Genomic DNA, 227,761 nt, shown 5'->3' on the forward strand with positions numbered 1-227,761 from the left:
GACGATGCGCGTGCGATGCGCCTATCCCATATGAGAATATAATTGTCTCGATATGTGCCATTGGCGGTAAAGTAGCGTAGGTTGTAGGCCGAATCTGCCTATCTGACTGTACCATTTCGGAGCGCAATGGCCCCGATAAGTTCGGTCCCAGCTTTGTCGTCGGAGCGCACCGTGCGGTGCCGAATGCGGGCGAATGCTCCTGAAGCGCTCTACCTCTGGCCTCTTTGCCCGTGAGGCCATCAGGGATTTTGCATTCCTGCCACGGGAAATGAGCGCAAGGCTCTTCCACTCTAGGACCGTGCTGTCGTGTGCCCAATGGGTTCAGTGATCCCTGCGCGCCGCTTTGTACAGTTCTTGCTGTGCGGGCTATGCGATAGCGCACCGCCTCTCGGGGCAGGGAAGTTTATGTGTGGCGCTAAATAGTTGGGGAGATTGGGGGAATGAGAAAATATCCGCGCGTCCACGCTGATGGAGAGAGCCTGGAAATCGAGCTGGAAGCGAGCCTGACCGTTGTGTCCCATGTTGGCGATCCCATTTTGGTACAGAGTATCGCCCATGTTTGGTCCACATGCGATACCGTGGAGGACGCTATCGCTCATGTGAGTGATCTTCTGGCACGGGATGGTCATCGGATAGTGGATGATTGTGTGCTGCCCTTGCTCCGGGGATTGCCGCAGCAACACCTGGAGCGTGCCGCGACGGTCCCGTTCGACGATCGATAAGCCCCGGTCGGACATGGCCATAGCGGGCTCTGCCGTCGGCCGGGGCACATCCGAACGACGGCTTCTGTCGCTTTGCTGCTTCCCGTTGATCGAGAGCTATTTGCCGCGGGTGATTCCAACCCGCGGCCAAATGCTTTAGGGGACCGTGTCATGGCCCGCTGAATCGATGGGATTGAGCGTGGCAGACGTGGGTACCATGGGCAAAACCTTTGTCATCGCTGATCTGCATGGGCGCTTTGACCTCCTCGAGGCCGCTCTCGCCGCGGTAGAGGAGCGCGCACCTGCTGGAGGCATCGTTGTCTTCACCGGCGATTATGTCGATCGCGGCCCGCAGAGCAGGCAAATCATTGCGCGCTTGATCGCTGGCCCGCCCGTGGGCTGGACCTGGATCTGCCTCAAAGGCAATCATGAGGAGATGATGCTCGGCGCATTGACGCGCACCGCTCCCGAGCAGCGATGGCTCGACAATGGGGGCCGCGAGACGCTGCAGTCCTATAGCCGGAAAGGGGGCGGGGAGGCGGACGGCGCCGTCCCGCCACACCATGTCGCGTGGCTTGGGGCGCTCAGAACCCTGTATCGAGATCGGTACAGGATTTATGTCCATGCCGGCGTCGATGCGACTTTACCGCTGGAGGCGCAGGATCCGCAGGCTTTGATATGGATGCGCTACGCTCCGGATGTGGAGGATGGGCACGGTGATTTTCATGTCATCCACGGCCACACGCCCCATAAGGACGGACCCAAGCACTATCGCGGGCGAACCAATCTTGACACGATGGCCTGGCGCACAGGGCGTCTTGTGGTGGCTGTTTTCGATGATGATCAGCCCGGCGGGCCAATCGAATTGATCGAAATCATCGGAGCTATAGGCGAAGCCTAGCTTCTGCATTCATCCGGGCGAAGGGGATGCTCGCGCCTCGCCCTTACAAGAAGAGCGGCAGGCGGGATGATGGTGTCCGGCCTGCCGCGTTTTGGAGAGCCGGGTACGCGGTCACGATCCCCGGCAGGGGTCCTGGCTCTCCGAGGCTTGAGGGGGGGGCCGATGCGCCGCTTGCGCGGCGCGCCGTCCTCCCCCCAATGTCCTGGTTGTCGGGCCTTACGCCACCGGCAGGGCGACGAAGCGCGAGCCGTCGTCGGTCTTCAGGCGGAAGAGGACAGCCTTGCGGCCTTCCTTCTTGACGTCGGCGATCACCTTGGTGATGTCGGCCGGACGCTCGACCTTGCGGCCGGAGGCCTCGACGATGACGTCGCCGGTCTTCAGGCCACGCTCCTCGGCAGGCGAGCCGGGCTGAACGCCCATCACCACCACGCCCTCCTGGCCGGCGCCGCCGACGCTGGCCGCAGGTGCCAGCTGCAGCCCGAGCTTGCCCTGGCCGGCGCCCTGCTCCTCGCTCAGCGCCGCCGTCTTCTCACCCGGCATCGTCGCCAGCGTCAGCGCGATCTTCTGCGTCTTGCCGTCGCGCCACACCGTCAGGTCGAGCTTGGAGCCCGGCGCATGGCCGGCGATCTCCCGCGACAGGGCACGCGCGTCGCTGACCGCCTTGCCATCGAGCGCCACGATCGCATCGCCCGCCTTCAGGCCGGCCTTGGCCGCCGGACCATTGTCCTCGACGCGCGCCACGATCGCCCCTTCCGCCTTGTCGAGCCCAAGGCCCGCCGCGATATCCGCCGTCACCGGCTGGATCTGCACGCCGATATAGCCGCGGCTCACCGCGCCCTTGTCCTTCAGCTGCTGCACCACCGACTGCACCGTCTCCGACGGAATGGCGAAGGCGATGCCCACATTGCCACCCGATGGCGAGGCGATCGCCGTGTTCACGCCCACCACCTGGCCGGACAGGTTGAAGGTCGGGCCGCCGGAATTGCCCTTGTTGATCGGCGCATCGACCTGGATGAAGTCGTCATAGGGGCCGGCTCCGATGTCACGGCCTCGCGCCGAGACGATGCCCGCCGTCACCGTGCCGCCAAGCCCGAAGGGATTGCCGACCGCCACCACCCAGTCGCCGACCCGCGGGGCCACGCCCGCCAGCGGCACATAGGGGAACGGGCCGGCCTCATCGACCTTCAGAAGCGCCAGATCCGTCTTCGGGTCGGTGCCGATGACCTTGGCCGTGAGACTGCGCCCGTCATCCATCTTCACCTGGATCTCCGAGCCCTTCTCGACCACATGGTTGTTGGTGACGACATAGCCGTCCTGGCTGATGAAGAAGCCCGACCCCTGCGCCTCGCCGAAGCGGCGCGGCTGCTGGCGCTGGCCGCCGCGCGGCCCGCCCTCGCCACCGAAGCGGCGGAAGAACTGCTCGAAGGGGTTGCCAGGGCCACCCGGACCCATGCCGGGCATGCCGAACTCGCCGTCATCCGGCTGGCCGCCGAAGCGCTGCATGCCGCCCTCATCGCGGACGTTGTCGATCGCCACCTTCACCTGAACCGACACCACAGCCGGCTTCACCCGGTCGACGAGATCGGCGAAGGAGGCCTGACCGGGCACCGTCACCGCTGGCGCCGGCGCGATCTGCTGCGCATAGGCCGGACCATAAGGCGGGGCAACCATCCCCTGCAGCACGCCCGCCGTGCCCAGGGCCGCCAGTGCCACCGCCCCCAGCAACAAAGACTTGCGCCGGTTCGACCGGGGCGCCGACACGCCAGCCTGGCGATCCGTCCGAGACGCGGCAGGGCTCTGCAAATTCTTGTCCATCATCATCGTCTTTCCAGTCACGCTCACACAAAAGCCCCATCCCCCTAGGCTCCCGTGCGCAGGACGCGGTCATCGCGCCCCCTCTTCGCAACAGACAATGACAAACCGCCCCTTACAGCACCCTCTCAAAACTATGAATTCTTCGTAAGATTCAAAGGGGACGCCGCGCAGGTAATTTACGCTGCTCGCCATGATTGCTGTGGCACCTGCGCGCCCGATAATCTAGAGGCTGTGAGTGGCTGCGATGGAGCGGCGACGTTTGGGCGAGCGGTAGGAAGGCGGCTGGAAGCCGGCGTCATCCGCCCGCTGGACGGACGGTTTCCGCACGCGAAGCGGCAAGACGTGCATCTGGAAGTGGGAGTAGACCTAGCCATGGCCAATTTTGAAAACTCCAGTTTCGAGAGCTCCCGAGATGCCTCCGCCAGGCCGCACTCGCCGCAGTCGGGGTTCTGGACACGCGAATTGCCTTATCTGGCAATTCTCGTCCTGACCGCCTGCGGCGTGGGCTATGTCAGCCTTACCCGTCACCCCATTCCGTTCTATTGGCAATGCATGGCGGTCATAATCGCGATCGTCTGCATCACCGTCGGCTGGCCAGGAGCGCCCGACGCCCGCAGCCGCTGGCGGCTGATCTGGACCCAAGTGCTGCATTGGGGCGCATTCCTGCTGGCGATGTACCTCGTGTTCCTTCCGAGCGTTCAGGCGATCGCCAACATCGATTCGACGGGCCTCATCATCCTCCTGATCCTCGCGCTCAGCACCTTCGTTGCAGGCGTGCATATCGGCTCCTGGCAGATGTGTGCCAATGGCATCGTCATGGGCCTCGCGGTTCCCACCGTCGCCTGGCTCGACCAGTCTGCCCTGATCCTGACGCTGATCCTCATAGTCGCACTCGCTGCCGCCGGGATCATCGTCTGGTATCGATTACGCGGATGAAGCGAGCTCCTCTGTCGGGGAATTGCGCGCGTCGCTGCTGACACCCCCAAAGAACTTTCCAGGTCTCGCTTCTAGATGCCGGGTATTCCTCCGATGTCCATCCTCAACAGTCTGCGGGCGCGGCCGCGGATCATCATCTTTCTGGCCATCATCATCGGCTTGGCGGCCGTCCTGCCGCACTCGCTTCCGACCTCATCCCGGCTTTTGATGGCCTGGGATGCCGGCGCGCTCGTCTATCTCTGCCTAGTCGCCCACATGGCCTATACCGCGGATGTCGCCGTGATGCGTCGCCGTGCAGCCGTCGAGGACGATGGCGCCATCGCCATTCTGATGTTCACGATCTTCGCCAGTGTCATGAGCCTCGTGGCCATCGTCGTGGAGTTCAGCAATGTCGGAAATCTCCCGCTGGCAATCCGCAATCTCCACATCGCGCTGGCGACGGTGACCATCCTGTTCTCCTGGCTGATCGTCCATGTCAGCTTCGCGCTGCACTACGCCCATGAGTACTACGCGCGGGAGAAACACCACCCCGGCATCCGCTTCCCCTCCTCCGAAAAGGGCGAGAATTTCCAGCCGGACTATTGGGACTTCATGTATTTTGCCGCGAACCTCGGTGCGGCCGCTCAGACGTCGGATGTCGTGATCGAATCCCGCCGGATCCGCCGCCTCGTCCTCTGCCACACGATCCTGTCATTCCTGTTCAACACTGCCATTCTTGCCATGGGCGTGAATATTGCAGCCGGCGTGATCTGAGACAGATTCTGTGCGCACGCGCTAATCGATGCCGTTAACATTCGTTCGGCAAGCGCCAGGGGGCGCGCACTGGTCTCAGCAAGGCTTAGCTTCCCGGAGGTCAGGAATATCACGGACAGAAACCATGGCTGATTCGGACCTTGCAATCGAGTTTACACGCCTCCGGCAGTTGGAACATTTAGCCAAGCAACATGGAATAACCGAAGCTGAACTCTCAGCAGATGGCCAACCGGGGTCGCCTTACTTTCAAGAGGTGCTGCACGCCGCGTCGCGTTTTGCTGATGCAATTGCAAGCCTTACTCGAAATTGCGCCATTGTAAGCGATCCGGACCTCTACCGGCTGGCGCACCGGGCTCAGGAGCAAATGTCGAGCCTTTTCAGGTCGTTGGGAGAAGCTGATGTCAAAGGCCACAATAGGCCGGTCGATCGAATAGGATCAGATGAGCTGCTCATCACCGCCGAATTTGCCAACAGGGATAACCGCGCCGTAGAGCGACGGATTTCTTATCTCACGAAGGAATACCTCACCGAGATCGCGGTTAGCGACGGCGGATGGGCTCTCTTGTTCCGAGATCCGTCCGACGGACGTCTCTGGGAGCTCACCTATCCCCATGGTGAACTTCAAGGAGGTGGTCCGCGACGATTGAGCGTCATTCGCCCTGAAGACGCCGCATACCGTTACCGATTGTAGCGGCCGCTTGATGACGCGCCCTATGGTTTCAGGCATCTGTGCTGGCAATCGTTCCGCCGAGCCGCTATGTGTCGACTTGTTCCTGTTCCTTGCCGCAGGATTGGACGTCCTCCTGTGTCGGGCCGCCCTGCAGCTCCCATCCATGAGGTAAACGCGGGCGAGCGGGACGTGCCGGCTGCCTCGACCGGCGCGTTCCACCACGATCCATCCATCATCTATCTCCAGGCGGAGGAAACCTGTGAGAGATCGGCCTGCGTTCGATATCGATCGTTCCGCGCGGCGCTTCAGATGCCGCCGAAGATGACGGATGCATTCACGCCGCCAAAGCCGAAGCCGTTGGAGAGCGCATAGTTGATGGTCTTCGCGCGCGCCTGCGGTCCGATCAGGTCGAGATCGCGGGAAAGGGGGTCCCTGTGCTCGAGATTGAGCGTCGGGGGCAGGATGGAATTGCGCAGCGCCAGGATGCTGAAGATTGCCTCGACGGCGCCTGCCGCTCCCAGCAGATGGCCAGTCGCCGACTTGGTCGAGGAGATGGAAACGGGACTGGAGCCGAAGATGCGGCTTATCGCGGTAAGCTCTGCGGCATCCCCCATCGGCGTCGAGGTCGCGTGGGCATTGATATAGCCGATCTCCGCAGGGTCGATACCAGCCGCGGCAATCGCGAGCCGCATCGCGCGTTGCACACCTTCGCCGTCGGCCGGGGCCGCCGCCATGTGAAAGCCGTCCGAACTCGTGCCATAGCCTGCGAGTTCGGCCAGGGGCCTTGCACCACGGGCCAGCGCATGGTCCATCGCCTCGATGACCAGCATGCCGGCGCCTTCGCCCATGACGAAGCCGTCCCGTTGGATATCGAAGGGCCGCGAGGCCCGTTCAGGCTCATCGTTGAAATGGGTCGAAAGGGCATGGGCGGCGGCGAAACTGCCGAGGCTAACCCGCTCTATGCAGGATTCGGCGCCCCCGCAGACGGCGACGTCTGCTTCACCATTCGCGATGAGCCGTGCGCCGTCACCAATGGCCTGGACGCTCGCGGCGCAGGCCGTCACCGGCGCGCCGATGGGGCCCCGGAAACCATGCCGGATGGAGATCTGGCCCGCCGCCAGATTGACCAGGAAAGAGGGGACGGTAAAGGGCGATAACCGCCGCGGGCCCTTGGTCTGCACCGTGATCATCGCCTCGCTCATCGTCGTGAAGCCGCCGATGCCGGAGGCGATGATGGTCGCGGTGCGTTCGCGCTCGCGCTCGCTGGCGGGACGCCACCCCGCCTGATCGATCGCCTCCTCGGCAGCGCTCAGCGCGAAGAGGATGAAGGGATCCATCCGCTTCTGGTCCTTCGGGGCGACCACATGATCAGGATCATGACCCGCCTTTGGGTCCTCCGCCGTCGTCGGCACCCGCCCTCCAATCTTGGCGGCGACGTCGTAAACCATCGAATCGGGCAGCCGCCGGATGCCGGACTGACCGGCGATCAGCCTGCTCCACACGCGCTCCACGCCGCAGCCGAGCGGCGACACAAGCCCCAGACCGGTGACGACGATACGGCGTTTACTCACTGAAAACCACCTCTCTGCCCGGAAGCATTTCGCCGCGTGGCGCGAAAACTGTAATATTCGCAACTCGAGGTTTGGAATAAGGCAAAGTCGATTTCCAGAGTGTTCGCAGTCGCGAGAGATCCGGCCACCTCCCGAAAACCAGCTTCTCCATTGAACGATGTCGAGAACGCTTGCAAGTGATTGGTTTGGCGTCAAGACTGCCGACGAGCACGAGATGCGCGGGAATGAAGGCAAGATGCTGCTGCTGTCCAATCTTCTGAACAAATTCATCCGCAACGGGACCATGCATCTGACCGATGCGAACGGGAGGCAGCAGGTCTTCGGCGGCAAGGGGCCGGGGCCGGACGTTCATGTCAAGCTCCACGATAAAGCGCTTCATACCAAGCTCTTTCTCAACCCCGAGCTTCACGCCGGTGAAGCCTATATGGATGGCACGCTCACCTTCGGTGAAGGCTCCACAGTCTACGATTTCCTCTATCTGTTTTCCATCAACCGCGCTGGGCTCGGCGCCCACCAATCGCAGAAGCTCATGCGAACCCTGTGGCGTGGCTTGAAGCGGCGCCAGCAAGCCAATCCGGCGAAGGTCGCAGCCGCCAACGCACGCCATCATTACGACCTTTCAACCGATCTCTATCGCCTCTTCCTTGATGAGGGGTTGAACTACTCCTGTGCCTTCTTCGAAGACCCGGAGACGGACACCCTCGAGGAGGCACAGAGAAACAAGCTCAGGCGTATCACCACAAAGCTTAAGCTCGAGCCGGGCATGACGGTGGCCGAGATCGGCTCGGGTTGGGGCTCTTTAGCGATTGAACTGGCGAAGAGCGGTGCGCGCGTCACAGCGATCAACGTATCGCCCGAGCAACTGCGCATCGCGCGCGAGCGTGCAGAGACCGCCGGCGTCGCGGACCTGATCGATTTCCGCGAACTGGACTACCGGGCGCTGGAGGGGCGTTTCGACCGCGTCGTTTCCGTCGGGATGATGGAACATGTCGGCATCGGCCATTTCGACGACTATTTCAGCAAGATCGGGTCGCTCCTCGGCGAGGATGGCTATGCGTTCGTTCATTGCATCGGGCGCATGACACCGCCCGGCACCACCGGCCCATTTATTCGCAAATATATCTTCCCAGGTGGCTATGTGCCGGCCTTGTCGGAGGTGTTCGCGGCCACGGAGCGGGTCGGAATGTGGGTTGCGGACATGGAAGTGCTGCGTCTCCACTACTATTACACCATCAAACATTGGCGCGAGCGCTTCGAAGCGCGCCGGGGCGACGCAGCGTCCCTCTATGACGAGCGCTTCTGCCGGATGTGGGAATTCTATCTCTGCGCCGTGGAGCTCGGCTTCCTCAATGGCTCCAACATGGTGTTCCAACTGCTGTTGTCCCGGAAGCGCGATGCGGTGCCGATCGTGCGTGACTTTATGTTCAAAGAGCCTGGAACCGCTCGCGTCGCTGCAGATGGATAACATCACGGCTTCCCGCGCAGATCGAGGCGAGCGATTGCCGTGAGATCCGCCGGCACCCGGCGCGATCGGGGCCCGCACGCCTTGACGCACTCCGTTCGCCGCGTGAATTGGCGGCGGTTCAGGTCTCCTATCTTTCATCGTGGCGAAGGTGTTGAGATCAGGAGCGTCGTCCCGGCGACATGTTATTGCCGTTTGTCGAACCGAATTGGGGACCCGGCCCGGCCTTTTCCCTACCAAATTCCGATCGTCTGTCCGCTACGATCTGTGGACATACGAATTCGGGCTTGCGCTCCGCCCCGAAAAATCCTACGTCATCAGCGCCGTCGAGGCGTCGGAGCGTAGCGCAGTCCGGTTAGCGCACTAGTCTGGGGGACTAGGGGTCGTGGGTTCAAATCCCGCCGCTCCGACCAAAAGCCTCGATAAAATCAGGGGCATATTTGATTTCCTGTGGACATTGACTAGCTAGTCAAAGGCGAACAAAAGCGGCCAATGGGCGCTTGTGGGCGCACTAAACACCCATAAAAGCACCCACACTGTTTCATGGTTCGTTCTACTCACCGTCAGCCAGCCCGCCGTACGCAACCCGCAGCTTAACCATCCCCGCGGGCACGTCAGGCGGGCCAGGCGGCTTGTGGAGATCGGTGAGACAGGCGAAGCAGGGCTCGCCATTGTACCGGCTGCGCTTCATGGTTGCCATGTGACCACACGCATCCGACAAGCCTATGTCGATGAAGCGGCCCCAGAAGGCGCCCGCCATAGCGGGAAGTTGCCTCATTTGGACTGATCACACGCGGCGCATCGAGCGGCCCTTCGTCAGTCTGTCCACTATTTGGGCAGCGTGACGTCGCGTTGGCTATGGCACGCGAGGAAGTAATGCAGAGTGCGGACGGATGATTATCGCGCCAGAACCCTGAGGACCGGACTATGCCAGCCTTGCCCTTCGGGATATCGCCTGCACGCTGTTCCGGTAAGTGGGCGGGAGTAATTGCAATATCTAAAACCTTATGCTGAAAAACCTTGAAAAGATGGGGCGCCTAACGTACCGAATAGCAGTTCTCTTCGGAGAAATGAATATTAGTAAAATACTACTTCTTTATCGCTGAAGGTTTTGCAATGCCATTCGAGCCACCATTTAAACAAGGCTTTAATCCAGGAGATATCTTCTTCGGTTTGGGAACATTTACGATATGTAAATTGAAAACGTACGGCCATATCATTTCGCCCGATTTGGACCAGCAGCTACTAAACATAAAGCGGTATCTCATCAATGGAGAGAAGAAAACAAGGTTTACACCAAGTGACAATTCTGAATTCGTCGCTGGAATTTTGGAGCATGAAAAATATCGTAAGGCTACTGATCTAAGTTATCCCGATTTTATTCGATGGAGAAAGAAATCGAAATTTGGCTTGTACTGGTATACGCGTGGTGAATCAAGTGCGGCGGTGCATTTTTTTCTTGATCAAATGAATCTCAAGGCTGTTATAAAAAAGAAACATGGAGAAGATTACGTAGATGAATTGGGTGGGAAGCATAGGTCAATCACGGGCTCTGAGTTGCGATGGATTTACAGAAATCGGCATGACCCGCAAGTGCAGAAGAGTGTTCAATTTTGGCGGAACGGATTGCCCGATTATGCTCCTTGGGACGCAAGATTTTGGCAATCCCCTAGCGATTTCTACTCGTGGAAGTATTATTGGCCTCGATCTGCTAAACCACCGATAACGATACGGGCTCCCAACCCTTAGCGCTCGGCTCCCCACTGGACAATTAGTGACGTCCTGCAGGCGCCCAGGCTTCTTCCGACGCTATCCATTCTCCGCCAGGCTCCCATTGACGGCGCGCAACTGCGTCATCCCAGCGGGAACGTCAGGGGGCCCGGGCGGTTTGTGGAGATCGATGAGGTAGGCAGAGCATGGCTCCCATTGTACCGGCTGCGCTTCATGGCTCCCATCCGACGACGCGGACAATCAATGGAAGGCTCTTTCGCGAGTTGGTCGAGTGGGATTTCGGACCGGAGCGCTCCGCGAGACGAGCCAAGCGATATTTCCCGGATTGGCGGCACACATCGCAGCCCATCCGCACGGGTGGTCCGACAGCTTGTGCGCAACGATCACGGCTCATCGCACCAAAGGCTTTGAGCCGTTATGGGAAGCCAGCGACCTGCCAGGACCAATTTGCTATCCTGAGTGCACTGCTGAACGAATCTGCGGAAGATCAACCATGCTGATCGTGCGAGCGAAACTCTGGGCCCGCATCATTAAGCAGGACGTGCTCGCGCTTTGGATCGCGTCCCGGGACAGCCGTACGCCGTGGTACGCGAAGGTCGCTGCCGGCGCGGTTGCGGCCTATGCACTTAGCCCGATAGATCTCATTCCGGATTTCATCCCAGTGCTTGGCTATCTGGATGATCTCATCATCGTGCCGCTAGGCATCCTTCTGGTCATCAAGCTCATCCCGGCGCCGTTAATGGCCGAATACAGGGCTGTCGCTGCCGAGCAAAGCAAGCACACGAGCTACGGCGGCATGATCGCTATTGTGGCGCTATGGCTCGTCGCTGCCGTGCCGTTGTTCTGGTGGCTGTGGCTTTGGGTGCCTCGTTGGCTTTCGAACCAGGCGCTCTGATATGTCGCGCCGGCGATCGGTCTTGTTGCCTTCATCGGCACTGACGGTCTTCCGAGCTCATCAGGACGAGAGCGGTAACGGCCGCTGGCGCTGTGTAAGCGGAGACAACGGATGGCGTCTGCGCTGTTATCACGCCAGGGGCTGCGTTCGCACCACCTGAAGACTAGGCGGTTTTAGGGGTGGGCTCTGCGATCGCGCGTCAGTCTGCTCGCCTCCGTGCAACCCAGGCACCCCAAAACAAGCTGGAGAAGAAGCGCAAGGGAGGCTCGAAACCTGCTACGCGGAGCAAGGCAGCGACGGCTTCCTCGGAATGGGGTGGGTCGGCTCCCTGAAGAATTCTGGCGCGCTTCGCCTCCACTTCCTCGGCCTTTGCGCCCTGTTGTCGCCAACGCTCGCCCCAGGCGGCAAGGAGCAGTGGCTGGCTCGCATAAGCATAGTGATTGCCTGCGAGCACAAAGGGGGCTCCGGGCCTGAGGCGCTGGGATATGGAGCGCAGTATAGCGATTTTCGCCTCGTCACCAGGAAGATGGTGCAGCACCCCGATCAGGGTGGCAGCGTCGAAATGCTCGCTGGCGGGAAGGTCCTCGACAGTTCCAAGAACGATCTTCGTCCTATGGAGGATCCCGTGTTGCTTAAGGCGCTCGATGGCGATGTCCATCATCGGCTGGGACGGGTCAACCGCCGTAAAGCGCCATTGCGGCTCCAATGTCGCGGCGTTCAGGATCTCCTTTGCACCTCCACCGGCTCCTGCGACAAGGATTTGCGCCTCAACGCCGCTCCCGAGGGCGGCGGCGATTACACAGGAAACGAGCTCGTGGCAGGCGTCGTAACCTGCGAGGGCAACGCGGCTTTGCTGCTCATATTCCCCGGCTCGGGCGGGATCGAACTTACTTACTGGATCGGTCGACGCAACCATGACAATGACCTTAGCCGGATTCGCCAACGTCTCTTAGGCTGCCCGTTGCCGAAAATCAAAAGCCAAGGAACGTGGGCCTATCGAACGTCCACGGACCTGCTAGAGCCGGGTGATCAAATACGGGATTTCCGCGCCGTCATTGGTGGGGAAGCTGGCCGGCCGGGCGGTCGGCCAGTCAGATACGCCCCGGTTGCGAGGCGCACGGCGGCGATCGACGCGCCGAAACGCTATCTCAGGTGGTCAAGTATCGTGTGGGTTGTCACGAATGAGCTCCATTCAACAGCCTGAAAAATCAGATCGATAGCCCGAAAGCGCCATCTTCCGGCGCTGACATGCAAAGTGTGTCCACGACTATATCCTCAGAAGCAGGAATCGCGATCTGACGTTCGACTGCCTCGACATAGCTGAAGCCGTCGATTAGATCAGCCAACAACACGATATCATTGATATGTTGCACGTGAGGAAGGCCAAAGGTGGCACTGACCCATGCGTCGTCGAAATCCGCCAGCACCTCATATAGATCGAAATCCGGTGGGTCAATGGCGCGAACGGTGACGGTCGAAACGCTTTCAGGAACACGAATATCAATATACATATATTATCCGATGCAATATATTAATTAAGATATCAAATATCTCGTATGCTGTTCTGGATGAGAATAGCGCGCAGAGACAAACTTGTTGCAAGGCGCGTCATGGCTGATATTTCGGAAAGGGCTCAACGCAGCGGAGTTTTTGTATGTGATAGCGCGCTCCGCTGCAAGCGAGGCTCGGAGCTCTTGGCCGATAAGCCCTGTCGGTGGTGTTAAGCCCCGGCTCGTATCAGCCGTGCTCACCTCGCCACCCATCCTCAAGTTGGGAAAGATTTGGCCGGTGGGTCCTGATTTGCGGCTGTTGGCCTCGCGTAATCCTTGGATCTCGCATTCATCCCATGAATGGCTCGTCCGGGCAGAACGGAAGGACAGGCGGCGGACGCCAGCCCATTCCAAAATAAGGATGTCGAGCAGGGGGCGAGGGAGCGAAAGGCCCTAGTAGTGGCAGACGCTCGGCGGAGGGCTCGCTTGACGTGCAACAGACAGGGAGCGGTCTGGCACTCATTTTCCGATCGATGGTGACGGGCCGTGTTCGAAACTTTGGAAGCATTCCCATTGTGCTTTGGCAGCCGTGGGTTGTTGAGAGAGAAAAATTGCGCGTGCTGCGAGGACGTTGATATACGCGTGAGCTAGCCTTCTTCGACAAATCGTTCGAATGGAGTGCAAGTGCCCCTGCAGCGACGTCCCGCCTTTAATGGCAACCATCCGCCGGACACCGGTCACATGGCCATTGTCAAGTCTCGCTGGTCCGCCAGTTACCTCAATCCGGAAGAGACCAATCCGCCTGAACGGCTTCCTTGGCGAGCGTTCCTGCCCGGCGCAGCCGGCCCCGCGACTGGTGCATTTCTGCTGGTGCACGGCTTGTCGCCGTTCTCATGGGTGGTTCGGGCGGCCTTGGCAGAGAGGGTGCACGTCGAGGCGGGGGGCACGTATTGCATCGTGAGAGGAGTGCCAGCAGAACACACCTACGTCCAGCTGTCAGACATGTATAATCCAGTCACGAGCAAGATCTGTCCTGCAAGACGATCGCCAGCTGTAATTTTATCATACTCTCTCGGCGGATATGAGTTGCTCAATGTTGGTGTTACAGACTTCTGGGACGAGATCCCGCTCAGGTCATGGGTCGACCGCGTCAGTAGTTACAGAAGTGAAAGAACTGACTATCTGGTGTTCGGCTTCCTGTTGCGGGATGCTCTCAACTTAGGCGCGCTCGTTTACAAAGACCAACAGGCGGAAATCGATGGCGCTTTCATGCTGGCCTTGCCAGCAGGTACGCAGTTGCGCGCAAGAATCCTGAAGCGCCATCAGGCGGGCGGCTGATCGACGTCGATCGAAAAAGCGAGACTGCGCTGATGTGGCAATCTTGAGCAGGGGGCTGATATCTCGCTTCTGTAGGCCGCTCGCGAACGGGAATGTCCGCCGGGCGCCGTAACGCGCCAGCCCTCGCTGGATGGCAACTGCTCCTTCGCCGGACTTTTTTGTGGAGCAGCGGTTCAGTCAAATACCTTAGCTTGTCCGTTGGGTGGCCGAGGACAGATCTGGGGCGCGGTCATTGGCTAGTGTAAGGCTCCGATCCGAGAATGGCAAAGCGCGCGTATTACTCCTCTGAAATCGCAATTTTGTGGCCGGCTGGGCGCCAGCACACCAAGATGCAAACGCGCTGCGCCCCGCTGGAAACCAGCGGGGCGCGCATGGAGGGTTATTCGATGACTTGGATCACGCGGCGCGTTTGTGGCTCTACGAGAACCGGTTGGTTGTTGATGACCGTGTAACGGTAGCCCTTCACTCCGTATTCCGGAGGTACTTCGCGATAAACGACGCCCGCTTCGGGCAAGACCGTTCCAACACGGACTTCTTCACTGTATGTATATGATGGGATCTGCTGTTCGACGACATACTGCCTGAAACGAGGCGTATTATCGCCGATTAGGCCGCCGACCAATGCACCGCCAACGCCGCCGACAACCGCGCCCACAGGCCCGCCGACGACCGCGCCGCCAACCGCGCCCGCTGCAGCGCCACCGGCTGCTCCGCCTTGCGCGCCTTGTGGATTCTGAGCCAATGCCAGGGTTGGGACGACCACGAGCATAGCGGCCAATGCAAATTTCCTCATGGCTCTAATCCTCCTGAAATATCTAGAGCAACAGAAGAACAGTCAGCAATTAAAACTGTTCCAAACGGCGATGAATAATTAACTATTACCGCTATTTCGCTTGATTCCCGCCACATATCAGGCTTCTGGAATGTTCGGTCAAAACGCAGCTTGAACCGTGAGGTTCCGCTCCCTCGCTCGGCCGTGCCTGCTGTCGCCCGGAGGTCTTTCCCGAAGGGCTATTGTGCGTCGCACGGATGGTGCAGGTGCGATTTCACGCCCTCCCGGTCTTTATGGTCCGGAACAATGGGACCTTTTGAGAGAAGGGTCTTCTGGAACAATGGGCCGATCGGCGCATTACCGTATTGCCGAAACTGCCAAGCTTCGGATGACAGGAGGACGATTGATGGAAAACGAAGCCGCAACTGTAGGCTGGATCGCGGCCATCATCATAGGCGGCATTGCCGGCTGGCTCGCCGAACAGTTCATGAAAAGTCAGATGGGCCTGATTGGCAACATCATCCTCGGTATCGTTGGTGCCGTTCTTGCCAATTTTCTCCTTGGTCTCGTTGGTGTTGCGTTGGGTGGATGGCTCGGATACCTGATCGCAGGGTTCATCGGTGCTTGCATTCTGATCGCGATCGGTCGCGCCATAAGGCGATAGCCGGCTCTCGGCAATTCCTAGGCGGCGCGCCGGGTTCCGACGGCGCCGCCCCATAAGTTTAATAAGTTCATCTGGCCCCGGGGGCCGTTTGATCTAATTGATCAGACGGGCCCCGCGAACTATCCTTGCGCTGACGGCAGTCGTCGCGAGACAGAGGGACGGGCATGACAAGCGGATACGCCAAAGGAATTCAGTCGCGCGAACTTGGCGAAGGTATTCGCGCAAAATGGGTTTGGTTCCTGTGCCTGGGCCTGCTCTTGGTGGCCGGGGGTGCGCTTGCCATTATGCTACCCGTGATGTCGACCATCGCGGCGAGCCTCGTCCTGGGTCTCGTCCTAGCCTGCGTTGGCATCGTGCAGATCATACAGTCCTTCCAGGTCAAAGGCTGGGTTGGCTTCATCTGGCACCTGTTGATCGGCGTGATCCAGTTCATCGGCGGCGTGCTCATCTATCTCAACCCGCTCGCCGGCGCGATTGCCATCACCGCGCTCATCGCCATCGTGTTCCTGGTACAGGGCGTTTCTCAGCTGATCCTGGCCTTCCGGCTTCGGCCACAAGCCGGCTGGGGATGGTTGCTTACCTCCGGGCTTATTGCTTTGCTGGCGAGCGCCGCGTTGCTTTTGAAATTCCCTTACACAAGCGTTTATACGCCAGGCACGATCGCCGGAATCTCGCTGCTGTTTGCCGGCTGCGCTTACCTCGCCATTGCGTTCACCGCGCGGCGCATCGGCTAGCGCGAGCAGATGCCGCAGTGAAGCAGCCGGAACTCTGTCTTCACCCAGAAGCAGGTTGTGGCTTCTCGCCCGGAATCCAGAACGTGCGCTTTCAATGCTCGTGATGACAGACACCGCTCGTTAAGACCATGGCACATTTCTGATTTCATGATTCCTCCAACACGAAGCCGGGAATGGCGACGTCGCTCGCGAGCTCCGCTCGTGAGTCATTGCTCCGGTGACGGGCTTCCGAAGATGTGCGTGCTGACTGTCATTCCCTTCCTATGAGTCCCCAGCAGTCATTGGAGAGGCCGCTGCCAATCGGCTAGCCGCGATCGTTTATCTTAGCGGGCGCGTGTGAGCCAAACACGCAATGCGGGATTTTCACGCGCCGCGCCTTGCCGAGCTGGAGAGCGCCCGTCAATTCTCTATAAATGTCAGATACTTGAACGATTGTTGAGTTGCTGGTACGCTTCTTGCCATCTCTCGTGCCATAAGTCCGCCAAGAGCACAACACGGCATGGAGGGGTACATGTTGCATAGGATTTCCGCCGCCGCAGCGATTGCGATCCTGCTCTCGCTACCATACGGATCGACGAATGCGAGCGAACTGCGCGTGGGGTTCACGCTCGATGCATTGACCCTCGATCCGGCAAACCACCGCAACCGGCAGACCGAGACCATTCTTCGCAACATCTATGATGGTCTGCTGACACGTGATGCCAAGATGAAGGTTGTGCCGGAACTGGCCGAGTCCTGGACGCAGGTCGATCCGCTCACCTACGACTTCCGCATCCGCCAAGGCGTCAAATTCCACGATGGCTCGGCCATGACGGCGGACGACATTGTCTTCACCTTCGAGCGGCTGACGAAGGATGGCGCGATGGGCGGGCAAACGAGCCCTCGCAAGGATCTGGTCGGGCCGGTCGAGTCGATCACAAAGGTCGACGACAATACGGTGCGTTTCAAGCTGAAGGAGCCCTGGCCGATCCTGCCGGCGATGCTGCCGGTGCAGGAGGTCGTGAGCAAGGCGTTCACCGAGAAGGTCGGCTCGCAGGGACTGGCCACCCAGACCAACGGCAACGGTCCGTTCAAGCTGGTGGAATGGCGCAAGGGTGACGCCATCATTCTCGAGCGTTTCGAGGACTACTACGGCGGCTCGCCCGATATCGCGCCCGTCGGCAAGGCCTGCGTCGACCGCGTCATCTTCCGTATTATTCCTGAGAACGCGTCGCGTGTGGCGGCTCTTCTCGCGGGCGAAGCCGACATCATCGCCGAGCTGCCCCCTTATGACATGAAGAAGGTGGAGGCCAACGCTAATACCAAGGTGATGAAGGTCAACGGCACGCGGTCCTTCTTCGTCGCGCTGAACAACGCCAAGAAGCCTTTCGACGATCCCCGTGTTCGCCGCGCCGCCAATATGGCCGTCAACAAGGCTTTGATCATCGACAAGATCCTGCTCGGGACCGCGGTTCCGCTCAACGGGGTGCTCAGTCCGGATGCTTTCGGCTTCAATCCCGATCTGCCGGAATACGCCTTCGATGTCGAGGCCGGCAAGGCGCTCCTAGCCGAGGCTGGCTATCCCAACGGCCTCGATGTCACTCTCGATACCGAGGGGGCTTACAAGGACATGGCCGAAGCCGTCGCCGCCATGCTGACGAAGGTGGGAATACGCACCAAGGTTGCAGTGGGTGAGGGCTCTACCATCCGCGCGAAATGGGCCCCCGCTGGCGAGAAGAAGGGTGATATGTACTTCAACTCCTGGGGCAATGGCTCCCTGGACCCGGCAGATATCTTCGTTCCGACATTGCGGACAGGCGATCGTGGCAACACGGCCTTCTATTCGAACAAGGAAGTCGACGCTCTGCTCGATGCGGCCAATGTGGAACTCGACCAGACCAAGCGCGCCGATCTCTACAAGAAAGCTCAGGTCCTCGTGAACAAGGATGCGCCCTGGATTTTCCTGTGGCTGCCGCAGGACATCTACGGTGTGTCGAAACGCGTCACGGGGTGGGAGCCGAGCGCCGACAGCCGTATCAACCTGCACGACGCCTGCGTGAAATGAGCTGCGGTCGCGAGGGTGGGCTGATGGAGAGCGCGCGATGAAGCCACTGGCGCTCCTGGGGCGTACGCTCCAGCTTGTCCCGGTTCTTCTCGGCGTCAGCGTCATCGTCTTCGTGATGATGATGCTGACCCCGGGAGATCCCGTGGAGATCATGCTGGCCGATCAGCAGGCGACGCCTCAGCAGGTTGAGACCATGCGCCATGACATGGGGCTCGATCGGCCGGCGCTGGAAAGGTTCGGTGTCTTTCTTGGCAACGCGCTCACCGGCAATTTCGGCCTGAGCTTCTTCCATCGCCGGCCGGTGTTCGACGTGATTGCCGAACGCTTGCCGGCCACCATCGAGCTCACGTTGGCGGCACTCCTCCTGTCGCTGATAATCGCTATTCCTCTCGGTGTAATCGCGGCGATCAAGAAGAACAGCCTGATCGATCGAATGGCGGCCGTCGGCTCGCTATTTGGAATTTCACTACCGGGCTTCTGGTTCGGGATCATTCTCATCATTCTCTTCGCAGTCCATCTCAAGATCCTTCCCGTCGCCGGCCGCATGGATTTTGCCTGTGAGGTGCCGCCCATCACTTACCTCTTAACCATCGACAGCTTGCTGCGCGGCAGACCTGACTGCTTCTCCAACGCCCTGTCGCATCTCATCCTGCCTGCCTTCACGCTCGCGCTGCCAATGGCGGCAGTCCTGACACGCGTGCAACGCACAGCGATGATCGAGGTTCTGCGGTCGGACTACATCACCTTCGCCGAAGCCAAGGGCTTGTCACGAAGGCGCATCCTCTGGCGGCACGCGCTGAAGAACGCGCTTGTGCCGACGGTCACGGTGGCGGCCATCGAGACGGGCTCGCTCCTCGGCGGCAACATGGTGGTGGAGACGGTTTTCGGTTGGCCGGGGCTGGGACGGCTCGTCGTCGAGAGCATCTTCGTCCGTAACTATCCGCTGGTGCAGGCCGCCGTCCTGTTCTACGCCGTGACTTATGTTCTTTTGAATTTCGTCGCGGATATTCTTTATACGGTCCTCAATCCGCGAGTAAAATTATGACCGCGGTGCCAAACGACGGGACGATCGTCCGGGAGCGCTTTGAAAGCCCGACAGGGCAGAGCCTCAGGCGCTTCTTGGCGGACCGGTTCTCCGCCGCCGCAATGGGGATCGTCCTTCTCTTCGTGCTTCTCGCCATTTCTGCGCCTTTCATCGCGCCCCATGATCCCTACGAGACGGATCTGTTCCGGCGCCTACAGCCGCCGGCGTGGATGGAAGGCGGCGAATGGAGCTTCATCCTCGGCTGCGACGGTCTCGGTCGCGATATACTGTCCCGCATCATCTACGGGGCGCGCGTCTCGATCACCATCGGCCTTGCTGTCGTCATGATCGCCACGGTGATCGGCATCATCCTCGGTCTCGCCGCCGGCTATCTCCGTGGCTGGGTCGATATCCTTATCTCGCGGATCATCGATATCCTTCTCGGCTTTCCCTATCTCATCTTCGCGATCGCCTTGATGGCGATGATGGGGCCAGGCCTGCAGAACATCATTCTGGCGCTCGTCCTGAAGGAATGGGTGGTGCCGGCGCGCGTGGTCCGTGGCGAGGTTCTGGCTGCCCGCGAGATGGAATATGTCGAGGCGGCACGGGCTGTTGGAGCGCCGCGCCGCTACATCATGTTCCGCGAGATCCTGCCCAACATCCTATCACCGGTCATCGTGGTGTCCACCATCCGCATGGCGCATGTCATCATTCTCGAGGCGAGCCTATCCTTCCTCGGCATCGGCGTGCAGCCGCCAACGGCATCGTGGGGTTCGATGGTGGCCGATGGCCGTGCCTTCGTCCTTGACGCCTGGTGGGTCAGCACCTTTCCGGGGCTCGCCATTCTCGCGCTTGTTCTGTCCATCAATATTGCCAGCCAAGGCCTTCGTGATGCTTTTGACCCGAAGTTCAGCGACTGACAGGCCGGCGCCGCTGCTCTCGATCCGTGGCCTGAAAACCTGCTTCCCGACGCGCGCCGGGCTCGTCACGGCCGTCGACGGCGTCGATCTCGACGTTCAGCCGGGCGAATGCCTCGGGATCGTCGGAGAAAGCGGTTCCGGCAAAAGCGTGACCTTCGCCAGCGTGATCGGCCTCATTCGCCCACCTGGGCGGATTGCCGAGGGATCGATCCACTTCGACGGCACTGACCTGAGAACACTCGACGCCAACGGGTGGCGCGGCCTGCGCGGGCGTGACATCGCGATGACCATGCAGGACGCCCTGACCGCCCTGAATCCGGCATTGACCGTTGCCGAGCAGATCTGCGAGGTGCTCATAGCCCATGCTGCGGATCTCCCGCGGCGGGGGCGCCGGCGGGCCGCGCGCGAACGCGCCATCGAGATGTTGCGGCTGGTCGGCATTCCCGCCGCGGAAAGCCGGATGGACGACTATCCGCATCAGTTCTCCGGGGGCATGCGCCAGCGTATCATGATCGCCATCGCGCTCGCCTGCCGTCCGAAACTTCTGATCGCGGACGAGCCGACAACAGCGCTCGACGTCACCATCCAGGCGCAGGTGCTGGACCTGATCAGCGATCTTCGCCGCGAGCTCGGCATGAGCGTCGTTCTGATAACGCACGATCTCGGGGTGGTGGCCGAGCATACCGATCGGGTCGCGGTGATGTATGCGGGTCAGATCGTGGAGACGGGCCCAACGCGGGATTTGATCACGCATCCCCGGCATCCCTATACCCGTGGCCTGATTGGCCTTATTCCGCGCCTGTCGGATCTCGACGCGCCCATCAAGCCGATCGAGGGGCGGGTTCCGGAACTGATCGGTCTCGGCGGCACCTGCCGCTTCCATGATCGCTGTGAGTTTCACCGGCCGGAGTGCCGGCATGACATCCCGATGCTGCCCGTGGGTGTCGCGCATGAGGCGCGCTGCATCCGTGCCGGGGAGGATCTGCCATGACATATCAGGGACAGCAGCCGTTGCTTGACGTTCGCAACGTGGAGAAGGTCTACCACCTTAACAATGGCATTCTCCAGCGGATGATGCGCGAGCCGCCGCGCGAGCTGCGCGCTGTCGACCATGTCAGCTTCTCCGTTCAGCCGGGCGAAACGCTCGGCCTCATCGGTGAATCCGGATGCGGCAAGTCCACGCTCGCCCGCACGGTTCTTCGTCTGCACGAGCCGACGTCCGGCAGCATCGTCTTCGATGGAACCGACATCACTCGGCTTCCGCAGGGGGAGATGGCGGCGCTGCGACGGCGTATGCAGATCATTTTCCAGGATCCTTACGCCTCCTTGAACACACGCAAGTCGGTGGAGCAGATCGTCGGCCTGCCGCTCGCCTTGCACGGGGTAGCGAAGCGCGGCGAGCTGCGTGACCGTGTGGTCGCGATGCTGGAGAACGTCGGCCTCAAGAGCGCGCATCTCGGCCGCTATCCGCATCAGTTTTCCGGTGGGCAGCGGCAGCGCATCGGCATCGCCCGAGCGCTCATCCTCAATCCGAGCTTCGTGGTCTGCGACGAGCCGGTCTCGGCGCTCGACGTATCCGTGCAGGCGCAGATCATTGCACTCCTCGGCACTTTGAAGCGCGAGCTAGGCCTGACCTATCTGTTCATCTCCCACGATATTGGGGTGATTGGCCATGTCAGCGATCGCGTAGCCGTCATGTATCTCGGCGATATCGTCGAGATCGGGCCGGCGCGAGCACTGCTCCGCGCCCCACAGCACCCCTATACGAAAGCACTGCTATCCGCCGTGCCGCGGATCGACGCCGGCAGTCGGCGGGAGCGGGTGAAGCTGACCGGCGATCTGCCGTCACCCCTGTCGCCACCGTCCGGCTGCAAGTTCCACACGCGTTGTCCCTTCGCGATGGAAATTTGCCGCCGCGAGGTGCCCGTTCTGCGTGAACACGGCCGTGATGGCCTCGCGGCTTGCCACCTTCTGGAGATGCAGCATGCTGCTTGAGACAGGAACGCCCATGCTCCTTTCTGGGGATGCCTATGCGCGGGGACGGGCGCAGGCCGCGTGCGGCCCCCCCCTCGCGGAGGCGGTGCGTGAGGCCGTCGCCCTGCGCCTGGCGCAAGCCGCTCCCTTGCTGACGCGCGGGGACGTCAGGGAATTCCTCGATCGTCAGGAGGCTAATCTGGAAGGTCTCGATCCAGATGCCGCCGCTGAGACGCGGGGGATAGCCGATGGATTCGAGATCGGTTATTCCGAGCTTCTCACTTATCTCCACCTCGGGCTCCTCCGCGACTTTGCGCAGGATGGCTGTTCGGCATGGGCCTGGGGCATGCCGGGCCAGGCCGACCCTGTCCTTGTCAAGAACCGTGACTACCGGGGCGAGCATGTGGCGCTCCAACGAGTTTTCCTGCATCGCGACCCCGCACGGAATGAAGACGCCGTGTTGTGTGTGGGGAGCCTGGGTAGTCCAGGCGCATTCTCCAGCGGCATGAACGCAAAGGGCCTCGCGATCGTCGATACCCATGTCTCCACACGGGACCATGGCCCAGGCTTGCTGCGCTACTTCCTGATGACCCGTTTGTTGTGGGCCTGCGCCGATGTGGAGGACGCTCTTGGCGTCATCGCGTCGCTGCCGCACGCAGGCGGTGGGTGCATCGTGCTTGCCGATACGGCGGGCAGAACCGCAGCCGTCGAGCTGGGGCACAACGCGCAGGCGGTGGATCGGAGGGTGCCTTTTGTCGTGAAGACCAACCACTTCGTCGATCCCGCTTGCGCGCCGTTCTGGTTTCCAGTCGGCTCCGATCCCATGGCGACAAGCACCCGGGGGCGCTATGCGCGCCTCATGACATGGCTTGGCGCGCGCATGGAGCCGCCGCAACTGGCTGACATCGCCGCACTGATGGGTGGTCACGGCGAGCACGGCGAAGAGGCGCTCTGCCGGCACGGTCAGGACGGAGATTCCAGCACGATTTCCTGTTCGGTATTTGCACCGTCGAAGCGTCGTCTCTACTTTTCAGCGCAAAACCCTTGCGCCGGCGCGTGGAGCGTTTACGACTGCCGGCCCTGATCAGAACGGGGCGATCTTGGCTTACGAAGCGGGGCTTATCGGCGAGCATTCATCCATCGTCGAAGTGAGGCGGCTCATCGACCGGGTGGCTCGCAGCGCGGCTCGTGCCGTGCTGATCTATGGCGAAACGGGCACGGGCAAGGGGCTCATAGCCCGTCTCGTCCACCAGCAGTCGGCGCGTGCGCCGCAGCCCTTCGTCGACGTCAATTGCGCGGCCATTCCAGACCAACTCCTCGAGTCCGAACTGTTCGGCCATGAGAAAGGTGCCTTTACAGGTGCCGCAATGCGTAAATCCGGCCTGATCGAAACGGCCAATGGCGGGTCGATTTTTCTCGACGAGATCCGCGACATGAACCTCGTCATGCAGGCAAAGCTCCTGACCGTTCTCGACACGCAACGCATGCGCCGCGTCGGCGCAACAGCCGCGGTCGATGTCGATGTGCGTTTCATCGCTGCCACCAATCGTATCCTCCTGTCGGAGGTCAAAGCCGGGCGCTTCCGTGAGGATCTCTACTATCGACTGCAGGTGGTGGCGATTAACTCGCCGCCGCTGAGGGAGCGCGGCGACGACATCTTTGTCCTGACAGAGAATTTTCTGCGCCGGCTCAGCAGTCGCTATGGGCGTGTTGTCCGGGGGCTGTCGCCGGAGGTTCGCGACATTTTCCGCCGCTACAGGTGGCCGGGCAATGTCAGGGAACTTGAGAATCTGCTCGAGCGCATTTTCATCCTTGAGGACGATACCATCATCCTCGCCCGGCATCTGCCGGATCGCATTCTGCGGGATGTCAGGGAGGCGGAAAGCGCGCTGCAATCCGTCGTGCTGCGGCAGGACGGAACCGAGTCGGCAGATGTGTCGGGCGAGCCGCTCGACTATCACGAGGCGACGTGCCAGTTTCAAACCCAGCTCATTCGCCAGGCCCTCGTCGCCACCCAGGGCAATCTCACCGAAACAGCGGCGCGGCTCGGGCTGTCACGGCATGCTCTGCGGCACCAGATGTTGAAACTTGGAATGACGTGAGCGCGCGCGTTTCACGCGTGGGCGCGCGAACCGCGCGGCAAGGCTGCCCGTTCCGCCTGCGCTCACGGATAGTGGATTTAAAAAGTCATTTTATATCAATATGATGCCTGAAAGATCGGGCGTGGCACAAATCGTGCTGAACCGGGGATGCGCATCCTGTGATGTGCTTATCGGAGGTCCCTGGTTATGTCGCTTATCCGGATTATCTGCCCCAACGGTCACCTGGGCTTCGCGCCTCTGAAGATCGACAGCTTTCTGCGCGGGGTCGAAGCGAGCCCGGATTTCATAGCGGCGGATTCGGGGAGCGATGACATCGGACCCGTGCCGCTGGGCAGCGATACCTCGACTTCGCCGGAGGTCTGGCAGCGTCAGGATCTCGAAGCCATGCTTCTCGCGGCGCGGCGGATCGGGGTGCCCATGATCATCGGCTCCTCCGGGGACACCGGTACCAACAGCCGGGTTGATCGCTACGTGGCGATGATCCAGGACATCGCCGCGAGGCACGGCCTCGCGCCCTTCAAGCTCGGCTACTTCTATTCGGAAGTCAGCAAGGACCGGGTGCGTCAGGCGATCGGCTCCTCAGAGCCCGTGCTCGGCCTCGACGGACGTGAACCCCTCTCGGAGAAAGAGCTCGATGCCACCGACAGGATCGTGGCGATGGCCGGGGTGCATCCTTTCAGGAAACTGCTGGAGGAGGGCTGCGACGTCATCATCGGCGGCCGTTCCAGCGACTGCGCGATCTTTGCGGCCGCGGCACTCCATCGCGGCGCTACGGAGGCGGACGCCTACTACCTCGGCAAGGTCCTGGAATGCGCCTCGTTCTGCGCGGAACCCTACGGTGCCAAGGAGACTGTACTTGGCGCCATCGACGGGGCCGGCGTAACGGTGACCGCGATGCACCCTGACCAGCGCTGTACCATCGCCTCGGTTGCCGGGCATGCGATGTATGAGCGTTCCAATCCCTTTGACGAATTCGTCGCGGGAGGACGTCTCGATATGCGCGACTGCCACTACACGCAGATCGACCCCCGCACGACACGGGTCACCGGTCAGCGCTTCGAGCCCGCCAAACGCGTACGCGTCAAGCTCGAAGGCTCAGGCAAGGTCGGCGAACGCTTCGTGGGCCTCGCTTCCGTGAGGGATCCTTACACGATCGCCAATATCGATGCCGTAATAGCCTGGGCGAAGGCGCAGGTCGTCGAGCGCTTCGGCGCGAGCGGCTACGAGCTGCACTTCAACGTGTTCGGGAAGAATGGCGTGATGGGTGACATGGAGCCTGTCAAGACGCCGGCCCATGAGCTCTGCATCGTCGTGCAGGGGGTAGCACCTACTGTCGAGATGGCGGAGGAACTCTGCATGACAGGCACGCGCCAGCTATTCTATGCCCGGCTGCCGGAGGTCAAGGGCACGGCAGGGGGGGTCGCCTTCGTTCTCGATGAGGTGCTGAAGGCATCCCCCGCCTATCGCTGGACGGTGAACCACACATTGGCGGTCGATGATCCGCTTGAGCTCTTTCCAACCCATACCATGACCGTGGGCGCATAAGGCGGAACATCATGACAAAGCTCTCGGAACTCGCCAAGACGATCCGCAGCAAGAACGCGGGCGTCGACAAGATTACCTTCGACATCATCTTCACCGATCGTTCGATCTACGAGAAGGTGCTCGCAACCCAGGCCATTACGGCGGCGAAAATTTCCAGCCTCTATGGAATAGCTCAGGAGCGTATCGCCGATTTCGTGGAGTATGCCCCGGCTTGCGCGATCAAGTTCACGATCTATCGCAACGCCCCCAGCGGAAGTGCGGGGGACAGCGACATCTTCGGCGCGCAGCAATATGCACCGCTTCTCGACATTGAGGTGCCTCTTTGACGGCGCCGATCGGTCGCGCAGACCGAGTTATCCCTGGAACGTCAGTCGGCCCGAGTTGACGCCCGAGATACGCGACCACGAGCGGTACGGATCCGCTACTTCAACGCTGAGAAGGCATTCGCCATTGCGATGAAGCCCTCGACGGGCACTTCCTCGGCGCGGGCCGTCGGCGGTATCCCCGCCGGTTCCAGCAGCAAGAGAGGGTCGACGCCCAGGCTCTTCAGGCTCTGACGCAACATCTTGCGGCGTTGTCCAAACGCCGCCTGTGCAACTGTCTCAAGGGCGCGGGTCGCGCAGGGCAGGGGATCGACGCGGGGCACAAGCCGGACAATAGATGACGTCACCTTCGGCGGGGGCACGAAGGCCGAGCCCGGAACGTCGAAGAGGATCGACGCTTCGGTCCGCCAGCCGGCGAGGACCGAGAGGCGGCCGTAGTCCTTCGGCTTGTCAGGGCTGGCGACGATCCGCTCAGCCACCTCGCGCTGGAACATGAGCGTAAGCGAATCCCACCAGGACGGCCAAGGCGACGCTGTGAGCCAGCCCACCAACAGCGGCGTCGCCACGTTGTAAGGGAGATTGGCGACAACGCGCGCGGGGCCGGCACCGAGATGCGGCGTGATGTCGGCCTCGAGCGCATCCCCTTCGATGACTGTCAGCCGGCCGGGATAATGAGCCGCGATCTCCGCCAGCGCGGCGAGACAGCGATGATCCCGCTCGATCGCCACCACATGTGCGGCGCCGTGGGTGAGGAGCGCGCGCGTGAGGCCCCCCGGACCGGGGCCCACCTCGACCACCGTCACGCCTTCGAGCGGCCCCGCCGCCCGCGCGATGCGGCCGGTGAGGTTGAGATCGAAGAGGAAATTCTGGCCGAGAGACTTCACGGCCATAAGGCCATGGGCGCGCACCACCTCGCGCAGCGGCGGCAGGCCGTCGAAGGCGAGAGGCTTTTCCGGGGTCGCGCTCATGGTGCCGCGGCAGTTGGCGTTGCGGCAAGGCGGGCGGCAAGTCGTAGCGCCGCGCAAAGACTGTCCGCTCGGGCGATGCCTCGCGCGGCGATGTCGAAGGCCGTGCCGTGGTCGGGTGATGTGCGCACGATCGGCAGGCCGAGCGTGACATTGACGGCATCGTCGAAGGCGATGGTCTTGATGGGGATCAGTGCCTGGTCATGATACATGCAGAGAACGGCATCGTAGCTTGCCCGCGCCGCCGCGTGAAAGAGAGTATCCGCCGGAAGGGGGCCGCGCGCATCGATGCCGTCACCGCGCAGGGCGGCGATCGCGGGCGCGATGGTCTCTATGTCCTCCCGCCCCATGGCGCCACCTTCGCCCGCGTGGGGATTAAGTCCGGCAAAGGCGAGCCGCGGAGACCTGATCCCGAAGCGCGACGTGAGATCCCGCGCGACGATCCGTGCAGTCTGGACGATCAGCGGGGTGGTCAGAAGGCGAGGGACCTCTGCCAACGCGACATGGATCGTTACGGGCACCACGGCGAGCGCCGGCGACCACAGCATCATCACCGGCAGGGGCTCAGAGCCCTTGCCGGGAGCATGTTGCGCAGATAGCGCCGCAAGATACTCAGTATGCCCGGGATGGCGAAAGCCGGCCTCATACAAGACATGCTTGGCGATCGGGTTCGTTACCACCGCGGCGGCCCGACCGGCGAAGGTGAGCGCCACGGCCATGTCGATCGCGGCAATTGTGGAGGCGGCGGTCGATGCGGAAGGTGCGCCTGGCTCCACCGCAACGGAATGATTGACGGGCACGACTGGAAGAGCTTCGGCAAAGGCCGAAAGGGTCGTCTCAGGCGTTACGGTCGCGATTGGCAGAGGAAGGCCGAGACGCGCCGCGCGAGCGGCAATGAAGTCGGGGTCCGACAAGATGAAAAAGGGCGGAATCGCCTCGCTATCGCGTTGCAGCCAGGCCTTGATCGCAATTTCCGCCCCGATTCCAGCCGGATCCCCCTGGGTCAAGGCCAGGGGGAGAGTACTGGGATCGGCCGTCGCGGGCCGCGTGGACGCGGGCCGGGCCTTCCTCACGCTCAATTGGCGATACCGTCGGTCGCGCTGGAGCTCGAGAGATTCTGGCTGAAGTTGATCTCGCCAAGGGTCCGAAGCTCAAGCGTGACCATCACAGCCTTGTCCGGTCGGCGCGTACCGGTCGAGTCGTTCTTGTAGGACGAGATGTAGGTCACGCCAAGCGTCAGACATTCATCCTGGTAGCGCGCTCCGACCGACATGTTGGCGACGGACCAACGATTGGACGAGCCCGTGGTCACCTGGGTGGTGTAGTTCGCGCGCTCCGTGATGTAGCGATCGAGGTCGAACAGCACAGAGCCGTTGACGGACCAGTTGGTCGACAGCTGAAGCGACGCACCCGTCAGGAGCCCTTCCCGGCGATAGGGATAACCGATCTGCGGCTGCGCGGCATAGCGCGCATACATCGCATTGGCGGTCACCGGACCAACCTTGGCATTGGCCTGAAGTTCGAGGCGCTCAAGGGCGAAGGTTTCCTCGTCGAAGCGGCCGCGCCCGGTGAAGGAGAAATTCTCGTTCGGCGCCATATGGACCCGGGCGATATAGTCCGAGTTGCTGGTCTCCAGACCGGAATCGAGGCCCGTATGGGCAATATCAGCTCCGGCATAGGAGTTTTTGCCGGCGATCTGGTAGGACTGGCCGATCAGGATGTCGCCGTATCCGCCGGTCTCGGTCGTGATGGAGTATTTCGCTCCGACATTGGCGCGAACCCCGCCCTCGACCCGGTCGTAACCCGAGAACTTGTTCCACTCGAAGATATTGGTGTCGTCGAACACCAGGCTCTGGGAATCCTCGTTCGGCAGCTTGCCGATGCGTGTCTCGGACGGGCGCGCAATGATCTGCGCGATGGGTTCGACAATATGCGTGCCCCAGCCCTGCGTGGTCGCGACGAAGGGGTAGCGATATTCGAGCCCGACCGTCGGCATGACGCGGGCAGACAGGTTGTCGTTCGGATTCAGGAAATTGCTGATCTCGGCATTCTGGTAGTTGGTGGTCTTCAGGTTCATCGCGAAGCCATCCACCCGGATCCCCGCGAAAGGCTTCCAGGTCTGGCCGAGCGGATCCACGAATTCACGCTGCCAGGTCGCGCTTGTGGAAATGCGCGAATAGCTGCCGCCGATGCCGCGCACGAGGCACTGGGCCGAGTTGAAGACCGTGCAGGTCTCATAGGTCGACCCGATGGGGTATACGCCGTTTACAATGCCAGGAACCGCCTGATACTGCGCCGCGGACCGGCTCAAATGGGTGATGTTGGCGTCAAGCTCGATCTCGCCGCCGATCGCCCAGGGTGCCTGGATGCGCTTGTTGTAGTCCAGCGTCGGATAGACGACCGGCTGCTGCTTCTGCCAGTCGTCGTAGGACAACGTGCGGAAATAGTAGCCGCGCATGTCGAAGAATCCGGTTTCGCTGCGACCGGTGAGGTAGACCGTCGACGTCGATTCCTTGAAGAAGGTCGACGTCAGGCTTTCACTGCGCACCTTGTAGTTCTCAAGGAACCACTTGTCGGACAAAAGCGCGACGTCCCAGCCCCAAGCCCACTGCTGGTTGATGTTGAACCGGCCGGTCGACTCGATAGAGCCGCGGAAATCCTTGTTAGCGGCACCATAGGGAGGCGGGCTGAACGCGGCCTTGTCCTGCTGGAAGATGCCCGCAGCGCGGATGTTGTACGAGCCTGTCTCGAAGCGCTGGCGCCATTCCGCCTGTCCTAGAAAGCCCTGCCTGGACAGGATGGTCGGTGTCAGCGTCAGGTCATAGTCAGGCGCGATGGCCCAGAAGAACGGCGCCGACGCGCCATAGCCGAGGGCCGACGAGTAGACATAGCGCGGCGAGAGAAAGCCCGTCTTGCGCCGCACGGTTGGGTCCGGCGTCGAGAAATACGGGACATAAGCCAGCGGGATGCCGTAAAATTCGATGGTCGCGTCTTCATAGTAGATCATCCGCTCGCTGTTGTTGTGGATGATCTTCGCGGCCTTCACCTGCCACAGGGGGGGTCGGGACGGATCCTTCTTGCAGGCCTCGCAGGCCGTATATGTGCCACGCTGGAAGACGGTGGTCTCGCCAGCCGTGCGTTCGGCACGCGGTGCCGAGAAACGGGTCTTGTCGGCAGTCTCGACGCGCAGGGTGTCGATGAAGCCGTCCTTGAAATCGTCGGTCAGCTCGAAACGGTCACCGGTAGCAACCGTGCCATCGGTCTCGGTCAGGCGCGCGTTCCCTTCCGCGAACACACGGTTGGTGTTGCGGTCGTAGATCACCCGGTCAGCCTGCAGGGCGCGGCCCTGATAATAAACGTTGACGTCGCCCACCGCCGCGACGGTGTTCTTGTCATTGTTGTAGACAATCTCCCGCGCATCAACGAGGAGCTTATCGGTCTGATTGGGCTGGGACCTTGCGGACAGACGATCATTCACGGTCTGCGCGCTTGCGGCCGACGGCAATGTCAGCGCCGCGGCAGCTACCGTCGACAACAGAATCCACCCAACTTTGCCGAGATACAAGCGCGTCCTCCTTGTCCACACGCTCCGATCCGCACGAACCGGCATCACCCGTCCTCTTGATAAAGAAGCGCGAGCGTGCCGAGCAGACTCCCGACAACGGCCGCAAACCAGGCCGCTACCATTGGGCTAACGAGCCCGGATGCCCCGAGGTCCTCCATGAGTTCCGTAGCGACATAAAGCATGAACCCGGCAATGACGCCACTCAGAACCATGCGTGCTACACCACCAAATCGGAAGAATCTTAATGAAACGGACGCGGCAACCATCACCATGGCAACGAACAGTAAAGGTCTGGCTAGCAGAGAGTCGAATTGCAGACGATATGGCGTTGAATCCAAGCCGGCGCGCTCGGTTCGCTCGATAACGGCCGGGAGTCGCCAAAATGGCACGGAACCCGCGGGCAGAAAGGATTCCCGCACCTGAGACGGTTCCAGGTTCGTGGCGATCAGGTAGGTTGTGTGGTTCTCGGGTTCACTCGTTCCGGATGTAACGCGAGCGTCTTTAAGCTCCCAGTAACCACTATGCAAATCAGCCTCGCGCGCCTCCACACGCTCTGTGAATTCACCGCGCTGATCGAAGAGAAAGAACGTGACGTTGACGAGCGTAGCGGAGTCATTGTTAGCGGCATCTGCCCGGATGATTGCCTGGCCATCGACGCTGCGCTGGCGTACCCAGATATACTGACCAGTGGCTGCCGCGCTGCTGCGAGCGAAGATGCGAGCCTCGATCACGCCCGCCTTTTGCTTCAGCATCGCTGAAAGCGGATTGTAGAGCGTGATCACACCCACCCCGAGAAGCAGGGCGACGAGCACGCCGGGCTGAAGGAACTGCCAGGCCGAGATGCCGGCGGCGCGGGCAATGACCAGCTCCAGTCTGCGGCTCAGGTTCAGCAGCGTCACCATGCTGCCGAACAGGACGGCGAAGGGCATGACCTGCTCGACGACCGCTGGCGTGCGCAGAAGCGCCAGCATCACCATGAGGCCGGTGCTCGCACCCTGAGCATCGCCGGCCCGCCGCATCAATTCCACGAAATCCAGGGTATAAACGAGCAGGAAGACGGTCGCGAACACCGCCAGAATGGTCTTGAGGAAACGAAGGGAAAGGTATCGTCCAAGCGTTACGCCGATGAACATCAGGCCGACCCCGCCGTCGCGACGGATCCGATTGAACGGGTGTCGCGCTTGCGGAAGAGCGCAGACGTCATTCGGCCAAGGCGATGCCCATAGAAGATGAAGACAAGCGAGATCAGGCAGCCGGCCAAGGGCGCGCCATAGACGCCTAGCAGCGCGGCGGGCGACCTGACCGCAGCACTCGAAGCGGCAAAACCCGCTACGCGCACAAGCAGAACGCCAATGATGGCGGCCAGGATGGCGGCGCCGCGCCCTTGCCGGGTGGTGCGTGCTTCACCGAGTGCGGCAAAAGCGATCAGCATGAAAGCAATGCAGTAGAGCGGGGCAGAGAAGCGGTCGTGCAGCTCCGCGCGGAAACGTCCCTCTTGGAGCTTGAAATAGGGCTCGTTTGGATCCGGACTCATCAAGGCCCAGGTCGAACGCTCGCGCGGCTTGTAAATGACATCGGCCCCTTCCTGAGCGAAGACGGAAAGATCGATCGCATACCGCTCGAAAGTGACGATTGCCGAATCCCTGCTGCCAGGTTCCTGCCGCTGGACGGACCCAGTTTCGAGCAGAAGATAGCTCTGGCCTTTCACGTCCACGGCTTGCCCACGTTCCGCGATATAGACGACCACCTTGTTGCGATCACGCTGGTCCTGCAGGAAAATACCGAGGAGAGCGTCACCCGATTTCTCGCGGTAGTGAAATGTGATCCCGGTATCGAGGGTGGTGAACTGGCCTTCCTTGACGATATTGGCAACGAAATCGGCGCGGATCTTGGTTACGAGGTCACGCAGCGAATTGAAGCTCTGCGGCATGAGGTAGACCGTCATGACGCCCACCGCCAGTGTCACGACCAAGGTAAATGTTGCGAAGGGGCGAAGCAGCCGGCTCGGTGGAATTCCGGCGGCGCTCATCACGATGAGTTCGGAATCCCCGTTCAGGCGATTGAGGGCGTAGAGCGTTGCAATGAACAGCGCGGCCGGCGCGATGATGGTGATGAGGGCCGGCAGCGAGAGCAGGGTGACGACCAGAAAGATGCCGATGGTCTGCCCCTTGCCTGTGACCAGATCGAGCTCCTTCAGGATCTGGGTGATCCAGATCACAAGCGTCAACGCCGAAAGGCACGCCAGGAAGGCGCCAACGACGTTGCGAAGGATGTAGCGGTCGATCAGCCCCATGGGTCGCGTACTCTACCGATCCTTACTCTTCAATCACCGACAGCGGAGCTACCGTGTCGCGCACCATACGGCAAGTGAGCCAGCGCACAACAGGTCTGCAAGGCCTGCTTCTCCCCATCGAAATGGCGCCAACGTCATTTTAACAGGCCGGGGGCGTCGTCAGCCATCGCCGGGAAGCTGGGCGGTTTGAAGGCAGGACGCAGCTTCATGACAGGGGAGCTTATAGCAGAGGACGAACCATTGGCTGCCTCTTGTACCATGCTATACCACTCTGTGCCGCGAGGCCGGCTACACGGTCATGCGAGGATGGGAAGAGGATCTTATGGTCGAGCGCATCAAATTCGAGTTCAAGTCCTTCGGTCAAACGGGCGGCGGCAGCGTCGTGGTGTTTATGAACGACGCGCTCGAGACGGGAGAGGATGCGGCTGGTGCGCTCGGGCCGGAGGTTTTGGCGACCATATCGAAGGCCGCGGCGGCTGAGACTTTCAAGGGCAAGCTCAAGAAAGTGCTCGTGATCGCGGCTCCCAAGGGCATCGAGGCGGACCGCCTCGTCGTGATCGGCACTGGTCCAGCGGCGGACATTGCCAAGCTCGACTGGGTCCAGCTCGGTGGGGTTGTGCAGGGGGCGCTCTCCGGCACCCGTGCCAGTCTGCTCGTGGCACTTCCGGGCCATGATGTTACGCCCGAGGCGGCGGCCGATCTGACGCTTGGTATGCAGCTGCGCGCCTATACCTTCGACAAATACAAGACGAAGAAGGAGGCTGACGGGAAACCCTCCAAGCCGCTGAAGGCGACGCTCTTCGTTCGTGATCCGGCCGCCGCCCGGCAGGTCGCCAAGGCCCGCGAGGCTGTTGCAAATGGGGTGCTCACGGCGCGGGATCTGGTCAATGAACCGCCGAATGTTCTCTTTCCCGAGGAATTCGCTGATCGGGCAGCCGCGCTCGAGAAGGTCGGCGTCGACGTCGAGATCCTCGACGAGAAGCAGCTGAGAAAGCTCGGCTTCCGGGCGCTGCTCGGCGTCGCTCAGGGGTCCCATCGCGAGGCGCGCGTTGTCATCATGCGCTGGAATGGTGCCGGCGCGAAGGATCAGCCGGTGGCCTTCATCGGCAAGGGCGTGACTTTCGACACGGGCGGGATTTCGATCAAGCCTGGCGCGGGCATGGAGGACATGAAGGGTGACATGGCCGGCGCCGCCTGCGTGGTCGGCCTGATGCAGGCTCTGGCCCAGCGCAAGGCGCGCGTCAACGCCGTCGGTCTCATCGGTCTCGTGGAGAACATGCCGGACGGCCGCGCGCAGCGCCCGGGCGATATCGTGACCTCCCTTTCCGGCCAGACCATCGAGATCATCAATACGGATGCCGAAGGCCGTCTCGTGCTGGCCGACGTACTTTGGTACGCGCAGGATCGATTCAAGCCGGCATTCATGGTCGATCTCGCCACGTTGACGGGGGCCATCCTCGTGGCTCTCGGCCAGGAGCATGCGGGGCTCTTCAGCAACGACGACACCCTGTCCGACAGGCTTGCCGCGGCTGGCCGGGAGACGGGCGAGAAGGTGTGGCGCCTGCCGCTCGCCCCCGCCTATGACAATCTCATCGACTCGAAATTCGCCGATATGAAGAACACAGGCGGACGCTACGGTGGCTCAATCACCGCGGCGCAGTTCCTGCAACGCCATGTCAAGGATACGCCGTGGGCGCACCTCGATATCGCCGGAACGGGGATGAATGCGCCGCAAACCGAAATCAACAGGAGCTGGGGCTCCGGCTGGGGAGTCCGCCTGCTTGATCGCCTCGTGCGCGACCACTACGAGAGCTGAGCGATAACAACTTGGTGAGCATGGAAGCTGGCGGCGCGTGACGGAAGTCCTGTTCTATCATCTGCAGAGGCAGCCGCTCGAAGGTGTGCTGCCGACGCTCGTCGAGAAAAGCCTGGAGCGGGGCTGGCGGGTGGCGATCGAGGTTCCCGAGCGTGAACGTCTTGCCGCGCTTGACGATCACCTCTGGACCTATCGCGAGGAGAGCTTCCTGCCCCACGGCACGCAAGCCGACCCGGACGCGTCCAGCCAACCGGTCGTGCTCACCACGTCACCGGACAACCCGAACGATGCATCCGTGCGCTTCCTCGTCGACGGCGCGACCTTGAGTGTGGAAGCGGCGAGTTACGACCGCATTGTTGTCCTATTTGACGGCAATGACGATGAGGCGCTAGCCGAGGCCCGCGGCCAATGGCGTGTCGCCCGCGAGCAGGGCTTCGACGTGACCTATTGGCAGCAGGACGAACAAGGGCGCTGGCAGAAGAAGGCCTGACGAAGGCTGGGCGTAGTGCCCATCAAGGCCGTCATTGCCCGGAGGACCGTATGCTGTTGTCAGCCCGTTCCGAACGCGATCACGAGGATGACGGTGGACGCCACCATAGGCGTGCTCGCTGGCCGGCCCGCGCCGTTGTCACAGGTGCGCTTCTCGGGCTCGCGCTCCTCTCTCCGATTGAAGCAGCCAGGACCGTCGTTGCCCAAGAGCCTGTCCGCCAAGGCCAAGAGCCCGCCCGACAGGGCGGGCAGGCCGAGGCGTCGCAGGGGCCGGGGCAACGCCAGCAGCGACAGGCGAGCAGCGAGCCGGCGGACCTTCGGCTGCCCGCACCGGTCACGACCAGCCATAGTTTGCCTGCGGCGCTCGGCTCCCTGAAGTATAAGGCGACGGCAGGGAGCATTGTGCTCAACGATCAGGCAGGCCGCCCAACCGCCGAAATCGCCTATGTGGCCTATGTTCTCGACGGCCAGGATCCGGCGACGAGACCAATCGCCTTCGCCTTCAACGGCGGCCCTGGGGCGGCATCCGCATATCTGCATTTCGGTGCCATGGGGCCGCAGCGCCTTCCTTTCGGCAACCAGGGGCAGGGTCCGTCGAGCCCGCCGATCCTCACCGATAATCCCGAGACCTGGCTGCCATTCACGGACCTTGTCTTCGTCGACCCCGTCGGCACGGGATTCAGCCGCTTCCTGCGAGAAGACCAGGACCTGCGCCAGCAGTTCTGGTCCGTCAGCGGCGACGTTGCTTCGCTGTCGCGGTTCGTCACGCGCTATCTCACTGAAAACGATCGCTTGCGTTCGCCCAAGGTGCTGGTCGGGGAAAGCTACGGCGGCTTCCGCGTGCCAAAGATCGCGCGCGCCCTGCAAGGCGACTACGGTGTCGGCATCAATGGCCTTTACATCATCTCGCCCGTGCTCGACTTCAATCTGAAGGCGGAAGGCCTGCCCTTCTCGACGGCCGCCCGGCTTCCAAGCCTTGTCGCGGCCGCGCGCGCGGCCAAGGGGGAGCCGCTCACCCGGGAAGGTCTGGCCGAGGTCGAGGCCTATGCTTTGGGCGACTATCTCGTCGACGTGCTCAAGGGGCCGCGCGACAAGGCGGCCGTGGCGCGCATCGTCGACAAGGTTCATCAATTGACAGGCCTTGATCGCGATTTCCTCGCGCGCGCCGGCGGCCAGCCTGACATGACGGATGTTGCCCGCGAGCTTGGCAGGCCACGGTCGGAAGTCGCCAGCTACTACGACGCGCTGATCACCGGTCTGGATCAGGACCCCTGGGCAACGCGCGCGAGCTTCGATGATCCCGTGCTTGACGCGAGCATGGCACCGCTGACGAGCGCCACCGTGGACTATACGAGGCGCGTCCTCAACTATGAGGTCAACCGTCCCTACGAGCTTCTCAACGGCGAGATCAACCGGCGCTGGTCCTGGGGCACGCGTCGCGAAGGCCCCGAGGCCGCGCGCGACCTCAGGGCGGCGATGGCGCTCGATCCGTCCATGACGGTGGTGGTGACCCATGGTTTCACCGATCTCGTCACGCCTTATCTGGAGACGCGGCTCGTGCTTGACCGCCTGCCGCCGACGATCGCCAATCCGGAGCGCCTGCGGCTCGAGGTCGTGCCGGGCGGACACATGTTCTATACCCGCGACGATTCTCGAAAGGCACTGCGCGACAGCGCCGAACGGTTGTTTAAGGCGGTGGGGCAGAGGTTGTAATCGTTCATTCGTGCTGCCCCAGCCGATCGCGGAATCTGCCGAGGCGCAGTCAGGACGCCGATCGTCTAGCTAGGAGCGAGGAATTATCTTTTTAAAAAGCCACTTTTGGGCAGCATCCCGCGCGGTATTCAAGGGATGCTTGATAAATTCTGCAGCGTGTTCAGCGCGCTCACTCGTCCTGCCTATGATCGTTTGAGACCGTACATCGTCAGTGTTGCTGTAATATACAAAACTCTTCTGGCTAGGCTTGAAATAGTCCGGCTCTGGGGTTGGTCGGGGATTCTCGAAGTATATCTTTGTATACCGGTGATTCCGCATAACGTCATCATCGGCCATTGCGAGCACCCCAAAATATCCTCGAATTTCAAGATGCTTGTATCCAAGCTTATTCATCGCTGCAGCGAATTGCTTGGCAAAAGCGCAACCCGGATGACTGCCGTAAGGCGCGCCTCCGTGCTTTGATTTCACATATTGTGAGAATCCGATGTACAGGCGGAGGAACCGAAAGTCGGTTGGCAGGCCGGAGGCCTTCATATGCTTGGCGAATGTATCTGGAGACCATGTCCTTTCCCTGGAGAGGAAAGCATTGTTGACAAGCTTTTGCGGAGCGGACAGAAGTGGATTTGGGCGGGGCTCGGGGGTTCCCATCGCCTTGGCCCCCGAATAGGTGACCGGGTCTTCTACGCCGCCGATGACGTTTTCGTCGGAATGGCCTGGGATATCGGCATCAAGCAGGACATATAATTTAGCCTCGCAATCGAGATCGCGCAGGGGACGTGTCGCCAGCCAGGTGCTCTCGAGCATGTCATCCGGCTTTTGCAGGATGCCATAGAGACCCTTCTTACCGATAAACCTCTGCTCGTTCCAAATTTGAGCGAGCTCTCTCAATTTCTGTGCACGGATAGGAATATAGATCAGTCCTTGCCGGCGCTCTTCTGGAATCTGCAACTCGCCGGTGGTGAGGCCCCCCGCATCGATCGCCTTTTGCAATTGGCGCTTAGGCCGAGGCGGTGCGATAGGCTCGGATGAGGTTGGGAGCGTTGTGGAAGGGCCTTGAATGGAAAGCGGTTCTCGACCGCTGGCATGTTTGGGCGGTAGAACGCCTGTAGCACGGGCAATTCTCTTGCCGACCCCCCTTGCGCCGGGAATCCTGCCGATAATTTCAGGCATTGTAAGGAGTTTCATGGACAAATCACCATCGGATTCTTGCGTCGAGATGCGAGCATTATTCGCGCCATGAAGATGTCTGGCGACGCATACGGCGCTTGAGATGTGATACTTGCCGATGAAAAAGGATTTATATTGTAGGGTATGCTCTTATACGTGTAGTATTCACATGTAGAGTGATTTCAGGTCGAGATGCGCCTGACGCCGCTTCAACCTTGTGCGCCCTCCAGCGTAGCTGTCGCGTCGAGCCATTCGTCTTCCGTTCGAGCCAGAGCCTCTGCGGCCTCGTTGCGCATGCGCGCAAGCTCCGCCGCCTTCGTCGGATTATCGCGGAAGGCCGCCGGATCGGCGAGGGCTGTGTCGACCTTCTCAATGGCGGCCGTCAGCTTCGCGATGCGCGCGTCGAGCTCGGTGACGCGCTTGCGCATGGCGTTGAGGGACGGGCGCGCCGCGCCTGCCGGCCGGGACGGCGCGGCGGCGGGCGTCTTTGCCTCCTCGCGGTTGCCGCCGCTGCCGGATTTGTCGAGGCCGAGGACAAGACGGCGATAGTCGTCCATGTCGCCATCATAAGATTTGACGGTGCCATTCGAAACGAGCCAGAGGCGTTCGGCGCAGGCCTCGATGAGAAATCGATCGTGGCTGATGAGCACGACGGCGCCCGTATAATCGTTGATCGCCTCGACGAGGGCCTGGCGGCTGTCGATGTCGAGGTGGTTGGTCGGCTCGTCGAGGATCAGGAGATGGGCGCCGCCAAAAGCTGCAAGCCCCATGAGAAGCCGGGCCTTTTCGCCGCCGGAAAGCTTATCTACCGGCGTTTCGGCCCGCGCGCCGGAAAAACCGAACTGGGCGGCGCGCGCCCGCTGCTTCGCCTGCGGCGCGTCCGGCATGAGCGCTGCGACGTGCTGCAAAGGTGTCTCGGCCAGGCTCAACTCATCCAGCTGGTGCTGGGCGAAATACGCGGTCTTCAGCTTCGGCGAATGGGTCACCTGGCCCTTCATCGGCGCTAGCCGTCCGGAGAGGAGCTTGGCGAAAGTCGACTTACCGTTGCCATTCGAGCCGAGCAGCGCGATGCGGTCGTCCGGTAAAAGGGTCAGGTTCAGGCGATCGAGCACCGTGCGGTCGCCATAGCCGACACCGACGCCTTCGATCGCGATGAGGGGTGGGGAGAGCGGGCGGTCCGGGCCCTGCAGATGGAAGGGCAGCACCTCTTCACCGGCCACGGCGGCGATTGGCTCCATCTTCTCCAGCCGCTTGAGCCGCGACTGCGCTTGGCGCGCTTTCGACGCCTTGGCGCGGAAACGCTCGACGAAGGCGCTGAGGTGTTTGCGTTCGGCTTCCTGCTTCATCCGCGCTTTGGATTGAAGGGCCTGCTTCTCCCGTCGCTGGCGATCGAAGGAGGTGTACCCGCCGCGGTAGACCGTGAGCTTGCCCTGGTCGAGATGCAGGATGTGGTCGACCGCTGTGTCCAGGAGATCGCGGTCGTGGCTGATGACGAGCACCGTATGGGGATAGCGCCCGAGATAGTCGTAAAGCCAGAGCGTGCCTTCGAGGTCGAGATAGTTTGTGGGCTCGTCGAGCAGCAGCAGATCTGGTTCGGTGAAGAGCACGGCGGCAAGAGCGACGCGCATGCGCCAGCCGCCGGAGAAGGATGAGCAAGGACGCGCCTGTGCTTCCGCATCGAACCCAAGGCCGTGGAGAATAGCGGCCGCCCGTGCCGGCGCCGAATGGGCATCGATATCGACGAGCCTGATCTCGATATCGGCACGTCGCATGGGATCAGTCGTTGTCTCGGCCTCAGCCAGCAGCGCGGCGCGTTCGGTATCGGCCGCTAGGACCACCTCGATCAGCGTCTCCGGCCCACTCGGGGCTTCCTGCGCCACCGCGCCGATCCGCCAGTTCTTCGGACGGGTAATGCTGCCGGACTCGCCCGCGATCTCATCCTGTATCAACCGGAACAGTGTTGTCTTGCCTGCGCCATTGCGACCGACCAGGCCGACACGCGCTCCACTCGGGACCGCGACGGTCGCTTGGTCGATCAGGAGGCGTGCTCCGAGCCGATAGGTCAGTTCATTGATCTGCAGCATCGCAGTCTTGTGCCGTTTGCCGGCCTCGCCCGCAAGTCCTGCGTGTCGATGCGAGCCGTTAGCAGGCGTTACCCGCGCGGTTTGCCATGTCTTCGACATAGTCCGGTCGCGATGCTGCCTTGGACAAGCGTGAGGACATGGTGTTGAAAAGCTGTGGACAACATGTGATTCGGCCAAGTCATGCGTCTTGATGTCAGTTTGTTCTCCATTCCCGCTCTGGCGGTCGCCGTTGGCGGCCTTGTGATGGGCATTGCGCTGGTCCTGGGTGGAGCGGGAAATGTTTCGCGCCTTGAACTTCTGCGCACCGATCCATACGCTTGGCCCGGGGTTCATGCGCCAGCACAGGCTCCCCAAAGCATTCCTGCGACGCTTCCGCCCCCGGCCGCCTGAGGCTCCGGAAGGCATCCTCTGCGCGATCGGCTTGAAAGTTTGAACAGAATGGGTGCATTTCCGGCAAAAGTCGGCCGTAACTGCTAAGATCTGTTGCTTTCAAAGCGCAACCGATGGCACTTCCCATGGTGGCTCCGCTGACGGGAGCTAAAGCCGCTTGACCCCGTTCCCTCAGGTCCGGACGATGCGGACGGAAGGTGAGAATCGGGGCGATGTTGCAGCTGACGCGTGTTCCGTTCTTCAAGGACGCGGATTTGGATTTTGACGCCTACGAGCAGCGCTGCAACTGGCGCCGGTTCGAGGCCGACGAGATCCTGGTGGATTTCGAGGATGTCTCCACCGACGTCTATTTCATCGTTGCTGGCGAAGTGCGGGTCCTTGTGCGCAGCCAGTCGGGGAAAGAGGTCATTCTCGGCGAGATGCGCACGGGCGAGTTGTTCGGCGAGCTTGCCGCCATTGATGGCGTGAAGCGCTCGGCGAATGTAACGGCTCTGACGCGCGGTGAAGTGTGCATCATGCCGGCTTCCGTTTTCCGCGAGATCGTCTTTGCCTCGCCAACGGTTGCCGAGCGGTTGCTGAAGCTCCTTGCGGGGCGCGTGCGGGAACTCAATGCCCGCATCATGGAACATACGGTGCTTGATCTCCGGCACCGCCTCTACGCGGAGCTGCTACGTCTGTCGGTGCCGCGGGCCGGGCATCCCGGCGAGCGGGTCGTCACACCGCCACCTTTTCACCACGTCATCGCCGCCCGCATCGGTTGCCGCCGTGAGCAGGTCACGCGTGAATTCAGCGCCTTGTCGGCGGAAGGACTGGTTGAGCGTACCCGCGGCGCGCTCGTTATCAAGCAGCCTGAGGTCCTGGACGCCCGCGTCAAGGAAGCCTTGCGGGATGATAAATAGGGAAGGCCTCCCGCCGTCAGGACCGTTCCGGTCCATAGGCAGCGAAGAAGACGCGTAGCGCGCTCGCGACGGTTCGTTCGATCGCCTCCTCTGACGGCTGTTCGTTTACGCCGAAAAGCGGAGCTTTCGTAAGGCCGCCTTGAACAAGACCAATGAACTGCGCGGCGGCGATATCGGTATCATCCATGGCGAGACGCCCCGCCGCCTGCTGCGCGGCGAGATAGACGGAAAGCCGTGTCACGCCGTAACAAGGCCCGGCTTCGAAGAAGGCTCGTCCGAGCGCTGGGAATTTCTCCGACGCGCCGATGACCATACGCAGAAGCGATACATGCTCTGGTTGAATCATCATACCGATGAAACGGATGCCGAGCCGGCTGAGAACACCGCGCACATCCGGATCGGCCTCGTCGAGATCGAACAGACGCTCCGCTGCATCGCGGCGATCGATATCGATCAAGGCGCGGAAAAGCGCCTCCTTGCTGTCGAAATAGACGTACAGGGTGCCTTTGGAGACGCCAGCCGCCTTCGCGATGTCGCCCATGCTCGCCCCATCAAAGCCATTGGCGCGGAAAACCTGCCGAGCGCCATTCAGGATGTCGCGTCTTTTGGAGGCTTCTTGCGCGGTGTCCTCGCGTTCATGGGCGAGGGTGAGGGGGTCCATTGGCTCCGTCCTTGATGGCTCATCAGGTGTCAACATATGCGCTACACCATCTTTGTCCCGGGCGACAGATAGGGGCGAGGCCGCCGAAAAGCCTGCGCTGGGGCGTGCGGTGGCGCACACGCGTGTCGTTGACCGAACGGTTCGGTCAATCTATCTGGTTGTAGTGCCGACCGAACGGTTCGGTCAATCCTTTCTCACAGATGGACGAGTACCGTGGATAGACGCCAGGATATGGCCGATGGGTTCGACCTGATGGTCCGCGACGCACCGTCATCAGCCGGCCGTGCGACGGGGGAGCCGGCTACGCCTGCCCGCGAAGCGACATCAGCCCACAAGCTCGACGAAGCGAGTGCTCTCCAAGGGTCGGCTCCTATGGAGCCGGCCCATCTGGAGCAGGCTCGGGAAGCGCCGGCTGCGCCGGGTGATGCCGCAAAAGCAGGGCACAAGCATCATGGCCGCAAGCATCGCGACAAGAACGCGCAGAAGAAGACGAGCCGTATTCGCAAGCCTCTACTGGCGGTGGTCGCGCTAGTCGCGCTGGCTGCGGGTGGCTATGAGGGATATCACTGGTGGACGGCCGGCCGCTTCGAGATCGAGACCGATGATGCTTATGTGCATGTCGATATGACGATCCTGGCGGCCAAGGTCTCCGGCTATATCACCAGCGTCGACGTCACGGACAATCAGTTCGTACGCGAGGGTGACATCATCGCGCATATCGACGACGGCGATTATCGTCTCGCGGTCGATGCGGCGAAAGGCAAGGTCGCGACCCAGCAGGCAGCGATCGCCCGGATTGCCGAGCAAATCAGGGCTGGGCAGGCCTCCGTGGAACAGGCTGAGGCGCAGATCGCCGCGGCGCAGGCGGATGTGGACCGCACCGAACTGGAATTCAACCGCCAGCAACAGCTCGCCAAGAGCAATTTCGCGAGCAAACAGGCTCTCGATAATGCTCGTGCGGATCGCGACCGCACCCGCGCCAATCTCGCCAGCGCCAAGGCGGGCCTCGATTCCGCGCAGGCCAATGTAGGGGTCCTGAACGCACAGCGCGTCGAGGCTGAGCGCAGTCTGGACGAGGATAGGACAAGCCTCGCCAAGGCGGAGCGAGATCTCTCCTTCACCCAGATCAAGGCGCCTGTGTCCGGCGTTATCGGTAACCGCGCCGTGCAGGTCGGCAAGCTCGTTTCCGTCGGAGAACGTCTCGCTGCGATCGTTCCGCTGGACGCGGTGTATGTTGACGCGAATTACAAGGAAACCCAGCTCGATCGGCTAAAACCCGGCCAGCAAGTGGCCATCACGGTCGATGCCTATCCCGGCCGCGTCTTCACTGGGGAAGTCGCGAGCATCTCGCCTGCATCCGGCGCGTTGTTCAGCCTGCTTCCCCCGGAGAATGCGACGGGCAATTTCACCAAGATCGTGCAGCGGGTACCGGTGCGCATCCGGTTTTCGCCGGATGCCCTCAGCGATCACGTGTTGCGGCCGGGTATGTCGGTGGTCGCAACGGTGGATACACGTCACGAGGACGGCGCCCAGCAGACGGCGGCGCTCAAGGCGCCCGCCGAGCGCCGGTAAATCAGGTCCAGCTTGGATGGTATCGCTGAATGCCGTCCACGCTGTTGAGTTGTCTTTTCTATTCGCGGTTGGAGCAGTCTGCCCCCAGGCGAGACTGCTCTCCATTAAAGGCAGACGCCAATGAGCGCGACTGTTGCGGCGGGCGACGAGCGGCCGCCTGTTCTCGTGCTGGGCATTCCGGCACGCAAGTTCATTGCCTTCATTTTCATGGTGTTCGGGATGTTCATGGCCATCCTGGACATTCAGATCGTGTCTGCCTCGCTCGCGGAGATCCAAGCTGGCCTTGCGGCGAGCTCGGACGAAATTTCATGGGTGCAGACGAGCTATCTGATTGCGGAAGTGATCATGATTCCGCTCTCGGGCTTCTTGTCCCGAGCGCTATCCACACGCTGGCTCTTTGCCTTCTCGGCCGCCGGCTTCACGCTGATGAGCTTCCTCTGCGCCACCGCGTCGTCGATCAATGAGATGATCGTCTATCGTGCGCTGCAGGGCTTCATTGGCGGCGGCATGATCCCGACAGTTTTTGCGACCGCCTTCAGCGCTTTTCCTCGGAACAAGCAGGCCGTCGTCTCTCCCATTATCGGACTTGTCGCAACGCTTGCGCCGACGATCGGCCCGACCATTGGCGGCTATCTCACCGATCTGTTCTCCTGGCACTGGCTGTTCCTCGTCAATATCGTGCCGGGCGTGATCGTGGCGATTGCGACCTTCCTCCTCGTCGATTTCGACGAGCTCGATCTCAGCCTGCTCGACCGCTTCGATTGGTGGGGCCTCCTGTTCATGGCTGGCTTTCTCGGTAGCCTCGAGTATGTGCTGGAGGAAGGCCCGACCAACGACTGGTTCGACGACGAGGCCATCGTGGTGTTCACGGTTGTCGGGGTTGTCTCCTGTGTCGCATTTTTTGCGCGCGTATTGATGGCCAAGTCGCCTGTGGTCGACATCTATGCGTTCAAGGACCGGAATTTCGCGACGGGTTCGGCCTTCAGCTTCGTGATGGGCATCGGCCTTTATGGGCTTACCTATCTTTATCCGGTCTACCTCGCTCGAATTCGCGGCTATTCCGCTTTGATGATAGGCGAGACCATGTTCGTCTCAGGTCTCGCCATGTTTTTCGCGGCGCCCCTTGCCGGTCGCTTGATGACCAAGCTCGACCCGCGGGTGATGATGGGCCTCGGCTTCGCAGGTTTTGCGCTTGGCACCTGGCAAGTAACGAGCATCACATCCGACTGGGACTTCTGGGAGCTTTTCGTACCGCAGGTGCTGCGTGGCGTGTCGATGATGATCTGCATGGTGCCGATCAGCAACGTCGCGCTTGGCACCTTGCCGCCCCACGAGATCAAGAACGCATCTGGGCTGTTCAATCTCACCCGCAACCTTGGTGGCGCGGTCGGGCTCGCATTGATCAACACGCTCCTGAACAACCGGCTTGATCTGCATCTCGCGCGGCTGCACGAGCAGGTGGCGTGGGGCCGCACGGCGGCGGAGGAGACGCTGGCGAAGATGAGCCAGGGCCTCTCAGCGCTAGGATCAAACGCGGATCTCGCCGCCATCAAGCAGCTCGCCGGGATTGTCCGCCAGCAAGCGACAGTCATGGCCTTCGCCGACGTGTTCTATGCGCTGACTTTTCTGTTTCTCGCACTCGTCGTCGTGCTGCCCATGGTCAAAAAGCCCCGTGCTGCGGCAGGCGGTGATAGCGGCGCGCATTGAGCACGATCTCCGGTGATCGCTCGCGGAGCGGTTACCTCAGTCCCCGATCGCAAGATCGGCGACGATGAGGCCATCCGTGCCTCCGTCCACAAGCGAGAGGAGCTGCCGTGAGACGGCCGCGTGCTTGGGATCTTTGAGATAGGCATCCCGTGCCGCGTCGTTCACGAAATCGACGATGAACATGTGCTTATAACCACGATCCAGTTCCTCCGGGCTGCTGTTCGAGCCCGCCCGGATCCGGATGATGCCGGGGATAGTGTGGCGAAGCTGCCCCAAGGCGGCGAAAACGCCGTCGATTTCCGGTTTAGCAACATCCGCGCGAAAGCGAACCAGAACCACATGTTCGACCCGCGCAGCCGAGAATGATGATCGTGGGATGACATCCATAAAGAAAAGGAAGAAGGTGGCGATTGGAATAAAAACGATAAGGAGTGCGGCAATTATATACTTAAAATATACCATTATCAGGTCGTTTCATAACAAATTACATAGTTATCCTTCTGACAATAGCGCCTGATGAGTTGTCGCTGCGCTGCCCTCTCGGCATTGTTTCTCTTGTTCAGAGCCGATCGACCAATCCAGCGCCGACCATGGCGGCGATCACCATCCCGCGCCGCAGTAGCGGTCCGCCGGGAAACCGCGGAACCGGCAAGCGCGCCATAAGCTCGAAGCGATCGCTTCGCCCCGCGATCGCCTCCGCGATCGCAACACCCGTGTAGGGACCAATCATGACGCCTTGGCCGGAAAAGCCTGAAGCCACATAGAGATCAGGCCCAGTCCCCGCTTCGGGCGCAAGCCTCAGGTCGGGTCCTAACCTGCGGACGAAGGGCAGGCGGGTGGCCGTGATTCCGAGGCGCCCGCCCCAAGCGTGAGTTAGCGGTACGTCCGCGAGATCGGGGAAGACCTTGAGCAGACGTGGTTGCACACGGCTCCGGATGTTGGTGGGCACGGCGTCGCCGTAACTCTCGCCACCGCCGAAGACGAGGCGATCGTCTGCCGTCCGCTTGAAGTAGTTGACCACGAATTTGCTATCGGAAGCCGCATAGCGCTTGGTCAGCACCGTTGTCGCCCGGCTGCCGAGTGGCTCCGTCGCCACCATGAAATTCACGATGGGCACCACATGCGCGGCAACTTCGGGCAGGAGATTGCCGAGACTGCCATCGCCTGTCACAACAACAATGCGGGCACTCACCGTGCCGCGGGTTGTCTCCAGGCGCCAGCCGGTGCCATCGCGCGTGATGCACCGCACAGTTGCGGTCTCGGCGATACGCGCGCCCGCGGCGCTCGCCGTAGCCGCAAGGCCGCGGGTGAGCGCGAGTGGGTCCAGATGCCCGCCGCGAGGATCGAATATCCCGCCGAGATAGCCCTGCGCGCCTGTGTAGCCATGCAGGTCTGCAGGGGTCAAAACCTCGAGCCCATCGACGCCATAACGTTTGGCCATATGGAGCGCATCGACCCGCATTCCCTCAGCGATATCGCGCCGATGGGCAAGACTGAGGAGGCCCGGCTCGAAGTCGCAGGTGATTTCGTGGCGTGCGATGCGGTCATGCAGCCAGCGCCGCGCCTCCTCCGCAAACTGCCAGAGGCGCATCGCCTCTTCCTCGCCGACCTTCGCTTCTAACCATCGCTGGTCGCGGCGCTGGCCCGGATGAATTTGCCCGCCATTGACGCCCGAGGCCCCACCTCCGATGCGGCTCGCCTCGAGAACGAGAACATCGGCGCCTCCTTCGGCCAAGGTCAGCGCGGCGCCAAGCCCGGTGAAGCCGGCTCCGACGACGCAGATATCGGCGCGCGCACCATCCGCCAGGAAGTCCGTGGCAGGTGCGGCATTGAGGGGCGCGTCCTCATAGAGGTTGGGTAGGGCGCCGAAGGACGAAGGCTGAGCCATTTATGTCAGGCGGGTCATGCTAGCCAGGTCGTGGAGCTCAGACATTGAGAAGCAGGTATTCGCGTTCCCAGGGGCTGATTACCTCCATGAAAGTCTCGAACTCGGAGCGCTTCACCGCGGTGAAGGCGCGTACGAAGCTCTCGCCTAAAATCTCACGCATGGCCTCGCTTTCCTCGAGGGCCGCCACCGCCTCGAGCAGGCCGAGCGGCAGATCGTGATCGAGATCGTAGGCCGAGCCGGGAACCGGTTCGCCAGGTCTCAACCGCCGCTCGACGCCGAGAAGGCCACAGGCGAGTGAGGCGGCGATGGCGAGATAGGGATTGGCGTCGGAGGAGGGGACCCGGTTCTCGACGCGCCGTGCTTCCGGGCTGGATGGCGGAACCCTGAGGCCAGTCGTGCGGTTGTCGTATCCCCAACGCGTGTTGATGGGCGCCGTCGAATGGCGCGTCAGACGCCGATAGGAGTTCACATAAGGCGCGAGCATGGCCATTGCAGCGGGCAGATGGGTCTGCAGGCCGGCGATATAGGAGAAGAACTCCTGCGTCGGCTGGCCGTCAGCTTGATTGGTGAAGATATTGGCGCCCGTTTCCGCATCAACCACCGACATGTGGATGTGCATGGCCGAGCCTGGCTGGTGGGCGATGGGCTTTGCCATGAAGGTCGCGTACATGTCATGTGCCAGCGCGGCTTCCCGAATGGTGCGCTTGAAGAGGAATACCTGATCGGCGAGATCGATGGGATCACCGTGACGCAGGTTGATCTCCATCTGGCCGGCGCCTTCCTCATGGATAAGGGTATCGATCTCCAGACCCTGCGCCTCCGAGTAGTCATAGATGAGATCGAACAAGGCATCGAATTCGTTGACCGCCGCGATTGAATAGGCCTGCCGGCCGATTTCAGCCCGGCCGGAACGTCCGATCGGCGGCTCCAGCGGATAGTCCGGGTCGGTGTTGCGCTTGACGAGATAGAACTCGATTTCCGGCGCGACGATCGGCTGCCAGCCGCGCTGGCGGTACATGTCTACAACGCGCTTCAACACCTGTCGCGGCGACGTCTCGACCGGGCGGCCATCGCGGAAATAGGCGTCATGGATGATCTGCGCCGTGGGATCGCTCGCCCATGGCACGACGGTCAGGGTGGATAGATCGGGCTCGAGGATCAGGTCGCCGTCCGTCGGTAGCTCCTTGTCGACGACCTCATCGGGATAGTCACCCGAGATGGTCTGGTAAAAGATGGCGCCCGGCAGGCTGAGATTGGGGCTGCCGAAGAACTTTTCCGACGGCATCATCTTGCCGCGGGCGACACCGGCCTGATTGGGCACAAAACACTCGATATCCTCGATGCCGTGCGCATCGACGAAGGCACGCGCTGCTTCGATATCGGCCGCTCCGCGATTGTTCTGCAGGAGCTTGGTGCCCTTTTTGTCCTGTTTCGCCATGGTTCCTTCGCTGTCATTCTCGCGCTAAGGCCTTCGAGCAGAAAGCCGCTGGCCAGGGACGCCTGTCAATGGCCGTAGTCTACACCCTGCCGCCGATCCGTGCTCGCGATTGCATCCAAAACACATATCGCAGCAGGTACTCCCCTAACGCCTACAATCCCTATAAATCTTGGCGGGAACAATGGTTGGGCCCGATTCTTCCTTCCGGACGGACATGACGATACCCCATTCGAAGAGCCCGACACGACGCTTGATGCAAGCGGCGGTGCCCGCCATCCCCTACGCGTGGCTTCTCGTCTTCTTTCTTGTTCCCTTTGTCATCGTGCTGAAGCTGTCGTTATCGCAGACGGCGAGCGCCATGCCGCCGTACCAGCCTGTGCTGGACCTCACAGGGGGTCTCGCGGGGATCGCGACGTTCCTCTCTGGCCTCAATCTCGATAACTTCCTTTTGCTGCTGGAGGATTTTTTCTACGGCGAGGCGGTTCTGTCATCCGTTCGTATTGCCGCCACCGCGACGGCCATCCTCGTCGTCATCGGCTTTCCCTTCGCCTATGCCATGGCGAAGGCGCCTCCGGCCTGCCGGCCGTTGCTTGTCCTCCTGGTGATCCTGCCATTCTGGATGAGCTTTCTCATTCGCGTCTATGCCTGGATCGGCATTCTGCGTCCGCAGGGTCTCCTCGATGCGGTTCTCATCGGCGTTGGTCTCACCAGCGAGCCGCTTGGGCTCTTGCAGACAGAGACGGCAGTCCTCATCGGCCTCGTCTATTGCTACCTGCCCTTCATGATCCTGCCGCTGTTCGCCACTCTCGAGAAATTCGACTGGACCCTGCTGGAGGCTGCTGAGGACCTTGGCGCCCGGCCATGGCGGAGTTTTCGCAAGGTGACGCTGCCGCTGGCGTTGCCGGGCCTGGCCGCCGGGGCCTTGCTCTGCTTCATCCCGATTATGGGGGAATACGTCATTCCCGAGCTCCTCGGCGGGACAGACACACTGATGATCGGCAAGACCCTGTCCGACGAGTTCTTCAAGAACAGGGACTGGCCGCTCGCTTCGGCGGTGGCGATCGTTCTGCTCGTCATCATCATCGGGCCGATTACGCTGCACCGGTCGATCGAAATGCGCCGGCTGGAGCAGGCCCGATGATCCGCCGCCTTTCCCGTCTCGACACAACCGTGCTGACGTTGGGCTTCGTTTTTCTCTATCTGCCCCTTGTCGTCCTGGTGATCTATTCGTTCAATGGCTCGCAGCTCGTGGCGGTGTGGGGCGGCTTTTCGACACGCTGGTACAGCGAGGTCTGGGCCAACTCGCAGCTTATCGATGCCCTATGGACCTCCGTCGGGGTCGCGCTCGTCTCGGCGAGCCTCGCGACTGTCTTGGGGACGTTCGCCGCCCTGGCGCTCGTGCGTCACGGCCGCTTCCGCGGCAGAACATTGTTCACGGGCATGATCTATGCGCCGTTGGTGATGCCGGAGGTGATCACGGGTCTCGCACTTCTGCTCTTCTTTGTTTCGCTGGATATCGGACGTGGCTTCTGGACCGTGACGCTCGCTCACACGAGTTTCACCATGAGCTTCGTCGCGGTTGTCGTGCAATCGCGGCTGATCGCTTTCGACCGCAGCCTCGAGGAAGCAGCACTCGACCTCGGCTCGCCACCCCTGCGCACTTTCTTCAAGGTCACGCTGCCGCTGATCGCGCCTTCGGTCGGTGCCGGCTTCCTGCTGGCGCTCACCCTGTCGCTTGACGATGTCGTCATCGCCAGCTTCACCACCGGTCCCGGCACTTCGACTTTGCCGATCGAAATTTTCAACAAGGCGCGCCGGGGCCTGTCTCCCGAGATCAATGCCCTGTGCACTCTGATGCTGCTCGCCGTGACCGTCCTCGTCATCGCTTCGTCGCTCGTGACGAAGGCGAGGAACGGCGATGCCGCGGCACTTTAAGAAGCGCGCATAACGTCCTCATGGATCAGTTTATTGCGCTTTGATGGCCTCGATGCGAGCCGGGCCCCGCTGGAGGCTGTTGATCGGAGCCGCGAACAGGGGCGCGGTCACCGATGAGCGCTCTATAAGGGCCTGGATGTCGGGAGCGATTGAGGGGCTGTCCCAATTTCCTGTGATACCGAGCGGGAAGCCTTTAGCCGGCACGGCAGTCGTCGGTGGGGTGACCACGCCTCGCAAGCTGAGCTGGCGGTCCGCGATATCGATCCGCCCGCCGAGAGTGCCGCGCAGTCCCGGAGCGTTCATGGTGGCGTCCGTGATGTCGCCGACGCCGTTCGCAATCGCAAGGCTGAGGCCGATCTGATCGAAATTGGTGCGACCGCCCCGCCATTCCATCGCGGTCGAAAGCGGCCGGGCTTGGACGCGCTTGGCAATGTCGGCCAAATCGAGCCCGGCAATCTCGCCCTGACGCAGGTTGAGGGTAAGTTTCCCACCAAGCTCATTGGCAAGCGCCGCGAAGGAGCGACCGCTCGATTCGAGGGCGATCTGCCCTTGGGCGAGCCCGGTGAACCGCCTGTTGCCAAAAACTTCGTTGATCACATCTCCGGCTTCGATCCGGTCGAAGCTGCCCATGAGCTTGACCTCGACACCAGGCGTCTGGCTCTGGGTCATGATCAGCCGTCCTTTGAGGGTGCCCTGGCCGAGCGAGGCCCGCCCGACGGACACCTCGGTGCGGCCGGCGTTCATCATGATGCCGGCGGCGACGTTCTCAAAAGCCAGCGCGCCGAGGCGTGCCGAATTGGCGGACAGGCGAATGTCGAGGTTCGCGCTGTCAAGCATCGGCGTGAATGTCTCGCGGCTCCAGCTTCCCCAGGAGGAGCGAGCGGGGACAAGGGGCTGCAGCAGCCGGTCCAGGTCGAGCGTGTCGGCTGCTACCGTGGCCGACAGGAAAGGACGGTCTCCCTCGAAGCGCAACACCAGCGCACCCTCGAGCGGGTTCTTGCCAAGCTCGATCGTTGCCGCGGGGATGGCTCCACCGCGCAACGAAAGATCGCCATCGCCGCTCAGCGCGAAGCTATCGATCTGGGTCGCAAGCGGCAGAGGATGGTCGAGCCACATCACGGCGTCGGCGAGCGATGGGCTCTTGAGGCTGTAGCGGCCCCGGGTTCGTAGAGCGTCGACGGCCTCGATCGTGCCCAGGAGCGAAGCGGATATCAGGCGTGACGAAACCGAGATCCAAGCCGGGGAGCTTTGCCCGGCTGCAAGGCTGCGCGGTTGGAGATTGATCGCGCGGAAATCCACCATCTCGCCACGCCAACGCCCACGACCTTGGAGATCGAGATCGTCATCCTGCGGGGACCATTTGGCGAAAAGGTCGATGTCATCCGCGACGTCATCGCCGTCATCATCGAGCAATTGCCCCCGCAACAGCGTGAGCCGTGTTGGCGTGACGGACGCGCTCGTGTCAGTGAGGCGCTGCTGCAGACTGGGCCACAGATCCGGAGCGGTTAAGGGCCGCAGGCGCACAGCCGGTGCGACCAAGGTCGCTTCCGCGATGGCGATCTGTCGGGAGCCGAACAACGTAAGGAGATTGATGTCGGCGCGCAGCTGGCGTGCGAAGGCCATGCGCTCGCCGTTGGCGGCGCGAAGCGTCACGTCGGGCAAAGTGATCCTTGGTACGGGCAGCAGGGTGAGGGTGGCATCCCCCTCCGACACGAGCGTCAGGCCCGTCACACGCTCCACTTGCCGTGCCACCTCCCGATCAAGCCTCAGGCCTGGCACAGCCCAGGGCGTCACCGCCGCAAGCGCCAGCACAAACGAGATCGATGCGAGGAGGAAAAACGTCCGTCGTGTCATGAGCAAAAATCAATAACGGGTCAACAGACAGGACGAACGAATCGCCCGGTCGCTTGAGAGGCAGCCGAGAAGGCTGAGCACGGCGGCCTAACCTCTCGAAAACCTTACCAAAAATTCTCAGCGGCCAACATCGCCGGCCATGTGAGAGAGCCGCCTCGCCCTCGCGGCGCACTCTGGCAGATATTGTGTGAAGCTGAAAGGTGGCGCTTTATTGACCAGCAAGGTGCCAGTCCCAGGTATCGCCGATATAACGGGGAAGAAAACATGACATCGTCGCGACCGATTTGGGCGCCGGATGCGGCGGAAGCGTCCCTATCAACAGTTGCACGTTTCATGCGTTTTCTCGGCGCGCGCGTCGGGCGAACCTTTTCTTCCTATCGCGAGCTTCATGCTTTCTCGGTTGCAGATCGCGCGGCCTTCTGGTCTGCCTTATGGGACTTCTGCGGCGTTGTGGGCGAGCGCACGGATGTGGTGCTCGCGCAGGACACCATGCCGGGGGCGACCTTTTTTCCCGGGGCTCGCCTCAACTTCGCGGAAAATCTCCTGCAGCGGCGTGACCACGCCACGGCCATCGTTTTCCGCGGAGAGGACAAGGAGGAGGCGAGGCTCTCCTTCGCCGACCTGTACAGCCTCGTTTCCCATATGCAGCAATGGCTCGAAAGCCTTGGCGTTGGTCCCGGTCATCGCGTTGCTGCGATGATGCCGAACCGCCCTGAGACCGTCGCCGCCATGTTGGCGACCGCCGCACTAGGCGCGACCTGGGCCTCCTGCTCGCCGGATTTCGGCGTCCATGGCGTGCTGGACCGATTTGGGCAAATCACGCCGACAGTGTTCTTCGCGGTCGACGGCTATTGGTATGCCGGCAAGCGGATACCGATTGGTGACAAGGTGAGGGACATTGCAGCACGCCTGCCGAGTCTCAAGGCTGTCGCCCTCGTGCCTTATCTTGGCGATGCCGAGGAGCTAGCCGACACCATTCCCCACGCTGTCTATCTGCCCGAGGTGCTCGCGGCCTTTCCGGCGCGGGCTGTACATTTCCCGCGTTTTCCCTTCGACCATCCTCTCTATGTTCTCTTCTCCTCCGGAACGACGGGCGCGCCCAAATGCATTGTGCATGGAGCGGGTGGCGCACTGCTTCAGCACCTGAAGGAGCATCGGCTGCATTTCGATATCCGCGCCGGAGACCGGGTCTTTTATTTCACAACATGTGGCTGGATGATGTGGAACTGGCTTGCCGCTGTTCTCGCCAGCGATGCGACGATCCTCCTTTACGACGGTTCGCCGCTCCACCCCTCGCCGAACGTGCTGTTCGACTATGCCGAGGATGAACGGGCGACCCTGTTCGGCACGTCGGCGAAGTTCATCGACAGTTGCCACAAAGCTGGAATACGCCCCCGCGATCGCTACGATCTGTCCACGGTGCGCGTCATCGCTTCGACGGGTTCACCGCTTTCGCCCGAGAGCTACGACTACGTCTATGACGCGGTTTCGCCCGACGCGCAGCTGGTATCGATGTCAGGCGGGACGGACATCCTCGGCTGCTTCGTTCTGGGGGAGCCGACGTCGCCTGTGTGGAGGGGGGAGATTCAAGCGCCGGGGCTGGGATTAGCCATCGAGGTATGGGACGAGGATGGCCGGCCCATGGTGTCCGGCAAAGGCGAGCTGGTCTGCTCCAAGGCCTTTCCCACCATGCCGCTCGCCTTCTGGAACGACCCGGACGGCAGCCGCTACCGCGCGAGTTATTTCGAGCGGTTTCCCGGGGTCTGGTGCCATGGCGACTTCGCCGAATGGACGGAGCATGGGGGCATTGTCATTCATGGGCGCTCGGATGCAACCCTCAACCCTGGCGGCGTGCGGATCGGAACAGCGGAAATCTATGCTCAGCTTGATAGAATTCCGGAGGTGCTTGAAGGGATCGCGATCGGGCAGGAATGGGACAACGACGTGCGGGTGGTGCTTTTCGTACGGCTCGCGGAAGGGGCAAGGCTCGACGCGGCGCTGGAGGAGGCGATACGCGCGGCAATACGGACCGGCGCCAGCCCGAGGCATGTTCCCGCCAAGATTCTTGCGGTTGCAGACATTCCGCGCACGAAGTCAGGCAAGATTACTGAGCTCGCCGTGCGTGACATCGTCCATGGCAGGGCTGTCAAGAACGCGGATTCACTAGCCAACCCCGAAGCGCTTGAGTTCTTCCGCGACCGACCGGAATTGCGCCTATGATCGCGGTTCGCATTACCCGGTTCGTCACACACAGACTGCGGCTCACTCGATATGCGTGGCACTGCCAATGCTGGCTGGCCGGATCTTTAAAGAGGGAATGGAAGGCGGCATCCTATTCGTGCGATGACGTGGAGATCATCGCAATGGCAGCCGAAGCATAAGCGGTCGCGAATGGGCTCAAAAACGCCGCTTTCGGTTCTGCGTGAAAAACTCTGAAAAACGATTGGCTGGGGGACCTGGATTCGAACCAGGACTAACGGAGTCAGAGTCCCCACATATGCAAGATATATCAACAACTAAGCTCCAAAATCTCACAAATGCGACCCGAGGCTTATCAATAGGTTACGAGCGTTTCGCAAAGTGAATTCTCGCCCAAAATGGCGTCAACGGCGCTGCGTAGATCCGCGATCGACCCGTCATTCCGCAGCACCAAATCGGGGGCACCCGGCAGCACCTCCGAAGGATGATCCGAGAGCGGCCCAACGCCAGGGCGCCGCACCTCGACGAGAAGCGCGCCGCGCTGTCGCAGTGCCTCAACCTCATTGGCAAAGCGCACGCTCTCTTGCACCACCCGGCCGCCGCCCTGAATGACGCGGTCGACTTTGGCCAGCCAGAGCGACAGCCAGAAATCAGCCCCGACGCAGTTCCGGCCCCATTCGGTGCCGAGGGTCTGCTGCGCCTCGGTTGAGGTGATCCCCAATTCCGGGATGAGATCGCGCTTCAGATCGCCATCGACGAAGCGCACAATCGTCGCCTCGTCATAGCCAATCTCGCGCAGGAGGGCGCCCAGCATCTGTTTGAGCGGCCGGCCGATGTGCGGCGCTGTGAATCCGTGGCGCTCGCGTAGATGCCGGGCGACCTCGCTCTTGCCGGCCCCGGCATAGCCCATGAGCCCGATGATCATGCCGCGGCCCTCGCCATGGTGGCCGGTATCCGCACGCGCGGCATGGGTGGCGGTGCCGGATCCTCGAGCTGGATCTCGACGCGCTCGCGAAGCTTCCAGCGTTCATGGAGTAGGAAGAGCCATTGCATCGGGGGCTCGAGGCTGGCGCGGAGGCCGTTGCCAAATTCGGTATAGCCGGGCACCGAGCCGTTGCTGAGCACGTTCCCCGGATTGGCCGAGGTGTGATAGTGCCCATGCAAGATGAGATCCGGCCGCCGGCCGGCGCGGGCTTGCTGGGCTTCCACCTTCTTCGTGCCACGGACGATCGGCGCCAGCGGCCCGATGAAGCCTTGACCTCCACCCGTGCCCATGCCGTCACCGTGGTTGATGAAGACGGTGTGGCCAAGAACCGGCACGACCGCATCCCGCGAGGCGCCGATCTGGAAGGTCACCCGTTTGTCGCCGGTATAGCGGTCGGCGACCATCGAGGCCGCGAGCGTGTCATAAGACGCGCGGGCATAGAGCTTGGCTGTCGGCTTCAGCGTGACGCGGCCATGGTTGCCCGGCACGGACACCACATGGACGCGGCCGAAGGTGTCGCGCAGATGGCGGATGCCGGCCGCGATTTCCTCCACGACGAATCGCACCTGCTCGTGCGCGGTGAGGGCATTCGTGATGCGGAGTTCTTCGTGTATGTCGCCGGAGACGAGATCACCACCGAGAAACAGCAAGGCGCCTTCGTTCTGGCAATCGACTGTCCAGCGTGGGCCGATTTCGCACGAGGCTGCGAAATACCGGCGCAGGCGTCGGCGGCAGATGTCCATATCAAAGGCGTTGAGGCCGAGGATTTCGTCGGCATCCACCTTCTCTCCGGCGTGAATGTCGGACAGAAGAAGGCCAATGGCCGAGCGGCTGCGCTTGGGAGACGCGCCAGCAAGCAACCACTCCGGCGGTCGCACCGGCTGGTTTCGGATTCCGGCCAGTTGCTCCGCCACCAGCTCCACCTTGGCGAGGTCCCTCTCGGCCGTCTTCAGCCGGCGGCGCCAGAAGGCGGCGTCATGCACCTCGCGGCGGGCGGCCTCGGGCGACTTCTCAGGCGGCGCCGACGCGAGTTCGGCGAGCATGGCGGAGAGCATCCGGGTTGCAGACTTGCGCCCAATGCCTAGCTCCCGTGCGGCAACAGCCGGCTTGGCTCCCTGCGCGAGACGCTGCCGCAAGGCGGCTTTCTGCTCGGCCGACAGATGGCGGCCCTTGATAGGGGAGTTCATGCATTCTCCTTTGGAAACGACGAAAATCCCCAACTCGCGCGAGGCGAGGGGGCTCAAGACGACTGCTTGTTGGGCGGGGGCTACTCTTCGGACAGCCCGCCGTTGACGACGCGCAACTGCGTCATCCCTGCCGGGACATCGGGCGGCCCGGGCGGCTTATAGAGATCGACGAGGCAGGCGGAGCAGGGTTCGCCATTGTACCGGCTGCGCTTCATGGTCCCCATGCGGCGGCGCGGGCAATCGATGGAAAGCTCTCTCACGAGTTTGTCGAGTGGGATTTCTGAGCCGAAGCGCTCCGCGAGACGAGCCAAGCGATATTTGCCGGATCGCTGGCACACATCGCAGCCAATCCGCACCCACACCCACGGATAATCCGACAGCTTATGCGCGATGATCACGGCTCAAGCTCCCGGCCGCGAACATAGCCGCGCGAGACAAGGCGCCCAGCCTCGGCAATCCGCCGCTCACGCTCAGCCAGATCCGCCAAGGCGTCACGGACGGCCGCCTCCAGTGCAGCCAAGGCGTCTCGCTCCTCTGCCAAATAGGCAGCGGCGATCGCCTCAACGGCCTTGTCTGTATCGAGATGGCTCATGGCCGGCCATTCTATTTCCACCGACAAGAATGAGAACAAAAAAAGAACAAATAGGTTCCTATCCTGTGCTCTTTGTCACGCCGCGTTGCCGCTGCGACGGCTTGCGTGTGGAAAAAAGGCCGTGCGAAGCTGGGACGATCAAGGGAGGCAGCGCGCGTGTGCAATCTCTACTCCGTCACCAAAGGCCAGCAGGCTATCCGCGAGCTGGCGAAGGCGTTCGAGGATTACACAGGCAACCTGCAGCGCATGCCGGGCGTCTTCCCCGACTACTCCGCGCCGATCGTGCGCCATGGGCCGAACGGACGGGCCTTGGCTCTAGCACGATGGGGGATGCCGTCGTCCCAGTTCGCACTGATGCAGGCAGCAAAGAAGCGCGCCGCGAAGCTCGAAGCCAAGGGCCAGGCGTTTGACTTCAAAGAGCTCCTGAAAATGGAACCGGACAGCGGCACGACCAACGTCCGCAAAACCGACAGCAAGCACTGGCAACGCTGGCTGGGGCCAGACAATCGGTGCCTCGTGCCATTCACCTCATTCAGCGAGTTCAACAGAGAGGCCGGCGGCGACATCTGGTTCGCCCTCAATGAGGAGCGCCCGCTCGCCTTCTTCGGTGGTATCTGGACCGAGCGTTGGCCAAGCGTTCGCAAGATCAAGACCGGACTGGAGGTTGCTGACCTCTATGCCTTCCTGACCACGGACGCGAACGCGGAAGTGGCTCCCATCCATCCCACAGCCATGCCCGTCATTCTCACCACCGAGGCGGAACGGGAAATCTGGATGCGGGCGCCCTGGAGCGAGGCCAGAGACCTACAGCGTCCGCTCCCAGACGGCTCGCTGCAAATCGTAGCCAAAGGCGTCAAGACCGACGACGCTCTTCCATCTCTTTGATGGCCTGGTCGAACTGTTCTTTGAAGTCGCGTTGGCTCTCGTAGTCGTAATGGCTTTGCCCGTCGTCGTTAGGGTCGTCCTCACCCTCAGGACCTTGATCGGGCCAGCCACCTTCCGGCTTCACGACATCCAATCCGGATGTCTCCGGACGTTCGCGATCGGCTGGCCAGTTTGCGCATATCGCCTCGATGGCGGCTCTATCCGCTTCGTGCCAGACATCAATGGCCCGGTCGTCTTCCTCGCTATAAGGGATAAGCCCGTGGGTATCCGTCCATCCTTCAAGCGCAAAGAAGCCGTCCAGCGAGTCCAGCGGCGACACATTGTGCTTGCGGAACACTGCGGCCGCAGCGTGCAGGCCTCGCATGACTTCTTCTTAGGTGGCGCCAGGCACGTCCATGGTTAATGTGATCTTCATGGCTCGATCTCCACAGCCCCGCCTCTATGGAACAAAAGAGGAACGGAAGAGTCAAGCGGTCTAAATGAGCAACCGCTTGCGATCGTGAATTCGGCGGGAACGAGGACTTTCTATCCCACCCGCGTCGACTTAATCGTTCCCTAAGAGGAACGACGTCGACGGAGCTCCGACAAACGAGCATCACCTTGGGTTTCTGGCGCATCAGCAAGAATGTCCAGAAACTCTCCGAACTTGTATGGCCAAAGTGTCGCGTCCTCGGCCAGGATCGCCCAAAGGAGATCGAGCATAGCGGCTGGGTAGGCCTTTGCAGGGTGATCTTGGGGTTCCGAACGAAGAGGGTATCCTTCAAGCGTGCCGCCCCGCACTGGGACCAGCCGCGGGAGGATGGTCTGTACGACCCGCGGGAAATGATCCCCGCTGGCAAAGGCAAGATCGACGAGGCGAAGCGACAATTCAGGCGTTCGCACGACCCGTTGGTTCGGCCAGACGTGGAGCAGGAAAGGGATCAGGAGGGCAGGCCAGTCGCCTTCCGCTTCCACTGACCAGCGCTCAATAATGGCCAAGATGTTTCTACGGAGAGCGTCGTCGCCATCGACGAGGATCTCGCGCAATTCGGCATTCGTGACAAGTTGTTGATTTGGATCAGCATCAGGGTCGTCGCCCCATCCAATCAGCAGGAACCCGCCGATGACGTTTGCTTCTGCACGTCGGCGCCTGGGGGACCTTGCCCGGGCGAGAAGAGCGGGCTTCAAAAGCTCATAGAGCTTACGAGAAGGCGCACGTGCGGCCCAGAAGATGCCATCCCACAGCGCATCGCCATCTTCACCCTCATGGCCTGTGATCTCGATCAGATGGGCAATGGTCCATTTAGGAGCAATATAAAACAGCCAGTCGATCCGGAACCCCAGCATAACCAACACGTGGCGTCTCATGTCCCCCGGCAAGGTCAGCAACTGCTCTTGCCGTCGCGTCCAGTTCTGGGGCAGGCCCCGGCCCGACGTCCGGATTTGTATCGAAGGCTCCTGCATGAGGAGGCTTGCAATCTTGCCGGCAGGCGCGTTCAACGCGTCATTCGCCCAGCTGCTGTCAACACGGCGTTTCCGGCGGTCGTTGCGCAGATGTAGCGCGGCAATGAGTGGGTCCCAAACGCGCTCAATGGCTGGGGTCGGCCCATCAAAGGCACGCGGGCCCAATCCTTGTAGCCATTCGGCGACAGGATAAGCGATGCTGCTGAGCGAAGCAGGAGGCAACGTGGCAAGACGGGAGCCGATAGCGAGGACGAGCCGCGCCGGATCGCTCTTGCGCTTCTCCGATTGGAGAAAGGCAGCCCAAAAGGAGAACGGGATCTCATTCTTACGCGCGGCACTGCTAAGCGCAGCCAGTGCTCGTACCGGTCTTTTCTCCGCCAGGTCTTTGAACGGGCGCCGCTCGACCTGGTCAGAATAGCTCGACTGGCTTGCAGTGCGCGCGCGCTCTAGGATCTCCCCGATAGGGACTTGGTCAAGCCGCTCCGGTTCTGTTTCTGTGTCTACTCCGCGCCCGGAAGTCGCGCGTATTCCCGTAGCTCCTCCCTCCGATCGATCTGACCAGTCCACGGCAATAGAACGAAGCGCTGCGATTTCAGCGTTCACGTCAAACGAGAAGGATAGTCCCTCACGTACTAGCCAGTGCAGACGGTCGAGCCGATAATGTGCCTCCGCCCGTGCTTTTCTATCGGCTGTGAGATCCGACCAGGGAAAGTTGGTTGTACGTAGACGCCGCTCAAACCGTTCACGATCCTCAGCCGAAAAATCTGCCCAGCGATCACGGATCGCATAGAGCAGATCTCGCCGGTGCAATGAACCCCAAAAAACTTTGTCCGGAAAACCGAGAAGAACGTCAGCAGCAACACCCGGCGCTATAACTGGCTTGCCCGCTGCCCAGATGCGCAAGCGGCCAAAAATATAACTGTCTTCCTTCGGCCAACAGGCGATTTCCCTACGCGCGCGTCGCGGCGAGATTTTTATCAGTCTTTCCATGAGCTGCATGAAATGCGCTATCGGACCGATGAGACCATAGGCGCCAAAGGATATTGGCTCCCCACCATCATCAGGGCGCGTATCGCCTATCTGAATTATAGGTTGGCCGATTTCAGTCTCAAGCGAACGGGCGAGATCAAGGTTCTCGCGGAAGCGCGTGACCGCGTAAGCCAGTTGCTCGTCAGGAATATGTAGTTGTTCGTAAGGATGCGGATAGTCGACATCGTGATATAGCAGCGCATCGGGGCATTCGCCATCGGTCCACGAGAGCGGATGCGGCACAATAATGCCCCGACGCACCTTTAGCCGCGGCTGGAACAGGGCCGCATAATCGCGGACGCGCATTTCCGACCATCCTTCGCGTTTTACGCGCTGATAGAGCTCATAGTAGGACTGGTTAGGCTCCTCGCGCTGATCTAGCCAGTCGGCGATTAGCATGCGCCAGCCGTGACGAATATCGTCGGGCCACCGCTGCGGCTCCTCACGAAGGGCTGATTGAATCATCCGGACAATGTCCGGGTGAAGCGGACCACAACCGGCGGCCCACCATAATGCTATTGGTTGATGGGCGACACGACTGAACCATATTCCGACACTACGCAGGCGGGTGGAAAGATTTCCCGCGAGGTTCTGCGGGGCGCCGCAGAACCCCCCCAGGTCGTCGACGCTTGTATCTTCTTGGTCGGAGGCCATGGTCGCGAAAGCGCTCCATGACCCTTCCGGGGCCGTGCGGTCCTGTCGCTCGTGAACGTCGTCTACCGGCTGCGGCGGAGTGTCGAAGTCGAGCCCTAAACTTTCGTATGGGTCGATGCGCTGGTCGGACTCGCCATAGGGATCAACGAGGTCTGGCTTTTCAAAGCGCAAGCGCGGGTCGAACGCGAGCAACCATGATGCCGGCAGCGGCCTTTCAGCAATGCTCACCCGTCGAGCGCCTCGGCGAGTTGAGAGCACGTGCGCGATCTGGCCGCGCACATGTGGATCAAGCGCTGCGGGGCCGCCTGCCGCGCTTTCAAGCAACTTAGTGTACCAGCCATCAACGTCGCGAGCGCGCTCAGCCCAGGCCGCAAGACTGTCCCATAGCGGATCGAAACTTTCGGAGTTGTCGAACGAGATCGCTCGGACCCCGCGATGTTCCCATAGGGCGGCATCGTCGGAACTTCCGCCTGCCTGAAATGCAAAAAGACGGCTACGATTACCCGCTCGCAGGTTTAGTGCTTCAAGCAAATACTGAACCGGCGGGTCGTCAGCGCCGTAGCCGACGAAGACTATCTGGTAGCGGGCGAGCAGCGACTGGATAAAACGCGTGGCCCAGCCGTCAGACAGGTAGGCACGGCCAAAGTCAGCACTGGAGACGACAAACTCTTCGTCACTCGGTCCTGAATAGTCTTTTTTGACTCGGCCGTGAAGATGCACAATACCACGAAAACCTCCGCCTCTCGGATCTGGAAGATCGGGCGGAGCGAAGCAGACGGCCTCTGGAGCGCTATCTTCAAACAGGAGGTCGAAGTTGGTGGTAACTAACCGCACCGAGCCGTCTCGTCCCCGCGAAAGATCGATCAAGGATTTGTGTGCGCTCAGATCCGGAGACTTGTCCGGCTTAATGGCCCGTGCGACAGCGTTCTTGATGTCCTGCGGTTCGAACTCGCGCTCGAGGAGACTGAATATGCGATCCGTGGGAATGAGTGCGCCGACTCCGTCGAGTGGGCGCCCGAGCGCCTCTATTCGCTGGAACAGCTTACGCGCCAGGCTGTTCCTGCCAGCACCTAGTAGTTCGATGACATCACTGCCGAGCTTGAGAAAGTCCGGCAAGCGAGCGCGGTGACGTGACACGCCTGCACCGCAAAAGAAGATGACGTCGCCTGCATCGCGCGCCATAAGAAGATCATCTGGAATGGAAGGGCCGTTAGCCAGAAAGCGCATGCGCGGACCGCCTAGGGGAGACCCGATGATAGCGCCGCATCTCGCTTGTACAAAACGCGAAAGGCGCTTTTACTACTGCGGATTCGATAGATTGTCTTGATGATTGATTTCTTTAAAATGGCCGACCCCCAACTTTTCCCCGAATGGTTTATTGCAGATTACCTCGGCAGACGTCCACACCATCACCCTTCGCGCTCTATCCGCCACGTTCCAGGCGCGCACTGGATCACCGGCTGTGTTGGCGCCGCCTATTGAGGCTGCGGCCCCTCATAATCCCGTATGCCGAGCGCGAGCGCGGCGCAAGCAAGCTCGATGGACTTCGGGATCACGACCGCGCGGCCGTCTTCATGGCGGCTGCCCCGCTCATAGAGCTGAACAGAGGGCACGCTGATGCCGAGCAGGTCAGCGGCGGCGGGCTGGGAGAGCTTCATGTGCTTGCGCCACGCCTTGAACTGGTCGGGTGTCATGGTAATATCCTCGTCGAGGAGGTGAGCCGCTTCCTTTCCGGTGGGAGCCGGACTTTCGTCCGGCCCCCGTTGGCTTAGCCTATGATCAAGATGATTGTGCAACCAAGGATCTTGATCTTCAGCACTACCTTCCGGACTTTCAAACGGCTCACCTCCTTTCGTGAAACCCGAAGCGATTGCCTCGGTGATTTGTTATCGCATACTGAGTAGGTGAAAGCAAGCCTTTTCACCTACACAGTATGCTTTTTTATTTGATGATTTTGAGCCACGTTGGGATCTATTTCAGGCTGAATGCCCGGAAGCCCAAGGTCAGCAGGGTGATGAGCCCGCCCACAAGCGCGAGGATGATCGCTGTGCCGATCTTGCTGGCGGTGCTGTCAACGGCCTTGCGCAACCGACGAATAAATCGGAAGTCCTCACGGGCTTCATCGATATGAGCGGGCTCGTCAGCTCTCAATCCCATGTCATGGAGAGCGTCCTTGACGGCCTCCTGCACGATTGCCCGCAGCTCATCCTTGCTGATCGTGACGGCGTCATTCATCGCCAGCCCTCCCGGAGCGCATCGTCACGGGCGATCAGCCGGAGGCCACAGCGCTGTTGTGAACCGGATCGAGCCCGGTCAATCTTCCAAAGGCGTTCAGTGTCTTCGACCGACAGCGCGCGGTCGGGGATCTCGACGACACCGACGAAGCAGCGGCGGATGTCGAGCGGGATGTCAGGCAACTTGGGAGCCTCGGCAGGCGGTGGCGCCACTTCACGGGCGGTGCCGCATCCAGCCAAGACGAGAAGGAGGGGCAGGACGAGGATCTGTCGCATCAGCGCACCCCTCGGATACGACGGACAACATCGTCAGGCAGGGCTGGCGCGCTGTTGGCCGGGGTATCATCGATCGCCGCGCGGTTGGCCTCTTCGATGCTGTCGTGAGCAGACTTCATCTGAGCGTCGGCAGCATCGGCCCGGGCGATTGCGGCGTTGCGCTCGATGACGAGTTCGGCCTGACGTGCGCGCCACGTAGCCCGCTCCGCTTCAACGCCGTCCTGATACTTCAGGATGCCATAGCCCCGCACGCCTCCGGCCGCGAGGATCGCCAGCACGAGATAGACCGCGATCGGTGGCATGCCGATGGCCGAAGCGAGGGCGTTCATTTCAGGCTCTCCAGGCATAGCTCGAGCTCGCCCATCCGGTTCGCGTCGCCGTACTCGCGGCGGGTCTTCAGCCCAGCAATGACCTTGCCGCCGGCCCGGTTGAACCACGTCATCGCATGGCATGAGCCGCGGAAGTCGCCAACCCGCGCCCGCTTCGCCGCCGTCGACGAGCAGGCCGCCCCGACGCCGATGTTGTAGGCCTCATCCAGCATCGCCCCTTGCCATCCGAGCGGGGCATCGTCGAAGCCGGGGATGCAACGGGTGAGCGGCTTGTGGAAGTCATTCTCCAGGCGGGACAGGAGCATCGCCTTGCACTCGGCATCCGTCTTCACCATGCCGGGTTTTACGTTGAGTGTTTCGCCCGTGCAGATGGTCCAGACCTGCCCAAGCCTGTCCCAATAGGCCTTGTTGACGGTGCCTTCCCAGGGTTCGGTCAGATAGGTGGCTGTCATGGCAACGAGGCCAAGCGCGGCCCCAGCCGCCAGAGCCTTTCGGGCGCGAGCGCTCATTCTTGTTCTCCTGAAACGGACTTTTGAGCGACGATGCGGGCGACAAAGCCGGCGCAGACCGTCAGACCCGAGAGAGCGGCGAAAGTGCCGCGATGGACGGGAAGGATCTCTTGAAGAAGCGGGAGGGCGACTTCAGCGCCGGACAGGACGCCCGCGAGAAGAAGCAGGCGGATGCTCCAGGCATAGCGCAGGACCTCGCGCCAGTTGGGGACGAGCTTCACCGCTTCTCACCCTCAACCACGTGGCGAGTGCCATTGGTAACATCAGCCCAATAGTTGCTCTCGCGAGACGCGCACGCGCTCACGGCCGCGGCGATAAGCGCCACGATTAGAATGATTCTCATCGATATCTCCGAACGTTAATAACCTTGTGGCGCGTCGACGCGCGTGATTGTCTGAGGTGCTCAGCTGACGGGTCGGCAGGCCCAAGGAGGAGTTGGACCGAAGTCGGCGCGCACGCAGAGCCGAAGCCCCTGGCCGTGACCGCCTCGCGGCTGGGGGCGGGCTGCCTCGCCTGCTGCGAGCGGAACAACCGGCCTGCTAATCGCTTGCTAAAGAAGAGCACTGCCGACGGGCTCACCGGTCGGCGGGCATCTCAGTCAAGCGGCAGGTGTCGGGTGATTGAAGAAGCCGAGTTGCAACTGGCCTTCCGACAAGTCGACCTCGCGAGGCGGCTTGTGACCCGTCAGTCGGCGTTGGTGAAACGGTTGCGTGCAGCTAAGGCTGAGACTTCATCCGCTGAGCAGGTTCTTGCCCTTCTGGAGGCATCGCGTGACGCTCACGAGGCTCACCTCAATAGATTGCTGAGGCGGACCGGCCGAATGCCGCAAAAGTAATTTCCCCCTCCGGAACATGCCGGTTGCTCCCTTATTTCCTCTGTGCTCCTGGTCTCGGCACCTCGGCATCCAGAGAATCCCCGGCCTCACTCGTCGCTTACCAAAGCGGGCCGGGGAACCAAGGAGGAGCCTCTCAGCCGAGAGGGACAGATCCAAGTTGCTCGAGAGATCCCCCGCCGCGGCTTTCCATGGCAGTCGGGGTTCTCTTGTGTAGATGTCGGCGGGTCACAAGGGTGCACAGCTGCCTGATACGAATTTCACAAAATTGCTTTGGGGAATTCCCATTTCCGCCTCAATGGACAGCTCTTTGAATGTGCCCGTCGAGCTTACGCTTCCGGGTGTCCCCGGTCGTCTTTTCCGCCCCCAAAGCAGGGCGGCCGGGGACTTTGGATATCGATCCGCGACTGCGCGCGACCTGCTGGAACTTGGCCGCGAGTGCTGGTTACTCCATGGGGCAGTACGGTACCGTACAATCTTCAACGTTGTGTCCAAAGCGCGGCTAGGATTGTTCAGCGCTCATCGATCCAGCAAAAAGGCGCCTGGGAGATGTGTGCTCTCGCTGTAGTGAGGACGTAACCGTGACTGCTTTCCCCGAACCCGTTCATCAGGAAGTCAGGCGTCAGATTTCCAGGCAGCTTGTTGAGAGATCATTCGTTGAAGTGACCAAGGTGGTGGAGGCGATCGTTCAACGCTTCCCGGAACATGCAGCTCACCGAGACGAACTTCGTCCCTTTGTCGTAAAGGTGGGGGCTGCAAAAGGCGCACCCATCAAGTTCTAGGCAGTGGCGGCGCGGCGTCGGTCCGTGGCCCGCCCATCAACTCCTGCGGCCTTCAGATATCGATCGGCGACGCTGGTGCGCCGACCGCCAGGAGGCGAAGGGCAGATGCGAATATTGGCAATTGCGGCCGCGGCGTCGAGCGCCGCGATCAGCAGAATTTTCATCAATGTCTCCGAACGTTTATCCGCCTTGCGACGCGAGCTTGGCCGTGATTGGCTAGAAATGCCTGCTTACCTCCAGGCCGAAGCCTCCGGCCGTGATTGCCCCCAGCGAAGCGGCCGGGGGCGGGCTTGCGGAGTGAACCAAGCTATGTTCGGATTGCCGATCTCGAACCCGCTCCCCCGGGCACGAGGTACCGCCCTCGGCTCCCATTTTCCCCGGCTCAAGCCAGCAGCCGGGGGCGGGTCAATCTGCGCTGCTGCCAGTAATCGGGCCGCGACTGCACTCGTGGGCTCAGTAACCCACAATCAAGCATCTTCGGCCGGAACTAGGGCGTCGCGAGGGCGTTAACGTAGGCTCCAGGTATCCCTCACCCGACATCTGAAGCATCCCCCGGCTATAAGTCGCTTGCCAGAGCCGGCCGGGGGATCATTTCTGTTCTGACTTGGGAGCGTTCTCAGCAGAGAGGAGTGACCCCAAGCCATCCCCGACACTGAGATCCGGAACCCCGGCTTCCATGGCAGCCGGGGTTCTCTTTTTAGATATCGATGGGAGGCTCTGGCGCATGCACCGTCTCGTCTTCGAGGATAGCGAAGGGCAGTTCGCGTAGATACGCAACCATCGCCGCCGCGTTGGTGATGTATGCCGGATCGTCGATGATCCGTTTCGGCGCCACGAACTTGCCGACGAGCTCGACGACAGCGCCCGCCTCGAATTCCGTCGCATCTGGGTTCAGGTTGATCCCGACGCCCGGTGACGCCGTGTCGATGGCACGCGGGGCGATGTAGACGGGTGGAATGCTCGTCGGATTGCTCAGCGCTTCAAGGGCAACCTTCTGTGCGGCGGTGATGATGAACTTGTTCTCGACGCTCATGCTGCGACAACCTTGATTTTGGTGATGTAGTTCTGGACCACGGCATTCAGGTTGGCTTCCTTGCCGACGCAGGACGCGCCAGCCATCAAGAAACCCACGCGCCGCGTGCTGAAGATCGAGGGCGAGCGACCGCAGATGCGGAATTGCCCGGTAGGCCTTCCAACGGCTGACACGGTTGCTTCGGCCATCTGAACGCCATCACGCCAGATCCGTTCGGTGCTTGCGTCGATGCGGGAGATCCCCGTCAGACCGGCAGATACCGCCACCGCCGCGAGCGTGGTCGCACCGCTGACGCGATTGATCTGACCGCCCATGGAGCCCGTCGAGCCGCGCGGGATACAAAATGCGGCGTAGGTTTCGCCAGCCCCGACATCCGGCACTGATGCCCCCAAATCCGTGTCCGTATACGACCAGACGCCGGCATCGTTGACGGTCCAGCGCACCCCATTGGTCGCCGGGAAAAGCCATGTCCCGACGTAGCTAGATGTCCCGTTGCCAGTCCACCCATACCGATCGGTCCATGTCGGTGAGTTCGACAGCGAGAAGATCTTTGACGCGTCCGGATTCTTCAGGTCCGTGACGCCGTGGATCATGTTGGTGGCGGCGGTGAAGGCGAGCAGATCGGCTTCGGACCAGAGGCCGAAGTCCAGCAGGGCAACGATCGTCTCGTTGAGAAGCGACTTCACAGCGGCGGATGGAGCGGCCCCGACGCCATCCCAGAAGTCAAAGACCGCTTTGGCGCGAGCGTCATAGCTCGGAACGGATCGCCGCCCGCGTCGCGCCAGCCCGAGCCCGGTGGAGAGCGCGAGGCCCGCCATCAGTCTAAAGCCTTGACGGCGATCTTATGCCCAGCCGGTACCAGGAGATCGATCGAGCTTCCGGCCAAGAGCACGCGCCGCGGAGCGTTCGACGGGTTTGGCGTGCCGCTGCCGCTCGTCAGCCACACGTCCACGTCCGTGGTGACGCGAGCGACATTGTGGTCAACCCCGTTCACGCTGGCGCCACCAGGCGCGGCGGCTGAGACGGCAGCCGTTCCCGAGACGGCAAGCTTTTCCGAGGCAACCGGGGCCGCCTTGTGCAGCCCCTGCGAGATAGCAGGAGACGCGGCGAAGCCGTATTCGACGTAAACTGTGGGCATGCGGCCCTCCTAATCTGGCGAGAACGAATTATTTCACCCGATCCGCGGCGTCAGGGATCGATGGGACTGGTGTGCAAGGGGCAGGTTCGGATTTCGCTCATCGAGGAGATGATCGGCTACTGCGCCTCGGTTGCTTAAGCGCCTCCATGAGGTCGCCTGAGACGTGAGGGGGCCTTATTTGCTAACCTTAGTGCGATACGAAACGAACCTGCGGAAGACGGATCATGCTGATCCTGCGAGCGAAACAGTGGGCGCGCATCATCAAGCAGGATGTACTCGCGCTTTGGATTGCGTCCCTAGATGGTCGGACGCCCTGGTACGCGAAGGTCGCCGCCGGCGCGGTGGCGGCCTATGCGCTCAGCCCGATAGATCTCATTCCGGACTTCATCCCGGTGCTGGGGTATCTCGACGATCTGATCATCGTGCCGCTAGGCATTCTCCTGGTCGTCAAGCTTATTCCGGCACCATTGATGGCGGAGTACCGGGCCGCCGCAGCTGAGCGCAGCAGGCACGCTAGCCGTGGCGGCATGATCGCTATTGTGTCGCTATGGGTCGTCGCTGCCGTGCTTCTGTTCTGGTGGCTGTGGCCCTCGGCGTGACCAGCTCAGACGCCGAGAGCTCGCTTAACCTCTTGTTATGCTGAGAGGATGAGAAGGCCCCAAAGGGCGCCGGTGGCGACTTATGCGACGGGGATGGGATGGGCAGGGATGGAGCCCGAGGCGGCGACGTGATCGGAGCCGAAGGACAAGATGCAGATGGAAAACCAAGTCAGGAATTTTCGAGCGTCCTGCATTTGCTTCCGTTCTCGACGACATTTTTGCCGTTCATTCCCTAGCAAATCGCCAAAAGCTGCCGTTCAACCGCTTTAACCCGAGGCGGCTCTCCAAGGTCCACGAAATTATCGAGTTGCCGGACGGCGACTGACGCCTCTACGCCTTGAGGATGCCTTTCGCATAAATCTCCGGTTCGATCTTTTCGGTCAGAGCGCGATAGGACGAGTCGATGTCACCCGGGCGAGCAGAAACCGCTATGCCTTGGCCGACCAACGCCTCCAGCGTATTGCGGATCTGGTACCAGCCGACGTCCGCTCTGTTGAGCTTAAACTCGTCGCGGATGCTCTTCGCGATCTGCTTCTTCTCGAAGGCATTGAAGTACGCCGACCACACCTTTCGCCCATCGGCCAGAACCTTCTTAGCTTCCTTTGATAGCTTCAGGGTTGCGAGATGGCTTGACATGAAGTCAGATTCGAAGCGGCTTGGCGCCCCCACCTCCTCCTCGGTGTAAGGGATAAAGTGGTTCACCAGCGACCAGCTCTTTCCCTGCCACAGGAGGCCATCAGCGCCGACAGAGAGGTTCCGGTTGTTGAACAGCATCCAGACCAGGCAATCGTTGGCCATTTCTTCCGGGATGGTCTGCGAAGGAATAAGAAATTGGTCACGATCGTTAAGCCAGGTCTGGCGGATGATGCGTTTGGCCGTGAAAACCACCGCAGATTGCCAGAGGTTCTCTTCGGTAACCAGGAAGCCTCCCGCACTGGCATAACCCGAGGAAAAGAGTACGGTGTTACCCGCATGCTGGAGGTCAGATCCATTGCTGATCATCCCGCCAATCGCGCCCTCAGCCCAGCGTGTGCCGCGAACATCTATCGTCCGGCTCGTCGGCTCTAAGGCATTCGTGAGTGGTAACGCCGGTGTCGAGTTCGGCCTAGCACGCTTAATCCATGCATTGAGCAGTCTGTTTTTGGGCACGTCGTAGAACCGCTTGGCCCCGATCGGCTTGGCATACCTGTCGAGCACCTCCGCCTCGATCTCGAAGGGCTCCTTGCGCCTTTTAGCAGTGTCCCACACCAGAAAACCGATGGGGAACTCACCCTTCAACCCGTCAAAAGCACGGCTAGGGACAACGAACCCGCCTAGATAGCGGGCATTCCACTCATTACGGAAGTTGTCGAAGTTTGGCGCGTTGACGTACTTAAGCTTCGAAAATATGGCCACGATCGCATTGGGGAGCTCGGCCTGGATGCGCAGCAGGAACTGAATAAACAGCTCCCGGCGGGCGAACCCAACGTCACCTCCCAGAGCACGACCCACCGCGGTGGTCGCCACCCCTGCGCCGGCATTCATGGCCTCCGCATACGGAGGATTGATCAAGACAACGATCTTTTCCTTGGCGGCAATGGCGTCCCGCAGCTCCTGCGGGAGCTTGTCAGTAAGGCTGTAGTCGATCTTGCCGTCTTCGGTGACGTCGTCGTTGAGGTAGTCGTACTGGAAACGGTAAGCTGCGACGCAGGTTCTGGTGGCCTTCATAACGTCAACGTCGGACTGGTCGAGCGTAGACATGAAAAGGTTGCGATGATTGGAGTGCTTAACCTCGAGGTTCCCAACCCCACAGCACATGTCCCAGACCTTGTATTTCTTCTGCCAGTTCTTCCCCAGGACGAAGGCCAGGTGGTCATAGGCCTTATCTACGACATGCAGCGGAGTATAGAACGCTCCCTTGAAGACACGCTCTACGACCGGGATCAAACTGTCCCTGCGCTCGAGGATCTCGTTCCGGTAATCCTTCTTGGGAGGCCGGTGGTAGATCGACCAAAAGCGCCGGTACCCTTCCACGTTGCGTAGGGCATGCAGCTTTCCGTGAAGGTCGAATACGGGATCACCGTCTCTGAAGAGCAGCTTGGCGGTCAGGTCCTTGTGCGTCGACACGGTGCCGTCGTTCATGATGTCGGCGAAGAAGAGAAGGTTGTAGCTATCCTCCTCGACATCCTCGATCTCCTGGCCGATCATCTCCACCCACTTGTCGAACACCTGCTTGAGGTTGTCCGGGGTGATCTGAGTGCGGATAATAGCGCCGGACGCGATCGCGTCCTTTACTGTCGTGACGAACTCTGCGGCATCGTTTTCGATATTGAAGGCAACGAAGTGGGTGCCGATGTGTATCGAGATCGCGTCCACGGCCTCCTTTGGCACCGCTGAGGCAGATTTACCCCACTTGATAGTCTTCTTAGCCAAGAACGGGATGACGTGGCTGCTCTGCATCAGGGCAGCCTTCTCCGTGTCGATCACGCACAGCAGCGCCGGAACATGCTCGCCCCTGTTCAGCGCCACCTGCACGTAGTGGAGCAACTGAGTGAACATCTCATAGAAGGTCCAAGAATCCTTGGCCTTCGCCTCAAACCAAACCTCTTTGGTCTGGATATCGATGATGTTCTTGGAGTAGCTCTTCAGCCCGAGAGCTTTGATGTAGGCGTCCTTGACGTCTTCTTCGCTCTTGGATTTCTGCAGATCGGCGTAAAGCCCCACGTTCAATGCCTCCCCATGTACGCAAGTTATCGCTCAGTATGCGATGCACCGTATTTCCATTAACGGCAACGATTCTGACAAAAATAGCATTGACCATTCTGCCGCTGCCGGCACGAGCGGCACGTTTTTTTGCTCCCATCGCCCTTCTGAAGCTTCTCCTTGCGGACAGTCCGCTGCCATCCCAAAGGTCGCCGATTCGTCGAATGACTGCATTCCGCATGGCTGGCTCAAAAGCAGACGTTAATCTTTCCGCCTTAACTGCGACAGTCGCCGCTTCAGCGCTTCAACAACTGGCGTCGAAAAGAGATACCCCGCTACCGGCGGGCCGTACTACCAGCTGTGAGGTGCGATCAGGGCGCAGGCCAATCCGGCACGACGGCCCGTGCCGCCGCCTCGTCTTCTGCCGCATCGATCACGGCCTTGGCTGAGAGGCGCGCCCGCTCGATCTGCGCACCGATGAGCTGCCATTGCCCGTGCATGCCGAGCACGACGGCCGCGACATCAGCGATCGTCGCCCCGGTCACACCGACTTCTGCGGTCAGGAGCGGATAGTCCCCGGCGCCATCCGTCTCGGTGTAATGCTGCGCCTCTGCCGCCTTGGCCTGATATGTCATGGCCTGTCCGGCACCGGGTGTGATGTACCGCCCGCGCTCGATCTCGGCGCGACGGTCGACCGAGGCCTTGAGGCTGGCCTTGATCTGGGCGAGCGTCGGCAACGTCACGACGCGGGCAACGCCAATGGTTTCAAGATCCTGATCAGACCAGAGATCGAGCACCGAGGCCGGATGCTGCATGCCATCGGCCCCGATGAAAGAGCCGTAGTCGAGCGGCGCTTCGTTGAGCGTGAATGTCGTTGTCATATCAGAGCCAATCTATTCTGATGGTTTTCGTGCCGCTGGCGGGAAGTATCGAACCGGGCCATGTTTCTGAGACAGCAAAGTTTCCATCTTCATTGTCGAAGGCATTGAATACATTGCCATCAATCGTAACGCTGAAATTGGCACTTGCTAGGCAGCTGATAACCGTGGTCGGGCGATCCCATATGACATTATGAATTCTTGGATCATCCGGAGAAATAGCTCCCATCTGCGAGGGAACAAATGGTTCTCTGGCGAATCCATAGAAGGTGAAGCCTTCAGTCGTCATGCTACCGACCGTCACGACATAGTTGCCACTCGGGAAGAGGCCGCTCTTCCTCGGCACCCAGAGTGTTGGCGCTCCCAATAGCCCCATGGTCAGGTCCCCTTCACGAAAGCGGCGCGGATGGTTCCCGATGCCTCGACGAAATAGGAGATGAAGTCGACGGCATTGGCGGCCGTCGACAGCGACGGCGCACCGCCGGCAAAGATCCAGTTTGAGCCGAAAGAAAGGGTCCGGCTGCCGGTGCCGTCCTGCTTGACGATGATCATGCCGGACTTGCCCGCCGCCTGGTTGGTCGGGTTGGCGAGCGTGCGGTTGCCGCCCAGGGTCACCGAGAAGTTGATGCCGGCATTCATGTTCATGGCGATCGTCGCGCCATCCGTGAGCGCAACGACGGCATGGGCATCCCACGTATCCTTGACGCCGAGGGCCTTGGCGGTATCGGTCCCGGTGCGGACATCGGACGATGAGGCGAGCGCGGTGTTGTTGGCGCCGCTGGCGATGCCCGCAAGCTTCGTCGCCTCGGCCGAGGTATAGCCCTGATACCCGGCCGCATAGGTGATGGTGAACGTGCCCGAGCCGGTGATCGTGCCGGTGGAGAGGGAAAAGCCGGTCGGGACGGACATCCCGACGCTGGTCACGCCGTCCGTGGGGGAAACCAGCTCGGTCCAGTTGCTCAGCGTCGATGCCGGCGTGGCCCGGAGAATGAACGTCGTGCTGATATCCGTACGAACCGCGACATCGCCGACCTGCGCGGTTAGGGCGAGCATCGCACTCTCGGAGGCGACAGGGAATGTGTCGGTGATGGCCAGCGCCGGCAGTGTTGATTCCGGCAGCTTGCCGTTGCTGTCGAGCACCGGGACATTGCCGTTGCCCGTACCGGTGTTGGCGGTGGCGGCGGTGCCGAGGCCAAGGGCCGTGCGGGCGCCGCCCTGTGTGGTCGCGCCAGTGCCGCCGTTGGCGAGCGCCAGCGCCGTGCCGCTCCAGTCGCCGTTGTTAATGGTGTCCTTGTGCGACAGGGCGCCGATGATGCCACCGTCCGTGACGGTCGTGCCATCCGTGTTCGCCGCCGCCAGGAAATGGCCGGACACGAAGGTGCCGGACGCCGAGACGTTGCCGGAGCCTTCCCCCGCCGCGCCGGGATCGCCGCGCTTGGCGACCAGGTCCCAATCCGCATTGCTGATGGTGGGCAGCGTCGGTGGTGGCGCGTTGGTGTTCGCGGTCTTTGACCGCCATGACGAACCGTCCTTCTGCACCCCGTCGCCAATGGCGTAGGCGGTGGCGCTGGACCATTCCCCGCGCCAGTTGAGGCCGGAGGCGCCATCCTCACCGCGCAATCCGACGAAGCCACCCCAGGCGCCGGAGACTTTCGGGCCGTAGAGGTTCTGCGTCGCGGTATCGAGCCAGAAATCTCCATCCTCGCCATCGGTCGATTGTGGCGCCCCGGCACCACTCAGGAGGCTGCGACCGTTGGTTCCGTCCTCTCCATCTTCACCGTCCGCGCCCTTGGCGGACAGAAGCGTCCAATAGCTGTTGCTCGTGGTCGGGAAAGTGGGGGGCACATGGTTGGTGCCAGCGAGGATGGCGCGCCAGGACGAGCCGTCATAGAAAACACCGTCGTTCACCGCATAGGCCGTGGCGCTCGACCAATTGCCGCGCCAGGTCACGCCTGCCGCGCCATCGTTGCCATCCTGAGCCTTCGGCACGAGCAGGGACCAGTAATCATTGCTCGTCGTGGGAAGGCTGGGCGGCGCCTGATTGGTCGATGCCTGCAGGGCGATCCACAGCGAACCTGCGTTCGTGGCGACATCCGAGGCCGCATAGGCCGTGACTGACGACCATGCGCCGCGATAGGTCATCCGCGCCGCCACCGATGCCGCCGCCTCGCGCGCGGCAGCCTGGGCCATCATGACGCCGTCCCTGAGCGACGGGGAATAATTGACCTGATGGCCGCCGAAGCCGAGGCCGTAGGGGTTCGTTCCCGGGTCATAGGGGTTGTTGTTGTACTGGGCGATGCGTGCGGAGGCGGCGAGTTCGTCCGTGGTGAGCGCCATTACAGCATCTCCTTGATCTCGTAGCCGGCCGCCATGTAGCCGCAGGCGACCTGCGCCAGGGCGTCCATGCGGCTCAGCCGGCCGATGAATGAGCGGGTCTTTATGGTGGTGGCGTCGTCGGGGTCGGGGATGACGAGCACTTCCCGGTCGCTGCCGGCCCACCGGTTGAGGTCATAGCCTGTCGTCCAGCCCTCGGCTTCCGACAGGTAGTCGAAGCCGAAGCGGAAGGACTTCGGGGCGATCTTGCGTCGAAAGCTCTCGACCCCGTTGACCGAGGTCTCGACATCGGTCTGATCGAGAAAGGAAAAGCCGTTTCCGGAATAGGTGTAGTTGAGGCTCGGCTGCCAGCATTCACCGACATAGAAGCGGTCGAACTGGATGAAGCCATCGGGATTGCCGGTGTCGTCGAACTCGACCAGCCATGCCGCGGTCATCAGCGACGACGGCAGCAGGTAGACGATGGGGGCGCGCCGCTCCTCGTCGAGCCATTCTTCCTGCGCCCCCATCCAGAAGTCCGGCGATTCCCACGGGATGCTGAGCGACCACACCGAGGGGAACAGGCTGAACCAGGCGCTGTCGTGAAGCTCAATCGTCATGGCGCTGTCGGCGAAGCCGCGCAGGCGCAATTTGGCGGTCAGCGACGCGTTGGCGCCGCGGATGAAGAAGGCCCTGACACTGCGCTGCACGCCGAAATCGGCCTTGAACCTTGTACTGGCGAGCGCGGTGTTGGTGGAGCGCGCGACTTCGGCCGTGTCAGCCGTCAAGGCATTGGTAAGGGGCAGGGCCGTGTGCCAGGAGCCCTGCGTTAGGGTTGCGGCGTAAGGCCGGTAGCAGAGAATGATATTCTGGGGCAAGACGAGCCTCGATTAGCCGCAGAGATAGATGCAGGACACGAGCTTGACCTCGTCGGGGTGGGCGAAGGTCGCAGCCTCGCGAATACGCGCCACGGTGTAGTTGGTGACGAGATCGATCGGCTGGTCGCCCAGCAGCAGGGACGGTTGCCGCATGCCGATGCCGCGTAGGGTCGAGGTGCAGATGAGATCGCCGGCAGCGATGTCGCCGCCACGGCCGCACACCAGAACCTGTCCCTCGCCGACGCTGTTGATGATGAGATGGTCGTAAAGCCGCGCCAGGCGATGGCGGCGCAACATGCCGTTGGCGAGGCGCTCCTGCGGAGTTGATTCCGTGAACCGCCCTGGCGGCTGTCTGCCGAGGCCGCCAATGAGATCGTAGGGATCAAAGGGCGCCCGCCTGGTCACCACACCAACGGCGGTCGGATCGCGCTCTTGATCGGACACGGCGACCAGGGTCAGGGTATCGTTGACGTCGACGCGGGCCAGCACCTCGCGGTCGCAGACAATCGCGCCGAGCGGAATATCAGGTTCGCTCTTGTCGATCATCGCACTATGGGAGCCGGTAAAGGGGCCGTAGCCGCTGCCAGTTTCCGCGAAGAAGGAATATCCGTTAGCGGCGCCGACAAGGCCGGCAGAGAGATCCGGGCCGACAGTACGGGTTTTTGTGGCCCGGAAGGCATGACAGGACAAGCCGCTGCCACTGTTGATGGCCCACAGGGCCGCCTCGGAGGCGTTGCCTCTTTGTGTGACGTGCATCGTGGACACGCCCGACGACGATGCGGCGCCGACGCGCACGACGGGCGCTGCCGTCCGCCCGTTGCCGATGTCCATGTAGCCCCCCGCGATCCCGGCGGCGGTGAGTACAAGCGCCACATCGATGTTGCCGGCCAGCAGCTTTTCCACCGCCAGATTGACGATCTTGGCATTGGTGATCGAGGCATCCAGAATCTTGACGGCCGCATTGATGGCGCCGGCCAGGTCATCATTCGTCACCTGGCCGGGGCCAAGCGAACGCGTTGGCGTCCCCGCCATGCCGCCGGTAGCGGACGCGGGGAAGAAATCGCCGAGGTTGCCGGAAGCATCGACGGCCCGCACCCAGTAATAGCGTGTTGTCGTACCGGTGAGGCCGGTATGCGCGAAGATGGAGACGCCTTCACCGGCCTTGGTGGCGCTGTTGCGGTTGTTGGTTGCCGATGACCACACCTCGACAGACTTGAGTGCGAGGTAGCTCAGGCAGCCGGCGCCGCCACCGACCGTGACCCAGGTCAGGGTAACGAGGCCAGGGCCACCGGCTGCTGTGAGCGAGGAAATGGTGATGTTGCTGTCGGCCATTCCTCACCCCCACAGCTCGAGCGTGATCTGGTCCTTGAGATTGTCCATGCGCATGCCCGTTACCACCATGGCGCGCCCGCTGGCGTATCCCAGCCGGCTCATGACGATGGCGATGGTGTCGCCGCGCCGGATGCCGTCCGCCTTCTGCCGCCAGACGGTGACGCGGACACGGTCACGGCGAACGCCGTAGAGGTTAAGCCGCCGCGTCGCCTCCGCACCGGCGGCGGTGGGATCGACGAGCAGCGTCTCCAGCGAGATCGGTGGCGCGCGCAAATGCTTGGTCTGGACGGCGGTGTTTTCCGCCTTGGCCTCGCGCCATTCGTTACCGACGAAGCCGCGGAAATCGACGTCATCCTGACAGCCGGCGAGATCGCCGCCCTTCTGCACGAGCCACACCGGCCGATAGCGCAGCGTGACGCGATAGGCGGGAATGCCGCCACCGGCATCGTCGGTGGCAAGGAAGGCGACTTCCCCCAGAAAATCCCGCTCGCTGAGGGTCGCCACTGGTGTGCCAGGCGCTGACAGCCGCCCCACCTCGAATTGGCCCAGCGTGTTCGGCGCAATGTAGCCACCGACCGAGGCGAGCACCCGCTGCATGGCATCGAGGCCCGCCACCTCTCCATCGAGGAAGATGCCGCATTCGGCCGCGTTGAGGTTATCGAGCGCCGTGAACGTGGCGTCGACATAGTCGGCCGCTGTCATCCCCATGCGCGTCAGCATCCGCTTGACGATCTGGGCAGCCGAGCGGCTTGCCGTCGTAGCGCCTTCGGTGCAGTCCGCCGTCACCGCATATTGCGGCTTGCCGCCGAGGCGAATGATACCCTGCGCGAGGCAATTCGCATATTTGCCTGGAACCAGGGGCGCGGCGACGAGGGCCGCGATCGTCGCATAATCGGCCGTGTAGGCCAGCGGGACGCCGCCGTCATAGACGAGCATGCCCGAGAGCGCCGAAGCCGAGCCCTGGTAGAGGAGATTGAAGACGTTGACGCAGACGAGCGGCACGTTGAACACGCGGCCGAAAATCAGCGGCTTGACCTGATCCTTCAGGTCGATATTGCCCTCGGCGGTTGCTCCCGCCGATGTGGTGGTGCCGGCATAGACGACCGTCTGCAACGGCTTGTCGATATCGAGCCGGCGGTCATAGATGCGGAAGCGGAACTGTTTCAGAGCGCGCGCCGTGACGATCTGCTCAATCGAGCCCCGGAAGACGAGCGTTGCCGTGCTGAAAGGTGCCCAGGCGTCCGCGATGGCATAGATGCGGATCGGCCGCCCGTCGAAGCCATAGTTGATCCAGGCATCGAACTTGCTATCGGGATTGTTGATGACGATCTCGCCATAGCCGACCTCGGAGGCCCCGCCGGTTTTCCCGGCGGAAAACAGGAAAGCCTCGAAATTGCCGGGGTCGGCGACGCGCGCGTGGAAGCTCGCATTAGGAGGCGTGTCGTTCGGCCGGGTGACATAGGAGGCGGTGGCGACGCGCAAGGTCACGGCCGTGGTGCCCGTGTGGGCACCCAGCTCTATGAGATAGATCATGGTGGTGGACTTTCAGTGCGTCGGATGCCTTCCGGCGAGGTAGGCCACAAGATCTTCGGCGCTATCGACGGCCGGTCCACCCCGAGTTTCAGGGTCGATATCGGCGCGAAGGCACACGAGCCGATAGTAAATCTTCACCTGCTCGTTGTGAGACAGGATCATCAGATCCCGTCGCCGTCTGAGATGCTTCGTCAACTTCGGGATCGTCGTCCTCGGCGCCGCCCTGGGCGACTTGGCGAGGCGCCTGAGACGCCGATTGAAAGCACGAATCATCCGCTCATTTGCAGCGACACGCGCGCTGAGATCATTGATCAAGACCGATAGCATCTGGATGAATGCGGTGCGGTCCAGCGTAGAACGCATGCTCGCCCCCATCATTAAGTATGCATATCGACAATCGTTTGCGGATTTGCGTAGACTACACTCATTTCACTTCACGATGGGGGATATTTAAGATGCTGCGTCTTAAGTCCATTCGACCAATAACAGAAGTTGAGTTCCTGGCCGAGAAGAGGGAGCCTGGCGCTGAAGTCGAGGTTACATATTCTTTTGGAAAGACTGCCGATTTTTCGATCAGTGTAAGTATACGAATGGAAGACGAATTCACCGACGACGAGCTTATTGCCCGAGCCAATCATCGCCTTAAGGAAGTCGTGCAAGAACTATATAAAAGGACGTTCCCACAGACCTAGCGTCTGTTGCTATTCAAAGACTGCTGGCGGTTGTTTTCTTCAGCCGCCTCGGCGTTTCGCGTCATAGCCCGCGCAACCTGCCCGAACCCCTCGGACTGGTTGCTGAGAATCTGTCGAAGGACAGCCTTCGTTTCCTGCAACTCGCTCCGCAAGGCCCGGATCTCTTCCCTGGCGCTGTCGTCATTGGCCGGCCGGCCGGCGCGCATCGCCTCAAGCATGGGGAGATTGGCGCGCGTCTGGTTCGCAGGCATGACGTACTCGCCCCCGGCCAAGGCGATCGAGCCGCCGCCGGCATAGCGGGCAAGCACGCTGTCGACATCAAAGATGCCGTTGCCCACCATGCCACCGCCGGCATAGGCCCCGACGATGCCGCCGAGCCGCATGGCACCGTTCGCCTTGTGCTGAAGGAAAGCCTCGTAGAGCGTGGCGTTGTTGAAGGTGCCGTTGCGCAGGAGGCCGGTCCAATAAGCGAGGCCCGCGGTGTCCGCCTCGCGGTTGAATACCTCCTTGTACAGGCCCTTCACATAGGTTTCCTGCCAATCGCCGGCTTGCCCGGTGCCGCCCGTGCCGGCCGCCTGATTGGCCTTGGCCTTGTCGAGCGCCACCATGGTTTCCTGCAGCTTGGCGATCGCCTCGGTGACCGAGAGCACGCTGTCGTTGACCGTGATCAGGCCCTCAACCTGCGCGTCGAGCGCCGCCAGTTGCGCCTTGGCGGTATCGAGTTGAGTTTCGGCCTTGTTGGCCGTCGCATCGAGGATCGACCGCACCTGGTTGAAGATCGCGTAATACTGCTCGGATGAGGCATAGAAGCCGCGCGCTTCCTCCAGATATTGCCGGCTGACCTCCTCGAGCTCGCCGATGGCTTCCGTGTCGCCCGCAAGGGCTTTCTGTGACACCTCGTTGAAGCGATTCTGCGCCTCGATAAGGCGCTGTTCCGGCGACAGCGGCGACAGGGAATTGTCGAGAAGCAGAGATTGCCGGAAGGCCTTCAGCGATTTGATATAACCTTCCGTCCGCGTGATGGTGTCCTTCAGCGCCGAGGCTTCGGCCTGATAGGCAGCCGTCAGGGCAGCACGAGCCGCGTCGACGGCGGATTGCGCCTCCTGCACGTTGGCGTCAAGCTGCGCGGTTGCAGCCGCCTCCAACTGGGCGACCGACATGGCCGCCGCACGCACCACGCCCGTGAGCTGCGGAAACTTGACGATCAGATCGTCAAAGGCCGCGCCGACAAGTTGCGAGCCGTTGACAATGGCCTGCGCTTCCGCCTTGAACACCTGGTCGACAAGCGCCCGGTCGAGGCCGAGCATGGCCGCGTCCTTCAGATCCCGCTGATATTGCGCGATCTGATCGGCCATCTCATTGAGATAGCCCATATCGCTCGCCTCATTCAGGCGCCGCTCCAAGCCCTCGGTGAAGGCAGAACGCAGGCGATCCATGGCCGCGCCGACACGCTGGTTGATGGCGTTGGCGGCATCCTCGGCGGACATGCCGAGATCCTGAAGCACCTTCGACAGGCCGGCGGCCGTGCCGTTGATCGACTGGATTTGCTGCTGCACTTCCGTGAGCGTCTTTGCCTGGTCGAGCATCGACAGGGCATAATCGATCGAGGCATCACGGGCGTTCTGTATCTGCCAGGCGCCTTCACCGAACGCCGTCGCCGTGTCGGCAACGAAGGACTTGGCGCTGTCCCCGAACTGCTTGACGGCGTCGGAGGCCTGCTTGAACGGACCCTGAGCACCGAGGCCGGCGCGCAGCTCGTCGATCGTGCCGGAGAAGTCGGCGCGGAACTCGTCTTTAAGCCGGTTGACGAAGGTGTTGTAATCGTTCTGAAGGGCGATCAGCTCATCCACATGACCAGCGTTGACCAACACCGGGCCAAGCTCATTTAGCTTGTCGATGCCGGCCTGTATCTGCTGCTGGATGTTGCCGAGCTCGTCGCCGCGAAATGTCTGGCCGAGTTGCGCCACCTGGGGCTTCGCGGCCTCATAATTCTCCTGCGCCTGGCGCCGCAGCTCCTCCTTCTGCTGCTTGCGCTGCTGCATGTTGCCATAGATCGCGATGCCGGCGCCGGCCAGGAGACCGATGGGGCCGAGCACCGACGCCGTGGCCAGCCCACCGAGTGAAATTCCAGCGGAGGCCAAGCTGCTCGCCATAGCCAAGCCGCCGGCGCCGCCAGCTATTCCGCCCATCACACCCGCCATGCCGACAGATCCGGCCGACATGCCGCTGCCATAGGCCGCGCCGAGGGAGGCCAGCGCGGTCACGCCGCCCATGAGGGCCTTGCCGTCGATCCCGAAGACATTGCCGATCGCCGCGCCGGAGGTCTGGCCGCCCGTGCCGATCGCCTTGTTCACGCCCTCGGCCGTTCCCTTGGCGACGGTGTCGCGGAACAGCTTGACGTCATTGCCCATGAGGTAGCCGAAGAGCCCGCCTTGCTCGCCCTTGTTGGTGGCGGCCGTGCCGAGAATGCCCGCGAGCGGCCCTTCTCCAGTGAGGAGGGCCTGCAAGCCGGACTTCAGGAAGGTGTCGGCGAGGCGCTTCAAGGCATCCTCGAGCGAGCCGCTCCCGGAGATCAGATCCTCGATGAAGCTGGATAACTGGTCGCCAAGGAAGCTTTGCGCCTCCTGCAACTGCTCGTAGGCGCGCTGTGTCGCGTCGAGTTCGGTTTTCAGGCGCGCGTGCCGGCCAGCCTCCTCGTCGATCTGCCGCAGCACTTTATCCGTCAGAGGGATCTTGGCCTCGATCGCGGAGCGCTCCAGCTCGCGCGCCGTCTTGAGCTTCAGCGTCTCCTCAGTGCTCGCGCCGATGCCGGCTATCTCGATCTGCATCTCGGCGTTCTGTTTCTGGATACGTTCGATCAGCCGGTCATAGGAATTTGCCGCCTCCCGGTTCGCGCCGCTACGTGAACTGCCCCCACGCGTCGCCGCCGCGCTGGCGTTGGCCACTTCCTTTGCATAGAGGGCCTCGCTTTTGGCCTGATAGGCGGTTACGTCAGCCTGCGCCACGCCCGAGCGTGCCATGTCCTCGGCAATCTTCTTGCGCTCGGCAAGGCCATTTTGGGCTTCCTGCACCGCGCGATCATACGGCTTCAGGCCGTTGCGGGTTGCGTCCTGGAAGGCCTTGTCCAATCCGCCTTGCGCCTTGGCGAGCGCCGACACAGCACCAACGGCGCGGGTAGCACCGGCAGTCACCTCATCATAGTTCGGCAGAGGGCCGATCATGTCCTTCAGGCGCTTGTCAGCCTCGCGCGCGAACTGCGCGGCAGGGTCGGGGACGCCTGGTATCTCGCCGCCCATGGCCCGAATACGGGAGTTGTAAGCCTTATCCAGCGCCCGCTCGTATTCCTGTGCTTGCTCGGTCGCGCGCTTCAGATCTTGCTGGCTTGCGAAATCTCGCTTGCCTTCGAGCGATGGGATGACGTTCTCGCGGTAGTGGCGGACGCCCTCCTGAAGGCTCTGGAGCTGCTGAAGCTCGCGCGTGTTGGGTAGTTCGCGAATCGCCGCGGCAACATTCCGCACTTCGGCCGCCACACCGTTCATCGCACCGGCAACGCGGGCGGAGATCCCCAACACCTCGTCCATCGCGGCGGCAAGGTCGGAAAAGGCCGTGACACCGTTGGTGGCAGCATCCTGCATCGTCACCTTGCTGTCGCGGAAGGCGCCATCAATGTCCTCAGACCCCTTCACGATGGCGTCGAAAACGCGGGACGCGGACAACTGTCCTTCCTCGCCGAGCTGCTTCAACTCGCCGATTCCGACGTTGAATTCCTTGGCGATCAGGCGGGCGAGCGGCGGCGCGCCCTCCAGCACACTGTTCAGTTCATCACCGCGCAGGGCGCCGGCCGCCATGGCCTGGTTGAGCTGGAGGATCGCGCCCGCCGCCGATTCCGCCGACACGCCGCCAAGCTTGAAGGCCTTGTTGATGGTCTCGGTGGCGCGCGCGACCTCGGCTTGCGTCTTGCCCAATTCTTGCGTGGAACGGGTGAGCCCGGCATAGAGCGTCACTGTCGGCTCGAGCGACGTGCGCGTGTTCAATGCGAGATCAACGAGCATCTGCTGCCGGTCGCCAAGCTGCTCGGCGGCAACACCGGCGGCTTGCAACAGGTTGCCATAGCGCGTGTACTGATCACCCGCCACGGCGATCGCCGAGCCCGCCGCGACGACAGCGCTCGCCACCGCCGCCACCCCGCCCGCCAGGCCGCCGAAGCCGGCGAGCCCGCCGCTGAAGCGGGAAAGCCCGGGCACCGCCGCCGACGCGGCCTGCATCACGCGCCCGAAGCTGCTCGCCATATTGTCGTTGGCAACCGCGACCCCGCCGGTGCTCGCCGTGACCTGCGCATGCTTTTGCCGGACCATGTCGATGATGCGGGCTGCTTCCTGCTGCGTGGCGATGCCACGGCGCACGGCCATATCCGCCTTCAGCGTCGCGTCCTGGATGGCGCGCTGCGCGCGAATGGCCGGGTCCATGGAGCGCGACAGCCGTTCCCATTCCGCGCGCGAGCGGCTGATCGAGCCCGCCTGTCCGCCCATCGCGGCGGTCGCCCTGTCCTGGGCCTCCTGCGCGCGGTTGTGGGCGTCGATCGTCCGATCAACCGCCAGCTGGGCCGCACGCATGGCCTTCACGTAGGCCGCGCTGCCGACTTCGGCGCCACGCGCGTCAACGACCAGGTTGGTGACAACTTGCGCCATCCGATGCCCCAAAAGAAAAGGCCGCCCAAAGGACGGCCTTGTGATTGCCTATGCTGCCGATGCTATCCGCAGCGGTAAAGGTCGCCAGTCATCGTGGCGCTTGGCCCAGGCATCGACACCTGTGGGCCGCTAGAGACGATATCGGTCGCCCCAGCGTCGACCGCCGCATTTCTCATCTTATTCAGGATATCCCCCCGTATGGTGGACAACGACATCGTATCCATAGGGTCAACGCCAACTGTTTCCTGACGTAGGAATTGGCAACCCTTTACCATCTCAACATTCCCAGACAAACGCACTGCGTCTGCGCCCGGCTTTGCCGAAATGCAACCCACCAGCACCAGCGGCGCGAAAACAACTGCCCAACGCATCATCACCCCCAAATTTTGGGCATGCTAGCGAAGGGCTGTTGCCTGGATCAAGTCTCTCTCGGGAGCCGCTTAGTTGCGGCTCCCTCCAATCTGCGTCCGGCGGAGCGAGGCGCAGGCCGTCGCGAGGTGCTCTGCCGCGAGCCCGTCCTCATTGGCCGCCCGTTCCATGGCCGCGGCGAAGAGGGCAAGCTCGGCGATGGATTGCGGCGCGGTGTCGAGGATGCGCTCGGCGAGGTCCTTCGCCTCGCGATAAGGGATATCTACCCAATCCTCGATTTCACGCAGCGTCTGGGCGGAGGCACCATCGCGCGTGATATCAAGCACGACAGCATCACGGCGCTCATATTCTGTCCACGCCGTCTCCATCCGCGCGGACAGGGCGGTGACTGTCGAGGCCTCCGCATGGAGGGCGCAAAAGGCCGCGGGCATCCGCACCTTTGCAAGGTCTAAGAGAGTGAGGCCGGTCATTCCTAACACCCCCCCGATGCCGTATCCGGTTGGGCCTTCGGTCGAATACCGAGATAGACCATGCGACCGCCGATCTTGCGCTTGGGAAAGCCCATGCGGCCAAACCGAGTCTCGTAGGAGCGTTGCGAGGATATCTCCAAACCATGGGCCGTGCAGAACTCGATATAGGCGCGCGCGAAGACATGGGACGGCGTGTAGACGCCCGGCACACGCTCGATGCCTTCGATGGCAAAGCGGGCCACAGAGTCCGTCTCGTCGTGAGCGAGCTTCGGAGCGTCGTCAAGCTCCGGCACCCACGGCAAGCCCACCGCGCGCCAGACCGCGAGAGCCGCCGAAGAGCCCCGGCTAAGGCGCGCTTCGCGCACGAGGCGAACGGCCTGGCTGAAATCGGGATGCCCGGGCAGCAACTGACGCGCGCCATCGGCAACAACCGAAGGCATTTCCGGCGCAGCGACACGATGATGCTCACCGAAGAACCGATCATAGAGAGTATCGGCGCATTCCTCCTGAAAGCGGATCACACGCTCGCGAATCTCAGGATCTGGCACCTTTTTCGGATTAACGGTCGCTAACCAGAAGTGGATACGGTTCAACGGGAGAGCGGTCATATTGCGCCACTTCCCATCCTCAGCAACCGTGGGGATCTGCCCCACAGTTGGCGCTAGGACAGGGTGTTCGGCAATCTTCAATCTTTGTGTTGACCAATCTAGCCCCATGGCCTCAACGATTGGCCGCATTGCCACCAGAGTTGTGGCCGGGGACACGCCGGGCTCCACGAGGAGAACGGCGTCGTAGAATGGAACCGGAACCGCCCGTCGCCCAGTATTGCTTCCGAGCGCTGTTCGATCCATATCATGACCATTCATCATCGGTTTCCTTTCAACCGGTGGTGATGAGGTCTCGCGTTACAGCGCGAGGCCGCGATCCGGCGGCGAGGCGAAGGGTGCAATCTACGTCTCGCCGCCGGGCTGCTCGAAGCAGAGGGGGCTAAGGGACGTGACTTCCCTCATCAACCTGAACGAACGTAATATTGGCTGGCAAAGCGCACCTGAGTCTCGGCGCCACAGCAATCCCAGCATTGCAACCGTAAACTGTCATGTATCTTTGCAACTGCTGAAGCGCTCGCTCATCAAAGGCGTGGCGCTTAATTTCGACAGGCATTTCCTGATCGTTAAATCTTATAAATAAATCTGGAATATGGTTTTTATCTAATGCGCATTGTATGCGACGCGCACCGGGAAGGTATTGGGAAATATTTTTGCAAAATTTATCGCGAATTTCCCATTCGCGCGGCAGGGAAGATTTGCTGTTCGTGTATATCAGCGCGATTACGGACATTCTGAGGAAGGTAAATTCGGGGCTCGCCGGGATTTCTCCTATCATGTCCAGCGCTGCCTTGGGATTGGAGAAAGACATTTTTGCAGCCAATTCAAGAAGCAAAACTTCAGCGGCAACATTAAGCTGGGGCCGGGGAATACGCGGCGGCTCATTGGGCGGCATGGTTTGAACATCCATCGTCGGTTTCCTTTCAACCGGTGGTGATGAGGCCACGCGTTCCCGCACGAGGCGGCGATCCGGCGGCGACGCGAAGGTGCAATCTAGACCTCGCCGCCGGGGTTAGCGGTGGTTGTTTCATCGCAGTATGGCGATAAAACTAGATGCAATCAGATGTTGCGTCAACACCCATATGGCGATAATTTCGCCATCATGATTTCATCAGCCCAATGCCGAATGGCCCGCGCCGCCCTGGAACTCACTGTAGCCGATCTGGCCACGGCGGCGGGAGTCGCGCCCAATACGATCAATCGGTTTGAAACCGGCAAAACGGTGCCAAACCGCTCGACTCTTGCCGCCATCCAGCTCGCCCTCGAAGAGGCTGGCGTGGAATTCATTCCCGAGAACGGCGGCGGCCCTGGCGTCCGGCTGCGCAAGCGCGGCGATTAATCCAGCCAAAGCAATTTGGGCTGACGTGCGCCTTCTGCTAAGCCGCAATTTTACGGAATATAATTATTTCAACAGCTTATCGAAGTTGACGTCTACATGCTGAACATTCAGCCCACGACAAAGGACGTTCTTTTCGATTGACAATTTGTAGCCTATAAGCTACAAACAGTCATGATCGAAGTTCGCCAGACAGCCATCTTCAGCACCTGGTTTTCCAGGCTTCGCGACCGCACCGCGAAGGCGCGGATCGCGGTCCGCATCGACCGGCTGGCGCTGGGCAATGCGGGGGATGTGAAGCCGGTCGGCGCCGGCATCAGCGAACTCAGGATCAACTACGGGCCGGGCTACCGGGTCTATTTCACACGCATCGGCGACAGGGTGGTCATCCTGCTCTGCGGCGGCGACAAGAGCACGCAGGACGAGGACATCCGGTCGGCCAAGGCACTCGCCTCCGAACTGGGAGAGTAAGACATGGCGCTTGAAACGACACGCTGGGATTCCAGCGAGCATCTCGACAGCGAAGAGGCGATCGTCGCCTATATGGATGCCGTCCTCGAGGAGGGCGACCCCGCATTGGTGACCGCCGCCCTCGGCCAGATCGCCAAGGCGCGCGGCATGACGCAGATCGCCCGCGAGACCGGCCTGTCCCGCGAGAGCCTCTACCGGGCGCTGAGCGCCGAAGGCCGCCCCGAATTCGCGACGGTCATGAAGGTGATGCAAGCCCTCGGGCTGCGGCTCTCCGCCTCGCCGTCGAAGGCCGCCTGAGACCCTGCTCAAAACTGAGCAGGGCTATCGCCCCAACCGCTTCCGGATACGCCTGTCCTTGCGATAATTGGCGATGATGGCCGGATCGGGCAGGGCGGGTGACGAACCGAGCGAGATGGCGTCCTATTCCCGCGGGAGGCTCTCCGCTGGCTCGCAGTTTTACTTGTCCTTCTGCAATCTCTTGACAAGCGTGGGGGATCCACCCGCGGAGTCGAAAGCGACAATATCCGCAGATAGCACGCCTTCCATTTTCATGATTTGCTCGGCCGCATGGATCACCCCTGACTGGTGGGTGTTTGAACTTAGCAACGGAAGAATTTCTTGTCCTATCCGGGTAAGAGCGACCACAGGAATAATAACAGTAGTCCCCGGTTCGCATTTAAAAACGATCTGCAGCGATTTGAAGGGAAGGCTAAGGATCCCACTTTCAGGTACAATGAAACGCCTATTCTGACTATCGGTCAGTATCCCGTATTGAGAAAGAAGAGATTTTTTCCGAAAATCATCAGTGTAATCAAATCTGTTTGGAAAAGGTATGAAGTCCTCATAAGCAATATGTTGGAACATGTTCTCAATTACAACTGCCACGTCCTTGTCCAGCACAGACATGAACTGAATCGTCGAAAGCGAGAATGATCCAGGCTTCCTGATCTCACCATTCAGAATGCGGCCTAGCACATCCCTAAGTGCTTCACTGGTCGCACGTTCTGCAATGGTATCGAAGAAGTTCAGCCAATCATCTGTCGGGCCCGTCGATGTCGGGTCAATTGGGTCCCCTTCGTTGAGATGCTCTACGGCAACTCGCGCCACCGCCTCCCGGTTGACCTGCTTTTTCAAGATCCCGGCGGCAAAAGTGTCCGCGGCTCGCTGTACCATTGCCGGATCACTCACGCCGAGATCTGCAGCAGCGTTGGCCAGGGCACGGGCCATGATGGACTTGCCCTCGGCCTTATCCCTGATGCCCTGAGCAACACTTTCACCCCAGGCCTGAACGATAGTGCCGCCTGCCTCGCCTGTTTTTCCGACGACATGCGCCAGCGCTTTAACCGCGCCCGGAACGCCAAGCAGCGTCTTATTCAGCACCACGCCGGTAACAACAAGTCCATGCGGTATGATATCTATATCGTCATCCATTTGTCCTGCCCCCAAGAAATGGCAGAACGAGCTGACCTTACATCAGAAGGTTTTTCAATACCCATCCCACGCCGATGGCGATCATCGCGGCGAGGCCCAGAAAGACCGCGGCTGCAAAGACCATGGCGGCGCCTACCGCAATTTTCTCCATGACAGCGTCCATCGTTGTGCCCCTCATGCCGGCGGCCTCGCCCGTTCGGCCAGCAACAGGCCGTCCAGATCCTCGATAACGGCCACCTCCCACGGGGCGAGCCGCAGCACGAGGCGGGAAAAGGCCTCGATTTCCGACCACGGGATGGGGGAAAGAACCATCCCATTTTGCGGCCGGCGAGCGGACAGCCGCTGGAAAGCATTCCAGAGATAGGCTGATGCGGGCGGCAAGGGCAGCGACCGCATCTCCTCCTCCAGCTCGGCGCGGCGGGCGGCAGTGCGCGCCCGCTTCACCAGGCCTTCCAGCGTCTCGCGATAGGTAACGCCCTTCTCGTCGGTGGCTGTCAGGGCGAATTCCCGCTCCGCGAAGGCTCTCAGGTCGTCGCGGAGCGCTTCGTAAAAGACCGGTCGTCGGCCAGAAACTCGATCATCTGGAGGATAGCCCAGCTCATTTTCGGGTTGAGCAGCAGCTGCGTTGCGGCTTCTTCCGTGAACGCGACCGGGCCGGCACCGATATCAACCGGCGTCCAGTCGACGATATGGGCGACTACCCAGCGGATATTGTCGCGGCGAACTTCCTCCGGCTCGCGGTCCTCAGCCTTGTATTTCTTGCCGTTCGCCCGCGCCTGCTCCATCTGCTGCTCTTTGCGCAGGTTGCGCCGGGAGTTCTCATTCGACCAGGCGACGGCCTTGGGGTGGCCGGGGCCAGCGAAGGTGATGACCCAGCCGGTACCCTCGACGCCGCCAGGCTTCAGGATCTCAAGGGTGGCAGTGTCCGTCGACAGCGTGTCGAGATCGAGGGAAACAACATTCATCGGATTGTCCTTTGTCGGAAGGTGTGACGGGCGGCGCCGACACGCCGCCCGCCTATGACGCGCGCCAGTTCAAACCCCGCTGTGCGGACGGGATTACGGGCCTCAGACCGCCGAGGTCTGAAACTTGATCATCGTGGGATCGTAGGCGCCGCCGCGCTCGTCCTTGCCGATGTTCAGGCCGATGGTCTGCGTGCGCGGGCCGTCCGCGCCGAGTTCGGATTTCGACGCCGAGGCGAGCGTGAGGTTGCCGATGTAGAAGGCCGCGAAGTCCCGCGGCTCGGCCTCATTCCCAGCAAACAGGAGGTGCAGGCTCAGCACGTCTTCCGCGAGGAAATTTTTCACGCGCGTGAAGTCTTTGCGCAGCGCCGTCATGTTGCCCTCGACGGTCGCGTTGTTGGTGAAGACGTCTGGCGTGGTGGTGCGGGCGACAACTTCCGTGCCGGCGGCGCGCAGATCGACCGTGATGTCGAGGCTGGTGAGATCAACCAGGTCCTCATCGCCGAGCCGAATGACGGCCTCAACGGCGGTGAGGCCGATCGAGGTCGTGGCAACCGGATTGGTGAAATGCGGCGCGTCCGCGCCCTCGAGCACATCCGAATCCTGGCCGGCGAAGTTGAATGTGAGGATCGCCATGCCGTTCGGCTGCAGCTGGATCTGCATGGAGCCGACGCGCACGCCAAGCGCCACTTCCGAGCCGTCGATATCCGCCTCGTATTCCTCGAAGGCGAAGGACCGTGGCGTCAGCCCCTGAATGACCTTCTTCGGGCGATCCAAGGTCACGGCCGTCTCAGCAACGGCGACCTCGGCGAGGTCATCCTCGGCCACCGTCAGGACGGTCGCCGAAACACCAGTCACGCGCAGGTTTCGGTCGTTGTTCGCGGCGGTCACGAAGCCGCCGAAGCGCACGACGTCGCCGACCTTCACGCCATCGGCGATCCAGGAGCCGGCCGAACGGGTGAATGTGCGGGCCACGTCGTCGACGGTGAGCGACAACCCCGTCAGGGCGAGCGGCGCATCGAAGGTGCCGCGGAACACGGCCGCGATGAGGTCGTCAAAGCTGCCGAGGCTGAGATCGCCGGAATAGGAGCCGGCGAGGTTGCGCTGGCCATGGCGGGCGCGCGTGGTCATGCCGTCGCGGCGGTTCTCGTTGGATTGGATGGTGCCCTTGGTGAGGTTCAGGCCGCCAGTGTTAGGGCGGAAGACTTTCGCGCCGGTTGAGGTCGGCAGCTCGCCGTAACTCGTCTCTTCCTTGTAGGCCACAAGGATATTGCGCCCGGACTGATAGCCCATGGATAAGCTCCTTTAGCATGTGAGCATGAGTTGCCTTGCCCAAGGGCCGTCAGGGCAATCAGGCGGCCCGGGTCAACCCCGGTGCCAATACTCGAAAGGAATGGTCGTGGTGACGCGAAACCAAAGGCCGTCGCTGTCACCATCGCCGCCATCATCCACACGGGGCGACCAGCTGCGCACGCAGTGGCCTGATGTCTCGTTGTAGAATTCCTGCGTGCGGAAGATCTCGCCGAGCGCAACCGCATGCTGGAAGCCGACCGCGGCATCCGTGCCGGAAGGTGTGAAGACGTGGAGCTTGATCAGGCCGTCATAGACATAGACGTGATCACGCGGCACGCCCGCGCCGACGATGGTGCTGCCGGCGCCGATCACCTCGGCATAAACCCACGGCCGCAACAGCCCGGTATCAGGGTCAAGCTCGGCCGGCCTGGCGCCGTTGGGGAAGGCGAGGGGAGTCGCGGTCCATTGCGCCTGCAACCGCGCGAAGATCGCGGCGACGGCGCCGGCATAGTCGGCCATGGCTATAGCTCGCGAACGATGAGGGCGGGATAGCGCAGGCCAGACTTGCCATGGTCCTTGCCCTGGGCAATGGCGCCGCCGACGATGCCGCGATAGGTGAATTTGATGCTCGCGAGATTGCCGAACCGCCGCTTCACGATCCGTTCGGTGACCTCATAGACATGGCCGGGAACCTGCATCTTCATGGCTCCCAACTCGATCTTGCGGGCGTAGGGCGTGAAATTGGCGATCGACACCTCGGCGCCCGGCTCCCAGGCCTTGAGATTGACCACCGCCATGCCATCGAGAAAGAGCGTATGGCTCTTGCGGTAAAGGCCGCTGTCGACCGGCGAGCGGTCGAACAACGTTTCCATGGCGAATTGCACGACCATCTCGAGGCGCGGATAGACGTATTCGATGACACCGGCCGGCTTCACCTTGTCTTCCGGCGCGCCCTTGGCACCGTCCACAAACCGCGTGAACGACGCGGGCCGGGGCTCGGCGCGCATGACCTTGGCATGCTCGCGCTTGGCCAGCGCGACAAGTTCCCGATGCGTCGCCGCCAGGCCCTCTTTGATCGCCGCATCAAACTGGAGGCCGACAGGCTGCAGCCGCGCCATCACGCCGCCCCATGCCCGCGCGCGACGATCTCGTACGCGATGAGAACGCCGCCGATGCGCCGCGTGCTGTCGTTGACCGCGATGATCTTCATGGGCTTGCCGCCGACGATAAGAAGGACATCACCGGCCGGCGCGGGCACCGCGCCATTGGCAAAGGGCTCCGCCGGCATAATAACCTTGCTGTCGCCCTGCCTGATGTCGCCGACAAGCTCGCGCGGCTCGAAGCCCACAACCCACGCCTTCACCGTGGTCGACTGCGCGCCCCTGGTGAGCGTGACGGATTCGCCGACGTCATCGATCTGCTCGCGCTGATCGGCGATGAATTCCGCTGCTGTGCTCATGACAGCGGCCAGCAACGGAAGGGCTCGAGGAAGCTCGCGATCGCCTGGCGCGTCATCCCGTCGACCGCGCCGGTCATGTCCCACTCGCGAGAGCCGACACCGTCAACGACCTTCTTTTTCAGGTTCGCATCGGGGCCGGCGAGTGCATGTTGCGAGCGCACGAGCAGGAGCATCGCGGAAATGATGGCGGGCGGCACGGCCGCGAAACCCACAACGGCGATGATCCTGATGCGAGAACCGGGCAGGGTGGCTGGCCACCGCACCCCATGGGGCGCTGCTATCGACACGGTGAGACCGTCGTTGCGAAGCTCGGAGGCCGCCGGATCGAGCATCCGGGCCTCGCCGTCCGTATCGACATAGGCAATCGAGGTGACGGACTGCACCGGCGCGATCGGCACGCGCGCGAAATCGCCGAATCCGTCGCATTTCACGGAAACGGTCTGTGTCGGCACATAGATCGCGCAGTAGTGCTCGACATAGTCGCGCGCTGCCATCATCAGCCGTTCAAGCTCATCGTCGAGGTCGGCATTGTCGAGGGCAATGCCGCACTGGCGCTTTGCCTGGTCGAGCGTCAGCGGTGACGTGCCCTCTGGAGGCGTGACGACGGACGCGGGACACCACATCTCAGCCCCGCTTTTCCGGCGCGGGCTTTTTCGTGGCACGCTCGGCCTTGTCCTCGGCTACCGGCACCGCCATGCCAGCTTCAATCAGGCGCATGGCTTCGGCATCGGAGAAGCGCTCCGTCTCCTCCCCGGGCGGCAAGGCGAAATCGATGCCGGCAATGCTGGTGAGCATCTTGATCTTCATGGTGTCCACTCCGATGGGCTGGCGCCCCAAGGCGGGGCGCCAACGTTGGCTCAGGACGCGGCGGTGATCAGATGTTTCACCGCGGCGGTGTCGCCGAGCTCGCCATCGAAGTAGATCAGGCCTGCGATGCCGAGATCCGGCCAGAAGCGCTCGCGCAACACGCCGATCAGCGGCGAACCGACCTTGCGGACGTAGTATTTGCCGAAGTCGCCGAACAGCACGACCTTCTTTGCAGCCGCAATGGAATCCATCGCCTGGTTGATGCTGTAGCGGTAGCCGAGCAAGGTTCCGGGCTGGCCCTTGGTGATGTCGCCCATCTGCCAGAGATAGTTGCCCTGGCCGTCCTTGAGCTTGCGCAGGGCGGACAAGGTGAGGTCATTGAACATGAACCGGACCTTGGGCGAAACGCGATGAGCGGGATCGACCGAATGGACGAGATCAATGAGTTCGTCGCTGGCGATGGCCGCGGCTGCGGTTGCGGTCTTGCCAAGGGACGAGGCGGTGACGATGCCGTTCGGCGCACCCGTGCCGGAGCCGGTGGTCAGGCGCGCATTGGCAATGCGGCCAAGGCGCTCGCCGAGAAGCTCGCCGAGGAGGCTCTCCATATTGAAGATCGAATCGCGCGCCAGTTCCAGGGAGAACCGCACGAATTCGGTGTCGTAGCCGTAGGAGTCGAGGGACTTCTGGCCGAAGGCTACATCCTTGCCGCCGTCGTCCGTCAGCGCGGTGCCTTCCGTATGATCCTCGGCAGTCGATGCCGTATCATCGACGGTCGGGATCTTGATCGAATTGCCCGTGGAGGTGTTGATGACGGTGCAGATGTCCTCATCGTACATCGGCCCCCAAGCCTTCATGGACTTGACGATGAAGTCGGCGAGTTCGGTGGGGACGGTGTAGCCGCCGGCCGTCGCCGTTCCGACCGTCTGGGCGCGAAATTCCGCTTTGGCTTCAACACCACGGCGCAGGACCGCACGCTCCTCAGGCGTCAGCTCGCCGAGGTCGGCGCCGCGCGACAGGTAGGTGTAGAAGACCGTGCGATAGTCCGGCGACTGCCCATCGTCCTCGCCGCGGGCCTCGGTGTCGCCAGGGTTCGGACGGTTACGTGCACGCGCTTCCTCGCTCCGGTGTTCGGCGTCAGCAGTCTTCTGCTCGCGCTCGATCAGCTTCTCCACTCGGTCGAAATCCGCCATGATGTCGTCGTGGCGTTTGTCGAGTTCGGCGGCGCGTGACTCGTCGGTGTTCTTCTTGATCTCGTCGAGGGCTTCGCGGGCGTCATGGACGAGCTTTTCCCGCTTCTCCTGCAGTTCCTTGAGGCTCATTGGTCATCCCCTGTGATGAGCGCATGAAAAAACCCGCCGAAGCGGGCGCTTAGGGCCGGAAGCGGGACTGCTTGCCGTGCCACCTCCGGCTATGCCGGGTTCCGGGCGATGCGGCGGAAGCGCTGTTCCATTAGCGCGCGCCGGCTGGCGATTCTCTGGTGGGCCGGATGTGGCGCCTGCCGCTCGTTGCGGAGGCGCTCCAACGAGCGCAAGGCGATCGAGGTGCCCTCATAGGCGGGCTCCGAGACGATGGACACTTCATGCAGCTCCACCTCATGGATGGTGCGCACGGGAACGTCCCCGGTCTCGTCCCATTCCTGCCGGGTCACGACGAATCCGAAGGACATGCCGGAGACGTCGCCGCGCTCGATCAGCACACGCACGTCGCGGCCATCGGAGGTATCCGGCAGGTCGATCTCGACGGCGAGCCCTTTGGCGTCCTCGGACAGCCGCAGCGTTCCCGCCGATTTCCGGCCGAGCACACGGCCGCGGTCGTGGTCGAAATAGGCGCGCACGTCGGCGGTCTTCAACGTCTCGGTGAACGCGCCGGGCGCCAGCACCTCCTGGAAATAGCCACCGATGTCGGCGATCTCGCCGACGACGGCAGCATAGCCCACCACCGTGAGCTTGCCGTCGTCGTCGGCACGGTGCTCGACAGCGCGAACGAGCGAACGCCGTTCTGCCTCAGTCTTCTGCGGCATTCTCGTCTCCATTGTCGTTCAGCGGCGGCCCGCCATTGTCGCCGATGCCGCGTTCCAGCTGCTGGCCGAGCACGACGGTGGCCCCCTGCACGAGCAGCTCATTGGCGGCCGGGTTGTCGTGGTTCGGCCGCTCCTCGAGGGCGCGCGCCTCGTTCGGTGTCATCTGCGCCGTCTGGATGGCGCGGGCGATTGCCTCGATACGGGTCTTGAAGTCGCCGCGCATCACGCCGTCGAGGTTGTGCTTGATGTAGCGACTGGAGCGCCCCCGGCCGAACAGCTTGAGGTTCATCTCGTCTTCAAGCGCACCCGCCCAATGGCCGATGAGATGCTTGACGAGGTGGAGATCCTGCTGCTCGGCGTTGGTAAAGGTCGCGCGCGTGAGGTCCTGCAAAAACACGGGCGGCAACTGCCATACCCGCGCGAATTCCTCGATCTGGAAGCGGCGCGCATCCGTCATCTGCCCCTTCTCAGGGTCGAAGCCCACCTGCTTCAGATCATGGCCCGGCGGGAGCGGGAACAGCGGCTTGTTGGACTGCTTTGCGGATTCGATCGCGCGATGAATATCCGCCATCGCCCGCTTGAGGCCCTCGTTGCCTTGGGGAAGGGGACCTGTCAGTGCGAGCGGCGGCACGCCGCCGCCGGCAAAGAACTGGCTACCGTAGTCGTTCATCGCCAGCGCGAGCTGGATGGCATTCGCGGCCATCTGGATCGGGCCATAATGCCCGGTCTGGTTCTCCCGCAGCATGAAGGGGATGTCGATGATATCCTCTGCGGGATAGTCCCTTCCGTCGACCCGATAGGTCAACCTGAGGCCAGCGCGCTTGATCGTTGCCGTCTTCGGGTTGATGGGCCAGATGTTCTCGACCGAGCTGCCACTGCGCTCAATCCAGGCGAGGCCGCGCCCGCCAGTAAAAACCTGCTGCCAGAAATATTGCCGGAACTTGAAGCTGCCCATTTGCGGGTTAGGGGCATCACGCACGATCGTCTGCAACTTGCCACCAACCTGAACAGCGCCTTTGTCGCTATCCCTGAAGGCGTGGAGCGGCAGATAAGCCAGCGTGCGCGACAGGAAGGCTACCGCGGCCAGCACCGCCGGCACGCGCAAGGCGTTCTCGGTGGTGACGGCGGGCAGGTTCGCCACGCCTTGTCCGAAGAACGCGAGAAAGTTCTCCGCGCTCACCGGAACGGTCGGGTTCTCGATGCTGTCTGCCCGCTGCTCCGCGGCGACCGGCGCGGGCGCCGCGCTGGACCGAGTGAAGGGCCACATCACGCGGACATTAGGCTGAAGTTGGGATCGTCCCAGGGGGAAGTCATCTCAGGCCTGTCCTTCGCTGCTATGCCGAGCGCCATGCAAAGCGCCACGATCCCGTCAATTCGCTCAGTGACCTTGCTCTTGTCCGGCTTGATGTTGTCCGCAGGGTCCGGAACAACCGCCACCACCTGCGCGTGGCGCCGCAACAGCGGATGCCCGCCATGGTGAAAGCCGTTGCTCAACACCAGGCGCTCAAGCTCCTTTGCCGGCGCGCTCATCGAGGCAAAGCCCTGGCCGAACATGACCACGGGGATTCCCTCTTGCTCTAGCTTCACGGCCGTCTCGATCGCGTTCCACCGGTCGATCGCCAAGCCGCCTTCGCCGGGCTCCCTTTGCTCGCCAGCGAAGGCGACCCGGAAGCGCTCGGCATCGCGATAGATCTGCGCCTGGATGAAGGCGTAATCCATCACGTTACCTGGCGTGGTCAGAAGCGCGGGCTGCGCACCAGAGGCCCATTGGGCATAGGGCAACTTGTCCCGGTGGCCGTGGGCCTTGAGCAAATCACGCGGCTTGAAGAAGCGGGGCAGAACGACCGGAAACTCCAAACCGCTCTGCACGGGGAACCACCACACCAAGGCGGATAGGTCGCTCGTCGACGAGAGATCGAGACCGCCGAAACAGCGCTTGCCGACGAGCGTGGATTCCAGGTCGCGCCAGTCGATAGGCCCCTTGCAGTGGTCCCAGCCGAAACGCCGTCCCTCGTCGTCGATGCCGTCGATCGGTAGCCAGCGAACTGCCTGCTCAGTCCAGATATTGAGGTGAAACTGCTTGAACCCGTTCTCCAGACGGGGCAGTTGCCGCGCGCGCCGACAATCCGCCTCCATGGTGTCGAGTTTCTTCGACACGCCAAGGTTGGGGTTGGCCTTTGCCCAGGTCTCCGGCTTCGTCCAATCGTCGTCAGGGCTGGCGGCATAGACCACCACCAGCGTCTCCGGATCCTCGATGGTCCCCTCAAGGATCTTCTGGCACTCGTCCCAAGCGTCCTCGCCATAGCCGCCCTTCTTGCCGGCCGTTGAGATGAGAAACTCGAGCGGCTGGCGGCGCGCAGCCTCGGAATCGTGGATGAACTGGTAGAGTTCACCCGAGACCCATTCGTGGATCTCATCGCCGATGAGCCCCGAGGCTGACAGGCCATGCTTGCCGCCGGGCTTGCCCGACAACGGCTTGAAAGACGCGTTCAGGGCAGGGCAGTAGATCGAAGGCTTCAGGCAAACGAGATCGGCCGAGAGGCTCGGCGACTTGCCGACCATCGCTGTCGCCTTGTCGAAGACGAGCCGGGCCTGTTCCTTCTCCGACGCGATGGCATAGACTTGCCCGCCGGGCTCGGCATCGCCAAGCAGGATGAGCAGGGCGACGCCAGCTGCTAGCTCAGTCTTGCCGTTCTTGCGTGGCACCCAGACATAGCAACGCCGATAGCGGCGCAGGCCGTCCGAACGCTTCCAGCCGAAGAGCGGCCGCACAATGTCGTTCTCTTGCCACGGCTCAAGGATGAACGGGCGCCCCGCCCATTCGCCCTCGGTGAGGCAGATATGATCGGCGAAGAAGGCGACCGCGGCATCGGCGGCACGCTCATCAAACCAGTAGTCGCCGTCCGTCCAGACCCGCGCGCGGCTGTCCCAATTGGCGGTAGAGTGAACGCCAGGCGGCCGCGAACGGGGTTTGGCCCGCCGCGCTGGTCCACATTGAACCGCCATAGGCTATTGCAGATATCCGACCGGCGATTTCGCCTTTGGCGGCTCGCCTGATGGTTGCGGGCCAGGCTTTGCCTGGTTCGCTGTTGCGCCGAAGAGATCGTTCGGCGCCGACGTCCCGGCGGCAGCGCGAGCCGCGAAAATCCGCTGCCGCTCCGCGGGGTTGAGGCCAAACCGGTCTTCGGCCGCCGAAAGGCTTTTCTCCAATCGATCGGCTATCGCGAAGGCGGGCTCGATGCGCTTGAGCTTGCCGTGAACGCTCTCGCTTTCATAGAACTCCCCCTCCTTGTCGAGAACGCCCTGCATCTTCACCCAGCGGGCGAAATTCGTGCAGTAGCGCCCGAACGTCTCTGCATCGGCCGGGCCCAGAAGTTTCAGGGCGACGAGCCGCGGCGCGAGACGCTTCCAGACTTCCAGCGCTTTGGCTTTCATCCAGCCCGGCGGAACGACCACGCCGCTCTCATCAGGAATAACAGGATCGGCGCCAATGGGACGCCGACCGGAATTGCCCTTGGCGAGCTTCACACTCGCGGGCTCCGGTTTCGGTCCACGACGCGCCATAAGTGCCTCTCACAAAAAAAGTTTCCGGAAACTTGCGACGAAACGCGTGTGACCACCCCACCGGTCCCGGCCCCTAAGGCCCCAGACTTTCGACCACCCCCCCGGCCTCGGCCAAGGCGGCGGTCAGCCGGCGGCGGCCCGCTCCTCCCGCTGGATGTCGCGGTCGTGGTGCGGCTTGCAGGTCGACTCATGGTTCGATGCGTCGATGAATGTCGACCAGTCGCCCTTATGGGGCTTGCGATGGTTGACCACGGTGGCGGCCTCGACGCGGCCTTCGGCGAGGCAGCGCTCGCAGAGGGGCTGGCGAGCCAGCTGGGCTTGCCGCGCCTCTTGCCATGCGGCCGTCTTGTAGAAGGAGCGCCAGGGCTGAGCCTCACGGCGCCGAGCGTCGTGCTCCCGATCCCGCTCGCGTTTGCTTCTCGATGTGGGCGGACGGAAGGTCGAAGGAAGGGACGGCATTACATCACCACCTCCATCGCCAACGAAAAAACCCGGCGCTTGTGGCACCGGGTTTCTGATCTGATTTACCGTGACCAGTATTGAGTCAAGTAAAGGTCGCAAGTCAAGCCGCGTAAGCAATTTTATTTTTGCGCCTCGCACGGAATCGCGGCGGAGGCAGCGCAGCGGCCCGCGAGAGGGCGCTCGGCAGGATGCGGGGAGCGCGGGCCTGCCCATCCTCCCACGGCCGTGCAGGGCGGGCACAGGGCGTGAGGGCGATGCTCTCCAGCCCATCCGCCAGATCCTCGACGAGAAGAGCGAGCGCCGCATGCCACAGCTCATATTCGATGCGGCCGATGATGCCGGGCACAGGGTCGGGCTCGAGGTAGGTCCGCTGGTAGGCACCAGGGTAGGGGCGACGACGGGTGTGGTTGTAGCCTTCGACTGTCACCGTCCGCTCGACAACCCGCCCGTCGCACGTCTCCTCATACACAACCCTGTCGATGAACCATGCGGGCTGGCCGGTGGAGGCCTGCCGCTCAACCTTGCGCTCAGGCACATCCATCTCCCACACGGGGCAGCCACCCATTAAGGCGAACCGCTCGACCAGTTGCCGCCGTCCGCGAAAGTGCCGTTGCCCTTGCTGGTCGATGTAGGTCGCCCGCTGCAGGGCCTGAGCCGCAAGGCTGGCCGCATCGTCGCCGATCTCGGGCATATCGCCCAGCGGATCCCACGCATCCGGCACCTCAACCGCGCAGCCATCCAGGGCGCGCACGGCATCGAACACGCGCACCGCATCCACATGCGGCGCATCCAGCGCGGTTAGATCCGGCAGCACGCCATAGCGGTTATAGTCGATCACCGCCAGGAGCTGCGCATAGCTCGAAATGCCAGCCCAGCCTGGGCGAATGCTGTCTGACGGCCCATTAGCCGAGCCGAGGGCTTTTGGCAGCTCCTCACGATATGCCCAACGCAGCACAGCCTCGATATCCATGGTCCGTTTCATGGAGAATTCCTGTCGTAGGGGGTTGGCGACAGTTAGCGACAGTTGAAATCAGACCGTCGCCGAATATTTATCAAGAAACATCAACATATTAGAAGAAGTAGCGACAGTTGGCGATAGTTTTTCCGTGTAACGTATAGAATTTTCGGGGGATGAGATCCCCCGAACCCCGTATTGCATATACGCACGCGAAAAACTGTCGCTACTGTCGCCGCGCGCGCTTAAGTCGTTGTCATGTCGGGGGAAAATGGCGGCGACACTTGCCGGGAAACCGTCGCTAACTGTCGCCAACTGTCGCCGGGCGGCGGGTGTTAATACTCGCCCCGCTTCTCAATCGTTGGGGTTGCGGGGCGCCTCAGGGCGGGCCGGCACGTCATGAAGCTCACAGCTGAGGTAGAAGATGCGGCCGGTCTGTTCGGCCTTCTGGAAGCGCTGCCCGACGACGCGCCCGAATTTCGTCTGCGAGCGGGCGCGCTTGGCATTGGCGAGCGACCACGACACATAGGCCTCGTAGGCCGCATGCGCCGGCACCTCAACCGCGCAGCCATCCAGGGCGCGCACGGCATCGAACACACGCACCGCATCCACATGCGGCCCATCCAGAGCGGTTAGATCCGGCAGCACGCCATAGCGGTTGTAGTCGATCACCGCCAGGAGCTGCGCATAGCTCGAAATGCCAGCCCAGCCCGAGCGGATGCTGTCAGACGGCCCACTGGCCGAACCGAGGGCCTTTGGCAGCTCCTCACGATAGGCCCAACGCAGCAACGTCTCGATATCCATGGTCCGCTTCGTCATTGCAGCTTCTCCAGTGTCAAACCTTGTCAAACCTTTTGAAGAAGAAAGAGTAAGGTTTGCCATGCCAGATGCCTTACTCTCGCTGGCTTTGGCTAACCTGCCAGACCTTCCAAACCTGAATTGGGAATTTCGGATAACTGCTCGCGAGACAGGGAGCGTCGGTTAGCCATGCTTCGCGCGCATGCCCGCGCGCACGTGAGGCGATGGGTCTGACAGGTTTGGCGGGTTTGGCAAATCATTGAGATAACTTGCATTTCTCTGTCAAACCTCGATTTTTGGTGTCAAACCTAGGTCTGCCTGTTTTATCGAAAGCATTTCCACCCCTCGCTGCCTGTCTCTCTCGCGACGCGGTTCAAGGCCAGTCGACACGCTGTTGCAGCGAATCTTCGAAGGCGGCGCGGCAGTCTTCGAGCGCAGGCATCCGCCACTGCCAAACACGCCGCTGGCTCCCATCCGGGCTATCCCAGGCGCTACGCTCCGCCGTCAGGCCCGGCACAAGCTTCACGAGCTTCATGCCGACCTCGGTATCGGCCGCGCGGCGCTTCACGCCGATGCGATCGGACACCGCGATGTAATCATCCGCCAGGACGGATTTAGGAATCAGGCGCAGCCAGCTGTCACCGCCGCGCGTTGTTGTCCCTGTCATGAGCCGCTCGAACCACCACGACTCGATCGAATCGAGCGAGCGAATCTTTTGCTCAAGCAACGCTTCCGTGCGGGGGATCTTACGCAGGTCGACTGATTCGAGATCGAAATTCAGAAGATCGTAGAGAAGGGCCTCCCGTCCGCCGTTATCCAGCTCCTCATCCATTTCGCGGAAGTAATTGTGGTTCTGAGCACAGCGAGGGTTGATGTCGAGCACACAGAAACGGCGTTCGTCCTTTCCCGCCGGTACCACCCAATCATTATTGGAAGTCATGATGAGGCGCAGATAGTTCTTGAGGCGGATCGGATCGACGCCCTTAGCCTCGATCTGCTGGATGGGCGAGGTCACCAATCCTTTGAGGCGGCCTTCGGCCGTCTTGTCGCCCGCCCAGACCGCTTCGTCAGCCTGGAGCAGTATGCAGCTGCCCATATGCGCGTTGAATTGGCCGGTCACATAGCGGGGATCGTCGACGAGGAAATAGTGCCGCTGGATGAGCGACCCCATGGCTTCGCCCACCTTGGTTTTGCCGGTGCCCATCAGGCCGCGCAGCACAATAGCGACGCCGATGCGCTCGCGAGGGCGCTGCATCATGTGGGCAAAGAAGCCGAAGAACCAACGAAATGTTGCTTCATTGCCGTCGCAAACATTGTTGAGCATATGGTCGCGCAGGATCGCGTAACCATTGTCTTTCTTCTTTGGCTTGACAGAAAATCCTGACCACAGGTTTAGATATCCCGGCGTTCCGGTCGCATTGTCCTTGTCAGGGAAGAATTCGATACCGCGGTAGCTTCGGCGCGCGCGGTTTGAAAGCCATGCCTGAGCCCACGTCACAGCCTTGATCTTGCCGTCACTTCCAACGATCTCGGTGTAGCGATTCGCGAACCATGCGCGCAGGGCATCCAGCGTCAGCACGCGCTGCACGTCTTCAAGCGGCGCGTTCGGCTGCTCGAGATAGACAACAGCCTTCGACCCCATCAGCACGAGCGCGAATTCGCTGTTCATATGGTCCATGTCGAAGCCAAGGGCACGGGGCATCGGCGGCTCCCCACTGCCCGAAATGCTGTCTACCCCTTGCTGCCCTGTCTCTCCGCCGCGGTCGATTTCCGCGCCATCCTCCAGCACTTCCGCGGAGTCCAGCACGTCGCCGATGCGTCGTGATTCATCGGTCATCGGTCTACTCCGCAGCGAAAAGGGGAAAAGGGTCGTCCGCGGGCGGGCCTGACGGTCGCGATGTAGCCTTCAGCAGGAAGTCAGGCTGCGCTTCGACACGCGAGATCCGTTGGCAGGCGGCATCGAAATATTCAGGAACGAGCTCGATCCCGATGAACTTAGCGCCGGACTTCAGGCACGCCATTCCCGTGGTGCCGGATCCCATATACGGATCGAGCACGGTCGGGCTGGGCGCATCAGTCGCGACGCGCACAAGCTTTGTCATGAGGCCGATGGGCTTAATGGTGGGATGGATGGAACTGTCGCCCGAGGCAGGTCCAACCCAGAAGCGTGACTTGTCCGCATAGGTGCCGCCGATGCGCACGCCCTTCCAAAAGTGGAAGATGTATTCGGCATCAGGGAGATAGTTTGCTCCACACAGCGGCGTCGGATTCGTCTTGTTGAACGTCGTCAGGTTCCAACGGAAGGCGTTCGCTTCGCCCCACTCGATCAGCTTCCGAAGCTGAGCCTTCGCACAGAAAACAGTGATCGAATTAGACACGCCGAGGAGAAGGTCAGGGTCGAACCCGGTGTGCAGGTCGGCATTATAGATGTCTTTGTAGACCTTGCGCTTCGCGCCCAGGCCGCCACCCATCGGCACGAATTCGTAAGGCGGGTCGGTGACAACAGCATCAACCACGCCCAAGCTTGGCAGAATTGCTCTGCAGTCGCCCAGATACAGCGTCGCATCGCCTATGACTTCTTTGCGCTGCCACGGTTGCGTCACCCCGCCATCTCCCCTTGCAGCATGTCGTTGAAATCCTTGCCCGCATCAGCCCAGGCCACGCGGATGGCGCGGCCGGGCTTGCGGAAGCGGCGGCCGGCGCGCAGCAGGGCGTTTTTGGTCAGCTCGCGGTCGCTGTCGCCGTCGCCGAGCAGGATCACGTCTTCGATCCTGTCCGGCACGGGGATGGAGGGCTCGTCGAGGTCCGGCACAGGGCCGGGCATCCGCTGGCGCCGCACATGCCCAAGCGCGTTGCGCCAGGTCAGCGTCGGGTGCGGCACCGTCTCGGTGGCCTTGCCGCCGAGGTTGCCGAGGTCGATCGAGGACCAGAACAGGCAACCGCTGATGTCGCGCCCGTCCTTCACCAGCGCCTGCCGCACCGAGAGCACGGTCTCGATGCCCTCGCCGATGTCGAGGGTGCGGGCCGAGGTCACGTCGCCGCCAAGGTGGATATAGCCGCCGCGCTTGGAGCCCCGCACTTTCTTCGACGGCAGGATTTCGCCCGTGTCCGGATCGGTGATCACCGCCTTTCGCGCGGTTGCAGCGTCGAGATAGGTGATATGGATGCCGGAAAAGCGCCCATCCGGCCCGATGATGGCGGCAAGCTGCGCCGGTCCCGTATGGATGAGCCGCGGGCTGCGGTTCCCCATCTCGTCCACGGTCTCGCCGTGGAAATAGCGCATCTCGGGATGGTAACGCAGCCGCGCGTCAGCCGGCGCCTCAAAGCCCCGCCCTTCATGGTAGGCGGCAACGAGCGTCCCGGCGATCGGCTGCCCATGCTGCCAGATGCGGTGCAGCCGCGCGCGCTCCTGTTCGCGGTAGGTGGCGGAGGCCGCGTCGTTCTTGGCCTTCCGCTCCGCCCGTTCCTTGGCATGCCGGGCCGCGGCTTCCGCATCCGGCTCCTGCGCGCCGCCCAGCCATTCCACTGCGCCGCGGAAATCCTTGCCCTCGACACGCTCGACCAGGCGGATGACATCGCCGCCATCCTCGCAGACCGCGCAGACCCAGCGGTCTGCCCAGGCCTCGAAACGCCCCGCCGATTTCGACAGGCGATTGTGGGAGCAGATCGGGCAGGGGCCAACCATCTTGCCGCCGGAGGCGCGCAGGTTCACCCATTTCGCCGCCAGCTGGTCGCACGGGTTGCGGGCGCGCAAGTCATCGAGCGCTTCGGGAGAGATCAACGCCATGGGAAATACTCAACAGCGAACGCGAATCCCAAGATGAAGATCAGGCAGATCCCGAACATCAATCGACGCGGGAAGCAGAATAATTGACGCAGGTTAGGCTCTAGACAGAATGCGCACAGCCAATAAGAGACGCTTGCGGCTATCAGCGAATAGACCACCCCATTCATCACGCAATCTCCTTGAACAAGGCCAGTTGCTGACGGTTCCAGAGCGCCGAACCCGCCAGCGCCGCGAGCACCCGCTCGCGTGGCATCTTCAGGGCCCGTGCGATCGCAAAGACAGGCAACCCGGCGGCCCGCATGCGGCAGGCGATCCGCGCGCGGCGCGGGTGCGAGAGCCGGATGACGGTGAAGCGGGGGCGGCGCGCCATGCTCAGTTCTCCGCGCACATCCGCGCGGCCGAGCCGGGCGAGGTGAAGGCGTTGACGCGCGCTTGCCAGTTGAACTGCCCCATGTCCCTCCATGTCTCTTCGACCTCGGGAAAGGGCGCCTCGGCATGTTCATAGAGATCCGCGAGCGCCAGCGTGTCGGCCCGCGCCCTGCCTTTCAGCCACAGCGCCCGGCGCCGGAGGATCTTCACCATGGAGGTACGCGCGCGGGGATCAGCGAGCACCGCTTCGAGCATTACACGCTGCATCAGGACACCTGCCGCACAAGGGCGGAGAGCGCCGCGAGCGCGGTATGCGCCTCGTCGATCTCGCGCAGAAGGTCCATGCGCGCGGTCGGTGAGTTGAGCCGGCCTTCATTCATCAGGGTGCCGAGGCACCGGGTCACGTCGCCGGTCTCCGCGACAATGGCTATGAGGTGGTGGTGCAGCGCAGCCTCCGGCTTTTGGGGATCGGCCCGGCTCACGAGGTCATGCCCGGTGAGGCCGGCCAGCGTCCGCGTCACCAGCGGCGCGCCGCAATGCGCCTCGAGGTCCGCCACCTGGTCGACGGCGAGAAAGCGCTCGGGGAAGGAGGTGGACGCCGCCTCGCTGAACCGGCTTTCCGAGCCGCGGGTGATTTCCGCGGCGGCGAGCCTTCCGCCGCCGGCCTTCTTGAGGAGGAGGTGCGAGACGCTCTTGAGCTGCAGGTAGTCACTGGCAGGCAGGTAACGGGCGTTCATCGAAGGCCTCATGAGGCGGAAGCTTGGCCGGGGATTTCCCATGCCGGGACGCGGCCGGTGTGGTGATGTGGAAACCGTCAGCCGGGGGGTTGGCGGCACAAAGAAACCCTGCCGTCCGATGGTGATCCCGCACCCAAATCGGACGGCAGGGCAGTTCCCGCCGCGGGAGGAGCGGCGGAGGGCGAAGGGCGAGGGATATCGGCAGGCCAGTCGGCATTCGGCGGCCAGATATCGGAGAGGCGCTGGATCAAACCGACGAGCTTGCGCGAACCGACGTCATGCCCCTTGCGAAGGCGATCAATCCGCTTCCCATCACTGAACAGGATCGTCGACAGGCGCGCGTCCGAGATCGGGCGCGCTGCACGGTAACAATCGACAAGGTGCAAGAGATGCTCGGCGGTAATCATGAAGCGACTATGCGGGACATAAACCGCATATGTCAACGGGATAATGACCGCTCAGCGTTCCTGCTTGGCGCGGGTAAATTCCCATGCATGGAAAATGACGTTCGATCGCGCATTCAGCGGCGCCTTGATAAGCTTGGCATTTCGATGCGCGCCGCCTCCCTCAAGGCTGGCATGAGCACCGATGCCATTCGCGACCTTTTCCGTAAGGACTCCATGTCGCCTTCCCTGCGCACGATCGAGCGCTTAGCCGTTGCCCTGGAGACATCTGCCGAGTGGTTGGCGTTCGGCAGTGGCGATGAGGACGATCCGGGGCCAGGGGCACGGCCGGTGCCAACCCCGCGTTTCCAGCAGATCGTCGTTGCGGGGCCGGTGCAGGCGGGTTGGTTCCGTGAGATCGATGAGTTTTCCCAGGAAGAGCCTGAGACGCTCTATGATGAGCCCGACCCGGAATTTCCTCAGGCGCGGCTTGTCGCCTTTGCCGTGCATGGCGACTCGATGAACGCAGCATCCCCGCCGATCCCTGATGGAAGTCGCGTTATCTGCGTTGACTTCGAGGATACCGGCTTGACGATTGCTGACGGTATGATCGTTGTGGTGGAGCGGACAAAAGAAGACGGCAGCCTTAGGGAGTGGTCCGTCAAAGAGGTGGAGTTTTTCCCCGACCGCGTGGAATACCGCCCCCGTTCGACCAACCCGAAACATAAGCCCATCGTTGTTTCAAACGACCCCGACGCCGACGACGGAAGCGTCAGGATCCTTGCACTGGTAAGGCGAGTCACCATGCCGGTGCCGCGAGCGCGAATCACGTCTCGTTAAAAAATTCTTATCATGTCAAGCGCGCCCATTGACTCACCTGATGCACCGACTGAATAATGAGAACATATCGCGAACAAATTGGAGGCGATTTTGTGCTCAGATTTTCAACCGGCTGCAAGGTTCAGCCTGCACGTTCGCTGTCATAATTGTAGGCGCCTTGCGTCCATTTACGTAGATGTCCCCGATGTTGAAGATGCGCCCGTCACAGTTGATGAACTCGTAGAGAGTTCGCTAGTTCAACGGCTTTCGTTCTGTTGCAGCGGCTGCCAGAACAACATTGGAACGCTTGTCGCAGTAAAGCAGCTGCCCGCAATCGAGATGGAGGCTTGCTATGGATAAGCTTGACATTGATTGGGCTGAGAACGTCGCAATCCGCACGCTCGCCTACATTGGGCAGGACGAGGCGCGCATGAAAAGGTTCCTCCTGGCGACAGGGCTGCGCGGGGACACGATAAGAAAAGCTTCTACTTCGGGCAGCTTCCTGTCGGGGGTTCTCAGCGCCGCCATCGAGGACGATTCCCTCACGTCCGGAATGGTTGTTGCCACGGGTATAGCTCGGCGCCATGTCTCCGAGGCTCACGATATTCTCTTCAAGCAGTCCCGCAGGGAAGTCGCCGCCCACGTTCCGGCGTCCGCTGTCCGCAAGAAGGCACTCTATCCTCGTCAATTGGGGTAAATATCCCGCATAACGATTGACGCGGGAAATAAACCGCTATACCGTGCCTCCAATCAAGACATTGGAGGCGCATATGCTTTCCCCAAATTCCAGCTTCCGCGATCCAAATTGGCGGGCCGAGCGCGCTGAGGCTATGGCCGTCGTCATGCGTGAGCGGACAGCTTTGTCCGGCTGCTGCACGAAGGACGATCTCACCCGCGAGGGTTTCTCGCACGAAGAGATCCACCAGCTCGGCTACGACGCAGCCTATCGCGCAGGCCCGCGCTACTGCCTACCGGATCCGCGAGTTCAAGATCTCCCCGACGAGGCGGAGGCCCCCGGCATTCCGGTTAATATTAAACGGCGCGCCGCTCAGGCCGTCGAGTTCGCCGCGCTCGCGCTCTTCCTGTCCGTTGGCATCATCGCCACGGGCCTCGGCTCCTTTGTTGGGAGCTGAGGCAATGGAGCCGCAGGCGCCGCTCTCGGCCGTGATCGCCTACACCTTTGGCTATTACGTCGCCGCCATGGTCGCGACTGGTGCCGCTGTCACGGTCTTCCGGCTCTTCTGGGGAGGGCGCCCATGATCGGCACATCCTCCCCCTGGCTGCAGACGGCATCAGGCCGCGCCTTCGATCTCATCAACCCGACCGCGGAGATGGTCGACTTCCGGTATGACGTGCCGGATGCGCTCGCCCGCATCGCCCGATTCAATGGGCATGTGCCGGTCGGTCCTTATTCGGTGGCGCAGCATTGCTGCATCGGCGCCGATGCCATCCTCGACGAGACCGGCCGGCCTGACCTCGCCGCCGCCTTCCTGCTCCATGACGCGCACGAGGCCTATATCGGCGACATCACCACTCCCGTTGCGCGCGCCTTGGCGCATCTGGCGACGGGGGAACATGCCGTCGATGGCCACGCCCAGGCAGTGCGAAAATCGATCGAGCGCCTCAAGATGCGCCTCGACCGGGCGATCTTCGAGGCCGCCGGCCTGCACTGGCCTTTGCTGGGACAGGCGGACCTTCTGATCAAGAGCATGGACATGCGCATGCTCGAGGCCGAGCGCCGCCAGCTGCTCGCCCCGCCGCCAGCCCCGTGGGGCATCGAGTGCGAGCCGCCCCGCCTGCGCCGCGGCGCCCTCACCATCTGGCCATGGATCCGCGCCGCCGATGAATGGCGCGCCCGCTTCACCCGCCTTTGCCCCGCCGCACTCGCGGCCTGACCCTGGGAGACTGCCCCTTGTCCGCTCGCATCATCCGCCGCTTCGGCGACATGCTCGGTCTGTTGAACCGCGGCAAATTCACCGAGTCCTGTGACGAGCACCTGACCAAGGCCATCGAGACCTTGGAGGCGCTGCCCTCTGAGAAGGGCACAGCCACCATCACCGTGACAATCACGGTGAACTATGAAAGCGGCCGCCTCGATATCAAGCCGACCGTGAAATCGAAGCTCCCCGAAGACAAGGCCTTTGCGGCAACGCCGTTCTGGGCTGTCGAGGGTGGCGTCAGCGTCAACCACCCCAGCCAGCACGACATGTTCCCGCGCGACGCCACCGAGCGTGAGCGCGAGCGCGCCGGCGCCTGATCTCCCCCGCCACAGAGGAACCCTTTCCATGTCTGAGACCAAAATAAACATTCCGCCCGAACTCGCGTCCGCATTGGCCGCCATTGCCGCGTCGCGCATTCCTGATGGAGGCGAAGGCGTCGACAAGATCGCTCGCATGGCTCATGAGGCAGGCGGGCGTAACCTTGAAATCGAGTGGCTGGCGACAGGGGATCTGGGCAAAGGCCTTCCCGAGGAGGTTCCACTTGTCATCGATCGCCGCCAGGGAGGCAAGATTTCAACTTTAGAGGACGAGATAGAGCGGTATCGCATCGGCCCGGATCGTCGCAAAGGCACCGCCCGTGTCACGACGCTGCGCGCCTTCGTTGATCTGGTGAACCGCCACAAGGATGAGGGCTCGGTCATCTTCGCCCGCACCGATTGGCCTGAGCCCGGTTTGACGGCCGTCATCGACTATCACACCAAGGATCATGCGCCCCGGCATGGCGAGCACCGGATCGAGTATAAGTTCCCGGTCACCAAAGAATTCAAGGCGTGGGTCGACCGTAACGGCAAGACGCTTCAGCAAGAGGATTTCGCCCTGTTCCTTGAAGAGCGGGCGCCCGATCTTGTCGAGCCGAATGACGACGAGGTGAAGCTGCTCGAAACCCTCCTCAAGACGCGTATTGCCATGCCCAACGAGGTGTTTGACCTGGCGCGCGGCCTGGAGGTGCGAGTCGGACAGACCGTCGCCAACCACACGCGCATTCAGAGCGGTGAAGGGCAGCTCGTTTTCACCGAGACGCACACCAATGCCAAGGGCGAGCCCCTGATCGTCCCCGGCCTCTTTATCATCCAGGTCGCGGCCTTCGTGGATGGCGGCCCCGTCCGCATCCCAGCACGCCTGCGCTACCGCGTGAAGGGCGGCGACATCGTTTGGTTTTACCAGCTCTACCAATGGGAAGAGAACCTGCGCGGCCGCATCAAGATCGATCTCGAAAGCGCGGAGTTCGACACCAACCTTCCGACCTATGAGGGCAGCCCAGAAGCGCGCGCCTGATATCCCGTGCGAAAGCGCGTGACGAAGCCGGCCGCCAAGGAACCTGAAACGGCGTCCGGTGGAGCGCGTGAGTAGGCCCGGCAGGGGGCGGACCCTGCCTGCAACGTCTGAGTTTATGGACGCGACTTCGCCGGGGGGAGAGCAACCCGGCACCAATTCCGATCCGAGAGCTAACCGTGGCCAACACACTCACCAAAAGCCAAGTGGAAGCCCTGCGGTGGCTCCGCGAGCACAACGGCGAAGGCATGTTCACAAACGTCGGCACGCTCCTCGCGGCTGGCGAGATCGCCCCCGTTGTGCGGTCGACCTGGAATGCCCTGGCGCAGGCCGGGTTTGTCGAATTCCACGGCGGCAAAAGCGGTCGCGGGCGCCTGCGCATCATCGAAAAGGCGGCAACCCCATGAAACTCACCCTCGATCGCGCGGCCCTGCTGAAGCCTCTCGCCGCGCTCAACCGCATCGTCGAGAAACGCACGACGATTCCGATCCTCTCCAACATCCTCCTGAAGGCTGCCGATGGCCGGCTGACCCTGCAGGCAACTGACCTCGACATGGAGGCGACCGCAGGCGTCGCGGCCGAGGTCGAGGCGCCGGGGGCGATCACCCTGCCGTCAGGCACCCTGCACGACATCGCCCGGAAGATGCCGGAGGGCGGGCGCATCAGCATGGAGGCGAATGCCGGCGGCACGCACGTCCTCGTTAAATCCGGCCGGTCGCGCTTCACCGTCAATGCCCTGCCGCCGGAAGACTTCCCCGACCTGTCGGCGGGCGACCGGCCGCACAGCTTCATCATGCCGGCGAAGACGCTTGCCCGGCTGATCGAACAGACACGCTTCGCCATCTCCACCGAGGAAACCCGTTATTACCTCAACGGCATCTTTCTGCATGTCGCAGAGGGCAGGGAAGGCCCATGGCTCACGGCCGTGGCCACCGATGGGCACCGGCTGGCGCGCGCCAGGACCATGCCACCCGATGGCGCGATCGGCATGCCCGGCGTCATCGTGCCGCGCAAGACGGTCGGCGAGCTGGTGCGGATGCTCGACACCACAGGCGATGTCGCCGTGTCGCTGTCATCGAGCAAGATCCGCTTCGCCATCGGCGACGAGGTGCTTACCTCGAAGCTGATAGACGGCACCTTTCCCGACTATCTCCGCGTGATCCCGCAAGGCAACGACAAGCGGGCGACGCTCGATCGCGTGGCAATGGCCGAGGCGACCGACCGCGTGTCGACCGTCTCGAGCGACCGCGGCCGAGCCGTGAAATTTGCCTTCGAGCAGGGCCGCGTTTCGATGAGCGTGACGAACCCGGAATCCGGCGAGGCGCACGAGGAGATGGAGGCCGATTATGAAGCCGAGCCGATCAGCATCGGCTTCAACGCTAAATACATGGCCGAGATCTTGAGCATCCTCGACAGCGACAAGGTCGCCGTCACGATGGCAGATCCCGGCTCCCCCACACTGATCGTAACCCCCGACGACGACAGCCTGCTGCTCGTCCTCATGCCGATGAGGGTGTGACCATGCCCCTGACCCAACAGCAATTCGCGCAGAAATGCGCCTACGTCGCGCGCCACGCCTCGGCATGGGCCGGGGACACGCTGGAGATGGAAGGCGACGTCTCGCCCGACACGGTCGCGCGGTTCACAGATGAGTTGCGGGAACGTGCCAACCACCTCGACCGGCGCGCCGGGCGGCAAGCGTCGGCGGCAACAGTTCCGGCGCCGGTCTACAAGGGTGTCGAGCGCATCCTCGATGAGAACAGCGCGTGGATCGCGCGGCCAAGCGATGAGGTGACAAAACGCGTCGCGCTCGCTGCCACCATCGCCGCGCACACGATAATCGACAAGGAAGGTGCCGAACTTGCACCACCGCCCGGCACGACAGCAATCGAGGCCTTGAAAGTGGCTATCGAAGGCGAGTGCGACGGGCTAGCGATCGACGATGCGCAGGCGACAGTGATCCTCAACTACGTTGCTCAGGCGGAACGCGCCGAGGATGCGGAGCCGGTTGCGTGGATGTACCCGGACCACGTGGCAGCTTATCAGCAAAAAACTGCAGGTGGCATCGCGTGGGCCTCTCAAGAGCAAACCGATTTCTACTCTATCCCGCTCTACACCCACCCGCCCAAGCCCGAGCCGTCGCCCGCCCCCGCACGGTGGACCGATGCCGAGATCGCCACCGTTTGGCGCGCTGCGATGACTGCCGCATGCAACATCATAATCAAGCGGCAAAATGACCTGAACGATGATGATGATCCAACGGACATCCTCAACGAACAGGATCAGTGCATCCATCAGATTAAGAAGTGGATCGAGCCCGATGGTGCACATCTCGAGGAAATACGCCTCCTTTTAGGTGGAACGGCGGCCACCAAGCCCGAGCCGTCGCCAGATGTGGAGGCGGCACCCTTCGCGAGCTTGGTTGCATTGCGCGCCGCGAACATAGCGCGCGATGCTGAGTGGGCGCCAGACGTTAAGCCGGACCTCGCATTTCGCGGCAATGAGCTTGCCGGCGAAACCGGTGAGGCCTGCAACGTCATCAAAAAGCTGGAGCGCGAGCGGCATGGATGGGTTGGCTCTCGCGCCACACTTACGGATCTCGCTGACGAGCTGGCAGATGTTGTGATCTGCGCCGATCTCGCGGCCATGACAGCGGGAATAGACCTATCCGGAGCCGTTGTGCGCAAGTTCAACGCCACCTCCGATAAGAACGGCTTGGCGACGCGGATGGCAGCACTCAGCAAGCCGGAGGGCGCCTGACATGCTCTGGATCCAGAATGTGACCCCGGAAGGCTTCGCTCGCTCTGACGATCAACCTCACGATTATGTGCTGAAGATCAACCGCAACGAACTGGCCCGGTTTCAGCATATCCGGGCCAAGGGCGCGGCCGAATGTCTGCGCGCCGCTGCCGATGCTTTCGACAAGGCCGAAGCCCTCAGCAAGCGAGATGGGTGGGTGACTATGGGGGCCTTTGCCGACCCGCCACCCGCTCCGGAAGGGATGAAACTGGAAGTCCAGCTTTGCCCCCTGCTTGGATCTGTGAGCGCATACCGGCACGTCCCCGAGCCACCGCCGCTCGCAATGCCCATCAGCCGTGCCATTGAGATCGTCGGCATGATCTGCCACCGCAGTTTTCACGCCATGGGCGTGACCGTACGGGTCGGAGATCTGGACGGTGTATCTCTGGCCGCGATGGTCGAGGCAAAACGCCTAGTCGAGGCGGAGAACGACAAGCCTGCGGTCGACGGTGCGCGCACGATCCATGTCGTGCCCGACGATCGTCTCATCGCGGCGGCCTATGCCCTTGCCAACTATGAGCCGAGGCACGGCGCGGTTGTTTCGGAGCCGGATGGCGACGGGCTGACCAAAGCGCTGGCGATCGTCAGGATCACAGCCGAGCCGCAGCGGGAGAGCAACCATGGGTGACCGCACCGGCATTCAATGGACGGACGCTACCTGGAATCCGATCGTCGGTTGCTCGATCGTCTCGCCAGGCTGCACCAACTGCTACGCCATGAAGATGTCAGACCGCATTGAGAAGATGACGCCTGGTTCCCACTATGCCGGCACGACGATGCGGGTGAAGGGCAAGCCCGTCTGGACCAGCAAGATGGCGATGGCGCCCGATGCCATCCTGACACAGCCGCTGCGCTGGAAGCGCCCGCGCAGGGTGTTCGTCAATTCCATGGGCGATCTCTTTCACGAGAGCGTGCCCGATGACTGGATCGACCGCGTCTTCGCCGTCATGGCGCTGGCGCCGCAGCATTCATTTCAGGTGCTGACGAAGCGGTCGGCGCGGATGCGGGACTATCTTTGCACCCGTGCAGGCGATTGGGTTCTAGAGCTCTCGCGCGCGGTTCGTGAAGCCAGCCTCGTCAAATGGGCCGATCGGCCCGACCGCGCCACACCGCGTTGGCCTCTGCCGAATGTTTGGCTCGGCGTGTCCGCTGAAGATCAGAGGCGTTGGGAAGAGCGCATTCCAGACCTGAAAGCGACACCCGCAACCGTTCGCTTTGTCAGCGCCGAGCCGCTGCTTGGACCGATCGTCGGTGACATTTCAGGGCTAGACTGGATCATCGTCGGCGGCGAGAGCGGCCCCGGTTCCCGCCCGATGCATCCGGATTGGGCACGCTCGATCCGCGATCAGTGCGCGGCCGCCGGCGTCCCGTTCTTTTTCAAGCAATGGGGCGATTGGTCCGTTGCCCTCGACCGCAGCAGAGAGGATCCAGATTGGAGCGCTGATTACGGCTACAAGCTCAGCCGCACGCGCCCTGATATCGCATGGCTCAACCTGGAAGGCGGGAGCGGTTTCCACGGCGAGCGATTCCATGTGATGCGCCGCATCGGGAAGCGGTCCGCCGGCCGGCTTCTCGACGGCATCGAGCACAACGCCATGCCGGGAGGCGCGCATGCCTGAACGTGTCCAACTGCGGCGCGCCAAAGGCTGGCGCATGCCGCCAAACACGGCGAAGGTCGATCGGTCGACCAAATGGGGCAATCCCTGGACCATCGCGAAGGCACGCGAGGCCGGCTATCTGGGCACGGATGACGAGCTGCGCGCCATGTGCGTGCAGTGCTTTCGCAACGCCATGGTCAACGGCCTGCCTGCCGTGGATCGCATCCGGGCCGATCTACGCCAATTGCGCGGCAAGAACCTCGCGTGCTGGTGCCCGCCGGACCAGCCCTGCCACGCTGACATTCTTCTCGAATTCGCGAACAAGGAGCCCGCCTGATGGCCGGATCAGTCAACAAAGTCATTCTTCTCGGCCATCTTGGTCGCGACCCCGAGGCGCGTCGCGGCAATGACGGCAACCCGATTGTCAATTTTCGCATGGCGACTTCGGAGACGTGGCGAGACAAAGCAACAGGCGAGCGCCGGGAGCGCGCCGAGTGGCACAGCGTCGTCGTTTTCAACGAGAACTTGGCGAAGATCGCCGAGCAATATCTGCGCAAGGGCTCCAAGGTCTACGTCGAGGGCCAATTGCAGACGCGCAAATGGCAGGACAAGGACGGCCAGGATCGCTACACGACCGAGGTCGTTCTGCAGCGCTTCCGCGGGGAAATTACGTTGCTTGATTCCCAGCGCAACGGCCCGCCGCCGGCTGACGATCCCGACCAGTACGGCACCACTTCCACGCGCGATTCATCGGCTGGCGGCAACGCCTATGCCGATCGCAAGACCGGCAAATATTCAGCGGATCTTGACGATGACATCCCGTTCTAGCGCCGAGCCGGCACAACTGACGATCGCCCCGCGTGGTCTCTCTCGCGAGCAGGCCGCAGCCTATTGCGGCCTTAAGCCGAGCGGCTTTGACTACTGGATCACGCGCGGGCGGCTGCCGGGGGCGATCCCCGGCACGAAGCGCTGGGATCGCCGGGCGCTTGATGCCGCCTGGGACAAGCTGTCGGGGCTGGACGACAAATTGACGTCCGCATATGCCCAGGGCGATGATGACTTTGCGCAGTGGCTGCGGGACAACGGGCATGCGGGTTAACCTCAAAGGCATCCACACCGTTAGGGTCAAACTCGCGGGCGGCAAGGTTGGGGTCTATCGCTATGCTTGGCGTGGCGGACCTAAGCTCGAGGGAGAGCCCGGCACGCCGCAGTTCATGGCGAGCTACAACGCCGCCGTTGCGAGCCTCAAAGCTCCGAAAGCGGGGCGGTTTCACACCGTCATTGTGGGGTTTAAGACATCTGGCGAGTTTCGGGGGCTGGCGGCGCGCACGCAGTCAGACTACCTCAAGCACATCGCGCGCATCGAGGTGAAGTTCGGGTCACTTCCGCTGTCTGGCTTCACCGAGGCGAACGCCAAAGTTACGCGCGGCGTGTTCAAGAAGTGGCGGGACGAGAACGCCGCCAAATCGGCACGGCAGGCAGACTATGCCTGGAGCATCCTCGGTCGAATTTGCTCATGGGGCAAGGATCGCGGCGATCTCGACGTCAACCCGTGCGAGCGGGGAGGGCGGCTTTACAAGGCCGACCGCAATGACCGTGTTTGGTCCGCCGCCGACGAGGCGGCCTTCATCGCCAAGGCTCCGGCGCATTTGCACCTGGCTTTGATGCTGGCGCTCTGGACCGGGCAGCGGCAAGGCGACCTGCTACGCTTGACCTGGTCGAACTATGACGGCGCGACCTTGCGCCTGCGCCAGGGCAAAACTGGCAAGCGAGTCGTCATTCCTGTTGGCGCACCGCTTCGGGCGGCGCTCGACGCGGAGCAGGCCAGGAAGCGCGGCGCCCTGGTGCTGCTGAACCTCGAGGGCGACCGCTGGACGCCGGATGGCTTCCGCTCATCCTGGAGCAAGGCATGCGCCAAGGCAGGAATCACGGCGCTGACGTTCCACGATTTTCGCGGCTCGGCTGTCACCCGGCTGGCCCTCGCGGGGGCCAGCGTGCCAGAGATCGCGACCATCACCGGGCACACCCTGCGCGACGTGCAGGAGATCCTCGACGCGCACTATTTGAGCCGCGATGTGACCATGGCGGAGAGCGCAGTCAGGAAGCTGGAAGAGTGGTCGAAGGCGGCCGAAACGTGAACAGACTCTGTAAAATGCCTGTAAAATGCCGTTTCCGGTCCAACCTTCAGAATGGAAAAAACGTAAGGATTACAGTTGGCTGGGGGACCTGGATTCGAACCAGGACTAACGGAGTCAGAGTCCGCAGTTCTACCGTTAAACTATCCCCCACCAAGGGACTGGAAACAACGACCTTTTCCGGGTCGGTTCCGAAGCTGCGAGCGTTATCGGTAGAAATCTCGCTCGCGATGCCTTCTAGATGAAGCCGCTGAGGGTGGCAAGCCCCTTTGTGTCAGGCCGGTCGGAAAGCGCCGCCGTCCACAGGAGAAATATCGATCAGCTGACCGCGCCGCGCGAGGCGTCCGCCCGGACGTCTGAGGGCGTTGCGCCATAACGCTTGCGGAAGGCCTTGTTGAAGGTGGAGAGGTCCGAGAAGCCGCAATCATAGGCAATCGTCGCGATCGAACTGCGGCCGGCCGGCTCCCTGCGCAAGCGGCTGTGAGCGAGCGCCAGCCGACGCTCCCGCAGAAAGGCGGAAAACGTAGTCCCTTCCCGTTCAAAGAGAAGCTGGACATAGCGCGGCGTGACACCGTGAAGACCGGCGATCGTATTCACGTTGATATCGAGATCGCAAAGGCGGGCTTCGATGTCCCGCCGCATCAGCTGCAGACGGGTGCTCGCGGTGGAGGAGCCCGGGCGCGGATCCGTATCTACGTACTGGCTGCCGAGGCAGAGCGCGACAAGATCATGGAGGTGATCTTCGGCGAGGCCAGCCGCCCTTGCGCTAGCGGGCGGATTCGTTCGCAGAAGAGACGCATAGCCGACCATCAGCGCCGCTTCCGGGGCGGCGTGCTGGATATGAAAGTAAGGCTGGCCTTCCGCGTAGGGCACGAGATTGCCGAGCCGGCCGGGTGCCATGGTTACACCCGTCACCATCGTCGCAGCCAGCTCGAACGTGAACGGAACAGCCTGGTTGATGATCAGTATATCGCCGGCGGCAATCTTGACGGGTGGACGGCCATCAACCGCGACCTCGTGATCGCACCCATGCACCGTAAGCAGATATCCATCTCGACCGTCGCCGAGGAGCCGACGGGGGCGTGAGCCTCGCATGGACGGATATTGGCAGGAGCCGAGGGTCGTGCCTCCAGGCAGTGCGTAGGCAGCCATCTCGACATGGAGCTCGTCCGCCACGAAAGGCACGAACTCGAGACCCGAGAAATGTCGGGCCACGAAGTCGTGCACGAAGGCCATGCGCTGGCGGTGCGGCACGTCGTTGGTTGAAAGACGCAGCATGGAAGCGAAGCCGGGCGGGACCGTGACAATGAAGGGTAATATGTTCCGATCCATGTAATGACATCACTGTACGTCCGGTCAACTGTTGACAGGCGGCCAATTCCCGACACATGGCGTCCGGCCTCCCGGGATAGCGAACTCGTGACGCACCCCGCGATGATGGCAGATCGCCCTCCAATCCACTAAGTTGACAGACTACCGCAACGGGATTCGAAGTATTCGACCCTCAGCGGCTCCTCGGAGCGCAAATTTGTTCCGCAGCACAAGTCTCACGCGACTGCTCGCGCATCCGCAGATCACCAGCACGAAGAGCCTGGTGCGCTATGTCTGCGTGGTCACGGCGATCAGCCTTGCCATCGCGCTCTGCCTCGACATCGCGAGCCAGCTGGTTTTCTTCACGAATTGGGAAACGGCGCTGCGCTCTTGGGCACTGACGGTGCTCAGCGTCTGCGTGATCGCCGTGCCGGTCAGTACGATCTTCGCCCGCTCGCAGCGGGCACTCCTTCTTGCTCATCGCGAGCTCGAGGTCCTGAGCAGTACGGACCAACTAACCGGACTACCGAACCGCCGGGCGCTGATCGAAGCGAGCGAACTGTCGGATTTCGACACGATGGTGCTCGTCATAGCGGATGTCGATCGCTTCAAGACGATCAACGACACCATTGGTCATCGGGGTGGCGATGCCGTGATATGCGCGGTAGGGCAGATCATGGCGAAGCATCTTTCGCAGTTCGGCATAGTCGGGCGTCTGGGGGGCGACGAGTTCGCGCTGATCTCCACCAACGCGCCCATCGAAGACATCGTTCTGGCGCTCATCAAGCTGTGCGAGGCCGTGTCGAAGACCTCGATCATAGCCGCGGATAACGCCGTGAAAGTCTCGATCTCGGCGGGAATTGCCATACGTGACCCGTCGATTTCCTTTGATACCGTGTATTCAGAGGCGGACGAAGCGCTCTATATGGCCAAGCGCGCCGGCCGCAATCGCATTGAATTGTCGGAGCGGGTGAAGCTCGCGTACTCGGAGATCTACGTTCGTTCGGCGAGTGGATAAGTGAACCGGGAGCGCGTCCCGCCAAGCCGTGGCGCCACTGCGCCTGCGCGACGTGGCTCCCGCCACGAGAAGCGCGCGCCAACGCGACTTTACAGACGCATGCCGCCGTCCACGGAGAGGACGGCGCCGTTGATATAACGTGCCTCTGGTGAGCAGAGGAACGCGACGATACCGGCACAATCCTGCGCGTCCCCAATTCGGCCCAGCGGAATTTTCTCCTCCACACGCTTGCGGAAATCGGCATCCGCGAGCACCGCGCGGTTGCGATCGGTCAGGATCGCGCCGGGCTGCACCACGTTGAAGGTGACGTCGGGCTCGCGTGTATTGCGCGCCAGGTTGAGAATGATGTTCGTCTGCGCCACCTTCGTTCCGGCATAGAAAATATGCACGTCATTCGGGCGGTATTCCTGCACGGTCCCAATCGCAATGATGCGGCCGCGTCCACGCGCGATCATGCCCGGCAGCACGGCGCGGATGAGGCGCATGGTCGAATAGAGATTGACCTCAGCCTGAGCCGCCATGGCCTCCTCGGTCAAGGTTTGCCAGGTCTGGCGAAACTCGATCGAGGCGTTGAGGACGAGGATATCGGGGGCGCCGAGGGAGGCTTCGACCTCCTGGACGAGACCCGCGGTTGCCGCCGCATCGGCGAGATCGGCCTTGAACAGGCGCGAGCCATGCGGAGGCGCCTCTGCCGGCTCCTTGTCGTCGCGCCCATGGAGAGCGACCTTTGCGCCGGCCGCGGCGAGCCTGTCGGCGATCGCGCGGCCAATGCCGCGCGTCGATCCGGTGACGAGGGCGATCTGCCCCTCAAGATATGCGTTCATGATGCCCGGTCTGTTCAAGTCGGCAGGAGAGGTTTGACGCGCGCTGCGGCATCCGCCATGGCCGCCTCCGGAGTCATGGCCCCGATCACGGCCGCCTGGCTCGCCTGGACGAAAATATCATGGGCGCGAGCCTGTTCATCGAAGGCCGGCAGATGAATGCGCGCGTTCTTAAGCGCCGCGGCCTCCTCGGCGGCGTAGGGCAGGGCCTCCTTGAGCTTAGCGTCGTCATAGGTCGAGAGGCGCGTCGGGCCGTTGCCGTTGAGCGCCATCGCGAGCGTGCCTGCCTTGGACGACAGCGCGCTGATGAGCCCCCATGACGCGTCCTTCTGCTTGGCCACTTTCGGGATGACGAGCGCCCAGAACTCCACCGTCGGGGCATAGGTGAGCTTGCCCTGGAGGTCGGCGGAGACCGGGACCGTCAGCGCCTTGAACTTGCCCGGATATTGCGACTTCGATGGGTCGTTGTAGCTGACGAGCCGGGCAAAGGGATTGATGGTGATGGCGGCCCGGCCCTGCTGCATCCAGGTGGTCACCTCCTCATTGTTGAGATTGGTGAAGTTGCGCGGCATGACACCGGACTTGTAAAGATCGGCCAGGATGCCGAGCGTCTTCACCATCCCGGGTTCCGTACAGACGATCTTGCCGTCGGCGGTCATGTAATCGCCGCCGAGCGCACGGGACAGCGACAGGAAGTTCGAGGCGAACACGCTGGTGAAAGCGAGCCCGTAGACCGGTGTCCCGTCGGCGCGCTTGTAGGTGAGCTTGCGCGCGGCCTCTATCAGTTCCTCGAAGGTCTTCGGCAGGGCGACGCCACGTTCCTCGAACAACGCTTGGTTATAGATGAGGGCGTTGGTGGCGTGGCGAACTGGCACGCCGAAGAGCGCGCCGTCGAGCTTCAGCGGCTCGACAAGGCCCGGCGCGAAGTCGTCGAAGGCCTCGATCGGCGCGCTCGACTGGCGCGCGTCAAGCGGCTCGAACAGCTTGAGATTACGTGGAACGGCGCGGCCGTTGAGGAGATAGCCGACGTCGATGGAGGTTTCCGACAGGGAGACCTCTCGCAACAGGCGCTCCATGATGGCGTTGACATCGCCGAGCGTCACCCAGTCGATGTCGGTGCCCGTCGCGGCGCGCCAGGCGGCGGTCGCGTCGCCGCCGGGGCCCGACGTCGCGGCCGAGTGGTGCACGCGGTGCGACAGGACGGTCAGCTTCTTGGCCTGGGCATGCCCGTGGCCGGGCAGGGCGAGCGCGGCTGTGCCCGCCGCGCCTGCGAGTGCCAGCACTCGCCGGCGTGTGGGATTACGTAGATTGGCTGACATCCTATTCCTCCCTCCAATAGGTCCTGGAGCCCATGCTCCGTCGTGGGGCTGTCACGGGGCTCTCGCGGCCCCATCAGCCTGTGTTTTCAGGTCGCTGGCTTGTCGGCCTCCGACAGCCTGATCTTGACCCCGGCACCATCACCGACGACGCGCAGGATGCTCGTGAAATCCTCGCGCGGATAGACCTCCGCCGTCTGGGTCAGCAGCTCAAACACCGCCTTGCCGAGCGTGAGCGGCACGCCCATGTCCTCGGCGAAGGCAAGAGCCAGCCGCTGGTCCTTGCGGGCGAGCGGCGTCATGAAGCCGGGGCTGAAGTCGCCAAGGAAGGCCTTGGACGGCATGAGCTTGTGCATCCAGGCATTGTTCGTGCCGGTCGCGCCGCTGATGGCGACGATCATGTCGAGCGGCAGTCCCGCCTTGAGGCCGATGGCGCAGGCCTCGGCGACGGTCGAGACGATGCCGGCGGACAGGAAGTTGTTGACGAGCTTCATGGCGACGCCGTTGCCGATCGGCCCGCAATAGGTAATCGTATCGGCCATCGTGCGCAGGAGCGGCATAGCTTCGTCAACAGTCGCCTTGTCCCCGCCGATCATGAGCGCGAGGGTGCCGGCGCGTGCGTTCTCCACGCCACGCGCCACCGGGCTGTCGATCATCCGGATGCCCCGCTCAGCGAGCCTTTCCGCGACGCGGCGGCTTGTGCCGGGATCGATGGTGCTCATGTCGACATAGAGCGTGCCGGGCTTGGCCGCGGATTCGATACCATCCTGGCCGAGCGTGATCTTCTCCACGTCCGGCGCATCCGGCAGCATGGTGATGATGACATCCGAGGTCCGGGCGAGCTCGGCCACCGAGGCGACGGGCGTGGCGCCTGCCGCTTTGGCCTCCGCCAGCGCCTTCTCGCTGAGATCGAACACTTTCAACTCATAGCCGGCCTTGGCCACATTCAGCGCCATGGGCAGGCCCATGGTGCCGATGCCGATGAAACCGATGACGCTCTGGCCGGGAACAATCGCAGACATTTAAGACCTCACAAGCGGTTCAACGCGTTGTTTCAGTTGGGCGACGGCGTCCCCGGGCTTCATCTGGCCGAGGGCGACCGCCTGGACGGTTTGGGCAAGGATGTCGCCAGCCTCGGTCGCCTTGTCGAAGGCGGGCAGCGGCGGCTTGGCAACGGCGAGGGCGCGGGCCTCCTCGGCGGCGTAGGGAACCGCCTCCTTGACGCGCGGGTCGTCATAGGCAGACGGGCGGATCGGGCCGTTGCCGTTGAGGGCAGCCCGGATGACCGCCTCCTTGGCTGTCATCGCCTTCACCATCTGCCAGGCCAGCGCCTTGTTGCGGCTGTTGCGTGGGATGACGAAGGACCAGAACTCGGTGGTGCCGACGATGTCGCCGCCGCCGTTCACGGTGGCCGAGGCCGGCGGGGAGACGACCTTGATCTTGCCGGCATAGTTCGACTTCTGCGGATCGTTGAAGGCGAGATAGCGGCCGAAGGCGAAGTGGCACATGGCCAGGCGCCCGGTCTGCATCATGGTGATGACCTCGTCCTGCCGGAGCGCCGCGAAGTTGCGGGGCAGGATCTGCTTGGCGAAGAGATCGCGGAAGACCTCGAAGGTCTTCATCATGCCCGCCTCGTTGGGCACTACCTTCAGCGCCTCGTCGATGAAGGGGGCCTGATAGGCGAGCGACAGCGTGACCATATTGACGTAGCTCACGCCTTCCATGGCGAAGCCGTTCACGGGCACGTTGCCGTCGCGCCGGAAGGTTGTCTTCTCGGCGAAGGCGATCATGTCCTCGATTGTGCGCGGCGGGCCGGACAGCCCGCGCTCGGTGAAGAACGCTTCGTTGTAATGAAGGCCGGTGGTCGCATGGCGGAAGGGCACAGCGAAGGTTTCGTTGTCGACAGTGACGGCCTTGACCATTCCCGGCGAGACTTCCTGCCAATCCTCGATAGGGTCGCCCGCCGCGAGCTCGTTGATCGGCGCCATCAGCTTCAGGGCCCTCGGCACCGCGTTGGTGTTGAGCAGAAAGCCGACATCGAAGGATGTTTCGCCGAGGCTCGCCTCCCGCAGCAGGCGCTCGTGAAGTGGGCCAACGTCGAAGGTCGACCAGTTGAGGGCAACGCCGTTCGCCTTGCCCCATTCACCGAGGATGTCGCCGCCCTTGCCGCCGGCATCACCGGTGAGAGCGGTGCGATGGACGCGGTGGCCGATGATGTTGAGCGACTTCGACTGCGCGATAGCCGGCGTGAGGCCGGCCGCGAAGGGTAGGGCGCCGGCGCCGATCGCCAGCAGCGCCCGGCGGGACGGACGGATGAGGGACATGGGTTTCCTCCTAGAACGAATTTCTTGCCTGCCTGCGTTTGCGCAGGTCCAACGGATCGTCACGTCTCGAGTCCGGCGCGGGCTTACTCGCCGGAGAACAACTCCTTCACCGCCGCATCCGCAGCTTCGAAATGCTGGCTCATCGCGTTGAAGGCCGCGTTTGCATCGCCCGCCTTGATAGCTTCGAAGATGCGCACATGGCGCTCATAGGTCTCGCGCCATTCCGCCGGTCCCCGGTTTCCGCGTGAGTTGAAGATTTCCATGATCTCCGAGATGATGGGCCGGAGCGCGCGGATCTGGAACTTCAGCAGCCGGTTGCCCGACATGGTGCCAACCGCCTCGTGAAAGTCGAGATCGGCCTCGATCCAGGAAGGCACGTCACCAAGGCTCTCCTCCATGCGCGCCAGAATCGCGCCGAGATTGGCGAGTTCGGCCTCACTGCGCGCCTTCGCGGCGAGCCTCGTCGTCGGCGGCTCGAGAATTCGCCGAAGCTCGATGGCCTCATTGATACCCGTTGCGCTGCCGCGCACAGCGAAGCGAAAGAAGCGCCCAAGCGGCTCGGCGTCGAGATCGCGAATTCGCGTGACCTTGCCTTGCTGGATATGCACGACGCCCATGGCGGCGAGTTCACGGATAGCCTCGCGCGCCACTTGCTTGCTGACACCGAACGACGCGGCGATCCGCCCTTCCGAAGGCAATGCGTCGCCTGGCTTCAACCGCCCGTCCAGAATGGCCTGTGTCAGCTTCTCGATGACCGCTTCGCCAAGTCGCACGGGCGCAACGTCTTCAGCCCCGAGCAAAAGGTCGAGCGGATCGATGTCGACCGTCCCGTTCAATCCAGGTCCCTTTTTAAATGTCGATGTCTTGGCGGCAGGGCTGTTCGCCGCCCGTTGGCCGTTCGGGGCCGTGCCTGCCGACGGCGCGGCGCCACAAGGAGACTATGACAAAGTTGATGCGGCATTGCAACTATCCAACTTAGCAGATAAGTTGCTAGGCAAATATCGCACAGGGAGGAAGGCGTGACTGATCAAGAACGCTTGTCATCTGCCAGCCAGGCATTGGCCGAGGCGGAGATGCACAACGCGGGCGCCGTGATTCGGCGAGTGACGGCTCATCCGCTGCGGGCGATCCTGCCCAAGGCCCAGCGGACGTCCCAGGGCGACTATCCCTCCGTGGAAATTCTGGTTGTCGAGGTAGAGACCGCCGACGGCCTGATCGGCATCGGCGAGGGGCTAGCCCGTCGTGGTGCCAAGGGCTATGCGGCGCTCGTTGACGAGGCGCTCACACCGCGCCTCCTGGGGGAGGATTCGAGCCCTCGTCGCGCGTTGTGGCAACGGCTGCGCAATGCCCTCACCGGGCGGCCGGGAGGGCAGGTGGTCGAAGCGCTATCGGCCGTCGACATCGCCCTCTGGGATCTCGCGGGCAAACGCGCGGGCGAGCCGATCCACCGCCTGCTCGGCGGTATGGGGCGCGGCCGTGTGCCGGCCTATGCCTCGTCGATCAACTGGCTCGATGACGCGACTGTGGAGGCGGAGATCGCATCGGCGCTCGCATCGGGCTTCCGCGAGATCAAGGTCAAGCTCGGCCGGCCGGTCCCGGCGGCCATCGCCCGCGCCCGGCTTGCGCGTCGCCTGGCGGGTGACGACATCGCCCTCTATGTCGATGCCAACTGGGCCTATGACGTGGACGACGCCATGCGTGTCGGCCGGGCACTCGCCGACCTCGGCTATGATCTTTTCGAGGAGCCGATCGCGCCGCACGACCGCGCGGGCTATCGGCGCCTCGCCCAGCACCTGCCGATCAGGCTGGCGGCGGGGGAGAGCGACTATGTTGGCAGCGAGGCGCTGCAGCTGCTGGAGGATCGCTCGCTAGGCCTCATCCAGCCGGACGTGACACGCTCTGGCGGCATTACCGAGACTTGGCGGATAACGGAGCTGGCGGCAGCCTACCACACGGCCTATGCACCTCATGTGGGCTGGTCCGGCGCGATCTGCGTGGCGGCGAGCCTGCATCTGGCGGCGGCGGCCGAGACGACGCGCACCTTCGAGTGCATGGTTTATGACAATCCCCTGCGGGACGAGCTATGCGCGCCTGTGATCGGCAGCCACACGCAAATCATCGACGGCGGCGTCGCGATCCCACAAGGCCCGGGTCTGGGGGTGACGCTCGATTACGACGTTCTCGCCCGTCACCGCATCGCTTGAGGGCCTGATGGAACAACGATCACCGCTCCTGCCCGCCCTCGGGTTCATTGCTCCTGTCCAGCTCTTCGTCGGCGTCATCATCTTCATCCCGGCGCTTTACGTGTTCTGGCTCAGCCTGACGGAATCGTCCTTCGGGCAGGCGCCTGTCTTCGTCGGGCTCGCCAACTATGCCCGCGTGCTGGCCGACCCCTATTTCTGGAAGGCGCTCGTCAATACGGTCATTGTCGTCCTGATCGTCGTGCATGTGGAGCTTCTGCTTGGTCTCGGCATGGCGCTCCTGTTCGCGAGCGGCGTGCCTTTTCGACCGCTTCTTCTGGCCGCCGTGCTCGCACCCTATGCGGTCAGCGAGGTTTCGGCCGTCGTGATGTGGCGCTTCCTGTTCGATCCGGAAGTCGGCTTCGCGACGCAAGCGCTGACGGCTCTTGGTCTGCCGCCGCTGGAATGGGCGGTGGTGCCATGGCAGGGGCTGTTGCTCGTCTCGCTGCTCAGCATCTGGCTGCATCTGCCCTTCACTTTCGTGATCCTCTACGCGGCGCGGCTTGCCATTCCCGGTGAACTCTACGAGGCCGCGCAGATGGACGGAGCCAGCGGCTTCGCGCGGTTCCGCCGGGTCACCCTGCCACTTCTCGTGCCGGCGATGCTGATCGCCATGCTCTTCCGCTATATTTTCGCCTTCCGCCTGTTCTCCGAGGTGTGGCTGCTCACCGGCGGTGGCCCGGCGCGCCAGACGGAGGTGCTCGCGGTCTATCTCTATCTCGAGGCCTTCCGCTACAACGCCTTCGGCGACGCCGCCGCGACCGGCTGGCTCCTCGTGGTGGCATCGCTCGTCCTGGCGCTCTGGTATCTCCGGCGCCTCTACAAGGAGATGTTTGCGACCTATGCGCCGTAACCCGCTCCTCATGGCCCTCAAGGGCATCGCCATCCTGGTCGTGCTGGCCTGGTCGCTCATTCCTATCGCGATGATCATGGTGTCATCGTTCAAGACGGACCGCGACATCTTCGCCGTGCCGCCGCGTCTCGCGTTCCAGCCGACATGGACAAATTATGTCGCGTTATGGGAACGTTGGGGGGATTTCTTCCATGGCCTTCTCAACAGCCTCATCGTCACCGCCGGCGCGACCATCGTCGCGGTGCTGGCGAGCGCAGTGGCCGGCTACGCCTATTCCCGCTTCCGTCACAAGGTGCTGGCGGGATCGGCCTTTTTCCTTATTTTCATCCGTCTCATTCCACCCATCGTCATCACCTTGCCGCTGTTTCCGGCGGTGAACTGGCTGGGGCTGAACGACACTCATTTCATCCTGATCATCCTCTACGCCACCTTCTTCGTGTCCCTCGGCACGCTGGTCATGCGCACCTTCATCGACCAGATCCCCAAGGAGGTGGACGAGGCGGCCCATCTCGATGGCGCAAGCCGGCTGCAGGTGCTCTACAAGCTCATCCTGCCGTTGTCCGCCCAGGGCATGGTGGCGGTCGCAGTCTTCGTGATCGTCTATGCCTGGAACGAATTCCTGTTCGCCTTCATCTTCACCACGACGCGTGCAAAGACCGCGCCGCTCGTGCTGTCGGAAATGATAGGCGCCGTGGAAGGGGTGGAGTGGGGCGTCCTCTTCGCCGCCTCGACTGTCCAGCTTCTGCCGGTGCTCATCTTCGTGGTGCTCGCCCAGAAGCATCTCGTTGCCGGCCTGACGGCGGGGTCGACGAAAGGCTAGGGCATCGGCCCGAAAAGTGGAACGCGTTTTCGGGCAAAGCCGATGCACAGGCAAAGAGCTACAGCATCGGCAAGGCTCACGAGGAACCCCCAGAGGAAACAATGTCCGAAGGATCACACCAATGACCGATATCGCCGGGAACGACCTCAGGAGGGCCATGCAAACGGCCAATCCGGCGCTGAGCCGTTTCGATCCCTTGCCCCGGATCATTACTTTCGACGATTTCGACCGGGGCTTTTGCGGCTGGACGCAGCTTGTCGGCAATTATGAGGAGGACCTCGACAGCATGCTGCCCGGCTACGCGCAGCACCTGTCGCCGATGCTGTCGACCCTGCCGCATTGGGACGCCGGCTCCCACGGCAGCTTCGACGGCAGCTATGCGCTGAAGATCGCTACGCGGCCCCGCCGCGGCGCGCAGAACGTCGCGATCAAGCGCCTGACCTTCCGCCATGCGGGACCCATTCGCATAGAGGCCTATGTCACCTTCAAGCCGGAAGCGAGCGAGCTCAAGCTGTCCGAGGCGGATGTGCGCTCTTTCGGCTTCCTCTACGATCTCCAGGTCGGCGACAGGGCGGGCGAGGGCGGCGAGCGGGTGATGCCGCATCTGCGCTTCCTCAACGCGCTCGACGGCGAGCATGTCCAGCGCTGGCAGTTCAAGCCGCAGACCACCGCCTTCAAGCCGATCGGCCATGAGGACAAGACGGTCAGCCATTATCATCTGGCGCCGGAGGGGTGGGTCGACCTCCCGGGGGGAGAGCAGCGCCTCTGCTACAACGAGATCCCGACCAAGGTGAACTGGACGTATCTGTGCCTCGATTTCGACCTGGCGACCATGCAGTGCACCGGTTTCCGCTGCAATGACCGGGTGTTCGACGTATCCGGCTACGAGCCCATCCGCATCCCGGCCATGAAGAACCTCTGGTGCATGCTGAATCTCGCCTTCTTCGCCGAAACCGACACTGACAAGCGGGCTTTCCTGTATGTCGACAGTGTCTGCCTCTCGGGAGACTTCTGATGCTGCGTGAGAGCTTTGCTGCCATCGTGGCACGCAACGAAACCTGGACGGGCAAGAGCGCGACGGAGCCCTATGAGGCCGGCTGGGCCAACGAGGCGGTCGTTTTCGTGCGCGCGTTGAAACCTGTTACCGGCAAACCGGGCCGGGCAAGGATCGAGATCTCGCCGGATGGCATGCGCTGGGCACCGGAGGGGACGGAATTCGAGCTGCCGACCGAGAAGGATGGCATCGGCTTCGCCCGTGTCGAGCGCTTCGGCACCTGGATCCGTGTTACCGCGGATGTGCCCGACGGCGCAGCGATTACGGTTCTGGTGACACTGCATCTGAAGGCGTGACGGCGGCAAGCTTGGCTCCAATGCTAGCCGAAGTGTCATTCCTGGCGGCTAGTGAAACCGGCCGGGAAGGGAATCCAAAGGGCCAAGCTCGCGCTTCGTGGATCCCCTTCCCGGGCTGCTGCGCAGCCCGCCGGGGGATCACGCCGACCTTCCTGACCGCTTTTTCGCTCTCCCCAACCGCGGCGCGATCGGCTAACGATATATCCATTGAGATATTTCGGCGGTGGGGCAGGGCAGGCAACAATGGTCAATCAACTTGATATGCGGAGCCAGTTGGCTCGCATGGCGCGTTTCACCGGCGTGGTCGCCGTGGCGATGCTTGTCAGCCTTGGCAGCATAGTTGGCGCGCAGGCCAAGGATCCGGTCGTGTTCGCGGCGGCGAGCCTCAAGAACGCGCTCGACGCCATCAACGCCCAGTGGAAGGGCGAAACCTCCAGGCAGGCGACGGTCTCCTATGCGGCGAGCTCGGCACTCGCCAGGCAGATCGAATCCGGGGCGCCGGCCGACATCTTCATGTCGGCGGATCTCGACTGGATGGACTATCTGGCCAAGAAGGATCTCATCAAGCCGGATAGCCGCGTGACGCTGCTCGGCAACCGCATCGTGCTGATCGCGCCGAAGGACAGCCCGGTCGAGATCGAGATCGGGCAGGGCTTCGATCTCGCCAAGGCGCTCGGCGACGGGCGGCTCGCCATGGGCGATACGGCTTCCGTGCCCGCCGGCAAATACGGCAAGGCGGCGCTGGAGACCCTCGGCGCCTGGGCCGGCGTCGAGAAGAAGGTCGCGCAGGCGGAGAGCGTGCGCGCGGCGCTTCTTCTGGTTTCCCGCGGAGAGGCGCCACTCGGCATCGTCTATGCCACCGACGCCGCCGCCGATCCGCAAGTCAAGATTGTCGGCACCTTCCCGGAAAGCTCCCATCCGCCAATACTTTACCCGATTGCGCTCACGAAGGACTCGAGCAATCCGGAAGCGGCGGAGTTCCTCACCTACCTGCAGTCGCCGAAGGCCAGGCCCCTTTTCGAGAAGGAAGGGTTTACGGTGATGGGCAAGGCCGCGACGCAGTGAGTGTTTGACGTCGTCCCATCTGTCACGGCGCGGTCATCCCGGGGCGTCCGCAAGGACGAGCCCGGGATCCATGAACACCGTCGGCGAAAGCTTTCCGAGGCCCGGAAGGTCGCGTAGTGTTCATGGGTCCCGGACAGCCGCTTCGCGGCTTCCGGGATGACCGTTGCGCGTGGGCGTCCTCTCCTTTCCCAGATGGGGTTCTCGCATCGCGGATCACGCATGAACTCTTCACGAGTAGCGGTTCACAATGTCCTGGCTTGAGCTCAGCCCTGCGGAATGGACGGCGGTCCATCTCAGCCTGAAGGTGTCCTTCTGGGCGATGATCGCCAGCCTGCCGCTGGGGATCATCGTCGCGCTCCTGCTCGCGCGCGGCCGCTTCTGGGGGCATTCCCTGCTCAACGGGATCGTGCATCTGCCGCTCGTGCTGCCGCCGGTCGTGACTGGTTTCATCCTGCTCATCCTGTTCGGTCGGCGCGGGCCGGTCGGTGCCTTTCTCGACCAGTATTTCGGCATCGTCTTTTCCTTCCGCTGGACGGGAGCGGCGCTTGCCTGCGCGGTGATGGCCTTTCCGCTGCTCGTGCGCTCGATCCGCCTGTCGATCGAGGCCGTCGATACCCGGCTGGAGGTGGCGGCCAGCACGCTCGGGGCCAACCCTGTCTGGGTGTTCCTGACGGTGACGTTGCCGCTGATCCTGCCGGGCATCATCGCCGGCATGGTGATCGCCTTCGCCAAGGCCATGGGCGAGTTCGGCGCGACGATCACCTTCGTGTCGAACATTCCCGGCAAGACCCAGACCCTTTCGGCGGCAATCTATACCTTCACGCAAGTGCCCGGGGGCGACAGCGGCGCGATGCGGCTGACCATCGTCGCCGTGGTCATCGCCATGGCCGCGCTTCTCGTGTCTGAGCTCCTGGCGCGCGGCGTCGCCCGCCGCATCGCGGCCGCGTGACCGATGGCGGCATGAATAGCGATCCACGAAATAGCAATCATGAATAGCAGTTCATGAGTATCGACATCGACGTCACCCACCGGCTCGGCGCCTTCCGCCTCGTTGCCTGTTTCAGCGGCGGCGCGGGCGTGACAGCGCTGTTCGGCCGCTCGGGCTCGGGCAAGACCTCGCTCATCAACATCATCGGCGGCCTGCTGCGGCCGGACCGGGGGCGCGTGGTGATCGACGGCGTCACGCTCGTCGATACCGACCGCGGCATCTTCGTGCCGAAGCATCGCCGGCGCCTGGGTTATGTCTTCCAGGAAGCGCGCCTCTTTCCGCATATGAGCGTGCGCCGCAACCTCCTCTATGGACGCGGCTTCGTGCCGGCTGGCGAGCGCATCGCCATGGAGCCGATCGTCGACATGCTCGGCATCGGCCACCTGCTCGACAGGCGGCCGGCCGGTCTCTCGGGCGGCGAGAAGCAGCGCGTGGCCATCGGGCGGGCGCTTCTCGCCAGTCCACGGCTTCTCTTGATGGACGAGCCGCTGGCTGCTCTCGACGAGAGCCGCAAGGGTGAGATCCTGCCCTACATCGAGCGCCTGCGTGACGAGATGCGGCTACCGATCGTCTATGTCACCCATTCGGTGAGCGAGGTCGCGCGGCTCGCCACCACGCTGGTCGTTCTCAATGCCGGCGAAGTGGCGGCGGCGGGCCGGGCGGCCGATGTCATGCAACGCCTCGATCTGTCTCCGCTGACGGGGCCGGAAGGCGCGGGAGCCGTGGTTGATGGAAGAGTCTCCGCCCAGGATAGGACCTATGGCCTGACGGTTGTCGCGACCCTGGCCGGCGAGCTCTTCATCCCGGCCGTGGCGAAGGCGGTCGGCGCCCCCGTCCGCCTTCATATCCGGGCGCGCGACGTCATGCTGGCGACGCGGCGGCCCGAGGATCTCAGTGCGCTCAATGTCATCGAAGGCGTCGTCGCCGAAGTCGGCGAGGCCGCGGGCGCGGCGGTGGACATCCGGCTCGACTGCCGGGGCGTGCCGCTTCTGGCGCGGTTGACGCGGCGCTCCCTGGAGGGGCTGGCGCTCGCACCGGGCAGGACGGTCTTCGCCGTGGTGAAAGCCGTTTCGTTCCTGCCGGAGGAGCGCGGGGAAGAGGGGCATTCGGCAGCGGACGCCGCCGACTGAGCCTCGTTCCGTTACTCCGTCGCCACAGCCTCCGCCAAGGCGTCGAGATCCGCAGCAACCGCTGCATGGGCGGTGCGTTCGAGCCGGCGATAGCGCGCCACGATATCCTGGCCGAGGGGGGTGAGCACCGCGCCGCCGCCGCGCGGGCCGCCATGCTGGGTAGCGACCAGCGGCGCGCGAAAGGCCCGGTTGAGACTGTCGATCAGCAGCCAGGCGCGGCGATAGGACATCTCCATGGCACGGCGGGCGGCCGATATGGAGCCGGTCTCGCCGATGAGCTCCATCAGCCTGATCTTGCCGGGGCCGAGCGCGCCCTGCTCGCCCAGATCGACCCGGATCGTCAGCCGGCCCGCTGGCCCCTCGGGATTATGCGTGAGGCGCGTGACGCCCCGGGCGGGCAGGGGCGCCGCAGGGGGGGGCGCTGCCGCAGTCTTCAAGTTCGCCATGGCCGCGATGTCCGTTGTCGACGCAGGGAGCGAATTGTGCTGTGGCTTCGGTCCGCTGTAAAGCAATCCACAACGCTCCGCCATCGATGCCAGGTGATTGCCTGTCAAGGTCTTGAAATGGCCACGTGCCCGGCCTTTGGCTATGGGAAGAAATCGGAGACCATGACCGGCCTGGAGCCAGGCCTCATATCCTCCGGAATGACGACCGTCACATAGGAATTTGCGGGAGCCCGATGGTATCCATCAATCAGCGTATCGCCGACGAGCTGGGCGTTCAGGAAAAGCAGGTCACAGCCGCCGTGGAGCTGTTGGACGGCGGGGCGACGGTGCCCTTCGTCGCACGCTACCGCAAGGAGGCGACCGGCGCCCTGGATGACGCGCAACTGCGCACGCTTGATGAGCGGCTTCGCTATCTCCGCGATCTCGAGGAGCGCCGCGCCGCTGTCCTCGCCAGCATCGCCGAGCAGGGCAAGCTCGATGCCGCGCTGGAGGCGGCGATCAATACGGCCGATACCAAGGCGCGGCTGGAAGACATCTACCTGCCGTTCAAGCCGAAGCGCCGCACCAAGGCGCAGATTGCCCGCGAGGCGGGGCTCGGGCCGCTCGCCGAGGCGCTTCTGGCCAGGCCCGCGCTCGATCCGGCCGCGCAGGCGGCCGCTTTCGTGAATGCCGACAAGGGCATTGCCGACACCCAGGCGGCGCTCGACGGCGCCCGCGCCATCCTGGTCGAGCGCTTTTCGGAAGATGCGGACCTCATCGGCCATCTGCGCGAGGAGGTTTGGACCCGGGGCAAGGCCACCTCCAAGGTCCGCGACGGCAAGGAGACGGCCGGCGCCAAGTTCGCGGACTATTTCGATTTCAGCGAGCCCCTGGTGAAGCTGCCGTCGCATCGCATTCTCGCGCTCTACCGCGGCGAGAAGGAGGAGATCCTCGACATCCGCATCGAACCGGAACCGGAGGCGCCGCCCGCGGTCAAGGCAGGAACGCCGCAGCCCGGCACTTACGAGCGGCGCATCGCGCATCGCTTCGGCATCGCCGACCAGGGCAGGCCCGGCGACAGATGGCTTGCCGAGACCGTGCGCTGGGCCTGGCGCACCAAGATCCTCGTGCATATCAGCGTGGACCTGCGCGGCCGGCTCTGGCAGGCCGCCGAGGACGAGGCGGTGAAAGTCTTCGCCGGCAACCTGCGTGATCTCCTGCTGGCGGCGCCGGCCGGCACCCGCGCCACCATGGGCCTCGATCCCGGCTTCCGGACGGGCGTGAAGGTGGCTGTGGTGGACGCGACTTCACGCGTCGTGGCGACGGCGACCATCTATCCGCATGAGCCGCAGCGGCGCTGGGACGAGGCGATCGCGACGCTGGCGGCGCTCGCGGCGCGCCACAAGGTCGAGCTCGTGGCGATCGGCAACGGCACGGCCTCGCGCGAGACCGACAAGCTCGCCGCCGAGCTCATCCAGCGCTACCCCGACCTCAAGCTCACCAAGGTCATGGTGTCGGAGGCCGGCGCCTCGGTCTATTCGGCCTCCGCCTTTGCCTCGCAGGAACTGCCGGACCTCGACGTCTCGTTGCGCGGGGCGGTCTCGATCGCACGTCGTTTGCAGGACCCGCTGGCGGAACTCGTGAAGATCGATCCGAAATCGATCGGCGTCGGACAGTACCAGCACGACCTCAGCGAATCGAAGCTGTCGCGCTCGCTCGATGCGGTGGTCGAGGACTGTGTGAACGCGGTCGGCGTCGACGTGAACACGGCGTCGGCGCCGCTGCTCGCCCGGGTCTCCGGCGTGGGGGAGGGGCTTGCCCAGAACATCGTGCTCCACCGCGATGAGAACGGCCCCTTCCGCAAGCGCAGCGACCTGAAGAAGGTTGCGCGGCTCGGGCCGAAGGCCTTCGAGCAGGCGGCCGGCTTCCTGCGTATTCCCAATGGTGACGATCCGCTCGATGCCTCCAGCGTCCATCCGGAAGCCTATCCGGTGGTACGCCGCATTCTGGAAGCGACGAAGAGCAATATCCGTGGCCTCATCGGCAACACGACGGTGCTGCGCGGCATCCAGCCGGCGCGCTTCACGGACGAGACCTTCGGCCTGCCGACCGTGACGGACATTCTCAAGGAACTGGAAAAGCCTGGTCGTGACCCGCGCCCGGCCTTCAAGACCGCGACCTTCCGCGAGGGCGTGGAGAAGCTGAGCGATCTCGAGCCCGGCATGATGCTCGAGGGGGTCGTCACCAATGTCGCGGCCTTCGGCGCTTTTGTCGACATCGGCGTGCACCAGGACGGGCTCGTCCACATCTCCGCGATGGCGTCGACTTTCGTGAAGGACCCGCGTGCGGTCGCCAAGCCCGGCGACATCGTGCGGGTCAAGGTTCTGGAGGTTGACCAGGCGCGCAAGCGCATCGCCCTGACCATGCGCCTCGACGACGATGTCACGCGGGAGCCGCGGCGTGGCGGGTCGGAGAGGCAAGGGCCACGTTCAGCCACGCCACAGGCGAGCCGCCCGCCCCAGCGTCAGCAGCCCTCCCCAAAGGAAGCGGGCGGCGCCTTGGCCGACGCGCTTAGACGGGCCGGCTTGAAGGGTGGCAACGAACCGCGCCGCTGATGGCGCGTCCTCTCGCGACGACGACCACCGCTTGCTCCCTGGAGGGAGCGGTCGCGCCGCAGGCGCGGGCGAGGGAAGGCCCCCGCGGCGGAGAACGACTGCCCTTCGCCCCAGCCCTCTCCCCGCGGGGAGAGGAAAACGTGCGCGTACGGCCCCTTTCCCCATGGGGCAGGCCGGGCGGCAAAATCGGCGTCTGGGTGGCGCGCCATCTTACGTCAGCCGATAGATCCGCTCGGCATTCGTGGCGAGCAGCTTGGCCTGCTCGGTGGGCGTGCTGCCGCGGAGAAGGACGTGGGTCGCCGCTACCCAACGCGTGAGGCTGCCGCTTAGGGTGCAGACCGGCCAGTCGCTGCCCCAGACCAGTCTGTCCCAGCCGAAGGTCGCGATCACATGCTCGGCCGCCGGGCGAAGATCCTGCAAGGTCCAGTGAATTGGGGCGGCGTAGGAGATAAGACCGGAAAATTTGCAGGCCACATTGGGCAGGTGGGCGAGGGCGGCCAGATCTCTCTTCCACGCGTCAAGCTCGCCACTCCCTGGCTTTCCACAATGGTCCAGCACGAACTGCACGTCAGGGCATTTGGCTGCGAGGGCGGTTGCAAGCGGCAACTCATGCCCGAGAACGCACAGGTCGAATGTCAGGCCGAGCGGCCCGAGCCGCTGCAGGTTGTCGACGAGAAACGGGCTTTCATAGATGCCAGGTTTGCCCTGAAAGACATGCCTGACGCCTTTAACATGAGGATAAGAGCCCAGCCTCTCGATGTGTTCGGGAAAAGAAGGCAGGTCAGGCCGACATCCTGCGATCGCACCGGCTACGGGAGGACCGAGACCCGTCACGTGAACAACTTCCGCCTCAACCTGTTCAGGCGACACGTCGACTTCCATGTGCAAGGCGGCGGAAATCCCCAGGAGCTTCGCCTCACTCCAGTACTCTGTGAGGTCGAACGTACGCTGCAGCCGTGGCTCGGTTGAGATCCAGGGATAGGTAAACCGTTTGGGCTCGATCAGATGAAGATGCGTATCGATGATGGGCTGCGCATTGGAAGACGATGAACCGGCCGCTTCGGCTTGTGCTTGATCCCGCGCGTCGTCTGCAAGGAATTGATCGACCATTCCGCCCTCTCGGTCTGTGGACGGATGTCCTGATTCCCCTTCGAGCGTCCGTCACACCTCCTTCCACGATAGAAGGTATCCTCCGGCGGGCACAAGTGCGTGACCGATAGCGTCATGCACGCGGGTCTGCCATGAGCCGCGTGCATGAGCCCATCAGGCCTATTGGCGCATGCGGGTAAGCTCCCAAAGCGCCGCGAGCTTCTCAGGCGTGAGCGTTTCGCCGCTTTCCGTGCGTACCCAGGCGATCTCCTTGTTCCCGGGCTTCTGCGTCATCGCGAAGGCAACGGCATCGTCCAGCGTTTCGAAATCGATGGCGTCGCGTTCGCTCGCTTCCCGGTCCGCCGACCAGTATTGCAGACGCGCGGGCTTATTGAGTTCGGCATGCATGCAAGCCTCCTTCTCTGATTGGTCATCGGGGGAACGATCGGCGGGCGGATCTGTTCCCCCATGCGTTACCCAGCCTTTCGACCAGAGCTCAGCCGGAACAATCACTGCCGAGCGCGGGTTGGGACAGACGGCAGACAAGCTCAAGCCTCCGACAATGCCAGATCGAGCTCGCACAAAGGCACCGATGAAGAACACAGCCGCCAAGGGATCCGCGATGAAGTCCGGAAAAGCTTCAAAAGCTGACGAAGATAAGTCCGATGCCCCGGACACACCGCCAGCGGTGGGGGTGCATGGGGCGGAGGTTCTGCCATCCGTAATCGTCGAAACCTACAATGCGGAGCTCAAGGATGACGAGGGTTTCGTCGGCGACCGCGCTTCCAAGGGAGCCTTCACGGAAATTCTCGATAATTTGCGCAAGACCCTGCGGGAGTATGGCGACGATCCCCTCGGCGAGGAGAAAACGGACGCCATCAAACGGAGCAAACTCGAGGCCATTCTGGTCAAGGGCGAGCCGGCGGCGGCTGGATTGGTAATGAGCGCCATCGAGGACTACGCGCAGGAGTTGACGGCCGTGATCCGCCGCTTCCGGCGACAGAAGTCCTGGTCTAGCGTTGAACGGATCGTCTTCGGCGGCGGCTTCCGTGACAGCCGCGTTGGCGAACTCGCCATCGGCCGCGCGTCCGTCCTTCTGAAGGAGGAGGGGCTCGGGGTCGAACTCACTCTCATCCGCAATCATCCCGACGAGGCCGGACTGATCGGAGCGGTGCATCTGGCCCCATCCTGGATGTTCGCGGGCCATGACAGCATATTGGCGATCGATATCGGGGGGACCAACATCCGTGCCGGCGTCGTCCATCTTAAGCAGAAAAAGGCGCCGGATCTCGGGAAGGCCTATGTGTGGGAAACGGAGATCTGGCGCCATCGGGACGAAAAGCCGACCCGAGAAGCGGCCGTAAAGAGGCTCGTCGGAATGCTCGAAGGCCTCATCGAAAAAGCTGTCAAGGCCGAGCTTACGCTCGCGCCTTTTATCGGCGTCGGCTGCCCTGGGGAAATCGCCAGCGACGGCTACATCACCAAGGGTGCGCAGAACCTGCCCGGAAACTGGGAAAGCAGCCGCTTCAATCTTGCGCACGAACTGCAACAGGCAATCCCGGTGATCGGCGATCATGAAACCGCAGTGCTGATCCACAACGACGCGATCGTTCAGGGGCTGAGCGAGGTTCCCTTCATGACTGATGTGGAGAGGTGGGGGATCCTGACCATCGGCACCGGCCTGGGCAACGGCGTCTTCGTCAATCGCCGCAAGGGTGATGGAAAAAACAGTTAGCCAAGCTTAGCATTGTTTCCAATGTTTCGGCGCGATAACGCACCTGCGATAACCGATGCGGCAGCGCAGCACTTGCTTCATGAGGCCCAATGGAATAAGCCTCCCCCGCAGATGCGAACCGCTCTAAAGGCGCAAATTCTCCAAGCGGGGCTTTAGCTTCGTGGACAGGGTGGGCGGCGCGAGGGTTGCATCGTTCACACTGAGTCGTTTTTCGCCCCGCGCGTTGCGGACCATGCCTGCGAGTTCCGGATGCAAAGCCTCCTGGCCGACTATCTGCCGCTCGTGATTTTCATCGGCGTATCGCTCGTCATCGGGCTTGCGCTCTTGATATCGCCCTTCATCGTGGCCTATTCGCGGCCGGATCCCGAAAAGCTGTCAGCCTACGAATGTGGCTTCAACGCTTTCGATGACGCGCGCATGAAATTTGATGTGCGCTTCTACCTCGTGGCGATCCTCTTCATTATCTTTGACCTTGAAGTGGCCTTCCTGTTCCCCTGGGCGACCGTGTTCGGTGAGCTTGGCTGGGCCGGCTTCTGGTCGATGATGCTCTTCTTGGGCGTTCTCACGGTCGGCTTCATCTACGAGTGGAGAAAGGGAGCCCTGGAATGGGATTGATCACTGACGCCAAGGAGCCGGGCATGGCGCCGGCGGGTGGTGGTCTTATCCTGCCGCAGGGTGGGGCCCAGCCGCCGCGCCACGATTCGTTTTTTACGGGTCTGAACGATGAGCTCGCCGACAAGGGTTTCCTCGTCACGTCCACCGACGAGCTCATCACCTGGGCGCGCACCGGCTCGCTGATGTGGATGACCTTCGGTCTCGCGTGCTGCGCCGTGGAAATGATGCAGGTGTCGATGCCACGCTATGATGTCGAGCGCTTCGGCTTCGCGCCGCGGGCCTCGCCGCGGCAGTCGGACGTCATGATCGTCGCCGGCACCCTGACGAACAAGATGGCGCCTGCACTCCGTAAGGTCTACGACCAGATGCCGGAGCCCCGCTACGTCATCTCCATGGGTTCATGCGCCAACGGCGGTGGCTACTACCACTATTCCTACTCGGTTGTGCGCGGTTGTGACCGCGTCGTGCCTGTCGACATTTATGTGCCAGGGTGCCCGCCGACGGCGGAAGCGCTCCTATACGGCGTCCTCCTTCTCCAGAAGAAGATTCGCCGCACCGGCACCATCGAACGCTGATTGCGGGTGATCGCATGACGACGGATATCGACCCTAACGCGGCCAAGGACGAGACCCTCGAGGTTCCGGCTCCGCTTGGCGAGCTCGAAACGCTCGGAGCCCACGTGATTGGCGCTTTGGGGGAGGGCATAGAGGCGGTTGTCGCCTTTGGCGAGCTCGCCATTCTGGCTCCTGCCAGCGACATCCTCCGCGTCCTGAAGTTCCTTCGGGACGATCCCGTTTGCCGCTTCGTGAACTTCACCGACATCTGCGGTGTCGATTATCCGGCGCGCCCGATGCGCTTCGATGTCGTCTACCATCTTCTGTCGCCGTCATTTAATCGGCGGATCCGCGTGAAGGTTCAGGCGGATGAGGGAACCCGCGTGCCGAGTGCAGTCGGCATATTTCCCGCGGCTGACTGGTTCGAGCGTGAAGTCTACGACCTTTATGGGGTCATCTTCTCCGGCCATCCGGATCTCAGGCGCATCCTGACCGACTACGGTTTCGAGGGGCATCCGCTGCGGAAGGATTTCCCGCTGACCGGCTTCGTCGAAGTTCGCTACAACGACAGCGAGAAGCGCGTGGTGTACGAGCCGGTGCGCCTGAACCAGGAGTTCCGCAACTTCGACTTCCTGTCACCGTGGGAAGGGACCGAATATATCCTTCCCGGCGATGAAAAAGCGAAGGGGAATTGACCGCGATGGCTTCCGCTGCATCATCGGCTATCCCCGGGGGCTGTCTTTGCGGCGCGGTTCGTTTTTCGGCCGTGCCCGCCAAGCACGAAATGGATGTCTGCCATTGCGGCATGTGCCAGCGGTGGAGCGGTGGCGTCTTCATGACAGTGCCCTGCGCGGAGATCACCGTCGCTGACGAGAGCGCGTTGGGCGTCTATCCCTCTTCCGAATGGGGCGAGCGCCTTTTCTGCAAGACGTGCGGGACGAGCCTGATGTGGCGTTTGCGCGGGCAGCAGGGAGGGAACGTCGCCGTCTCCATGCAGAGCTTCGACGACAAGTCGTCCTTCGTCTTCGCCGAAGAGATCTTCATCGACGAAAAGCCGGATCTCTATAGTTTTGTGGGGGACCGCCCCCGCAAGACCGGCGCCGAGATCATGGCTGAATTCGCCGCACAACAGGCGGGATCAGAATGAGCGAGCACGAGATCCGCAATTTCTCGATCAACTTCGGTCCGCAGCATCCGGCGGCCCACGGCGTGTTGCGCTTGGTGCTGGAGCTCGACGGCGAGGTTGTCGAGCGCGTCGATCCGCATATCGGGCTGCTGCATCGTGGCACTGAGAAGCTGATAGAAGCCAAAACCTATCTGCAAGCCGTGCCTTATTTCGACCGGCTCGACTATGTCGCGCCGATGAATCAGGAACACGCGTTCGCGCTCGCAGTGGAGCGGCTGCTCGGCATTACCGTGCCGAAGCGCGGGCAGCTCATCCGCGTGCTCTATTCGGAAATCGGGCGGCTTCTCTCGCATCTCCTCAATGTCACCACGCAGGCCATGGACGTCGGCGCGCTGACGCCGCCACTGTGGGGCTTCGAGGAGCGCGAGAAGCTGATGGTCTTCTACGAGCGGGCCTCGGGCGCGCGCATGCATGCGGCTTATTTCCGGCCCGGCGGCGTGCATCAGGACCTTCCGCCGAAGCTCATCGACGATATCTATGCCTTCTGTGATCCCTTCCTGAAGGTCTGCGACGATCTCGAGGATCTGCTGACCGAGAACCGCATCTTCAAGCAGCGCAACGTCGATATCGGCGTTGTCAGCCTTGATGAGTGCTGGGCTTGGGGGTTCTCGGGCGTGATGGTCCGCGGTTCAGGCGCGGCCTGGGATCTGCGCAAGTCGCAGCCCTACGAGTGCTACGAAGAGCTCGATTTCGACATTCCCATCGGCAAGAACGGCGACTGTTACGACCGTTATTGCATCCGTATGGAAGAGATGCGGCAGTCCGCCTCCCTCATGAAGCAGTGCTGCGAGCTGTTGCGCTCGCCGGCAGGGCAGGGGCCGCATTCCGCCGTCGACAACAAGATCGTGCCCCCGAAGCGCGGTGAGATGAAGCGCTCGATGGAAGCGCTCATCCATCACTTCAAGCTCTATACCGAGGGCTACCACGTGCCCGCCGGTGACGTTTATGCCGCTGTCGAGGCGCCCAAGGGTGAATTCGGTGTCTATCTCGTGTCCGACGGCACGAACAAGCCCTACCGGTGCAAGATCAAGGCGCCGGGGTTTGCGCATCTACAGGCGATGGATTTCCTGTGCCGCGGACACATGCTCGCGGACGTCTCGGCTATCCTGGGGTCGCTCGACATCGTGTTCGGGGAGGTTGACCGGTGACCATGATGATGAGGAGCTGCTGATATGGCTGTTCGCCGTCTTGCGCCCCCCGATGTCCAGCCTTCGTCCTTCGCCTTCACGGCGGAGAACGCTGTCTGGGCAGGCGAGCAGATCGCCAAATATCCCGAGGGCCGGCAAGCCTCCGCCGTCATTTCACTGTTGTGGAAAGCGCAGGAGCAGTGTGGGGGATGGCTGCCTGAGGCCGCCATCCGGAACATCGCCGAGCTTCTCGGCATGGCCTATATCCGTGTACTGGAGGTGGCGACCTTCTACACGATGTTCAACCTGGAGCCGGTCGGCAAATATTTCGTCCAGCTCTGCGGCACGACGCCGTGCATGGTTCGCGGCGCCGGTGCGCTGCGGGATGTCCTGCAGGCTCGCTTCGGCGATCAACATCATGTCTCGGCGGATGGCAATTTCTCCTGGCTCGAGGTGGAATGCCTCGGTGCCTGCTGTAACGCGCCGATGGTGCAGATCAACGACGACTACTATGAAGATCTGACGCCGGAGAGCCTGAATACTCTTCTCGACAATTTGGCTGCCGGCAAGCCGGTCAAGATCGGTCCGCAGAATGAGCGCACGTCGTCTGAGCCCGAGAGGGGCCTGACCTCCCTGACCGATCCGTCCCTCTATGACGGCTCCGTCATCGGCTCATGGAGGAAGCGCTTCGAAGAGGAAGAAGCCAAGGCCAAGGCCGCTGCCGAGGAGAAGGCGAAGGCTGAGGCTGCTGCGGCGGCGGCAGAAGCGGCCCAGGTCAAGGAACCGAAGAAGTCCGCCGGCACGCGTCCCGAGCAGCAGGCCGCCGATAGCCCGGCCGAGCGCGTCGCGGACGGCAAGGCGCCGGTGTCCGCAGCCGATAACACGAAGGCGGCGCCCGCCAATCCGACCGAGGAGAACGAGCGGGCGAAGGACAGGGGCACTGCACCGACGGCGCCTGCCAACCCGTCCAATCCCGACGACAAGGCGAAGGGGTGAGCGGCCATGCTTCATGACAGGGACCGCATCTTCACTAATCTCTACGGCTTGCAGAGCCCCGGCCTGAAGGCGGCGCTGATGCGCGGCAACTGGGACGGCACGAAGTTCCTGCTGGAACAGGGCCGTGACTGGATCATCGACGAGATGAAGAAGTCGGGCCTGCGCGGTCGTGGCGGCGCGGGCTTCCCGACGGGTATGAAGTGGTCCTTCATGCCGAAGCAGTCGGACGGGCGGCCTCATTATCTGGTCGTCAATGCGGACGAGTCGGAGCCTGGTACCTGCAAGGATCGGGAGATCATGCGGCACGATCCGCATCTCTTGATCGAGGGGTGCATGATCGCCTCCTTCGCCATGGGCGCGCATGCCGCCTACATCTACATCCGCGGCGAATACATTGCCGAGCGCGAGGCATTACAGCGGGCCGTTGACGAAGCCTATGAGGCAAAGCTCATCGGCAAGGACAACGTTCACGGCTATCCCTTTGATCTTTATGTGCATCACGGCGCCGGCGCCTATATCTGCGGCGAGGAAACGGCCCTTCTGGAAAGCCTCGAAGGCAAGAAGGGCATGCCGCGGCTGAAGCCGCCATTCCCTGCCAATATGGGCCTCTATGGCTGCCCCACCACCGTCAACAACGTCGAGTCGATTGCGGTCGCTGGCACCATTTTGCGGCGCGGCGCGGCCTGGTTTGCGAGCTTCGGCCGGCCGAACAATGTGGGCACCAAGCTCTATGGCATCTCCGGCCATGTGAACACGCCCTGCGTCGTCGAGGAATCGATGAGCATCCCGTTCAAGGAGCTGATCGAAAAGCACGGCGGCGGTATCCGCGGCGGTTGGGACAACCTGCTGGCGATCATTCCCGGCGGCGCGTCCTGCCCCGTCATCCCGGCCGAGCAATGCATGGATCTGATCATGGACTTCGACGGCACCCGCGCCGTGAAGTCGAGCTTCGGCACGGCCGGCGTGCTCGTCATGGACAAGTCCACGGACATCGTCAGGGCGATCGCGCGGATCTCATACTTCTTCAAACACGAAAGCTGCGGCCAATGCACGCCCTGCCGCGAAGGCACGGGGTGGATGTGGCGCGTGTTGAACCGTATGGCTGAAGGTCGCGCGCAGAAGCGCGAGATCGACGCGCTCCTCGACGTGACCACGCGGATCGAGGGACACACCATTTGCGCTCTGGGCGACGCGGCCGCTTGGCCGGTCCAGGGGCTCATCCGGCATTTCCGTCCCGAGATCGAGCGGCGGATCGACCAATATGCGGCCAATCCGCATAGCGAGCCTGTTCTGCAGGCGGCGGAGTAAGACGAGATGGCGAAGATCATCGTCGACGGCAAGGAGATCGAAGTCCCGGCGGAGTACACGCTCCTCCAGGCCTGCGAGGAAGCGGGCGCCGAGATTCCGCGCTTCTGCTATCACGAGCGTCTGTCGATTGCCGGCAATTGCCGCATGTGCCTTGTCGAGGTGAAGGGCGGCCCGCCGAAGCCGGTGGCCTCCTGCGCCATGGGCGTGCGTGACCTGCGGCCTGGGCCGAACGGCGAGCCGCCGGTGGTGTTCACGCGCTCACCGATGGTGAAGCGCGCGCGCGAAGGGGTGATGGAGTTTCTCCTCATCAACCATCCGCTGGACTGCCCGATCTGCGACCAGGGCGGCGAGTGCGACCTGCAGGACCAGGCGATGGCCTATGGCGTCGATACGAGCCGCTATGCCGAGAACAAGCGGGCCGTCGAAGACAAATATATCGGTCCCCTTGTCAAGACGTCGATGAACCGCTGCATCCATTGCACACGCTGCATCCGTTTCACCACGGAAGTCGCCGGCGTGCCGGATCTTGGCGCCATCGGCCGCGGCGAGGACATGGAGATCACGACCTATCTCGAACACGCCATGCGGTCCGAGCTGCAGGGCAACGTCATCGACCTCTGCCCGGTCGGAGCATTGACGTCGAAGCCTTACGCATTCCAGGCCCGTCCCTGGGAGCTGTCGAAGACGGAGTCCATCGATGTGATGGACGGGCTCGGCTCGGCGATCCGCGTCGATGCGCGCGGGCGTGAGGTGATGCGCATCCTGCCGAGGACCAACGACGCGGTGAACGAGGAGTGGATCTCGGACAAGACCCGCTTCATCTGGGATGGCCTGCGCCGCCAGCGACTGGACCGGCCGTATCTGCGTGAGAACGGCAAGCTGCGTCCGGCATCATGGAACGAGGCTTTCGCGGCCATCGCGGCCAAGGTCAAGGCCACAAAGCCCGAGCGGATCGGTGCCATCGTCGGTGATCTGGCTTCCGTCGAGGACAGCTTCGCCCTGAAGGCTCTGGTGGAGAAGCTCGGTTCTGCCAATATCGACGGACGCGGCGACAGCACCGTGCTCGATCCGAAGCTCGGGCGCGCCAGCTATCTCTTCAACGCAACCATCGCCGGCGTCGACGACGCCGACGCCATCTTGATCGTCGGCTCCAATCCCCGTGTTGAAGGTTCGGTGCTGAACGCTCGCATCCGCAAGCGTTGGCGCAGCGGTCCTGTTTCGATCGGGCTCGTCGGCGAAGCTGTCGATCTCACCTATCCCTATGATTATCTCGGGGCTGGGCCTTCGACACTCGCCGACTTGGTGAAGGGCGACCATAGCTTCGCGAAGGTGCTTGCGGAGGCCGAGCGGCCGCTGATCATCCTAGGGCAAGGCGCCCTGACCAGAGAGGATGGTGCTGCCGTTCATGCGCTTGCCGCCAAGCTCGCGCTCGCAGTCGGCGCCGTCAAGGACGGTTGGAACGGCTTTTCGGTGCTGCATACGGCTGCCTCGCGCGTTGGTTCGCTCGAGCTCGGCCTGGTACCGGGCGAGGGTGGGCTCGATGCCCGCGCGATGACGGGCGCCGGTGCGCTGGACGTCTTGTTCCTCCTCGGCGCAGACGAGGCCGAAATCGCTCCCGGCGCCTTCGTGATCTATCAGGGCACCCACGGCGACAATGGCGCCCATCGCGCTGATGTCATCCTGCCAGGCGCTGCCTATACGGAGAAATCCGGCACCTACGTGAATACCGAGGGCCGGGTGCAGCTCGCCAACCGCGCCGCGTTCCCGCCTGGCGACGCGCGCGAAGACTGGGCGATCCTGCGGGCACTGTCTGACGTTCTTGGCCACCGGCTCCCATTCGATAGCTTGAGCCAGCTCCGCCAGGCTCTTTATGCGGCTTATCCGGAGTTCGCGGATATCGACAGCGTGCTCGTCGGCGATCCGGCAGCGCTCGAGACCCTGGCGTCCGCCGCGGGAGCGCCCAGCGACGCGGCATTCGTCTCCGCGGTCGCGGACTTCTACCTGACCAACCCCATCGCGCGCGCGTCGACGGTGATGGCCGAATGCTCGGCCCTTGCCCATGGTGCCGTGCGACAGGCCGCCGAATAAGGGGCTCGATTGATGGACCTTTTCCTCACGATCGCGCTCATCGTCGGCAAGAGCCTGTTGCTCCTCGTCGCGCTCCTGATCCTCATCGCCTATCTCCTGCTAGCCGACCGCAAGGTGTGGGCGGCGGTGCAGCTCCGCCGCGGACCGAATGTGGTCGGTCCGTTCGGCCTCTTCCAGTCCTTCGCCGACCTCCTGAAGTTCGTCTTCAAGGAGCCGGTAGTTCCGGCGGGCTCGGACAAGGCGCTTTTTCTGCTCGCGCCGCTTCTAACCTGTGTACTGGCGCTCGCGGGCTGGGCCGTGATCCCGGTGGCGGAGGGGTGGGCGATCGCCGATCTCAACCTCGGCGTGCTTTACGTGCTCGCCATCTCGTCGCTCGGCGTCTACGGCATCATCATCGGTGGCTGGGCCTCGAACTCGAAATATCCCTTCCTGTCCGCGCTGCGTTCCGCTGCCCAGATGGTGAGCTACGAAGTCTCCATCGGCTTCGTCATCATCACGGTTCTGCTGTGCGTCGGCTCGCTCAACCTCACCGCCGTCGTGCAGGCGCAGGAGACGCGTGGCCTGGCGACGATGCTCGGCGTGCCGTGGCTCTCCTTCCTCAACTGGTACTGGTTGCCACTTCTGCCGATGCTGGTGATCTTCTTCATCTCGGCGCTTGCGGAAACGAACCGCCCACCTTTCGATCTCGCCGAAGCGGAATCGGAGCTCGTGGCCGGCTTCATGGTCGAATATTCCTCGACGCCGTATCTCCTGTTCATGCTCGGCGAATATGTGTCGATCGTGCTGATGTGCGCGATGACGACCATCCTGTTCTTCGGGGGCTGGGCACCGCCGATCGCGCTGCCGCCGTTCACCTGGGTTCCCGGCATCATCTGGTTCATCCTGAAGGTCTGCCTCGTCTTCTTCATGTTCGCCATGGTGAAGGCCTTCGTGCCGCGCTATCGCTACGACCAGCTCATGCGGCTCGGCTGGAAGGTCTTCCTGCCGATCTCGCTGGCGATGGTCGTTATCGTGGCCGCGGTGCTGCAGCTGACGGGTTGGGCCCCGACGCCGTGAGGCTGTTGTGGTGTTGTCGAACGCCGGTTTGATCGGCGCCTTGATCGGTTTCGCGGTGGGGGTGTTGAACCGGTGGATCATCCTCAGGATGGTCGAACATCATGTGCAGGCTGTCGACGACGTGTCGCCGACAGAGGAGGAAATGGCGACATTCGCGGCCAGGACCAGGCGGTTCCGGCGGCTTCTGCTCGCCAAGTCGCTGATTGTCTTTCCGGTCGTCGGCTACGCCCTGGGCGAGGCCCTCGATTGAACGTAACGCGTAAGGCGCGATCCTCGCGCCAATTGGAGAATGGAGCCAGTCATGGGGCTCGATCAGGCCGCAAGGTCGCTATTCCTGAAGGAGTTCGTATCGGCGTTCTTCCTGTCGATGCGGTATTTCTTCAAGCCTAAAGCGACCTTGAATTATCCCTTCGAGAAGGGAGAGCTGTCGCCGCGCTTCCGCGGTGAGCACGCATTGCGTCGGTATCCCAACGGCGAGGAGCGCTGCATCGCGTGCAAGCTCTGCGAGGCGATCTGCCCCGCGCAGGCCATCACCATCGAGGCTGGCCCGCGCCGCAATGACGGCACTCGTCGCACGACCCGTTATGACATCGACATGGTGAAATGCATCTACTGCGGCTTCTGCCAGGAAGCCTGCCCAGTGGACGCCATCGTCGAGGGGCCGAATTTCGAATTCGCCGTGGAGACCCGCGAGGAGCTCTACTACGACAAGGAGCGGCTCCTGGATAATGGGGCTCGTTGGGAGCGCGATATCGCGCGCAATATCGCCAGCGACGCGCCTTATCGCTGATTGTTTTTCCCGCCGTTTTCCCCATCGGGCGGCTGCCGGGCATGACCGGCCAAGCGCGATGACGGAGCGACGAACCACCGCACGGGGCAGTGCCTATGACGGGGCAAGCTTTCTTCTTCTATCTCTTCGCCGGGGTGTGCATCGCCTCCGCCTTCATGGTGATTGCGTCGCGCAATCCCGTGCATGCGGTGCTGTTCCTCATTCTGGCCTTCGTCAACGCCGCCGGGCTCTTCATGCTGATGGGCGCGGAATTCCTGGCGCTGATCCTGGTGGTCGTCTACGTCGGCGCGGTCGCGGTGCTCTTCCTCTTCGTGGTCATGATGCTCGACGTCGACTTCGCGGAATTGCGTGAAGGCTTCCTCAGCTACCTGCCGATCGGCGCGCTCATCGGGGTCATCTTCCTCGTCGAGCTCGTCCTCGTCGTCGGTCTCTTCTCGATCGACCCGGCCAGCATCAGGCCCGCGGTGGTGGCGACGGCGACGGACGTGTCCAACATCCAGGCCATCGGCCAAGTGCTTTACACGCGCTACTTCTTCTTCTTCCAGGCAGCCGGTTTCATCCTGCTGGTCGCGATGGTCGGCGCCATCGTGCTGACGCTTCGCCACAAGCCGAATATCAAGCGTCAGGACATCTCGGCGCAGGTAGCGCGCAACAAGGCGTCGGCCATGGAAGTCCGCAAGGTGCCTTCGCGGCAGGGCGTATAAGGGGGCCGGCAATGACCATCGGGCTTGTTCACTATCTCACCGTCGCGGCCGTCCTCTTCACCCTCGGGGTGTTTGGCATCTTTCTCAATCGCAAGAACGTCATCGTCATTCTGATGTCCGTGGAGCTCATCTTGCTCGCGGTGAACATCAACTTCGTGGCGTTCTCGACGCATATGGGCGACGTCGTCGGCCAGGTATTCGCACTATTCATCCTGACCGTTGCCGCGGCGGAAGCGGCCATCGGCCTTGCCATTCTGGTCGTCTACTTCCGCAACCGCGGCACGATCGCGGTTGAAGACATCAACATGATGAAGGGCTGACGGCGCGATGTACCACGCAATCGTCTTCCTGCCTCTGGTGGGTTTTCTGATCGCCGGCATCTTCGGCAAGAAGATCGGCGCGCGCGCCAGCGAGGTCATTACGACATCGCTGCTTGCCGTCGCCTGTGCGCTGTCCTGGGTCGCCTTCGTTCGTGTCGGCTTCTACGGCGAGGCCGCTCAGGTCAAGGTCGCGAGCTGGATCGTTTCCGGCAGCTTCAGCGTCGACTGGGCCTTCCGCATCGACACGCTGACGGCCGTAATGCTGATCGTCGTGACGACCGTTTCCATGCTCGTGCACCTCTATTCGATCGGCTATATGCACGAGGATCCGGCCCGGCCGCGCTTCTTCGCTTATCTCTCGCTGTTCACTTTCGCCATGCTGATGCTGGTGACGGCCGACAACCTGCTGCAAATGTTCTTCGGTTGGGAAGGCGTCGGTCTCGCGAGCTACCTGCTGATCGGCTTCTGGTATGAGAAGCCCTCCGCGAATGCCGCAGCCATGAAAGCCTTCATCGTCAACCGCGTCGGTGATTTCGGCTTCCTCCTCGGCATCTTCCTGTTGTTCGTGCTGTTCGGCACGGCGTCCTTCGACAGCCTGTTCCCGCGGGTCGGCGAGCTGGCTGAAGCGAAGTTTCACATCTTCGGCCATGACTACCATGCGCTGACGGTGGCATCGCTCCTCCTGTTCATGGGCGCCATGGGCAAGTCGGCGCAGTTCCTCCTGCACACCTGGCTGCCCGACGCGATGGAAGGCCCGACCCCTGTGTCGGCGCTGATCCACGCCGCCACCATGGTGACGGCAGGCGTGTTCATGGTCGCGCGGATGTCGCCAGCCTTTGAATATGCGCCGACGGCCCTTACGGTCGTCACGGTTATCGGCGGCATCACGGCCTTCTTCGCGGCGACCGTCGGCCTCGTGCAGAACGACATCAAGCGCGTGATCGCCTATTCGACCTGTTCGCAGCTTGGCTACATGTTCGTCGCGCTCGGTGTCGGGGCCTATTCGGCCGGCGTGTTCCACCTCTTCACCCACGCCTTCTTCAAGGCGTTGCTGTTCCTGGGCGCGGGCTCCGTCATCCACGCGATGCACCACGAGCAGGACATGCGCAACATGGGAGGCTTGAGGCGCTACATCCCGTTCACAGCGGCGATGATGACCATCGGCAATCTTGCGCTCACGGGTTTTCCCTTCACGGCAGGCTATTTCTCGAAGGATGCGATCATCGAGGCAGCCTATGCCTCTCATAATCCCGCGGCTGGCTTCGCTTTCATCGCGACCGTCATCGCGGCGCTGATGACCTCCTTCTACTCCTGGCGCCTCTATTTCATGACCTTTGAGGGCAAACCGCGCTGGGGTGAGCACGCAGCGCATGATCATGGCCATCACGCCCATGGTCATGACGACCATGCCCATCACCACGACGATCATGGTCACGCCGATCACGGGCACGGTCATGGCCATGATCTGAAGCCGCATGAGAGCCCGCTCGTCATGCTGATCCCCCTGATCGTTCTGGCGGTCGGTGCCCTCTTGGCTGGCTTCGTGTTCAAGTCCTATTTCATCGGCGAGAACTATGACGCCTTCTGGAAGGGCGCACTCTTCACCGGCCCGAACAACCACATCCTGCATGAAATGCACGAAGTGCCGACCTGGGTTGTCTGGTCACCCTTCGTGATGATGATGCTGGGCTTCGTGCTGGCGCTGTGGTTCTACATCATCAATCCGCGCATTCCGGTCAGCCTCGCGCAGTCGAACCCGATCCTGTACCGCTTCCTGCTGAACAAGTGGTACTTCGACGAGATCTACGACTTCCTCTTCGTGCGCCCTGCCAAGTGGCTCGGCACCTTCCTCTGGAGGAAGGGCGATGGCTGGCTGATCGACGGCTTCGGGCCTGACGGCGTGTCGGCGCGGGTCATCGACGTCACCAACCGGGTCGTGCGGTTGCAGACCGGTTATGTCTATCACTACGCCTTTGCCATGCTCATCGGGGTGGCTGCCTTCGTGACATGGTATCTGGTCGGGGGAGCGCATTGATGTTCGGCTTCGGCATTCTCTCCGGCCTTCTCATCCTGCCGCTTATCGGCGCGGCCTTCATCGCGGTCCTGCGCGGTGATGAGGAGGCAGTCGCCTCCAACGCGCGCTGGGGCGCGCTGATCACGACGATCATCACGCTCCTCCTGGCGCTCTATGCCTGGAGCCGGTTCGACGCGTCGAACCCGGCCTTTCAGCTCGTAGAGACCCATCGCTGGCTGTCTGATGCCATAGCCTTCAAGCTCGGTGTCGACGGCTTTTCGATGCCATTTATCGTCCTGACGGCCTTCCTGATGCCGTTCTGCATCCTGGCGTCGTGGCACTCGATCCATCACCGGGTGAAGGAATATTTTGTCGCCTTCCTGGTGCTCGAGACGACGATGATCGCGGTCTTCGCCGCCGCCGATCTAGTCCTGTTCTACCTCTTCTTCGAGGCGGGCCTCATCCCGATGTTCCTGATCATCGGCATCTGGGGGCATGACCGCCGCATCTATGCGAGCTTCAAGTTCTTCCTCTACACGCTGCTCGGCTCGGTACTCATGCTGCTTGCCGTGCTCGCGATGTACTGGGACGCTGGCACCACCGACATCGCGACGCTGCTGACGCACAAGTTCGCGCCGTCCATGCAGACCTGGTTGTGGCTCGCCTTCTTCTCCTCGCTCGCGGTGAAGATGCCGATGTGGCCGGTGCATACCTGGCTGCCCGACGCCCACGTGGAAGCGCCGACGGCGGGATCCGTCATCCTCGCCGGCATCCTGCTGAAGATGGGCGGCTATGGCTTTATCCGCTTCTCCCTGCCGATGTTCCCCGACGCATCGGCCTATTTCGCCCCGCTCGTCTTCGCCCTGTCGGTAATTGCCATCGTCTACACTTCGCTGGTGGCGATGATGCAGGAGAACATCAAGAAGCTGATCGCTTACTCCTCCGTGGCGCATATGGGCTTCGTGACGATGGGCCTCTTCAGCATGACGGAGCAGGGCATCCAGGGCGCCATGTACCAGATGGTGAGCCATGGTCTTGTCTCGGGCGCGCTCTTCCTCGCGGTCGGCGTCGTCTATGACCGGATGCACACGCTGCGCATCGATGCCTATGGGGGCCTTGTGGAGCGTATGCCGCGCTACGCTCTGGTCTTCATGATCCTTACGATGGCGAATGTCGGACTGCCTGGCACCTCCGGCTTCGTCGGCGAGTTCCTCACCCTGATGGGGGCCTTCCGGGCCAACCCGTATGTGGCGATCATTGCGGCCACCGGCGTGATCCTCTCGGCTGCTTACGCGCTGTGGCTTTATCGTCGGGTGGTGTTCGGCAAGCTGGAGAAGCCGAGCCTCAGGACGATCACGGATCTCGATACCCGCGAGATTGTCATGTTCGTTCCGCTCGTCCTCCTGATCATCTGGTATGGCGTGCAGCCGCACGGCATTCTGGAGGCCTTCGCTGCGTCCACGGACAATCTTCTGCGCAGCACCGAGGCCGCGCTCGCCGGCGTCAAGACCGCCGCCTTCCTTTCGCATTAAGGCATAGAACCGATGGCACCGCTCTTCCCAGCCTTCAGTGTGGTCCTGCCAGAATTCATTCTGGCAGCGGGTGCGCTTGCGCTCGTTCTGATCGGCGCCATTCGCGGCGAGCGCTCCAACGGGCTCGTCTCGGCTCTCGCGGTGGCCTTGATCGCCGCCGCCGGCGTTGCGGTGGCTCTGCAGGGTGGTGAGCGCGCGGAGGCCTTCGGTGGCTCCTTCGTCGTCGACAATTTCGCGCGCTTCATGAAATTGCTGGCGCTGGTCGGTTCGGCTGCCGCGCTTCTCCTGGCGCGTGACTTCTTCCGGCGCGCCAGGCTCGATCGTTTCGAGTACCCGATCCTCGTGGTCCTCGCGACGCTCGGCATGATGATGATGATCTCGGCGAATGATCTCATCGCGCTCTATCTCGGCCTCGAGCTGCAGAGCCTCGCGATCTACGTCATCGCCGCCTTCGACCGTGACAACGCGCGTTCGTCGGAAGCTGGCCTCAAATACTTTGTCCTGGGTGCGCTCTCCTCGGGCATGCTGCTGTACGGTTCCTCCCTGGTATATGGCTTCACGGGGACGGTTTCCTTCCCCGGCATTGCCGCGGCGCTCGCGGGCGGCCATGGTGGCACGGGCCTCATCTTCGGCCTCGTCTTCATTGCCGCAGGCCTTGCATTCAAGATCTCCGCCGTTCCATTCCATATGTGGACACCGGACGTCTATGAGGGTGCGCCGTCCCCGGTCACCGCCTTCATGGCCAGCGCGCCGAAGGCGGCAGCCATGGCGCTCATGGTGCGGGTCTTTATCGGAGCCTTCCCCGACATTATCGGTCAGTGGCGCCAGATCATCGTGTTCGTGGCGATCGCCTCCATGGTGCTCGGCTCCTTCGCCGCCATCGGCCAGCGCAACATCAAGCGGCTCATGGCCTATTCGTCGATCGGTCACATGGGCTACGCCCTGGTCGGCCTCGCGCCGGGCACCGCCAACGGCGTGCAGAGCGTGCTCATCTACATGGCGCTCTATCTTGCCATGACGCTGGGCAGCTTCGCCTGCATCATCGCGATGCGCCGCGAAAGCGGGCAGGTCGAGACGATCGATGATCTCGCGGGACTGTCGAACAGCCAGCCGGTGCTCGCCTTCCTGTTCGCGATGCTTCTCTTCTCGCTGGCCGGAATTCCGCCGCTCGCGGGCTTTTTCGCCAAGCTTTATGTCTTCGGTGCTGCCATCGAGGCCAAGCTCTATGGCCTTGCCGTCATTGGTGTGCTGGCGAGCGTGGTGGGTGCCTTCTACTACCTGCGCATCATCAAGCTGATGTATTTCGATGAGCCGAAGGCCGGCGCCTACCAGCCGATGGCGCCTGAAGTGCGCTTCGTGCTTGGGGTGTCGAGTGTCGTCGTGATCCTCTTCTGGCTCGCACCGGCGTCGATCGTGGCAGCCGCTTCCGCGGCAGCGAAGTCTCTCTTCTGAGTATGCCGTTCAGCCTCGGGCAGGAGGCCCGTGACGCAGGCTTCGGACTCGCCGCGTTCGAAAGCCTGGGCTCGACCAATGTCGAAGCAATGGCCATGGGCAGAGCCGGCCTGACGCAGCCCACCTGGGTTGTCGCGCGCCAGCAGACTGCGGGCCGGGGTCGGCGTGGTAATGTCTGGGCCAACGTGTCCGGCAACCTCGCGGCTTCGCTCGTGATGGTCACCGACGTGACGCCCGCTGTCGCGGCCACATTGGGCTTCGTTGCTGGGATAGCGCTTACGGATGCGGTTACCCATATTGCCCCCTATTTCGATAGCGGTTCAGCAGGTGGGAGACGCCTGCTCCTGAAATGGCCCAACGATGTGCTCGGCGATGGCGCGAAGCTGGTGGGCATCCTTCTTGAGAGCGAGCAGCTTGCCGACGGGCGCCGGATCGTCGTTGTCGGGATTGGTGTCAATGTCGCGATGGTCCCCGATGGTCTGCCTTACAAGGCAACCTCTTTGTCGTCCCTGGGCGCGGCCGTAACCGCTGAAGACGTGTTCACCGCCCTGACGGACAGTTGGGTCCGCACCGTCGCGCTGTGGGATGAGGGCAGGGGTATCGGGGCCATTCGCACCCGCTGGTTGAAGCGCGCAGCCGGGCTTGGAGCTGACGTAGCGGTGCATATCGGGCGAGAAATCGTGCGAGGCACCTTTGAAACCATCGACGACTCAGGCCAACTCATCATACGAAGGGCAGAGGGGGGCACGGTGGCGGTTGCTGCCGGTGATGTCTATTTCGGTGTCGCGGCCACAGCAAAAGTGTAATAGGAACGTAGCGCTGCTTTCGGTCACAGCATTTCGATCAGCCCCTCACACTCAAGGCTCGCCCCCGCGGTGGGTCGTGCCGCGCTTCGTTTGTGACACGCGGCATCATGCCGGCTTCGCGCATAGTCTGACGAACCCTAGGTTTCAGCGAGCTCAGATTCAGGCGTCTGCCGCTGTGCGGCGGGGCGTGGAAACCCGCGTTCATCATGCGCGGGTTTCTCATCGTTTTAGGGAAGGGTAGGAGGGTATGGCGCCCCGCAACGACAGCTTGGTCTTCGCAGCCCTCGGCGGGCTCGGTGAAATCGGCATGAACCTGAGCCTCTATGGTTTCGGCCCCGAGAACCGTCGCCAGTGGCTGATGGTCGATTGCGGAGTGAGCTTCGCGGGCGAGGACGTGCCTGGCGTCGATCTTGTCCTGCCCGACATCCGTTTCATCGAGGAAGAGCGCAAGAACCTCGTCGGCATCGTGATCACCCACGCCCATGAGGATCACATCGGCGCGATAGCGGATCTGTGGCCGCGGCTGCGTGTGCCTGTCTACGCCACGCCATTCGCGGCCGGCCTTCTGGAAGCGCGCCGCCTCTCCGAGCCCGGCGCGCCGAAGGTTGAAATCCATGTCGTGCCGCAGGGCGGCCGTGTGTCTCTGCCGCCGTTCGACTGCGAATTCATTCCTGTCGCTCACTCCATCCCAGAGGCCTGCGCGCTCGCCATCCGCACGCCGCTTGGCCTCGTCGTGCATTCCGGCGACTGGAAAATCGACCCGACGCCGCCGCTCGGCCTGCCCACCGACGAGGCCCGCTTGCGGGAGCTGGGGGAGGAAGGCGTGCTCGCGCTCGTCTGCGATTCCACCAACGTGCTCCGCGAGGGCATCAGCCCGAGCGAGGCGGATGTCGCCGCCACGCTTGCCGAAATCATCAAGACATCGCCCGCGCGTGTCGCGGTCACGACCTTCGCCTCGAATGTCGCGCGTCTCCATGCGGTGGCGCGGGCGGCGGCTCTCGCCGAACGCGAAGTCGTCGTGTTCGGCCGGGCGATGGAGCGCGCGCTCGATGTGGCGGGGGATTGCGGCTACCTTGAGGGCCTGCCGCCGTTCCGGTCGCCGGATGTCTACGGCTATCTGCCGCGTGACAAGGTGGTCGCCCTTCTCACAGGCAGCCAGGGCGAGCCACGCGCGGCGCTCGCGCGGGTGGCTACGGACAGTCATCCCGACATGACGCTGGCGCCAGGGGACCGGGTGATCTTTTCGTCGCGCACGATCCCCGGCAACGAGCGTTCGGTCAATCGCATCATCAATAGCCTGGCCCAGCGCGGCATTGAGATCATCACTGACCGCAATCACCTCGTCCATGTCTCCGGACATCCACGGCGCGGGGAGCTCGAGGCTCTCTACGGCTGGCTTAAGCCTCGGATCGCCATCCCCGCCCACGGCGAAGCCCTGCATCTGACCGAGCATAAGGATTTCGCCCGCGCCATGGGCGTGCCGGAGGTGTTGCGGCCGATGAATGGGGACGTCGTGCAGCTGGCGCCGGGCAAGCCTTCCGTGGTCGATCAGCTGCCGGTGGGGCGGGTGTACAAGGATGGAACGGTGCTCGTCGACAGCGGCGAGACTGTGGTGCCGGAGCGCCGCCGCCTATCCTTCAGTGGCGTGGTCACCATATCCTTGGCGCTGGATTCCAAGGGCGATATTGCCGCGGACTCGCAGGTCTCCTTCAGCGGGCTGCCGGAAGCCTTTGGCGCCGACACCACTGTCGAGCTAATCGCCGACGCGATCGCCGACGTGCTCGATGGTCTGCCCCGCGCCAAGCGCCGCGACCCGGACAGCGTGGCAAAGGCGCTCGAGCGCGCCGTCCGTTCGGAAATCCAGCATGCCTGGGGCAAGAAGCCCACCTGTCACGTGCATATTCTTGCCGTATAGGAAGAGAGGACTGCCTGCTGCCCGAGCGGTAGCGGGGAAGGCAGGCCGTGCCAATGCTGGCCGCTCAATGGGCGATGAGGGAGGATCCGCACCGGAATGTTGGAAGACTATATGCCGATGTCGACGATCACCGGATCGCTGGCGCTGTTCTTCATCATCTGGTGGACCACGCTCTTCGCGATCCTGCCGTTCTGGGTCCGAAGCCAGGCCGAAGACGATGGGGAAGGCATACCGGCCGGAACCGAACCCGGCGCCCCCCAGCATCCTCAGCTCCTGCGCAAGATCCTCGTCAACACGGCGGTGTCGATTCTGGTCTTCGTTGTCGTGAGCATCATTGTGAACAGCGTCGACCTTTGATGCCAACACTTATGCAAATGGCCCCGTCACAGACAGGGCCAAAATCAGAGAAGTCGTAGCAAACGACGCGGATGCCCGATGAGTAGAAGCTCGCTCGGCCAAGCCGACGGCTGGTTTCTATGTCCGGCTATTCAGCGTTTCAAGCTGGGCGCAGAGCGCATTGGTCAGGCGCCAGGCCGAAGCGATCGGCCAGATGCCAGCGTAGCTCGCGTGAGGAGCGATAGCGGTAACTGCGATCGATGAGATGGCTGAGATCCTGCCGACGTCCGGCCGTGTCGGTCCAAAGCTTGTCGACGGTAAAGCTGTCGCCGACGCGACGGCTTGCAACGCGCCGCGGCGCGAAGATGAAGTTCATTATGTTATCCTTTGTTATTGGGTCTTGCCGACCGGTCGTCGAATATGAGCAAACCGGCGAACCGGTGGGGCTGAGCACAGCCTTGCTCGATAATCTAAACCTGGGACGAACTCCCACCTTCCGGTGTCACCACCTGAATGGGAACATCTGTCAGGCTGGACGGCCCGAAATCGGGCCGCCCGAGATCCGTAAGTAGGCTCAGGAGGCCTGAAGGTTGACAGCAGCTTCCTTGCCGGTGCGCCGATCAGCCTCAACCTCGTAAGAGACCTTCTGTCCCTCGACGAGTCCGACCAGACCCGAACGCTGCACCGCGGAGATGTGGACGAAAACGTCCTTGCCGCCATTGTCAGGCTGGATGAAGCCATAGCCCTTCTGATCGTTGAACCACTTTACAGTACCTGTCGCCATAGAAAGTCCTTTCGGCCATGGGTAAACGCCGGCAGCCACATCCGCTGACCGTCGAACTCTGTCGATTTGGAGAGGTAGTCTGAAGGAGCACGCCGCTCGGCGAAAGCGAATAAGTGCATCCGTCCGGCCCATCGTCCGGTCAACATCGTGCAACATATGTAAGCGGAAATGCGTCTTTTGGCAAGATGGCAGGCGGTGCCCCCTCGTGGGTGCGAAAAAATATCAGCGGTTTCAAGATGTTGCAGCAACAGAGGGAGGCTGCTTCACGCATCCTCAAGCCTTTGAAGAGATAGCTATAGGCTGGTCTCCTATCCGCATGGCGTCCGCCGGCAGACGGTGCGAGAGAGTACAGGCTTGCGGACGGGCGAACGATCATCGCTCGTCGCCCCATCTCCTCCAGATCGTTAAAGGCACCGGCTGATGCGCGTTGGTACTGGATTGCCGCCTACGGACATGCTCTAGTGGCCGCCCATGTGCGGTCGCATCATCCAGGCCAGCGAGCCGGAACTTCTTGCCCTGGGCATTCTGAACGCGGTTGTCGACGGGACGTCGTCCCGCGTGAAGCCGCGCTACAATGGGGCGCCTGGCCAACCACTCTGGGTTGTGCGGGAGAATCCGCAGACCGGTGAGCGCAGACTGGATCTCCTCCGCTGGGGGCTGATCCCATCCTGGTTGCAGGATCCCGCGGGCGGCCGCCGCCCCATCAACGCCAAGGCGGAAACGGTTCACAGTCTCACAAGCTTTCGCGCGGCCTTCGCGCGAAGGCGGTGTCTCGTGCCGGTGGACGGGTTCTTCGAATGGCAAGCCATTCCGGGAATGCGGACGAAGCAACCGCATGTTATCGCCATGCGCGATTCTGCGCCCTTCGCTCTCGCGGGTATCTGGGAGAACTGGCGGCATCCCACTAATGGATGGATGCGCACGTTCTGCGTCCTGACGACGGAGGCCAACGCGTGCATCAACCGAATTCACCACCGTATGCCGGTGATTATCGGCCCTGAGGGATACGATCGGTGGCTATCTGCCCACGAGACAGATCCGCGCGATATGCTCCGGCCATATCCCGCCGAGGCGATGACGCACTGGCCCGTATCCCACCGCGTCAACACGCCGGCCAACGATGATGCTGCGCTGCTGCACGCCGTCGACGTTCCGCGTGCCCCAGATAACGAGCGGGAAGAAAGGGATCTTCTATCGTCTCTCGCGTCACACGTAGGCTGAAACCGACCTATCGTTAAACCGCGAGGTCAAGCGAGGAGCCCGCTATCGTGATAGCCAGCACTTATCGATATCGCCGCGAAAGCTGACACGTGGATCATTTTTTTGCCTCGTTTGAACCATTTTTGCGCGCCCACGGCACGCCGGTGGTTGGCCTCGTCCTGTTTTTTGAATCGCTCGGTCTTCCGCTTCCGGGCGAATCCCTTCTTGTCGCGGCTGGCGTGCTGGCGTCGCGCGGCGACCTCTCCCCAACCTGGCTTTTCGTCTACGCTTGGCTCGGGTCGGTGCTTGGGGACAACGTGGGCTATCTCCTCGGGCGCCTCGTCGGACGTGGGGTGCTGCTGCGCTACGGCGGGCGGGTGGGGCTCACCGAGGAACGCTTCTCACGGATCGAGGCGGTCTTCGGCCAATACGGCCCGGTCGCCGTCATGTTCGCTCGCTTTTTCAATATTCTCAGACAGTTGAATGGCGTCGTAGCGGGTGTCGCCGGAATGCCATGGCGGCGCTTTCTGCTCTTCAATGTCATTGGCGCGGGGTTGTGGGTTCTCGTGTGGGGCGGGGGAGCTCTCCTGTTTGGCCGCCACCTGAGCCATGTCGGCGTGTTCCTCCACAGGATCGGCCCGTGGGGCGCGAGCGGGCTCGCGCTTGCCGTCATCACCATCGTTGCCGGCGTCCTCTGGATGATGCGGCGGCGCTCGAACGGCAGGGAACGCACCGACAAAGCGTCGTCGGGACAGGAGAACTGATGTCGGCGGGCGGGGACGTCAGCCTAATTTGGCTAGCGGGCCAGGACTGATCGTGTCATGCTTTTGCCGTATTTGGGCGTGCTCCTGATAGGCGCGTCTTGCGTAGATGCATTTGATTCCTCATCGAATGCAGAGACGCCTCAAGGATTTGTTATCCGCCTGGCAAGTTTGGGCTGTCGGATTGGCCGGTGTTTTGGGCTTTCCGGGGAAGATGGGTTGCGCCATCGCCTGGAGGTCTGTAAATCCGCCATACCGCAACGACACAGGATGGGCCAATGCTGGTCTTCGAGAAGACGCAACGAACGAGCACCAGTGATGATGTCGCCGATGCATATTCCGATGTTCCCCAGCGTCTTCTCCGGTTGAAGGTCCTTTCACGGCCCCTGCTCAAAGGGGCGGCGGCCTCCGCGGCAGCCCTCGTTCTCGCCAACTGCAGCGCGCCGCAGCAGCAGGGCTCCAAGATCGATCCAAAATATGGCGTCTCGCCGAGCCCGCGCGTCGTTTCCAGCGGCCCGATCCCCAAGGGCGGTGGCCGTGACCATGTCGGAAAGCCCTACACCATCGCCGGCAAGGTCTACCACCCACGCGAAGATACCAACTATTCGCGCGTTGGCCTCGCATCCTGGTATGGTGACGCCTTCCATGGCCGCAAAACGGCGAACGGCGAGGTTTTCGACAAGCTCTCGATCGCGGCGGCGCATCCAACCCTGCCGCTTCCGAGCTACGTGCGCGTAACCAATCTGACCAACAGCAAATCGATGGTCGTGCGCGTGAACGATCGTGGGCCGTTCCACGGCAACCGTCTCATTGATGTCTCTTCGCGGACTGCTGAGGCGCTTGGCTTCAAGCGCGCCGGGACCGCGCGCGTGCAGGTCGATTATCTCGGCCGCGCCGGTCTTGCCGGTAGTGACGATCGCAAATTGATGGCCACGTTGACCGATCAGGGCCCGGCTCGCCTTCCGGGCTCGACAGCTCCCGTCATGGTTGCCCGTGCCGAGCCTGCCAAACCCCAGGCGCTTGCCTTCAATCCCCGGCAGGAGCCGCCACCGGCTGCTCCTCGCATCGAGCGCGTGGCCTATGCGGCGCCGGTGGCGACACCAGCTTCGGCTGCGGCCGCCGTACAGTCCTTCGCGACGGCGCCGGTGCCAAGCCAGGGGCGTGTCGTGACCAATATCCCGCTTCCGCCAGAGCGGCCATTTGATCTTGGTGGCACGACCCGCGGCACGCCTTCGGTGCCGCAGCGTCAGGCTGCGAACCAGGAGCGTCGTCCCACGAAGGCCGCAGCGCTTTTCTATGCTGAGACGCAGTCGATGCCGAACGCCTTCCGGGCAAGCAGCGGACTTATCGAAACAAATACGCAAAGATTTGTTTCCTTCAAATCGAGCTCGCTCGACTAAGTATCGATCCCACTGTTGATTTCAGCGAACGCCCGGAGCAAGATTCCGGGCGTTTCGTATTGTGGGTGGGAGTGCGGCTATGTCTTGCGTAACGAACAGCTCGCCCTCGAAGCCAAGCCGGCCTGGACTCCTGCAGATTGGCGCAGCCTTTCCAGTTCGGTATTTCGCGGCTCGATATCGGCAAGGCAGAAAAGTGCAGGCGATTGGCTCCGCCGTCGGCCAGCTCCTGCGCATTGCCAGCCTCATCCTTGCCACGACGGGCGTTGCCGCTGCCCAGGATTTTCGATCGGCAGCTCCGCATGCGATCCTAATGGACTATGGTTCCGGGACCGTTCTCTATGAGAAGGCCGCCGACACGCTCATGATTCCGGCCAGCATGGCCAAAGTCATGACCGCCGAGCTTCTCTTCCGTGAGATCAAGGAAGGGCGCATTACCTTCGACACCGAGTTCGTGGTCTCCGAAAATGCCTGGCGTCGTGGTGGCGCTCCGTCCGGCGGTTCGGCGATGTATGCGGCGCTTGGCAGCTCGGTGAAGGTCATCGATCTCCTCCAGGGCCTCGCGATCCAATCGGGAAATGACGCGTCCATCGTCATCGCGGAGGGCATTGCCGGGAACGAGGCCAATTTCGCGCGTATGATGACCGATCGCGCGCGCGAACTCGGTCTTTCACGCTCGACCTTCATGAATTCGACCGGCCTTGATGATCCGGATCAGCGTACCACCGCCCGCGATCTCGCAATCCTGACCGCCCACATCATCCGCACCTATCCCGATCTCTACACCTATTTCGGCAAGCCGGAGTTCACCTGGAACAAGATACGCCAGCTTAATCGCAATCCCCTGATCGCGATGAGCATCGGTGCCGATGGTGTCAAGACCGGGTATCTCAAGGAGGCGGGCTACGGGCTCATCGGTTCAGCCGTAAGCGGCGAGCGTCGGCTCATCGTTGTCGTCAATGGTCTGAAGACGGCGCGGGATCGCGCAGACGATGCGCGCCGGCTTCTGGATTGGGGTTTCCGTTCCTTTGAGACGCGGCGTTTGTTCGGCGCGAATGTGGAGGTGGGAGAAGCGAGCGTCTATGGTGGTGTGGAAAGCAGCGTCGGCCTCGTGTCGCCCAATCCTATCGAGGTTCTCATTCCGCGCGGTTCGGCCGACAAGCTCGTCGCGAAGATCGTCTACACCGGGCCATTGATGCCGCCGGTCGCTGCGGGTAAGGAAGTCGCACGCTTCAAGGTGACACGCGGCGACGTCGAAGTGCTCGACCTGCCGCTCGTGACGGCGCGGGCGGTGGAGCGGGGCAGTATCTCGCAGCGCGCCTTCGGAGCAATGTTCGAGTTGTCGACCGGCTTTATCCGGGACGCGTTCAACAAGCTTTAGGTGCAAGCCGCTTTGATGAAACAAGCAGCGGAGCGCGTGGAAAAGGCCCCCTTCATAACATTCGAGGGCGGTGAGGGAGCCGGAAAGTCCACGCAGATCAAGCGGTTGGCCGCGCGCCTTCAGGGCGCGGGTGTCGACGTCGTCATGACCCGCGAGCCTGGCGGGTCCCCTAAGGCCGAGCAGATCCGCGCGCTGCTTTTGGCGGGCGCCGCCAAGCGCTTCGGGACGCTGGCCGAAGCTGTTCTGTTTTCCGCAGCCCGCATCGACCACATCGACACCCTGATCGCACCGGCGCTCAGGCGGGGCACGTGGGTCCTCTGTGATCGCTTCGTCGATTCGACGCGCGTCTATCAAGGCGCGTCCGGGGGCATCGATCCCAGGCAGATTGCCGCTCTGGAGCGGGTTGTCGCCGGAGATGTCATGCCTGACCTGACCGTCATCCTCGATTTGCCGGCCGAGGCTGGCCTGGCGCGGGCGGCTGCACGCACGGGCACCGCTGGCGCCAGCGATCGTTTCGAAGCTGAAGGGCTTGGTTTCCACGAAAAGTTGCGGGAAGCCTTTCTGTCTATCGCCGCCGCCGAGCCGGGGCGGTGCGTCGTTATCGACGCTACGAAAGACAAGGATGACGTCGAGGAGGCGATCTGGACGGCGGTCGTCGAGCGCCTGCCGATCCCTGCGGCCGCCCGCGCAAAGATGCAGCCGTCGAAGAGGACAAAGCGGGGACCGCGTGTCCCAAGCTGATGGGATCGAAGCTGACCGCTTTCTGGATTGTCCGCATCCGCGTGAGCAGGCTGATCTCGTCGGACACGCCGGGGCGGAATCCGCGTTTCTTGAAGCCTTCCGGAGCGGGCGCCTCCATCACGCGTGGCTGATCGGTGGGCCACAGGGCATCGGCAAGGCGACCTTTGCCTATCGCGCCGCGCGTTTTCTCCTCGCAAACCCCGACCCTTCAGCACCAGCCGTTGCGCGCGCGACGGATCTCCGCATTGACCAGGACCACCCCGTAGCGCGTAAGGTGGCTGCGCTTTCCCATCCCGACCTCGTGGTCCTGCGGCGAACGCCGGGGACTGACAAGAAGGGGCCCTCCACGTCCATTCCCATCGACGCGGTGCGCCGGGCGCTCGCGGTCTTCGGGACCACCGCCGGTGCCGGCGGCTACCGCGTAGCAATCGTCGACAGCGTCGAGGATCTCAACGCGGCCAGCGCCAACGCTCTGCTCAAGGTGGTTGAGGAGCCGCCGCCGCGCTCAGTATTCCTCATCGTTGCGCATGCACCCGGGCGCACGATGGCGACCTTGCGCTCGCGCTGCCGCAAGATGACCATGCGGCCTCTTTCAGCGGACGATGTGGCTACTGTTCTGACGAATCTGCACGGACATGCTGATTCCGCGGCCGTGCAGCAGGCGGCGGGGATGGCAGACGGCTCCGTGCGCACGGCACTCCGACTGATCGACCCGGATGTCAGCGCGTTGGTCGAGCGTGTCCAGCGGACGCTCGCCCGCCTGCCTGATGAGGATGTGACCGAGCTTTACAGCCTTGCGGAGCAGTTGTCCGGACGCGCGGACGACGAGCGCTTCTCGACTTTTCTGACGACGGTCGGAGATTGGATTGGCGAGCGGTTGCACAGCGAGGCGGCTGGCGGCGCCTCACGCCTTGCGCCACTCGTGGAGGTATGGGACAAAGGCCTCCGCGCGGCGCGCGACGTCCAGGTTCTTAATCTCGATCGTCGCCCGTTCGTATTTTCCCTTATCGGCGACCTCGCGGAGGCCGTTCGGCGCTCCAGCGCCGCGTGAGCCATGATGTCGTCGCCTCTGGTGGTTGGCGCATGGCCGAGACGTTCTATATCACGACCCCGATCTTCTACCCCAATGGTGCGCCGCATATCGGTCACGCCTATACGGTGATTGCCACCGATGCCCTGGCGCGGTTTCAGCGGCTTGACGGCAAGGACGTGCTGTTCCTGTCCGGCACCGATGAGCACGGGCTGAAGATGCAGCAGACGGCCGAGAAGGAAGGGGTGACGGCTAAGGAACTCGCGGACCGCAATTCGGCGGTGTTTCAGACTCTGCTCAAACACCTGCACTGCTCCAACGATGATTTCATCCGCACCACCGAGCCGCGCCACTATGAAGCCTGCCAGGCGATCTGGAAGGCGATGGCTGCCAATGGGGACATCTACCTCGATCGCTATGCCGGTTGGTATTCAGTGCGCCAGGAGGCCTATTTCGAGGAGAGCGAAACTAAGGTCGGCGACGATGGCGTGCGCCGTGAGCCGCTCGGCTCGCCCGTGGAGTGGAACGAGGAGGAAAGCTATTTCTTCCGTCTCTCCGCCTATCAGGATCGCTTGCTCGCCTTCTACGAGGCGAATCCGGATTTTATCGGGCCCACGGAGCGCCGCAACGAGGTGATCAGCTTCGTGAAGTCTGGGCTGCGTGACCTCTCGGTATCTCGCACCACCTTCGACTGGGGCGTGCCGGTTCCGGACGATCCGAAGCACGTGATGTATGTCTGGGTGGACGCGCTGACCAATTACATCACCGCGGCCGGCTATCCCGACGCCGCAGCTCCGAAATGGCGCTACTGGCCGGCGAGCGCGCATATCATCGGCAAGGACATCTTACGCTTCCACGCGGTTTATTGGCCGGCCTTCCTGATGGCTGCGGGAATAGAGCCACCCAAGCGCGTTTTCGCGCATGGCTTTCTGTTCAACCGCGGCGAGAAGATGTCGAAGTCGGTCGGCAACGTGATCGATCCCTTCGAGCTCGTGGAGCGCTATGGCCTCGACCAGGTGCGCTACTTCTTCCTGCGGGAGGTGCCGTTCGGCCAGGATGGCAGCTATAGCCATGAAGCGATCGTCAATCGCACCAATGCCGATCTCGCGAACGATCTCGGCAATCTGGCGCAACGCTCCCTCTCGATGATCGCCAAGAACTGCGACGGCAAGGTGCCGGCGCCTTCGGCCTTCGCGCCGGCCGACGAGGCACTGCTTGCTGCTGCGGACGCGCTGATGCCCAAGGCACGCGCGGCGATCGCCGATTTTGCGCTGCACAGCCTTCTGGCCGAGACCTGGGCCGTGGTGGCGGAGGCGAACCGCTATTTCGCATCTCAGGAGCCATGGACGCTGCGCAAGACGGATCCCGCCCGCATGGCGACTGTCCTTTATGTCACGGCTGAGGTGTTGCGGCAGGTGGCCATCCTCGTGCAGCCCGTGACGCCGAACGCCGCCGAAAAGCTTCTCGACCTGCTCGCTATTTCGCCGGAAGCGCGCAATTTCGCGGCGCTCGGTTCTGCGGGACGCCTGGCTGAGGGCGGTGCCTTGCCGCCTCCCGCACCAATCTTCCCGCGGTATGTCGAGCCGGAGGCCGCGGGCGAAGGGCAGGGCGCGTGACGGGCATGCTGGTCGATAGTCATTGCCATCTCGACTACTACCAGACTGATCTCGACGCGATCCTGGCGCGGGCGCAGGCGGCAGGCGTCAGGCGCCTTGTCACGATCTCGACCCTCGTCAGCCAATTCGATACCTATCGCGCGTTGGCCGAGCGCAATCCCGGCGTCTTCTTCTCGGTGGGCACGCATCCCCACCAGGTTGGCGAAGAGCCCGACGTGCCGGTTTCTCGGCTGGTCGCGCTCTCCGCTCACCCGCGCTGTATCGCGATCGGCGAGGCGGGCCTCGACTATTTCTATGATCGCAATCCGCGCGACCTACAGCAGGCGGTGTTCCGGACACATATCGCTGCAGCGCGGGACAGCGGGCTTCCGCTCGTCATTCACGCGCGGTCGGCTGACGAGGATATGATCGCGATCCTGAAGGACGAGATCCGGGCAGGAACCTTCACCGCGGTGCTGCATTGCTTTTCGTCTGGCCGGGAACTGGCCGAGGTAGGGCTTGAGCTCGGGCTCTACCTCTCGTTCTCTGGAATCCTGACCTTCCGGCGATCCGAGGAACTGCGGGCGATCGCGGCGATGGCGCCGATTGAACGCCTGCTGGTGGAGACGGATGCACCTTATCTCGCACCGGAACCCTTCCGGGGCAAGCGCAATGAGCCCGCGCATGTCGGCTATACCGCGCGCGTTCTTGCAGAGGTGAAGGGGATGGATGAAGCTGCCCTGATCGCCGCGACCACCGCCAATTTCGAACGCCTCTTCGCGAAAGTCGGCCGGGATGAGCTGGTCGCCAATGCGGAAGGACGTGCCTCGTGACGATGAGTGTTACCGTTCTCGGTTGTGGATCATCCGGTGGCGTCCCGCGCGTCGGCGGCGGGTGGGGTGCTTGCGACCCCGGCGAGCCGCGCAACCGGCGCAGGCGGTGTTCGGTTCTCGTCGAGCGGCGCGGTAGCGGAGGAACAACCCGCGTGCTGATCGACACATCGCCGGACCTCCGGGAACAGTTGCTGTCGGCGAATGTCGACCATCTCGACGGCGTGCTCTACACGCATCAGCACGCGGACCATACCCACGGCATAGACGACTTACGGCCGCTGTCGCTGCGTATGCGTCGTCCCATCGATGTCTATGCGAACCGAGCGACTGGCGAGTTCCTGCGGGAAACCTTCGGCTATTGCTTCGCGACGCCCCTCGACAGCGAATATCCGCCTTTCCTGATAGAGCATTCTCTTCAGGCCGGACGAGCGGTCGTCATCGAGGGGCCTGGTGGTGCCGTCACCGCCATGCCGTTCTCGATGCAGCACGGCCGTCTTGAAGCTTACGGATTTCGGATCGGCGATTTCGCCTACGCCACCGACATCAACCACATGCCGGAGGCGAGCGTGCCCTACGTCATGGGGCTCGACGTTCTGATCCTGGATGCGCTGCGCTACACGCCGCATGCGACGCATTTCAGCGTGTCGGAAGCGCTGGCGCTCATCGATCGCGTGACGCCGAGACAGGCTTTCCTGACGAATCTCCATAACGATCTCGACTATGGTAAGTTATCCGGCGAACTGCCCACCGGCATCGAGCCCGCCTATGATGGATTGTCGATCGTCATAAGCCACTGAGGTCATGGCGAATGGACCGGCGACATTTCGCCATCCAGTGACGACGTGCTCGCACTCCCGGAAAGTTCATTAAATTTTCCTGTGGGATGCTGCCTCCGCGAGGCCGTTGGCGCGGGCTGCATTGCTGCTCATCGGCATTCTCCCATCCTTGATTGTATCGCGCAAGGCATGCAGCTTAAGCGCGCAATCGGTCGAGGCATGGATGGACATGCGGCGCGACGGGCCCTGCCGGACTTCCAGGCTTGATGAGATCGAGGGCAACTCGTTCATCATCCAGCCTGCGAAATCGTTGCGTCTGCGGTGGCTGACGATGCTGGCATTTGCGTTTGCCCTTGCTGGTACTGCCTCATCCGCTGAAGCTGAGGCCTGCACCCGCCACCTCAGCGATGTCGCGAATGCCGGATCCCCTTGCGGCCGGGAGACTCGGTTGATCGACGTCGCGCAGTTGGATCCGGCGACCAGACTGAGCGAGCTTTCGCTGACGAAAATCGAGGCGACCCCGGCCGGTGAGACCCGATTCGGCGTCGAGATCGTCACACGGCTGGGGCCGCAAACCGTCTCGCCTGCTGATCTCCTCTGGTTTCAGGCCGCCTTCGTCGAAGGGGACCTCAAGGCTGGGGTGAGCGCGGGAACGGCCGCCGTACAGACCACCCAGCCCGAGCTGCCGCAGACTGTGCCGCAAGCGGAGAGTTGGAGCCTGTCGGGCGGGCTTGTTCACCATTGGCTGCCGAACCTTCGGCATACGGTTTTCGCAAATCTCGCCTGGCAGGAGCCGCCAAGGATCGCTTTGCGGGCCCAGGGAGATGACCACGGAAGACTGACTTTGGGCACAGGCACGCGACTGACCTGGTCGCCGGTCGCGAACATGGATCTCGGTCTGGAAGTGCTTTACACGCGCTCCGGCGAATTCGTGAGCCGGCGCATCGGTTTCAAGGATCTGACCCTGGATGGGACGATCGATGCGCGTGTGCGTTTCAACAAGGGGTTCTAGGGAACGGGCTTACGGGTGCTGCCGGACAGCTTTGGGACAAGAAAATGCAGTAATATGAAATGCTTTCGCCTGTCTTTTGATTCAAATTGCAAGCTGCTCGTTTGTTGAGTTCAGGTTCCGAGGCCCCTACGGCATCCGCGCATCGATGCCTTGTACGAAGCGCAGGATGGCCTTCATCACGGCGGGTTCCCAAGTGAGCGGCGTGTGGCCCTGGTCCGGGATGGTCAGGGCTTCCATCTTGGGGTAGCGGGCCTGCATGGCAGACAATGTCGCTTCAGACAGGATATCCGAATTGGCGCCCCGTATCGTCAGCATCGGCACGTTGCGCAAAAGATCACAGTAGCTCCAGAGTTCCGGTAGCGGCTCCTCCAGATCAACGCTTTCGAGCGTCTTCACCAGCGCCGGATCATAGGCGGGAATGAGCTTGCCTTTTTCCTCCACCCATGTACGGCGCGCGAGAAGGTCCCAGTCGGCATCGCCTAGCGCAGGGAATTGGGCGCTTGAGAGCAGCTTGAGGATTCCGACGGCCTCGCGGAAATCAGCCGGTGTCGGCAGCTTGCCGATATAGCCGCGAATGCGAATCAGCCCGCGCGGATCGAGAACAGGGCCAACATCGTTAAGGACGGCTCCTTTCACGACGCCGGCGCGCGCAACCGCCAGCGCCATGATGAGCAGACCTCCGCGCGATGTGCCGACGAAAATGGCCTCTGGCACACCAAGCGCGGTCAGGACCTGGAGCAGGTCATCGACCTCCACCTGGGGATCGTAGTGCGTCCAGTCCTTGTCCCATTCCGAGAGGCCGCGGCCACGATAGTCAACGGCAAGGACACGGCGCGGACGGCGGGCGTCAGAAGCAAGGGCTATCGCGAGTTCATGGAAATCCGCGGCCGTGCGAGCAAGCCCCGGCAGGCACACCACGGGCAGATATTCGCTGGGGTGGCTGCCGTAAATTCGGACATGAAGGCGCAGTCCATCGCTTGCACTTACAAATTCATCGCGGAAGCCGTCACTCACAGTCATCAGTCACCAGCACAGCACGCAACAAGACCCGGCAACATTGCCAGGCGACCTTATGACCGACCCTGGCGCGGCTGCCTACTGGAATGCACCCCGCCGGAGATCGCGCTCGATGAACAGGGCGGTTCGGTCACTCAGAATATGCCGGTAGACCTGAAGATTCTCCATAACACGTTGCACATAATTCCGTGTTTCCGGAAATGGGATGCGCTCGACCCAGTCGACCGTGTCAACGCCGTTGTCGCGCGGGTCACCATAGGCGGCGATCCACTTGCGCACGTTGCCGGGCCCAGCATTGTAGGCGGCGAAGGTCAGAATGTAGGACCCGCGCCAATAGCCGACGAGCTCGCCGAGATGCGCCGTGCCCAGAGTGGCGTTGTAGGCCGGATCACTCGTCAGGCGATCGACGTCGAAGGGCAGGCCTGCCTTCTGCGCGGTGGCTTTCGCGGTGGCGGGCATGAGTTGCATAAGCCCGCGCGCCCCGGCCGATGAAACCGCGTCCGCAGCGAAGGCGCTTTCCTGCCGGGCGATCGCATAGGTCATAGACCGCTCGACGCTATCACCCGCGGTTTCGAAGGTCGGAATTCCGCTTGTCGGAAAGGCCGTCCGGTCGAGGGGAAAGCCGCGGTAGAGCGCACGCTTGCCAACGACCAGCTCTGCCCGGGTGTCTCCTAACGAGGCCGCGATGTGCGCGACAGCGGTCATCGTGTCAGCACCCTGCACATTGCGTGCGAGTTCATCGAGCAGAAGAGTAGCGATCCGCCGCTCGTCGAGATGGTAAAGAAGCCGGATTGCTTGGACGATTTCGCCTTTCTCGAGCGACGCGCGCGCGAGGACATCGCCTTTCGGGGGCGGGTTAACCGGCAGATCGGTCATGCCGAGCTTGGCGCGCGCGAGCTGCCCGTAATAGGTGGTGACGTGCTGGGCTGCAGCCTCATAGAACGTGTCCGCCTCGCCGGGGTGCTTTGCGGCTTCGGCAGCTCGGCCGCGCCAGTAGGCCACGCGCGCGACGGAGGTCGGCAGGTCGGCGTGCGGCTCAGCTGCCGCGAAATGCTCCGCGGCTCGATCGGGCTTGTCGAGGAAGCGCAAGGCGATCCAGCCGGCGAGCATCTCTGTCTCGATCGTGTCCGTCTCGCTGACCGCAACATTCGGCCTGATGATGTCGTAGGCCAGTTGCGGCTTGCCTGCCTCGAGCAAGCCGCGCGCAAGGCGCTGGCGCTCTTTCGCCCATTGGTCGCCTTCGACGACGGCCTCGCGCTTGGTCGGCGCCTTCAGCATGATCGCCGCGGCTTCCTCGCGCTTTCCGTCGCGACGCAGCTCCTGTGCTTCGACGAATTGGATCAGCGGCTCCGCCCGTTCCGAGGCACTGAGGTTGTTGAGTGCAGCCTTCATGTTGCCGCCGCGATCGATCGTCATGCGGGCCTTCAGGAGCTTAACCTCGGTGGGGCCGATATCGGCAGCCAGACGTTGGGCCGATGCCCAGTCCTTGCGGAAGGCGAGGCGCTCCAGCCGCGCGCGATTGTTGTCTGCGGTGAAGACCGCGGGAAAGCTCTCCCGCATGGCGCGCTCGAGATCCCGATCAACCGGGTCGTTGCGCCAGGCATCCTGAACCAGGGCGTGGGCCTTGTCCGGGACCTTCATCTCCGAGCCTTTGTCGCTCGGTTGAGGGTCCTTGTCCTCGGCGGCCTGTTGGTAGGCGAGCGCCAGAGCGTATTTGCCGTCAGCGCTTTCAGGCTCGCGTCCGGAGAAGAAGGATAGCGTCGCGGCGGGCGATAGCTTCTGCCGCCACATCGCGCGCTCCGCGTAACGCTGCGTAATGTCGCTCTGAGGCCAGTCGGCCCGGTTCGTCAGGAAAGCCGAAAGGCGCTTGAAGCCTAGATGCGAGCCGTTGTGGCGGATGGCGATCCATTCGACGAGCGTGCGCGCGGCCGCGCCCGATAGTCCAGCGGCGAGCTCATCGCCCTCGGCGATGTTCCCCTTGCGATAAAGGTCGATGATCCGCGTGACCGTGTCGGCTTCCGCGGTGATGGCATCAAGGTCGGGGCGGGCCATCGAAAGGGCATGGAGCGGCTTGGTGTCGCGGCTCTGCATCTGGTCCGGGCCGGCATACGCGAGGGTCGCCGGATCGGTGTTCACCGGCGTGGGCGTCGTCTCGGTCGGATCAGCCTCCGCGATGGCTTCCGTGGGTGAGGTGGCCCCCTCAGCCGCGGCTCTCTCTGCTGCCGGGACAGGGGGCGTGGGTGCGAGCGCAGGCGCTTCCGCCTCCTTGTCGCGAGGAGGGGCCTGTATCTGAACCGGCGTTCTATCCGGCCACACCACAGCGGTTGAGAGAACGGCAACCGCGATTCCCGCCAGAAGGCGCGTTCTCGGCTTCATCCGGCTACTCCCGAACTCGAGCACGGACACACTACACCTGCGTTAGGAAAGTTGTCGCTCTTGGATCTTAACGAATTCCAAATCACCCGCATCACACCTTTACTATGCTGGCCTTTTGCGCCATCACCTTGAGGAGGCTATGACTTCCTCCGTGTGCTGGCGGCCGAACCGCCGCACCGAAAAACGCTGCATGGGAGATTCCCCTCGCGGGGAAAACCACACCGATGACTTCACGCTCTCCCTTCAAGGGATCGATCACTGCGCTCGTTACGCCTTTCCGCGATGGTGCCCTCGACGAGGCCGCGTTTCGCGCCCATGTCGACTGGCAGATCGAGAACGGCACCCATGGCCTCGTCCCTGTCGGCACGACGGGAGAAAGCCCCACATTGTCCCATGCCGAGCACAAACAGGTGGTCGAATGGTGCGTTGCCGCCGCTGGCGGGCGCGTACCGGTCATAGCTGGCGCCGGCTCCAACAACACGGCAGAAGCCGTCGATCTGGCGCGTCACGCCGAGAATGCCGGCGCCCAGGGCGTGCTGGTCGTGACCCCGTACTACAACAAGCCCGGCCAGGAAGGGCTCTATCAGCATTTTAAGGCCATCAATGACGCCATCGGCATCCCTATTCTGATCTACAACATCCCCTCGCGTTCGGTGATCGACATGTCCGTCGACACCATGAAGCGGCTGTTCGAGCTTCCGAACATCGCGGGGGTCAAGGACGCGACCGCCAATGTGGCGCGCGTGAGCTTGCAGCGCGCGGCGATGGGACCGCACTTTAACCAACTTTCTGGCGAAGATGCGACAGCGCTCGGTTTCATGGCGCATGGAGGCGATGGCTGCATCTCTGTCAGCGCTAATGTCGCGCCGAAACTGTGCTCGGAGTTCCAGGAGGCGTGCCTGCGCGGGGATTACGCGAGCGCCCTGGCGATCCAGGATCGGTTGATGCCGCTGCATACGGCGCTTTTCATCGAGACCAATCCGTCGCCTGCCAAAGCCGCGCTTGCGCTGCTCGGGCGCATGTCTCAGGAGACGCGACTGCCGATGGTGCCTGTCTCCGATGCCACGCGGCAGACGCTCCGCGAGGCCTTGGTCCATGCAGGGCTGATCAACGGGTGAGGTGTGATGTCTGCCGGTAAGGAGACGACGCGGAACGTTGCCGAGAACCGGAAGGCGCGCTTCAACTACGAGATCGTCGAGAAGATCGAAGCCGGTATCGCTTTGACCGGCACGGAGGTCAAATCGCTCAGGGAAGGCAAGGCGACCATCACGGAAGCCTATGCCGGCCCCTCCGGCGAGGAGTTCCTGCTGTTCAACGCCTATATCCCGGAATATCTGCAGGCCAATCGCTTCAATCACGAGACCCGGCGCCCCCGGAAGCTCCTGCTGCATAAGCGTCAGATCAACAAGTTGATCGGCGCCACACAGCGCCAAGGCTTCACGGTCGTCCCCCTGAGGATCTATTTCAATCCCAAAGGACGCGCGAAGGTGGAGATCGCGCTGGCGCGCGGCAAGAACCTCGGCGACAAGCGCGAGACCGAGAAGAAGCGCGATTGGGATCGCGAGCGCTCACGTCTGATGCGCGAGAAGGGCTGAGGGCCGCCTTCGATCGGAGCGACTGTCGAGATCAGGTCTCACCGTCGAGGAAGGCACGCACACGCCGGAACACGGCCCGAAACATTTCAGGCGTCAGAACGCGGGTGTTCGTGTTGTAGCGCGAGCAGTGGTAGCTGTCGAACAGCCGGACCGGGCCGATGTCGTGTTCGGCCCCATGGCTGAAGGGGACGCGGCCGGGCTTGCTGCCCAAGGCGCGGACGACACTCTCATGGGCGATACGGCCGAGCGCCACGGCCGCCGATAGCCGTGGCAAGCTGTTGATCTGGGCGGTTAAAAACGAGCGGCAGGTCGTGATTTCCACGCCGGTCGGCTTGTTCTGTGGCGGTACGCAGCGGACAGCGTTGACAATAATGCCGTCGTCAAGCGCAAGACCGTCGTCTGGAGCGGCACGGTAGTGGCCATGCGCAAAGCCGAACTCAGCGAGTGTGGCGTAGAGAAGGTCTCCGGCGTAGTCGCCTGTGAACGGGCGGCCCGTCCGGTTGGCACCGCGTAGGCCGGGCGCCAGCCCGACGATCATCAGGCGGGCTTCGGATGGCCCGAAGGCAGGAACCGGCGCATTGTGCCAGCGAGGCTCACGCGCGCGCCACTCTTGCCGGAATGCAACAAGACGCGGGCAGAGCGGGCAATCGGGGCCCGGCTCAGCCGCGTCGTGCTGCACCTTGCGCTGCGTTAGCGCGGTCAAGGAGACTCAAGGCCGTCTTCGTCGCTCGGCTGCCGGATGCCATAACGTTTCTCAACGGTATAGCGCGAGCGGGTGTTGTCGGCCTTGTCCTCGAAGCCGAGCGGCCTCGGACGGTCCGTCCGCTCGGTAGGATCACGACCGATGCGGGAGGCAAGCTGCATGATCTCAATGAACTCATCCGCTTGGCGCCGCAGTTCGTCGGCGATCATGGGCGGCTGGGTTGAAATAGTCGAGATCACCGACACGCGCACGCCCCGGCGCTGCATGGCCTCCACGAGCGAGCGGAAATCTCCGTCGCCAGAGAACAGGATCATCTCGTCGATATAGGGGGCGAGCTCCAGCGCATCGATCGCGAGCTCGATATCCATGTTGCCCTTGACCTTGCGTCGGCCGGCAGAATCGACAAATTCCTTGGTGGGCTTTGTGACGACCCGATAACCGTTATAATCGAGCCAATCTATCAGTGGTCGAATAGAGGAATATTCCTGATCTTCGATCAGCGCCGTGTAATAGAAGGCGCGCACGAGATTCCCCCGCCCCTTGAATTCCTTCAAAAGACGCTTGTAGTCGATGTCGAAGCCTAATGTCTTCGTCGTGGCATAGAGGTTCGCCCCATCGATAAATAACGCGAGACGTTGTGGGCTTGTCATTGATTGTATCTCGATTAGGCGTTTTACAGAGTCGAACCTGTCGTCCGAAGACGGCGTTGTGAAAAATGTTTCAGTATCACCAAATGTCCTGCGGGCATTCAACAGTTGCTGTCGCACAGTTGCGATAGAAATGACAAGCGCATATTGCTCCACCGTCCAGAAAAGTCCAGCGGTCGCAACGGGGATGGGATTTCCCCTTACGCTGCCGCTTGGAACGGTCGGCTCCGTTAACTTTTGAAGCCGACGACTCTACTCTGAACGGAGCCGCAACTAGGCGCTCATCCTACGCATAATAATACCGTTACGCTCTGACAGCCGAACTTACGGCCCTAGCGGACCACGCGGCGCGTCGATCAAATCGGAAGGGAACGCCTGTAAGGCGCAATCCCATTGGGGAAGCATTAAGCGGGCAATAGGTCTGCGTCAAATGCAGCAACGCCGGCACTATAGGCCGGTTTCATCAGATGTGCACCGCTTAAGCCGGCTTTGTCAGGGGATAAGTTAGCCGACGCTGCGCTCAATTTTGCTGACAACAGGCTTTGCCCGCAGTTCGCTGATGATCGCGTTGAGATGTTTCAAATCCCACACCGACAAGTCGATGACGAGATCGGTGAAATCGGGCGTCCGGCGGCTCATCCCTATGTTCTCGATATTGCCGTCGTGTTCAGCAATCACTTGAGTGATCTGGGCGAGCGATCCGGGTTCGTTGATGGAATTGAGCTTGATGCGCGCCGGAAAACGCTGCGCGTTGTGTTCATCGATGTCCCACCGCACATCGAGCCATCGATCCGGCTCGTTCTCCACGTCCGCGAGCGCGGGTGACTGGATCGGATAGATCGTCACGCCTTCGCCCGGCGTCAGAATGCCCACGATGCGGTCGCCAGGAACCGCGCCGCCAGCTGGCGCAAAGCGCACAGGGAGGTCGCTGGCGATGCCGCGGATGGGAATGGCGTAACCATCTCCTGCGTTTTCGGGGCCGCCGGGAACCTTGAACTTGAAGGACGTATCGCTCTTCAGGCCGAACCATCCGTGGCCGACAGCACCGTCCACGGTCGGCCGGCGCTCGTCCTTGAATTCGGGATAGACGGCTTTCACCACGTCCCCGGAAAACATCTCGCCCCGGCCGACAGAAGCCAGCACGTCCTCCACGGAGATGCGGGCGAGGCGCGGCAAGGCGGCCTTCAGCTTATCTTCGCCGAAGGCTTTGCCCGCGCGCTCGAAGGCGCGTTCGATGATCTGGCGACCGAGGCCCGCATATTGCCGCCTCACGGCGGTGCGGGTGGCACGCCGGATGGCGGCGCGCGCCTTGCCGGTCGTGACCAGCGATTCCCAAGCTGCCGGCGGGACCTGCTCCTGGGCCCGAATGATTTCGACCTCGTCGCCGTTCTGCAATTCGGAGAGCAACGGGGCGATGCGGCCGTTGATCTTGCACCCCACAGCCGTATTCCCGACGTCCGTGTGTACGGCATAGGCGAAGTCAATGGGCGTTGCCCGTCGGGGCAGGGCGATCAGGCGGCCCTTCGGCGTAAAGCAGAACACCTGGTCGTGAAAAAGTTCCAGCTTGGTATGCTCAAGGAACTCTTCCGGATTGTCTCCTTCCGCGAGAAGATCAACCGTGCGCCGTAACCACTGGTAGGCTCGGCTTTCGCCGGCGCCTTGCGCTGCGCTCGAACCGCCTTCCTTGTAGGCTGAGTGGGCCGCGATGCCGTACTCGGCGATCGCATCCATTTCCTCGGTGCGCAGCTGCAACTCGACGCGCTGATGGCCCGGACCGATCACTGTCGTGTGGATGGAGCGATAGTCGTTCTGCTTGGGGGTCGAGACGTAGTCCTTGTAGCGGCCCGGCACCATGGGCCAGGTGGTATGGACGACGCCGAGCGCGCGGTAGCAGTCGTCGATCGTCTTGACGATGATGCGGAAGGCAAAGATGTCCGACAATTGCTCAAAGGCGACGGATTTCCGCTCCATCTTCCGCCAGATAGAATAAGGCCGCTTGCGCCGGCCGGTTACGACGGCGGGAATGGCCCGGTCCGCGAGCCGGGCCGTGAGGTCATTCTCGATCGCTTCGATAAGCTGGCCGTTGTTCCGCGTAACCTCTTCGAGACGCTTGTTGATCGTCTCGAAGGCTTCCGGCTTCAAGGTGCGGAAGGCAAGGTCCTCCAGCTCATCGCGCATCCATTGGATACCCATGCGGCCGGCAAGCGGCGCATAAATCTCCAATGTTTCCTCCGCGATGCGGACGCGCTTGGCCGGCTGCATGAAGTGCAGCGTCCGCATGTTGTGCAGGCGGTCGGCGAGTTTGACGAGCAGCACTCTGACGTCGGCCGCGATCGCGAGAAGGAGCTTGCGGAAATTCTCGCCCTGAGTGGCCTTCTTCGAGACGAAGTCGAGCTTCTTGATCTTGGTGAGCCCATCGACGAGTGCGCCGATCTCGGGGCCGAAGAGGCGGTCGATCTCTTCCCGCGTCGCGTCCGTGTCCTCGATGGTGTCATGGAGCACCGCAGCGACGATGGTCGCGTCGTCAAGCTTGAGATCGGTGAGAATCGCCGCGACCTCGAGCGGATGCGAGAAGAACAGATCGCCGGAGGCGCGCTTCTGCGATCCATGGGCACGCATGGCGTAGACGTAGGCGCGGTCGAGGAGGGCCTCGTCCGCATTGGGATCGTAACGCTTGACGCGCTCGACCAATTCATATTGCCGCATCATCGACTGAACATTCCGGGCCGTCTGAATATGACAAGCCATTTCATTGAAATATCGGCTTTAATCGCGCCAAGGACAAGCGACAGAGAAGGTCCATGCGGCCTCTGACGAATAAAAAAAGCCCGGACGACGCCGGGCTTCTCTCAACAGGGTTAACGAGAACGTTGACCAGACTATTCGTCGTCGTCGCTGCCGGCCGGTGGCACGAGGCCTTCGAGGCCGCGCAGCAGGTCTTCCTCGCTCATGCGATCGAAGGCGATATCCGGGTCGTCGCTACCGCCCGAACCGGTCGATGGCGCCAGCAGAGGCACTTCATTGGCTTCCGGCTCGTCCACTTCCACGTATTTCTGCATGGAATGGATCAGGTCTTCCTTCAGATCTTCAGGCGTGAGCTTGGAATCGGCGATCTCACGCAACGCGACGACCGGATTTTTGTCCCTGTCGCGATCGATGGTCAGCGGCGCGCCAGCGGAGATCAGCCGCGCGCGGTGGCTGGCGAGGAGAACGAGCTCGAAACGGTTCTCGACCTTGTCGATGCAATCTTCGACGGTGACGCGAGCCATGAGCGCCTCCTTCTATGGCATGTCCAACAAATCAGTTTGATCGCGCTGACTACACCGGTCAATGGCCGGATGCAAGGGTGCTCACGAACTCCGGCGATGTTTCAGCCCTCGCAGCGCCGTATCAGCCGCGCACCTTCTCGTGATGGCCATCCTGCAACATCGGCGCCATGCCGCCTTCAAACGAAGGAAGGGAGGGCGACAAGCTCGTCTCGCCGACGCTTTCCGTGAGACTGATAGAACATCGGGACCGGAGCCGCATGCGGCAGGCCTGCTTTCAGGCGCAGGGCGAGTTCGCCAAGGACGACACGGGTGATGTCCGGCAACGCGAGCTTTTCTGCCTCCTCGAAGGAAACCCACGTCGTTTCGACAAATTCTGCATCGGGACCGACAACACCCGGAACTTCGTGGGCGATGGCGGTGTCGTGTACCACGAAGAAGCGGGTGTCGAAGCGGCGAGTACGGCCCGGTGGAGTGATCGCGCGCGCCACGAAATAAAGCCCCTCGAGCTCCGGAATCACGCCATTCTCTGCGAAACCGTTCCACGATTCCGGAGCGTCCTCCGGCCCGCCGTAGTCCTTGGTACCGACGAGCAGGCCCGTTTCCTCGAAGGTCTCGCGGATGGCGGTAAGCGCGAGCGTTCGTGGACGATCAGTGGCGCGGCTTCGGCTGCGCTCCATAAGGCGCGCCTCGATCATCCGGTCGAGCGCGCCGACCGCGCTCATGCGCCGGTCCGCAGCCTCGCAGGCGCCGCCCGGGAACACGAAAAGGTCCGCCATGAAGGCCTGACGGCTGTGGCGACGACCCATCAGGAAACGCGGCTTGCGGCGGTTACCTTCGAGAATGATGAGGGTGGCCGAATCGCGCGGCCGCAGCACCTGCGGCCTTGGCGCCGATGGCGCTGCGGACGGCACGGACATTCTAGAAGGATCAGTCACAGCCTGTGCTCGCCTGCGCCACCGATCGTGTCGGATTGGTCTTGCTTGTTGAAGCCATGCATGCGCAGGGCCCATTGATGGGCAACGACAGCCCCCTTGATCGGCTGCATCATGACGAGGCAGAGCACGACGGTCAGAAGAGGCCAGGCCACCGCGTGCATCCACAGGGGAAGTTCCGAGATCGCCTCAGCGGCCAAAATCCCTCCGCCGATGATATGACCGACAATGGTGATCACGATATAGGGCGGCAGGTCATCTGAGCGTTGGGCGCTCAGATCCTCATCACACCGAGCGCAAACCGGCACGACCTTGAGAAAACCGGAAAAAATCCGCCCCTCGCCGCAGGCCGGACAGCGACAGCGCAGACCATTGCTGATCGCCGGCCACCACGGGCGGGGAAGGCTGTCGTCGTCCAGCGTCAATCCTCCGTGGGATGCCATGTCGATTTCACCTTTATTGCTTTAGCGCCCTTCGCAGTCCGTTCTGACCGCCCTCGCGACGACGCCGCCTTCCGGCCGCCCTTCTCCTTGAACCCACGATGCTTGCCACGCAACGCGGCCCCGCGTCGCCCCTCTGACAGAAGCTCGAAGCGCAACGCCCCAGCGACGGGCGCAGCCTCAAGCAGACGGACCTGCACGCGATCGCCGAGACGGTGCGTCTCACCCGTACGGCTGCCGACGAGCGCGTGCTGGCCCTCCTCGTAGCGGAAATAGTCGGCGCCGAGCGTGGCGGCTGGAATGAACCCGTCAGCGCCGGTTTCGTCCAGCTTCACAAAAAGCCCGGCCTTGGTGACACCAGAGATCTGGCCACTGAACTCTGCACCGATACGATCGGCCAGATGGTGTGCGATGAGCCGCTCCGTGGTCTCGCGCTCGGCCGCCATCGCGCGGCGTTCGGCCGCCGAAATCATCGCGGAAACCTCGGCAAGCTGCTCTGCGGTCGTGCCGGCGGGCAGGCCATCCGACCCGAGGCGTCCTGCCCGGATCAGCGCACGGTGCACCACGAGGTCGGCGTAACGGCGGATCGGCGACGTGAAATGCGCGTAGCGGCGTAAGTTCAGTCCGAAATGGCCGTAATTCTCCGAGGCGTATTCGGCCTGGGCCTGGGTGCGCAGCACCACTTCGTTCAGGAAGGCATTGTGCTCCGTTCCCTCCACCGCGGCCAGAATGCGGTTGAAAAGCGCCGGCCTCAGTGCGCCTGCCTTCGGTAACTTGAGGCCGATCGACGCCAAAACCTCACCAAGTGCCTGCATCTTCTCAAGCGACGGCTCGTCGTGCACCCGGTAGATGAGTGGCGAGTGGGTCGCCTCCAAGGTCTCGGCCGCGCAGACATTGGCAAGGATCATGAATTCCTCGATCAGCCTGTGCGCATCGAGGCGGGGCGGCGTCACGATGCGGTCGATCGTGCCATCCTCCTTGAGCACGAGCTTACGCTCCGGCAACTCGAGCGCGAGAGGTCCACGCTGCTCACGCGCCCGGGCGAGCGCGCCATAAGCCGCCCAAAGCGGCTTGAGCACCGGCTCCAGCAATGCCGCAGCGGGATCATCAGGCTGGGCATGGCTGTCGATCGCTCCCTGCGCCTGCTGGTAAGCGAGCTTGGCTGCGGAACGCATCATGACCCGGTGAAATGTGTGGCGCTTCTTGCGGCCATCGCCGTCGATGATGATGCGGAGCGCGAGCGCGGGCCGATCCTCGTGCGGCTTCAGCGAGCACAGGTCGTTCGAGATGCGCTCCGGCAGCATCGGCACCACCCGGTCCGGAAAGTAGACCGAGTTGCCGCGCTGCAAGGCATCCTTGTCGAGCGCCGATCCCGGCGTCACGTAGTGGGCGACGTCAGCGATGGCAACCGTCAGCACGAAGCCGCCGCGATTGTCCGGATCATCATCCGGCGCGGCGTGAACGGCGTCGTCATGGTCCTTCGCGTCCACCGGGTCGATGGTCACCAGCGGCAGGTTGCGCCAATCCTCACGCCCGCGCAGGCTGACCGGCTGCGCGAGCTCGGCTTCCTTGAGGGCGCCGGGCGAGAAGCTATCCGGAATACCATGGGTGTGGATGGCGATGAGGCTGATCGCGCGCTCGGAACGGATCGATCCCAGCCGCTCGCGTACCTTGGCCGACGGCGCGCCGAAGCGGCCGTGCCGGGAGACCGATACCGCGACGAGATCGCCGTCTTCAGCCTCCGCTGTGTCCTCAGGCGCAATCGGCAGCTCGCGGCCGAGGCTGCGTTTGTCGACGGCTACAAGCCGCCCCCCACCGCCGACGACGGAGCGGAAGACACCGAGAACCTGGGACTTGGCCTTCTCGATGACCTTGATCACGCGGCCCAGATAGGGCGGGCCTTCATCCTCGTCGCTCTCCTCGATCCGTATGACCGCGCGATCGCCGACACCCGGAGGTTTCTGGCCAGGGCGGGGACGCCGAGGCATCTGCAGGAGGATCTGCGGCGCCGCGCCATGCTCATCCGCATTCCATTCCACGGGTTCGGCGAGGAGCTCGCCGTCGCGATCGCGGCCGATGATGTCGGCGAGCACCACAGGCGGCAGCTTTTCGGCACGCGCCAAACGCTTTCCGCGCCGGCTGACGTGGCCCTCGTCCTCAAGCTCGCGCAGCATTCGCTTCAGCCAGATGCGCTGGCCACCACCGATGCCGAAGGCCCGTGCGATCTCACGCTTGCCGACTTTGCCCTTCGCCTCCGCCAGGAAGGCCATGACGGCTTCCTTGCTGGGGAGATTGCTGTCCGTGCTGCCTGGTGCGGCTTGCGGCTTGCGAGTTTCAGTCGTCTTACGATATTTGGGCACGATATTGTCCAGACTGAAATCGCGAATACCACATGTGCAGGGCCTCGCAGGTCCTACGGTTGAGATAGGGTTAGATCAACGGCAAAGCCCGGCCAATCAAGCGATCGGCGACGCTACCGAGATCATTGGCACCCAAGGGCCATGGCGCCTTGGCGAGCCGGGTACGTGCATAGGCTTCCGCGATCTCCGCAGGAGCCGATCCGACGAGAGCCGCCGTGGCTGCAAGCGCTGCCAACCGCGTCACCGCAAAGCGCGCCCGCGCCTCCGCCTCCGGATCCTTCAGCGCATCCTCCACATCCCGTGCAGCCTCGGCGGCGCCGGGCAAGCCCCGGGTTTCCTCACCCAGGGTGACGAGCGTAGCAGCGACGACCTCGGCCTGCTTGCTGGCCGCGCGCATGAGGTCAAGCGCCATCACGTTTCCGGCGCCTTCCCATATCGCGTTGACCGGCGCCTCGCGATAGAGGCGCGGCATCGGGCTCTCCTCGATATAGCCATTACCGCCGAGACATTCCATGGCCTCGAACACGAAACCGGGGGTTGCCTTGCATAGGGCGAACTTCACAACCGGTGTGAGCACCCGCGACCGCGCTGCTTCATGCGGAGCCTTCTCGGCTCGATCGAAGCTTGCAGCGAGCCGCAACGAAAGTGCGGTCGCGGCCTCCTGCTCGAGGGCGAGATCCGCCAGCACCGCTCGCATCGCAGGCTGGTCGACAAGCTTGCGCTGGAAAACCGATCGATGTTGGGCATGGTGTATAGCGAGTGCGGTTCCCATGCGCAGGAGCCCCGCCGAAGCCACGGCGCAGTCGAGGCGCGTAAGCTGCACCATCTTGAGGATCGTGCTGATCCCCTTGTCTTCTTCGCCGATGCGCCATGCGAAGGCGTCTTTGAACTCGACCTCGGCCGAAGCATTCGAGCGATTGCCAAGCTTGTCCTTGAGCCGCTGGAAATGCAGCGCATTGACATTTCCGTCGGGGCGAAAGCGGGGCACGAGGAACGCCGTCGGTTCCTTTCCCACCTTCGCCAGCACGAGAAATCCGTCGCTCATCGGTGCCGAGAAGAACCATTTGTGTCCCGTCAACGCATATTCGTCGCCATCCGTCTGCACGGCGACCGTCGTGTTGGCTCGAACGTCCGTACCCCCCTGCTTCTCGGTCATTCCCATGCCGAGCGTAACGCCGCGCTTTTCCCAGAAGGGCAGGAAGCGTGCGTCGTAGGTCCGCGACCGGATCAGCGGCAGCCAGTCTCGCAGGCGATCGGGCGCGGCCTGGAGGGTAGCGACCGAGGCATGCGTCATGGTCATCGGGCAGACATGGCCACTCTCCACCTGGGCCGCCACGAACAGGCGCGCGGCGCGCTCGACATGCGGCATGCGCGGAGCTGTTTCGGCAAGCCCGTTGGGACCGGGGGGATCCCAGGTGGAGGCCTGCAGCCCGTTCTCGACGCTTGCCTCCATCAGCCAGTGGTAGGACGGATGAAACTCGACCGTGTCTAAGCGGCGCCCAAAAGCATCATGGGTATGGAGTACGGGTGGATGCACATTGGCGAGGCGTGCCATGTCGAAACGCTCTGCTGCGCCCCACGCCTCGCCGTAAGAGAGGAAGCCACCGCTGATCGCATCGGCCCCATTATGTGCCATGGCATCCAGCAAGGTTTGGTCCAGCGCGACCAGATTAACCCCGACGAGAGGAGGCACCTGGTTGAACACCTCGTTGATTCTCGTCTTGACGGTCAAAGCCGGCCTCCCTCGCTGTGAGATGGGATTCTCTGTCCACTCAAGGCGGACCATGCCGGCTGCAGGAAATCAAGTTTGCAGTCGGGATGCTGGATGTTGAATCGGGAGCCGGTCCAGGCCGGCTTATACCTGCGGTGCGGCGGGGGTTGTGCGAAAACCCGCAAGGCTCGATGGACCATTTGCATTTCCAGTGAAATCTATTCAGCCGGGAAAGTGTCGCTTGACAGGCTGGTGAGGCGATGCGAGACGGCCGCTCTGTTATTGAAGAATGAGCCCACGGAGCCAGGATGTCGCTCGCACTTACCTTCCCGGGGCAGGGCAGCCAGGCCGTCGGCATGGGCAAAGCGCTCGCCGAAGCTTTCGCGCCCGCCCGCGCCGTCTTCGCTGAGGTCGATGACACGCTATCGCAGAACCTGTCGCAGCTCGCCTTCGAGGGACCGGCGGAAGAACTTACCCTGACAGCCAACGCCCAGCCAGCCTTGATGGCGGTCAGCATGGCGGTGCTCAGGGTGCTCGAAGCCGAAGCCGGCTTTGATCTCACGAAGGAAGCAGCTTTCGTGGCCGGCCATTCGCTCGGTGAATATGCGGCGCTGGCCGCCGCAGGCAGCCTGTCGATCAGCGATACGGCGCGCCTTCTGCGCATTCGCGGCGATGCGATGCAAAAGGCCGTTCCTGTCGGCGTCGGCGCTATGGCTGCACTCCTTGGCCTGGATTATCCCGATGCGGCGGCAATCGCTGCCGAGGCAGCCGAGGGCGATGTCTGCGCCGCGGCCAATGACAATGGCCCCGGTCAGGTTGTTGTCTCCGGTCACAAGGCGGCGGTTGAGCGCGCCGTCGCGCTCGCTCAGGCGCGCGGCGCCAAGCGCGCCATCATCCTGCCCGTATCCGCGCCCTTCCATTGTGTATTGATGCAGCCCGCGGCCGATGCGATGCGGGAGGCGCTCGCCGCTGTGACCGTGTCCGCCCCGCGCGTGCCGCTCGTCGCCAATGTGACCGCTGCGGCGATATCGGATCCTGAGACGATCCGCACGAGCCTCGTCGAGCAGGTGACCGGCACCGTCCGTTGGCGCGAGAGCGTCGCCTGGATGGCTTCCGCGGGCGTTGATTCATTTTATGAGCTTGGTGCCGGCAAAGTCCTGACAGGTCTCGCTAAACGGATCGCCTCAGGCGCTACGGCAACCGCCATCGGTACGCCGGCAGATATCGCAGCGATCGCGGCGGGGCGTGCTGGCTGATGAGGCAGGAACGCGCCCAGCAGCAAGGCAAGCGGAAGGAACAAGTCTGATGTTCGATCTCAACGGCATGAAGATTGTCGTTACAGGCGCGACCGGCGGCATCGGCGGAGCAATCGCCCGGGCCCTGCACGCGCAAGGCGGCGAGGTGGTTCTGTCCGGCACGCGTCTCGAAGCGCTTGAGGCGCTGGCCGGCGAACTCGGCTCGCGGGTCCATGTCCTTCCCGTCAATCTCGGCGACAAGGACGCGGTTGAGGCACTTGTCCCGGCTGCCGAGGAGAAGCTCGGCGGGCTCGATGTTCTGGTGAACAACGCCGGCATCACCCGTGACAATCTCTTCATGCGTATGAAGGATGAGGAATGGGAGACGGTGCTCGCCGTTAATCTGACAGCGGCCTTCCGGCTGTCCCGCGCCGCCGTCAAGGGCATGATGCGCCGCCGCTTCGGCCGCATCATCAATATCACGTCGATCGTCGGCGTGACTGGCAACCCCGGCCAAGGCAACTATGCGGCTTCGAAGGCGGGGCTGATCGGCATGTCCAAAGCGCTGGCGGGGGAGGTCGCGAGCCGCGGCATCACCGTCAACTGCATCGCGCCCGGCTTCATTACCTCGCCGATGACCGATGCGCTGAACGACAAGCAGAGAGAATCAATTCTCGCCAATGTTCCGGCAGGCCGTCTCGGCAGCGGAGACGACTGCGCGGCCGCGACAGTCTATCTTGCATCCCGTGAGGCCGGCTACGTGACAGGTCAAACCCTCCACGTCAACGGCGGAATGGCAATGATCTGAGTGGTTTGCGCGACTTGTGCGCAGCTGCGAGCATGGCTGTTGCAGGCTCTCGCCTTACGAAAGCGAGTGTGTTAACAAGCCTTTGAGAGGTTCGGGGTTCGGTGGGGGCAGGGCACCTTGCCATTCAGTCAGACGATGGCTGGATGCTAAGTTGCTCAGGCCAGGACCGACTGTCATGGAACTCACCCAAAAAGGCCGCACGGGTTGGCGCAAGCCTGCTCCTGCATGCCTTGAATATCAGGTCTTGGAAATCGCAGGCTTAACGGTCACAAGCCTTTTGCGAGCGGAACGAGGACGAAACGATGAGTGATATCGCCGAGCGCGTGAAGAAGATTGTCGTCGAGCACCTGGGCGTTGACGCGGAGAAAGTGGTCGAAGGCGCCCATTTCATCGACGACCTCGGCGCTGACAGCCTCGATACGGTCGAGCTCGTGATGGCCTTCGAGGAAGAGTTCAACGTAGAGATCCCCGATGACGCCGCCGAGACGATCGTTACCGTTGGCGATGCCATCAAGTTCCTCGAGAAGAATGCCTCTGCCTGATGGCTTTGGTGCTTCGGCGCTTATTGGCCGATCCGCCGATGCCGGCGGTTCCGTCAGCGGCATCGCGGTGAGTATTCCATGAGACGTGTGGTCGTAACGGGTCTTGGCTTGGTGTCGCCGCTTGGCTGTGGCGTCGAGACGACTTGGAAGCGGATCGTTGCAGGTGAAAGCGGTGCATCGCGCATCGAGGCCTTCGACGTATCCGATATAGCCTGTCGCATCGCTTGCTCGATCAAGCGCGGCGACGGTGCGGACGGTACCTTCAATCCCGATCAGTGGATGGATCCGCGCGACCAGCGCAAGGTCGATCCTTTCATTGTTTTCGCCATGGCGGCGGCCAAGCAGGCGCTTGATGATGCTGATTGGCATCCCGAGACAGCGGACGATCAGTACGCTTCAGGCGTCCTGATCGGGTCCGGCATCGGCGGCATCGGGGGCATCTACGAGGCATCGATCACTCTTGCCGAGAAGGGCCCGCGGCGCCTTTCCCCCTTCTTCATTCCGGGACGCCTGATCAACCTGGCCTCGGGCTATGTGTCCATCGCCCACGGCCTCAAGGGGCCGAACCATGCTGTCGTGACGGCCTGCTCCACCGGCGCCCATGCCATTGGAGATGCCGCTCGTCTGATCGCCCTCGGCGATGCCGAGGTGATGGTGGCCGGCGGCACGGAATCGCCGCTTAACCGGCTGTCGCTTGCTGGTTTCGCCGCATGCCGCGCACTCTCGACCGGCTTCAATGACGAGCCCACACGGGCATCGCGGCCTTATGACAAGGACCGGGACGGCTTCGTCATGGGCGAGGGCGCAGGCGTCGTGGTGCTCGAAGAGTTGGAGCACGCCAAGGCGCGCGGCGCGAAAATCTACGCCGAAGTGATCGGCTATGGGCTATCCGGCGATGCTTATCACATCACCTCGCCCGCTGAAGATGGCGATGGCGCTTTCCGCTGCATGCAAATGGCGCTGAAGCGCGCGGGCCTCTCCCTGGCGGATGTTGATTACGTCAATGCCCACGGCACATCGACGCCTCTCGGCGATGAAATAGAGCTCAGGGCCGTGGAGCGCCTGGCGGGTGATGCCGCCAGTCGGCTAACGATGTCGTCCACCAAGTCCGCGGTCGGGCATCTCCTCGGCGCTGCGGGTGCGATCGAGGCGATTTTCTCGGTTCTCGCCATCCGTGACGGCGTTGTGCCGCCGACGCTCAATCTCGACAATCCATCCGTCGAGACGCCGATCGACCTGGTCCCGCATAAGGCCAAGTCAATGCCGGTCGAGGTCGCCCTGTCGAACTCCTTCGGCTTCGGTGGCACCAATGCGTCGCTGGTTTTCCGGCGCGTCGGTCCCTAACGATCGCGTCGGGCGGGGGCATCCCGCCCGATATGACGAGGCTGGCCTATCCATTCACCTCAAAAGATCGGTAGCGCGTACGCCGTGGATCGCGCGCGAGCCCGTGGGGCGTACGATTGCCCTTTGACGTGCACCGTACGCCGAAGATAGACGCGTCTCCTCATGAATGGCTGATCCACCAGCGTCATTTTCAGCCTTGCGTCCGTACGCGATCCTGATCGGAACGCGTTGCCCCTCACTCGGGTGAAGGCCAGCCATCAGAAGCGGGTTCTCATCGGACAACAAGGTTGCTGGGACACGCGCGCCCATTCGGCCGATGTGATGCCCGCGCCGGTGTGTTGGGTCTCACAGCACTGTGAGCTGCGTGATCTGCGAAGACATTAGAATTTTCCAACTTACAATATCCCGTTGATTTCAGTTCGTTCGATTCATTTTGTGATTGTTCAGATCGTCATTAACCAAGCCTGCGCTCTGACTCGCACGGAATAATCGCGCGATATACGCCGGGATTTCATGCGTGGCTGATTGTCTGTCCGATGCGCAACCTGAGGAACCAAGTTCCCCGGCCACTAACGGTCTGATGTGCTTCGCGCTGGTTCTGCGCTTTCTCGGGATTTCCGTCAGCGTCGAGCAGCTTCGCCACATTCTCGGCCTGCCAAGCGACCAGCTCAAGCCAGCGGATCTGCTAAGGCTCAGCCGCCGGTTGGGGCTGAAGGCGCGGTGGGTGCGGGCGACGCCGGAACGGCTCGATCGCGTTCCGCTGCCAGCGGTCGCGCAGACGAGAGACGGCCGCTACTTCATCATCGCGAAGTATGTCAGCGGGCGTGCGTTGGTCTACGAGCCCGAGCGGCAAGGCAATATGCTCATGGACGCGGAGGCCTTCGCGGAACGCTGGAGCGGCCAGATCCTGCTTCTGGCGAAACGCGGCCGGGCTGGCGTGGCGGACCGCAGATTCGGGCTTGGCTGGTTTCTCCAGGCCGTCGGCAAATACAAGCGCGTGCTGACAGAGGTCCTCGTCTGCTCCCTGTTCCTTCAGATTTTTGCCTTGCTGACGCCTCTGTTCTTCCAGGTCATCATCGACAAGGTGCTTGTACACGACAGCCTGTCAACGCTCGATGTTCTGGTAATTGGGCTCACAGGTATGGCTGTCTTTGAAATCCTGCTCGGCGGACTGCGGACCTACCTCTTTAGCCATACGTCAAACCGCATCGATGTCGAACTGGGGGCCCGGCTCTTCGGGCACCTGACAGCATTGCCACTTGCTTATTTTCAAGCACGGCACGTTGGAGATTCGGTGGCCCGGGTCCGCGAGCTGGAGAATATCCGATCCTTCTTGACCGGGTCTGCTCTGACACTTGCGATCGATGGCGTGTTCACCAGCATCTTCTTTGCAGTGATGTATGTCTATAGCCCGCTCCTGACGCTGATCGTTGCCGGCTCCGTACCGCTCTACGTGGCGCTATCTCTCGTCGTCACCCCGCTCTTCCGCCGACGTCTCGATGAAAAATTCAACCGAGGTGCCGAGAACCAATCCTTTCTCGTGGAGACCGTCACTGGCATCGAGACCGTCAAGGCAACAGCCATCGAGAAGCTGATGCAACGCCGCTGGGAGGATCAGATCGCCGGCTATGCGGCCGCCTCCTTCCGAGTTGCGAGGCTTGCCAACTGGTCTGGGCAGGTTGCTCGCGCCATCAACAAGGCGACGGTGATCCTCATTCTCTACGCCGGAGCGCGTGTGGTCATGGCGCGGGAGATGACGGTGGGTGAACTCGTTGCCTTCAATATGCTGGCGGGACAGGTTCACGGGCCGGTTCTGCGATTGGCGCAGATGTGGCAGGACTTCCAACAGGTCCGCATTTCCGTCGCGCGATTGGGTGATATTCTGAACACTCGCGCTGAGCCGACATATGCCGTCGGCAGCGCCACGCCTCAGATCACCGGGCAGATCAGCTTCCAGTACGTTTCGTTCCGCTATGATCCAACCGGACCGGAAACCCTCGCCGATATCAGCATCGATATTCCCGCCGGCCAGGTCGTCGGTATCGTGGGGCCATCAGGCTCCGGCAAGAGTACGCTCGCGAAGCTGATCCAGCGTCTTTACGTGCCGGAGCGCGGGCGCGTCCTGATCGATGGCATGGATCTCAGCTTGATGGATCCCTCATGGCTCAGGCGCCAGCTCGGCGTCGTCCTGCAGGAGAATATGCTCTTCACCGGCACGGTGCGTGAGAACATCGCCATCGCCGATCCGGGCTTGCCGATCGAGGAGGTGGTAGAGGCGGCCCAGCTTGCCGGCGCCCATGACTTCATCGTCAAACTCCCGCATGGCTATGACACGATCCTCGCCGAACGTGGCGCGTCACTATCTGGAGGACAGCGGCAGAGGGTGGCGATCGCGCGGGCGCTCGTCATGAAGCCCGCGATCCTGATTTTTGATGAGGCCACCAGCGCCCTCGATTATGAGTCCGAGCGTATCATTCAGGACAATATGAAAGCGATGGCTGCGGGGCGTACGGTCATCATCATCGCCCATCGTCTGTCGGCGGTTCAGATGGCCGACAGGATTCTCACCATTGAAGATGGGAGGTTGGTGGAGGATGGAACGCCTGCGGAGCTTGCAGCTCGCGGCGGACGTTTCGCCACCCTGCTGAACTATCAGCAAGCTCGGGGGCGCTTGGAGTGAGGAGGCTCGGGCGCCAGAACGGGCCGGAGCGCATGCTCGATCGGCGCAGCGAGGTGGAGTTTCTTCCGGAGGCTCTCGAGATCCTGGAGACGCCTCCTTCGCCGATGGCCCGCGTGATCGCGGCTGCCATTTCCGGCTTTCTCGCCTTGACGATCCTGTGGGCGTGCTTCAGCTCCGTCGATATGGTCGCCGTGGCCGAGGGGCGAATGGTTCTCTCGGATCGCTCGAAGACCATCCAGCCCTTCGATACTGGCGTGGTGCGCCGCATCCTGGTGGAGAACGGAGCGACCGTGCGTGCGGGCGACCTGCTGATCGAACTGGATACAACGGCGAGCGGCGCCGAACGGAGTCGCATCGCGGCGAGGCTGGTAACCGCGCGGCTCGATGTGTTGAGGCTCAAAGCGTTGCTGGGCCGATCCAATGTCGTGCTCACACCTGCTGATGGCAATGCGCTCGGAGCCACGCCGGAGGAAGTGTCACGCGCGCAGGAACTCGCCCGCAATGAAGCGCGGGAACAGCAGGAGCGCCTCGCCGGGCTCGACCGGGAACTCGATCGTCAACGGGCTGAGGTAGAAGCGGTTGAGGCGGGCATCGCCAAGCTCGACCAGAGCCTCCCACTTTTGCAAGAGCGTTTGAAAGCCCGGGAAACGCTGCTGGAGAAGGGCTTGACGCCCCGCTACCAGGTGTTGGAGCTACGCCAGCAGGTGGTCGCCATGAAGCGCGACCGTGATGGGTTGTCCGCACAGCGCGTCGCGGCAGCCGCCGCAAGCTCGGCCGCTGCGCGGCGGCGCGAACAGACGGTGGCGGAGATCCAGCGCAAGCTGCTCTCGGATCTCACAGCGGCGCAGGCGACCGTCGCCGACCTTACCCAAGAACTCACAAAGGCGGAGCAGCGCCAGGAGCTTCAGTATATTACGACGCCAGTCGACGGCGTCGTCCAGCAACTCGCCGTGCACACGCTCGGCGGCGTCGTCCAGCCCGCGCAGGCTCTGATGGTGATCGTCCCCCGCGACGATCATGTCGAGATCGAGGCCCAGGTCTTGAACCGTGACATTGGCTTCGTAAGGGAGGGGCAGGCGGCGACGGTGAAGCTGGAGGCTTTTTCCTTCACCCGTTACGGCACGATCCCGGGGGTGGTGGCCTCGGTGTCACGCGATGCAATCAACGACGAGCGGCAGGGTCTCGTATTCTCCGCGCGTGTCCGCGTCAGCCGAAGCAACATCCGCGTCGACGGTCGTGACGTCGCGCTGACGGCCGGCATGCGGGCCACGGTCGAGATCAAGACGGGCGAGCGCCGCGTGATCGGCTTTCTGCTTTCCCCTATCCTGAAGGCCGTGTCTGAAGCAGGTCGTGAGCGATAATGCCTTAGAGACCAGCTTTTTCGCGTCAATCTCCACGACCATAGCGCGATCATCAGGATAGATGGACGTTCCCACCGTCTATCATTAGCTGGCAACATCTTTGCCGACGAGCGCGTGGGGACCAATTGCGAAACGAAGAAGTTCCGCAGCGGACATGCGACGAACGCGTCCGCGATTGCGACCTATTGTTCAAAAATGACGGGAGTATTGCCCGATGGATGAAACCAATAGAGGAACGCTAGATGACGCTGTAGGGCCCGACATTGCGACGGATGCGGCACAGCAGGTCCAGGCAGGCCCCGCGATGGGGGGCGATCCGGGGAGTGGTCCCGCTCAGGGGGGGGCGCAGATCACGGGCGTTTCAAGCAATGCGGCGGTTGCCCCGGACGGGACCATGAATGGTCTCGCGGGTGCGGCCTCCGCAGCCGCGCTGACTCGTTCAGCGCTCGCCTCGGCCACTGCGTCGGAGAGCATCGCCAACAATCTGCTGAATTGGCTGAACAACGATATCCAGGCTCAGATCACCCGGGTCGGCGCGGCCATCGACAAGGTAGATCTTTCCAATCGCGTCTATCTCCCCTCTGCGCCTGGCGAGGAGCGCCCGTCGAAGACGGTCCTGGCGGATGGGGCGGACTCCACCCGGCCTCGCGTAACCGGGGACGCTGCCCATGATGCCATGATCTATCGCGCCTATATCGGGACGATGGAGAAAGCGCTGAGTGAAGCGTTCGCGGAGGATTTCGCGACGAGCAACGATGCTAAGGCGTCCGCATGGCGCGGGCTGCGACAGGAGCTTTGGCAGGAGACCAGTGAGCAGGCCCTCGCCATGCAATATAGGGGCGGCGGCACAGCGACCTCGGTTCGCGACAGGTTTTCGCCGGCGGCTCTGAAGGGGCGGCTCAATGTCGCCCTGCTCGACACAAGCGGCCTGAATCAAAGAAAAGCGCTGCTAAGCCAGCAATCCGCCAGTGCCCTCAGCACGCTGCGCCTGGTTCTCGGCGTCCGCGACGGGCTTGGTATCCAGCGCAACATTGCTGTTCTTGATGATCCGAACGCCAGTGCCGACGCCAAGCTCCGGGCGCAATTTGAGATCAGCAAGGAAAGCGGGGCCCTGCTTCAGGTGGTCGGCGGCCTGACTGTTGATGCCTTGAGATCCCACGCAGCAGGAGAGGGTTTGCTCACGCCCCTCAAATCCAATCTGCAAGACGTCACCAAATCCATCAGAGCCGGCGTGAACCTGGACGTTCTGCGCGGCCCTCATCCTGTCGGCACAGGCGGCACGGCGCCTCTAAGCGGTACAATCGCGAATTTGTCACAGCTAGACGCAGACATCCGCGCTGCACAGAGGCGCACGAGCAGCGCAGGCGCTGTTTCCGCGAGCAAAACTGCCCTTTCGATGGTCGCAGGCCTTACGGGGATCGCGAATGATGTTGCCCGCATCGCAACGAGCGACGGCGACGCTCGCGTAATCGCGCAAAGTGGCCTCAGCATCGTATCGACCGCGACGCAGACCGCGAGTGAGCTCACCAGCATCGCAGCCGCTGCCAAATCGGGCGCAACGGCCAGTAAATTGGCGAATGCGGGTAGCGCCCTTGGCGTCGGTGCGAGTATTGCGGGTGTTGCGGCCGGTGTCGTTGGTCTGGTCGGCGCGATCAACAACCTGCAGCAAAACCCGAACTCGACCGCGGCCAAATGGGCGGTGGGCAATTCAGGCGTACAGATCGCTGCAAGTGCATTTGCCGGGGTGGCGGCGCTGGTATGTCCGCCGGCTGCACTTTTAACCCTGCTCATTCCTGATTTCGGTGCTATCGGGCGAGCGCTCGAACTCGTCGAGCATATGCAGGACTTCGAATCTCGTGGGCTGATGCATGAATGGGAAGTGCTGAAACAGCTCCATACCATTGCAGCACTTGACGCGACGCCGTTGGTTAATTGGACCAGCGCCATCTATACATCCGCTTTGAGCAATGAAATGCGCGGAAAGATGGATACGGAATGGTATTGGGGGGCTTATGGCGAGCGCGTAAACAATATCATGCAGGAAGGGTCTGATCACGCGAAGAGCTTGCAATCGCTTATGTCCGAAGCGAAAGTCAATGAACTCATAAACATTTTCTATGACCAGGAAGATTTCAACTGGTTCAATGATAATCGTAAGCTGTTCGGCACGGCGATGGGCGTCTACAATCAGGACGGACATCGGGATGAATTCGCAGTCGAGCGCGGCGGCGCCATCAATGTCACGCGTGCCGGTGCCGCTAAGGATGGTAAGGCCGACCGTGTCCTTGTCATAGACAGCAACCTTTCCGCGAGCGAAGCGCTCCCCGAGCAGCAAGCCATCGCAGGCGAATGGAAGACTAGGCAGGTCTGGGAAACGACCAATAACTTTCTGTTCATCAGCAGCAAAATGTTGGTCGACGAACGTTATGAAGACATTAGGTATGAGAAGGTGGAGCAGGGGCCTTTGGCCCGTCTCGACCTGGACGGCGACAACGAAATTCTAGTAAGAGCCGCCAATAGCCGTGTCACATCCGTTGGCGATAGTAACGATACCTACTGCGTTATTGCTGGTGTCGATTGCGAAATTGACGATCAAAAGGGCGAGAACGATGGTGTATATCTCGTCGCGACGGGGAGCGTGAATAATTTCGATCTTAAAGCCAGCGGCATCGAGACCATTCAAGGCTCCAGCTCTGATGACATCCTGAAGATCTCTGCCGTGAGCGGCGCTATCGATCTCGGAGATGGTGAAGACACCCTCAACCTCGTCAATATCCGAACGGGATCTATCGCTCTAACGGCGACGGCTGCCGAGACCAAGATCGCTGTGCTTGATCCTGTGTCTGGCTCGCATTTATCTGAAGCGACTTTGAAAGGCGTGGAGATTGCTCGACTGAGCGACCAGGACGACGTCGTTAGCCTCGCCGCCGATGCTTTTGTGCCGGTCGGAGGCGAAGCAGGGGGACGCACTGTTTCGCCCGAGCTTGGCGAGATCGATGCCGGGATGGGTAATGACACGATCGTATCCCTCGCGAGCAACATCCGCATCCTGGGGGGCGACGGCAACGATTCCATTACGTTGGGTTCGGGCGAAATGGGCCGTCCGTCCATCCGTGACGTGCGTGTCATTGCCGGAGCCGGCGACGACACCGTCAAGATCGCAGGTGATGCGCAGGCTCGGATTGAGCTTGGTGATGGAAATGATCGCGTTTCGGCCACGTGGCAGACGAATGGATGGGTCGAGATCGCGGACATAACTGGCGGTGGCGCCAAGCACGTGGACTTGGGTGCTGCCGACGCGTTTTTTCGCTTTGATTCCAGTAGCAGCGGCTCAGTTGATGTGACGGACAGCGCGACGCGTACGTTTGGCAATCATGACCTTGTCTTCGATTTCGCAGGCGAAAGCGCGGACAGCGTCATTTTGACGGCCGTGCGGGATGACGCGGGTACTTTCAACTACGGCATCGAAACAGCGGACGCTCGGCTGAAGGTTGCGGTCCACGGATCGGGATTCACCAACACAGCCGTGTGTGTTGCCGACCAGGCCTATGCGATGGATCGGGCGATGAACCAGCTAACCCAGCAGATGGCCAGTTTGGGGCAGGGAACGGGAAGCTTGCAGCTATCCGCTTTGCCGGCGGATATGCACACCCCCATCAATCCTCTTAATCTGGCAACTCCAATGGCGTGAGGAATGCCGGCCGGGTAGCCGTAGCCCGGCCGGCGACGGCCCCCCCGCATTGCGTTGGCGCGAAGCCTAGCGCGGGGCCGCTGGCCGCAACGAGAGAATCGAGACGAGAACAAGAGCCCCGATCATTCCCACGTGCTCTCCGGCGGTATGAAATGCGGTTATCGCGCGGTCCCCTTCCAGCGACCAGAAGTGGTGGACGATGGGGATCGTCAAGGCGGTGAAGATCCCGAGAGCACCTGCGCCGAGCCAGGTGTGCCAGCGGGCTATGATCAGCGCGGAGCCACTGAGCTGCACGACGATCGTTGCAATATTGAAAAGCCAGCCGGGGTTGAGACCGAACATTTCCATTTCGGCGACGCCCCCACGAAAGTCGATCAGCTTGGCCAAGCCGCTTCCCCAGAAGGGGAATGTGAAGACGATACGCGCAACAACTTCGGTCACACGGCTAGACAGGATTGCGGTGATGATTGAGGGAGCCATGGGAAAACTCTCTGCGTGGAATGACAGCTTTTACTGTACAGCTTCCGGTTAGTCACGGGATTTGCCCACGGCCTGGGCCCAACTTTACAAGTTGGCCGCGTATGCGGATATGACGATCGCTCTTAAGCACGATTGCAGATTGCGTTGGGCAATTGGCGAATGACGCTTGCATGCAGCGCCGCTCTCATATCGAATGCGCCTCGTAATTTTTGCTAGAGGCCTTTATGCATCTGAACCGACTGGCCCTTATCGTAGCGATCAGCTTGGCTGCCACCGCATGCCAATCAACCAATCAGGGCGGAGGTGGCTTTGCGCGGTCCGGTCCTCCGGACTATGTCGAAGACCAGCTCGACAATGCGGTGTCGCCGTTCCCGGAAGACGACCGTTACGGCGACGACAGTCTCGTCCCGGAGGTCGGTGGACCCACGTAGGCGGTCAGAGCGGCCGGGTGAACCTTCATCGGTTTCGCCCGGTTGCTGTTCCGGGGCCTCGGCTTGCCAAGCGTGCGCAAGGCGAGGCCTTCACTCACGGCGCGGGCCAGCGCCGCCGACGCATCGTCGCCCTCAAACGGTGACAGGATGGGGAAGGCGGGGGCGTCCTCAAGCGCAATCGGGCCCTCAGGGAGGACCTCGCTCTTCGCGTCTGCCTCAGCCGCAACGACGTCCGGCGGGAGGGTGGGGAAGATCACCGCGAGCATCGCCTCATCCTGAACCGCACCGCCGGAGATTGCGGCGGCAATGTCGATCCCGCCTTCGAGGGCGATGATGTTCACCTCATCCGCGGCGGCTGGAGCGGGTGTCTCGCCTTCCGCTTTCCCGTCGACCAAGATTGCCGGCGCTTGCTCGGAAGGAAGGTCTTCCAGGAGAGTATTAGCGTCCGCGGATGGCGCAGTGATCTTTTCGGGCGAGGTCGGATCGTCCTGCAACACGACGTCGACCCGGCGGATCTCAGCCACGGCGTCGCGGGCCAGAGCAAGCCAGGAAAGCGCCCCCGCCGACGTATCGAACGGGGCCAGCGGCACCGGTTCGAATGAGCGCCACATATCGAGAAGTTCCGCCGTGCGACGTGCAATGGCTTCCTGCCGTTCGGCGGACATCGCCGAGACAAGCTCCTCCAGCAACCTGTCGCCCATTGCCCGTCACCCACCCCCGACTCAATGGGTAAATGGTAGTTAACCCTAGGCGTCTGGGTAGATGGCTATCAGAAGTTGTCCACGGCGATCTTCAACAACGTCAGTAGTGCTGATGTATAGAACCTGATCTCAGGACTGCCTGCGTGATGACCAGGCTTCGACGAAGGCGCGCGCATTGGTGGCGATCTCCTGCACGCCCATGCCCGGCTTGTAGAGGGCCGACCCCAGACCAAAGCCGGCAACACCCGCCGCGAGGAACGGCTCCATGGTGGTCGGCGTGATGCCGCCGACCGGCAACAGCCGCGTTCCCGCCGGCAAGACCGCCCGGATCGCCTTGATGACCGTGGGTCCGACCATCTCGGCCGGAAAGATCTTGAGCGCGGCGGCACCGGCGGCGAGCGCGGCAAAGGCTTCGGTTGGGGTCGCGACGCCAGGGGTGCAGACGAGGCCGGCGTCAGCCGCCGCGCGGATGATTGCGGTGTCGGCATGCGGCATCACGACGAGGTCGGCGCCAAGATCTGTGAGACGCTCGACTTCGGCAGTCCGTGTCACGGTGCCCGCGCCGACGAGTGTATTATCCGGCAGCAACTCGCGGATGATGCGGATGCTCTCGAAGGGGTCGGGTGAATTCAGCGGCACTTCGATGAAGCGGAAGCCGGCCTCATGGAGCGCCGTGGCGACACCTACGGCCTCCTCGGGCTTCAGGCCGCGCAGGATGGCGATCAGCGGCAGCGTGGTGAAGGCCTCTTCCAAACGCGTCGCGCGGCTTGACGGGGTCATGGTACCGATTCCTTCTGTCAGACGGGCGGACAACGCTTCTATGCCCGATCGAGCATGCCCGTTGCGGTTGCGAAGCGGAAGAGCCCCGCCGGAGCTGTATTCCCCAAAAGGGCGACGGGTGTGATATCGAACAGGGCCATCGCACGGCGGTAGCTGTTACAGAGGCCGTCATCGCCAATCAGCACGACGGGGGGCAGGTCTCCGGCAGCGGCCTTCAAACGGGCAAGCCCCGAGCTCAGTTCCTGGCCGATGAGAAGGCCCGAGAGATAGTCTTTCAGGACATCGCCGGGCAGGCGCTTCGTGAGACCGAGGCTGCGCACGGAAAAGAGCTGGTTCAGGAGATCGCCGGCATGGCTATCGCGAGCCGCCTTGACGCCTTGCAGGAAAGCGGTCTCCGCTGCCGCTGGGGCGGCCCCCTCCTCCGGAGCGGTCATCAGCCGCCCGAGGATGGAGTGCTTGGCCATGACGGCGAAGACCTCGCCGGTCATATAGGTGTGGAAACGGGTGATGCGGCTCGCGACGACGGCGACCCATTTCGAATGGGTTCCGGGCATGATGATCGAGGCCCGTTCGGCCAGTAACGGATGGTCAGCGAGGGCGCCGGCGATCTGGATCTCCTCGCCCCGCATCACATCAGGCGGCCCATCGGCCGGATTGTCGATGACGCCGGGAGCGATGAGGATCGTGCTGCCGTCGGCTGTCGTTGCGCGGCCGGCGTAACGGGCGAGCTCGGCGACGTCAGCCGGGCAGGCGACATAAGGTGCTTCGACCCAGCCCTGCGCACTGCCGACCATGCCGCCTGCGACCACTGGCAGATCCGGCCATCGCACGAGCCATTCCCCGCAAAGGGCAGCGAAGGCCTTTTCGAAGCCCGGCACACCCGGCTCCGGCAGGTTCTGAATGCCGCGGCTGCTGGAGCGCTGGTCGATGACATCAGCGTCCTTGTCCATCAGGAAGCCACGCAGACTTGACGTGCCCCAGTCGAGGGCGACGAGAACAGGTTGACGTGCCTCTGACTCCTGGTTGCCCTGCATGCGATCGCTCCTGCCATCTATCTTGGTCGACCTTGGCGTTTGCCTACTCGATCACTGACGCAGGGTCTAGGTCCGTGCTTCAACGGCAATGGTCTGTAAGGTCGCTGGATGCCACGTTTCCAGGGCCGCTCTGTCGGTCAGCCTCAGGGGAGAAGGCCTCAATCACGCGCTCACCGGAAATGTATGTGCCAGTTTTGATCGAGATCCTTCGATGGCTGCCTGCTCTTGCGCCATGTCCTCTTGCGCCATGTCCTCTTGCGCCATTTCAGGGCAGGGTCCGTCGGCTGGCTGCGTTATATCTAATTGAAATAGCTATATTTTTTACCTCACTGGGGATTTGTGATTTGCGTCGGTGTTGTTTTGTGTTCTATTTTTGTTCTCGGTCAGTTACTCTGATCGCTCTTCAAATGGCAATCAGATCGCATGGGTCCGGCGATGAGCATGATGGTGGACGAAATCGTTGCGGCCTATCTCAAGGCTGAAGGGGATGCCATGGCGGCTCTCAACGCTGCAATCCGGGATGCGCTGGCCGATCTCACGGAGAAGGAGCAGCGCCTTGCGAAAGCGGAACGACTCATCTCACGTGGCTACGTCCGCGGCCGGATGCATGCGGCGCTCTCGGCCGCCGCTGAGCGCGAGCAGGCCGAGATCAACGAGGTGAACCGCTCGAAATCGATGCCGTGAAGCTGCAGTCCGCCGTGCCTCTCACAAGAGCAGCACGCGTTTCTCTGGCTCTATCTCGTCCGGATTGGGCTTGGGCCTGTCGTTGTCCGGATCGTCCGGATCTGGCTCTTCAACCGGCGGAATAATCGGCTTCAGGGGATCGGAAGGGTCGATCGTCGGCGGTCGCTTGTAGGGATCCGGCAGGGGAGAACCGGGCATCGGCGGCTCGGAAGCTTGCCGAATTAACGAGCCGGCCATCTCCGGATCAGCCTCGCAGGCGGTTCGTTCTGTTCGTATCCCGCTCGTATCCATGATACTCGTCCTTGTCTGTGCATGGAGAGAAGTCGTGGGTGCTTCATGCGGTTCCACTTTAAGGTTTCTGAAGAGGGCGCCGCCTGAAGCTTCACAAGCGGCTGTCGAGCTGGCTCAATGTCACGAGGCAGCCCTATTCCCGTGAACGGAATATATGGAACTCAGATCGATCCGATCGAATCGCCGGAATGAGGACAGCCATGAGCCGAAGGAATCACATACCCGTAGTTTCGCGATTCCGGCTGGGTGCATCGGGCCGGCCGCTTCCCCGGAGGTTAGCTGGCGGCGCAGCTGCGATCGCTCTGGTGATGGGAGTATTCGCCGTCACGCCGGTGGTGGCGCAGAATGCCCCGCTTGAAGTGCCCCAGCAGGGGCAAACCCTCGCCACGCCGGGTAAGCCGAAGCCGGCACGCGCGGCCAAGAAGACCAAGCCGCAATCGCCGGGGCGTTTCGAGGGACGCTCCGTTCAGGAGTTCCGCCAGCCGAGCTACGAGGATCTGGCGCGGCAGGGAACAGACGACGGCGGCAGCGGTATTCGCCCGAGCTTCCGCGGCGGCAGGCCGGCTCTGAACATGGGTTTCTGAAGACGCGCTTCTCACCGGGATTCAGCAGTCGGTCAGCGCTTCCACGGCCCTGATGAGCTGCGAACGATATTCGGCCTCGCTCGCTTCCCTTTGTCCCTAAACGCGGAATGCGTGGGCTTGGATGTGATTGAGCTGCCCTCGGTCCAGGATTATCGGAGGGGATCAACCCATGAAGGAGATCCCGTTAGGCGAGGACATGATGCGGATGGAGCGCTTGAAAAGCGACGCCTTGAGAAGAGACCTCTCGCGCAGCTTCTTGCTGCAGAGGGTCTTCATCGCTGCCCTTGCGGGGCTGTCCCTTTCCCTGTCCGTTCAGGGAGCCTCTGCGGCCAACGCAGGAACACTGGCTGGCCAATGGCTAGCCGAGGATATCGCCGGCGGCGGTGTCGTCAATCGCATACAGACCACAATCGCTTTTAGCGGCAATGGCAAGGTCACCGGTTCGGGCGGTTGCAACCACTTCACCGGCAAGGCTGAGATCTCCGGCCAGTCCCTGCGGATCGGCCCCTTGGCTTCCACCCGCATGGCCTGTCCTCCTGCGGTCATGGGGCAGGAGCAGAAATTCTTCAATGCGTTGCAAGCCGTGAAAAGTTGGGAGATCGGCGGCAACGGCAAGCTTTCGTTGCTGGACGCCGACGGCAAGCAATTGGCGCTGTTGACATCGGTCCGCCAAGGTGCGGCGATCACGATTGAAGTTCCGACGGTCAACGAGGTCCAGACCGTCAAGGCAAGCTATGCCTGCGGTGATCGGGTCGTGGATGCCACCTATTTCAATGCCGGGGCGATCTCGCTGGTGTCGCTCGCGATCCACGGCGAGTTCGTGATCGCGGCCAATGTGCTGGCCGGTTCCGGTGCAAAATATGCTGGCGGGCGCTTCATCTGGTGGACGAAGGGCAATACGGCTGATCTCTATGATCTCACGAAGGGTGAGAACGCGGCGCCCGTCACCTGCAAACAGACCTGAGGGCTGGACAGCGACCCCGCAGGATCAGCGGTGATAGGACATCCACTGGTAATCTGGGATCGGGGCTCGACCCCGCCGGTCCGCGCCGTATTCTGGGGCTGTGAGCGGGCATGAGTCCGGCCCGGATGTGATCGGTATTGGGTTCCCGATGAACGTTTCAGCGAACGAGATCTACCAGGACGTCGGCTTTGTGCATTTGCATGTCCATTCCTCGTTTTCGCTTCTCGAGGGTGCGCTCACCATCGCGGCCTTGTCGAAGATGGCCATCGCGGACGGTATGCCGGCGCTGGCGCTGACGGATTCCAACAATCTTTTCGGCGCGCTCGAGTTCTCGGAAAAGCTGTCGGGAGCCGGCATCCAGCCGATCGCCGGCTTGCAGCTCACGGTCGAATTCGAGCCGCCGGACCCTACCGTGCGCCAGATGGTGACCCGCAGCCTGCCGCATATCGTGCTGCTCGCGACCAGCGAGACCGGTTATGGAAACCTGATGCAGCTCACGAGCCGCGCCTTCCTGGATTCCACGGCGGGGGAGGTGATCCATGTGCCTTTCGCACGGCTCGCCGCCCATAGCGAGGGGCTGATCGCGCTGACCGGCGGGCCGGGCGGCCCGCTCGACCGGGCCCTGCGAGACGGCCAGATGGAACTGGCTTCGGAGCGGTTCAGGCGCCTCCAAGAGGTTTTCGGCGACCGGCTTTATGTGGAGTTGCAACGGCACGGCACGAACGAGGAGCGTGCCGTCGAGACTGAGCTGCTCCGCCTCGCCTATCGGGATGGTGTGCCCCTCGTCGCCACCAACGAGCCTTTTTTCGCGAAGGCCGGAGACTATGAAGCGCATGACGCGCTGCTCGCCATTGCCGACGGCCGTCTCATTGCCGATGACAATCGCCGGCGGCTTACCAACGCGCACGACTTCAAGTCGCGCGCCGAGATGGTCAAGCTTTTCGAGGATCTGCCGGAAGCGTTGCAGTCAACCGTTGAGATTGCGATGCGCTGCGCCTATCGGCCGCGCACGCGCAAGCCGATGCTTCCCCGCTTCAGCGGCGATGAGACGGAAGAGGCGGCCGAGCTCCGCCGGCAGGCCGTGGCCGGGCTCGACGCGCGTCTGGCCTCCCACCCCCCAGCCCCCGGCCTGACCGAGGCCGATTATCGCCAGCGGCTTGAATTTGAGCTGTCGATCATCGAGCGCATGCGTTTCCCGGGTTACTTCCTGATCGTCGCGGACTTTATCAAGTGGGCGAAGGCCCATGACATTCCCGTCGGCCCGGGCCGCGGTTCGGGGGCGGGTTCGCTCGTGGCCTATTCGCTCACCATCACCGACCTGGATCCGCTACGCTTCGGCCTCCTGTTCGAGCGCTTCCTCAATCCGGATCGTGTGTCGATGCCGGATTTCGACATCGATTTCTGCCAGGATCGCCGCGAAGAGGTCATCGCCTATGTGCAGCAGCGCTACGGCGAGGATCGTGTCGCGCAGATCATCACCTTCGGTACGCTGCAGGCGCGCGGCGTCATGCGCGACGTCGGCCGCGTACTCGAAATGCCCTATGGCCAAGTCGACAAGCTGACCAAGCTCGTGCCGCAGAACCCGGCCAATCCCGTCACGCTCAAGAAAGCCATCGAGGACGAGCCCAAACTGCAGAGTGCCGCGAAGGAGGAGCCGGTCGTCGGGCGCATGCTCGACATCGCCCAGAAGCTCGAGGGGTTGCACCGCCACGCCTCGACCCATGCGGCCGGCATCGTGATCGGCGATAGGCCGCTCGAAGAGCTTGTGCCGCTCTATCGCGATCCGCGTTCCGGCATGCGCGTCAGTCAGCTCAACATGAAGTGGGTGGAGCAGGCGGGCCTCGTCAAATTCGACTTTCTTGGCCTCAAGACCCTCACAGTGCTGCGCACGGCGGTCGATCTCATCAAGAAGAAGGGGATCGACATCGATCTGTCGGCGATCCCCCTCGACGATAAGAAGACCTACGAATATCTGGGGCGCGGCGAGACGGTCGGCGTGTTCCAGGTGGAAAGCGCCGGCATGCGCAAGGCGCTCGTCGAGATGCGCGCGGACCGCCTGGAGGACCTGATCGCGCTGGTGGCGCTCTACCGTCCCGGTCCGATGGCCAATATTCCTGTTTATTGCGCCCGCAAGCACGGCGACGGCGAGCCGGAGGAGGAATGGTACCTCCACGAGAAGCTGAGGCCGATCCTCAACGAGACCTTCGGCATCATCATCTACCAGGAACAGGTGATGCAGGTGGCGCAGTCGCTGTCGGGCTATTCGCTCGGCGAAGCGGACCTGTTGCGCCGCGCCATGGGCAAGAAGATCAAGGCTGAGATGGACGCGCAGCGCGAGCGCTTCGTGAATGGCGCCATCGAGCGCGGCCTCACCAAGGCGCTCGCCGACGAGATCTTCGACCTCCTCGCCAAATTCGCCGACTATGGCTTCAACAAGAGCCATGCGGCCGCCTATGCGCTCGTGTCCTACCATACGGGGTATCTCAAGGCGAACCATCCGGTCGAGTTCATGGCGGCGTCCATGACGCTCGAACTCGACAACACCGACAAGCTGTCGGAATTCCGGCGCGAGGCCGAACGCCTCGGCATCAAGGTGGAGCCCCCCTCGATCAACCGCTCGGGCGTGGTCTTCGACGTCCATTACGATGCCGAGCAGCGCGGCTCGATCCGCTATGCGCTGGCCGCGCTCAAAGGCGTCGGGAGGCAGGCTGTCGAGGCGCTCGTGACGGCACGGGGCAACACGCCGTTCCGCGACCTCAGTGATTTCGCGCGGCGCTTCAACCCCAAGCTCGTCAACAAGCGCACGCTGGAAGCGCTCATCTCGGCTGGCGCCTTCGATGAACTTGAGCCGGATCGGGCGCGGAGCTTCGCGGCGATCGATGCGATCACCGCGATCGCGGCGCGCACGGTGGCAGCCGAGGCTGACGGACAGAACGACTTCTTCGGTGGGCCCACATCCGCACCGGAGCCCTTGCGCATCCCGAGTTACGTCCCGTGGCTGCCGGCGGAGCGGCTGCAGCGGGAATACGATGCAGCCGGGTTCTTTCTGACGGGCCATCCGCTCGACGAGTATGGCGCGCTGCTTGAGAAGTTGCGTGTGCAACGCTGGTCGGATTTCGCTAAGGCGGTCCGCGGTGGTGTCAATATGGGGCGGCTCGCCGCGACCGTGCTGGACCGGACGGAGCGGCGCACGAAGAGCGGTTCGAAGATGGGTATCGTCAATCTGTCCGACCAGAGCGGCCATTTCGAGGCCATCATCTTCGCCGAAGGACTATCGCATTTCCGCGACCTGCTGGAGCCGGGCAAGCCGGTCATCCTGCTGGTCCAGGCCTCCGCTGAGGGCGAGGAGGTGAGGGCGCGCATCCAGTCTGTCGAGCCCCTCGACTCGGCTGTTTCGAAGCACCACAAGAGCCTGCGGATCTTTCTGCGTGACGAGGCGCCACTGCCCATCGTAGCCGAGCGGCTCCGCGATCGCGGCGATGGCGATATCTCGCTGGTGCTGATGCTGGAGGAGAGGCAGGAGGTCGAGGTGAAGCTCAAAGGGCGCTTTTCCACGACACCGCAGATGGCGAGCGCTATCCGGGCGATCCCCGGCGTCGTCCATGTGGAGATGTTGTAAGGCGACGTGGAGGTGACCTTGGCCTTGGCTGAACGCCGACCGAGGTTCTGCTTGCTTCGCCGAAGTTGGGTCCACATGGCCCATAGCGGAGGCTTGCCGCGGAGACCAGCCCGAAGCAGTTCCGCGCCCCACATGGCGGAACCTCCCAGATTTTCGCCGACCAAGCTTGCGAAGGTTGATGGTTAGTCTTACCTAGAGGGCCGTTCAGCAGGAATTTGGAGCCGCTTCGACATGGATTTGTCTCTTGCCGCCGTCGTTCAGTCGATCATGCTGCGAGAAGTCCTGTCCCATGCCTGCTTCCATCACCCTGTGCAATCTATCATGGCATGCTCCTGATGGAGCGCCGCTCTTCTCTGATCTCAATCTAAGCTTCGGTCCCGAGCGTACTGGCCTCATCGGGCGAAACGGCACCGGCAAGACCACGCTGCTGCGGTTGATCGCGGGCGAGCTAAGCCCGTCGTCGGGCTCCGTTCAAGCCTCTGGCACCCTTGGCGTCATGCGGCAGGATATACAGGCGAGCGCCGACACGCTCGCGGACCTTTTCGGTGCAAGATCCGCCTTGGCAGTGCTCGACCGCGCCGAAAGGGGGCTTGCCGACCCTGACGAACTGGCCGGCGCTGACTGGACCTTACCGGCTAGGATCGACGCGGCCCTCGCGCGGTGCGGTTTGTCCCTGGAGGCTCATGTGCCGCTGGCTGTGCTGTCAGGCGGGCAGCGCAGTCGCGCGGCCTTGGCAGCGCTGATTTTTGCCGAGCCGGACGTTCTCCTGCTTGATGAGCCGACCAACAATCTGGATCGCGACGGACGCCGGGCTGTGCTGGACTTCATCCGCGCGTGGCGAGGCAGCTCGATCATCGTCAGTCATGATCGGGAGCTGCTTGATACGATGGACGCCATCGTGGAACTGACCACGCTTGGCGCTACCCGATATGGCGGGAACTATGGTGCTTTTCATGCGCGGAAGTCCACGGAGCTCGAGGCTGCTCGCCACGATCTCGCAAATGCCGAAAGGGAACGCGCGGAGATCAGGCGTCGCGCGCAGCAGGCGGTCGAGCGCAAAGCGCGAAGGGATAGCAATGGACAGAAAGGCCGCGCCAAAGGCGACCAGCCGAAAATCCTGATGGACGCGGCGAGAGGCCGCGCCGAGACATCCGGCGGCGCAAATGCCCGCCTTCGCGATGCGCGAATCGAGATGGCTGACGAGGCCCTGTCCAGCGCGCGCGAGAAAATCGAGGTGCTGCAGCCCTTGCGCATGGAGATGCTTACCACCGACATGCCTTCCGGTAAGATCGCTCTGCGTCTTGCAGCCGTGACAGCGGGATATGCGGCTGAGCGGCCTGTCATTCGTGATCTGTCTCTGACCTTAACCGGTCCCGAACGGGTCGCGATCACGGGTCCGAACGGCAGTGGCAAGTCCACGTTACTGGCGCTCATCGCGGGCAAGCTCGAGCCGCAGAGCGGATCCGTTGATCGGCCGGTCCCCCTGGCTTTCCTCGACCAGGATATGGGCTTGCTCGACCCGGAGCTGTCGCTGCGGGAGAATTTCCTGCATTTGAACCCGCAGACGGATGAGAACCAGTGTCGGGCGGCTTTGGCGCGTTTTCGTTTCCGCGCGGAGGATGCGCATCAGCGGGTGGGCGATCTCAGTGGTGGCGAGCGGTTGCGCGCCGGGCTTGCCTGCACCCTGGGACGTCCCGTCCCGCCCGCGCTTCTCATTCTGGATGAGCCGACCAATCATCTTGATCTCGACGGGATGGAGGCGCTGGAACTGGCGCTATGCGCCTTTGACGGCGCGCTCCTGGTCGTCAGCCACGATGAGAGGTTTCTTGATCGCCTCGCTTTGCAGCGAAGAGTGGAGCTGGGCGCCCCCCTTGGTTGAGCGATCACCCGCTCAACCGGATGCCGAGGGATTGAATGCCTTCTTTCCGCACGCCATCTCTTGCATCTCAACGCTGGCGCCCTTATAAGCGCGCCCATTCCACACGCGGGGTTAAGCTCGCGAAGGTCCTAACATAAGGACCTTCTTGAGATCTCTCACGAGCCATCCGGTGGCCGGATCGTCCGGCCCAAGGCCCCGCGGCGGCATCATAACCGGAGTTATAAAGACTATGGCGCTTCCTGATTTCTCCATGCGGCAGCTGCTCGAAGCCGGTGCGCATTTCGGCCACCAGGCTCACCGCTGGAATCCGAAGATGGATCAGTACATCTTCGGCACCCGCAACAACATCCATATCATCGATCTCGCCCAGACCGTGCCCGCGTTCTACCGCGCGCTGCAGGCGATTTCCGACACGGTTGCGGCCGGTGGCCGCGTGCTCTTCGTGGGCACGAAGCGCCAGGCCGCCGATGCGGTCGCGGATGCTGCCAAGCGTTCGGCTCAGTACTACGTGAACTCCCGCTGGCTCGGTGGGATGCTGACGAACTGGAAGACCATTTCCGGTTCGATCCAGCGTCTGCGCAAGGTCGACGAGACTCTCAACGGCGGCGCCACCGGACTGACAAAGAAAGAGCGTCTGATGCTCTCGCGGGAGCGCGAAAAGCTTGAGCGCGCGCTCGGCGGCATCAAGGACATGGGCGGCGTGCCGGACCTTCTGTTCGTGATCGACACGAACAAGGAGCAGCTTGCCATCAAGGAAGCCCAGCGTCTCGGCATCCCGGTGGCCGCGATCGTCGACACCAATTGCGATCCCGACGGCATCACCTTCCCGGTTCCGGCCAATGACGACGCGGGCCGTGCCATCGCTCTCTATTGCGACCTCGTGGCTCGCGCCGCCATCGATGGCATCTCGCGTGGCCATGGCGACCTCGGCATCGATATCGGCGAGTCGGAAGCTCCGATCGTCGAGGATCTGCCGGCTGCCGACGGCGCCGCTTCAGATGAGGTGTTCGAGCGTCTCGGCGCGCCGCGTGGCGCCCCCGATGATCTCACCAACCTGAACGGCGTCGGCCCTGAGCTCGAGAAGAACCTCAATGAGGCCGGCATCTTCCATTACTGGCAGATCGCGGCTCTCGCGCCGGCCGACATTGCCGCCCTTGACGCCGAGCTGAAGCTGCACGGCCGCATCGAGCGTGACGGCTGGGTGGCCCAGGCCCGCTCGCTGACCGATACGGCGAACTGATAGGGACCTTGCCGGTCACAGGCCGGCTTTGTCTGAGATGATGGACCTTCATATGGAAGCCTGAAGGCTGTGTCATATGAAGGTCTCGCTTCAGCAGCCAGATCGGAGCCGGCAGCCCATGCCGGCTCATTTGACGTGTTGATTGACGATTGACGTCTGGCCGCGCCTTGCATTGATTTTGTGAGGACGCGGCTCTTTACGATCGAGAGGATTACGATGGCCAGCATTAGCGCGGCGATGGTGAAAGAGCTCCGCGACAAGACCGGCGCGGGCATGATGGACTGCAAGACGGCGCTCACCGAGACGGGCGGCGACGTCGAGGCGGCGGTGGATTGGCTGCGGAAGAAGGGACTGTCCAAGGCCGCCAAGAAGTCCGGCCGCGTGGCGGCCGAAGGCCTTGTTGCCGTGGCACTCGCCGGCAACAAGGGCGTGGTCGTCGAGATCAACTCGGAAACCGACTTCGTGGCGCGCAACGAGCAGTTCCAGCAGCTTGCCCGGACGATCGCGCAGGTCGCTCTCGACACCGGCACCGACATCGAGGCGCTGAAGGCTGCTGCCTATCCCGGCGGTGGGACGGTGCAGGACGCGCTGTCGAGCGCCATCGCCACGATCGGCGAGAACATGACTCCCCGCCGGGCGGCTAGTCTCGCGGTGCCCGAGGGCGTGGTCTCTGCCTACCTGCACAACACGTCCGGCGAGGGCCTGGGCCGCATTGGCGTGATCGTGGCGCTCGCCTCGACCGCCAACAAGGACGAGCTCGCAACACTTGCCCGTCAGATCGCGATGCATGTCGCGGCGACCAATCCGGTGGCGCTCGATGCCAGCGGCGTTCCGGCTGAGACGGTCGAGCGCGAGAAGGCGATCCTTGCCGACAAGCATGCGGGCAAGCCCGCCAATGTCATCGAGAAGATCGTCGACAGCGGCATGAAGACCTACTTCAAGGAAGTGACCCTTCTGGAGCAGCCCTTCATCCACGACCAGTCCAAGACGATCTCTCAGGTGCTCAAGGAGGCCGAAGGGCGCTTGGGAGCTCCTGTGAAGCTCGAAGGCTTTGTCCGCTACGGCTTGGGCGAAGGCATCGAGAAAGAGGAAGCCGATTTCGCCGCCGAAGTGGCGGCGGCGGCGGGAAGCCAAGGCTGACGACGACAACGGCGCCGCAAGGCGCCGTTTTCATGTGAAGACCTGTGCAAGGCATGCGCCCGCACGGTGACATCGATCCCCTGGCCCCGCTATGGGGAATGGATTGGCTCAGACAACGGCGGAGGCACTAGCATGCGGATCAAACGGGCGCTCATCAAACTGTCGGGCGAGGTTTTGGCCGGAAGTGCCGGTGCCGGCCTGCACGGCGAGACGTTGACGCAAATCGCTGCCGATATCGCGACAGCCGCCAAGAAGGGCCATGAGATCGCGATCGTCGTCGGCGGAGGCAATTTCTTCCGCGGCGTTCAAGGGTTGAACAAGGGGCTTGACCGCCCAACGGCTGATTCCATCGGCATGCTTGGCACCGTAATGAACGCCTTGGCATTGGAACACGCGATCGAGGCCGCCGGCGTTCCCGCCCGCGCCATGTCCGCCGTGCCCATGCCATCGCTCTGCGAGAGCTATGCGAGACGGCGCGCGCTCGATCATCTGGCCCATGGCAAGGTGGTGGTGCTCGGCGGCGGGCTGGGCAATCCCTATTTCACAACCGACACGCCTGCGGTGCTGCGGGCGGCCGAACTCGACTGCGAGGCCCTGCTCAAGGCAACGAATGTGGATGGGGTCTATACCGCCGACCCGAAAAAGGACCCGGCGGCATCGCGCTTTGACAGCTTGACCCACGACGAGGCAATCGCCCTGAACCTCAAGGTCATGGATACGGCTGCTTTCGCGCTGGCGCGCGAAGCCGGCCTGCCCATCGTGGTCTTTTCCATTCTCGATTCCGGCGCCATCGGCCAGGTGCTCGAAGGCAGCGGTCGCGCCACGATCGTGGCGCCCTAGACGAGTACCGTTTCTTAAATTTCTTGAACAAACGGCGCTAAGAGCTGATCCATTCTTGGTTTTCCTGGATCACGACCGACTTCCGGTCATGCCGCACGGCTGCGGGCGATGTGGGTTCCAGCCGATGCCGGCACCTCGGGACGGCCCATTCCCACGGAATAGATGGCCTTTCGTCGCAAAACGGTCTTCCACTCCTGCCGCTCATGCTCTAAGCCCGCTACTTGTTGCCTCGGGAAGTAAGGTGCCTTTCCCGGGCTATGGGGTAGCCCTCCGTCGCTGTTCGGCGGAGGCTCGCGTTGTGCTTGACCATAGGGGCCGTAGGCGCTCAAGGTCGCGCAAACATCGAACAAGAGGGCAAATCCGAGATGACTGCCACGTCTTTCGACCTTTCAGACGTCAAGCGGCGCATGCAGGGTGCCGTACAGGCCTTTCGTCATGACCTGGGAAGCCTCAGGACCGGCCGTGCCTCCCCCACGCTTCTTGATCCCCTGCAGATTGACGCTTACGGCGCGCTCATGCCGATCACCCAGGTCGCGACGGTCAGCGTGCCGGAGCCGCGGCTGATCAGTGTCCAGGTGTGGGACCGCGGCATGGTTTCGGCCGTCGAGAAGGCCATCCGCGAATCCGACCTCGGTCTTAACCCGCAGACCGAAGGTCAGGTTATCCGTCTGCGCATTCCCGAGATGAACGAGCAGCGCCGCAAGGAGATGGTCAAGGTCGCCCATAAATATGCCGAGGAAGCGCGGGTCGCGGCACGCCATGTGCGACGCGATGGGCTGGACGTGTTGAAGAAGCTCGTCAAGGACGGCAACCTGAGCGAGGACGAGCAGACCCGCCAGGCCGATCAGGTACAGAAGGCGACGGACCAGACGATCACTGAGATCGACCAGCTTCTGGTCGCCAAGGAAAAGGAAATCATGCAGGTCTGAGCCGCGCTCGGGGAAAGCATGAGTCCACGGCTGCGGAACCACGGGGGCTGAGTGCTCCGCCGACTGGAATGGGGCCAATGACGTTTTCATCATCGGCCTCATGATCCGCTGGGTACAGGTTGGTCATCGGCTCGCGCCAGGAGGCGCCAAAATGGGTTTGGAAGCTCGCTCCGGAATGATACGAATTCCGGATGCACGCGTGGCGTGCAGCGGCGATAGCGGGGGAGCCGGGCGGTGAGCGTGAGCAATCATGAGGGATTTCTGGCGAATTCATGCAGCACGGCGGGCGCGAAGCGTCGGAGGACGGCATGAGCGCATCGCCTGAGAAGTCGGTTCGCGAGCCCGCCGGGGCGGGGAGGACCCAACCGTCCGTGCCGCGCCATGTGGCGATCATCATGGATGGCAATGGCCGCTGGGCGGCGCGCCGAGGATTGCCCCGCTTCGAGGGGCATCGCCGGGGCATGGAGGCTCTGCGCAATGCTGTGCGGGTTGCTGGCGATCTCGGCATTTCCTATCTGACGGTCTACGGTTTCTCATCCGAGAACTGGAGCCGGCCCGCGGCCGAGGTCGCGGACTTGATGGGATTGTTGCGCCATTTCGTCAGGCGGGATCTCGCGGATCTTCATCGCAACAATGTCCGTGTCCGCATTATCGGGAGCGACGAGGGTCTTGCTCCCGATCTCGTCGGGCTATTGGGTGAGGCGGAGAACCTCACGCGCAACAACACCGCGTTGACGCTGGTTGTCGCTTTCAACTACGGCGGGCGCCAGGAAATAACACAGGCGGCACGCCGCCTCGCGGCGGACGTCGCGGCTGGTCGCCTTGCAGCCGACGACATTTCCGTCGAACGTTTTGCAGAAGCGCTGAACACCGTGGATATTCCTGATCCTGATCTCGTCATTCGCACGTCAGGGGAGAAACGGCTGTCGAATTTTCTGCTCTGGCAAGCAGCCTACGCGGAGCTCGTATTCACGCCGGTGCTGTGGCCGGATTTCGATCGTGGCGCCTTCGAGGAGGCCCTGTCGGAATATCAACGGCGGGAGCGCCGCTTCGGCGGACTGAGCAGCGCCGCAGGATGACCAAAAGCAACGGAACCGCACCCTTCGAACGCGGCCACCCGGCGAGAGCCACGTCCGAGCTGACGCTCAGGATCGCATCCGGTTTCGTTCTGGCTTCCGTTGTGCTCACGGCAACCCTCTGGGGAGGATTGCCCTTTGTTGTCATCTGGGCAATCGCGGGTGGCGGTGTGGCTTATGAATGGCTCGCCCTGACCGAGGACGGCGAGGAAACCAGACGTACCACGCGCACGGTGTTCGGTGTGTTGATAGCCTCATCGGCGCTCGCCCTTCACTGGTATGGAATCGGCCCCGCGCTCGTCGTGGTCGCGGGTGCCGTCATCGCGCTCATTGTCGTCGATCGACATGATGCGAGGCGGATCTTGCGAGCTGGCGGTCTGGTCTATGCCGCAGTCATCGCCTTGGTGCCCGTCGCCGCAAGGAATACCCCATTCGGCCTTTTGACGCTGTTCTGGATGTTTGGCGTCGTCTGGGGCACCGATGTTTTCGCCTATGCATGCGGAAGGCTGATCGGGGGTCCGAAGCTCTGGCCCCGCGTGAGCCCGAAGAAGACATGGTCCGGCTTTCTCGGCGGTGTTGCCGCCGGCACCGTAATCGGGTGGTTGGTGCTCACAACGCCTCTGACCGGAGGACCGGCGCCGGTGCCCGCTACGGTCATGATTGCCCTTTCCGCTGCCGCCGCCGTGCTCTCCCAAGCGGGGGATCTCGGTGAATCAGTTTTGAAACGCTACCTTGGCGTCAAGGATTCCGGCCATATCATTCCGGGGCACGGTGGTCTGATGGATCGTCTGGACTCCTTCTGGGCGGTCTCCGTCTTTCTGGGATGTGCCCTGGTGGCGAGCTCCCTGTGGAAATGAGTCTGCGCGCGTAAAGCGTGTGTAAATCTCGTTCATGCAATTTTTGCGCGCTCAAGTTCGCGGGACAGAACGGGCCGTCATATGCTATCTCATTGGAGGAGGGGATCATTCGGAGGGAGGCTTGCGGAATGCGGGCGATCGTCTCTCTCTTGCCATGATTGCCGGCGCATGTCTGTGCGGGGATGGCTTCGCACCGGCCGCATAGTTTCGTAGAGCGCTTAAACTTGAATACCAGTTCTGTCGACGAAACAACTGATATAGCAGTACTTCTATCGATGTTGGCGCTGTTGTCGCTTGACTGTTGGGTCGACAAAACTATGGATGGCGGCTATGTCGCATTGGTGGACAGCCTGATGACCAGAGACCCTGCTTCATGGAATTTCTAAGCGCCATGGGCGCGACCGCCACCGCCTTGGTGGGCTATGTCGTCCCGTTCCTCTTTGTCCTCACTATCGTGGTCTTCATCCACGAGTTGGGCCATTTCCTGGTGGGGCGCTGGTGCGGGGTCGGCGTGCAGGCTTTCTCGATCGGATTTGGCAGGGAGCTGATCGGCTGGACGGACAGACGCGGAACGCGCTGGAAGCTGTCCGCAATTCCCCTTGGTGGTTATGTGAAGTTTGCTGGCGACGCGAATGCGGCCAGCATGCCGGATCGGGACCGTCTCGATCAACTGACGCCCGAAGAGCGCAAAGTCAGCTTCTTCCATAAATCCGTGGGACGGCGGGCAGCCATCGTTGCGGCCGGTCCCGTCGCTAATTTCCTGCTGGCGATCGCCATTTTTGGCGGTGCGGCTTATTTCAACGGCCGCCAAGTCCTCGTGCCGAAAGTGGCTGCCGTTCAGGAGAACAGCGCGGCAGCCCGGGCCGGTTTCCAGGCCGGCGATATCGTGCTCGCCATTGACGGTCAGCCCATCGCGTCGTTTAACGACATGCAGCGCATTGTCAGCGGCCGCGCGGAGGAAGAGCTTACCTTCCTTGTCGACCGGGCGGGCCATGAGACACGGCTCACGGCGACGCCGGATCTCCGCGAGATCACCACGCCTTTCGGAAAGCAGCGTCTCGGCATGCTGGGACTGCAGGCGGCGTCGAATGATCCCGCCAACTGGCATGTTCAGCGCTTTGGTCTGGTCGAGGCCGTCGGCGTCGGTCTCAGTGAAACCTGGTTCATCGTCACGCGGACCTATGACTATGTGGCGAAACTCGTCACCGGTCGGGAGTCGACGGACCAGCTGTCGGGACCCATCCGGATCGCGGAGGTGTCGGGCAAGGTCGCTTCCATGGGCGGGATCTTCTCGCTCATCAATCTCGCGGCGATTCTTTCAGTCTCGATCGGCCTCATTAATCTCGTTCCGATCCCACTGTTGGATGGTGGGCATTTACTTTTCTACGCCATCGAAGCCCTGCGCGGGCGGCCATTGAGCGAGGCGGCTCAGGAGATCGGTTTCAGGATCGGTCTCGCGATCGTTGTCATGCTAATGTTGTTCGTAACGTGGAATGACCTTACGCATCTTGGGCTTGCGCTCAGTCAACGGGGCACGTGACCCTGAGGTCACGGTCCCCGGGGAAAAGTTTGTTAACGGTGTTTGTACGTTTGCATGGACGAGTAAACTCTGTAGAAGCGTTATTCGCCTATGGGATTGATATGGCCGGTTTTCCGGCAGAGAAAAGAACAATGAGGCGGCATCTGATGACGCTGACGACCAAAAGAGGCCGGCACTTGGTAAAAGGGCTCCGTTCTGGACTGGTGGCACTTCCGCTGACGGCAGTTTTTGCTGGAGGCGCTTTGGCGCAGTCGATTGTTGTTCAGGGCAATCGGCGGGTCGAGGCTGACACGGTTCGGTCTTACATCACGAGCCCGTCCAATTCGCCGGCTGAAATCCGTCGCGAGTTGATGGCGACCGGCATGTTCACCAACGTGAGCGTCGCGCGTCGCGGTGGCGACGTCGTCGTGACCGTTTCCGAAAACGACCTCATCAACCGGGTCGCTTTCGAGGGCAACAAGAAGCTCAACAAGGATATCCTCGGTTCCGAGGTGCAGACGAAGGCACGCCAGCCCTACAGCCAGGCCACGGTCGATGCCGACATTGCCCGGATCCGCGAGATCTATAAGCAATCCGGCCGCGGTCTCGCCTCGGTGACCGCGCGGACGGTCGATCTTCCCAATGGCCGTATCGACGTCGTGTTCACCATCGACGAGGGTGATAAGACGGGCGTCAAGGAAATCAATTTCGTCGGCAACACGGCCTATTCGTCGTCGCGTTTGCGGAACCTGATGACGACGACGGAGATGAATTTCCTGTCGTTTCTCAAGACCTCCGACGTTTATGATCCCGACAGGATCGCATCGGACGAAGAGCTGATCCGGCGCTATTACCTTAAGAACGGCTACGCCGACTTCCGTATCGTTTCGACCGACGTCCAGTTCGATGAGGCGAAGGGTGGCTATATCGTCACCATCACGGTGGAAGAGGGGCAGCCCTACAAGGTCAGCGGCGTTCGCGTCGAATCCCAGATCCCCGACGTGTCATCCGAGCAGTTGCAGGGCATCGTCACCACATCCGCAGGCGATACCTATAATGCGGAGGCGGTCGAAAAGTCTCTCGACAGGTTGACAACCGAGCTTGGCCGCCGCGGCTATGCCTTTACCCAGGTCCGTCCTGCGGGCGTGCGCGATCCCGATACGCATACCATCGGCATCGACTATGTCGTGGAGGAGGGGCCGCGCGTTTATATCGAGCGGATCAACATCCGTGGCAACACGCGGACCCGTGACTACGTGGTGCGGCGCGAGTTTGATATCGGCGAGGGCGACGCCTTCAACAAGGTGTTGATCGACCGCGCGCTGCGCCGCCTCAATAATCTGGGCTACTTCAAGTCGGTCCGCATCACCAACGAGCCTGGCTCCAGCCCCGACCGCGTCATCGTGAATGTGGACGTCGAGGATCAGGCGACCGGCCAGTTCTCCGTGTCGGGTGGTTACTCGACCTCGGACGGTCTTATCGGTGAGGTTGCGGTTTCTGAATCGAACTTCCTCGGCCGCGGTCAGTATGTCCGTCTCGCGGGCTCCTGGGGTCAGCGCGCGCAGGGTGTCGACTTCTCGTTCACCGAGCCTTACTTCCTCGGCCAGCGCATGGCTGCCGGCTTCGACCTGTTCTCGAAGTATACGGACAACACCAACTACTCTCGTTACACCAACCGGGTGACGGGTGGTCAGCTTCGCTTGGGTCTGCCGATCACCGAAGATACGACGGTTACGCTGCGTTACTCGCTGTATCAGTCGAACCTCAAGGTGCCGAACAGCTACGACGATCCGTTCAACGACTGCTGGTACCCGCTCTACGGCTTCACCGGCCCCTATCCGGATTGTATCTACAACGGTGAGGCGTCCGTCGCGATCAAGGAAGCCGCCGGCAAGACCATTACGTCTCTCGTCGGTGCGACCTTTACCTACAACACCCTCGACAACATCCGGAATCCGCATTCCGGCCTCTACGTCGAGTTTAAGCCTGACGTTGCGGGTCTCGGTGGCGACTCCAAGTTCATCCGCGCCACCGCCGAGGCTCGCTACTATCGCGAGTTGTTCGACGATGTCGTCGGCTTGGTCCGCGTCCAGGGTGGTCACGTCCGTGCGTTCGGTGACAAGGACCTGCGCATCGTCGACAACTTCTTCCTCGGCCCGTCGCTGGTTCGTGGCTTTGCGCCCTCCGGCATCGGCCCGCGTGACATGAATGGTGACTCGTCGGCCAACGCGCTGGGTGGAACAACCTATTTCGGTGGTTCGCTCGAAGTGCAATTCCCGATCTGGGGGCTGCCGCGTGATCTCGGTCTGCGAGGCGCGGTCTTCGCCGACGCGGGCACGCTGTTCGGCTATGATGGCGCGACCAACTTTGCTCCCTATGGCGTGCCGGAATACTGCCCTGCGCCCGGCACTCCCTACACGAGCTATACGGCGCAGCCGACCTGCGTGAACGTGCTGGACAAGAAGACGATCCGCTCGTCAGTCGGCGCCAGCTTGCTGTGGCAGTCGCCACTTGGTCCCCTGCGCTTCGACTACGCATGGGTGCTCTCCAAGGCAACAGGCGACCAGACACAGCAGTTCCGCTTCTCCGGCGGCACGAGCTTCTAAACCAGTGGACAGAGCGACGGGCGGCTTCAGAAATGAGGCCGCCTTCGCGATTCGAGATATCGCGGTTTCATGACAGATCCGGTGTTCTTTCCGCGTATGGGCCAGCCGACCTTGGCTGAGCTGGCTGCATCTGTCGGCGTCACTCTGCCGGAAGGCGTGCAATCGGACTTGCGGATATCCGGCGTAGCATCGCTTGAGTGGGCCGGTCCGACAGATGTCGCCTATATGGACAACCCGCGCTATGTCGATGCGCTGGCGGGGACCCGTGCGGCGGCGTGCTTCGTATCCAAGCGGTTTGTTGCGAAGGTTCCTCCGGCGACTGTCGCTCTTGTGACGTCCGATCCCTACCGCGTCTTCGCGCAGGTGATGGCGAGCCTTTATCCCTCAGCGGTACGCCCCCAATCGACCTTTGCGGCGGTTGGAATATCACCGGGTGCCTTCGTGCATCCCGGCGCACATCTCGAACCGGGCGTGATCGTCGACCCTGGCGCGGTTATCGGGCCCGACGTCGAGATCGGCAGCGGCAGTGTCATCGGCGCCAATGCGGTGATCGGTCCCCAATGCCGGATTGGCCGTGATGTCAGTATCGGCGCCAATGTTTCCGTGCTCAACGCGCTCATCGGCAACCGGGTTATCCTGCATGGCGGCGTGCGGGTCGGGCAGGACGGATTTGGCTTCGCGATGGGCGCGAAAGGACATCTCAAAGTGCCGCAGATCGGACGGGTCATCATTCAAGATGACGTCGAGATCGGCGCCAATACGACGATCGACCGCGGTGCAAGCCGCGACACAGTTATCGGCGAGGGAACCAAGATCGATAATCTCGTCCAGATCGGCCACAATGTGGTCATTGGACGCCATTGCGTCATCGTCTCACAAGTCGGCATTTCTGGTAGCACAACGATCGAGGACTTCGTGGCGCTCGGCGGTCAGGTCGGTGTCATCGGCCATGTCACGGTTGGTACCGGTGCCCAGATCGCGGCCTCCAGCAATGTCGCGAGCGACGTCCCACCTGGGGCGCGCTGGGGTGGCACACCAGCCAAGCCGTTGAGGGATTGGTTTCGGGAGATCAAGTCCGTTGAAAAGCTTGCGTCCAGCCGCGATCCGGGCGACAGGGGTGGCGATGGCGCCTGAATTGCCGCGCCGATGAGGAGAAGATTTTCATGAACGATGGGCCGGACAAGCTCGAAACCGCGGATATCCTGCAGATTCTGAGCTATCTGCCGCATCGCTATCCCTTTCTTCTCGTTGATAAGATCATCGAGATGAAGGGTGATGAGTCGTGCATCGGCATCAAGAACGTCACCTATAATGAGCCGCAGTTTGCGGGGCATTTCCCCACGCGGCCAATGTTTCCGGGCGTCTTCATGATCGAGGGCATGGCTCAAACCGCCGGTGCCCTATGCGTGGCATCGAAGCTCGCCCAGAAGGCGCGGCCGAAGGAGGTCTATTTCATGACCATCGATAAGGCCAAGTTTCGGAAGCCAGTCGGGCCGGGCGACACGGTTGAATATCACATGAAGAAAATCAACAACCGCCGCAACATGTGGTGGTTCCGTGGCGAAGCGAAGGTCGACGGCGTTCTCGTTTGCGAGGCGGAAGTCAGCGCCATGCTGGTTGTCGAGTGAGTGATGGGCGCTATTCATCCAACCGCCATAGTGGAAAACGGTGCGTCCCTTGGCGAGGGTGTACGTATCGGTCCGTTCTGCGTGGTGGGTCCGGAAGCCACCCTCGGTGACGGCTGCGAGCTTGTCAGCCACGCGGTTGTCGCCGGCCGGACGACGATCGGCCCGCGCACGCGTATATTTCCATTCGCGTCCATCGGTCACCAGCCACAGGATCTGAAGTATCGCGGCGAGGCGTCCACACTGACCATCGGCAGCGACTGCTTGATCCGCGAGGGTGTCACGATCAATCCGGGCACGGAAGGTGGCGGCCTCGAGACCGTGGTCGGCAGCCATTGCGCACTGCTCGCCAATTCACATATCGGCCATGACTGCCATGTCGGCAATCATGTGATCCTCTCCAATAACGTGATGCTCGCGGGGCATGTGACGCTGGGGGATTATGTGATCGTCGGGGGCGGCGCGGCGATCATCCAGTTCGCGCGTGTTGGTTCCCATGCCTTCGTCGGCGGTCTGTCGGGCGTGGAGAATGACGTGATCCCATATGGGATGGCGCTTGGTAACCGCGCACATCTTGCCGGTCTCAATATCGTTGGACTGCAGCGCCGTGGCTTCTCGCGGGAGGATATCCATAGCCTCCGGCGGGCCTATCGCCTCCTCTTCGCCGCGGAAGGGACCCTGATGGAACGGGTTGAGGACGTCGCCGCCGAATTCGACAAGCTCGCGGTCGTTCAGGAGGTGCTGGACTTCATCCGCATCGGCGGGAAGCGGGCTATATGCACGCCGCGAGAGGCGTGAGCGACACTTCGCCGCCGAGCAATCCCAGCACCGACGGCGCCGTGGCGCCGATCGTTCTTCTCGCCGGAGGCGGTGCACTACCGGACTTGCTTGCAGAAGCCCTTAAGCGCCGGGGCAGGGCGGTCAGGGTTCTTGCCTTTCGCGGCTTCGCGGAGCGCGCATTTGCCCGCCGCGCCGACCTGATTGTCGACCTCATCGACTACAAGCGGACCCTGGCGGCCCTCAAGGCGTGGAAACCGGCGGAAGTTGTCCTGATCGGCACCGTCACACGTCCCAAGCCGATCGCCTTTATGGGGGCGCTTTCAGCTTACCGCAATCGCGAGGAAATCGCTGCCATCCTGGGTTCCGGCGACGATGGCCTTCTTGGCGGCGTCGTGCGCGTCCTTGAGGAAGAAGGCTTTGCGGTCGCCGGGATCGATCGGCTTGCGCCGGAGCTGCTCGCGCCGCAAGGTCAGCTCGGTGCCGTCGCGCCGGATTCCGACAGCTGGTCCAGCATCGCGCGCGGCCTTGCAGTGCTCGATTCTCTCTCGCCTTTCGATGTCGGGCAGGCCACGGTCATCTGTGCGCATTGGGTCGCTGCCATCGAGGGTCCGGAGGGCACCGACGCCATGCTGCGGCGTGTGCAGAAACTCCGCAGAGGGCCGCGCCTGCGCGCCACCCATGGCGGAGTGCTGGTGAAGACAGCCAAACGCGACCAGGACCTCCGTGTCGATCTGCCGACGATCGGGCCGCGTACCGTCGTAAGAGCTGCTGCGGCGGGCCTTCAAGGTATCGCTGTTGGCGCGGGTACGACATTGATCGTCGAGATCGAACGCACAATCCGGGAAGCAGATCAGCGGGGATTGTTCCTGCTCGGGGTCGATCTTCCCCACCGATCCCCCTAGCACCAAAGCGACATTGCTCGTGACGTTCGGATCTCGACGGTCGTTTAAAGGTGAGCGGCGCATCCGATCTCTCGTAAGCGCCCCCTTGAGCATATTCAGGAAATGAGCGATGCGATTTTGCGTCCTCAAGTGCGCAAAATCAAAGATATAGAGCATTTCGCCTGGAGCGGATTTCAACGAGAATGCTCCTGGAGGCCGCTGGCGGCGGTAGGACTATGCGTCGGACGACTGAGGAGAGGGCATGCCCGCGCGAATTTTTGTGGTCGCTGGAGAGGAATCCGGTGATCAGCTCGGAGCCCGGCTCATGCAGGCTCTCCGCCAGCGACTGGCGCCCGATGGCGTGCTGTTCACAGGCGTCGGCGGGCGCGCCATGGAGGCTGAGGGGCTAGAGAGTCTCTTTCCTATGTCGGACATAGCGGTCATGGGTTTCGCGGCGGTCATCGCACGGCTGCCAACGTTGATCAGCCGCATTAAGGCGACCGCCGAGGCCATCATCGCTCAGCGACCCGATCTGGTCGTCATCGTCGACAGCCCGGATTTCACGCACCGTGTGGCGCGGCGCGTCAAAGCCGAGCTGCCCGATCTGCCTATCGTGGACTACGTCAGCCCCACTGTCTGGGCGTGGCGGCCCGGGAGGGCACGTAAGATGCGGTCCTATGTCGATCATGTACTGGCGCTGCTGCCCTTCGAGCCGGCCGCGCATGCCCGTCTCGGCGGTCCCCCGTGCACCTATGTCGGTCACCCTCTGATCGAACGTCTTGACGTGTTACGCCCGAGCCGTGGAGAGCGGATCGAGCCGCCCTATGACGTCGAGCCACCGACCGTGCTCGTTCTGCCCGGCAGCCGACGCTCCGAGGTGACGCGCCTCATGCCTGTCCTGGGCGAGACGGTGGCTGCCGTTTCGGCGAAGGTTGGACATGTGAACTGGGTGCTGCCGGCGGTACCCCACGTTGCGCCGCTGATTGAGCAAGGCTTACTATCCTGGCCAGTCAAGCCCACCGTCGTCGCCGGCGAGGCGGCCAAATATGCGGCATTCCGATCCGCGACCGCCGCGATCGCCGCTTCGGGAACCGTCACGCTCGAACTTGCGCTGGCACGTGTTCCAACGGTCGTGGCCTACAAGGTGTCACGGCTGGAGGTGCAGGTGCGGCACTTCATCATCGTCCAGCATGCAAGTCTGCCAAATATCATTCTCGACGAGCCCGCCGTGCCCGAATTCCTGCAATGGAACTGTACGGTCGAGAACCTCGCGGGCGCGCTTCTCCCCCTGTTGTCAGCCTCTCCGGAACGCATGGCCCAGCTCGCCGCCTTCGATCGCGTGGCAGCTGCCATGAGCATTGGCGCGGCTCGTCCAAGCGACAGGGCTGCCGAAGTGATCACGGACGTTTTGCACTCGCGGCGATCGTGAGCGGTGCCCTGGTGGTAACAAAAAAGGGGCCTGAACGGCCCCTTTTCCATATCGTTGACGGAGTTCAAATATCAGGAGCGCTGCGCCATCGGCAGATAGTCGCGCTGGGGAGCGCCGATATAGAGCTGGCGCGGACGGCCGATCTTCTGGGACGGATCCTCGATCATTTCCTTCCACTGGGCGATCCAGCCAACGGTGCGCGCCAGCGCGAAGAGCACTGTGAACATCGACACCGGGAAACCGAGCGCCTTCAGCGTGATACCCGAGTAGAAGTCGATGTTGGGATAGAGCTTCTTCTCGATGAAGTACTCGTCGTGCAACGCGATGCGCTCCAGCTCGAGAGCGACATCGAGCAGCGGATCGTCCTTGATGCCCAGTTCGTTGAGCACCTCGTGCGTCGTCCGCTGCATGATCTTGGCGCGTGGATCGTAGTTCTTGTAGACACGATGGCCGAAGCCCATGAGGCGGAACGGATCGTTCTTGTCCTTGGCCTTGGCGATGAATTGGGGGATGCGGTCGGGTGTGCCGATCTCCGCCAGCATCTTGAGGGCGGCTTCGTTGGCGCCGCCGTGCGCCGGTCCCCACAGGCAGGCGATGCCGGCGGCGATACAGGCGAAGGGGTTCGCCCCCGACGAGCCGGCAAGGCGAACGGTCGAGGTTGAGGCGTTCTGCTCATGATCGGCGTGCAGGATGAAGATGCGATCGAGCGCGCGCGCGAGGACCGGATTGACCACGTACTCCTCGCAGGGCACGCCGAAGCACATGCGCAGGAAGTTGGACGTGTAATCGAGATCGTTCTTCGGATACACGAAGGGCTGGCCGACCGAGTACTTATAGGCCATAGCCGCCAGCGTCGGCATTTTGGCGATCATCCGCATGGACGCGATCATCCGCTGCTGCGGATCGGAGATGTCGGTCGAGTCGTGATAGAAAGCTGAGAGCGCGCCGACCGATGCCACCATCACGGCCATCGGATGCGCATCACGGCGGAAGCCTTGGAAGAAGCGGTTCATCTGATCGTGAACCATCGTGTGGCGGGTCACCACGTAGTCGAATTCCGCCTTCTGGCTTGCCGTCGGCAGTTCCCCGTAGAGAAGAAGATAACACGTCTCCAGGAAGTCGCCGTGCTCGGCGAGCTGCTCGATCGGGTAGCCACGATAGAGGAGAACACCTTCGTCACCATCGATATAGGTGATGGCGGATTCGCAGCTCGCCGTTGAGGAGAAGCCCGGATCGTAGGTGAACATCCCGCTATGTTTGTACAAGGCACCGATATCGGCGACGCTAGGGCCTATCGTGCCGTCCTTTACAGGAAGGTCGATGCCCTTTCCGTCAACAGTCAAGGTGATTGCCTTGTCGCTCATGGATATATCCTTCTGCTCAAACGCAGCGAAGCCGTCACAGCCAGACCGCATGCACGAGCTTGGAGGAAGTGATCCACGCTCGAGAGTGCGCCAGATTTCAAAAGGTTAGCGCAGGAAACGTCGTGACGTGCAACGATCACGTTCAATCTCATGCCCTTGCCCATGAAAGTCATAAAAGCTCAACGGCAATGAATGTCGAGCCGTTCCTGACCCACCCTGGTGGGTCTTCGGCCCATTTTGGATCTGCAATTGACTCCGCGAGATAAGAAATCACGCGGAATCAATGGCTTGATGCCAGTATCCATCGAGATCCCAGCCCGCCCCGAACATGCTCTAGCTCATCCACGACCATCGTTCAAGCTGTCGGAATGGCTCAGGGCAGCTGATCGCGGATACGGCCTAAACTTTCATCACGTCCAAGGACTGTCATGACATCGAAGAGACCCGGTGAGGTTCCGCGACCGGTCAAGGCGGCACGCAGCGGCTGGGCCAATTGACCGAGCTTCAGCCCCGCTTCGGTGGCCGTCGCCCTCACCGCGGCCTCAGTGGTGTCGTTGCTCCAATCGTTGATCCCTTCCAGAGCAGGGAGCACCAGCGCGAGCCGCTCCTTACCCTCCGCATTGAGAAGAGCCTTTGCCTTGTCATCGCAAACGAGGGGCCGCGACGCGTAGAGAAAAGAAGCGCTGTCAAGCAGTTCAACCAGAGTCTTGGCACGCTCCTTGAGCCCCGGCATTGCCGCGAGCAGCTTCTCACGTAGGTCGGGAGGCAACGTGGGTCCGAGGCCGCGCGCCGGCCCGAGCTCCGGCAGGATATCTTCCAGAGCCCGAACGAGGGCCTCGTCGTCGGCGCTGCGCATGTAGTGACCGTTGAGGTTCTCCAGCTTCGCAAAGTCGAAGCGGGCGGGAGAGCGTCCGATAGAGCCCAGGTCGAAAGCCGCGATCATCTCGTCGGTCGAAAAGATCTCCTGATCGCCATGGCTCCAGCCGAGGCGGACCAGATAATTGCGCAACGCGGCCGGCAGATAGCCCATGGAGCGATAGGCGTCGATACCGAGCGCGCCGTGACGCTTCGAGAGCTTGGCGCCGTCTGGCCCATGGATCAGGGGAATATGGGCCATGATGGGCACGTCCCAGCCAAGTGCCTCGTAGATCTGCTTTTGCCGTGCGGCGTTGGTCAGATGGTCGTCCCCGCGGATGATATGCGTGACACCCATGTCGTGATCATCGACGATGACCGCAAGCATGTAGGTCGGCGTGCCGTCAGACCGCAGCAGAACGAGATCGTCCAGATCTTTGTTCTGCCAAGTGACACGGCCCTGCACCTGGTCATCGATCGCGGTCTCACCTTCGGTCGGCGCGCGCAACCGGATCACGGGCTTGACACCGGCCGGCGCGTCCGAAGAGGGACGATCCCGCCAGCGCCCGTCGTAGCGCAACGGTCGTCCTTCGCGGCGAGCCTCCTCGCGCATGGCCTCGAGTTCCTGCGGCGTCGCATAGCAGTAATAGGCGCGTCCGCGCGCGAGCAGATCTTCAGCGACCTCGCGGTGCCGCGCCGCGCGGGAGAACTGGTGAATGGCATCGCCATCCCAATCGAGCCCGAGCCAGCTCAGGCCATCGAGGATGGCGGCGATGGCCGCTTCCGTAGAGCGTTCGCGATCGGTGTCCTCTATTCTCAACAGCATCTTGCCGCCGTTCCGGCGGGCATAGAGCCAGTTGAACAGGGCCGTGCGGGCGCCGCCAATATGCAGGAAGCCTGTCGGCGAAGGCGCGAAACGCGTAACGACGGTTCCGGTCATCTCAGATATGTGCTCTCTTGTGCCAAAGCGATGACCGTGGCGGTTCGAACTCGCTTCCGCCGACGGTCGGGCGTCGTTTAGCATGATGCCGGGCCGGGGGTAAGAAGCTCTTTCCCTCACCGGAGGCCATCGTTCCACTGGTTTGTTTCTAGTTCCGCCGGCGGCGGCCGATCTGGTGCTGTGCGTCCGGGAATATGTTTCACGTTCCGGTGCTTTCAAGGCCGGCGCTTTTGCCGGCCGATCACGTGTTTGTTCGTTCCTTGCGTTTCTGCATTTCAGAACCCGACCGTTGCAATCTGGCCCGTAGCCAGCCGTCCCCCAGAGCGTTTCGCACGTATGGCCCGCCAAAAGAGCCGCGCGATCATTGTCGCCGATGATAGCCGACCGCCGCGTCCGGCGGTGGGCAGCCTGCTGCCGGGGTGGCATGTCTTCACCGCCGACCAAGCGCGAGGCGTGCTTCGGGATCTCCTCGCCTTGGAGGCCGAGAGACGGCGGGCCTTCCTCTGGCTGCCCGTTGCCTTCGGCGCCGGCATTATTCTGTACTTTCTGGCGGATGCAGAGCCCTCCCTATGGCCGTCGGCAGTGGGAGCCGTCATCGCGGTCTTCGCGGCGGCCCTTACGTGCCGCTATCGCCGGGTGTCGGGCGTGGCGATCGCGGTCGCGGCCGTCATGGCGGGATTTGCCGCCGCGACATGGCGTACGCGCACCGTCAGCGCGCCGGTGCTCTCCCGACCGGTGATCACCAAGCTCGGCGGTCTCGTTCTCAACGTCGAGGAGCGTCCGGCGGGACCTCGCATTGTCGTCAGGGTCGCGACCCTCGGAGATCTCGCAGCCCATGCGCGCCCGGCCCAGGTGCGCGTTTCCCTTCGGCCGGGTGCTAGCGTCAAGGCAGGCGACTTCATCGAGGCGACCGCCCGCCTGCTGCCGCCACCGACTGCGGCGCGCCCTGGCGGCTATGATTTCGCTAAAGATGCCTTTTTCGCCGAACTTGGCGCTGTCGGCTCGCTCGTCGGAAAGGTGTCTATCCGGGCCCCGCCGGAAGCGCCGGATATCTGGACCACCTTGACCATTGCCAATGATGTTGCCCGCAATGCCCTGACCCAGCGGATCGCCAACGCCTCCGGCGGGCAGGAGGGAGCCCTTGCGGCGGCTCTCGTTACGGGCAAGCGCGGACTGATCACGGAGGAGGTCAACGATGCCTTGCGCGCAGCCGGCATTTACCACATCGTATCGATCTCCGGGCTTCATATGGCGCTCGCTGCGGGCAGCCTGTTCTGGGCCGCGCGAGCCATGCTCTCGCTGTGGCCGGCGATCGCGCTCGCCTGGCCCGTGAAGAAGATCGCTGCTGTCATCGGGATGCTTGGAGCCACGGCTTACTGTCTGTTCTCCGGCGCGGAAGTCGCGACCCAGCGGTCTCTCGTGATGACGATTGTCATGATGGGCGCGATCCTGATCGACCGACCCGCACTGTCGATGCGCAATCTCGCCTTGTCCGCACTCATATGCCTCGCCCTGCGCCCTGAAGCCCTGCTAGGGCCTAGCTTCCAGATGTCCTTCGCCGCTGTCGCCGGCATGATCGCCTTTGCTGTCAAGCCCACGGGGCTCCTTGTCGGCGGAGATCCTTCATCTGGCAGCTATGGCTGCCTGCGGTCGGTTGGGCGGTGGGCGCTTCTGCTCACCACGACCACTACGGTCGCGACCATAGCCACGGCGCCGTTTAGCGCCTATCATTTCCAGACGCTCAACCCGTTTGGTCTGCTCGGGAACGCGATGGCGCTCCCGCTGATCGAGCTTGCGGTCATGCCGCTCTCGGTGCTCGGCGTCTTTGCGTCTTTCTTTGAGCTCGACCGGCCGGTCTGGTGGTTGATCGGCCAAGCCACAGTGCCGGTGCTGGCATCCGCCCGCGCGGTCGCCGAGCTCGAACGCTCGCGCGTGGTCGTGCCGGCTTTCGGTGTAGGCGCTCTCGGCCTGATGGTCATCGCCATCCTCTGGATCACCCTATGGACAACAGCCTTGCGCTGGCTTGCGCTGTGTCCCGCGGTAATCGGGCTCGCGATGGCGCACGGCGCACAGCCTCCTGACATTTACATTGATCGTGGCGCGAGCGGCCTCGCCCTGCGCGCCGCCGACAGCCGGCTCATCGTCCTCGGCAAGCCGTCGGGCTTTGTGCTGGAGCAGTGGCTGCGAGCCGACGGTGACGGGCGGGCTATCGACGATCCTTCCCTGCGCCATGCCACACACTGTGACCGGCTCGGCTGCACCGCACGTTTAAAGAGCGGTCAGATGATCGCCTTCGTGCGTGATAAACGTGCCTTCCCGGAGGATTGCCGACGTGCTGCAGTCATCGTGAGCCCGCTGCAGGCGCCACGCACCTGCGAGGCCGCCACTATCATCGACCGGTCCATTCTCGACCGCAGCGGTGCCATCATGCTCGTAGAGGATCCACTTAGCGCCGGCTTCAGCCGAATTCAGGCGCTCTCCACCGCATCGCGTCCCTGGATCACCGGTGGCAAACCGGCCCAGCCCGCGGGCCGTCCACCCGACCCAAAAACGCCAGCCGCTGCATCATCCTCGAGGCACCAAAGTCTCGATCCTCTCGATGCGGCACCGGAGGCTAACGAGGAGGGAGAGGAGAGGGCGCCCCTCAATAGCGACGCAGAAGACTGACGAGCTTGCCCTGTATCCGAACCCGGTCAGGGCCGAGCACGC

Annotated in this window: 221 protein-coding genes and 2 tRNA genes (2 of these 223 cut by a window edge); 122 read left to right on the forward strand and 101 right to left on the reverse strand. The window is 62.4% G+C overall.

Annotated elements, in window-relative coordinates; genetic code table 11:
- The 3 genes from KIO76_RS17665 to KIO76_RS17675 form a co-directional block, all read left to right on the forward strand.
- Positions 1-2: a 2-nt sliver of a hypothetical protein gene (locus KIO76_RS17665; RefSeq protein ID WP_213324463.1), read on the forward strand. Its footprint begins 454 nt before the window's first position; just 2 of its 456 coding nucleotides fall inside the window; the start codon falls outside the window, past its left edge; only part of the stop codon is in view: it crosses the left edge, with 2 bases visible at positions 1-2.
- Positions 3-440: 438 nt separating this feature from the next.
- Positions 441-722 carry a hypothetical protein gene (locus tag KIO76_RS17670; protein WP_213324464.1) on the forward strand — a complete coding sequence of 94 codons (282 nt, stop codon included), beginning with the start codon at positions 441-443 and terminating at the stop codon, positions 720-722.
- A gap of 178 nt (positions 723-900) precedes the next feature.
- Complete coding sequence (locus KIO76_RS17675) at positions 901-1,602, forward strand: metallophosphoesterase (RefSeq protein ID WP_349629396.1); 702 nt, start codon at positions 901-903, stop codon at positions 1,600-1,602.
- Positions 1,603-1,818: 216 nt separating this feature from the next.
- On the opposite strand, the gene KIO76_RS17680 is transcribed toward KIO76_RS17675, so the two are convergent.
- Positions 1,819-3,420, reverse strand: a complete 1,602-nt coding sequence (locus tag KIO76_RS17680; protein WP_213325327.1) for a Do family serine endopeptidase — start codon at positions 3,418-3,420, stop codon at positions 1,819-1,821.
- A 369-nt stretch (positions 3,421-3,789) separates the two neighbouring features.
- On the opposite strand from KIO76_RS17680, the gene KIO76_RS17685 reads away from it, so the two are divergent.
- The 3 genes from KIO76_RS17685 to KIO76_RS17695 all read left to right on the forward strand — a co-directional run bounded on the left by KIO76_RS17685 (position 3,790) and on the right by KIO76_RS17695 (position 5,797).
- Entirely contained in the window at positions 3,790-4,353 is a 564-nt protein-coding gene (locus KIO76_RS17685; RefSeq protein WP_213324465.1) for a hypothetical protein, read from the forward strand.
- 93 nt (positions 4,354-4,446) lie between these two features.
- A complete protein-coding gene (locus KIO76_RS17690; protein ID WP_213324466.1) occupies positions 4,447-5,106 on the forward strand; it encodes a DUF1345 domain-containing protein in 660 nt (219 codons plus the stop codon).
- A 124-nt stretch (positions 5,107-5,230) separates the two neighbouring features.
- Entirely contained in the window at positions 5,231-5,797 is a 567-nt protein-coding gene (locus tag KIO76_RS17695; RefSeq protein WP_213324467.1) for an Imm27 family immunity protein, read from the forward strand.
- A 284-nt stretch (positions 5,798-6,081) separates the two neighbouring features.
- Here the strand turns inward: KIO76_RS17695 and fabF (KIO76_RS17700) are convergent, their stop codons facing one another.
- Positions 6,082-7,347 carry a beta-ketoacyl-ACP synthase II gene (gene fabF, locus KIO76_RS17700; RefSeq protein ID WP_291975419.1) on the reverse strand — a complete coding sequence of 422 codons (1,266 nt, stop codon included), beginning with the start codon at positions 7,345-7,347 and terminating at the stop codon, positions 6,082-6,084.
- Positions 7,348-7,582: 235 nt separating this feature from the next.
- Between fabF (KIO76_RS17700) and KIO76_RS17705 the strand changes: the two genes are divergently transcribed.
- Positions 7,583-8,812 carry an SAM-dependent methyltransferase gene (locus KIO76_RS17705; protein WP_213325328.1) on the forward strand — a complete coding sequence of 410 codons (1,230 nt, stop codon included), beginning with the start codon at positions 7,583-7,585 and terminating at the stop codon, positions 8,810-8,812.
- A 332-nt stretch (positions 8,813-9,144) separates the two neighbouring features.
- A tRNA-Pro gene (locus KIO76_RS17710) sits at positions 9,145-9,222 on the forward strand.
- Positions 9,223-9,362: 140 nt separating this feature from the next.
- Here KIO76_RS17710 and KIO76_RS17715 read toward each other — a convergent pair.
- Positions 9,363-9,587 (reverse strand): hypothetical protein, encoded by a 225-nt coding sequence (locus tag KIO76_RS17715; RefSeq protein WP_213324469.1) that lies wholly within the window; start codon positions 9,585-9,587, stop codon positions 9,363-9,365.
- Positions 9,588-9,925: 338 nt separating this feature from the next.
- Here KIO76_RS17715 and KIO76_RS17720 point away from each other — a divergent pair, with 338 nt between their 5' ends.
- The gene (locus KIO76_RS17720) at positions 9,926-10,558 is read left to right on the forward strand and encodes a hypothetical protein (protein WP_213324470.1); all 633 of its coding nucleotides are present in this window, start codon (positions 9,926-9,928) and stop codon (positions 10,556-10,558) included.
- A gap of 475 nt (positions 10,559-11,033) precedes the next feature.
- On the forward strand, positions 11,034-11,435 hold the full coding sequence (locus tag KIO76_RS17725) for a YkvA family protein (RefSeq protein WP_213324471.1): 402 nt from the start codon (positions 11,034-11,036) through the stop codon (positions 11,433-11,435).
- Between the two features lie 199 nt (positions 11,436-11,634).
- On the opposite strand, the gene KIO76_RS17730 is transcribed toward KIO76_RS17725, so the two are convergent.
- On the reverse strand, positions 11,635-12,378 hold the full coding sequence (locus KIO76_RS17730) for a class I SAM-dependent methyltransferase (RefSeq protein ID WP_349629397.1): 744 nt from the start codon (positions 12,376-12,378) through the stop codon (positions 11,635-11,637).
- 265 nt (positions 12,379-12,643) lie between these two features.
- Positions 12,644-12,946 (reverse strand): hypothetical protein, encoded by a 303-nt coding sequence (locus tag KIO76_RS17735; protein ID WP_213324472.1) that lies wholly within the window; start codon positions 12,944-12,946, stop codon positions 12,644-12,646.
- Between the two features lie 720 nt (positions 12,947-13,666).
- Here KIO76_RS17735 and KIO76_RS17740 point away from each other — a divergent pair.
- A complete protein-coding gene (locus KIO76_RS17740; protein WP_213324473.1) occupies positions 13,667-14,263 on the forward strand; it encodes a hypothetical protein in 597 nt (198 codons plus the stop codon).
- A gap of 379 nt (positions 14,264-14,642) precedes the next feature.
- Here the strand turns inward: KIO76_RS17740 and KIO76_RS17745 are convergent, their stop codons facing one another.
- Complete coding sequence (locus tag KIO76_RS17745) at positions 14,643-15,056, reverse strand: DUF1236 domain-containing protein (RefSeq protein ID WP_213324474.1); 414 nt, start codon at positions 15,054-15,056, stop codon at positions 14,643-14,645.
- Positions 15,057-15,441: 385 nt separating this feature from the next.
- Here KIO76_RS17745 and KIO76_RS17750 point away from each other — a divergent pair, with 385 nt between their 5' ends.
- The 11 genes from KIO76_RS17750 to KIO76_RS17800 all read left to right on the forward strand — a co-directional run bounded on the left by KIO76_RS17750 (position 15,442) and on the right by KIO76_RS17800 (position 26,368).
- Positions 15,442-15,699, forward strand: a complete 258-nt coding sequence (locus KIO76_RS17750) for a GlsB/YeaQ/YmgE family stress response membrane protein (RefSeq protein WP_213324475.1) — start codon at positions 15,442-15,444, stop codon at positions 15,697-15,699.
- Positions 15,700-15,863: 164 nt separating this feature from the next.
- Positions 15,864-16,433 carry an HdeD family acid-resistance protein gene (locus KIO76_RS17755; RefSeq protein WP_213324476.1) on the forward strand — a complete coding sequence of 190 codons (570 nt, stop codon included), beginning with the start codon at positions 15,864-15,866 and terminating at the stop codon, positions 16,431-16,433.
- A gap of 511 nt (positions 16,434-16,944) precedes the next feature.
- A complete protein-coding gene (locus KIO76_RS17760; RefSeq protein WP_213324477.1) occupies positions 16,945-18,477 on the forward strand; it encodes an ABC transporter substrate-binding protein in 1,533 nt (510 codons plus the stop codon).
- A gap of 37 nt (positions 18,478-18,514) precedes the next feature.
- The gene (locus KIO76_RS17765; RefSeq protein WP_213324478.1) at positions 18,515-19,522 is read left to right on the forward strand and encodes an ABC transporter permease; all 1,008 of its coding nucleotides are present in this window, start codon (positions 18,515-18,517) and stop codon (positions 19,520-19,522) included.
- Positions 19,519-20,421 (forward strand): ABC transporter permease, encoded by a 903-nt coding sequence (locus tag KIO76_RS17770; protein WP_213324479.1) that lies wholly within the window; start codon positions 19,519-19,521, stop codon positions 20,419-20,421. The genes KIO76_RS17765 and KIO76_RS17770 overlap by 4 nt, the downstream gene beginning before the upstream one ends.
- Complete coding sequence (locus tag KIO76_RS17775) at positions 20,393-21,412, forward strand: ABC transporter ATP-binding protein (RefSeq protein ID WP_213324480.1); 1,020 nt, start codon at positions 20,393-20,395, stop codon at positions 21,410-21,412. The genes KIO76_RS17770 and KIO76_RS17775 overlap by 29 nt, the downstream gene beginning before the upstream one ends.
- The gene (locus KIO76_RS17780; RefSeq protein ID WP_213324481.1) at positions 21,409-22,416 is read left to right on the forward strand and encodes an ABC transporter ATP-binding protein; all 1,008 of its coding nucleotides are present in this window, start codon (positions 21,409-21,411) and stop codon (positions 22,414-22,416) included. The genes KIO76_RS17775 and KIO76_RS17780 overlap by 4 nt, the downstream gene beginning before the upstream one ends.
- Positions 22,406-23,479, forward strand: a complete 1,074-nt coding sequence (locus tag KIO76_RS17785; RefSeq protein ID WP_213324482.1) for a C45 family autoproteolytic acyltransferase/hydrolase — start codon at positions 22,406-22,408, stop codon at positions 23,477-23,479. Before KIO76_RS17780 ends, KIO76_RS17785 begins: the two co-directional genes overlap by 11 nt.
- A gap of 16 nt (positions 23,480-23,495) precedes the next feature.
- The gene (locus KIO76_RS17790; protein ID WP_213324483.1) at positions 23,496-24,497 is read left to right on the forward strand and encodes a sigma-54 interaction domain-containing protein; all 1,002 of its coding nucleotides are present in this window, start codon (positions 23,496-23,498) and stop codon (positions 24,495-24,497) included.
- Positions 24,498-24,683: 186 nt separating this feature from the next.
- Entirely contained in the window at positions 24,684-26,042 is a 1,359-nt protein-coding gene (locus KIO76_RS17795) for an acyclic terpene utilization AtuA family protein (RefSeq protein WP_213324484.1), read from the forward strand.
- Between the two features lie 11 nt (positions 26,043-26,053).
- Positions 26,054-26,368, forward strand: coding sequence for a DUF4387 domain-containing protein (locus tag KIO76_RS17800; RefSeq protein WP_213324485.1), 315 nt, complete (start codon positions 26,054-26,056; stop codon positions 26,366-26,368).
- A 95-nt stretch (positions 26,369-26,463) separates the two neighbouring features.
- Here KIO76_RS17800 and rsmA read toward each other — a convergent pair whose 3' ends face one another.
- From rsmA to lptF, 5 genes are all read right to left on the reverse strand, one after another.
- Entirely contained in the window at positions 26,464-27,333 is an 870-nt protein-coding gene (gene rsmA / locus KIO76_RS17805; protein WP_213324486.1) for a 16S rRNA (adenine(1518)-N(6)/adenine(1519)-N(6))-dimethyltransferase RsmA, read from the reverse strand.
- A complete protein-coding gene (gene pdxA / locus KIO76_RS17810) occupies positions 27,330-28,403 on the reverse strand; it encodes a 4-hydroxythreonine-4-phosphate dehydrogenase PdxA (protein ID WP_291975535.1) in 1,074 nt (357 codons plus the stop codon). The genes rsmA and pdxA overlap by 4 nt, the downstream gene beginning before the upstream one ends.
- Positions 28,404-28,405: 2 nt before the next feature.
- Entirely contained in the window at positions 28,406-30,865 is a 2,460-nt protein-coding gene (locus KIO76_RS17815; protein WP_249729641.1) for an LPS-assembly protein LptD, read from the reverse strand.
- Between the two features lie 74 nt (positions 30,866-30,939).
- A complete protein-coding gene (gene lptG, locus KIO76_RS17820; RefSeq protein ID WP_213324488.1) occupies positions 30,940-32,028 on the reverse strand; it encodes an LPS export ABC transporter permease LptG in 1,089 nt (362 codons plus the stop codon).
- Positions 32,028-33,188, reverse strand: a complete 1,161-nt coding sequence (gene lptF, locus KIO76_RS17825; RefSeq protein WP_213324489.1) for an LPS export ABC transporter permease LptF — start codon at positions 33,186-33,188, stop codon at positions 32,028-32,030. The genes lptG and lptF overlap by 1 nt, the downstream gene beginning before the upstream one ends.
- 322 nt (positions 33,189-33,510) lie before the next feature.
- Between lptF and KIO76_RS17830 the strand changes: the two genes are divergently transcribed.
- From KIO76_RS17830 to KIO76_RS17840, 3 genes are read left to right on the forward strand one after another with little or no spacing between them, the layout of a single operon-like run.
- Positions 33,511-35,004 carry a leucyl aminopeptidase gene (locus tag KIO76_RS17830; protein ID WP_213324490.1) on the forward strand — a complete coding sequence of 498 codons (1,494 nt, stop codon included), beginning with the start codon at positions 33,511-33,513 and terminating at the stop codon, positions 35,002-35,004.
- 37 nt (positions 35,005-35,041) lie between these two features.
- Positions 35,042-35,494 carry a DNA polymerase III subunit chi gene (locus KIO76_RS17835; protein WP_213324491.1) on the forward strand — a complete coding sequence of 151 codons (453 nt, stop codon included), beginning with the start codon at positions 35,042-35,044 and terminating at the stop codon, positions 35,492-35,494.
- Positions 35,495-35,544: 50 nt separating this feature from the next.
- Positions 35,545-37,206 (forward strand): S10 family peptidase, encoded by a 1,662-nt coding sequence (locus tag KIO76_RS17840; protein ID WP_213324492.1) that lies wholly within the window; start codon positions 35,545-35,547, stop codon positions 37,204-37,206.
- A 69-nt stretch (positions 37,207-37,275) separates the two neighbouring features.
- Here KIO76_RS17840 and KIO76_RS17845 read toward each other — a convergent pair whose 3' ends face one another.
- Both KIO76_RS17845 and KIO76_RS17850 read right to left on the reverse strand, forming a co-directional pair.
- The gene (locus KIO76_RS17845; protein WP_213324493.1) at positions 37,276-38,391 is read right to left on the reverse strand and encodes a hypothetical protein; all 1,116 of its coding nucleotides are present in this window, start codon (positions 38,389-38,391) and stop codon (positions 37,276-37,278) included.
- Between the two features lie 191 nt (positions 38,392-38,582).
- Positions 38,583-40,457, reverse strand: a complete 1,875-nt coding sequence (locus KIO76_RS17850) for an ABC-F family ATP-binding cassette domain-containing protein (protein WP_213324494.1) — start codon at positions 40,455-40,457, stop codon at positions 38,583-38,585.
- Between the two features lie 602 nt (positions 40,458-41,059).
- Between KIO76_RS17850 and KIO76_RS17855 the strand changes: the two genes are divergently transcribed.
- Positions 41,060-41,746, forward strand: coding sequence for a Crp/Fnr family transcriptional regulator (locus KIO76_RS17855; RefSeq protein ID WP_213324495.1), 687 nt, complete (start codon positions 41,060-41,062; stop codon positions 41,744-41,746).
- Positions 41,747-41,762: 16 nt separating this feature from the next.
- On the opposite strand, the gene KIO76_RS17860 is transcribed toward KIO76_RS17855, so the two are convergent.
- The gene (locus tag KIO76_RS17860; protein WP_213324496.1) at positions 41,763-42,407 is read right to left on the reverse strand and encodes a TetR/AcrR family transcriptional regulator; all 645 of its coding nucleotides are present in this window, start codon (positions 42,405-42,407) and stop codon (positions 41,763-41,765) included.
- Positions 42,408-42,620: 213 nt separating this feature from the next.
- Between KIO76_RS17860 and KIO76_RS17865 the strand changes: the two genes are divergently transcribed.
- The gene (locus tag KIO76_RS17865; protein ID WP_291975440.1) at positions 42,621-43,979 is read left to right on the forward strand and encodes an HlyD family secretion protein; all 1,359 of its coding nucleotides are present in this window, start codon (positions 42,621-42,623) and stop codon (positions 43,977-43,979) included.
- 120 nt (positions 43,980-44,099) lie between these two features.
- Positions 44,100-45,686, forward strand: a complete 1,587-nt coding sequence (locus KIO76_RS17870) for a DHA2 family efflux MFS transporter permease subunit (RefSeq protein ID WP_213324497.1) — start codon at positions 44,100-44,102, stop codon at positions 45,684-45,686.
- 36 nt (positions 45,687-45,722) lie between these two features.
- Here KIO76_RS17870 and KIO76_RS17875 read toward each other — a convergent pair whose 3' ends face one another.
- From KIO76_RS17875 to KIO76_RS17885, 3 genes are all read right to left on the reverse strand, one after another.
- On the reverse strand, positions 45,723-46,148 hold the full coding sequence (locus KIO76_RS17875) for a Dabb family protein (RefSeq protein WP_213324498.1): 426 nt from the start codon (positions 46,146-46,148) through the stop codon (positions 45,723-45,725).
- Positions 46,149-46,245: 97 nt separating this feature from the next.
- The gene (locus KIO76_RS17880) at positions 46,246-47,574 is read right to left on the reverse strand and encodes an NAD(P)/FAD-dependent oxidoreductase (protein WP_213324499.1); all 1,329 of its coding nucleotides are present in this window, start codon (positions 47,572-47,574) and stop codon (positions 46,246-46,248) included.
- A gap of 37 nt (positions 47,575-47,611) precedes the next feature.
- Complete coding sequence (locus KIO76_RS17885) at positions 47,612-49,012, reverse strand: glutamine synthetase family protein (RefSeq protein WP_213324500.1); 1,401 nt, start codon at positions 49,010-49,012, stop codon at positions 47,612-47,614.
- Between the two features lie 214 nt (positions 49,013-49,226).
- Here KIO76_RS17885 and KIO76_RS17890 point away from each other — a divergent pair, with 214 nt between their 5' ends.
- Together KIO76_RS17890 and KIO76_RS17895 are read left to right on the forward strand one after the other, a co-directional pair.
- Positions 49,227-50,153, forward strand: a complete 927-nt coding sequence (locus tag KIO76_RS17890) for an ABC transporter permease (protein WP_213324501.1) — start codon at positions 49,227-49,229, stop codon at positions 50,151-50,153.
- Positions 50,153-50,947: an ABC transporter permease gene (locus KIO76_RS17895; RefSeq protein WP_502761892.1), complete on the forward strand. Its 795-nt coding sequence runs from the start codon at positions 50,153-50,155 to the stop codon at positions 50,945-50,947. The genes KIO76_RS17890 and KIO76_RS17895 overlap by 1 nt, the downstream gene beginning before the upstream one ends.
- Positions 50,948-50,977: 30 nt before the next feature.
- Here the strand turns inward: KIO76_RS17895 and KIO76_RS17900 are convergent, their stop codons facing one another.
- Positions 50,978-52,801 (reverse strand): AsmA family protein, encoded by a 1,824-nt coding sequence (locus KIO76_RS17900; protein WP_213324503.1) that lies wholly within the window; start codon positions 52,799-52,801, stop codon positions 50,978-50,980.
- A 264-nt stretch (positions 52,802-53,065) separates the two neighbouring features.
- Here KIO76_RS17900 and KIO76_RS17905 point away from each other — a divergent pair, with 264 nt between their 5' ends.
- Entirely contained in the window at positions 53,066-55,021 is a 1,956-nt protein-coding gene (locus KIO76_RS17905; RefSeq protein ID WP_213324504.1) for an acetoacetate--CoA ligase, read from the forward strand.
- Positions 55,022-55,355: 334 nt separating this feature from the next.
- Here KIO76_RS17905 and KIO76_RS17910 read toward each other — a convergent pair whose 3' ends face one another.
- The 4 genes from KIO76_RS17910 to KIO76_RS17925 form a co-directional block, all read right to left on the reverse strand.
- A complete protein-coding gene (locus KIO76_RS17910) occupies positions 55,356-55,925 on the reverse strand; it encodes a deoxynucleotide monophosphate kinase family protein (protein WP_213324505.1) in 570 nt (189 codons plus the stop codon).
- A complete protein-coding gene (locus tag KIO76_RS17915) occupies positions 55,922-57,172 on the reverse strand; it encodes a helix-turn-helix domain-containing protein (protein WP_213324506.1) in 1,251 nt (416 codons plus the stop codon). Before KIO76_RS17915 ends, KIO76_RS17910 begins: the two co-directional genes overlap by 4 nt.
- An 80-nt stretch (positions 57,173-57,252) precedes the next feature.
- Positions 57,253-57,570: a hypothetical protein gene (locus KIO76_RS17920; protein WP_213324507.1), complete on the reverse strand. Its 318-nt coding sequence runs from the start codon at positions 57,568-57,570 to the stop codon at positions 57,253-57,255.
- Positions 57,567-57,764, reverse strand: coding sequence for a hypothetical protein (locus tag KIO76_RS17925; RefSeq protein ID WP_213324508.1), 198 nt, complete (start codon positions 57,762-57,764; stop codon positions 57,567-57,569). Before KIO76_RS17925 ends, KIO76_RS17920 begins: the two co-directional genes overlap by 4 nt.
- A 156-nt stretch (positions 57,765-57,920) precedes the next feature.
- Between KIO76_RS17925 and KIO76_RS17930 the strand changes: the two genes are divergently transcribed.
- A complete protein-coding gene (locus KIO76_RS17930; protein WP_213324509.1) occupies positions 57,921-58,649 on the forward strand; it encodes an SOS response-associated peptidase in 729 nt (242 codons plus the stop codon).
- Here KIO76_RS17930 and KIO76_RS17935 read toward each other — a convergent pair.
- From KIO76_RS17935 to KIO76_RS31425, 9 genes are all read right to left on the reverse strand, one after another.
- Complete coding sequence (locus KIO76_RS17935) at positions 58,618-59,013, reverse strand: hypothetical protein (RefSeq protein WP_213324510.1); 396 nt, start codon at positions 59,011-59,013, stop codon at positions 58,618-58,620. The genes KIO76_RS17930 and KIO76_RS17935 overlap by 32 nt on opposite strands.
- A gap of 191 nt (positions 59,014-59,204) precedes the next feature.
- Positions 59,205-63,002 carry an SIR2 family protein gene (locus tag KIO76_RS17940; protein ID WP_213324511.1) on the reverse strand — a complete coding sequence of 1,266 codons (3,798 nt, stop codon included), beginning with the start codon at positions 63,000-63,002 and terminating at the stop codon, positions 59,205-59,207.
- Between the two features lie 248 nt (positions 63,003-63,250).
- Positions 63,251-63,469 carry a helix-turn-helix domain-containing protein gene (locus KIO76_RS17945; protein ID WP_213324512.1) on the reverse strand — a complete coding sequence of 73 codons (219 nt, stop codon included), beginning with the start codon at positions 63,467-63,469 and terminating at the stop codon, positions 63,251-63,253.
- A gap of 277 nt (positions 63,470-63,746) precedes the next feature.
- Entirely contained in the window at positions 63,747-64,010 is a 264-nt protein-coding gene (locus tag KIO76_RS17950) for a hypothetical protein (RefSeq protein WP_213324513.1), read from the reverse strand.
- Positions 64,007-64,285 (reverse strand): hypothetical protein, encoded by a 279-nt coding sequence (locus KIO76_RS17955; protein WP_213324514.1) that lies wholly within the window; start codon positions 64,283-64,285, stop codon positions 64,007-64,009. Before KIO76_RS17955 ends, KIO76_RS17950 begins: the two co-directional genes overlap by 4 nt.
- A complete protein-coding gene (locus KIO76_RS17960; protein WP_213324515.1) occupies positions 64,285-64,614 on the reverse strand; it encodes a hypothetical protein in 330 nt (109 codons plus the stop codon). The genes KIO76_RS17955 and KIO76_RS17960 overlap by 1 nt, the downstream gene beginning before the upstream one ends.
- Entirely contained in the window at positions 64,611-65,123 is a 513-nt protein-coding gene (locus KIO76_RS17965) for a lysozyme (protein ID WP_213324516.1), read from the reverse strand. Before KIO76_RS17965 ends, KIO76_RS17960 begins: the two co-directional genes overlap by 4 nt.
- Entirely contained in the window at positions 65,120-65,344 is a 225-nt protein-coding gene (locus tag KIO76_RS17970; protein ID WP_213324517.1) for a DUF7940 domain-containing protein, read from the reverse strand. The genes KIO76_RS17965 and KIO76_RS17970 overlap by 4 nt, the downstream gene beginning before the upstream one ends.
- A complete protein-coding gene (locus tag KIO76_RS31425; protein ID WP_283771448.1) occupies positions 65,341-65,466 on the reverse strand; it encodes a hypothetical protein in 126 nt (41 codons plus the stop codon). The genes KIO76_RS17970 and KIO76_RS31425 overlap by 4 nt, the downstream gene beginning before the upstream one ends.
- A 1,070-nt stretch (positions 65,467-66,536) precedes the next feature.
- Between KIO76_RS31425 and KIO76_RS17975 the strand changes: the two genes are divergently transcribed.
- Entirely contained in the window at positions 66,537-66,737 is a 201-nt protein-coding gene (locus KIO76_RS17975) for a hypothetical protein (RefSeq protein WP_213324518.1), read from the forward strand.
- On the opposite strand, the gene KIO76_RS17980 is transcribed toward KIO76_RS17975, so the two are convergent.
- The 4 genes from KIO76_RS17980 to KIO76_RS17995 all read right to left on the reverse strand — a co-directional run bounded on the left by KIO76_RS17980 (position 66,734) and on the right by KIO76_RS17995 (position 68,908).
- On the reverse strand, positions 66,734-66,901 hold the full coding sequence (locus KIO76_RS17980) for a hypothetical protein (RefSeq protein ID WP_213324519.1): 168 nt from the start codon (positions 66,899-66,901) through the stop codon (positions 66,734-66,736). The two genes, KIO76_RS17975 and KIO76_RS17980, sit on opposite strands and share 4 nt — an antisense overlap.
- Positions 66,902-67,434: 533 nt before the next feature.
- Positions 67,435-67,770: a hypothetical protein gene (locus KIO76_RS17985; RefSeq protein WP_213324520.1), complete on the reverse strand. Its 336-nt coding sequence runs from the start codon at positions 67,768-67,770 to the stop codon at positions 67,435-67,437.
- Complete coding sequence (locus KIO76_RS17990; protein WP_213324521.1) at positions 67,767-68,588, reverse strand: hypothetical protein; 822 nt, start codon at positions 68,586-68,588, stop codon at positions 67,767-67,769. Before KIO76_RS17990 ends, KIO76_RS17985 begins: the two co-directional genes overlap by 4 nt.
- A complete protein-coding gene (locus tag KIO76_RS17995; RefSeq protein WP_213324522.1) occupies positions 68,588-68,908 on the reverse strand; it encodes a hypothetical protein in 321 nt (106 codons plus the stop codon). Before KIO76_RS17995 ends, KIO76_RS17990 begins: the two co-directional genes overlap by 1 nt.
- A 224-nt stretch (positions 68,909-69,132) precedes the next feature.
- Here KIO76_RS17995 and KIO76_RS18000 point away from each other — a divergent pair, with 224 nt between their 5' ends.
- Positions 69,133-69,507 (forward strand): YkvA family protein, encoded by a 375-nt coding sequence (locus KIO76_RS18000; RefSeq protein WP_213324523.1) that lies wholly within the window; start codon positions 69,133-69,135, stop codon positions 69,505-69,507.
- 330 nt (positions 69,508-69,837) lie between these two features.
- On the opposite strand, the gene KIO76_RS18005 is transcribed toward KIO76_RS18000, so the two are convergent.
- From KIO76_RS18005 to KIO76_RS18060, 12 genes are all read right to left on the reverse strand, one after another.
- Positions 69,838-72,210, reverse strand: coding sequence for a hypothetical protein (locus KIO76_RS18005; protein ID WP_213324524.1), 2,373 nt, complete (start codon positions 72,208-72,210; stop codon positions 69,838-69,840).
- 350 nt (positions 72,211-72,560) lie between these two features.
- The gene (locus KIO76_RS18010; RefSeq protein ID WP_213324525.1) at positions 72,561-73,070 is read right to left on the reverse strand and encodes a hypothetical protein; all 510 of its coding nucleotides are present in this window, start codon (positions 73,068-73,070) and stop codon (positions 72,561-72,563) included.
- A gap of 1 nt (position 73,071) precedes the next feature.
- A complete protein-coding gene (locus KIO76_RS18015; protein WP_213324526.1) occupies positions 73,072-73,443 on the reverse strand; it encodes a hypothetical protein in 372 nt (123 codons plus the stop codon).
- A 2-nt stretch (positions 73,444-73,445) separates the two neighbouring features.
- Positions 73,446-75,404, reverse strand: a complete 1,959-nt coding sequence (locus KIO76_RS18020; protein WP_213324527.1) for a hypothetical protein — start codon at positions 75,402-75,404, stop codon at positions 73,446-73,448.
- Positions 75,404-76,258, reverse strand: a complete 855-nt coding sequence (locus tag KIO76_RS18025; protein WP_213324528.1) for a hypothetical protein — start codon at positions 76,256-76,258, stop codon at positions 75,404-75,406. The genes KIO76_RS18020 and KIO76_RS18025 overlap by 1 nt, the downstream gene beginning before the upstream one ends.
- Positions 76,259-76,270: 12 nt before the next feature.
- On the reverse strand, positions 76,271-77,590 hold the full coding sequence (locus tag KIO76_RS18030) for a hypothetical protein (protein WP_213324529.1): 1,320 nt from the start codon (positions 77,588-77,590) through the stop codon (positions 76,271-76,273).
- Positions 77,591-77,593: 3 nt separating this feature from the next.
- The gene (locus tag KIO76_RS18035; protein WP_213324530.1) at positions 77,594-79,123 is read right to left on the reverse strand and encodes a hypothetical protein; all 1,530 of its coding nucleotides are present in this window, start codon (positions 79,121-79,123) and stop codon (positions 77,594-77,596) included.
- 12 nt (positions 79,124-79,135) lie between these two features.
- Entirely contained in the window at positions 79,136-79,486 is a 351-nt protein-coding gene (locus KIO76_RS18040) for a hypothetical protein (protein WP_213324531.1), read from the reverse strand.
- Between the two features lie 325 nt (positions 79,487-79,811).
- Positions 79,812-84,503 carry a tape measure protein gene (locus tag KIO76_RS18045; protein ID WP_213324532.1) on the reverse strand — a complete coding sequence of 1,564 codons (4,692 nt, stop codon included), beginning with the start codon at positions 84,501-84,503 and terminating at the stop codon, positions 79,812-79,814.
- A 440-nt stretch (positions 84,504-84,943) separates the two neighbouring features.
- Positions 84,944-85,342, reverse strand: a complete 399-nt coding sequence (locus tag KIO76_RS18050; RefSeq protein ID WP_213324533.1) for a hypothetical protein — start codon at positions 85,340-85,342, stop codon at positions 84,944-84,946.
- Between the two features lie 2 nt (positions 85,343-85,344).
- Complete coding sequence (locus KIO76_RS18055; protein ID WP_349629398.1) at positions 85,345-86,211, reverse strand: phage antirepressor N-terminal domain-containing protein; 867 nt, start codon at positions 86,209-86,211, stop codon at positions 85,345-85,347.
- Between the two features lie 118 nt (positions 86,212-86,329).
- The gene (locus tag KIO76_RS18060; protein ID WP_213324535.1) at positions 86,330-86,857 is read right to left on the reverse strand and encodes a zinc finger domain-containing protein; all 528 of its coding nucleotides are present in this window, start codon (positions 86,855-86,857) and stop codon (positions 86,330-86,332) included.
- Positions 86,858-86,965: 108 nt separating this feature from the next.
- Here KIO76_RS18060 and KIO76_RS18065 point away from each other — a divergent pair, with 108 nt between their 5' ends.
- From KIO76_RS18065 to KIO76_RS18075, 3 genes are all read left to right on the forward strand, one after another.
- Positions 86,966-87,286 carry a helix-turn-helix transcriptional regulator gene (locus tag KIO76_RS18065; protein WP_291975465.1) on the forward strand — a complete coding sequence of 107 codons (321 nt, stop codon included), beginning with the start codon at positions 86,966-86,968 and terminating at the stop codon, positions 87,284-87,286.
- 171 nt (positions 87,287-87,457) lie between these two features.
- Positions 87,458-87,754 (forward strand): type II toxin-antitoxin system RelE/ParE family toxin, encoded by a 297-nt coding sequence (locus tag KIO76_RS18070; protein ID WP_213324536.1) that lies wholly within the window; start codon positions 87,458-87,460, stop codon positions 87,752-87,754.
- A 3-nt stretch (positions 87,755-87,757) separates the two neighbouring features.
- Positions 87,758-88,051, forward strand: a complete 294-nt coding sequence (locus KIO76_RS18075) for an addiction module antidote protein (protein ID WP_213324537.1) — start codon at positions 87,758-87,760, stop codon at positions 88,049-88,051.
- Between the two features lie 159 nt (positions 88,052-88,210).
- On the opposite strand, the gene KIO76_RS18080 is transcribed toward KIO76_RS18075, so the two are convergent.
- From KIO76_RS18080 to KIO76_RS18195, 24 genes are all read right to left on the reverse strand, one after another.
- A complete protein-coding gene (locus tag KIO76_RS18080; protein ID WP_213324538.1) occupies positions 88,211-89,185 on the reverse strand; it encodes a DUF2806 domain-containing protein in 975 nt (324 codons plus the stop codon).
- Positions 89,186-89,222: 37 nt separating this feature from the next.
- On the reverse strand, positions 89,223-89,363 hold the full coding sequence (locus tag KIO76_RS18085) for a hypothetical protein (RefSeq protein WP_213324539.1): 141 nt from the start codon (positions 89,361-89,363) through the stop codon (positions 89,223-89,225).
- Positions 89,360-89,629 (reverse strand): phage tail assembly chaperone, encoded by a 270-nt coding sequence (locus KIO76_RS18090; protein ID WP_291975469.1) that lies wholly within the window; start codon positions 89,627-89,629, stop codon positions 89,360-89,362. Before KIO76_RS18090 ends, KIO76_RS18085 begins: the two co-directional genes overlap by 4 nt.
- A gap of 80 nt (positions 89,630-89,709) precedes the next feature.
- Entirely contained in the window at positions 89,710-90,150 is a 441-nt protein-coding gene (locus tag KIO76_RS18095; protein ID WP_213324540.1) for a hypothetical protein, read from the reverse strand.
- Positions 90,151-90,252: 102 nt separating this feature from the next.
- Entirely contained in the window at positions 90,253-91,440 is a 1,188-nt protein-coding gene (locus KIO76_RS18100; RefSeq protein WP_213324541.1) for a phage tail tube protein, read from the reverse strand.
- A 72-nt stretch (positions 91,441-91,512) separates the two neighbouring features.
- Entirely contained in the window at positions 91,513-91,959 is a 447-nt protein-coding gene (locus tag KIO76_RS18105) for a phage tail terminator-like protein (protein WP_213324542.1), read from the reverse strand.
- 2 nt (positions 91,960-91,961) lie between these two features.
- Complete coding sequence (locus tag KIO76_RS18110) at positions 91,962-92,558, reverse strand: hypothetical protein (protein ID WP_213324543.1); 597 nt, start codon at positions 92,556-92,558, stop codon at positions 91,962-91,964.
- Positions 92,558-92,899 (reverse strand): hypothetical protein, encoded by a 342-nt coding sequence (locus tag KIO76_RS18115; protein WP_213324544.1) that lies wholly within the window; start codon positions 92,897-92,899, stop codon positions 92,558-92,560. Before KIO76_RS18115 ends, KIO76_RS18110 begins: the two co-directional genes overlap by 1 nt.
- On the reverse strand, positions 92,896-93,522 hold the full coding sequence (locus tag KIO76_RS18120) for a head-tail connector protein (RefSeq protein ID WP_213324545.1): 627 nt from the start codon (positions 93,520-93,522) through the stop codon (positions 92,896-92,898). The genes KIO76_RS18115 and KIO76_RS18120 overlap by 4 nt, the downstream gene beginning before the upstream one ends.
- A 1-nt stretch (position 93,523) precedes the next feature.
- Positions 93,524-93,706 (reverse strand): hypothetical protein, encoded by a 183-nt coding sequence (locus KIO76_RS18125; RefSeq protein WP_213324546.1) that lies wholly within the window; start codon positions 93,704-93,706, stop codon positions 93,524-93,526.
- Between the two features lie 50 nt (positions 93,707-93,756).
- Entirely contained in the window at positions 93,757-95,025 is a 1,269-nt protein-coding gene (locus KIO76_RS18130) for a phage major capsid protein (RefSeq protein WP_213324547.1), read from the reverse strand.
- Between the two features lie 89 nt (positions 95,026-95,114).
- Positions 95,115-95,726: an HK97 family phage prohead protease gene (locus KIO76_RS18135; RefSeq protein ID WP_213324548.1), complete on the reverse strand. Its 612-nt coding sequence runs from the start codon at positions 95,724-95,726 to the stop codon at positions 95,115-95,117.
- Entirely contained in the window at positions 95,710-96,993 is a 1,284-nt protein-coding gene (locus KIO76_RS18140) for a phage portal protein (protein WP_213324549.1), read from the reverse strand. The genes KIO76_RS18135 and KIO76_RS18140 overlap by 17 nt, the downstream gene beginning before the upstream one ends.
- Positions 96,993-98,732, reverse strand: coding sequence for a terminase large subunit (locus KIO76_RS18145; protein ID WP_213324550.1), 1,740 nt, complete (start codon positions 98,730-98,732; stop codon positions 96,993-96,995). The genes KIO76_RS18140 and KIO76_RS18145 overlap by 1 nt, the downstream gene beginning before the upstream one ends.
- Positions 98,733-98,735: 3 nt before the next feature.
- Complete coding sequence (locus KIO76_RS18150) at positions 98,736-99,290, reverse strand: phage terminase small subunit P27 family (RefSeq protein WP_213324551.1); 555 nt, start codon at positions 99,288-99,290, stop codon at positions 98,736-98,738.
- Positions 99,291-99,413: 123 nt separating this feature from the next.
- The gene (locus KIO76_RS18155) at positions 99,414-99,749 is read right to left on the reverse strand and encodes an HNH endonuclease signature motif containing protein (RefSeq protein WP_213324552.1); all 336 of its coding nucleotides are present in this window, start codon (positions 99,747-99,749) and stop codon (positions 99,414-99,416) included.
- 103 nt (positions 99,750-99,852) lie between these two features.
- Entirely contained in the window at positions 99,853-100,734 is an 882-nt protein-coding gene (locus tag KIO76_RS18160) for a hypothetical protein (protein WP_213324553.1), read from the reverse strand.
- A 327-nt stretch (positions 100,735-101,061) separates the two neighbouring features.
- A complete protein-coding gene (locus KIO76_RS18165; RefSeq protein ID WP_213324554.1) occupies positions 101,062-101,526 on the reverse strand; it encodes a hypothetical protein in 465 nt (154 codons plus the stop codon).
- A 352-nt stretch (positions 101,527-101,878) separates the two neighbouring features.
- Positions 101,879-103,294 carry a primase-helicase family protein gene (locus KIO76_RS18170; RefSeq protein WP_291975479.1) on the reverse strand — a complete coding sequence of 472 codons (1,416 nt, stop codon included), beginning with the start codon at positions 103,292-103,294 and terminating at the stop codon, positions 101,879-101,881.
- Between the two features lie 52 nt (positions 103,295-103,346).
- Positions 103,347-104,108, reverse strand: coding sequence for a DNA-methyltransferase (locus tag KIO76_RS31430; RefSeq protein WP_213324556.1), 762 nt, complete (start codon positions 104,106-104,108; stop codon positions 103,347-103,349).
- Positions 104,105-105,292, reverse strand: a complete 1,188-nt coding sequence (locus KIO76_RS18180) for a DUF7146 domain-containing protein (protein ID WP_213324557.1) — start codon at positions 105,290-105,292, stop codon at positions 104,105-104,107. The genes KIO76_RS31430 and KIO76_RS18180 overlap by 4 nt, the downstream gene beginning before the upstream one ends.
- Before the next feature lie 166 nt (positions 105,293-105,458).
- Positions 105,459-105,662: a hypothetical protein gene (locus KIO76_RS18185; RefSeq protein WP_213324558.1), complete on the reverse strand. Its 204-nt coding sequence runs from the start codon at positions 105,660-105,662 to the stop codon at positions 105,459-105,461.
- Positions 105,663-105,664: 2 nt separating this feature from the next.
- Complete coding sequence (locus KIO76_RS18190) at positions 105,665-105,928, reverse strand: hypothetical protein (RefSeq protein WP_213324559.1); 264 nt, start codon at positions 105,926-105,928, stop codon at positions 105,665-105,667.
- Positions 105,928-106,398: a phage regulatory CII family protein gene (locus KIO76_RS18195; protein WP_213324560.1), complete on the reverse strand. Its 471-nt coding sequence runs from the start codon at positions 106,396-106,398 to the stop codon at positions 105,928-105,930. The genes KIO76_RS18190 and KIO76_RS18195 overlap by 1 nt, the downstream gene beginning before the upstream one ends.
- Before the next feature lie 278 nt (positions 106,399-106,676).
- On the opposite strand from KIO76_RS18195, the gene KIO76_RS18200 reads away from it, so the two are divergent.
- The 16 genes from KIO76_RS18200 (at position 106,677) to KIO76_RS18270 (ending at position 117,407) form a co-directional block, all read left to right on the forward strand.
- A complete protein-coding gene (locus tag KIO76_RS18200) occupies positions 106,677-107,621 on the forward strand; it encodes a LexA family transcriptional regulator (RefSeq protein ID WP_213324561.1) in 945 nt (314 codons plus the stop codon).
- A gap of 331 nt (positions 107,622-107,952) precedes the next feature.
- Positions 107,953-108,297, forward strand: coding sequence for a DUF3572 family protein (locus tag KIO76_RS18205; protein WP_213324562.1), 345 nt, complete (start codon positions 107,953-107,955; stop codon positions 108,295-108,297).
- 73 nt (positions 108,298-108,370) lie between these two features.
- Positions 108,371-108,733 carry a hypothetical protein gene (locus tag KIO76_RS18210; RefSeq protein ID WP_213324563.1) on the forward strand — a complete coding sequence of 121 codons (363 nt, stop codon included), beginning with the start codon at positions 108,371-108,373 and terminating at the stop codon, positions 108,731-108,733.
- 4 nt (positions 108,734-108,737) lie between these two features.
- Positions 108,738-108,860 (forward strand): hypothetical protein, encoded by a 123-nt coding sequence (locus KIO76_RS31435; protein WP_283771449.1) that lies wholly within the window; start codon positions 108,738-108,740, stop codon positions 108,858-108,860.
- Positions 108,857-109,495: an HD domain-containing protein gene (locus tag KIO76_RS18215; protein ID WP_213324564.1), complete on the forward strand. Its 639-nt coding sequence runs from the start codon at positions 108,857-108,859 to the stop codon at positions 109,493-109,495. Before KIO76_RS31435 ends, KIO76_RS18215 begins: the two co-directional genes overlap by 4 nt.
- 17 nt (positions 109,496-109,512) lie before the next feature.
- Complete coding sequence (locus tag KIO76_RS18220; RefSeq protein WP_213324565.1) at positions 109,513-109,857, forward strand: YfdP family phage-associated protein; 345 nt, start codon at positions 109,513-109,515, stop codon at positions 109,855-109,857.
- A 28-nt stretch (positions 109,858-109,885) separates the two neighbouring features.
- On the forward strand, positions 109,886-110,875 hold the full coding sequence (locus tag KIO76_RS18225) for a DUF2303 family protein (RefSeq protein ID WP_213324566.1): 990 nt from the start codon (positions 109,886-109,888) through the stop codon (positions 110,873-110,875).
- A 176-nt stretch (positions 110,876-111,051) separates the two neighbouring features.
- A complete protein-coding gene (locus tag KIO76_RS18230; protein ID WP_213324567.1) occupies positions 111,052-111,279 on the forward strand; it encodes a hypothetical protein in 228 nt (75 codons plus the stop codon).
- Positions 111,276-112,391, forward strand: coding sequence for a DNA polymerase III subunit beta (gene dnaN / locus KIO76_RS18235; protein ID WP_213324568.1), 1,116 nt, complete (start codon positions 111,276-111,278; stop codon positions 112,389-112,391). The genes KIO76_RS18230 and dnaN overlap by 4 nt, the downstream gene beginning before the upstream one ends.
- A gap of 2 nt (positions 112,392-112,393) precedes the next feature.
- Positions 112,394-113,632 carry a MazG-like family protein gene (locus KIO76_RS31095; RefSeq protein ID WP_249729642.1) on the forward strand — a complete coding sequence of 413 codons (1,239 nt, stop codon included), beginning with the start codon at positions 112,394-112,396 and terminating at the stop codon, positions 113,630-113,632.
- Between the two features lies 1 nt (position 113,633).
- Entirely contained in the window at positions 113,634-114,299 is a 666-nt protein-coding gene (locus tag KIO76_RS18245; RefSeq protein ID WP_213324569.1) for a hypothetical protein, read from the forward strand.
- Positions 114,292-115,290 carry a phage Gp37/Gp68 family protein gene (locus KIO76_RS18250; protein WP_213324570.1) on the forward strand — a complete coding sequence of 333 codons (999 nt, stop codon included), beginning with the start codon at positions 114,292-114,294 and terminating at the stop codon, positions 115,288-115,290. Before KIO76_RS18245 ends, KIO76_RS18250 begins: the two co-directional genes overlap by 8 nt.
- Positions 115,283-115,606 (forward strand): DUF4326 domain-containing protein, encoded by a 324-nt coding sequence (locus KIO76_RS18255; protein ID WP_213324571.1) that lies wholly within the window; start codon positions 115,283-115,285, stop codon positions 115,604-115,606. Before KIO76_RS18250 ends, KIO76_RS18255 begins: the two co-directional genes overlap by 8 nt.
- Positions 115,606-116,097, forward strand: coding sequence for a single-stranded DNA-binding protein (ssb, locus tag KIO76_RS18260; RefSeq protein WP_283771450.1), 492 nt, complete (start codon positions 115,606-115,608; stop codon positions 116,095-116,097). The genes KIO76_RS18255 and ssb overlap by 1 nt, the downstream gene beginning before the upstream one ends.
- Positions 116,081-116,368, forward strand: a complete 288-nt coding sequence (locus KIO76_RS18265; protein WP_213324572.1) for a hypothetical protein — start codon at positions 116,081-116,083, stop codon at positions 116,366-116,368. Before ssb ends, KIO76_RS18265 begins: the two co-directional genes overlap by 17 nt.
- On the forward strand, positions 116,358-117,407 hold the full coding sequence (locus tag KIO76_RS18270; RefSeq protein ID WP_213324573.1) for a tyrosine-type recombinase/integrase: 1,050 nt from the start codon (positions 116,358-116,360) through the stop codon (positions 117,405-117,407). The genes KIO76_RS18265 and KIO76_RS18270 overlap by 11 nt, the downstream gene beginning before the upstream one ends.
- A gap of 76 nt (positions 117,408-117,483) precedes the next feature.
- Here KIO76_RS18270 and KIO76_RS18275 read toward each other — a convergent pair.
- A tRNA-Gln gene (locus tag KIO76_RS18275) sits at positions 117,484-117,557 on the reverse strand.
- Between the two features lie 165 nt (positions 117,558-117,722).
- Entirely contained in the window at positions 117,723-118,736 is a 1,014-nt protein-coding gene (locus KIO76_RS18280) for a helix-turn-helix transcriptional regulator (protein WP_213324574.1), read from the reverse strand.
- 196 nt (positions 118,737-118,932) lie between these two features.
- Between KIO76_RS18280 and KIO76_RS18285 the strand changes: the two genes are divergently transcribed.
- Positions 118,933-119,733 (forward strand): GGDEF domain-containing protein, encoded by an 801-nt coding sequence (locus KIO76_RS18285; protein ID WP_213324575.1) that lies wholly within the window; start codon positions 118,933-118,935, stop codon positions 119,731-119,733.
- Between the two features lie 89 nt (positions 119,734-119,822).
- Here the strand turns inward: KIO76_RS18285 and KIO76_RS18290 are convergent, their stop codons facing one another.
- From KIO76_RS18290 to KIO76_RS18310, 5 genes are all read right to left on the reverse strand, one after another.
- Positions 119,823-120,557 carry an SDR family NAD(P)-dependent oxidoreductase gene (locus KIO76_RS18290; RefSeq protein WP_213324576.1) on the reverse strand — a complete coding sequence of 245 codons (735 nt, stop codon included), beginning with the start codon at positions 120,555-120,557 and terminating at the stop codon, positions 119,823-119,825.
- A gap of 14 nt (positions 120,558-120,571) precedes the next feature.
- On the reverse strand, positions 120,572-121,873 hold the full coding sequence (locus tag KIO76_RS18295) for an ABC transporter substrate-binding protein (protein WP_213324577.1): 1,302 nt from the start codon (positions 121,871-121,873) through the stop codon (positions 120,572-120,574).
- A gap of 86 nt (positions 121,874-121,959) precedes the next feature.
- Entirely contained in the window at positions 121,960-122,892 is a 933-nt protein-coding gene (locus tag KIO76_RS18300; protein WP_213324578.1) for an NAD(P)-dependent oxidoreductase, read from the reverse strand.
- Entirely contained in the window at positions 122,893-124,194 is a 1,302-nt protein-coding gene (locus KIO76_RS18305) for an extracellular solute-binding protein (RefSeq protein ID WP_213324579.1), read from the reverse strand. It lies immediately after the preceding gene.
- Between the two features lie 83 nt (positions 124,195-124,277).
- Positions 124,278-125,030, reverse strand: a complete 753-nt coding sequence (locus KIO76_RS18310) for a FadR/GntR family transcriptional regulator (RefSeq protein ID WP_213324580.1) — start codon at positions 125,028-125,030, stop codon at positions 124,278-124,280.
- On the opposite strand from KIO76_RS18310, the gene KIO76_RS18315 reads away from it, so the two are divergent.
- The 9 genes from KIO76_RS18315 to modC all read left to right on the forward strand — a co-directional run bounded on the left by KIO76_RS18315 (position 125,011) and on the right by modC (position 132,640).
- Positions 125,011-125,217, forward strand: coding sequence for a hypothetical protein (locus tag KIO76_RS18315; protein ID WP_213324581.1), 207 nt, complete (start codon positions 125,011-125,013; stop codon positions 125,215-125,217). The genes KIO76_RS18310 and KIO76_RS18315 overlap by 20 nt on opposite strands.
- Entirely contained in the window at positions 125,214-126,398 is a 1,185-nt protein-coding gene (locus KIO76_RS18320) for a mandelate racemase/muconate lactonizing enzyme family protein (RefSeq protein ID WP_291975498.1), read from the forward strand. The genes KIO76_RS18315 and KIO76_RS18320 overlap by 4 nt, the downstream gene beginning before the upstream one ends.
- Before the next feature lie 7 nt (positions 126,399-126,405).
- Entirely contained in the window at positions 126,406-127,287 is an 882-nt protein-coding gene (locus tag KIO76_RS18325) for a carbohydrate ABC transporter permease (RefSeq protein ID WP_213324582.1), read from the forward strand.
- Positions 127,277-128,107, forward strand: coding sequence for a carbohydrate ABC transporter permease (locus KIO76_RS18330; protein WP_213324583.1), 831 nt, complete (start codon positions 127,277-127,279; stop codon positions 128,105-128,107). The genes KIO76_RS18325 and KIO76_RS18330 overlap by 11 nt, the downstream gene beginning before the upstream one ends.
- A 121-nt stretch (positions 128,108-128,228) precedes the next feature.
- Entirely contained in the window at positions 128,229-129,122 is an 894-nt protein-coding gene (locus KIO76_RS18335; RefSeq protein ID WP_213324584.1) for a DUF6772 family protein, read from the forward strand.
- A complete protein-coding gene (locus KIO76_RS18340; RefSeq protein ID WP_213324585.1) occupies positions 129,122-129,457 on the forward strand; it encodes a hypothetical protein in 336 nt (111 codons plus the stop codon). Before KIO76_RS18335 ends, KIO76_RS18340 begins: the two co-directional genes overlap by 1 nt.
- Before the next feature lie 282 nt (positions 129,458-129,739).
- The gene (gene modA, locus KIO76_RS18345) at positions 129,740-130,522 is read left to right on the forward strand and encodes a molybdate ABC transporter substrate-binding protein (RefSeq protein ID WP_213324586.1); all 783 of its coding nucleotides are present in this window, start codon (positions 129,740-129,742) and stop codon (positions 130,520-130,522) included.
- Positions 130,523-130,769: 247 nt separating this feature from the next.
- Entirely contained in the window at positions 130,770-131,471 is a 702-nt protein-coding gene (gene modB, locus KIO76_RS18350; protein ID WP_213324587.1) for a molybdate ABC transporter permease subunit, read from the forward strand.
- A 53-nt stretch (positions 131,472-131,524) separates the two neighbouring features.
- Positions 131,525-132,640 carry a molybdenum ABC transporter ATP-binding protein gene (gene modC, locus KIO76_RS18355; RefSeq protein WP_213324588.1) on the forward strand — a complete coding sequence of 372 codons (1,116 nt, stop codon included), beginning with the start codon at positions 131,525-131,527 and terminating at the stop codon, positions 132,638-132,640.
- An 11-nt stretch (positions 132,641-132,651) separates the two neighbouring features.
- Here the strand turns inward: modC and KIO76_RS18360 are convergent, their stop codons facing one another.
- Positions 132,652-133,086 carry a winged helix-turn-helix domain-containing protein gene (locus KIO76_RS18360; RefSeq protein WP_213324589.1) on the reverse strand — a complete coding sequence of 145 codons (435 nt, stop codon included), beginning with the start codon at positions 133,084-133,086 and terminating at the stop codon, positions 132,652-132,654.
- A 233-nt stretch (positions 133,087-133,319) separates the two neighbouring features.
- Here KIO76_RS18360 and KIO76_RS18365 point away from each other — a divergent pair, with 233 nt between their 5' ends.
- On the forward strand, positions 133,320-135,680 hold the full coding sequence (locus KIO76_RS18365; protein ID WP_213324590.1) for a Tex family protein: 2,361 nt from the start codon (positions 133,320-133,322) through the stop codon (positions 135,678-135,680).
- A 210-nt stretch (positions 135,681-135,890) separates the two neighbouring features.
- Here the strand turns inward: KIO76_RS18365 and KIO76_RS18370 are convergent, their stop codons facing one another.
- Together KIO76_RS18370 and KIO76_RS18375 are read right to left on the reverse strand one after the other, a co-directional pair.
- Complete coding sequence (locus KIO76_RS18370; protein ID WP_213324591.1) at positions 135,891-136,790, reverse strand: amidohydrolase family protein; 900 nt, start codon at positions 136,788-136,790, stop codon at positions 135,891-135,893.
- A 159-nt stretch (positions 136,791-136,949) separates the two neighbouring features.
- Complete coding sequence (locus tag KIO76_RS18375; RefSeq protein WP_213324592.1) at positions 136,950-137,177, reverse strand: hypothetical protein; 228 nt, start codon at positions 137,175-137,177, stop codon at positions 136,950-136,952.
- Positions 137,178-137,391: 214 nt separating this feature from the next.
- Here KIO76_RS18375 and KIO76_RS18380 point away from each other — a divergent pair, with 214 nt between their 5' ends.
- The 20 genes from KIO76_RS18380 to KIO76_RS18475 all read left to right on the forward strand — a co-directional run bounded on the left by KIO76_RS18380 (position 137,392) and on the right by KIO76_RS18475 (position 157,324).
- Positions 137,392-138,504: an ROK family protein gene (locus tag KIO76_RS18380; RefSeq protein WP_213325337.1), complete on the forward strand. Its 1,113-nt coding sequence runs from the start codon at positions 137,392-137,394 to the stop codon at positions 138,502-138,504.
- A 249-nt stretch (positions 138,505-138,753) separates the two neighbouring features.
- A complete protein-coding gene (locus KIO76_RS18385) occupies positions 138,754-139,119 on the forward strand; it encodes an NADH-quinone oxidoreductase subunit A (protein WP_213324593.1) in 366 nt (121 codons plus the stop codon).
- Positions 139,120-139,142: 23 nt separating this feature from the next.
- Positions 139,143-139,694, forward strand: coding sequence for a NuoB/complex I 20 kDa subunit family protein (locus tag KIO76_RS18390; RefSeq protein WP_502761893.1), 552 nt, complete (start codon positions 139,143-139,145; stop codon positions 139,692-139,694).
- 14 nt (positions 139,695-139,708) lie between these two features.
- Positions 139,709-140,368, forward strand: a complete 660-nt coding sequence (locus KIO76_RS18395) for an NADH-quinone oxidoreductase subunit C (RefSeq protein WP_213324595.1) — start codon at positions 139,709-139,711, stop codon at positions 140,366-140,368.
- A 5-nt stretch (positions 140,369-140,373) separates the two neighbouring features.
- Positions 140,374-140,820: a GFA family protein gene (locus KIO76_RS18400; protein ID WP_213324596.1), complete on the forward strand. Its 447-nt coding sequence runs from the start codon at positions 140,374-140,376 to the stop codon at positions 140,818-140,820.
- Positions 140,817-142,007: an NADH-quinone oxidoreductase subunit D gene (locus KIO76_RS18405; RefSeq protein ID WP_213324597.1), complete on the forward strand. Its 1,191-nt coding sequence runs from the start codon at positions 140,817-140,819 to the stop codon at positions 142,005-142,007. Before KIO76_RS18400 ends, KIO76_RS18405 begins: the two co-directional genes overlap by 4 nt.
- Positions 142,008-142,031: 24 nt before the next feature.
- Positions 142,032-142,982: an NADH-quinone oxidoreductase subunit NuoE gene (gene nuoE / locus KIO76_RS18410; protein ID WP_213324598.1), complete on the forward strand. Its 951-nt coding sequence runs from the start codon at positions 142,032-142,034 to the stop codon at positions 142,980-142,982.
- Between the two features lie 6 nt (positions 142,983-142,988).
- Positions 142,989-144,290 (forward strand): NADH-quinone oxidoreductase subunit NuoF, encoded by a 1,302-nt coding sequence (gene nuoF / locus KIO76_RS18415; protein WP_213324599.1) that lies wholly within the window; start codon positions 142,989-142,991, stop codon positions 144,288-144,290.
- 6 nt (positions 144,291-144,296) lie between these two features.
- Positions 144,297-146,378: an NADH-quinone oxidoreductase subunit NuoG gene (gene nuoG, locus KIO76_RS18420; protein WP_213324600.1), complete on the forward strand. Its 2,082-nt coding sequence runs from the start codon at positions 144,297-144,299 to the stop codon at positions 146,376-146,378.
- A 12-nt stretch (positions 146,379-146,390) separates the two neighbouring features.
- A complete protein-coding gene (nuoH, locus tag KIO76_RS18425) occupies positions 146,391-147,434 on the forward strand; it encodes an NADH-quinone oxidoreductase subunit NuoH (RefSeq protein ID WP_213324601.1) in 1,044 nt (347 codons plus the stop codon).
- 7 nt (positions 147,435-147,441) lie between these two features.
- Positions 147,442-147,684 carry a hypothetical protein gene (locus tag KIO76_RS18430; RefSeq protein WP_213324602.1) on the forward strand — a complete coding sequence of 81 codons (243 nt, stop codon included), beginning with the start codon at positions 147,442-147,444 and terminating at the stop codon, positions 147,682-147,684.
- A gap of 51 nt (positions 147,685-147,735) precedes the next feature.
- Positions 147,736-148,224, forward strand: a complete 489-nt coding sequence (gene nuoI / locus KIO76_RS18435) for an NADH-quinone oxidoreductase subunit NuoI (RefSeq protein WP_110374011.1) — start codon at positions 147,736-147,738, stop codon at positions 148,222-148,224.
- Positions 148,225-148,319: 95 nt separating this feature from the next.
- Positions 148,320-148,928 (forward strand): NADH-quinone oxidoreductase subunit J, encoded by a 609-nt coding sequence (locus tag KIO76_RS18440; protein WP_213324603.1) that lies wholly within the window; start codon positions 148,320-148,322, stop codon positions 148,926-148,928.
- Positions 148,929-148,939: 11 nt separating this feature from the next.
- Complete coding sequence (gene nuoK / locus KIO76_RS18445) at positions 148,940-149,248, forward strand: NADH-quinone oxidoreductase subunit NuoK (RefSeq protein WP_213324604.1); 309 nt, start codon at positions 148,940-148,942, stop codon at positions 149,246-149,248.
- A gap of 7 nt (positions 149,249-149,255) precedes the next feature.
- A complete protein-coding gene (gene nuoL / locus KIO76_RS18450; RefSeq protein WP_213324605.1) occupies positions 149,256-151,283 on the forward strand; it encodes an NADH-quinone oxidoreductase subunit L in 2,028 nt (675 codons plus the stop codon).
- A complete protein-coding gene (locus KIO76_RS18455) occupies positions 151,283-152,794 on the forward strand; it encodes an NADH-quinone oxidoreductase subunit M (RefSeq protein WP_213324606.1) in 1,512 nt (503 codons plus the stop codon). Before nuoL ends, KIO76_RS18455 begins: the two co-directional genes overlap by 1 nt.
- Positions 152,795-152,806: 12 nt before the next feature.
- Positions 152,807-154,246: an NADH-quinone oxidoreductase subunit NuoN gene (gene nuoN / locus KIO76_RS18460; protein ID WP_213324607.1), complete on the forward strand. Its 1,440-nt coding sequence runs from the start codon at positions 152,807-152,809 to the stop codon at positions 154,244-154,246.
- 2 nt (positions 154,247-154,248) lie between these two features.
- Positions 154,249-155,052 carry a biotin--[acetyl-CoA-carboxylase] ligase gene (locus tag KIO76_RS18465; protein WP_213324608.1) on the forward strand — a complete coding sequence of 268 codons (804 nt, stop codon included), beginning with the start codon at positions 154,249-154,251 and terminating at the stop codon, positions 155,050-155,052.
- A 247-nt stretch (positions 155,053-155,299) separates the two neighbouring features.
- The gene (locus tag KIO76_RS18470) at positions 155,300-156,967 is read left to right on the forward strand and encodes a ribonuclease J (RefSeq protein WP_213324609.1); all 1,668 of its coding nucleotides are present in this window, start codon (positions 155,300-155,302) and stop codon (positions 156,965-156,967) included.
- 96 nt (positions 156,968-157,063) lie between these two features.
- Positions 157,064-157,324, forward strand: a complete 261-nt coding sequence (locus KIO76_RS18475) for a DUF1467 family protein (protein ID WP_249729644.1) — start codon at positions 157,064-157,066, stop codon at positions 157,322-157,324.
- Between the two features lie 139 nt (positions 157,325-157,463).
- Here KIO76_RS18475 and KIO76_RS18480 read toward each other — a convergent pair whose 3' ends face one another.
- On the reverse strand, positions 157,464-157,679 hold the full coding sequence (locus KIO76_RS18480; RefSeq protein ID WP_213324610.1) for an AsnC family transcriptional regulator: 216 nt from the start codon (positions 157,677-157,679) through the stop codon (positions 157,464-157,466).
- A gap of 198 nt (positions 157,680-157,877) precedes the next feature.
- Positions 157,878-158,087 (reverse strand): cold-shock protein, encoded by a 210-nt coding sequence (locus KIO76_RS18485; RefSeq protein WP_213324611.1) that lies wholly within the window; start codon positions 158,085-158,087, stop codon positions 157,878-157,880.
- A gap of 471 nt (positions 158,088-158,558) precedes the next feature.
- On the opposite strand from KIO76_RS18485, the gene KIO76_RS18490 reads away from it, so the two are divergent.
- The 10 genes from KIO76_RS18490 (at position 158,559) to KIO76_RS18535 (ending at position 168,813) form a co-directional block, all read left to right on the forward strand.
- Positions 158,559-159,308, forward strand: a complete 750-nt coding sequence (locus KIO76_RS18490) for an SOS response-associated peptidase (RefSeq protein WP_213324612.1) — start codon at positions 158,559-158,561, stop codon at positions 159,306-159,308.
- 89 nt (positions 159,309-159,397) lie between these two features.
- Positions 159,398-160,051 carry a DedA family protein gene (locus KIO76_RS18495; protein ID WP_213324613.1) on the forward strand — a complete coding sequence of 218 codons (654 nt, stop codon included), beginning with the start codon at positions 159,398-159,400 and terminating at the stop codon, positions 160,049-160,051.
- A gap of 275 nt (positions 160,052-160,326) precedes the next feature.
- Positions 160,327-161,448, forward strand: a complete 1,122-nt coding sequence (locus KIO76_RS18500; protein WP_213324614.1) for a septal ring lytic transglycosylase RlpA family protein — start codon at positions 160,327-160,329, stop codon at positions 161,446-161,448.
- 193 nt (positions 161,449-161,641) lie between these two features.
- On the forward strand, positions 161,642-162,826 hold the full coding sequence (locus tag KIO76_RS18505; protein ID WP_291976353.1) for a D-alanyl-D-alanine carboxypeptidase family protein: 1,185 nt from the start codon (positions 161,642-161,644) through the stop codon (positions 162,824-162,826).
- A gap of 15 nt (positions 162,827-162,841) precedes the next feature.
- Positions 162,842-163,567 carry a dTMP kinase gene (gene tmk, locus KIO76_RS18510; protein ID WP_213324616.1) on the forward strand — a complete coding sequence of 242 codons (726 nt, stop codon included), beginning with the start codon at positions 162,842-162,844 and terminating at the stop codon, positions 163,565-163,567.
- Positions 163,554-164,618, forward strand: coding sequence for a DNA polymerase III subunit delta' (locus tag KIO76_RS18515; RefSeq protein ID WP_291976351.1), 1,065 nt, complete (start codon positions 163,554-163,556; stop codon positions 164,616-164,618). Before tmk ends, KIO76_RS18515 begins: the two co-directional genes overlap by 14 nt.
- Positions 164,619-164,650: 32 nt before the next feature.
- Positions 164,651-166,213 carry a methionine--tRNA ligase gene (gene metG, locus KIO76_RS18520; RefSeq protein ID WP_213324618.1) on the forward strand — a complete coding sequence of 521 codons (1,563 nt, stop codon included), beginning with the start codon at positions 164,651-164,653 and terminating at the stop codon, positions 166,211-166,213.
- A gap of 5 nt (positions 166,214-166,218) precedes the next feature.
- The gene (locus tag KIO76_RS18525) at positions 166,219-167,025 is read left to right on the forward strand and encodes a TatD family hydrolase (RefSeq protein ID WP_213324619.1); all 807 of its coding nucleotides are present in this window, start codon (positions 166,219-166,221) and stop codon (positions 167,023-167,025) included.
- A 2-nt stretch (positions 167,026-167,027) separates the two neighbouring features.
- Positions 167,028-167,822, forward strand: coding sequence for an MBL fold metallo-hydrolase (locus KIO76_RS18530; protein ID WP_213325339.1), 795 nt, complete (start codon positions 167,028-167,030; stop codon positions 167,820-167,822).
- 427 nt (positions 167,823-168,249) lie between these two features.
- Positions 168,250-168,813: a hypothetical protein gene (locus KIO76_RS18535; RefSeq protein WP_213324620.1), complete on the forward strand. Its 564-nt coding sequence runs from the start codon at positions 168,250-168,252 to the stop codon at positions 168,811-168,813.
- Between the two features lie 126 nt (positions 168,814-168,939).
- Here KIO76_RS18535 and KIO76_RS18540 read toward each other — a convergent pair whose 3' ends face one another.
- Positions 168,940-169,833, reverse strand: a complete 894-nt coding sequence (locus KIO76_RS18540; protein ID WP_213324621.1) for an alpha/beta fold hydrolase — start codon at positions 169,831-169,833, stop codon at positions 168,940-168,942.
- 75 nt (positions 169,834-169,908) lie between these two features.
- A complete protein-coding gene (locus tag KIO76_RS18545; RefSeq protein WP_213324622.1) occupies positions 169,909-172,206 on the reverse strand; it encodes a lytic transglycosylase domain-containing protein in 2,298 nt (765 codons plus the stop codon).
- Between the two features lie 224 nt (positions 172,207-172,430).
- Between KIO76_RS18545 and dapA the strand changes: the two genes are divergently transcribed.
- A complete protein-coding gene (gene dapA / locus KIO76_RS18550) occupies positions 172,431-173,324 on the forward strand; it encodes a 4-hydroxy-tetrahydrodipicolinate synthase (RefSeq protein ID WP_213324623.1) in 894 nt (297 codons plus the stop codon).
- A 6-nt stretch (positions 173,325-173,330) separates the two neighbouring features.
- Positions 173,331-173,801 carry an SsrA-binding protein SmpB gene (smpB, locus tag KIO76_RS18555; protein WP_213324624.1) on the forward strand — a complete coding sequence of 157 codons (471 nt, stop codon included), beginning with the start codon at positions 173,331-173,333 and terminating at the stop codon, positions 173,799-173,801.
- 31 nt (positions 173,802-173,832) lie between these two features.
- Here the strand turns inward: smpB and KIO76_RS18560 are convergent, their stop codons facing one another.
- The 8 genes from KIO76_RS18560 to KIO76_RS18595 form a co-directional block, all read right to left on the reverse strand.
- Positions 173,833-174,504, reverse strand: coding sequence for a uracil-DNA glycosylase (locus KIO76_RS18560; RefSeq protein ID WP_213324625.1), 672 nt, complete (start codon positions 174,502-174,504; stop codon positions 173,833-173,835).
- A complete protein-coding gene (locus tag KIO76_RS18565; RefSeq protein WP_213324626.1) occupies positions 174,501-175,154 on the reverse strand; it encodes a LabA-like NYN domain-containing protein in 654 nt (217 codons plus the stop codon). The genes KIO76_RS18560 and KIO76_RS18565 overlap by 4 nt, the downstream gene beginning before the upstream one ends.
- 501 nt (positions 175,155-175,655) lie before the next feature.
- Complete coding sequence (locus tag KIO76_RS18570; RefSeq protein WP_213324627.1) at positions 175,656-177,860, reverse strand: RelA/SpoT family protein; 2,205 nt, start codon at positions 177,858-177,860, stop codon at positions 175,656-175,658.
- 170 nt (positions 177,861-178,030) lie between these two features.
- A complete protein-coding gene (gene rpoZ / locus KIO76_RS18575) occupies positions 178,031-178,420 on the reverse strand; it encodes a DNA-directed RNA polymerase subunit omega (RefSeq protein ID WP_213324628.1) in 390 nt (129 codons plus the stop codon).
- A gap of 176 nt (positions 178,421-178,596) precedes the next feature.
- Positions 178,597-179,337, reverse strand: coding sequence for an NUDIX hydrolase (locus KIO76_RS18580; protein WP_213324629.1), 741 nt, complete (start codon positions 179,335-179,337; stop codon positions 178,597-178,599).
- A 14-nt stretch (positions 179,338-179,351) separates the two neighbouring features.
- The gene (locus tag KIO76_RS18585; protein WP_213324630.1) at positions 179,352-179,795 is read right to left on the reverse strand and encodes a DUF983 domain-containing protein; all 444 of its coding nucleotides are present in this window, start codon (positions 179,793-179,795) and stop codon (positions 179,352-179,354) included.
- Complete coding sequence (rnr, locus tag KIO76_RS18590; protein ID WP_291976345.1) at positions 179,774-182,152, reverse strand: ribonuclease R; 2,379 nt, start codon at positions 182,150-182,152, stop codon at positions 179,774-179,776. Before rnr ends, KIO76_RS18585 begins: the two co-directional genes overlap by 22 nt.
- Positions 182,153-182,222: 70 nt before the next feature.
- On the reverse strand, positions 182,223-183,884 hold the full coding sequence (locus KIO76_RS18595; protein WP_249729645.1) for an acyl-CoA dehydrogenase family protein: 1,662 nt from the start codon (positions 183,882-183,884) through the stop codon (positions 182,223-182,225).
- A gap of 287 nt (positions 183,885-184,171) precedes the next feature.
- Between KIO76_RS18595 and fabD the strand changes: the two genes are divergently transcribed.
- The 7 genes from fabD to KIO76_RS18630 all read left to right on the forward strand — a co-directional run bounded on the left by fabD (position 184,172) and on the right by KIO76_RS18630 (position 195,524).
- Positions 184,172-185,119, forward strand: coding sequence for an ACP S-malonyltransferase (gene fabD, locus KIO76_RS18600; protein WP_213324632.1), 948 nt, complete (start codon positions 184,172-184,174; stop codon positions 185,117-185,119).
- A gap of 49 nt (positions 185,120-185,168) precedes the next feature.
- On the forward strand, positions 185,169-185,906 hold the full coding sequence (gene fabG, locus KIO76_RS18605; protein ID WP_213324633.1) for a 3-oxoacyl-[acyl-carrier-protein] reductase: 738 nt from the start codon (positions 185,169-185,171) through the stop codon (positions 185,904-185,906).
- A gap of 302 nt (positions 185,907-186,208) precedes the next feature.
- Positions 186,209-186,448 carry an acyl carrier protein gene (locus KIO76_RS18610; protein WP_110374045.1) on the forward strand — a complete coding sequence of 80 codons (240 nt, stop codon included), beginning with the start codon at positions 186,209-186,211 and terminating at the stop codon, positions 186,446-186,448.
- Between the two features lie 78 nt (positions 186,449-186,526).
- Complete coding sequence (gene fabF / locus KIO76_RS18615) at positions 186,527-187,792, forward strand: beta-ketoacyl-ACP synthase II (RefSeq protein ID WP_213324634.1); 1,266 nt, start codon at positions 186,527-186,529, stop codon at positions 187,790-187,792.
- A 580-nt stretch (positions 187,793-188,372) separates the two neighbouring features.
- Positions 188,373-190,472, forward strand: coding sequence for a type I secretion system permease/ATPase (locus KIO76_RS18620; protein ID WP_213325341.1), 2,100 nt, complete (start codon positions 188,373-188,375; stop codon positions 190,470-190,472).
- A 32-nt stretch (positions 190,473-190,504) separates the two neighbouring features.
- Positions 190,505-191,833, forward strand: coding sequence for an HlyD family type I secretion periplasmic adaptor subunit (locus KIO76_RS18625; protein ID WP_213324635.1), 1,329 nt, complete (start codon positions 190,505-190,507; stop codon positions 191,831-191,833).
- Between the two features lie 676 nt (positions 191,834-192,509).
- Positions 192,510-195,524, forward strand: coding sequence for a hypothetical protein (locus KIO76_RS18630; protein WP_213324636.1), 3,015 nt, complete (start codon positions 192,510-192,512; stop codon positions 195,522-195,524).
- Positions 195,525-195,590: 66 nt separating this feature from the next.
- Here the strand turns inward: KIO76_RS18630 and KIO76_RS18635 are convergent, their stop codons facing one another.
- From KIO76_RS18635 to KIO76_RS18650, 4 genes are all read right to left on the reverse strand, one after another.
- Entirely contained in the window at positions 195,591-196,004 is a 414-nt protein-coding gene (locus tag KIO76_RS18635; protein WP_213324637.1) for a DoxX family protein, read from the reverse strand.
- 385 nt (positions 196,005-196,389) lie between these two features.
- The gene (locus KIO76_RS18640; protein ID WP_213324638.1) at positions 196,390-197,136 is read right to left on the reverse strand and encodes a hypothetical protein; all 747 of its coding nucleotides are present in this window, start codon (positions 197,134-197,136) and stop codon (positions 196,390-196,392) included.
- Positions 197,137-197,265: 129 nt separating this feature from the next.
- Positions 197,266-197,916, reverse strand: a complete 651-nt coding sequence (locus KIO76_RS18645; protein WP_213324639.1) for a 2-dehydro-3-deoxy-6-phosphogalactonate aldolase — start codon at positions 197,914-197,916, stop codon at positions 197,266-197,268.
- A gap of 38 nt (positions 197,917-197,954) precedes the next feature.
- Positions 197,955-198,950 (reverse strand): 2-dehydro-3-deoxygalactonokinase, encoded by a 996-nt coding sequence (locus tag KIO76_RS18650; protein ID WP_213324640.1) that lies wholly within the window; start codon positions 198,948-198,950, stop codon positions 197,955-197,957.
- 435 nt (positions 198,951-199,385) lie between these two features.
- Here KIO76_RS18650 and KIO76_RS18655 point away from each other — a divergent pair, with 435 nt between their 5' ends.
- A complete protein-coding gene (locus tag KIO76_RS18655; protein WP_349629401.1) occupies positions 199,386-199,634 on the forward strand; it encodes a hypothetical protein in 249 nt (82 codons plus the stop codon).
- A 21-nt stretch (positions 199,635-199,655) separates the two neighbouring features.
- On the opposite strand, the gene KIO76_RS18660 is transcribed toward KIO76_RS18655, so the two are convergent.
- Complete coding sequence (locus tag KIO76_RS18660) at positions 199,656-199,832, reverse strand: hypothetical protein (RefSeq protein WP_213324641.1); 177 nt, start codon at positions 199,830-199,832, stop codon at positions 199,656-199,658.
- A gap of 398 nt (positions 199,833-200,230) precedes the next feature.
- Here KIO76_RS18660 and KIO76_RS18665 point away from each other — a divergent pair, with 398 nt between their 5' ends.
- From KIO76_RS18665 to lpxB, 17 genes are all read left to right on the forward strand, one after another.
- The gene (locus KIO76_RS18665; protein ID WP_213324642.1) at positions 200,231-200,509 is read left to right on the forward strand and encodes a hypothetical protein; all 279 of its coding nucleotides are present in this window, start codon (positions 200,231-200,233) and stop codon (positions 200,507-200,509) included.
- A gap of 169 nt (positions 200,510-200,678) precedes the next feature.
- Positions 200,679-201,473 carry an META domain-containing protein gene (locus KIO76_RS31100; RefSeq protein ID WP_249729647.1) on the forward strand — a complete coding sequence of 265 codons (795 nt, stop codon included), beginning with the start codon at positions 200,679-200,681 and terminating at the stop codon, positions 201,471-201,473.
- 148 nt (positions 201,474-201,621) lie between these two features.
- A complete protein-coding gene (dnaE, locus tag KIO76_RS18675; protein ID WP_213324643.1) occupies positions 201,622-205,092 on the forward strand; it encodes a DNA polymerase III subunit alpha in 3,471 nt (1,156 codons plus the stop codon).
- 289 nt (positions 205,093-205,381) lie between these two features.
- On the forward strand, positions 205,382-206,971 hold the full coding sequence (locus KIO76_RS18680) for an ABC-F family ATP-binding cassette domain-containing protein (RefSeq protein WP_213324644.1): 1,590 nt from the start codon (positions 205,382-205,384) through the stop codon (positions 206,969-206,971).
- Between the two features lie 229 nt (positions 206,972-207,200).
- Positions 207,201-208,211, forward strand: a complete 1,011-nt coding sequence (locus KIO76_RS18685) for a 30S ribosomal protein S2 (RefSeq protein WP_213324645.1) — start codon at positions 207,201-207,203, stop codon at positions 208,209-208,211.
- 216 nt (positions 208,212-208,427) lie between these two features.
- Positions 208,428-209,351, forward strand: coding sequence for a translation elongation factor Ts (tsf, locus tag KIO76_RS18690; protein ID WP_213324646.1), 924 nt, complete (start codon positions 208,428-208,430; stop codon positions 209,349-209,351).
- A gap of 132 nt (positions 209,352-209,483) precedes the next feature.
- Positions 209,484-210,191, forward strand: coding sequence for a UMP kinase (gene pyrH, locus KIO76_RS18695; RefSeq protein ID WP_213324647.1), 708 nt, complete (start codon positions 209,484-209,486; stop codon positions 210,189-210,191).
- Positions 210,192-210,556: 365 nt separating this feature from the next.
- On the forward strand, positions 210,557-211,120 hold the full coding sequence (gene frr, locus KIO76_RS18700; protein ID WP_213324648.1) for a ribosome recycling factor: 564 nt from the start codon (positions 210,557-210,559) through the stop codon (positions 211,118-211,120).
- 308 nt (positions 211,121-211,428) lie between these two features.
- Complete coding sequence (locus tag KIO76_RS18705; protein ID WP_213324649.1) at positions 211,429-212,199, forward strand: isoprenyl transferase; 771 nt, start codon at positions 211,429-211,431, stop codon at positions 212,197-212,199.
- Positions 212,196-213,053, forward strand: a complete 858-nt coding sequence (locus KIO76_RS18710) for a phosphatidate cytidylyltransferase (RefSeq protein WP_213324650.1) — start codon at positions 212,196-212,198, stop codon at positions 213,051-213,053. The genes KIO76_RS18705 and KIO76_RS18710 overlap by 4 nt, the downstream gene beginning before the upstream one ends.
- A gap of 373 nt (positions 213,054-213,426) precedes the next feature.
- On the forward strand, positions 213,427-214,593 hold the full coding sequence (gene rseP / locus KIO76_RS18715) for an RIP metalloprotease RseP (RefSeq protein WP_213324651.1): 1,167 nt from the start codon (positions 213,427-213,429) through the stop codon (positions 214,591-214,593).
- A gap of 143 nt (positions 214,594-214,736) precedes the next feature.
- Positions 214,737-217,178 carry an outer membrane protein assembly factor BamA gene (bamA, locus tag KIO76_RS18720; RefSeq protein ID WP_502761894.1) on the forward strand — a complete coding sequence of 814 codons (2,442 nt, stop codon included), beginning with the start codon at positions 214,737-214,739 and terminating at the stop codon, positions 217,176-217,178.
- Positions 217,179-217,247: 69 nt separating this feature from the next.
- Complete coding sequence (gene lpxD, locus KIO76_RS18725) at positions 217,248-218,312, forward strand: UDP-3-O-(3-hydroxymyristoyl)glucosamine N-acyltransferase (RefSeq protein ID WP_213324653.1); 1,065 nt, start codon at positions 217,248-217,250, stop codon at positions 218,310-218,312.
- A 29-nt stretch (positions 218,313-218,341) separates the two neighbouring features.
- The gene (gene fabZ / locus KIO76_RS18730; RefSeq protein ID WP_213324654.1) at positions 218,342-218,806 is read left to right on the forward strand and encodes a 3-hydroxyacyl-ACP dehydratase FabZ; all 465 of its coding nucleotides are present in this window, start codon (positions 218,342-218,344) and stop codon (positions 218,804-218,806) included.
- A gap of 3 nt (positions 218,807-218,809) precedes the next feature.
- A complete protein-coding gene (gene lpxA / locus KIO76_RS18735; RefSeq protein WP_213324655.1) occupies positions 218,810-219,601 on the forward strand; it encodes an acyl-ACP--UDP-N-acetylglucosamine O-acyltransferase in 792 nt (263 codons plus the stop codon).
- Positions 219,580-220,485 (forward strand): LpxI family protein, encoded by a 906-nt coding sequence (locus KIO76_RS18740; protein ID WP_213324656.1) that lies wholly within the window; start codon positions 219,580-219,582, stop codon positions 220,483-220,485. Before lpxA ends, KIO76_RS18740 begins: the two co-directional genes overlap by 22 nt.
- Positions 220,486-220,726: 241 nt before the next feature.
- A complete protein-coding gene (lpxB, locus tag KIO76_RS18745; protein WP_213324657.1) occupies positions 220,727-221,893 on the forward strand; it encodes a lipid-A-disaccharide synthase in 1,167 nt (388 codons plus the stop codon).
- Positions 221,894-221,964: 71 nt separating this feature from the next.
- Here the strand turns inward: lpxB and gltA are convergent, their stop codons facing one another.
- Positions 221,965-223,257: a citrate synthase gene (gltA, locus tag KIO76_RS18750; RefSeq protein WP_213324658.1), complete on the reverse strand. Its 1,293-nt coding sequence runs from the start codon at positions 223,255-223,257 to the stop codon at positions 221,965-221,967.
- 373 nt (positions 223,258-223,630) lie between these two features.
- On the reverse strand, positions 223,631-225,052 hold the full coding sequence (gltX, locus tag KIO76_RS18755; protein ID WP_213324659.1) for a glutamate--tRNA ligase: 1,422 nt from the start codon (positions 225,050-225,052) through the stop codon (positions 223,631-223,633).
- Positions 225,053-225,388: 336 nt separating this feature from the next.
- On the opposite strand from gltX, the gene KIO76_RS18760 reads away from it, so the two are divergent.
- On the forward strand, positions 225,389-227,719 hold the full coding sequence (locus KIO76_RS18760) for a ComEC/Rec2 family competence protein (RefSeq protein WP_213324660.1): 2,331 nt from the start codon (positions 225,389-225,391) through the stop codon (positions 227,717-227,719).
- Here KIO76_RS18760 and lexA read toward each other — a convergent pair.
- A protein-coding gene (gene lexA / locus KIO76_RS18765; protein ID WP_213324661.1) for a transcriptional repressor LexA crosses the window boundary here: on the reverse strand, positions 227,697-227,761 show its 3' end. Its footprint extends 637 nt past the window's final position; 65 of the gene's 702 nt are visible here — the last part of the coding sequence; the start codon falls outside the window, past its right edge; the stop codon is at positions 227,697-227,699. The genes KIO76_RS18760 and lexA overlap by 23 nt on opposite strands.

Source organism: Chelatococcus sp. YT9 (assembly GCF_018398315.1).
Taxonomy (GTDB): Bacteria; Pseudomonadota; Alphaproteobacteria; order Rhizobiales; family Beijerinckiaceae; genus Chelatococcus.

Excerpts from the sequence above, each read along its gene's own strand:
- KIO76_RS18630 (WP_213324636.1), top strand. The coding sequence starts at position 192,510 with ATGATCTATCGCGCCTATATCGGGACGATGGAGAAAGCGCTGAGTGAA.
- KIO76_RS18110 (WP_213324543.1), bottom strand. The coding sequence starts at position 92,558 with ATGGCGCGGCTGCAGCCTGTCGGCCTCCAGTTTGATGCGGCGATCAAA.
- KIO76_RS18655 (WP_349629401.1), top strand. The coding sequence starts at position 199,386 with ATGAGCATGATGGTGGACGAAATCGTTGCGGCCTATCTCAAGGCTGAA.
- KIO76_RS18470 (WP_213324609.1), top strand. The coding sequence starts at position 155,300 with ATGGCGCCCCGCAACGACAGCTTGGTCTTCGCAGCCCTCGGCGGGCTC.
- KIO76_RS17875 (WP_213324498.1), bottom strand. The coding sequence starts at position 46,148 with ATGGTATATTTTAAGTATATAATTGCCGCACTCCTTATCGTTTTTATT.
- rpoZ (WP_213324628.1), bottom strand. The coding sequence starts at position 178,420 with ATGGCTCGCGTCACCGTCGAAGATTGCATCGACAAGGTCGAGAACCGT.
- KIO76_RS18395 (WP_213324595.1), top strand. The coding sequence starts at position 139,709 with ATGACGACGGATATCGACCCTAACGCGGCCAAGGACGAGACCCTCGAG.
- KIO76_RS18225 (WP_213324566.1), top strand. The coding sequence starts at position 109,886 with ATGTCTGAGACCAAAATAAACATTCCGCCCGAACTCGCGTCCGCATTG.
- fabD (WP_213324632.1), top strand. The coding sequence starts at position 184,172 with ATGTCGCTCGCACTTACCTTCCCGGGGCAGGGCAGCCAGGCCGTCGGC.
- fabG (WP_213324633.1), top strand. The coding sequence starts at position 185,169 with ATGTTCGATCTCAACGGCATGAAGATTGTCGTTACAGGCGCGACCGGC.
- KIO76_RS17715 (WP_213324469.1), bottom strand. The coding sequence starts at position 9,587 with ATGAGGCAACTTCCCGCTATGGCGGGCGCCTTCTGGGGCCGCTTCATC.
- fabZ (WP_213324654.1), top strand. The coding sequence starts at position 218,342 with ATGAACGATGGGCCGGACAAGCTCGAAACCGCGGATATCCTGCAGATT.
- nuoE (WP_213324598.1), top strand. The coding sequence starts at position 142,032 with ATGGCTGTTCGCCGTCTTGCGCCCCCCGATGTCCAGCCTTCGTCCTTC.
- KIO76_RS18500 (WP_213324614.1), top strand. The coding sequence starts at position 160,327 with ATGCTGGTCTTCGAGAAGACGCAACGAACGAGCACCAGTGATGATGTC.
- KIO76_RS18705 (WP_213324649.1), top strand. The coding sequence starts at position 211,429 with ATGAGCGCATCGCCTGAGAAGTCGGTTCGCGAGCCCGCCGGGGCGGGG.
- gltA (WP_213324658.1), bottom strand. The coding sequence starts at position 223,257 with ATGAGCGACAAGGCAATCACCTTGACTGTTGACGGAAAGGGCATCGAC.
- rseP (WP_213324651.1), top strand. The coding sequence starts at position 213,427 with ATGGAATTTCTAAGCGCCATGGGCGCGACCGCCACCGCCTTGGTGGGC.
- rsmA (WP_213324486.1), bottom strand. The coding sequence starts at position 27,333 with ATGAGCGCGACCCCGGAAAAGCCTCTCGCCTTCGACGGCCTGCCGCCG.
- KIO76_RS18045 (WP_213324532.1), bottom strand. The coding sequence starts at position 84,503 with ATGGCGCAAGTTGTCACCAACCTGGTCGTTGACGCGCGTGGCGCCGAA.
- KIO76_RS18070 (WP_213324536.1), top strand. The coding sequence starts at position 87,458 with ATGATCGAAGTTCGCCAGACAGCCATCTTCAGCACCTGGTTTTCCAGG.
- KIO76_RS18740 (WP_213324656.1), top strand. The coding sequence starts at position 219,580 with ATGCACGCCGCGAGAGGCGTGAGCGACACTTCGCCGCCGAGCAATCCC.
- KIO76_RS18335 (WP_213324584.1), top strand. The coding sequence starts at position 128,229 with ATGACCGATATCGCCGGGAACGACCTCAGGAGGGCCATGCAAACGGCC.
- KIO76_RS17740 (WP_213324473.1), top strand. The coding sequence starts at position 13,667 with ATGGCCATTGTCAAGTCTCGCTGGTCCGCCAGTTACCTCAATCCGGAA.
- KIO76_RS18610 (WP_110374045.1), top strand. The coding sequence starts at position 186,209 with ATGAGTGATATCGCCGAGCGCGTGAAGAAGATTGTCGTCGAGCACCTG.
- KIO76_RS31435 (WP_283771449.1), top strand. The coding sequence starts at position 108,738 with ATGGAGCCGCAGGCGCCGCTCTCGGCCGTGATCGCCTACACCTTTGGC.
- KIO76_RS17780 (WP_213324481.1), top strand. The coding sequence starts at position 21,409 with ATGACATATCAGGGACAGCAGCCGTTGCTTGACGTTCGCAACGTGGAG.
- KIO76_RS17940 (WP_213324511.1), bottom strand. The coding sequence starts at position 63,002 with ATGCGCTTTCTGGCTAACGGCCCTTCCATTCCAGATGATCTTCTTATG.
- KIO76_RS17880 (WP_213324499.1), bottom strand. The coding sequence starts at position 47,574 with ATGGCTCAGCCTTCGTCCTTCGGCGCCCTACCCAACCTCTATGAGGAC.
- KIO76_RS18160 (WP_213324553.1), bottom strand. The coding sequence starts at position 100,734 with ATGAAACGGACCATGGATATCGAGGCTGTGCTGCGTTGGGCATATCGT.
- KIO76_RS18300 (WP_213324578.1), bottom strand. The coding sequence starts at position 122,892 with ATGTCTGCGATTGTTCCCGGCCAGAGCGTCATCGGTTTCATCGGCATC.
- KIO76_RS18710 (WP_213324650.1), top strand. The coding sequence starts at position 212,196 with ATGACCAAAAGCAACGGAACCGCACCCTTCGAACGCGGCCACCCGGCG.
- KIO76_RS18265 (WP_213324572.1), top strand. The coding sequence starts at position 116,081 with ATGACATCCCGTTCTAGCGCCGAGCCGGCACAACTGACGATCGCCCCG.
- lptG (WP_213324488.1), bottom strand. The coding sequence starts at position 32,028 with ATGTTCATCGGCGTAACGCTTGGACGATACCTTTCCCTTCGTTTCCTC.
- KIO76_RS17705 (WP_213325328.1), top strand. The coding sequence starts at position 7,583 with ATGCTGCTGCTGTCCAATCTTCTGAACAAATTCATCCGCAACGGGACC.
- KIO76_RS17925 (WP_213324508.1), bottom strand. The coding sequence starts at position 57,764 with ATGAGCCATCTCGATACAGACAAGGCCGTTGAGGCGATCGCCGCTGCC.
- KIO76_RS17965 (WP_213324516.1), bottom strand. The coding sequence starts at position 65,123 with ATGAGCGCTCGCGCCCGAAAGGCTCTGGCGGCTGGGGCCGCGCTTGGC.
- KIO76_RS18620 (WP_213325341.1), top strand. The coding sequence starts at position 188,373 with ATGTGCTTCGCGCTGGTTCTGCGCTTTCTCGGGATTTCCGTCAGCGTC.
- KIO76_RS31425 (WP_283771448.1), bottom strand. The coding sequence starts at position 65,466 with ATGAGAATCATTCTAATCGTGGCGCTTATCGCCGCGGCCGTGAGCGCG.
- KIO76_RS18385 (WP_213324593.1), top strand. The coding sequence starts at position 138,754 with ATGCAAAGCCTCCTGGCCGACTATCTGCCGCTCGTGATTTTCATCGGC.
- KIO76_RS18255 (WP_213324571.1), top strand. The coding sequence starts at position 115,283 with ATGCCTGAACGTGTCCAACTGCGGCGCGCCAAAGGCTGGCGCATGCCG.
- KIO76_RS18540 (WP_213324621.1), bottom strand. The coding sequence starts at position 169,833 with ATGACTGTGAGTGACGGCTTCCGCGATGAATTTGTAAGTGCAAGCGAT.
- KIO76_RS17785 (WP_213324482.1), top strand. The coding sequence starts at position 22,406 with ATGCTGCTTGAGACAGGAACGCCCATGCTCCTTTCTGGGGATGCCTAT.
- KIO76_RS17685 (WP_213324465.1), top strand. The coding sequence starts at position 3,790 with ATGGCCAATTTTGAAAACTCCAGTTTCGAGAGCTCCCGAGATGCCTCC.
- KIO76_RS31100 (WP_249729647.1), top strand. The coding sequence starts at position 200,679 with ATGAAGGAGATCCCGTTAGGCGAGGACATGATGCGGATGGAGCGCTTG.
- KIO76_RS18015 (WP_213324526.1), bottom strand. The coding sequence starts at position 73,443 with ATGGGGCTATTGGGAGCGCCAACACTCTGGGTGCCGAGGAAGAGCGGC.
- KIO76_RS18135 (WP_213324548.1), bottom strand. The coding sequence starts at position 95,726 with ATGCCGCAGAAGACTGAGGCAGAACGGCGTTCGCTCGTTCGCGCTGTC.
- KIO76_RS17840 (WP_213324492.1), top strand. The coding sequence starts at position 35,545 with ATGCTGTTGTCAGCCCGTTCCGAACGCGATCACGAGGATGACGGTGGA.
- KIO76_RS17945 (WP_213324512.1), bottom strand. The coding sequence starts at position 63,469 with ATGACACCCGACCAGTTCAAGGCGTGGCGCAAGCACATGAAGCTCTCC.
- KIO76_RS18685 (WP_213324645.1), top strand. The coding sequence starts at position 207,201 with ATGGCGCTTCCTGATTTCTCCATGCGGCAGCTGCTCGAAGCCGGTGCG.
- KIO76_RS17745 (WP_213324474.1), bottom strand. The coding sequence starts at position 15,056 with ATGAGGAAATTTGCATTGGCCGCTATGCTCGTGGTCGTCCCAACCCTG.
- KIO76_RS18055 (WP_349629398.1), bottom strand. The coding sequence starts at position 86,211 with ATGATGAATGGTCATGATATGGATCGAACAGCGCTCGGAAGCAATACT.
- nuoH (WP_213324601.1), top strand. The coding sequence starts at position 146,391 with ATGGACCTTTTCCTCACGATCGCGCTCATCGTCGGCAAGAGCCTGTTG.
- KIO76_RS17690 (WP_213324466.1), top strand. The coding sequence starts at position 4,447 with ATGTCCATCCTCAACAGTCTGCGGGCGCGGCCGCGGATCATCATCTTT.
- KIO76_RS17725 (WP_213324471.1), top strand. The coding sequence starts at position 11,034 with ATGCTGATCGTGCGAGCGAAACTCTGGGCCCGCATCATTAAGCAGGAC.
- KIO76_RS18315 (WP_213324581.1), top strand. The coding sequence starts at position 125,011 with ATGTCGACCGTCCCGTTCAATCCAGGTCCCTTTTTAAATGTCGATGTC.
- KIO76_RS17770 (WP_213324479.1), top strand. The coding sequence starts at position 19,519 with ATGACCGCGGTGCCAAACGACGGGACGATCGTCCGGGAGCGCTTTGAA.
- KIO76_RS18305 (WP_213324579.1), bottom strand. The coding sequence starts at position 124,194 with ATGTCCCTCATCCGTCCGTCCCGCCGGGCGCTGCTGGCGATCGGCGCC.
- KIO76_RS18150 (WP_213324551.1), bottom strand. The coding sequence starts at position 99,290 with ATGGCGCGTCGTGGACCGAAACCGGAGCCCGCGAGTGTGAAGCTCGCC.
- KIO76_RS18360 (WP_213324589.1), bottom strand. The coding sequence starts at position 133,086 with ATGGCGAACTTGAAGACTGCGGCAGCGCCCCCCCCTGCGGCGCCCCTG.
- KIO76_RS18330 (WP_213324583.1), top strand. The coding sequence starts at position 127,277 with ATGCGCCGTAACCCGCTCCTCATGGCCCTCAAGGGCATCGCCATCCTG.
- metG (WP_213324618.1), top strand. The coding sequence starts at position 164,651 with ATGGCCGAGACGTTCTATATCACGACCCCGATCTTCTACCCCAATGGT.
- KIO76_RS17830 (WP_213324490.1), top strand. The coding sequence starts at position 33,511 with ATGGTCGAGCGCATCAAATTCGAGTTCAAGTCCTTCGGTCAAACGGGC.
- KIO76_RS18205 (WP_213324562.1), top strand. The coding sequence starts at position 107,953 with ATGGATAAGCTTGACATTGATTGGGCTGAGAACGTCGCAATCCGCACG.
- smpB (WP_213324624.1), top strand. The coding sequence starts at position 173,331 with ATGTCTGCCGGTAAGGAGACGACGCGGAACGTTGCCGAGAACCGGAAG.
- KIO76_RS17775 (WP_213324480.1), top strand. The coding sequence starts at position 20,393 with ATGCTTTTGACCCGAAGTTCAGCGACTGACAGGCCGGCGCCGCTGCTC.
- KIO76_RS18280 (WP_213324574.1), bottom strand. The coding sequence starts at position 118,736 with ATGGATCGGAACATATTACCCTTCATTGTCACGGTCCCGCCCGGCTTC.
- KIO76_RS18545 (WP_213324622.1), bottom strand. The coding sequence starts at position 172,206 with ATGAAGCCGAGAACGCGCCTTCTGGCGGGAATCGCGGTTGCCGTTCTC.
- KIO76_RS17850 (WP_213324494.1), bottom strand. The coding sequence starts at position 40,457 with ATGCTGCAGATCAATGAACTGACCTATCGGCTCGGAGCACGCCTCCTG.
- KIO76_RS18625 (WP_213324635.1), top strand. The coding sequence starts at position 190,505 with ATGCTCGATCGGCGCAGCGAGGTGGAGTTTCTTCCGGAGGCTCTCGAG.
- nuoL (WP_213324605.1), top strand. The coding sequence starts at position 149,256 with ATGTACCACGCAATCGTCTTCCTGCCTCTGGTGGGTTTTCTGATCGCC.
- KIO76_RS18270 (WP_213324573.1), top strand. The coding sequence starts at position 116,358 with ATGCGGGTTAACCTCAAAGGCATCCACACCGTTAGGGTCAAACTCGCG.
- lpxD (WP_213324653.1), top strand. The coding sequence starts at position 217,248 with ATGACAGATCCGGTGTTCTTTCCGCGTATGGGCCAGCCGACCTTGGCT.
- KIO76_RS18010 (WP_213324525.1), bottom strand. The coding sequence starts at position 73,070 with ATGACAACGACATTCACGCTCAACGAAGCGCCGCTCGACTACGGCTCT.
- nuoI (WP_110374011.1), top strand. The coding sequence starts at position 147,736 with ATGGGGCTCGATCAGGCCGCAAGGTCGCTATTCCTGAAGGAGTTCGTA.
- KIO76_RS17695 (WP_213324467.1), top strand. The coding sequence starts at position 5,231 with ATGGCTGATTCGGACCTTGCAATCGAGTTTACACGCCTCCGGCAGTTG.
- KIO76_RS18480 (WP_213324610.1), bottom strand. The coding sequence starts at position 157,679 with ATGAACTTCATCTTCGCGCCGCGGCGCGTTGCAAGCCGTCGCGTCGGC.
- dnaN (WP_213324568.1), top strand. The coding sequence starts at position 111,276 with ATGAAACTCACCCTCGATCGCGCGGCCCTGCTGAAGCCTCTCGCCGCG.
- lpxA (WP_213324655.1), top strand. The coding sequence starts at position 218,810 with ATGGGCGCTATTCATCCAACCGCCATAGTGGAAAACGGTGCGTCCCTT.
- KIO76_RS18440 (WP_213324603.1), top strand. The coding sequence starts at position 148,320 with ATGACGGGGCAAGCTTTCTTCTTCTATCTCTTCGCCGGGGTGTGCATC.
- KIO76_RS18100 (WP_213324541.1), bottom strand. The coding sequence starts at position 91,440 with ATGGGCTATCAGTCCGGGCGCAATATCCTTGTGGCCTACAAGGAAGAG.
- KIO76_RS18340 (WP_213324585.1), top strand. The coding sequence starts at position 129,122 with ATGCTGCGTGAGAGCTTTGCTGCCATCGTGGCACGCAACGAAACCTGG.
- KIO76_RS18215 (WP_213324564.1), top strand. The coding sequence starts at position 108,857 with ATGATCGGCACATCCTCCCCCTGGCTGCAGACGGCATCAGGCCGCGCC.
- KIO76_RS18095 (WP_213324540.1), bottom strand. The coding sequence starts at position 90,150 with ATGAATGTTGTTTCCCTCGATCTCGACACGCTGTCGACGGACACTGCC.
- nuoG (WP_213324600.1), top strand. The coding sequence starts at position 144,297 with ATGGCGAAGATCATCGTCGACGGCAAGGAGATCGAAGTCCCGGCGGAG.
- nuoK (WP_213324604.1), top strand. The coding sequence starts at position 148,940 with ATGACCATCGGGCTTGTTCACTATCTCACCGTCGCGGCCGTCCTCTTC.
- KIO76_RS17870 (WP_213324497.1), top strand. The coding sequence starts at position 44,100 with ATGAGCGCGACTGTTGCGGCGGGCGACGAGCGGCCGCCTGTTCTCGTG.
- KIO76_RS18085 (WP_213324539.1), bottom strand. The coding sequence starts at position 89,363 with ATGAGGGGCACAACGATGGACGCTGTCATGGAGAAAATTGCGGTAGGC.
- KIO76_RS17915 (WP_213324506.1), bottom strand. The coding sequence starts at position 57,172 with ATGAACTCCCCTATCAAGGGCCGCCATCTGTCGGCCGAGCAGAAAGCC.
- KIO76_RS17720 (WP_213324470.1), top strand. The coding sequence starts at position 9,926 with ATGCCATTCGAGCCACCATTTAAACAAGGCTTTAATCCAGGAGATATC.
- KIO76_RS18645 (WP_213324639.1), bottom strand. The coding sequence starts at position 197,916 with ATGACCCCGTCAAGCCGCGCGACGCGTTTGGAAGAGGCCTTCACCACG.
- KIO76_RS18455 (WP_213324606.1), top strand. The coding sequence starts at position 151,283 with ATGTTCGGCTTCGGCATTCTCTCCGGCCTTCTCATCCTGCCGCTTATC.
- KIO76_RS18680 (WP_213324644.1), top strand. The coding sequence starts at position 205,382 with ATGCCTGCTTCCATCACCCTGTGCAATCTATCATGGCATGCTCCTGAT.
- modB (WP_213324587.1), top strand. The coding sequence starts at position 130,770 with ATGTCCTGGCTTGAGCTCAGCCCTGCGGAATGGACGGCGGTCCATCTC.
- KIO76_RS18295 (WP_213324577.1), bottom strand. The coding sequence starts at position 121,873 with ATGTCAGCCAATCTACGTAATCCCACACGCCGGCGAGTGCTGGCACTC.
- KIO76_RS17935 (WP_213324510.1), bottom strand. The coding sequence starts at position 59,013 with ATGCGAGGCCTGCACGCTGCGGCCGCAGTGTTCCGCAAGCACAATGTG.
- modA (WP_213324586.1), top strand. The coding sequence starts at position 129,740 with ATGGCGCGTTTCACCGGCGTGGTCGCCGTGGCGATGCTTGTCAGCCTT.
- tsf (WP_213324646.1), top strand. The coding sequence starts at position 208,428 with ATGGCCAGCATTAGCGCGGCGATGGTGAAAGAGCTCCGCGACAAGACC.
- KIO76_RS18245 (WP_213324569.1), top strand. The coding sequence starts at position 113,634 with ATGCTCTGGATCCAGAATGTGACCCCGGAAGGCTTCGCTCGCTCTGAC.
- tmk (WP_213324616.1), top strand. The coding sequence starts at position 162,842 with ATGAAACAAGCAGCGGAGCGCGTGGAAAAGGCCCCCTTCATAACATTC.
- KIO76_RS18635 (WP_213324637.1), bottom strand. The coding sequence starts at position 196,004 with ATGGCTCCCTCAATCATCACCGCAATCCTGTCTAGCCGTGTGACCGAA.
- frr (WP_213324648.1), top strand. The coding sequence starts at position 210,557 with ATGACTGCCACGTCTTTCGACCTTTCAGACGTCAAGCGGCGCATGCAG.
- KIO76_RS18115 (WP_213324544.1), bottom strand. The coding sequence starts at position 92,899 with ATGAGCACAGCAGCGGAATTCATCGCCGATCAGCGCGAGCAGATCGAT.
- KIO76_RS17735 (WP_213324472.1), bottom strand. The coding sequence starts at position 12,946 with ATGTATATTGATATTCGTGTTCCTGAAAGCGTTTCGACCGTCACCGTT.
- KIO76_RS18200 (WP_213324561.1), top strand. The coding sequence starts at position 106,677 with ATGCCCCTTGCGAAGGCGATCAATCCGCTTCCCATCACTGAACAGGAT.
- lptF (WP_213324489.1), bottom strand. The coding sequence starts at position 33,188 with ATGGGGCTGATCGACCGCTACATCCTTCGCAACGTCGTTGGCGCCTTC.
- KIO76_RS18210 (WP_213324563.1), top strand. The coding sequence starts at position 108,371 with ATGCTTTCCCCAAATTCCAGCTTCCGCGATCCAAATTGGCGGGCCGAG.
- KIO76_RS18325 (WP_213324582.1), top strand. The coding sequence starts at position 126,406 with ATGGAACAACGATCACCGCTCCTGCCCGCCCTCGGGTTCATTGCTCCT.
- KIO76_RS17670 (WP_213324464.1), top strand. The coding sequence starts at position 441 with ATGAGAAAATATCCGCGCGTCCACGCTGATGGAGAGAGCCTGGAAATC.
- KIO76_RS18080 (WP_213324538.1), bottom strand. The coding sequence starts at position 89,185 with ATGGATGACGATATAGATATCATACCGCATGGACTTGTTGTTACCGGC.
- KIO76_RS17760 (WP_213324477.1), top strand. The coding sequence starts at position 16,945 with ATGTTGCATAGGATTTCCGCCGCCGCAGCGATTGCGATCCTGCTCTCG.
- KIO76_RS17855 (WP_213324495.1), top strand. The coding sequence starts at position 41,060 with ATGTTGCAGCTGACGCGTGTTCCGTTCTTCAAGGACGCGGATTTGGAT.
- KIO76_RS18155 (WP_213324552.1), bottom strand. The coding sequence starts at position 99,749 with ATGCCGTCCCTTCCTTCGACCTTCCGTCCGCCCACATCGAGAAGCAAA.
- modC (WP_213324588.1), top strand. The coding sequence starts at position 131,525 with ATGAGTATCGACATCGACGTCACCCACCGGCTCGGCGCCTTCCGCCTC.
- KIO76_RS18475 (WP_249729644.1), top strand. The coding sequence starts at position 157,064 with ATGTTGGAAGACTATATGCCGATGTCGACGATCACCGGATCGCTGGCG.
- KIO76_RS17900 (WP_213324503.1), bottom strand. The coding sequence starts at position 52,801 with ATGACACGACGGACGTTTTTCCTCCTCGCATCGATCTCGTTTGTGCTG.
- KIO76_RS18650 (WP_213324640.1), bottom strand. The coding sequence starts at position 198,950 with ATGCAGGGCAACCAGGAGTCAGAGGCACGTCAACCTGTTCTCGTCGCC.
- KIO76_RS18365 (WP_213324590.1), top strand. The coding sequence starts at position 133,320 with ATGGTATCCATCAATCAGCGTATCGCCGACGAGCTGGGCGTTCAGGAA.
- ssb (WP_283771450.1), top strand. The coding sequence starts at position 115,606 with ATGGCCGGATCAGTCAACAAAGTCATTCTTCTCGGCCATCTTGGTCGC.
- KIO76_RS18195 (WP_213324560.1), bottom strand. The coding sequence starts at position 106,398 with ATGAACGCCCGTTACCTGCCTGCCAGTGACTACCTGCAGCTCAAGAGC.
- dapA (WP_213324623.1), top strand. The coding sequence starts at position 172,431 with ATGACTTCACGCTCTCCCTTCAAGGGATCGATCACTGCGCTCGTTACG.
- KIO76_RS18020 (WP_213324527.1), bottom strand. The coding sequence starts at position 75,404 with ATGGCGCTCACCACGGACGAACTCGCCGCCTCCGCACGCATCGCCCAG.
- gltX (WP_213324659.1), bottom strand. The coding sequence starts at position 225,052 with ATGACCGGAACCGTCGTTACGCGTTTCGCGCCTTCGCCGACAGGCTTC.
- KIO76_RS18570 (WP_213324627.1), bottom strand. The coding sequence starts at position 177,860 with ATGATGCGGCAATATGAATTGGTCGAGCGCGTCAAGCGTTACGATCCC.
- KIO76_RS18185 (WP_213324558.1), bottom strand. The coding sequence starts at position 105,662 with ATGGCGCGCCGCCCCCGCTTCACCGTCATCCGGCTCTCGCACCCGCGC.
- KIO76_RS18660 (WP_213324641.1), bottom strand. The coding sequence starts at position 199,832 with ATGCCCGGTTCTCCCCTGCCGGATCCCTACAAGCGACCGCCGACGATC.
- KIO76_RS18390 (WP_502761893.1), top strand. The coding sequence starts at position 139,143 with ATGGCGCCGGCGGGTGGTGGTCTTATCCTGCCGCAGGGTGGGGCCCAG.
- fabF (WP_213324634.1), top strand. The coding sequence starts at position 186,527 with ATGAGACGTGTGGTCGTAACGGGTCTTGGCTTGGTGTCGCCGCTTGGC.
- pyrH (WP_213324647.1), top strand. The coding sequence starts at position 209,484 with ATGCGGATCAAACGGGCGCTCATCAAACTGTCGGGCGAGGTTTTGGCC.
- KIO76_RS17950 (WP_213324513.1), bottom strand. The coding sequence starts at position 64,010 with ATGAATGACGCCGTCACGATCAGCAAGGATGAGCTGCGGGCAATCGTG.
- KIO76_RS18530 (WP_213325339.1), top strand. The coding sequence starts at position 167,028 with ATGAGTGTTACCGTTCTCGGTTGTGGATCATCCGGTGGCGTCCCGCGC.
- KIO76_RS17990 (WP_213324521.1), bottom strand. The coding sequence starts at position 68,588 with ATGGCGGGCCTCGCGCTCTCCACCGGGCTCGGGCTGGCGCGACGCGGG.
- KIO76_RS18060 (WP_213324535.1), bottom strand. The coding sequence starts at position 86,857 with ATGGATGTTCAAACCATGCCGCCCAATGAGCCGCCGCGTATTCCCCGG.
- KIO76_RS17985 (WP_213324520.1), bottom strand. The coding sequence starts at position 67,770 with ATGAGCGTCGAGAACAAGTTCATCATCACCGCCGCACAGAAGGTTGCC.
- KIO76_RS18375 (WP_213324592.1), bottom strand. The coding sequence starts at position 137,177 with ATGCATGCCGAACTCAATAAGCCCGCGCGTCTGCAATACTGGTCGGCG.
- dnaE (WP_213324643.1), top strand. The coding sequence starts at position 201,622 with ATGAACGTTTCAGCGAACGAGATCTACCAGGACGTCGGCTTTGTGCAT.
- KIO76_RS18490 (WP_213324612.1), top strand. The coding sequence starts at position 158,559 with ATGTGCGGTCGCATCATCCAGGCCAGCGAGCCGGAACTTCTTGCCCTG.
- KIO76_RS18190 (WP_213324559.1), bottom strand. The coding sequence starts at position 105,928 with ATGCAGCGTGTAATGCTCGAAGCGGTGCTCGCTGATCCCCGCGCGCGT.
- KIO76_RS18145 (WP_213324550.1), bottom strand. The coding sequence starts at position 98,732 with ATGGCGGTTCAATGTGGACCAGCGCGGCGGGCCAAACCCCGTTCGCGG.
- KIO76_RS18030 (WP_213324529.1), bottom strand. The coding sequence starts at position 77,590 with ATGGCCGACAGCAACATCACCATTTCCTCGCTCACAGCAGCCGGTGGC.
- KIO76_RS18125 (WP_213324546.1), bottom strand. The coding sequence starts at position 93,706 with ATGAAGATCAAGATGCTCACCAGCATTGCCGGCATCGATTTCGCCTTG.
- KIO76_RS18050 (WP_213324533.1), bottom strand. The coding sequence starts at position 85,342 with ATGACCGGCCTCACTCTCTTAGACCTTGCAAAGGTGCGGATGCCCGCG.
- KIO76_RS18405 (WP_213324597.1), top strand. The coding sequence starts at position 140,817 with ATGAGCGAGCACGAGATCCGCAATTTCTCGATCAACTTCGGTCCGCAG.
- KIO76_RS17750 (WP_213324475.1), top strand. The coding sequence starts at position 15,442 with ATGGAAAACGAAGCCGCAACTGTAGGCTGGATCGCGGCCATCATCATA.
- KIO76_RS17890 (WP_213324501.1), top strand. The coding sequence starts at position 49,227 with ATGACGATACCCCATTCGAAGAGCCCGACACGACGCTTGATGCAAGCG.
- KIO76_RS18040 (WP_213324531.1), bottom strand. The coding sequence starts at position 79,486 with ATGCGTTCTACGCTGGACCGCACCGCATTCATCCAGATGCTATCGGTC.
- KIO76_RS18035 (WP_213324530.1), bottom strand. The coding sequence starts at position 79,123 with ATGATCTATCTCATAGAGCTGGGTGCCCACACGGGCACCACGGCCGTG.
- KIO76_RS18165 (WP_213324554.1), bottom strand. The coding sequence starts at position 101,526 with ATGACGAAGCGGACCATGGATATCGAGACGTTGCTGCGTTGGGCCTAT.
- KIO76_RS18400 (WP_213324596.1), top strand. The coding sequence starts at position 140,374 with ATGGCTTCCGCTGCATCATCGGCTATCCCCGGGGGCTGTCTTTGCGGC.
- KIO76_RS18565 (WP_213324626.1), bottom strand. The coding sequence starts at position 175,154 with ATGACAAGCCCACAACGTCTCGCGTTATTTATCGATGGGGCGAACCTC.
- KIO76_RS18140 (WP_213324549.1), bottom strand. The coding sequence starts at position 96,993 with ATGTGGCCCTTCACTCGGTCCAGCGCGGCGCCCGCGCCGGTCGCCGCG.
- KIO76_RS18760 (WP_213324660.1), top strand. The coding sequence starts at position 225,389 with ATGGCCCGCCAAAAGAGCCGCGCGATCATTGTCGCCGATGATAGCCGA.
- KIO76_RS18380 (WP_213325337.1), top strand. The coding sequence starts at position 137,392 with ATGAAGTCCGGAAAAGCTTCAAAAGCTGACGAAGATAAGTCCGATGCC.
- KIO76_RS18120 (WP_213324545.1), bottom strand. The coding sequence starts at position 93,522 with ATGTGGTGTCCCGCGTCCGTCGTCACGCCTCCAGAGGGCACGTCACCG.
- nuoF (WP_213324599.1), top strand. The coding sequence starts at position 142,989 with ATGCTTCATGACAGGGACCGCATCTTCACTAATCTCTACGGCTTGCAG.
- KIO76_RS17995 (WP_213324522.1), bottom strand. The coding sequence starts at position 68,908 with ATGCCCACAGTTTACGTCGAATACGGCTTCGCCGCGTCTCCTGCTATC.
- KIO76_RS17755 (WP_213324476.1), top strand. The coding sequence starts at position 15,864 with ATGACAAGCGGATACGCCAAAGGAATTCAGTCGCGCGAACTTGGCGAA.
- KIO76_RS17795 (WP_213324484.1), top strand. The coding sequence starts at position 24,684 with ATGTCGCTTATCCGGATTATCTGCCCCAACGGTCACCTGGGCTTCGCG.
- KIO76_RS17680 (WP_213325327.1), bottom strand. The coding sequence starts at position 3,420 with ATGATGGACAAGAATTTGCAGAGCCCTGCCGCGTCTCGGACGGATCGC.
- KIO76_RS18130 (WP_213324547.1), bottom strand. The coding sequence starts at position 95,025 with ATGAGCCTCAAGGAACTGCAGGAGAAGCGGGAAAAGCTCGTCCATGAC.
- KIO76_RS18640 (WP_213324638.1), bottom strand. The coding sequence starts at position 197,136 with ATGGGCGACAGGTTGCTGGAGGAGCTTGTCTCGGCGATGTCCGCCGAA.
- KIO76_RS17860 (WP_213324496.1), bottom strand. The coding sequence starts at position 42,407 with ATGGACCCCCTCACCCTCGCCCATGAACGCGAGGACACCGCGCAAGAA.
- KIO76_RS17845 (WP_213324493.1), bottom strand. The coding sequence starts at position 38,391 with ATGAAACTCCTTACAATGCCTGAAATTATCGGCAGGATTCCCGGCGCA.
- KIO76_RS18580 (WP_213324629.1), bottom strand. The coding sequence starts at position 179,337 with ATGTCCGTGCCGTCCGCAGCGCCATCGGCGCCAAGGCCGCAGGTGCTG.
- KIO76_RS17905 (WP_213324504.1), top strand. The coding sequence starts at position 53,066 with ATGACATCGTCGCGACCGATTTGGGCGCCGGATGCGGCGGAAGCGTCC.
- nuoN (WP_213324607.1), top strand. The coding sequence starts at position 152,807 with ATGGCACCGCTCTTCCCAGCCTTCAGTGTGGTCCTGCCAGAATTCATT.
- KIO76_RS18250 (WP_213324570.1), top strand. The coding sequence starts at position 114,292 with ATGGGTGACCGCACCGGCATTCAATGGACGGACGCTACCTGGAATCCG.
- KIO76_RS18000 (WP_213324523.1), top strand. The coding sequence starts at position 69,133 with ATGCTGATCCTGCGAGCGAAACAGTGGGCGCGCATCATCAAGCAGGAT.
- KIO76_RS17800 (WP_213324485.1), top strand. The coding sequence starts at position 26,054 with ATGACAAAGCTCTCGGAACTCGCCAAGACGATCCGCAGCAAGAACGCG.
- KIO76_RS18525 (WP_213324619.1), top strand. The coding sequence starts at position 166,219 with ATGCTGGTCGATAGTCATTGCCATCTCGACTACTACCAGACTGATCTC.
- KIO76_RS17955 (WP_213324514.1), bottom strand. The coding sequence starts at position 64,285 with ATGCGACAGATCCTCGTCCTGCCCCTCCTTCTCGTCTTGGCTGGATGC.
- KIO76_RS18465 (WP_213324608.1), top strand. The coding sequence starts at position 154,249 with ATGCCGTTCAGCCTCGGGCAGGAGGCCCGTGACGCAGGCTTCGGACTC.
- KIO76_RS18075 (WP_213324537.1), top strand. The coding sequence starts at position 87,758 with ATGGCGCTTGAAACGACACGCTGGGATTCCAGCGAGCATCTCGACAGC.
- KIO76_RS18585 (WP_213324630.1), bottom strand. The coding sequence starts at position 179,795 with ATGGCATCCCACGGAGGATTGACGCTGGACGACGACAGCCTTCCCCGC.
- KIO76_RS17765 (WP_213324478.1), top strand. The coding sequence starts at position 18,515 with ATGAAGCCACTGGCGCTCCTGGGGCGTACGCTCCAGCTTGTCCCGGTT.
- KIO76_RS18370 (WP_213324591.1), bottom strand. The coding sequence starts at position 136,790 with ATGGTCGATCAATTCCTTGCAGACGACGCGCGGGATCAAGCACAAGCC.
- KIO76_RS17960 (WP_213324515.1), bottom strand. The coding sequence starts at position 64,614 with ATGAACGCCCTCGCTTCGGCCATCGGCATGCCACCGATCGCGGTCTAT.
- KIO76_RS17910 (WP_213324505.1), bottom strand. The coding sequence starts at position 55,925 with ATGATCATCGGGCTCATGGGCTATGCCGGGGCCGGCAAGAGCGAGGTC.
- KIO76_RS18485 (WP_213324611.1), bottom strand. The coding sequence starts at position 158,087 with ATGGCGACAGGTACTGTAAAGTGGTTCAACGATCAGAAGGGCTATGGC.
- KIO76_RS31095 (WP_249729642.1), top strand. The coding sequence starts at position 112,394 with ATGCCCCTGACCCAACAGCAATTCGCGCAGAAATGCGCCTACGTCGCG.
- KIO76_RS17885 (WP_213324500.1), bottom strand. The coding sequence starts at position 49,012 with ATGGCGAAACAGGACAAAAAGGGCACCAAGCTCCTGCAGAACAATCGC.
- KIO76_RS18290 (WP_213324576.1), bottom strand. The coding sequence starts at position 120,557 with ATGAACGCATATCTTGAGGGGCAGATCGCCCTCGTCACCGGATCGACG.
- lpxB (WP_213324657.1), top strand. The coding sequence starts at position 220,727 with ATGCCCGCGCGAATTTTTGTGGTCGCTGGAGAGGAATCCGGTGATCAG.
- KIO76_RS18180 (WP_213324557.1), bottom strand. The coding sequence starts at position 105,292 with ATGGCGTTGATCTCTCCCGAAGCGCTCGATGACTTGCGCGCCCGCAAC.
- KIO76_RS17980 (WP_213324519.1), bottom strand. The coding sequence starts at position 66,901 with ATGAAAATTCTGCTGATCGCGGCGCTCGACGCCGCGGCCGCAATTGCC.
- KIO76_RS18105 (WP_213324542.1), bottom strand. The coding sequence starts at position 91,959 with ATGGCCGACTATGCCGGCGCCGTCGCCGCGATCTTCGCGCGGTTGCAG.